The organism is Pseudomonas sp. Pseusp88, from assembly GCF_047303955.1.
GTDB lineage: Bacteria > Pseudomonadota > Gammaproteobacteria > Pseudomonadales > Pseudomonadaceae > Aquipseudomonas.
On the sequence record NZ_JBGLYM010000008.1, the window covers coordinates 56,565 to 258,360 of the forward strand.

Below are 201,796 nucleotides of genomic sequence, written 5' to 3' on the forward strand. Positions count from 1 at the left end.
CGGTCCGGCCAATGGCCGGGCCGCTCAGCATGCGCGGCAATGCTGATCATGGCTTGCCCGGCTCAAGACCCTTATAATCGCCGGTTCTCGTAGTGCTGTCGGGCTTCACCTGCGGCCTGAAACCTGGACACCCTTCATGTTACGAATCACCGAACTCAAGCTGCCGATCGATCACCCGGATGAAGACCTGCGCCCTGCCCTCGTGCAACGCCTGGGGATCGACAGCGCCGACCTGCTGGACTTCACCCTGTTCAAGCGCAGCTACGACGCGCGCAAGAAGTCCTCCGAGCTGTGCTTCATCTACACCATCGATTTCACGGTGCGCGACGAAGCCGCGGTGCTGAAGCGCCTGGGCAACGACCGTAATGTCGGACCGGCACCGGATACCTCCTACAAAGTCGTCGGTCATGCGCCTGCCGAACTCAGCGAACGTCCGCTGGTTGTCGGCTTCGGTCCCTGCGGCATTTTCGCCGGCCTGCTGCTGGCACAGATGGGCTTCAAGCCGATCATCCTCGAGCGCGGCAAGGAAGTGCGTCAGCGCACCAAAGACACCTGGGGCCTGTGGCGCAAGAACGTGCTCAACCCCGAGTCCAATGTGCAGTTCGGCGAGGGCGGCGCGGGGACCTTCTCCGACGGCAAACTCTACAGCCAGATCAAGGATCCGCAATTCCACGGTCGTAAAGTCCTGCACGAATTCGTCAAGGCCGGTGCGCCGGAGGAGATCCTTTACGTCAGCAAACCCCATATCGGCACCTTCCGCCTGACCGGCGTGGTGGCGAACATGCGCGAGCAGATCATTGCCCTCGGTGGTGAAGTGCGTTTTGAGCAGCGGGTTACCGACGTGCTGATCGACGACGGTCAGATGCACGGTGTAGTGCTGGACAGCGGCGAACACATTGAGTCCCGCCACGTGATCATGGCCCTGGGCCACAGCGCCCGGGACACCTTCCGCATGCTCCATAGCCGCGGCGTGTACATGGAGGCCAAGCCATTTTCGGTGGGATTCCGTATCGAACACCCACAGTCGCTGATCGATCAGGCACGCCTGGGCAAATACGCCGGGCATCCGAAACTCGGGGCCGCCGATTACAAACTGGTGCATCACGCGAAGAACGGTCGTTCGGTCTACAGCTTCTGCATGTGCCCGGGAGGCACCGTGGTCGCGGCGACCTCCGAGGTCAACCGCGTCGTGACCAATGGCATGAGCCAGTACTCGCGCAACGAGCGCAATGCCAACTCCGGCATCGTCGTGGGCATCACCCCGCAAGACTATCCGGGCGGTCCGCTGGCCGGGATCGAGTTGCAGGAGCGCCTGGAGTCCCACGCCTACCTGCTCGGCGGCAGTACCTACGAGGCGCCCGCCCAATTGGTGGGCGACTTCATTGCGGGCAAGGTATCGCCGGCCCTGGGCAGCGTCGAACCGTCCTACAAGCCCGGCGTGAAGCTGGTCGACCTGGCCGACGCCCTGCCCGCCTATGCTATCGAAGCCCTGCGCGAAGCCTTGCCTGCGTTCGGCAAGCAGATCAAGGGCTTCGACCTGCACGACGCCGTGCTGACCGGCATCGAAACCCGTACCTCTTCGCCGCTGCGCATCACCCGCGGTGCCGATATGCAGAGCCTCAACGTCAAGGGTCTGTTCCCCGCCGGTGAAGGCGCAGGGTATGCCGGTGGGATTCTTTCCGCCGGGGTCGACGGCATTCGCATTGCCGAAGCCCTGGCCCGGAGCATGCTGGGCATCGAAAGCTCAGAGGCTTAGCCTGATAATCGAGGGTTGGCGGCTGTTGTGAATCGCAATGATTGCAGCCTCCAGCCCTTTATTTTCGAGACAAAAAGAAACGTCCTACAATAAAAACAGACGATTCCTGCAACGCCAAGTTACATAGCTGACAGACATGCATTCCTGCCAAGTACGCTCGCTCTCTTAGAACAAAAAAGAATATAACTTTTGTTTTATAAACCTGATTCACAGGTTAGGGTGACAGACCTTTTGCATGAATATGGAGCGCACCCTTTGCCTCTGCGTAGCACGTTTACCCGTTTTTTTCAGCTGGAGGCCGCCAGTGGCCTGTTGCTGATCGCCGCTGCCGTCCTGGCCCTGATCATCAATAATTCGCCACTGTCCGGCGCGTACAACGCTTTTCTGGAAATCCCGGTCGTCGCCCAGTTCGGCGCCGTAAAGATCGCCAAGCCCCTGCTGCTATGGATCAACGACGGCCTGATGGCGCTGTTCTTCCTGATCATTGGCCTGGAGGTCAAGCGTGAGGTTCTGGAAGGCCATCTGTCGAAACTCTCACAGATCATCCTGCCAGGTGCGGCGGCCATTGGCGGGATGGTGATCCCGGCGTTGGTCTTTACCGCACTCAATTACGACAGCCCGGCAGCCATGACCGGCTGGGCGATTCCCATGGCCACCGATATCGCCTTCGCCCTCGGCGTACTGGCGCTGCTCGGCAAGCGCGTACCGGTGTCGCTGAAACTGTTCCTGATGACCCTGGCGATCATCGATGACCTGGGTGCGATCATCGTTATCGCGGTCTTCTACTCCAGCGACCTGTCAGGCATGGCGCTGACGCTGGCGGCGGCGTCGATCATCACCCTGATCGCCATGAATCGCCTGGGCGTGGTGAAGCTGGCGCCGTACCTGCTGATCGGTCTGGTGCTCTGGGTATGCGTGCTCAAGAGCGGCGTACATGCGACATTGGCGGGCGTCATTCTGGCGTTCTGCATTCCTCTGCGTACGCGCCACGAGGAAGCCTCACCGGCGCTTACCCTGGAACATTCCCTGCACCCTTGGGTGGCCTACGCCATTCTGCCGCTGTTTGCCTTCGCCAATGCCGGGGTATCGCTCAAAGACGTGACGCTGGATAACTTTATTCATCCCGTACCTTTTGGCATCGCTTTGGGCCTGTTGCTCGGCAAGACCGTTGGAGTCTTCGGCCTGACCTGGCTGGCAGTCAAATGCCGCATGGCCACACTGCCGATCGGCGCGGGCTGGGGCCAGGTGTTCGGCGTCGCCATTCTGTGTGGCATCGGTTTCACCATGAGCCTGTTCGTCGGCTCCCTGGCCTATGTACCGGGGATCAGCGAGTTTGCCGGTGAAGACCGCATGGGGATTCTGACGGGGTCGATTCTGTCGGCGTTTATCGGCTATGGGGTAATGGCGTTTTTTAGCCGAAAACCTCATCCCTGATACGACCCGATCCGCAGGAGCCGGCTCCTGCAAATGGTTCGGCATGCGATTTCAATTGGCAAAAAAAATCCCGGCCTCTGGACCGGGATTTTTTATGGGCTGGCTTTAATACTCAATGAGTGACGCGGCTGGTGCCGTTGAGGGTCATGATGCGTACGCGTTCGCCGACCCGGAAAATCTCGTTTTCCTGAACCTGCTGCACATAGGCACGCATGCTGCCGTCATCCTCACGAACAGTGATCTCGACACCCTGGGTACGGGTCAGACCTTCTTCGGTCATCGAACCCAACAGGCCGCCGGCCACTGCGCCGACTACAGCCATGACGATACTGCCGCGACCGCCGCCGACGGCGCTGCCGCCGACACCACCGACAATCGCACCGGCACCGGCACCGATTGGCGTCTTGGTGCCTTCAATCTTCACCGGGCGCAGCGACTCAATGGTTCCCAGACGAACGGTTTGTACAGCCCGCGCTTCATCGCGGGAATACGAATCGCCGGTCAGACTCGAAGTACAGCCGCTGAGCGCCATCACCATCGCAGTGAATGAAGCAGCCAGCAAAGCAGACTTGCGCATATAGATACCTCCAGGGTGAACAGATGCCCATTAGACTCCGCGTCCTGAACACTGTCACGCCTCTCTATCTTTAATTAATGTTTATTCAGCCGATATACAGCGGCTCAAGGTGCAAGCCGCTCACGCAGCCAGCTGTCGCCCTGCAAACGATAGTTCAAACGGTCATGCAGGCGGCTCGGACGGCCCTGCCAGAACTCGATACGCTCCGGCAGCAGGCGATAGCCCCCCCAGTGCTCCGGGCAGTGCGGCTGGCTGTCACTGAAGCGTGCCTGGGTGTCCTTGAGCAGGCTTTCCAGTTCCTCACGATCGGCGATCACCTGGCTCTGGGGCGAGGCCCATGCCCCCAGGCGACTGCCCAGCGGACGGACCTGGTAGTAGGCGTCGGACTCTTCAGGTGAGACCTTGACCACCCGCCCCTCGATACGAACCTGGCGCTCCAGAGTCGGCCAGAAGAACGTCATGGCGGCGAACGGGTTGGCGATCAGTTGTTCACCCTTGGCGCTGTCGTAGTTGGTGAAAAACGTAAAGCCCTGCGCATCCAGCCCCTTGAGCAGCAATACCCGACAGTGCGGACGACCAGCCTGGTCGACTGTCGCCAACGTCATTGCGTTGGCTTCCACCGGCTTCTGCTCGGTCTGCACCGCTTCGTCGAACCAGCGATGGAACAGCGCAAACGGCTCGTCCGGCGCCTGTGCTTCTGCCAGACCATCGCGAGCATAATCACGGCGCATATCGGCCAGGGGTTGGGTCATGACGTCCTATCCTTCGTTAAAAGTATCCGTGGTCAGTTGCTGCTGGCCTGATCGCCGGTCGCCTTCTTTGCCGTCTTGGCAGGAGCGGCTTTGGCGGGGGCGGCTTTCTTGGCCGGAGCAGCCTTCTTGGTTGCAGGTGCCTTGGCGGTAGACGGTGCTGCTTTCTTGTCGGTCGCAGCCTTGGCCGGCGCTTTTACCGCTGGCTTGGCGGCCACTGGAGCAGCGGCAGCGGCTGGCGCGGCCTGGGTGCTTTGTACAGCAGCCAGGGTCGGCGCCTGGGGAATCTCGTATTTGGCCATCAGCACCGCCATAGTGTTCTGCGGCGTCATGAATATCTCAATGCGACGGTTCAGCGCACGGCCCTGTACGCTGTCATTGGCTGCACGGGGCATCGCCGACCCCATGCCGCGCAGGCTCAGGCGATTACGCTCCAGGCCGCTGAGACGGAAGATTGCCGCTACGGACTGGGCGCGCTGCTGGCTGATCTGCTGGTTGAGGTCTGCGCCGCCGACAGCATCGCCGTGCCCCAGTACCAATACTGCGGTTTTTGGATCACCTTCGACCAGCTTGGCCAGGCGGGTAATCGGACCCAGGGTTACCGGCAGCAACAGGGCCGGGCGGTTCGGGTTGAAGGAGCTGTCGATAGGCGCGGTGATGACCAACAGATCGTCGCGGCGCTCGAGTTCGAACGGGCTGTCCTTGATCGCCACACGCAGACGCGGTTCGTAATCATCGAGCCAGGCCTTGGTCACCTTGGGGTCGATGACCACTGCCGCCGCCTTGGGCTGATCGGCCTGCTTGGCGTCGCTACCAAACGGCCACCACCACTTGCTATCGCTGTCAGCCTTGGCTACCGCAGCAGGTGCGGCTGGCTTGGCTGCGACTGCTGGCTGGGCCGGGGCGTCGGCCTTGGCAGCGGCGCCATCCGAGCCGAACGGCCAATACCAGTGCTTCACATCCGCCGTATCAGCCTTGTCAGCCGACGTGGCGACTTGCTGGGCTGTGGCAGGCTTGGTGTCGGAGCTGCCAAACGACCACCAGCTATGGCCGGTGTCGTCAGCAACGTCCTTCTGAGGAGTTTGCGCACACCCCGCAGCAGTGGCGAGGCAAAAGGCGATGGCAAGGCTTTTATTGAGTGACATGGGGTGACCCGCAAAAAATGGTAAGCGAATAAAGGAAACGGCAGAGAGCCCGTATAACACGCATAAACAGACTCTTGGAAAGGGAAACCGTCACACGGTTCCTGTAACAGGGTATTAACTGACAATCGGTATGAAACAAGTACTTATGATGAATACTTATTGCAAACACTCACCCAGGACGCGCGCCAGCTTTTGCGCCCGCGGATCCATCAGCACATAAGGGCCGAGGGTGTTGGTGACAAAGCCAAAAGCGACCTCACGCTCAGGGTCGGCAAAGCCGATGGACCCGCCCGCGCCAGGATGACCGAAAGCCTTGGGGCCCAGACCATAGGTGGCATTGACGACGTCCGGCTGATCGAGCATGCAACCCAGGCCAAAGCGGGTCTGGGTCAGGAGAGTCAGGTCATCGCCCTGGCTGTGGGTGCGGGTCAGTTCGTTGAGCAACTCGGCTTCCAGAAGGCTGCCTTCGAGCAGGCCGGCGTAAAAACCGGCCAGACTGCGGGCATTGCCATGACCATTGGCAGCTGGCTGTTGCATGCGTCGCCATTCCGGCTTGTTGGTGCTGGTCATGATCGACGGCGGATTGGTAAAGGCCCGGGCGGTCATGGAGTTCGGCTCACGCATGGTGGTCTGCAGCAGGCGCTGTGCCGCTTCATCACCGGCATTGCCCTTGCTGCGAGCGATATGGGCGACCCGATGAAACTCCTCATCGGCCAGGCCGACATGGAAATCCAGACCCAAGGGCCGGGCAATCCGCGCAGCAATGGACTCACCCGGCCCGCGGCCATCAGCCCGGCGAATCATTTCCCCGACCAGCCAGCCGTAAGTGATGGCGGCATAGCCATGGCCCTGACCGGGCGTCCACCACGGCGTCTCGGCAGCCAGGGCGGCGGTCATGGCGTTCCAGTCATACAGGGCTTCGGCGGGCAGCAGTTCGTGCAAGGCCGGCAGACCGGCCTGATGGCACAGTAGATGGCGCAGGGTAATGCCTTGCTTGCCCGCCGCCGCGAACTCCGGCCATAGCCTGGCTACCGGTTCGTCGAGGTGCAGCTTGCCCTCGCCGACCAGTTGCAGGGCGGCAACGGCAGTAAAAGTTTTGGTACAGGAAAACAGATTGGCGATGGTATCGCTGTGCCAGACCTCAGTTCCGTCCTTGTCGGCAGTGCCGGCCCACAGGTCGACCACCGTCTGCCCGCCCACCTGAATACACAAGGCCAGCCCGCGCTCCTGAGGGTCATCGAAAAGCGCGGCGAACGCTTCGCGAACAGCTTCGAATTGCAGCTCGAAATGACCTTGGATCTGCATTCGCGGGTTCTCCTGACGGCGGGTGCACAAACAAAAAGTGGCGTGCATTGTTCCAGTGAAACGCCCCTTTGGGAACAGACGTCAGGATATCTCGCGGCGAAATGGCGGCAGCGCGTTGAGAATCGCCTTGCCGTAACGCTGAGTCACCAGACGCCGATCCAGCAACGTGATGGTGCCGCGATCCTGCTCGGTACGCAGCAGCCGGCCGCAGGCCTGAACCAGACGCAATGAGGCGTCGGGCACGGCGATTTCCATGAACGGGTTGCCACCACGCGCTTCGATCCACTCGGCCAGGGCCGCTTCCACCGGATCATCCGGCACGGCAAAAGGAATTTTGGCGATCACCACGTGCTCGCAATAGGCGCCGGGCAAGTCCACGCCTTCGGCGAAACTGGCCAGGCCGAACAACACGCTGGAATCGCCGCCATCGACCCTGGCCTTGTGCTTGTTGAGGGTTTCCTGCTTGGACAGGTTGCCCTGAATGAACACCTGCTTGCGCCAGTCCCGCTCCAGGCCGTCGAACACGTCCTGCATCTGCTTGCGCGAAGAGAACAGCACCAGGGTGCCCCGGGAGCCTTCCACCAGATTTGGCAGCTCGCGAATGATCGCCGCAGTATGGGCGGCGGCATCGCGAGGATCGGCCTTGAGGTCCGGCACCCGCAACACACCGGCATCGGCATGATGGAACGGGCTCGGCACCACCGCCGTCACCGCGCCCTTGGGCAGGCCGGCACGCATGCGATAGCGGTCGAACTTGCCCAGAGCGGTCAGGGTTGCCGAGGTCACCAGGGCACCATAGGCGACGTTCCACAGGTTGCGTCGCAGCATTTCAGCAGCCAGGATCGGGCTGGCGTTGACCTCGATATCAAACAGCGAACCGCTGTCGGCCAGGGTCAGCCAGCGCGCCATGGGCGGGCTGTCTTCCGGGTCTTCGGCGGTAAAGGCCGTCCACAACTCCCAGTTACCGTGGGCGCGGGCCAGCAGGCTGCCGAACAGCGGGTACCACTCCTCGGCCTGATGACTGGCAATGCCGATATTGACCTCACCGTCCATGCCTTCCTTGAGCAGGTCGGCCAGGCGGGTGAACAGATCGTCGAGACGGGCAAAGCCCTTTTTCAACTCGATACCCATCTCGCGGATATGCTCGGGCACCACACCGCCGATGAAGCGATGGCGCGGCCGCTCGCGGCCTTCCATGTCTTCACCGGCGCGGAAGTCAGCCAATTGCTCGCAGGCACTGAACATGAACTGTTGCTGGCCCTTGATCTCCCGGGCCAGTTCCGGCACCTGTTCGATCAGCTTGCCCAGGTCTCCCGGCAGGGGGTGTTGAGCCAGCAGCTTGGTAAGATTTTTTGCCGTCTGCTCCAGCCAATCGGCGGTGGAGCGCAGCCGGGTGTAGTGGGCGAAATGGCCGATAGCCTTGTCCGGCAGGTGGTGGCCTTCGTCGAAGACGTACAGGGTATCCCTGGGATCGGGCAATACAGCACCGCCGCCCAGGGCCAGGTCGGCCAGGACCATGTCGTGGTTGGTGACAATCACATCGACTTTGCCCATGCCTTCGCGAGCCTTATAGAAGGCGCACTGCTGAAAATTCGGACAATGACGGTTGGTGCACTGGCTGTGGTCGGTGGTCAGGCGCGCCCAGTCCTGATCTTCCAGAGCCTGGGGCCAACTGTCGCGGTCGCCGTCCCATTTATTGCCGGCGAGCTTCTCGATCATGCTGGTGAACAGCTTCTGACTGGCCTCATCGACCTCGATCTTGAAGCCTTCTTCTTCGAACAGCTGTGCTGTAGCGTTGGCCGAGTCGCCCTCTTGCAGGAGCATGTCGAGCTTGGACAGGCACATGTAGCGCCCGCGCCCCTTGGCCAGGGCGAAAGTGAAATTCATGCCGCTGTTGCGCATCAGCTCGGGCAGATCCTTGTAGACGATCTGCTCCTGCAGGGCGACAGTGGCGGTGGCGATGACCAGACGCTTGCCTGCGGCCTTGGCCGTGGGAATGGTGGCTATGGCATAGGCCACGGTCTTGCCGGTACCGGTGCCCGCTTCCACCGCGACCACAGCCGGGTCGCCAGAGCGCCGCCCTTCCTCATCGGTTTCGATATCACCCAGCACCTTGGCGACCTCAGCGATCATCAAACGCTGGCCATAACGTGGCTTGAGGCTCTTGGCTTCGAGGAAACGCGAATAGGCGCCCTGAATCTGGGATTTGAGTTCGGTACTGATCATGGCTTGGGGCGCTACAAATATGCTGGATAAATTCTCAGTAGTTCTGAGAGGTCGCTATCATACCTCGCTAAATCCATCCGCGCAGAACGGAGTACCTGATGACACCCTTTTCCCTCGTCTACACCCTGCATGTCCTCGCCGCCCTGGCCTGGGTCGGCGGCATGTTTTTCGCCTGGATGGTCCTGCGCCCGGCGGCCGTCGCCGCGCTGGAGGGCCCGCCACGCCTGAAATTATGGCTGAATGTGTTCCCGCGCTTTTTCGTCTGGGTCTGGCTGGCCGTGGTAATTTTGCCGATCAGCGGTATCGGCATGATCCAGTTGCAATTCAGCGGTTTCGAAACCGCACCGCGCTACGTACAGGTGATGATGGGCCTGTATGTCGTGATGGTTGCCCTGTTCATCCGCATCCAGGGCCTGCAACTGCCGGAGCTGCGTCGAGCGGTGGAGGCGGAACAGTGGGCTGAGGGCGCTGCGACGTTGGGCCGGATTCGGCGGCTGGTGGGGAGTAACCTGATTATCGGCCTCGCGGTGGTGGCGATTGCGGCGGCGCGGCCGATGTTTTAAGGCATATTGCCGTGAGGGACCGGCCGCAGGAGCCGGTTGCTGGCGATGGCATGAGTTCAGGCAACGCAGTCGTCGCCTGTTATACCGCTATCGCCAGCAAGCCGGCTCCTGTGAGGTCTCACTCCAACTCAAGGAATTGAGTTGGCTCTGATGATTTGCCGTTATTACAAATGCTGCACCGTCACCGAACCCGCCGAACCTTTGCCGCCAGGTTGCCCGGCTTCGCCAGTGCGACCGGCCTTGCCACCGTCGGCACGATAGACCAGACAGCCTTTCGAAGCGCCACCCTGACCGCCCTTGCCGCCTGCACCCGGTGCGCCACCGGCACCGCCGTCAACCTGCACCTTGATGCGCTCGGCGGTAAACTCCAGTGGCACTTCAAGCCTTACCTGACCACCTGCGGCGCCTTCATGGCCGTCGCCACCCCTGTCGCCATCGGAGCCTTTGCCCGCCTGCCCCCAGGTGCAACCCGGGGCCTTGCCGTTGCCGCCGTCCAGGCCGCTATAGCCCGGCGCACCGGTACCGCCGCGGGCATCCACCGCGAGCGTATCAGCTTTCAGATGCTCCAGGCGCAGCGTCAGGTTGCGCCCCGGCAACGCCGGTTTCTCGAAACTGCCAGCCGCGCCACGAGCGCTGATCTGGCTGCCGCTGCCCAGTTCGCCTTGCTTGACCGTCAGTTTGAACGCCGTCGGGCCGGGAACGATGGTGATGCGCGCCTCGCGACCCAGTTTCAATTCGCCAACATTCATTTCGGTGACTTTGGCCGGAACCCACAAGGTTGCACCGTCGGCGACTTCCAGACGATCCAGTTGCAGAACGCTGTTATTGCCGGGCAGGCGCATGAAGGAATTGGGCTGCACATTGATGGATTGGGCCATCGCCAGGGGGCTGCACAGCGCAGCGAGCAGACAGAGACTACGCATGGCTGATTTCCTGCGATGGACGAAAAAAGGATTGCAGATGGAACATGCCAAAACACAGGATTTGCAGACGATCGCGCCAAGGATGGGCTCGTGCACGCAGATCGCTGTTGAAAAACAGCACCTCAAGCACGTGGATCAGCAGCATAAGGCCGCCAGCCAGCTTGAGCAGTATCTCGAAAGGGCTTGGCAGTTCGATAGCCAGGCTCACCAACACCACCAGCCAGAAGGCCAGCGTCAACACTTTCCCCATGCCCCAAAACAGCTTCATTACATGCCCCTGGTTATAGTTTTTCTGCGAACGCTTCCTATTGGGAACGCACAGTAACGGCTAGGGGGAAGAATATGCCAGCGCGGGGGTGAAATTTCATGTAGCCGGGAAGTGAACCGCCAGGCGGTTTCAGAAAAGAGCGGGCCCGGCAGCAAGCCGGGCCCGTCTGTTTACAGCAAGGGATCAACGGTTGATCTTGATTTCCACACGACGGTTCTGCGCACGGCCATCAGCGGTCTTGTTGTCCGCGACCGGGCGGCTTTCGCCAAAACCTTCGACGGAAACGAACTCACTACGCGGGATGCCCGAGCTGACCAGGTAATCGGTCACCGAAGCGGCACGCTTCTGCGACAGTTTCTGGTTGTAGGCATCGCTGCCAACGCTGTCGGTATGGCCACTGACGTGCAGTTGCGCAGTCGAAGCTTCGCGTTTCAGGCGAGTGGCAATGACGTCGAGTTTTTTCTTGTCAGCGGCGGTCAGCTTGGCCGAGTCGAACTCGAACAGCACGTCGCGGATGACAATCACTTCCTCGCGGGACGAAGTGACCGGCTCAACCGGCACCGGCGCCGCTACAGGCGGTGGTGGTGGCGGGCAACCATCGGCATCGACCACTACGCCCTTAGGCGTGTTCGGGCATTTGTCACGGCTGTTCGGTACGCCGTCGCCATCATCATCGCCATCGCCATGCACCCAGCAATAGGCACCGGCCATGACACCCACCGCCCCACCCAGACTCGCCGCGACCGCAGCAGTCTGGAAGGCACCGACAGCAGCGCCACCCAACGCGCCACCCGCAGCGCAAATCGGCCAGTCAGTCTTTTGCAAGCCAGCGCAACCCGTCAGGACGCTGGTAACGAGAAGCAGAGGTAACGCCGTGCGCAACATTCTCATATGTTTTTCTCCTAATAGTCGGCCCACCGCCGCTCAAGGATTAAAGACGGCACTTGGCCATAACGCCAGCTTTATCCCGTGTTTCCGGGAGATTGCACTCATTTTTATACTTTTCGTCACCCAGCTCTGGAAAACGCTGAACGATTCATTTCGCCAGCAGTCAACGGCGCCGTAAAAAGCGCTTTCCAGAAATCAGGTGCAGTGAGACTAGGCCACGATCCCGGAGCGAGCTAGTCTTGCCATTCCAGACGAGGATTTTTGATGACCGAAGGTTTTTCCACCCGCACTCCCCAACAGGCCATGGCGGCCCTGCTCGACCGTTATGCGCCTGAACGCCTGCTGCTGGTCGGCAGCCAGGCTTTCCCGGCATTGCAGGCGTTTCGCGAGGCGCACCCCGACAGCCATGTGTTCCAGGCCATGCCCGGACCGCTATCGGCGGAACTTGCCGGGCAACGCTTCGACCTGGCCCTGGTGGTGGACTGCCTGGAGCACATCCCCAAGCGCATCGGCCTGGAATTGCTCGGCGGCATCCGTAACCTCAACGCCAGTCGCATCGCCGTACTGGCCGACCTGCACGCCTGCGGCTGGCAGGACACCGACTTCTACTCCCTGGCCCTGCAAGTCAGCGAACGCTTCGCCCGGGATGAACAGGTCCTGTCCCTGTACACCTACGACTTGCGCGAATACAAGCAAGTCCCCGACTGGTTAAACGCGAAGTTCTGGGCCAATCCGGAGAATTTTGGCAAGTATTGGTGGTAAATCATGAGTAGCACTATTTGTCCCTGCGGCAGCGGGGATCTGTTGCTGGCCTGTTGCGGCCACTTCCATGCCGGGCAGCCCGCGCCCTGTGCCGAGAAACTGATGCGTTCGCGCTACAGTGCCTATGTGTTGGGCCTGATCGATTATCTGGTGGCGACGACCTTGCCGGTGCAGCAGGCCGGGCTGAACCGCGAGTCCATCAGTCAGTGGAGTGCCCAGAGCACCTGGCTGGGCCTGGAGGTGGAAAGCGCCGAGGTGTTCGGCGGCAAGCCCGAGCACGCTTTCGTCACGTTTACCGCACGCTGGCACGACAACGACGGCGAGCACAGCCATCGCGAGCGTTCGTCGTTCGTGCAGAATCAGGGCCGTTGGTACTTTATCGACCCGACCGTGCCGCTCAAGGCCGGGCGCAATGACGCCTGCCCGTGCGGCAGTGAGCAGAAATTCAAGAAGTGCTGCGCCGGCTTCGTCTGACCCGCACCTCTAGCGCAGTTTCAGGTGGGACGTGTCCGGCGCAGGTGCGCCCGCCGCTTTCTTCGCCTGGCCCATGTCGCTGCCGGCAGGTGCCAGGCTCAGTTGTGACAGATCCAGGTTCAACGCCGCCACGGGCGGTTTCGGGTCTTGCATATTGGCGCCGACCTCAGCGATTGCCAGATTGGGCGCATCGACGTCGACAAAGGCGGCCATGTAGACGTCACGCGGCTTGATCTGCAAGCGCCCTGGTTTAACGGCTGGGCCAGGCGCGACCGGCAGATAACCGCGCTCATCCGGCGCAGGCGCCAGTTCGACCTCCTCCATCGGCAATTCCATGTCCACTACTTCGACCAAAGCACCGGCACGCTCCAGAGTCGAGCGGTATTTCTCGGCGGCGGCCTTGTCGAGATTGTTCTTGAGTACCAGTCGCCGTCCGGAGAACAACAGTGCCAGGCGCTGGGCATCGGCCTGGAACAATTTGCCCAGATTTGCCTGTACCCTGTCCAGCTGGGCACCGGGGACGATCTGGCCGCTGAAGACGATTTCGTAAAGAGTCATGGAAGCACGCTCGAGTTGCACACAGGCACGAGTATGGCGCAGGCTCGATTCCTGCAACAACCGCCAGCAACCAATTGCCGGTTCCCGGAGCCAGTTCATGTTTTTTCAGGTGCATCTTCTTAAAACTGTCAGCCTCGCGCTGCTGCTCGCCAGTCTGACCGGCTGCGCCAGCTGGTTCAGCCGTTATGAAGAGCCTGAAGTACATCTACTCAAAGTCCAGGTGGTGAAGGCGCATCTGCTGGAGCAAAGCTTCAAGCTGCATTTTCGCATTGATAACCCCAACGACCGGGGCATGTGGGTGCGTGGGCTGAGTTACAAGATCCTGCTCAACGATGTGCAACTGGCCGAAGGCGAATACGAAGACCGCTTCCGGGTTGCGCCCCACACCAGCAAATACTTCGTCATCCCGATCAAAACCAACCTGTGGCAACACCTCAAGTACCTGGCCAAATTGCTGGAAAAACCACGCAATCCGATCCACTACCGCCTCGAAGGCAAGCTCAAGACCGGATTATTCTTCGGCCGCAGCGTGCGTATTGAGCGCGATGGCGAGATAATCCCCGGAGATTTGATTCCGGAGATCCCCAAATGAACCAGCAACCCCATGTACATGGCCCTGATTGCAATCACGACCACGACCATCATGACCACGATCACGGCCATGTGCACGGTCCCAACTGCGGCCATGCCCATCAGGAGCCGGTGCGCAACGCCCTGAAGGACGTTGGCCGCAATGATCCCTGCCCATGCGGCAGCGACAAGAAATTCAAGAAATGCCACGGCGCGTAACGCTTCGTGCATAACGCAGCGGCCTCTGTCACGGGAGGCCGCTTTAATTGGCGCCTGCGACCCGGCGTCGCTGCGGCAAAATCCTGAAATAAACTCCTTCTCCCCGCTTGCGTGACGCCTGCCCGCTCACTAACGTAGCGCCTTTGCCCTTTATCCGCTGATCCCCCCTCAGGAGCTTCGTCATGGCCTCGCCATCCCTATCCCATTTTCTCCCCCGGTTCGGCTACGCCGCTGCCGTGGCAGGCTTGCTGAGTGTGTCGGGCTGTCAACTCGACGGCCATGGCAGCGACAGCGTGCCGCCCAATACCGGGGTCGTGGCGATCAAGGGCCTGGCGCAAAACGTTTCGGTGCGCCGCAATAATCTGGGTATGCCGCTGATCGAGAGCAGCACCTTTCACGATGCGCTGTTTACCCTCGGTTATCTCCATGCCAGCGACCGCATCAGCCAGATGGTCGCCATGCGTCTGCTGGCCCAGGGCCGCCTTGCCGAGCTGGAAGGCCCTGCGGCGCTGGATGTCGACCGCCTGATGCGCTCGGTGAACCTGCGCAAGAGTGCGGGCGATCTGTATAACGGCGCCTCACCCCGGCTCAAGCGTTTCTTCGAGGTGTATGCCCGAGGGGTCAACGCCTATCTGTTCCGTTATCGCGACAAGCTGCCCGCCGATCTGGCCGATGCCGGTTATATCCCGGAATACTGGAAGCCCGAAGACTCGGCACTGATCTTCAGCCTGCTGGATTTCAGCACCTCGGCCAACCTGCAACAGGAACTGGCCTCGCTGCAACTGGCGCAAAAGGTCGGCCTCGACAAGCTGGCCTGGCTGATGCCGACTTACCCTGACGAAGAATTGCCCCAGGCCGAAGCCGACAAGCTCAAGGGTGTCAACCTGAGCCAGGTGCAAGGCTTGGGTGACCTGAACAAGGCCGCTCTGCAACTCTCCGATCTGAATATGCTCAGCGTCGCCGCGTCGAATAACTGGGCGATCAGCCCGCAACGCAGCCGTACCGGCAAAAGCCTGCTGGCCAGCGACATGAACCTGCCCGCCGGCCTGCCCTCAGCGTGGAATTTCGTCGAGATCCGCGCACCGAAATACCAGGCCGCAGGTGCCACCATCGCCGGTTTGCCGCTGCTGTTGAGCGGCTTCAACGGCAAGCTGGCCTGGGGCATGACGGCGGTCAAGGGTGACAATCAGGATCTGTTTCTCGAGCAGCTCAAGCGCGAAAACAATCGCCTGATGTATATGGCCAATGGCAAATGGCAACCCGCCGTGGCCCACGAGGAAACCTTCTTCGTCAAAGGCGGCCGCCCGGTTCGCGAAGCTTTCTACGAAACCCGTCACGGTGCGCTGCTCAACAGCGCCATTGGCGAGCGCAGCAGCCCGGTACAAGCCGTGGTTCTGAACAGCGGCCTGGGCCTGGCCCTGCAAGTGCCGGACTTGAAAGACGACAAGAGCCTGGATGCCTACTTCGACCTGTCCCGCGCGCCCACCGTCGAACGCGCGTTCGACAAGAGCCGCGAGATCCGTTCCATCGCTCTGAATATGGTCTTCGCCGATGCGTCCAATACCGGCTGGCAAGTCACCGGACGCTACCCGAACCGCCGTGATGGCCTCGGCCTGCTGCCGTCGCCGGGCTGGGACAGCCGCTACGACTGGGACGGTTTTGCCGATCCGATGCTGCATCCGTACGACCAGGACCCGCAGCAAGGCTGGATCGCCACGGCCAACCAGCGCACCGTGCCCAAGGGCTACGGCATGCAACTGTCCAACTCCTGGTTTGCCCCCGAGCGCGCCGAGCGCATCGCCGAACTGGCGGGCAGTGGCAAGCAGGACAGCCGCAGCCTGATTGCCATGCAGTATGACCAGACCACTACGTTCGCCGCCAAGCTGAAGAAGATGTTCGAAGCCCCCGGCATGGCCAAGCCCCTGCAACAGGCCATCGATGCGCTGCCCGAGGCCGAACGCGGCAAGGCCCGTGAAGCCTATTCACGCCTGATGGCCTTCGACGGCAAGCTCAGCGCCACCTCGGCCGATGCTGCACTGTATGAACTGTTCCTGCAGGAAAGCAGCAAGCAGATTTTCCTCGACGAGCTTGGCCCGGAAACCAGCCCGGCCTGGAAAGCCCTGGTGGCAGGCGCCAATCTCGCCTACTCGGCCCAGGCCGACCACTTGCTGGGGCGTGAAGACAGCCCGTTCTGGGACGACCTGAAAACCCCGCAGAAAGAAGACAAACCGACAATCCTGGCGCGCAGCCTGGCCGCGGCAATCACTGCGGGCGACAGCCAGCTCGGCGGCGATCACAAGGCCTGGCAATGGGGCAAGCTGCACCGCTACAGCTGGACCGCCCAGAGCAATCAATTGGCCAAAGCCCTGGGTCAGAGCACTGACAGCGGCCTGAATCGCGGCCCGTTCCCGGCGGGTGGCGACCAGAGCACACTGAACACCTCGGCCTACAACTGGGGTCAGGACTTCGATGCCCGTTCAGTGCCGGCATTGCGCATGATCGTCGACTTCGGTCTGAACGAGCCGCTGATGGGCCAAAGCGGTGCAGGCCAGTCCGGCAACCCGGCCAGCCCGAACTTTGCCAATGGCATCGAGCCCTGGCTCAAGGCCCAGTACATGTCGATCCCGCTGCAACCGCAGAACCTGGAGCAGGCGTTTGGCAAGCAGCGGTTAACCCTGACGCCTGGGAAATAATCCTCGGCTATCGAATGGCCTCAACCCGATGATTTGGAATGAGGTTATGCAGGAGCTGTCGAAGGCTGCGAAAGCGGTGGGTCAGATACGCCCATTCGCAGCCTTCGGCAGCTCCTACAGGTTCGGCGTGTACCGCGCGACAGCAAATTCCAACGTTACCCCACGGCCCAAAGCTGGCCAAGCTGGTAACGCGCCAGTAACTTAAAGCCGCACTTCGACAGTGCCGCCCGAGCAATCCAACTGAATCGCTCTTTGCCCGATATTGGTGCGCCATGTATTCTGCGCCCCTTTTTGGGACTTTCACATCTTGCCGCGATGGTGGCTTTCTGCCGTTGGATGCGCCGAAATTCCACCTAAGTCAGCATTGCGACAACTGCTTACATTTAAAACGCATGTTCGCCTGTTTGGTTCGGAACTTGCTATCGTCTCACGGTCTGGCCCTGCCGGTAGCAGGCCTCGCGTGATCCTAACGCTCAATTTGGTTTTAAGGACTGAACGATGAAAAAAGCATGGCTGACTCTCTCTGCATTGGCGATCTGCCTCGCCGCTGGCAATGCAATGGCCAAGGAATACAAGGAGCTGCGCTTCGGTGTTGACCCGTCTTACGCCCCTTTCGAATCGAAAGCCGCTGACGGTAGCCTGGTTGGCTTCGACATCGACCTGGGCAATGCCATCTGTGCCGAGCTGAAGGTCAAGTGCAAATGGGTCGAAAGCGATTTCGACGGCATGATCCCTGGCCTGAAGGCCAACAAGTTTGACGGTGTCATTTCGTCGATGACCGTGACCGAAGCACGCCAGAAAGTCATCGACTTCTCCAGCGAACTGTTCTCCGGCCCAACCTCCCTGGTGTTCAAAAAGGGTGCAGGCTTCACCGCTGACCCTGCGAGCCTCAAAGGCAAGACCGTAGGCTACGAGCAAGGCACCATCCAGGAAGCCTACGCCAAGGCCGTACTGGACAAGGCTGGCGTCACTACCAAGGCCTACGCCAACCAGGACCAGGTTTATGCTGACCTGACTTCCGGTCGTCTGGACGCTTCGGTACAAGACATGCTGCAAGCTGAACTGGGCTTCCTGAAATCGCCAGCCGGTGCCGACTACGAAGTCAGCAAGCCAATCGACGATCCTCTGCTGCCGGCCAAGACTGCGATCGGCATCTCCAAAGGCAACAAGGATCTCAAGGCCCTGCTCGACAAAGGCATCAAAGCGCTGCATGACGACGGCAAATACGCCGAAATCCAGAAGAAGCACTTTGGCGACCTGAACCTGTATAGCGGTAAGTAACACCCTGACGCCCATCGACACGGCGATGTCCCACTGCCGTCCTCGATGGGCGTTTTGTTTTATTGACCGCAAAGGCGAGATCCATGCTCGAAGCGCTTATGCAAAACCTGGGACTGTCGGCATTCAGCTTGAAAGGCTTCGGCCCGCTGTTGCTCGCAGGCACCTGGATGACCATCAAATTATCCGTACTGTCGCTGATCGTGAGCATCGTGCTCGGCCTGATCGGCGCCAGTGCCAAGCTGTCCGGCTCGGTGCTGTTGCGTGCACCGGCCCAGCTCTACACCACCCTGATCCGCGGCGTGCCGGATCTGGTGCTGATGCTGCTGATTTTCTATAGCCTGCAAACCTGGCTCAGCGGCATCACCGACGCCCTGGAATGGGATTACATCGAGATCGACCCGTTTGCGGCCGGGGTCATTACCCTGGGCTTCATCTACGGCGCCTATTTCACCGAGACCTTCCGTGGCGCGATCCTCGCGGTGCCACGTGGTCAGGTCGAAGCTGCAACTGCCTACGGCCTCAAGCGCGGCCAGCGCTTTCGCTACGTGGTGTTTCCGCAAATGATGCGTTTCGCCCTGCCGGGTATCGGCAATAACTGGCAAGTGCTGCTCAAGGCCACCGCCCTGGTATCCATCATTGGCCTGGCCGATCTGGTCAAGGCGTCTCAGGATGCCGGCAAGAGCACTTACCAGCTGTTTTACTTCCTGGTCCTGGCGGCCCTGATCTACCTGCTGATCACCAGTGCCTCGAACTTCGCCCTGCGCTGGGCTGAACGGCGCTACTCGGCAGGCAGCCGGGAGGCACAACGATGATCGAACTACTCCAGGAGTACTGGCGGCCCTTCCTTTATAGCGACGGGCAGCACATCACCGGCCTGGCCATGACCCTGTGGCTGCTCAGTGCATCCATCGCCATCGGCTTCCTTGTGTCGATCCCACTGTCCATCGCAAGGGTATCGAACAAGCGTCTGGTGCGCTGGCCGGTGCAGTTCTACACCTATCTGTTCCGCGGCACGCCGCTGTATATCCAGTTGCTGATCTGCTACACCGGCATCTACAGCATTGCTGCCGTACGCGCCCAGCCGCTGCTCGACGCGTTCTTTCGCGATGCCATGAACTGCACCATCCTGGCTTTCGCCCTGAACACCTGCGCCTACACCACGGAGATCTTTGCCGGGGCCATCCGCAACATGTCCCACGGAGAAGTCGAAGCGGCCAAGGCCTATGGTCTGACCGGCTGGAAGCTTTATGCCTACGTGATCATGCCTTCGGCCCTGCGTCGTTCGTTGCCTTATTACAGCAACGAAGTGATCCTGATGCTGCATTCGACCACCGTGGCCTTCACCGCCACCGTGCCGGACATCCTCAAGGTGGCCCGTGACGCCAACTCGGCGACCTTCATGACTTTCCAGTCGTTCGGCATCGCCGCGCTGATCTACCTGACAGTCACGTTCATTCTGGTCGGTCTGTTCCGCCTTGCCGAACGTCGCTGGCTAGCCTTCCTCGGCCCGTCTCACTAGGACCTGCCTGAATGCGTCATCTGACTCACGATCTGCTCGCCCCCGTGCCCGGCACCGCGCGGCAGATCCACAGTTTTCATTACGGCCCGCAAGGCGGCGCCTGCAAGATTTACATCCAGGCCTCGCTGCATGCCGACGAGTTGCCCGGCATGTTGGTGGCCTGGTACCTGAAACAGCGCCTGGCCGAGCTCGAAAGCGCAGGGCGCCTGCTGGGCGAGATCGTGGTCGTGCCCGTGGCCAACCCGATCGGCCTGGAACAGGTGCTGATGGACATCCCCCTGGGCCGCTACGAACTGGAAAGCGGGCAGAACTTCAATCGTCTGTTCGTGGACTTGAGCCTGCAGGTCGGCGATGACATCGAGGACCGTCTCAATGACGACCCGGCGCATAACATTGCCCTGGTTCGCCAGAGCCTGCGCGCCGCCCTCGAAGCCCAGGTGGCCGGCACCCAGCTGCAATCCCAGCGTCTGACCCTGCAACGTCTGGCCTGCGATGCCGACATGGTGCTGGACCTGCACTGCGATTTCGAATCCGTCGAACACCTGTACACCACGCCCGAAGCCTGGAAAAAGGTCGAGCCGCTGTCGCGCTACCTCGGTGCCCAGGCCAGCCTGCTGGCGACCGACTCCGGCGGTCAGTCCTTCGACGAGTGCTTTACATTGGTCTGGTGGCAATTACAGGAACGTTTCGGCCACCGTTTCAACCTGCCCATGGGCAGTTTTTCGGTGACCCTGGAGCTGCGCGGCCAGGGCGACGTCAATCACGCCCTGGCCAGTCGCGACTGCCAGGCGCTGATCAACTACCTGATTCACTTTGGCGCCATCAGCGGTGATATCAGCATCCCGCCGCAACTGCTCTATCCGGCCACGCCACTGGCTGCCGTCGAACCGGTCGCCACGCCGGTCGGCGGCCTGCTGGTGTTCTGCACCCAGCCCGGCGAATACGTCGAGGCCGGACAATTGATCGCGGAAGTCATCGACCCCATCGGCGATGGCGTTACCCCCATCCATACGCTCAACGCAGGCCTGCTCTACGCCCGTTCGCTGCGACGCATGGCGACGGCCGGAATGGTCATTGCCCACGTCGCAGGCACCGAGGCCTACCGCAGTGGCTACCTGCTCTCTCCTTAAGGACTGCCTGTCATGTACAAACTGACCATCGATGGCCTGCATAAAAGCTATGGCGATCACCAAGTACTCAAAGGCGTCTCGCTCAAGGCCAGCAGCGGCGATGTGATTTGCCTGATCGGCGCCAGCGGCTCGGGCAAGAGCACCTTCCTGCGCTGCATCAACTTTCTCGAACAGCCCAATGACGGCGCCATGAGCCTGGATGGTGAACAGATCCGCATGGTCAGCGACAAGGGCGGCATGCGCGTCGCTGACCCGGATGAGCTGCAACGCATCCGTACGCGCCTGGCCATGGTGTTCCAGCACTTCAATCTGTGGGCACACATGACCGTGCTGGAAAACATCACCATGGCGCCGCGTCGGGTGTTGGGCATCTCCAGGCAGGAAGCCGAAGCACGGGCACACAAATACCTGGAAAAGGTCGGCCTGCCTGCCCGTGTTGCCGAGCAATATCCAGCGTTCCTCTCCGGCGGCCAGCAACAGCGTGTGGCGATTGCCCGGGCGCTGGCGATGGAACCGGAAATCATGCTGTTCGACGAACCGACCTCGGCGCTCGACCCGGAGCTGGTGGGCGAAGTACTCAAGGTGATTCAGGGCCTGGCCGAAGAAGGTCGCACCATGATCCTGGTAACGCACGAAATGGGTTTCGCGCGCAAGGTAGCCAATCAGGTGATCTTCCTGCACCAGGGCCAGATCGAAGAAGCCGGGCATCCGGATCAGGTGTTGAATACGCCGAAGAGCGAGCGGTTGCAGCAGTTCTTGAGTGGCAACCTCAAATAAGCTGAATTGGAATGAAGCCTTTGCAGGAGCTGCCGCAGGCTGCGAAAGCGGTGTTGAACCCTTCGCAGCCTTGGCCAGCTCCTACAGATTAGAGCCGACTCGCGACAGCCCCCTTTCATCGGTAAAACTATTCCCGGCACCCCGCTGTCTCTGACTTATCCCCTTTCAGAGCACAGCGCCGCGCATGGGCAAACCAACCGACTTCGCGCAGCAATGGTTTTCAGCCGCAGGCTGGAAGCCTTTCCCGTTCCAGAAAGAGGTGTGGACCGCCGTCAGGCGCGGCCAGTCCGGCCTGCTCCATGCCAGCACCGGTGCCGGGAAAACCTATGCCGTGTGGTTTGCCGCCCTCAATCGCTTCGCTCAGCCCGCCGCGCTCTCGGCTGACGACAAGCCGCGCAAGCGCAAACCCGTCGCCGCGCCCTTGCAGGTGCTGTGGATCACACCCATGCGCGCCCTGGCTGCCGACACTGCCCGGGCTCTTGAAGCACCGCTGCTCGAGCTGCAGATTCCCTGGAGCGTCGGCCTGCGCACCGGCGACACCAGCAGCAGCGAGCGAGCCAGGCAGGGCCGACGCTTGCCCTCAGCACTCATCACCACGCCGGAAAGCCTGACCCTGCTGCTGACCCGTGCCGATGCGCAAGGTATGTGCTCGAGCCTGAACATGGTCGTAGTCGATGAATGGCACGAGCTGATCGGCAACAAGCGTGGCGTGCAATTGCAGCTGGCTCTGGCACGCCTGCGTCAGTTCATCCCGAACCTGATTGTCTGGGGGGTGTCGGCCACTCTGGGCAACCAGAGCCACGCGCAACAGGTATTGGTCGGCGACAGCGGCATCAGCGTGCAAGGCAAGCTGAACAAACAGCTGATCGTCGATACCCTGCTGCCGCCCACCATCGACCGCTTCCCCTGGGCCGGGCATATGGGCCTGCGCATGCTGCCCCAGGTACTGGCCGAAGTGGACAGCAGCACCAGTTGCCTGCTGTTTACCAACACCCGTGCGCAATCGGAAATCTGGTATCAGGCCCTGCTCCAGGCCCGTCCCGACTGGGCAGGCCTCATCGCGCTGCATCATGGCTCGCTGTCGCGTGAGGTCCGTGACTGGGTCGAGCGGGCACTTAAACAGGGCCATCTGAAAGCCGTGGTCTGCACATCGAGCCTCGATCTGGGCGTGGATTTCCTGCCCGTAGAGCGCGTGCTGCAAATCGGCTCGCCCAAAGGCATTGCCCGCTTGATGCAGCGCGCAGGCCGCTCCGGCCACGCCCCCGGTCGGCCATCCCGGGTGACCTTGGTGCCGACCCATAGCCTGGAACTGGTGGAAGCTGCCGCCGCCCATGACGCCGTCGCAGCACGCATGATCGAAGGCCGGGAGTCGCCCTACAAGCCATTGGATGTATTGGTCCAGCATCTGGTGAGCATGGCGCTGGGCGGCGGCTTCCTGCCCGACGAGCTGTTGCAGGAGGTACGCAGCGCATGGGCCTATCGCGACCTTACGGACGAGGAATGGCAATGGGCCCTGGCATTTGTCCGCCATGGCGGTCACTCCCTGACCGCCTACCCCGATTACCGCCGCGTAGCACCCGACGAACACGGTATCTGGCGTGTGCCCGACGCTCATCTGGCACGGCGCCATCGCATGAGCATCGGAACCATCGTCAGCGATGCCAGTGTCAACGTGAAGTACTGGAAAAAAGGCGGCGGTGGCGGCTCTCTGGGCACGGTGGAGGAAGGTTTCATTGCTCGCCTCAAACCCGGCGACGGTTTTCTGTTCAGCGGCCGCCTGCTGGAACTGGTGCGAGTGGAGAACATGACCGCCTACGTGCAGCGCGCTACTCGCAAAAAGGCCGCTGTGCCGCGCTGGAATGGCGGGCGCATGCCGATGTCCAGTGAACTGGCCGAGGCGGTGGTGGCAAAATTCGACGCCGCAGCCCACGGCGAATTTCACAGCCCCGAGATGCTGGCCGTGCAATCATTGCTGCAAGTGCAACGACAATGGTCGGCACTGCCGCAACGGGACACCCTGCTGGCAGAAACCTTGAAGTCCCGGGAGGGCTGGCACCTGTTTCTCTACCCGTTCGCCGGGCGCCATGTGCACCTGGGTCTGGCCAGCCTGCTGGCCTGGCGCCTGAGCAAGCACCACCCGCTGACCTTCTCCATTGCCGTCAATGACTACGGCTTCGAGCTGCTGAGCGCCAGCGAAGTGGACTGGCCCAACCAGGTGAACGCCGGGTTGTTCAGTCCGGAACACCTGCTGGAAGACATTCTCGCCAGCCTCAATGCCGGTGAACTGGCGTTGCGCCGCTTCCGGGAAATCGCCCGCATTGCCGGCCTGGTGTTTTCCGGCTACCCCGGCGCGCCGAAGAGTAACCGGCAGCTGCAGGCGTCCAGCGGGCTGTTCTTCGAGGTGTTTCGGCAGTACGACCCGAGCAATCTGCTGCTGACTCAGGCCGAGCAGGAAGTGTTGCGCCAGGAACTTGACCTGAACCGCCTGGAGCAGTCGCTACACCATATCAATCAGTGCCGACTGGACCTGCACAGTATAAAGCGCCCGACACCCATGGCCTTTCCGCTGTTGGTCGAGCGCATGCGTGAAAGCCTGACCACGGAGAAACTGGCAGACCGCATCGCCCGTATGGTCGGCGACCTGGAAAAAGCCGCAGGGCCGCAGGCCAGGTCATGAAGCCTTACCTGCCGGTGAACCTCGCCGGGGCGGAACTCTGGTTATTGGCAGATAAAGCCGTCTATTACCCCGAACATCGCGCCCTGCTGATCGCCGATATTCATCTGGGCAAGGCCGCCGCATATCGCAAACTGGGCCAACCCGCGCCCCATGGCACCACCCAGAGCAATCTGCAGCGGCTGGACCGGCTATTGGCGGCCTACCCGTGTGAGTGGCTGATCTTTCTCGGCGATTTCCTCCATGCCCCGGAATCTCACGCGACTGCGACGCTCGCGGCCATTGGTCAATGGCGTGAGCGGCATGCCGCCCTGCCCATGACCCTGATTCGCGGTAACCATGACGAACGTGCCGGCGACCCTCCTGCCTCGCTGAATATCGAAGTCATCAGCGGACCACTGTTGCTCGGCCCCTTCGCCCTGCAACATGAACCCGATCCACACCCGACCCGGCACGTACTGGCCGGGCACGTGCATCCTGTTTTCCGTCTACATGGCCTGGGTCGCCAGAGTCTGCGCCTGCCGTGTTTTTATCTGAATGAGCGGGTCAGCCTGTTGCCGGCGTTCGGTGAGTTCACTGGGGGATTTCAGGTAAAACGACAGGGAGCAGGCAAAATTTACCTGACGGGTGATGGCGGGGTGTGGGCGGTGAGTTCCTGAATCAGTTCGGGATCATAAGGCTGCGGACCATGTGGGACCGGCTTTAGCCGGGAATATGCCTTCCCGGCTAAAGCCGGTCCCACAGAAAATCAATGAACGTCAGGCCACAGGCGCCGGAGGCGGCTCGTCAGGCAAGGTTGGCTCGCCCGGTTCTTCAGGCTGCGGGTAGTCATTAGGGGTATCAGGGTTGGGCTGACCGGGAATACCGCCGCCCACCATGTTGAACTGCGGATGCGCCAACAGCGACCAAGCCAGAAGTCCGATCTCATTGGCTTGAGGGGTAGCGACGGGTTTGATGTTTGTCTTCATGGGCACTCCTGGGCTTGAGCTCCACTTGCTGCTGCAAGTGGAAGCGATTCAACCAGTAGAGTGCCGTTTTCAAGACTAATTCACTTTCGACATGACCAACGGCAGATCAGGTGCGTGGCAGGGTGACGCCGCGCTGGCCCTGGTACTTGCCGCCACGATCTTTGTACGAAACTTCGCATTCTTCGTCGGACTCGAGGAAGAGCATCTGCGCCACGCCTTCGTTGGCATAGATCTTCGCCGGCAGCGTCGTGGTGTTGGAGAATTCCAGGGTTACATGACCTTCCCACTCCGGCTCAAGTGGCGTGACGTTGACGATGATGCCGCAGCGGGCGTAGGTGCTCTTGCCCAGACAGATGGTCAGGACATTGCGCGGAATGCGGAAATATTCGACGGTGCGGGCCAGCGCGAAAGAGTTCGGCGGGATGATGCACACGTCGCTCTTGATGTCGACGAAGCTCTTTTCGTCGAAATTCTTCGGATCGACAGTCGCCGAATTTATGTTGGTGAACACCTTGAATTCATCGGCGCAACGCACGTCGTAGCCATAGCTGGACACACCGAAGGAGATCACACGATCAGCGCCTTCGCCGCGCACCTGACGCTCCACGAACGGCTCGATCATGCCGTGTTCCTGCGCCATGCGGCGAATCCACTTGTCCGATTTGATGCTCATGGCGGTGTCCTGAATAGCGAGGTGAAAAAAGATGTCCGGCATCTTACCGGGCCTGCGCGTCCGGTTCAAAGACTGTGGAGCGGTGGTGTGCGGTGCGTTAACAGGGTTTGGAAATAATCGCTCACGCCCCATTGGCACGTCTCGGAAAAAGGGTTAAGGTGGCGCCACTGTGTTGCTTGTGTCACTGAGAATCTCTACACGATGTTGAATTTCGATCCAACCATCTCCATGAATTTTCCAGCTCTTTGCACTCAGTCTCGGCCAGGGCTCTTCCTGAGTCGCAGTTAACTTTGTCCAAGGAGATTTACTATGTCCAATCGCCAAACTGGTACCGTTAAGTGGTTCAACGATGAAAAAGGCTTCGGCTTCATCACTCCACAATCCGGTGACGACCTGTTCGTGCACTTCAAAGCTATCCAATCCGACGGCTTCAAAAGCCTGAAAGAAGGCCAACAGGTTTCTTTCATCGCTACCCGCGGTCAGAAAGGCATGCAAGCTGAAGAAGTTCAAGTTATCTAACTTGTCCTTGTTCGCTTAAAAAAAAACCCCGCCAAAAGCGGGGTTTTTTTATGCCTGCGCCAAAGCAGCAGCACGCTCTTGCGGTGATCTGCGTGGGACCGGCCTGGCCGGGAATACGCCTTCCCGGCTAAAGCCAGTCCCACACAAGCATCATTACCGATCAGTCGTCGCTCACCGAAATACTCGGCATCGCCTGGCGCGTCGCGTCCTGCAACACCAACCGCGCGCCTACCTGGCGGGCCAACTCCTGATAGACCATGGCTATCTGGCTTTCCGGCTCGGCAATGACCGTCGGCTTGCCGCCATCGGCCTGCTCGCGAATCAACATCGACAGCGGCAGCGAAGCCAACAGGTCAACGCCATATTGCGACGCCAGCTTCTCGCCCCCCCCTTCGCCAAACAGATGCTCGGCATGGCCGCAGTTCGAGCAGATATGCACCGCCATGTTCTCGACCACGCCCAGCACCGGGATATTGACCTTGCGGAACATCTCCACACCTTTCTTGGCATCCAGCAGCGCCAGATCCTGAGGGGTAGTGACGATGACGGAGCCGGCTACCGGCACTTTCTGCGCCAGGGTCAGCTGGATATCACCGGTGCCCGGCGGCATGTCGATTACCAGGTAGTCGAGGTCATTCCAGGCGGTCTGGGTGACCAACTGCAGCAGCGCCCCCGACACCATCGGCCCGCGCCAGACCATCGGCGTGTTGTCGTCGGTCAGGAACGCCATGGACATGACCTCAATGCCATGGGCCTCGATGGGCACGAACCACTTCTGATCCTTGATCTTCGGCCGTGTGCCTTCGGCAATGCCGAACATCACGCCCTGGCTCGGGCCGTAGATATCCGCATCGAGAATACCGACCCGCGCACCTTCTCGGGACAGCGCCAGCGCCAGGTTGGCTGCCGTGGTCGACTTGCCCACGCCGCCCTTGCCCGAAGCCACGGCGATGATGTTCTTGACGTTGCCCAGGCTCGGCACCTGGCCCTGGGCCTTGTGCGCGACGATCACGCTATTGATCTCGACCTTGGCCGAGGACACGCCGTCGAGCCCTTCGATGGCTATCTGCAGCATCTGCGCCCAGCCGTTCTTGAACAAGGCGGCGGCATAGCCCAATTCCAGGCGAACCTGAACATGTCCGCCGTTGATCTCGATGGCCCGTACGCAACCGGCACTGACCGGGTCCTGATTCAGATAAGGGTCGGTGTATTGACGCAGGACGGCTTCCACCGCGGCGCGACTGACTGCGCTCATGGGTAACTCCCGAAGAAATGGCTGAGTAAAACAGGCGGCTATCCTACCCCTTCTCTGGAGTTGCGGCATGATTTCGCCGCACATCAAGGCACATTCCCACGTCAGCGCGGGGTGAAAAAAAATGCTCAGACCTTTATAGTGGCCGACCTCCGTTTCACTTCAAGTAGCCGAGCCCCATGTCCGAGCCACGCAAGATTCTCGTCACCAGCGCCCTGCCCTATGCCAATGGTTCCATTCACCTTGGTCACATGCTCGAGTACATCCAGACCGACATGTGGGTGCGCTTCCAGAAGCATCGCGGCAACCAGTGCGTGTATGTCTGCGCAGACGATGCCCATGGCTCGGCGATCATGCTGCGCGCGGAAAAGGAAGGCATCACCCCGGAACAACTGATCGACAACGTCAAGGCCGAACACAGCGCCGACTTTGCCGACTTCCTGGTGGATTTCGACAACTTCCATTCGACCCACTCGGATGAAAACCGCGAGCTGTCGAGCCTGATCTACACCCGCCTGCGCGACGCCGGGCATATCGCCACCCGTTCGGTGACCCAGTATTTCGACCCGGAAAAGAAAATGTTCCTGGCCGACCGCTTCATCAAGGGCACCTGCCCGAAATGCGGCACCGAGGACCAGTACGGCGACAACTGCGAGAAGTGCGGCGCCACCTACGCGCCGACCGATCTGAAGGATCCCAAGTCGGCGATCTCCGGCGCCACGCCGGTACTCAAGGACTCCAAGCACTTCTTCTTCGACCTGCCGGCCTTCGATGCCATGCTCAAGAGCTGGACCCGCAGCGGCACCCTTCAGGACGCCGTGGCCAACAAGCTCTCCGAATGGCTGGACACCGGCCTGCAACAGTGGGACATCTCCCGCGACGCGCCGTATTTCGGCTTCGAGATCCCGGATGAGCCGGGCAAGTACTTCTATGTCTGGCTGGATGCGCCGATCGGCTACATGGCCAGCTTCAAGAACCTCTGCGCACGCCGCCCGGAACTGGACTTCGATGCTTTCTGGGCACCGGACTCCAAGGGCGAGCTGTACCACTTCATCGGCAAGGACATCGTCAACTTCCACGCCCTGTTCTGGCCGGCCATGCTTGAAGGCGCCGGTTTCCGCAAGCCGACCGGCATCAACGTGCACGGCTACCTGACCGTCAATGGCCAGAAAATGTCCAAGTCGCGCGGCACCTTTATCAAGGCACGCACCTACCTGGAACACCTGTCGCCTGAATACCTGCGTTACTACTACGCAGCCAAGCTGGGCCGTGGCGTCGATGACCTGGATCTGAATCTCGAAGACTTCGTGCAGAAGGTCAACTCGGACCTGATCGGCAAGGTCGTCAACATTGCCAGCCGTTGCGCCGGTTTTATCCATAAGGGCAATGCTGGCGTATTGGTCGCTGGCAACGCTGCGCCGGAGCTGACCGACGCCTTCCTGGCCGCCGCGCCCGGCATCGCCGAAGCCTACGAAGGCCGTGACTTTGCCCGCGCCATGCGCGAAATCATGGGCCTGGCCGACCGCGCCAATGCCTATATCGCCGAGAAAGCCCCCTGGGCCCTGGCCAAGCAGGAAGGCAAACAGGATGAAGTGCAGGCTGTCTGCGCCCTGGGCGTGAACCTGTTCCGCCAGTTGGTGATCTTCCTCAAACCGGTGTTGCCGAAACTGGCAACCGATGCCGAGCAGTTCCTTAACGTCGCGCCGCTGACCTGGGATGACCATCTGACGCTGCTGAGCAACCATCAGCTCAACCCGTTCCAGGCTCTGATGACACGTATAGATCCGCTCAAGGTCGAGGCCATGACCGCAGCCTCGAAGGAAGATCTGACCGCCCAGGCCACCGATACCGCGCCCAAAGGCAATGGTGAACTGGCCAAGGATCCGCTGTCGGCAGAGATCGACTTTGACGCCTTCGCCGCCATCGACCTGCGCGTGGCCCTGATCGTCAAGGCCGAGCATGTGGAAGGTGCAGACAAGCTGCTGCGCCTGACCCTGGATATCGGCGACGAACAACGCAACGTGTTCTCCGGAATCAAGAGCGCCTATCCGAACCCGGCAGAACTGGAAGGTCGACTGACCATGATGATCGCCAACCTCAAGCCACGGAAAATGCGCTTCGGCATCTCCGAAGGCATGGTGATGGCAGCTGGCCCTGGCGGTGAAGAAATCTACCTGCTCAGCCCGGACAGCGGCGCCAAGCCAGGTCAACGGATCAAGTAAAGGCCGAAGCATCGTTATTACCGATGTTTGGTGTGGGACCGGCTTCAGCCGGGAAGGCGCAGGCGTGAACGATGTGTCTCTATCGTCTGTGATGTCGCTTTCCCGGCTGGAGCCGGTCCCACATAAGCCCTGTGCTCGATACACCGCTGATACCTACGAATACTGCCTACCCTTGATAAAGGCCCAAAGGCCTGAAAGATCATGACGGGTGAAACCATGAGCCTGATCCAGCGTATCGATGCGCTGCTGCCGCAAACCCAGTGCGGCAAATGCGGCCATCCCGGCTGCAAGCCCTACGCCCAAGGGATCGCCAAAGGCGAAGCGATCAACAAATGCCCGCCCGGCGGCGACGAGACCATCGCGGCCCTGGCTGAGCTGCTGCATGTTCCGAAGCTGACACTGGATAGCGAACGTGGCTTGGCGCCTGCTCAGATCGCCTTTATTCGTGAGGCCGAGTGCATTGGCTGCACCAAATGCATCCAGGCATGCCCGGTAGACGCCATAGTCGGCGCCGCCAAACTGATGCACACGGTAATCAGCGACGAATGCACAGGGTGTGATCTATGTGTGGCGCCCTGCCCGGTGGACTGCATCGACATGTTGCCGCTGCCGTTGACCGGGGTAACCCCGATTGTCGGCGGCCTGGCAGTCAGCGGCGAGCAACGTCAGGCCCGCGCGGTAAAACGCGATCGTGCGCGCAAGCGCTTTGAGTCCCGTAACGCCCGCCTGCTTCGCGAAGAACAGCGGCGTATCGCCGAGCGCAATGCACGCATGACCCACAACACCACGGCCGCCCCCCTTGCAGCATCAACGCAGCCCCTCCCTGCCGATCCTCAGGATGAAAACCTGAAGAAGGCACGGATTGCCGTGGCCATGAGCCGCGCGCAACTGCACAAGTCGCTAAAAGCGTTCAGACACCCGCCCATTGCCGAACAGGCAGCCCAGTTGAAGGTCATGGGGCAGGCATTCGAACTGGCCGAACAGCAACTGGAACACCTGCTTGCCCGGCAAAGCGTAATACCCGCACCAACCGTCACGCCGCCCAAGGTTGACGATGCCAACCTTAAACGCGCCAAAATTCAACTGGCCATGGCCCGTGCCGCACTCAACAAGGCGCGGACCAATCAGGCAGCGCAAGAACAATTGCTGGCACTGAGCGCAGAACTTGAAAGTGCCGAACAGGCGCTGCGGGATGCCGGTCAGCCCCCTCTCACGGAAAAGTCATCGTTATGAATGCTGTGAAACGCCTTGAGATTTTTCGTCGGCTGCACGAAGACAATCCCGATCCCAAGACCGAACTGGCCTACAGCACGCCGTTCGAGCTGCTGATATCGGTCATCCTTTCAGCCCAGGCCACCGACGTCAGCGTCAACAAGGCCACGGCAAAGCTCTACCCGGTCGCCAATACCCCCCAGGCGATTCATGCGCTGGGTGTCGAAGGCTTGTCCGAGTACATCAAGACCATCGGCCTGTATAACAGCAAAGCCAAGAATGTGATCGAAACCTGCCGCCTACTGATGGAGCGCCACAATGGCCAGGTGCCGGAAACCCGCGAGGCGCTTGAAGCACTGCCTGGTGTCGGTCGCAAGACCGCCAACGTCGTCCTCAATACCGCCTTTCGCCAGATCGCCATGGCGGTCGACACGCATATTTTCAGGGTCAGCAACCGAACCGGCATTGCTCCTGGCAAAAATGTCGTTGATGTTGAAAAGCAACTAATGAAGTTCGTTCCCAAACCGTATTTGCTCGATGCCCACCATTGGCTGATTCTTCACGGGCGTTATGTTTGCCAGGCGCGTAAGCCACGCTGCGGCAGTTGCCGGATCGAGGATCTGTGCGAATACAAGCTCAAGACCTCGGATGATTGAGCGATAGTGAGTTCAAGCATGAATCGATTGAAAAAATCTTTTTTACCCGTCTCGGGATTCTCGCTATAAGGTGCGCCAATGACAGCCTAAGCCTGGAGTCAAGTGATGAGTACTGACAAAGAGCAGTTAGACGTAGACGACGATTTCATTGCTGTTGAAGCGGACGATAGCGAACAACCCCTGGTCGAGCAGGCCAAGACCAACCTGAGCAAGCGCCGCACCATCGACAATCTTCTTGAAGAACGCCGCCTGCAAAAGCAGTTGGCCGATTACGATTTCGACCTCTGATCTCTGTCCCGCCCCGATACCTGACCGGTTAAAGCCCCTCTTCTACAGGGGCTTTGATGCAATTGCAGATAAACGAATCAAATCAACCAATACCTCGTTTATTACCCTCGCAAAAACCAGGCGACCCGAGGCAATTCAGACCAACCCATTACGTTGCGCAAGTTCAATAAGATCAACCAGTGAATGGGCATTGAGCTTGAGTAACAGGCGTGTCTTGTAAGTGCTGACCGTTTTATTGCTCAAAAACATGCTGTCAGCAATTTCCTTGTTGGTCCTGCCTCTGGCGAGTTGCTGCAACACCATCATTTCCCGCCCCGACAGCCGGTCAACCATGTCCGCCTCGCTGGCGTTACCCATACTGGAACGCACTGTATGCAGGGCCTGATTGGGGAAATAGCTGTAGCCCGACAGAACCGCCTTAATGGCACTGAGCAGCTCCGTCAGGTCCTGCTGCTTGCACACATAGCCAGCCGCCCCCGCCTGCATGCAGCGCATGGAGAAATGCCCCGGCGATTGGGACGTCAGAATCAGGACCTTGAATGACAGGGTCATGGCGGACAGACGGGAAATCACCTCCAAACCATCGAGCTTGGGGATGCCGATGTCCAGAATCACGATATCCGGCAAATGTTCCCGAGCCAGTTGCAGTGCGTCCACTCCATTGTCTGTCTCCGCAATGACCTCATAACCATGACGCTCCATCAGCATGCGTACGGCAAGGCGAATGACGGGATGATCGTCCACGATCAGCACTTTATTCATGGGCAGTCCAAATTTTGCTATTAGAATTTTCAGAGTCAGCACAATAGCCTAGTCGTTTACTGCTTTGCATGGCACACCCCCCTACGGACTAACACCCAAAGACCATTCCCACTTCCGGAACAGACTTTTCCTACAAAATTAAGCAAAACTGATAGTGCTTCCATTGTTTTCATGGAAGGTACTCCCTGGAACGGTACAAACCATTACGTAGTCGGTATTGCATGATGAAACCGTGCTCCGATGAAAAGAATTATTACAATAAGCACCCACACCCACCAAATACTCCTTTGGACTAATCAAACCACCTGCACCAGAGCAATGAATATGAGCTTGCGCGGACACCTCTCATCGCGCCAAACGCCACCCTATAGCTCATAGCCACCACCTTTCGGACATCCTCGACAACATCACCACTGATTGCCTGCCCTGAGCCGGGTCAGCGCACCTCTCGGGGCAGCGAAAAATCCATACCACCCAGAATAACCGCGAGAACAGCGACGCATTCGAACGAAGGTTCAGAATTTATTGCGAACGCTGATCACGGGGCCTTCCCAGACCTAACAATTACACACCTTGCTACGCTTTTTTATATACACATATATATTTTAGGAAAAAAGCTACAGATCTTTCAGACGAATCCCCACACCTCACCACCCTATCCATATCTCGGCAATGTTCGCCTTATAGCCCGCCCGGTATCACACGGACAACACGCTTAATAACCGCCCTACTTATTTTTATCCTGCATATTTTTCTGCAGTGCGCTAACCTTCCACACATCTATAGCTCATTCGACAAATAGCTAATACTATATCGCTACTAATTTCCATCCCCCACCCAACAAAGAGGAAAGGGACTACATAACTAACAGACGCCAAGAATAAACATGTAAGACAGCTACCACCCGCACAATAAAATTCATGTAAAGCAGATATTTTTACTTGCAAATCCTATTACCACTCGTTACTTTTTCAAAAAAGAAGACACTTTTTATTCCCACAAAAAACACGGGAATCAATAGCACGCCTTCAACAATGGGCATTTGATATGTGAGCCCCTCAACTATGTTGCACTAGATGGAATCTGCGCATCGAGCGAACGGAAAGGATTCGAGCGACATGAACATGGCCATTCAAGGATATTGACTCTTCGACTACTTCCAGACGAGACGCTCACTCCTTTTGGATTGGTCATGTGTATAACCATGCTCAAAAAGGGATATACCATGAACAATAAATTTTCTCATTCGACGTCATATGATCCAGGCACGCTGGATCTGACTGCAGCAGTAGAACAGTTTGTTGCCAAGGGAGGTGTCATCGATGTAATACCCGGAGGAGAGTCCGCTGACTCACTACCCGAGCCAGGCGTCTCCAGCCTGGCGCCCTGCCCTGCCGAGCCGGACAGGCAGGCCAAGGCCGAACAGCTCAAGGGGCTGGTGGCCAAGGGCGCAGGCGTATGCGCGTTGCAATACTCATTGAAAATGAACAAGAAAGAAATTCGGCAACTTGCCATTGAACACGGAGTAAAGATTGCTTATAGCCGCCCTATTCTGGAGATCAAGCGAGAGGCACGCCAGGACCCTGCGGAAATTGATGATGTTGTTGCAGGCCATGCCATGCATTTTTCCAGCCTCGGTTATACCGTCCAGGAAATCGCTCAAATGCTCGGACTTAGCCTGCGACAAGTGTGGAATATCGGCAAGGCTTATCGAATAGCATTCAAACACTCAAATGAAGATGATGACGTCACCTGAGTAAACATCAATTTGTCGGTTATAGGTGCCGGTAGAAGCGCGATCACCCGGCCATCCTGGCTAACGACTTGCTACCGGACCTCGCCGTACTGAACGCCACGAATAACCTTTTTGTCTATTGCAAAAATCTCACGCTCTGATTAAACGAGCTGTCTCCTACCCACTCAAAGGAAGCTCACATGAAATACCCGACTCGCCTTATCAACCCCATCACGATCATCGCCATTTTTGCCGCACTGTCCGAAGCTTCGGCAACCAGTGTTCTACCTTACCTGGGCGAACAGGAGCGCAAGATATACATCTGGTTTTTAATCGCCTTCCCATGCGTTTTAGTGGTGATGTTCTTTCTGACGCTCAACTTCAATCCCGAGGCGCTTCATGGGCCGCCCGGGCACAAGAACAACGACTGCAACCGAGAGAAAAACCAGGGAAAATCAGCGGAGCCTGCAAAATGAAATACATTATTTCCGACCCTTTACGCGCCGGCACTCCCGTATTTTTTCGATACAGGTTAATGCGTAGGAAAAACGCCGCCACCCCTTACGAGCCATAACTGTGGATAGTGGAAAAGCCATCAAGAACTGTAGGAGAAAGAGGAAAAGCACCGAGATACCCACTTGAGTAGCTGTGAGGCATTTTATTCCACGTGAAGAATCGGGCATTTGCCCATGCTGCCTTTAAAAGACCGGACCTCACCGTTGAAACAGGCTTGAAGCGTTTCCATACAAAAGCGACTAATGTTCAACCCATCGCTACCGAAACGCGATCAAGGATACGAACTGTAACGGCCCCGTCAGCGGCAATGCTTTCGGATCGCCCTCATCAATTTGAATATGCTTGTCACTTGGAGTTTCCATGTCATTACTCAAAGAGTTTCGCGATACTGAAAACGCGCTGAGCCAACAATTGAAACGAATGGAGAAACTTAAAAAAAATGAAGCACTGATAAAAGATCTCGAATTTGAAAAGAAACTTGAGGCGCTCCTGAAGCGCTACAGCAAAAAGATGGAGGACTTGCTGGCTTTTCTGCAACCAATCCCGCCCGTAGCAGGCACCCAGGCGCGGGAACAGGGTGCTCCGTATGGAACCACCTCAAAAAAGACGATTAGCAATGCCAAGAAAGCGGGACGTTGAATGCAACAGGCAGCACTACTGAGCGTATGAGCTCGGTATACACAGATTCCAGGGGCAGCCCCCGGTGGGGGCTGCCTCTTGAGCAGAACCGCTCTTAGAACAGCTTGCGGCCTTTGTTAGCCGCGATACGCATGCGCAGGGCGTTGAGCTTGATGAAGCCTGCCGCGTCGGCCTGGTTGTAGGCGCCGCCATCTTCCTCGAAGGTAGCAATGTTGGCGTCGAACAACGATTCGTCGGACTTGCGACCGGTGACGATAACATTGCCTTTGTAGAGCTTCAGGCGCACAACGCCGTTCACATGGGCCTGGGACGCATCGATCATCTGTTGCAGCATCAGGCGCTCAGGACTCCACCAGTAGCCGGTGTAGATCAGGCTGGCGTACTTGGGCATCAGCTCATCCTTGAGGTGAGCGACTTCACGATCCAGGGTGATGGATTCGATGGCGCGGTGCGCGCGCAGCATGATGGTGCCGCCAGGCGTCTCATAACAGCCACGCGACTTCATGCCGACGTAACGGTTCTCGACGATGTCCAGACGGCCGATGCCGTGTTCGCCGCCGATACGGTTCAGGGTCGCCAGTACGGTCGCAGGCGTCATCTCCACGCCGTCCAGGGCCACGATGTCGCCGTTGCGGTAGGTCAGCTCCAGGTACTGCGGTGCGTCGGGCGCGTTTTCCGGGGAGACGGTCCAGCGCCACATGTCTTCTTCGTGCTCGGTCCAGGTATCTTCCAGCACGCCGCCTTCATAGGAAATATGCAGCAGGTTGGCATCCATGGAGTACGGAGATTTCTTCTTGCCGTGACGTTCGATCGGGATCGCGTGCTTCTCGGCGTAGTCCATCAGCTTCTCGCGCGACAGCAGGTCCCACTCGCGCCATGGAGCGATGACTTTCACGCCTGGCTTGAGCGCGTATGCGCCGAGTTCGAAACGGACCTGGTCGTTGCCTTTGCCGGTAGCGCCATGGGAAATGGCGTCAGCACCGGTTTCGTTGGCGATTTCGATCAGGCGCTTGGCGATCAACGGACGGGCGATGGAAGTACCCAGCAGGTACTCGCCTTCATAGACAGTGTTGGCGCGGAACATCGGGAACACGAAATCACGCACGAACTCTTCGCGCAGGTCGTCGATGTAGATTTCTTTTACGCCCATGGCCTGAGCCTTGGCACGTGCCGGCTCGACCTCTTCGCCCTGACCCAGGTCAGCGGTAAAGGTCACCACTTCGCAGTTATAGGTATCCTGCAGCCACTTGAGGATTACCGAAGTATCCAGGCCACCGGAATACGCCAGAACTACCTTGTTTACGTCCGCCATGCCATCACTCCACCGGGTTGTACGGAAAACCGGTGATTCTACCGTCGAAACAGTTGAAGTTATAGAGGCGCGACAGCTTGTGACGACAAAGCGACAGATTATTTCGCCAGTGCGACTAAAAGTGTGTCAGGAGATCTTGGCCGCGCTCGTCGAACTGGCCATTGGAGCGGGCGCGGCCTTCTGGTCTGCCGGCACCCGGTCCAGATGCACATTGACCCGACGGTTACGCGCCCGATTGGCGTTGTTGGTGTTCGGCGCCAGCGGATAGGCCTCGCCATGGAAGCGGACGTTGATCTGCTCCTCGGGGATGCCCTGGGCCTTGAGGTATTCCATTACCGCCAGCGCACGCCGACGTGACAGATCACGGTTGGTCAGGCGGTTGCCGCTGTTATCGGAATGGCCGTCAAGATCGACGTGGTTGACCGTCGGGTCGGCCTTCATGAAGGCCACGACAGTATCCAGCCGACGCTTGGCGCTGGCATCCAGCTCGATACCGCCGCCGGGAAATCCGACTTCCGTCTGCTTGACCTGCTCAAAGTTCATTGGCAACAGCTTGGCCACGCACAGCTGGTAATCGCTGTAGGCCTGGCTGAACTTGACCGGCAACAGGCGCACTTCCATCACGCCGCTGCCTTGGCTGGAATAGTGACGGATGACCGGGCTACGCCCGTCCATCAGCCCACTGATCAGTTGTCCGGCCTGGCCTTGGGAGCTGTTGAACGGTACATCACCGTTGACCACCTTCACTGAGCCCAGATTGATATCGCCACGGCCCGGCTGCCAGGGCGCTGCCGCCGCCACCAGGGTCGCGGAGCCCCGACCCAGCATGTTGCCGGGCGCATTCAGACGAAAGGTCGCCTGCTCTCCCGCGCGGCGCACGAACTCGCCCGCACCGAAACCGGTGATGGGTTGGCTCAAGCGACACTCGAACTTGTCGCCTTCGACCTTCCACTCGATGCTTTCCAGACGGGTCTGGAAGGTAAGCGCCATGGCCGGAAGGCTGGCGAACACGCTGAGCAAGGCTAAATATCGCTGGCGCACGGGAGGCTCCATTTCAAAAAGTTGCGCGTAACAAAAATTTACTTCTATGTGCAGCTATCGGTACGTTCCTGCAAAACTTGATAGCGAGTGCCTGAGAGAGTCTTTTCCGGTAGCATTCCCAGCCAGTTTGACCCGCCTGGAATCCCCAATGTCCGACCTCCTGACTCTTTTGCGTCCCGACGACTGGCATATTCACCTCCGTGATGGAGCTGTCTTGCCGCACACCGTTGCTGACGTTGCGCGCACATTTGGCCGCGCAATCATCATGCCGAACCTGGTGCCCCCCGTACGTAACGCCCAGGAAGCCGACGCCTATCGCCAGCGTATCCTGGCTGCACGCCCGGCTGGCAGCCGCTTCGAGCCGCTGATGGTGCTTTACCTGACTGACCTGACCCAGCCCGAGGACATCCGCGCGGCCAAGGCCACCGGCTTCGTCCATGCCGCCAAGCTGTACCCGGCGGGCGCCACCACCAACTCCGATTCGGGCGTCACCAGCATCGACAAGATCTTTGCCGTGCTCGAGACCATGGCCGAAGTCGGCATGCCCCTGCTGGTACATGGTGAGGTGACGCGCAGCGAGATTGACGTCTTCGACCGGGAAAAAATGTTCATCGACGAGCACATGCGCCGCGTCGTCGAACGCTTCCCGACGCTCAAAGTCGTGTTCGAACACATCACCACCGGCGATGCCGTGCAGTTCGTCAACGAGGCTTCGGCCAACGTCGGCGCGACCATCACCGCGCATCACCTGTTGTATAACCGCAACCACATGTTGGTGGGCGGAATTCGGCCACATTTCTATTGCCTGCCGATCCTGAAACGCAACACGCATCAAAGCGCGCTGCTCGACGCCGCAACCAGCGGCAGCAGCAAGTTCTTCCTCGGCACTGACTCGGCCCCCCACGCCCAGCACGCCAAGGAAGCCGCCTGTGGTTGCGCCGGCTGCTACACCGCCTATGCCGCCATCGAGATGTATGCCGAAGCGTTCGAACAGCGCAATGCGCTGGACAAGCTGGAAGGTTTTGCCAGCCTCAACGGCCCCGCCTTCTATGGTGTAGCACCGAACACGGACAGCATCACGCTGATCCGCGAAGAATGGACAGCCCCTGCCAGCCTGCCGTTTGGCGAGCTGTCCGTCATCCCGCTGCGCGCCGGTGAAAAACTGCGCTGGCGCCTGCTGGAGAAACAACAGTGAGTGAAGACCATTACGACGATGAGCAAGAAGGCCATGGTGGTGGCGTCGGTTCGCGCCATCCGATGGCTGCGCGCTTTCGCGGCTACCTGCCGGTCGTCATCGACGTAGAAACCGGTGGTTTCAATTCGGCCACCGATGCCCTGCTGGAAATCGCCGCCGTCACCATCGGCATGGACGAGAAAGGCTTCGTGTTCCCTGAACATACCTATTTCTTCCGCGTCGAGCCTTTCGAAGGCGCCAATATCGAAGCAGCGGCCCTTGAGTTCACCGGGATCAAGCTCGACCATCCACTGCGCATGGCCGTCAGCGAAGAAACCGCGCTGAACGACATCTTCCGTGGCGTACGCAAGGCACTGAAAGCCAATGGCTGCAAACGCGCCGTGCTGGTCGGCCACAACGCCAGCTTCGACCTGGGCTTCCTCAACGCCGCCGTCGCTCGCCTGGACATGAAGCGCAACCCGTTTCACCCCTTCTCCAGTTTCGACACCGCCACCCTGGCCGGGCTTGCCTACGGCCAGACCGTTCTGGCCAAGGCCTGCCAGGCCGCCGGCATCGACTTCGACGGACGCGAGGCCCACTCGGCCCGCTATGACACCGAGAAGACCGCCGAGCTGTTCTGCGGCATCGTCAATCGCTGGAAGGAAATGGGCGGCTGGGAAGACTTCGACGACTGAAGCCTTCCCGATGCACCGAGAACCGGCCCTTATCAGGCCGGTTTTTTTGTGCCTGCCAGTCCAACCCCATGATCTGAAATGCGTCCCTGCAGGAGCTGCTGAAGGCTGCCAATGGATTTCTCTGCGCACCGCGTTCGCAGCCTTCGGCAGCTCCTGCGAGCCCGCGCCCGCACTCTATAACCCCATATAAATAAGGGTTTACCGCTCATCGACGACGCCAGACTGACTCCAAAGTAACTTTGACAAGCATTCTCATTAACATTAAGATCCAGACCATATCGAGTCATCACCAACCACGGTTTCCTTATATGTACGTTTGCCTCTGCCAAGGTGTTACTGACGGACAAATCCGCGATGCAATCCTCGAAGGTTGCTGCAGCTACAAGGAAGTGCGCCAAACGCTGGGAGTCGCCAGCAAATGTGGGAAATGTGCCTGCCTTGCGAAGGAAGTGGTACGTGAAACCCTGACCGAATTGCAAAGCGCTCAGGCTTCACTGGCTTATCCGGCAGAATTTTCAGCTGCCTGAAACACGCATATGTAAAGAACCGGACCTGGCGTCCGGTTTTTTTATGCCTGTAATTCAACCGCTTAGGGACAAGATGCGGAACTCAAACATTCTTATTCCTATTTATTTTCACTTATTATTCAAATACTTAGGTTTGACAGACGTATACGTGCGGCTCAAACTTGCACTCTATATACCTCTCCACGGCAGGACCTCGAACATGAAAGGCGACATTACAGTCATCCAGCATCTCAACAAGATCCTCGGAAACGAGCTGGTCGCGATCAACCAATACTTCCTGCATGCACGCATGTATGAAGACTGGGGTCTGAAAAAGCTGGGTGCCCACGAGTACCACGAATCCATCGACGAGATGAAACACGCTGACAAGCTGATCAAGCGCATCCTGTTCCTGGAAGGCCTGCCTAACCTGCAGGACCTGGGCAAGATTCTGATCGGCGAGCACACCAAGGAAATGCTGGAGTGCGACCTGAAGATCGAGCAGAAAGGCCTGGCTGACCTCAAGGCCGCCATCGCTCACTTCGAAGTGGTTGGCGACTTCGGCAGCCGCGAATTGCTGGAAGACATTCTCGAATCCGAAGAAGAGCACATTGACTGGCTGGAAACCCAGCTGGGCCTGATCGACAAGGTCGGCATCGAGAACTATCTGCAATCGCAGATGGGTGATGACTAAGCACTTTGCTTAATCTGCGTACGGCCACTTGGATCGCGCGCGGGTTGTGGGCGAATTGATTCGCGAATGAATTCGCTCCCACAGTAGCTGCTTCAAGCCAGTCACAGCGAACACAAAAAAGCCCTGCACATGCAGGGCTTTTCTGTGGCTGGCAACTCGCAGCGAATGCCCGTCGGGACGGGCATCTGCCAGAGCATCACGCCTCGGACTTGTTCTCGGCCGAAGCAGCAGCGGCGTTCTTGATCAGCGTCTGCAGCTCACCGTTGGCTTGCATCTCGGTGATGATATCGCTACCGCCGACCAGCTCGCCTGCTACCCACAGTTGCGGGAAGGTTGGCCAGTTGGCGTACTTGGGCAGGTTGGCGCGAATTTCAGGGTTTTGCAGGATGTCGACATAAGCGAATTTCTCGCCGCATGCCATTACAGCCTGGGAAGCCTTGGCCGAAAAGCCGCATTGCGGGGCATTCGGCGCGCCTTTCATGTAAAGCAGAATGGTGTTGTTAGCAATCTGCTCTTTGATTGTTTCGATGATATCCATGGAGCACCTCGGCTTAACTGTCCGACTCAGTTGTCGACACGGTGACGCATTGTAACGGATTGCCTACGCTAACGCTCGGTCTTGGCGTTAGAGAATGACGGTCATCATGCCGCAGCCACCTGCACAGGCACGCCGTTGAGCACGGCATTGCCGGACAAGACGTCCAGAGACCGCTCGTCGGTCAGGTCATTGGCGCTGGCCCCAGGCTGGCTTTGAGCGATCTCCATGCGCACGCCCGCGCGCCCATGGCCCCAGCCGTGAGGCAGGCTGACCACACCGGGCATCATGTCCAGGCTCTCCACCACTTCAACTTCGATCGCCCCGACCCGTGAGGTCACGCTGACTTGCTGCCCATTGACCAGGCCACGCCGGGCCAGGTCAGCCGGATGCATCAGCAACTGGTGCCGCGGCTTGCCTTTGACCAGTCGATGATAGTTATGCATCCACGAGTTATTGCTGCGCACATGGCGACGACCAATCAGCAGCAACTCATCGGCATCCGGCAGCGCCACAGCAGCGAAACGCGTCAGATCTGCAAGGATCACCTCAGGCGCCGCCTGAATGCGTTGGTTGACGGTCTTGAGGCGTGGCGCCAGATTCGGCTGCAGCGGCCCCAGATCCAGGCCATGGGGGTGATCTGCCAGTGTTTTCAACGACAACTTCCAGTCCGAGGCGTCGCCGTAGAGGCCGCTGCGCAGACCGTAGTCGATCATCTGCGCGGGCGGCAGGGTCGCTTTCAGTTCACGTCCGGTCCTGGCGGCGAACGCCTTGGCCAGACCGACAAAGATTTCCCAATCATGCAGCGCACCTTCGGGCTTTTCCAGGATCGCCCGGTTGAAACGGGTGACATTGCGCACGGCAAAGGTATTGAACGTGGTGTCGTAGTGATCGTTTTCCAGAGCCGAAGTGGAAGGCAGGATCAAGTCCGCGTGCCGGGTAGTCTCGTTGATGTACAGATCGATGCTGAGCATGAACTCAAGGCCATCCAGGGCCTGGTCCAGACGTCGGCCGTTGGGTGTGGACAGCACCGGGTTGCCAGCCACTGTGATCAGCGCCCGAACTTGCCCTTCGCCTTCGACGAGCATTTCCTCGGCCAGGGCCGAAACAGGCAACTCGCCGGCATATTCAGGCAGGCCGGAAACCCGGCTCTGCCAGCGGTTGAAATGTCCGCCGGAAGTTGACGCCACCAAATCCACCGCCGGTTGCGTACACAGAGCGCCACCGACCCGATCCAGGTTGCCGGTTACCAGGTTGATCAACTGCACCAGCCAATGACAGAGCGTGCCGAAAGCCTGGGTGGAAATGCCCATACGGCCATAGCACACCGCCTTGTCGGCGGCAGCGAAGTCTCTGGCCAATTGACGAATCTGTTCAGCAGGCACACCGCAACGCGGGCTCATCGCCTCCGCATGCAAGCCGACGACGGCCTGACGCACCTCGTCCAGCCCATCCACCGGCAAATGGGTGGCGCGGGTCAGGCCTTCTTCGAACAAGGTATTGAGCAGGCCCAGTAGCAGCGCAGCATCACCACCAGGGCGGACGAACACATGCTGGTCGGCGATGGCTGCGGTCTCGCTACGTCGAGGATCGACCACTACCACTTTGCCACCGCGCCCCTGAATCGCCTTGAGTCGCTTCTCGACGTCAGGCACGGTCATGATGCTGCCGTTGGATGCCAAGGGATTACCGCCGAGGATCAGCATGAAATCGGTGTGATCGATGTCGGCGATCGGCAGCAGCAGGCCGTGGCCGTACATCAGAAAGCTGCTCAGGTGATGTGGGAGTTGGTCTACCGACGTCGCGGAAAAGCGGTTGCGGGTTTTGAGCTGCCCCAGGAAATAGTTGCTGTGGGTCATCAGCCCGTAGTTATGCACACTGGGATTACCCTGATACACCGCCACGGCGTTCTGCCCATGGCGCTGCTGGATATCGGCCAGGCGCTCGGCCACCAGGTCAAAGGCTTCCTGCCAGCCTATCGCCTGCCATTGCTCACCCGCGCGGCGCATGGGCTGGCGCAGGCGGTCAGGATCGTTCTGGATATCTTGCAGGGCCACGGCCTTGGGGCAGATGTGCCCGCGGCTGAAGCTGTCCAGCGAGTCGCCCTTGATCGAGGTGATCCGGGTGCCTTCATCCGGCAGCACAGTGGTTTCGATGTTGAGGCCGCAGATGGCTTCGCACAGGTGGCACGCACGGTGGTGCAGAGTCTTGGTCATCGCCAGCCTCATATTCTTGTCGGTGCGTTCGGAGTGAGCGCGTGCAAAAACTATGAAGTCTGGGATGCGACTGCGCCAGAGACGTTCGTCTTGTGAATCGACAAGCATCAGGCGGGCATATGAAGCCCGCCGATCAACCGCCGATAGGAGTGATGGTTTTGCGTTGCAGCTGGATTTCGTGAACGGTTTCGATCTGCTCCTGGGCCACGTGCACACCCGTCAGCTCGCCGATCAGCCGCCAGTGCTCGTCCAGACCGGAGCTAATGGTTGCCATCCGATCAATCATCCGGCGACCAGCCGCACGGGTGACCTCATCTTCACTGCGCAGCAGCTCAAAGGACATGGAAGTCATGGACGCCGTTAAGTGTGTCAGCGTTCGAGCCGTGAGCCCGAGCAGCTCTGTAAGTTGACGTTCTTTTGAATCCATTCCTCAATCCCCCGAGGTTAGTCTTGTCTAGTTATAACCCAGCCTCGTTGCTAATGAAACGGGCGACTTGCAAGGCGCGTGAAGCACGTCGCATCTGAACTGCTGCAAAGCGGGTGAACTGTTACAGGATCGGCATCAATTGCCAAGCGACCAAGGGGCAGTGTACAAATGCTGCCTGCTGGCAGGGCAATGATATCAATTTGCCTTTAACGTAATAGCTCCCTTCGAGCCACTTTTGCGAAATCGCTTAGGTGCCGTTCAGGATAGGCAAAAAACCCTGAAGTAAGCAGGCTATTGGTAAGAGGCGACATTTTTTTATACCATCGCGCCTTCCCTATTTCGTCGCCACGTGCGGCTTTCGCCGCAGGTCCCGCCCGTTTTCCCGATAAAAAACCGGCTTTTTGGATCTGCGCTCTGTTGCAAAAAGGTAGTTAATGATGAACGCAAGGCACTTTCTCTCGATGATGGATTACACGCAGGAAGAGCTTGTGCGCGTGATTCGTCGAGGCATGGAGCTGAAGGACCTGCGCAATCGCAGCGTGCTTTTTGAGCCGCTGAAAAATCGGGTGCTGGGCATGATCTTCGAGAAATCTTCGACTCGTACCCGTGTTTCCTTCGAAGCCGGCATGATCCAGCTGGGTGGCCAGGCCATCTTTTTGTCCCCTCGCGATACCCAATTGGGCCGTGGCGAGCCGATTGCCGACGCTGCCAAGGTCATGTCGCGCATGGTCGATGCGGTGATGATCCGTACCTTCGAACACAGCACTCTGATCGAATTCGCAGCCAATTCCCGCGTGCCGGTGATCAACGGTCTGTCCAACGACCTGCACCCCTGCCAGTTGCTGGCCGACATGCAAACCTTCTTCGAACATCGCGGCTCGATTCAGGGCAAGACCGTGGCCTGGATCGGCGACGGCTACAACATGTGCAACAGCTATATAGAGGCGGCCATCCAGTTTGACTTCCAGCTGCGCATCGCCTGCCCTGAAGGCTACGAGCCGAGCGCGCAATTCCTCGCGCTGGGCGGTGACCGCGTCACTGTCGTGCGCGATCCGCGTGAAGCCGTGGCCGGCGCACATCTGGTGACCACTGACGTCTGGACCTCAATGGGTCAGGAACAAGAGTCGGCCAAGCGTATCGCCCTGTTCAAGCCCTTCCAGGTCACCCGCGAACTGCTCGACCTGGCCGCCGACGACGTGCTGTTCATGCACTGCCTGCCGGCTCATCGCGGCGAAGAAATCAGCGAGGATCTGCTCGACGACCCGCGTTCGGTAGCTTGGGATCAGGCGGAAAATCGCTTGCACGCGCAAAAGGCCCTGCTGGAAATGCTCGTCGCGCCATCCTATCAGCCAGCATGAACGGGCCGCATCTGCTCGAGCTGAGTGATCTGGCCTGCGGCTATGAAGGGCAGGCCGTGGTGCAGGACCTCAACCTGCACCTGCAGGCTGGCGACATCGGCTGCCTGTTGGGTTCTTCCGGTTGCGGCAAGACCACCACGCTGCGCGCTATCGCCGGTTTCGAGCCGGTGCATCGCGGGCAGATCACCCTGGCGGGGGAAGTCATCTCCCGACCTGGTTTCACCCTGGCCCCGGAAAAACGCCGGATCGGTATGGTGTTTCAGGACTATGCGCTGTTCCCCCACCTGAGCGTGGCCGAGAACGTCGCCTTCGGCATTCGCAAGCACCCGCAGCAGGCGCGCATCACCGAAGAAATGCTTGAACTGGTCAACCTCGGTGCTCTCGGGCAACGCATGCCCCATGAACTGTCCGGCGGCCAGCAACAGCGCGTGGCCCTGGCCCGGGCCCTGGCACCGCAACCGAAATTGCTATTGCTCGATGAGCCCTTCTCCAATCTCGACGGCGAGCTGCGTCGGCGCCTGAGCCAGGAGGTGCGGGAGATTCTCAAGTCCCGGGGCACCAGCGCCATCCTGGTCACCCATGATCAGGACGAAGCCTTTGCCGTCAGCGATCAGGTCGGTGTATTCAGGCAGGGACGACTCGAGCAGTGGGATACGCCCCACGACCTCTACCACTACCCATTGACGCCTTTTGTCGCCAGCTTTGTCGGACAGGGCTATTTCATTCGTGGTCGACAGATCGATCCAGCCTCGGTGCAGACCGGGCTGGGCGTTCTCGGCAGCCATAGCCCCCGCGCTGCCGCCCCCGGTTCAGCGGTGGACGTATTGTTGCGTCCGGATGATATCGCCTACGCGCCGGACAGCCCGCTCAAGGCCAGAGTCACACGTCGTACCTTTCAGGGCGCCACGACCCTCTATCGCCTGCAACTGTCCGACGGCGGGCAGCTTGAAGCGCTGTTTCCCAGCTATGCCGATCATCGTGAAGGCGAAGAAGTCGGCATCAGCGTCGCCAACCGGCACTTGCTGACATTCGCTGCCGCCTGATCCTCAAGGCCGCCCGACTGGCGCGAACACCCCTTGGGTATGTTCCGCCAGCACCGCAGCGGCCAACTCCACCTCCAGCCCACGCCGCCCGGCACTGACATGAATGGTTGCGAACGACTGCGCGCTTTCGTCGATAAAAGTGCGCAGACGCTTCTTCTGCCCCAGCGGGCTGATACCGCCCAATAAATAACCGGTGGAACGCTGCGCGGCGACAGGGTCGGCCATTTCGACTTTCTTGGCCTTGGCCGCCTGAGCCAGAGCTTTCAAATCAAGGCTGCCAGCCACCGGTACCACAGCCACCAGCAACTCACCCTTCTCGGTGCAGGCCAGCAGCGTCTTGAATACCCGGGCCGGTTCCAGCCCGAGTTTCTCCGCCGCTTCCAGGCCGTAGGAGGCGGCCTTCGGGTCGTGTTCATAACTGTGAATGCGGTGCTCGGCACGCACTTTTTTCAGCAAATCCAGGGCGGGGGTCATGCAACACTCCAAGACGGGACACTAACCCATCAGTTTACCTGTCGGCCTGTTGCGTCGGAAACGGCGTTTCCTATATTAAGAAGCGTCCAAAGCAGCAAAGAACCGATGAACTGTTCACTTTCGACCTTTGACAGGGTTCTTTCTTGTCTATATTTTTTCGTTTACGAATATAGTGCTCATTGCACAATGCCAAATGCCTCACCTCATTTCCCAAGGCAATCGACATGAACGATAACCAGAACAAAAACTACATCATTGCCCTCGATCAAGGGACTACCAGCTCTCGCGCCATTATTTTCGACCGCGACGCCAATGTGGTGAGTACGGCCCAGAGCGAGTTCGTCCAGCATTATCCGCAGCCGGGCTGGGTCGAGCATGACCCGATGGAGATCTTCGCCACCCAGACCGCCTGCATGACCAAAGCCCTGGCCCAGGCCGACCTGCATCACAATCAGATTGCCGCCATCGGTATCACCAACCAGCGCGAAACCACCGTGGTCTGGGAGAAGGACACCGGGCGCCCGCTATACAACGCCATCGTCTGGCAATGCCGGCGCAGCACGGAAATCTGCGAGCAGCTCAAGCGCGATGGCATGGAGCCGTATATTCAGGAAACCACCGGGCTGGTCACCGACCCCTATTTCTCCGGCACCAAACTCAAGTGGATTCTCGACCACGTCGAAGGCAGCCGCGAGCGCGCACGCAACGGCGAGTTGCTGTTCGGCACCGTGGATAGCTGGCTGATCTGGAAATTCACCGGCGGCAAGGTGCACGTCACCGACTACACCAACGCCTCGCGGACCATGCTGTTCAATATTCACACTCTGGAGTGGGACCAGCGCATGCTCGATGCCCTGGATATCCCCCGGGAAATGCTGCCCGAAGTGAAGTCCTCCTCCGAGGTCTACGGCCACAGCAAGAGCGGCATCGCCATCGCTGGTATTGCCGGGGACCAACAGGCCGCGCTGTTCGGCCAGATGTGCGTCGAACCGGGCCAGGCGAAGAATACCTACGGCACCGGCTGCTTCCTGCTGATGAATACCGGCAAGAAGGCGGTCAAGTCCAACCACGGCATGCTCACCACCATCGGCTGCGGTCCCCGTGGCGAGGTGGCCTACGCACTCGAAGGTGCGGTGTTCAATGGTGGCTCCACCGTACAGTGGCTGCGTGACGAGCTGAAAATCATCAATGACGCCCTGGACACCGAGTATTTCGCCAGCAAGGTCAAGAGCAGCAACGGCGTCTATCTGGTGCCTGCCTTTACCGGCCTCGGCGCGCCCTACTGGGACCCGTACGCCCGTGGCGCGCTGTTCGGTCTGACCCGCGGGGTCAAAGTCGACCACATCATCCGCGCCGCCCTGGAATCCATTGCCTACCAGACCCGCGATGTCCTCGACGCCATGCAGCAGGACTCCGGCGAACGCCTCAAGTCCCTGCGCGTGGATGGCGGTGCAGTGGCCAACAACTTCCTCATGCAATTCCAGGCCGACATCCTCGGTACCCGTGTCGAACGTCCACAGATGCGCGAAACCACGGCGCTGGGCGCCGCCTTCCTGGCAGGCCTGGCCATTGGCTTCTGGAGCAGCCTGGACGAACTGCGCGATAAAGCGATTATCGAGCGTGAATTCACTCCGCAGTGCGCCGATGAAGAAAAGGAAAAGCTCTACGCCGGCTGGAAAAAAGCCGTCGAGCGTACCCGCGACTGGGCGCCCCACGAAAACGAAGAGTGATTGGCAAATGACAGGCGGCCCGTCACTGCGGCATCATGAGCCGCATACGGCCGCCTGTTAAGGAACTCCCAAAACAATGAATCTGCCTCCCCGCCAACAGCAGATCCTCGAACTGGTACGTGAACGCGGCTACGTGAGCATCGAAGAGATGGCCACGTTGTTCGTCGTGACTCCGCAAACCATTCGCCGCGATATCAACCAACTGGCGGAAATGAACCTGCTGCGGCGCTACCACGGTGGCGCTGCCTATGACTCGAGCATCGAAAACACTGCCTACGCCATGCGTGCGGATCAGATGCGTGACGAGAAGCAGCGAATCGCCGAAGCCATCGCCGCACAGATTCCGGATCATGCCTCCCTGTTCATCAATATCGGCACCACCACCGAATCCATCGCCCGCGCCCTGCTCAATCACAACAATCTGAAAATCATCACCAATAACCTGCACGTGGCCTCGATCCTCAGTGCCAAGGACGACTTCGAAGTCCTGCTCGCCGGTGGCAATGTCCGCCGTGATGGCGGTGTGGTGGGCCAGGCCAGCGTCGATTTCATCAACCAGTTCAAGGTTGACTTCGCGCTGGTCGGTATCAGCGGCATCGACGAAGACGGCAGCCTGCTGGACTTCGACTATCAGGAAGTACGTGTGTCCCAGGCGATCATTGCCAATGCCCGTCAGGTCATTCTTGCTGCTGACTCCAGCAAATTCGGCCGTAATGCCATGGTCCGCCTGGGCTCGATCAGCCTGATCGACTGCCTGGTGACCGACCAGGCACCGGTACCTGCACTGGTCCAGTTGCTGACGCAGAACAAGATTCGCCTGGAAGTCGTTTAAGCCCAGGATCGCTGGTGAACCTTGTGGGAGCGGATTCGTCGCGAAGAGGCCGGTACGTTCGATGAATCTCTATCGACGGACGAGCAGCTTTCGCGAATGAATTCGCTCCCACAAAAGCATCCTCCCAGCCACCTGGCCAAATCCCGTCCTACAATGTTCGGAATTGTTCCTTTCCCATCTTTATGATCAGTATTTTCAATCGATCCCGACTGGCTGTTACCTGACTATTGCGCTAATATTTTCGAAATTGAACATAAATGTTCGAATTCGTTATTAGCGAACACCGTCAGGAGGCCCCATGCCCCACACTCATCTGCCCACTCCGCCCTTGTCCGAGGTCTATGACATCGCCGTCATCGGTGGCGGCATCAATGGTGTCGGGATTGCCGCAGATGCCTCCGGTCGCGGGCTTTCGGTGTTCCTATGCGAAAAGGATGACTTGGCCAGCCACACCTCTTCGGCGAGCAGCAAGCTGATCCACGGCGGCCTGCGCTACCTCGAACATTACGAATTCCGTCTGGTGCGTGAAGCACTGGCCGAACGCGAGGTGCTGCTGGAAAAAGCCCCGCACATCGTCAAGCCGATGCGCTTTGTCCTGCCGCATCGCCCGCACCTGCGTCCGGCGTGGATGATCCGTGCCGGGCTGTTCCTTTATGACCATCTGGGCAAGCGGGAAAAACTCCCGGCTTCGCGCAGCCTGCGTTTCGACGCCAACAGCCCGCTGAAACCGCAGATCACCCGCGGCTTCGAATATTCCGACTGCTGGGTCGATGACGCCCGCCTGGTCGTGCTCAATGCCATGGCCGCCCGTGAAAACGGCGCGCACATTCATACCCAGACCCGCTGCCTCAACGCGCGCCGCAGCAAAGGCCTGTGGCACCTGCACATGGAGCGCGCCGACGGCAGCCTGTTCTCCATCCGCGCCAAGGCCTTGGTCAACGCCGCCGGGCCATGGGTCGCCAAGTTCATCCGTGACGATCTCAAGCTCGACTCGCCTTACGGCATCCGCCTGATTCAGGGCAGCCACCTGATCGTCGACAAGCTCTATGAAGGCGAAAACGCTTTCATCCTGCAAAACGAAGACCAGCGCATCGTGTTTGCCATTCCGTACATGGAGCGCTTTACCATCATCGGCACTACTGACCGCGAATATCAGGGCGACCCGAGCAAGGTGGAAATCACCGACGGTGAAATGGATTACATGCTCAAGGTGGCCAATGACCACTTCAAGAAACAGCTGACCCGTGCGGATGTGCTGCACACCTATTCCGGCGTGCGTCCGCTGTGCAATGACGAATCGGACAACCCGTCGGCGATTACCCGCGACTACACCTTGTCGCTGTCCGGCAGCAGTGAAGAAGCGCCGATCCTCTCGGTGTTCGGCGGCAAGCTGACCACCTATCGCAAGCTGGCAGAATCGGCCATGGCGCAACTGGCGCCGTTCTTTGCGCAGATGAAACCGAGCTGGACCGCCAAGGCGAGCCTGCCCGGCGGCGAGCAGATGACCACTCCGGCCGCCCTTAGCGCCGAACTCAGCCAACGCTACAGCTGGCTGCCGCCTGCAATCGCCAAACGCTGGGCCATTACCTACGGCAGCCGCAGCTGGCGCCTGCTGGAAGGCACCTCGGGCCTGAGTGACCTGGGCGAACACCTCGGTGGCGGCCTGTACACCCGGGAAGTCGATTACCTGTGCGACGTCGAATGGGCCGGCAGCGCCCAGGACATCCTGTGGCGGCGGACCAAGCTGGGCCTGTTCACCACAGCGCAAGAACAGGCCGCGATTCAGCAGTATCTGGATACCCATGTGCGTAAAGGCGATACGGCCGCTGCGTGATTTCCTGGGCCTGCTGGAGCCAGGCTTGCCCGCGAACGATTCAACGCGGTAAGCCTGGAGCACCGTGTTGTTTGATTCGCGGGCAAGCCTCTCTCTGACAAAATCTACCCTGCATTTACCAATCGGAATTCCGAACACCCCTCCCCCGCCTCATTCGGCATCCCGGACGCCGAACCCTTCCGCCCTCTCGGCAAAAAATAAATAATTACCTATAAATCAATAGCATAGACCTAATCGCCAGGTCTGGCACGGCTAATGCTCTACAGTTATCTAGTCGACCGCTTCGACCGTAGCGTGTGCCCGATTGGGCTGCCGTTGAAGCCTTCGCTGAACAGGCGGACCACTCCATTACCGGTCCCATAAAAAAAACAAAGTCGAGGATTAACCGATGCGCATCGTTCCCCATATCCTGGGCGCAGCAATCGCTGCCGCTCTGATCAGCACCCCGGTATTCGCTGCCGAGCTCACCGGCACCCTGAAGAAAATCAAGGACTCCGGCACCATCACCTTGGGTCACCGCGACTCCTCGATCCCGTTTTCCTACATCGCTGATGCCAGCGGCGTGCCGCAGGGCTACTCCCACGACATTCAGCTGAAAATCGTTGAAGCCATCAAGAAAGACCTGAACCTGCCTGACCTCAAGGTCAAGTACAACCTGGTCACCTCCCAGACCCGTATCCCGCTGGTGCAGAACGGCACCGTCGACGTTGAGTGTGGCTCCACCACCAACAACGCCGAACGCGCCCAGCAAGTGGACTTCTCCATCGGCATCTTCGAAATCGGTACCCGTCTGCTGACCAAGGCTGACTCGTCCTACAAAGACTTCGACGACCTGAAAGGCAAGAACGTCGTGACCACTGCTGGCACCACGTCTGAGCGCATCCTCAAAGCGATGAACGCCGACAAGCAGATGGGCATGAATGTGATCTCCGCCAAAGACCATGGCGAGTCCTTCCAGATGCTGGAATCGGGCCGTGCCGTTGCCTTCATGATGGACGACGCCCTGCTCGCCGGTGAAATGGCCAAGGCCAAGAAGCCGGCCGATTGGCACGTGACCGGTACTTCCCAGTCCAACGAAATCTATGGCTGCATGGTGCGCAAGGACGATCCTGCGTTCAAGAAAGCCGTGGATGACGCCATCGTCGCCACCTTCAAGTCGGGCGAGATCAACAAGATCTACGACAAGTGGTTCACCCAGCCTATCCCGCCAAAAGGCTTGAACCTGAACTTCCCGATGAGCGAAGAGCTCAAGGCCCTGATCGCCAACCCGAACGACAAGCCGGCACCGGACAAGAAAGCCTGAGGCTTGAACCCACCGTGACGGCCTGACCGCCGCCGGGGCACCACCTGCTCCGGCGGCGCTTACCACTCAAAGTGACGCCAACGTTGTCACGCCCGGCCGGAAGCCTGGGCAGGTTCGGCGAACGCAACAGCCCGAAGGGATTCGTGCGAACGGGTGCATGCATTTCGATCGATCAGAGGGGAGACCCTGATGAATTACAACTGGGACTGGGGCGTGTTCTTCAAGTCCACTGGCGTCGGCAGTGAAACCTACCTCGACTGGTATGTTTCGGGCCTTGGCTGGACTATCGCCATTTCCATCGTCGCCTGGCTCGTCGCCCTGACGCTGGGCTCGATACTCGGTGTCATGCGCACGGTGCCCAATCGCTGGGTGTCGGGCATTGCCACCGTCTATGTAGAAATCTTCCGTAATGTGCCGTTGCTGGTACAGCTGTTCATCTGGTACTTCCTGGTACCGGACCTGCTGCCCGAGCACATTCAGGAGTGGTACAAGCAGGACCTCAACCCGACCACCTCAGCCTTCCTGAGCGTCGTCGTGTGCCTGGGCCTGTTCACTGCCGCCCGCGTCTGCGAGCAGGTACGCACCGGTATCCAGGCGCTGCCACGCGGCCAGGAAGCCGCAGCCCGCGCCATGGGTTTCAAACTGCCGCAGATCTACTGGAACGTGCTGTTGCCCCAGGCATACCGGATCATCATTCCGCCGCTTACCTCCGAATTCCTCAACGTGTTCAAGAACTCGTCCGTGGCTTCGTTGATCGGCCTGATGGAATTGCTGGCGCAGACCAAACAGACCGCCGAGTTTTCCGCGAACCTGTTCGAAGCCTTCACCCTGGCGACCCTGATCTACTTCACCCTGAACATGAGCCTGATGTTGCTCATGCGCCTGGTCGAGAAGAAAGTCGCCGTGCCCGGACTGATCTCCGTGGGAGGTAAATAATGGACTTCAGTGGAATCGTCCCGGCCATTCCCGGCCTGTGGAACGGCATGGTCATGACCCTGCAACTGATGGTCATGGGTGTCGTCGGCGGTATCATCATCGGCACCCTGCTGGCACTGATGCGCTTGTCGTCGAACAAGCTGCTGGCTAATATCGCCGGGGCCTACGTCAACTACTTCCGTTCGATCCCGTTGCTGCTGGTCATCACCTGGTTCTACCTGGCGGTGCCGTTCGTGCTGCGCTGGATCACCGGACAAGACACGCCGATCGGCGCGTTCACCTCCTGCGTCGTGGCCTTCATGATGTTCGAGGCCGCGTACTTCTGCGAAATCGTCCGTGCCGGCGTGCAGTCCATCTCCCGTGGCCAGATGGGCGCCGCCCAGGCCCTGGGCATGACCTACGGTCAGATGATGCGCCTGATCATCCTGCCCCAGGCCTTCCGCAAGATGACCCCGCTGCTGCTGCAGCAAAGCATCATCCTGTTCCAGGACACCTCCCTGGTGTACACGGTCGGGCTGGTGGACTTCCTCAATTCCGCGCGCTCCAGTGGCGACATCATTGGTCGTTCCAATGAATTCCTGATCATCGCGGGTCTTGTGTATTTCACGATCAGCTTTGCCGCCTCGGTGCTGGTGAAGCGTCTGCAAAAAAGGTTCGCCGTATGATTTCCATCAAGAACGTAAACAAGTGGTACGGGGATTTTCAGGTGCTGACCGATTGCAGCACCGAAGTCGCCAAGGGTGAGGTGGTAGTGGTTTGCGGGCCGTCCGGCTCCGGCAAGTCGACCCTGATCAAGTGCGTCAACGCCCTGGAGCCCTTCCAGAAGGGTGACATCGTGGTCGACGGCACGTCCATCGCCGACCCGAAGACCAACCTGCCGAAACTGCGCTCGCGCGTCGGCATGGTGTTCCAGCACTTCGAGCTGTTCCCGCACCTGACCATCGTGGAAAACCTGACCATCGCGCAGATCAAGGTGCTGGGCCGCAGCAAGGCCGAAGCCACCGAGAAAGGCCTCAAGCTGCTCGACCGCGTCGGCCTGTCGGCCCATGCCCACAAGCATCCCGGCCAGCTTTCCGGCGGTCAGCAGCAGCGCGTGGCAATTGCCCGTGCCTTGGCGATGGACCCGGTGGTCATGCTGTTCGACGAACCGACCTCGGCCCTCGATCCGGAAATGGTCAACGAAGTCCTCGACGTCATGGTCCAGTTGGCCCATGAAGGCATGACCATGATGTGCGTGACCCACGAAATGGGCTTTGCCCGCAAAGTGGCCAACCGCGTGATCTTCATGGACAAGGGTCAGATCGTCGAAGACTGCGCCAAGGAAGAGTTCTTCGGTGACGTCAGCGCACGCTCCGAACGCGCCCAGCAGTTCCTGGCCAAGATCCTGCAACACTGATTGAAGCCGCAAACGCGAGCCCTGTAGGAGCTGCCGAAGGCTGCGATGGCGCGCGCAGCGGGCCCGCGTTGTCGGTCGCCATAAAGGTCCTGCGGACCTTATCGCAGCCTTCGGCAGCTCCTACGGAAATACCGCATAAGTTCATGCGTTATGCATTGTTTGACAAGACACCGGCTCGAAAGAGCCAGCCACCCCGGTGGTCCGTGCAAGGCATTGCACGGGCCGCTGTTCGGGCCAGGATGACTGTGATGAAATGCGACCCTCCTCTCTATCGCGCCACGCCGCCATCACTCGCCGTGAAACCCCGACTGATACGCCACCTGTTTCTACCCCCGCTGATCCTTCTGCTGATGGTCGCACTGGGTTATGCCGCCTATCTGGTCAGCGAACGCAACGGCATCAAGGCCTTGAGCGAAAACGGCGAACGCCAGCTCGAGCTGCATGCCCGCACCCTTGAAAGTGAAATCAACAAATACACCTACCTGCCCAGCGTCCTGGAGCTTGAGTCCAGCGTCTCGATGCTGCTCAAGGAGCCGACGCCCGAGCTGCGCCGCGAGGTCAACGATTACCTGGAAGGCCTGAACCGGCGCAGCCGCAGCCGGGCCATCTATGTACTGGACACCACGGGCAGGGTGCTGGCCACCAGTAACTGGCGCGATGCCGACAGTTATCTGGGCGAAGACCTGTCATTCCGCGCCTACTTCCAGGACGCCGTGCGCGGCCTGCCCGGCCGCTTCTACGGCATCGGCAGCACCACCGGCGAGCCCGGCTACTACCTGGCCCACGGCCTGGAAGAACACGGCAAGATCATCGGCGTGGCGGTGATCAAGGTACGCCTCGAAGCCCTGGAGGAACGCTGGCAACGGGCACGCCTGGAAGCCTTCGTCAGTGACGAGAACGGCATCATCATCCTCTCCAGCGATCCGGCGAGACGACTCAAGTCCGTGCGCCCGCTGACGCCGGAGATCAAGGAACGCCTGGCGCGCAGCCTGCAATATTACTGGTGGCCGCTGAACGAACTGGTGCCGCTGGAGCGGGAAGTGCTGACCGAAGGCGCCGAGAAGCTGACCTTCCCGGCCAACACCAGCGTCGATACCGAACACACCAAAGTCAGTTATCTGGCCCAGACCCGACGCTTGAGCGACACGCCCTGGCACCTGACCCTGCTCACGCCTCTGGAAGACCTGCGTCGCGAAGCTGGCAGCCAGGGCATGCTGGTGGCGGTGGCCTGCGCTCTGGTGGCATTCCTGCTGATTGCCTGGAACGAGCGACGCAAGGTGCTCTCTACTCGCCTTGCCGCGCGGGAAGCCTTGCAGGCCGCCAATAACGAACTGGAACGCAAGATCACCGAACGCACCGCCGACCTGCGCGCCAGCAACGAACGCCTCAAAGGCCAGATCCGCGAACGCCGCCAGGCCGAAGACACCCTGCGCCGCGCCCAGGACGAACTGGTCCAGGCGGGCAAACTGGCAGCCATCGGCCAGATGTCCACCAGCATCGCCCACGAACTCAATCAACCCCTGGCCGCGCTGCGCACCCTGTCCGGCAACACCGTGCGCTTCATTGAGCGCGGTGCCCTGGAGACTGCCAGCACCAATCTGCGCACGATCAACGATCTGGTCGACCGCATGGGCCGCATCACCGCCAGCCTGCGCGCCTTCGCCCGCCGTGGTGACGGCAAGGACCATGGCCAGGCCATGCCGGGCAAGGCCGTGGAAGCCGCGCTGGGCCTGCTGGCCGGACGCCTGGAAAGCTTTGAGCTGACCCTGCATCAGGACTTTTCCGACATTGCCTTGCGAATTGATCAGACTCGCCTGGAGCAAATTCTCGTAAATCTGATCGGCAATGCCCTGGACGCCATGCAGGCCCAGCCGCTGCCGGAGCTGTGGCTTGAAGGCGCTATCGTCGACAGCCGTTATCGCCTGCTGGTGCGCGACAACGGCCACGGCATTGATGCCGAAGCGCGCAAGCATCTGTTCGAACCCTTCTTCACCACCAAACCCGGCGAGCAAGGCCTGGGCCTGGGCCTGACCCTGTCTGCCAGCCTCGCCGCTGCGGCGGGTGGCAGCCTGAGCGCCGAACACCCGGCCAGCGGCGGCACAGCCTTTGTCCTGTGCCTGCCGCTGGTGGAAGCCATACCCGAGCCGCAGACTGACGAACCGACATGAGTGCAATCCTATGAGCCAATACGGCGACCTTACCGTCCTCATCGTCGAAGACGACCCCCATGTCCTGCTGGGCTGCCAACAGGCCCTGGCCCTGGAAGATATCCACAGCGAGGGCGTTGGCAGTGCCGAAGAGGCCCTGAGCCGCATCGGCGACAACTTCGCCGGCATCGTCATCAGCGATATTCGTCTGCCCGGCATCGATGGTCTGGAACTGCTGACCCGACTCAAGGCCCTGGACCGCAGCCTGCCGGTAGTGCTGATCACCGGCCACGGTGATATCTCCATGGCGGTCAGTGCCATGCGTGACGGCGCCTACGACTTCATGGAAAAACCCTTCTCACCCGAGCGCCTGGTGGACGTCACCCGCCGCGCTCTGGAGCAACGCGGGCTGGCCCGGGAGGTCTTCGCCCTGCGCAGGCAACTGGCCGAGCGCGATTCCCTGGAAGGCAAGATCATCGGCCGCTCCCCGGCCATGCAGAACCTGCGCGCACTGATCGCCAACGTCGCCGATACCTCGGCCAACGTGCTGATCGAAGGCGAAACCGGCACCGGCAAAGAACTGGTTGCTCGTTGCCTGCATGACTTCAGCCGCCGTCACACCCAGCAGTTCGTCGCCCTCAACTGCGGCGGGCTGCCGGAGAACCTGTTCGAATCGGAAATCTTCGGCCACGAGGCCAACGCCTTTACCGGCGCAGGCAAGCGGCGCATCGGCAAGATCGAACACGCCCACAACGGCACGCTGTTCCTCGATGAAGTGGAAAGCATGCCGATCAACCTGCAGATCAAGCTGCTACGTGTCTTGCAGGAACGCACCCTGGAACGCCTGGGTTCCAACCAGAGCGTGGCGGTGGATTGCCGGGTGATCGCCGCAACCAAATCCGACCTCGATCAACTCAGCCGCGCCAACCAGTTCCGCAGTGACCTGTACTACCGGCTCAATGTCGTGACCCTGGAACTGCCGCCGCTACGCGAGCGGCGCGAAGATATCCTGCAACTGTTTGAACACTTCCTCCAGCTGTCGTCCCTGCGCTTCGACCGCGAGCCCCAGCCTCTGGACTCGCAGACCATGTCGGCCCTGATGGGTCACGACTGGCCGGGCAACGTGCGCGAACTGCGCAACGTTGCCGAACGCTATGCCCTGGGCCTGCCCGCCTTCAAGAAAAGCGGCAACCACAGCGAAAGCCACAGCCTGGGCTTTGCCGAAGCCGTGGAAGCCTTCGAGCGCAACCTGCTCAGCGACGCGCTGCAACGCAGCGGCGGTAACCTCAGCCAGGCCAGTCAGGAACTGGGCATGGCCAAGACCACGTTGTTCGACAAGGTCAAAAAATATGGGCTGGGCTGAGTTAAACACAGCGCTCATGTGGGACCGGCTTCAGCCGGGAAGGCGCCCTTCTGATCAACGAAATGCAGCGGATGTACCGGCCCTTTCCCGGCTAAAGCCGGTCCCACGGATATCACTCCGATTCAGACAAGTGCGTTACCCCAACAAGCTCGAGGCGCCTCCACTGTGGATCTGATTTTAAAGGCACTGCTCGGCGGCGCCGTCGTCGTCATCCTGGCCATGCTGGCCAAGACCAAAAACTATTACATCGCCGGCCTGGTACCGCTGTTCCCCACCTTTGCCCTGATCGCTCACTACATCGTCGGCAAGGGCCGTTCCCTGGACGACCTGAAGACCACCATTGTTTTCGGCATGTGGTCGATCATCCCCTACTTCGTCTACCTCGCCGCGCTGTATCTGCTGGTCGACCGCCTGCGCCTGGAAATCTCCCTGGCCCTGGCGGCCGTCGCCTGGCTGATCGCCGCGACGCTCTTGGTCACCATTTGGGTGAAGCTGCATTAACCAAATAAATCCATGATCTGGAATGCAATCCAGTAGGAGCTGCCGAAGGCTGCGAAAGCGGTGTATCAGTCAGCCCCCTCGCAGCCTTCGGCAGCGCCTGCAAAAACCGGAGGCTGGCCCACCCCTTGCATTCACCCCTGTCAGGCCCGCCCGGCCGGCTTTCATATTGAATAAAGCCGGTATCTGAGCGGGATTGGCACAGGTGAATCCGACCTTTGAACATTCTCGATCTCGACCACAGCCTGACGGCCCAGGCGCCGATTGCGCAGCGTCTGGCCGATGGCCGCGCCACGCGCATCGACTTGCTGGAACTGGGCCCGAAACTGCGCCTGTGGTCCACGGAAAAAAACTACCGGCGCTTCGCTCAACGTCTGGAACATCGCGCCCGGCCTATAGGCAAGCGGCCGGAAATCTACTTTGTCGGCTCCGGCGACTATCACCATCTGACCCCGGCTTTCCTTACCGACCTGCCGGAACCAGTAACCCTGATCCACTTCGACAACCACCCCGACTGGGTGCAACTGGCACCCCGTCGTCATTGCGGATCCTGGGTCAATCGGGCGCTGAAGCTGCCGAACATCAAACGCATCGTCACCCTCGGCCCGTGCAGCGATGACCTGCACAACCCGCAGTTGCGCGGCGGCAATCTCGGCGCCTTGAAGCGCGGCGACCTGCAGCTGTTTCCCTGGCAGCACGCGCCATCGAAAGTCTGGGGGTATATCGGCGATGGGCCCGGCCATCAGCAGCGCGACAACCATCTGCACTGGAAGAACCTCGCCGAGCAGGATTGGCCACGCTTTCTCGCCCGGCTGATCGACAGCCTGCCCACCGAGGCCATCTGGATCACCATCGACAAGGACGTACTCGCCAGCGAGGACGCCGCCACCAATTGGGATCAGGGCGGCATGCGTCTGTCCCATCTGCTGCAAGCATTGGGTTTGCTGGCGGCGCGCACGCGGGTCATTGGTATCGATGTCTGCGGCGAGTTCGCCAAACCGGCTTACAGCAACCCGCTCAAACGCTGGGAAGCCAAGTCCGATCAGCCCCCGGCCGAGCGCTGGAGTGAACTGGATATCCTGCGCAACGCCTATACCAACGGCGCCTTGATCGACCTGTTCGACGAGGTGTTTGCGTGAGCCTGTCCATCATTCTACTGATCGCCTTTTCCATCCTCCTTGACGTGATCGGCCAACTGGCCTTCAAGCTCGGCCTGGATCGCCTGCCCGAGCAGGACGGCGGCTTTCGCCTGCGCGGTTTCTGGCTGCAATTGATGGCCGCTCCTCTGCTCTGGGCGGGCATCGTGGCCTATATCGTCGAGTTTCTGGTCTGGCTGGAAGTGTTGTCGCTCGCCCCGCTGAGCGTGGCGTTTCCGGCGGCCAGCCTGAGTTATTGCGGCGTGGTTCTGGCCGGGCGCCTGGTACTGGGCGAAACCGTCAGCCGCCGTCGCTGGCTGGGCACCCTGGTCATTACCGGCGGCGTCATGCTGGTCATCGCCACTGGAGGCTGAACGCTATGAACGAAGAATCCATCATGAGCCATTCCACAACCCATAACTGGCTGGCCAAACGCAGCACCAGTGTTGCCCTGTGGGCCATGCTGATTACCAGCGAAAGCACGGCGCAGATCGCCATGAAGCTGGGCGGCGATGACCTGACCAACATGACCTTCGGTCTGAACTGGCTGATCACGGCCCTGACGACCCCTGCGGTATTGGTGGCGGTGGGTTGCTACGCAGCATCGTTCCTGATCTGGATGCTGATCCTGCGCAGCACTCACCTGAGCGTGGCGTTTCCCCTGAGTTCGCTGGTATTTGTCGGCGTACTGCTCGGCTCCTGGCTGGGCCTGGGCGAGCACATCAGCTGGCTGCACTGGCTGGGAGTGGCCATCATCGTCGGCGGGATTACGTTATTGGCAGAGGGGGATCACGAGTAGCCGCAGGTGATTCTGTAGGAGCCGGCTTGCCCGCGAAGAGGATCGCACATGCGATACATCTTTTGAGTCAGAAACAGCCTTCGCGGGCAAGCCTCGCTCCAACGGGACGAGGCTCGCCGCTGGATTACCTGCGCAGCAAAAAGCCCAACCCATGGGACACCGGTATCACCTTCACCCCCGCCTCACGCTGCTGCTCGCGGATCTGCCGGTGAAACGCCTTGACCTTGGTCCAATGCATCTTCGGCCGGTAGTGGTGTTCGGCGTGATAGCCGTTGTTCATCCAGATCAGGTTGTACAGCACGCTGTATGAGCTGACGCCCCAGGCAATCGGCAGATCGGGGTTGCCGCCCAGGTGTTCGTAATAGCCATTGAGCGACGACAGCGACTGGCCCAGGTACCAGAACGGCAACAGCAGCAGAACCGCGTGCCAGTCGTAGAGCGCCAGCGCGATGTAGAAAGCGATGGTCAGATAGATTTCCACCTTGACCCAACGCGCGTCGGCCGGGCGCTTGCGCTGCATTTCTTCGTAGAACGCCTTGGGATCGTCGCGAAACATGCTGAGAAAGACATAGCGCCAGAGTTCCTCCGGCTGGCCGTCCCGGCCGTGCTTGTAGATCGACAGCGGGTCGATGGTTTCGCCATGGGCGTCGGGCAGGTCGGAGTTGCCGCGGTGATGGCGGTTGTGGATATCGCGATACAGGGTCTGGGAGAAGCCGATGGTCACCGACAGCAGCAGATCGAACGCCCGGTTCATCCACGGCACGGTGAAGTAGGCGTTGTGAATCTGGTTGTGGGAAATGCTGTTGATGCTCCACGACAGGCTTACGGCATACAGCAGCGCCAGGGGCACGAGGGCCCACCACGACAGGCTGTGGAAGGCTGCGACCAGCCAGACCACGAAAGCAAAATGCGCCAAGCCCATGGCAATGGGGATCAGGTCCCAGAGCGAATGGGCGAGCCAGCGATAAACGGGACGAGCCATGAAAAACCACCTCGAAATGATGAGTCTTTCAGGGCCATTGCAAACGTCAGACCAATCCTCAGAAGTGGTAAGCCAATGCTGCGTCCACCTCGCCCTGATCGGCGCTGCCGCGCTGCTTGACGATGCTGCTGTCGGCCGCAGAATCAGTCAGGTGAACCCAACTGACACTGGTCAGCAGCGACCAATTCCCGACCAATGGAAAGGCCGCGCTCTGGCTCAGTGTGATGTCCTGCAGGCCGCCGCTGGCGCGGTACGGGCGGATGCCGGACGCGGCGGATTCCTGCTGGCTGACCCCGAAGAAGGTGCGGGTCTGTTCGGCATTGGCGTAGTGAGCCGTCACCGTCGTCCCGCCAAAAATGCCCAGGCTCTCTGGACCCAAGGGATAGTCGGCTTCGCTGCCCAACTGCCCCAGCAGCCCTCCCTGTCCGCTGGCGCCGCCAAAGGTACGGCCTGTGCGGGCAAAGGCGCGCAGGCCTTCGAACGGGCTGTATTCAACAAAACCACCCACCTCCCCCATACCCGGTACGTTACGCAGGCCGCGCAATGCGTCGTTATCGTCGCGCCCCGGCACGTAGTTGACGAAAGGTCCGGCGCTCCATCCGTCGAGCTTGAGGGCATTCCAGGACAAGCCATCCTCGGAGTCGAGATCGACGCTGCCCAGGCTCAGGTCCAGATAGGGAATCGGCTTGAACTCATAGTGGCTGGCCGTGGGGTCATAGGGGCGGTACGCGTAGCCCGCGCCCGCCATGCCCTTGAGGCCGCTCAGGCCCAGGCTGTCCAGCGCGTCCGTCACTTCATCGGCATGGCCGAAAGCGCTGAAGAACAGGGCGCAGAACAAGGGCAGAGCGCGGTTGAACGATGACATGAGGCAAATCCCGGGTAGCAGAACATGGCGGCATCAATCCTCGGACAGGCCCTCCCACGCAAGCACTGATGTTGTTTGTAGCGACCTACAAAAATTGTAGCTTCGCCGCCTGCTTTTCTCGGCATACCCCGGCGCAGGCCCAGCCTGGCTGGCTTTTGGCCCTTTGGCACACTCCCTGCTCTACCGCCTATGACAGCGCTTTGAGCGCCTTAATCAACATAGGCAAATGCAGATGATGCACTGGCATATCGTGTGTGATTTCGACGGTACGATCACCCGCACCGACGTAATCGACAGCATCCTGGAACGGTTCGCTGATCCGAGCTGGGAAGCTATCGAAGAAGAATGGCTGTCCGGCCGAATTGGTTCCCGGGAATGCCTCAGCCGCCAGATTGCGCTGGTCAAGGCTTACCCGGCACAACTGCTGGAACACTTTGACAGCGTCAAGATCGACCCGGCCTTCACCGACTTCGTCGAGCTGGTCATGGGCCGTGGCGCGACGCTGGATATCGTCAGTGACGGTCTCGAGCAAGGCATTGCGCGAATCCTCTCGCGCAACGACGGCCCGCTGCTGCCGATCATTGCCAACCGCTTGCGTCAGGTTGACCACGACAGCTGGCGCATCGTTTTTCCCAATGCCAGCGATGCCTGTCGCGCCGCGTCGGGCAATTGCAAATGCAAGTCCACGCCGCAAGGCAAGCGTGTGCTGGTGATCGGCGACGGCAAGTCCGACATGTGCGTCGCTTCGACCGCCGACTTCGTCTTCGCCAAAAACAGCCTGGCCGACCATTGCGAGCGCAATGGCATCCCCTACGCCCGCTTCGACTCCTTCGCCGAACTCCCCGCGCTGCTGGCCCTGTTGCCGCATAGCGACACCCCGGCAGCCAACCGCCTCCCTCTTGAACAGCAGGAACTCTTCCACCATGTCTGATATCCGCATCGCCACCCCTGAAGACCAGATCCTTCTGGAAAAAGAAGCCAAGTACTGCTCCTTCGGCGACACCGTTCACTACATCGACCCGCCGCGCATTTTCAGCCGCTGCGAAGGTTCGTACGTCTATGACACCAGCGACCAGGCCTACCTCGACCTGCAGATGTGGTACTCGGCGGTCAACTTCGGCTACGCCAACCCACGCCTGAACAATGCGCTGAAACAACAGATCGACACCCTGCCGCAGATTGCCAGCCAGTACCTGCACAAAGGCAAGATCGAGCTGTCGGAACACATCGCGGTGGACGCCAGGAAGAAGTTCGGCCTCGACGGTCGCGTGCACTTCAACGTCGGCGGCTCCCAGTCCATCGAGGATTCGCTCAAAGTCGTGCGTAACGCCAGCAACGGCAAGAGCCTGATGTTCGCCTTTGAAGGCGGCTACCACGGTCGTACCCTCGGCGCTTCGTCGATCACCTCCAGCTACCGCTACCGTCGCCGCTACGGTCATTTCGGCGAGCGTGCGCAGTTCATCCCGTTCCCGTACCACTTCCGCGGCCCCAAAGGCATGAGCAAGGAAGAATACGGCAGCTACTGCGTCAAGCAGTTCGCCCGTCTGTTCGAGACCGAATACAACGGCGTGTGGGACCCGAAAGTCGGCCAGAGCGAATACGCCGCCTTCTACGTCGAGCCGATCCAGGGCACCGGCGGCTACGTGATTCCGCCGATGAACTTCTACAGCGAACTCAAGCAGGTCCTCGACCAGCACGGCATCCTGATGGTGGTCGATGAAATCCAGATGGGCTTCTATCGCACCGGCAAGCTGTGGTCCATCGAGCACTTTGACGTCAAACCCGACGTGATCGTGTTCGGCAAGGCCCTGACCAACGGCCTCAACCCGCTGGGCGGCATCTGGGCGCGTGAAGAGCTGATCAATCCGAAGATCTTCCCGCCAGGCTCGACCCACTCCACCTTCGCCTCCAACCCGCTGGGCACTGCCGTGGGCCTGGAAATGTTCAAGATGACCTCGGAAATCGACTACGGCGCGATGGTCATGGAAAAGGGCAAATACTTCCTGGCCGGCCTGCAGGACCTGCAGAAACGCTACCCGATCATCGGCGACGTCGACGGCCTGGGCCTGGCGCTGCGCTGCGAAATCTGCGGTCCGGACGGCTTCACCCCGGACAAGGCGACCCTGGACTTCATGGTCGACGAAGGCATGAAAGGCGACATCGAGATCGACGGCAAGCGCCTGGGCCTGATCCTCGACGTGGGCGGCTACTACAAGAACGTCATCACCCTGGCACCGTCGCTGGAAATCAGCTACGCCGAAATCGACCTGGGCCTGGCCCTGCTCGACCGCCTGCTGCACCGGGCCATGAAACGATGAACGAGACCGCGATCGACATGGGCGAAGGCGATGCCGGTTTCGTGCTTGGCGAGGGTCGCGTCGCGGTGCTATTGATCCACGGCCTCACGGGCACCCCGACGGAGTTGCGTCGGGTGGCCCAGGGTCTGGCGGACCGGGGTTGCACGGTGTACGTGCCGACCCTGGCCGGGCACTGCGGCAACAACGATGACTTGCAACGCACGGTCTGGACCGACTGGTACGAAAGCGCCCGCCGTGCTTTCGTCGGCATCCGCGCGCGTCACGAGGAAGTGTTTGTCGGCGGACTGTCCATGGGCGCGGTGATGTCCATGCACATGGCCGCCGAGCATCCGGGGCAGATCGCCGGGCTGCTGCTGTATTCCACGACCTTGCGCTACGACGGCTGGAACATGCCGTTCGCCGCCAAGTTCACCAATATTTTCATGGCGATTCCGTTTGGCGTGCATATCTGCCGCTTCAACGAAAAGCCGCCTTATGGCATCAAGAACCCGCGCCTGCGGGCCATCGTCGAACGGCAGATGAAAGACGGCGAAAGCAGCAATGCCGGGCTGTTGACCATGTCCGGCGTCAGCGTGCGCGAACTGCATCGGCTGATTGCCGTGGTCAAGCGGCGCATGCCGACGATCACCACGCCGACCCTGGTGCTGCATTCCAGCGAGGACGACATCACCAGCCGCTGGAATGCCGACTACATCGAACGGCGCATCGGCGGCCCGGTGGTCAAGGTGCTACTGGACAACTGCTATCACATGATCACGGTCGATCTGCAGTACCGCGAAGTGGTGGCGCTGAGCGCCAGCTTCATCGAAACCCGCACCGCTGCCACCAGCCGCGAAACCCATGCGGCGCCCTTCCATGAACAGCAGCAATTGGCCTGACCTTCAATGATCACTGCGCATGCATTCGCCAGCATTCAGGCTATCGATCGGGACCAGTGGAATGATTGCTTCCCCGCTTCCCTGGAAGACTGGGATTACTATCTGGCGGTGGAAACGGCCGGGATTGCGGAGTTTCGCTGGCGCTACCTGGCGTTGTTTGAAGGAGAGGTCTTGCTCGCGGTGGCGCCGGCCTTTATCACCCACTACAGCCTCGACACCACAATGCAGGGTGCAGGCAAGCGCCTGACCGAAAAACTCCAGAGCCTGTGGCCCGGTGCCCTGCAAGTCTCGCTGTATGCCATCGGTTCACCCGTGGCCGAGCAATGCAATGCCGGTACCGCCAGCTGCGTGCCTGTCCATCAGCGTCGTCATCTGCTCAGCGAACTGTTGCAACTGGCGCGCCGCGATGCCGACAGCTTTGGGATCGGCCTTCTGGCTGTCAAGGATGCGCCCATCGCCGACGAGCACTGGGTACAGAGCTGCCGTGATGCCGGGCTGCAATCCATGCCCAGCCTGCCCAGCTCGACCCTGCCGGTGCAGTTCGGCTCCATCGAGGCCTACCTAGGTTCCCTGGGCAAATCCACGCGCAAGGACCTGCGGCGTATCCTGCGCGGGCCGGCGCCGCGTATCGAGTGGCGACACACTATCGACGACGTGTTGCCGGACATCATGCGCCTGTACGAAGCCACCCTGGCCCGCAGCGATCTGCAATTCGAGCGCCTAGGGCCGGACTATTTCACCGGCATCCTCAAACAGCTCGAAGAACGCGCGGTCTGCGTGCTGTACTGGATCGACGAGCAACTGGTGGCCTTCAACCTGATGCTGCTGGACGAACGGCGCCTGATCGACAAGTTCTTCGCCCACGACCCGCAGCACACCCGCGAGCACAACCTGTACGCACGCAGTTGGCTGGCCAATGTCGACTACTGTATTCAACATCGCATTCCGGTGTACGAATCAGGCCAGGCCGGTTACGCCAACAAGATCCGTTACGGTTGCCGATTCCAGGGCAATATGTTGTTCTTCCGTCATCGCAACTGGATGCTCAACAACCTGCTCAAGCTGGTCAGACTGATCATCCGCCCCGACCGACACGACCCCGCCATGGCGGCGGCAATAAGCGAACCTTGATGGCTCAGAACCAGAACCAGAACCAGAACCAGAACCGGCCCCAGGCCAGAGCATCGTTTTTCTCGCTGTCACGCTGGAGCGTTCAACGCAAGCTGGTCCTGGCGTTCTGGCTGGTCAGCGTCATTCCGACCATGATCGCCGCCGAACTGGCGGCAACCACCCTGTCGCAGATTTTCGAAAGCAACGTACGCATCTGGCTGCAGGAGTCGACGCGCATCGTTGAAGACGAGATCAGCGAGATCCTGCGTGACAACGCCAGGGTCGCGCAGCTGTTCCTGACCTACACCCACCCGGCAGTGCACATGGGCAACAAGCACGACCGGATGATCGCCGACACAGCCGACGCCATGGGCATCGACGTGGTCGCACTGATCCGCTCCAGTGATCACAAAGTGATCTACTCCACCGCCCCGGATGATGTGGTCGCGCAGATCAGCCTGGCGCCCAATGCCGTGCTGCAAACCCTGCAGAACGGCGGCACCCAGGTCGGCGCCGTGGTCTCGACCTTTCATACCACCGAGGATGGCGTCGATTACGAACTGCTGATCACCACCTACCTGGACAGCAGCTTCCTCACCAGCGTGGCCGATGTGCACTCCCTGGACCTGCGCCTGTACCTGAGCAACAAGGTGGGTTTCGGCGAGGTTTTCTCGACCCAGCGTTTTGAAGATCACCCGGCCCTGGTGCCGCACAAGATCGAACAGATCCTGCGCGACACCAAGGCCGCCAGCGAACAGTCCACTTCGCGCTACAGCGGCCTGTATTCGCCGATCTTCAATGACAGCGGCGAGATGCAGGGCGTGGTGTTCAGCGGCCTGCTGCGCCATTCCAGCCTGGTCGGGCTGGTCAACCAGACCAACCTGTTCGTGCTGATTCTGCTGGTCGGTTCAGCCTTGTCCCTGAGTGTCGGCTGGCTGATTTCCCGACGCCTGACCCTGCCCCTGCGTGGTCTCTCGGCAGGCGTGCGTGCCGTCACCGCAGGTGACTATCACCAACAAGTGGAAGTCATCGGCAGCGACGAACTGGCCGAGCTGAGCGTGACCTTCAACCACATGACTGAACGCCTGCGCGAGCTGCAACATCTGGAGTCCCAGCTGCGCCGCCGCGACCGTCTGCACACCCTCGGCGAAGTGGCCATGGGCCTGGCCCACGAGATCCGCAACCCCCTGGGCATCATCAAGACCGCCACGCAACTGCTGCACCGCCGCGCCGCCCTGCCGGAAACCGACATGCGCCATCTGGAATATGTGATCAGCGAAGTCACCCGGATCAATGACCTGATCACCGACTTCCTCGATTTCGCCCGCCCCAGCGCGCCCCTGCGTTCCCTGCAACTGGCGCGGCCGCTGCTCGAAGACCTGCTGGGTTTCTGCGCGCCGGAGCTGGAAACCCACCATGTCCAGGCGAGCATCGTCGAACATGATCGCAATGCGATGATCTACGTCGACGGCCGCCAGTTGACCCAGGCCTGCCTGAACCTGGTACTCAATGCCATCGACGCCATGCCCGGCGGCGGGCACCTGATCCTGGGCATCGCCAGCGAAGCGCCCTATACCGTGATCAGCGTCACCGATACCGGTCAGGGCATCGAAGCGGATATGCTGGAACGTATCTTCACCCCCTTTGTCACTACCAAGGCCTCGGGCACCGGCCTGGGTCTGGCCAAGGTCTACTCGATCATGGAAAACCACGGCGGCCGCATCGAATGCATCAGCGAACCCGGCGCCGGGGCGACGTTCAACCTGTACCTGCCCAGCCATGAACACAGCGATGAAGGAAAACCCTCATGAGTCATAACGTGCTGGTGGTGGACGACGAGCCCAAGCTCTGTGACCTGCTGGCCTCGGCCCTGAGCCAGAACGGTATCCAGGTGTTTACCGCGGGCAACGGCCTGCATGCGCTGACGGTGCTTGAGCGCGAAGAAATCGACCTGGTCATCAGCGACTGGCGCATGCCCGGCATGGATGGCCCGCAACTGCTGGCGGAGATCAAACTGCGTTTCCCGCAGTTGCCGGTAATCGTGATGACCGCCTACAGCACGGTAAAAAACGCCGTGCAGTCGATGCGCAACGGCGCCTTCGACTACATCAGCAAACCCTTCGATATCGACGAGCTGGACATCACCGTCAGCAAGGCGCTGCAGTTTCGCGACATCCTGCGCGACAACCAGCGCCTGCGCGCCGAACTCGACGAACATCAACAGATCGACAGCCTGGTCGGCGAAAGCCCGGCCTTTCGCCGGGTGTTGCAGGCCGTGGATTCAGTACGGGAAAGCAGCGCCACTATCCTGCTCACCGGCGAGAGCGGCACCGGCAAGGAAATGGTCGCCCGGGCCATTCACAAGCACGGCAACCGCGCCGACAAACCCTTCGTCGCGGTCAACTGCGCGGCCATCCCCGAAGGCCTGCTGGAAAGCGAAATGTTTGGCCATCGCAAGGGCGCCTTTACCGGCGCCGTGGCGGATCGCATCGGGCGCTTCCAGCAAGCGGACAAGGGCACGCTGTTTCTCGATGAAGTCGGCGACATGCCCCTGGCCTTGCAGGCCAAGATCCTGCGTGCCTTACAAGAGCGGGTGATCGAACCGGTGGGCGACCCTCGCGAGCGCAAGGTCGACGTGCGGGTCATCGCCGCGACCAACAAGGACCTGCTTGAGGCCGTGGCGAAAAAGGAATTCCGCGAAGACCTGTATTACCGCCTCAATGTCTTCCCGATCCCCCTGCCGGCCTTGCGTGAGCGGGTCGAAGATATCGCCCCCCTGGCCCGGCATTTTGCCCATACCCTCGGTGCCACGGCGGGCAAGCGCATCACCGGCTTCAGCGCCGATGCCCTGCTGACCATGACCCGCTACCCCTGGCCGGGCAATATCCGCGAACTGCAGAACTGCGTGGAACGAGCCACCATCGTCGCCGCCAGCCACACCATCGAAGAGCAGGACCTGCCGGGCTATCTGTTCGGCGCCCGGCCCGTCAGCAGCAGCGCCGCCGCCATCCTCAGCGACGGCCCCGGCATCCCCAAAGACCTCGATGCGGCCCTGGCAGAAGTGGAAAAAGCCTACATCCTTGCCGCCCTGCAAGAGACCAACGGCGTCCAGGCCGCTGCTGCGCAGTTGATCGGCATCTCTGAACGCAGCCTGTGGTATCGGTTGAAGAAGCTGGAGATCCATGTCGATAAAATCGCCCGCTGATACCGTGCGCCGGTTCCTACGCGATCTCATTGCAATTCGAGTCCTGCAGGGCATTTTTGCCGCCGCTTTCACCACCGATAGCAAGACGCCTCTCTTTCTCTTGAGTGAAATTTCCTAGAAAATCCCGAGCCCTTGTTTCGATGAATTCAGCTCTCTACCCTTGCGCGGTCGCTGCAAAATCAGCGATCAGATTTGGTAGATCTGGGGTTCACAAGCATGGTACGTCTCCTTTTGCGGGACGTGTTCCGCGGCCATTTTTTGGTGGCCGTGCGCATGTCGCCTTCGGGCGAGCCGGGTGCTTGTGACCGGATCTACCAACCTGCGTACGGCCGCCACCCATCGTTGGTAGCGAGAGGTGACGGTTCCCGGAAATCCACAAGAGTTTTGCCCATGGATAAAATCATTCCCGATCCACCTCGCCTCATTGCCCACCCTTCCCTGACTCAGCAACAAGCCCTGAACCACGCGTCCGACATGCTGCGTAGCGTGCAGATCGCCGCCGATGAATTCGGCGAAAGCCTTGATGGCACTGCCCGGCAGAAGATGTTCAGCATCCTGCATCAGATCGAAGGGATTGCTGCGATGGTTGATCATTCGTTGGCGGCGTCGTAATACCCGCGCTCGAATTGAAATGGGATTTTGTAGGAGCTGCCGAAGGCTGCGAATGGATTTGCCTGACACACCGCTTTCGCAGCCTTCGGCAGCTCCTACAGGGCATCGCATGGATTCAGGTCATCGTAACCAACGCCAACACCTCATCACTGCCCGGCGCCGTCGCCGGCCCACGACGGGTCACGGCAATCGCGGCGGCGGCGTTGGCGCGCAGGGCGGCTTCTTCAGCGCAGCATCCTGCCGCCAGGCTGGCCAGCAAGACACCGGCATGGGCATCGCCCGCACCATTGGTATCCACCGCCGTCACCGGGAAACCCTGTATCTGCCGGGTCAGGCCCTGCTGTCGCAGCCAGCAGCCTTGCGGGCCATCGCGCAACACAATCAATGCGTTCTCCGGCAGCCAGGCACTCAGGCGATCCAGCGCCGTGGCGATATCAACACAACCACTGAAGCGCAGCGCCTCTTCGCGATTACTGCTCCACAGACTGATCAAGGGCAGTAACGCGCGAATCTGTGCGCTGTCCGGCGAGTTGACCAATGGCCCCGGATCGAATGCCACACAGGTGCCTTGAGGCAACGTCGTCAGCCAGTCCAGCAGACTGTCGACCTTGCCTTCGTGCAACAGGCTATAGCCGCTGACGTAGACGTAATCCTCGGCCTGCACTGTGACGCCCTGCAGATCCGCCAGGGACAACCCGCCTTCGGCACCGACATGGGAAATGAACGAGCGCTCGGCGGACGGCTCGATCAGTGCCACGGACAAGCCAGTGTCCTGCCCGGTATCGACAGCGGCGGTAACTTCGATGCCTTCGTCACTCAGGGCCTGACGCGCCAGGTCGCCAAAACGCCCCGTGCCATGGCGGCCGAGGTAAACCACCGGCATGCCATTACGAGCCGCAGCGGCCATCACATTGAAACCGCCACCGACTTCAAAACGTGCCGAGCTGGCCAGTACATCGCCGCCCGAGCTGGGCAGGTGATCCAGGTCCATGACCAGGTCAACCACGACCTGGCCGGTATGCAGCAATCTAGCGGGCATGTTGAATCTCTTCGGCAGATATCCGACGGTCGCGGGCGCCGCCGAGCATGGCATAGACCCCACCGGCCACCACAAAGGTCACGATCCAGCCCAGGCCGTTATGGCCGAACCAGGAGTCGGACAATACCCCGCGAAACAGCACGTTGTCGGCCGTGGTGGCGACAGTGGTGAAGCTGAACCCCAATACGATAGCCAGTGCCCAGGCACCCAGGGCGCGCCACTCGATGCCGCCCTTGTACCAGTAGGCGCTGCCCGGCGAGACGTTCATCAAGTCCTTGGGCGAGTAGTAATGACGGTGAATCAGGTCCACCACGAAAATCCCGACCCAGGCAGTAATCGGCACCGCCAGCAGGGAAATAAAGGTAATGAACGGGCCGTAGAAGCTGTCAGCGATCAGCATGAAGTAAATCGAACCGGCAAAGATCGCCACGATATCGACGATCACCGCATGCACGCGCTTGATCTTCAGGCCCAGGGTCAGAGTGGTCAGGCCCGCCGAGTACACCGACAGGTTATTGGACAGCAGCAGCCCCCCAAACGCGGTGATCAGGTAAGGCACAGCCATCCAGGTCGGCAGCAGTTGGCGAATGGCGATGATCGGGTCAGTGGCCGAGGCCAAGTCGTTATTACCCACCGACAGCAGGCCGCCAAGGGTGATCAGCAGAATCAGCGGAATGCCTGCACCAAACGCCGCCGACGCCACCAGGCGCGTGGCCTTGACGCTGCGATGCTGGTAGCGCGACATATCGGCCCCGGCGTTGGCCCAGCCGATACCGGTGCCTGCGGCCATGGTGCCGACGCCGATGATCATGGCGCTGAGCGGCGCCGGTGTGGCATTGAACACCGCTGTCCAGTCGATATGGGCGATGAGGAAGCCGCCGACGATGACGTTCAGCGCGCCGAAAATATAGGTCGCCCATTTCTGGATGACCAACAGCGTGGCATGGCCCAGCCCCGAGACCGTGAGGGTCAGCAGCACGAAGATGGCAATGAACACCAGGGTCAGCCCCGGCGCGCTTTTGGCTTCAACCGGGGTGTGGAACAGGATCGAGCACAGCGACAGCAGCACGAAAGCGGCCGTGGTCGTATTGACCGTCTCCCAGCCCAGGCGCGACATCAGCGAGACGATGGTCGGGCCGATATTGCCGCGCACACCGAAGATCGCCCGGGACAGGGTCAGGCTCGGTGCCCGGCCCCGGCGACCGGCGATGGAAATCACCCCGACCACGGCAAACGAACCCGCCGCGCCGAGGATGGCGACGATGATCGCCTGCCAGATCGACAGCCCGCGAAAGGCCACCAGCGTTGCCCCCAGGGGCAGGCCGAGAATGCTGATATTGGCGGCGAACCAGACCCAGAACAGTTGCAACGGATGGCCATTGCACTCGTTTTCCGGAACCGGCTCGATGCCGCGTGTTTCCAGTTGTCCTGCGCTTTGAAGCGAATGGGATGAACTCATGACAAAGGCTCCTGATGCCAATTGTTTTGGTTGTGGGCAGTGTGGAATCCAGTTTCTACGTCCCTGTCATGGGTGGCCGCAGAGGCAGCCGGACGCCTCGCGCCGAACTCGTGGAGTACGGCGACAGCGTTCTTGCCATGAAGAACACTCAGCGTGAGCGCAGCGTGAGCAACCCTTCGACCAGAGGCTCCAGCTCCAGCGTGTTGATCTTGCGAATCTGTATCAGCAGGCTGGTCGGCCAGACGGCCAGCCCCATGCAGGCACCAAGCATGGCGCCGAGAATCGCCGCGATGGTGTCGGTATCCCCACCGAGGCTGGCGGCCATGCACAAGGCGTCGAAGGCGGCCAGACGCCCGGCGGCGACCTGGCTGGCCAGGGCGAACGCCGCGACCACCGATTCCTGGGACGCCACCGAGGTGCCGATGACTTCGTAAATCAGCTCCGGCAAGGCCGTCGCTGTACAGTCGGCGCACAGGCTGCGGGCCCACTGAATGCGCGCGGCAATCTGCCCGCCTGCGATCCAGTAGCCGTGTTCGGCGCCAGCCTGTGCAGCCTGGATACCCATGTCCAGCGCCTGATCGAGGCGGATGCCATTGATCCCCGCCGACACCACGGCCGCCACCGCCGCAGCGCTGGAAATACCGAGGTTGGTGTTATGGGTGACCTGACAGGCCTGGACCACGGCCGCAATAAACCGTGCAGGGTCAGTGATGTCGGCGGCGATACCCACCGGGGTGATACGCATCGCTGCGCCATTGGTGGTGCCAAAACGCCCGGCTTCTTCAGGACTATGCCCGGCCAGAATCATCTCGATGGCGCGCTTGGTCGACGGCCCGAGCAAGTCCTGGGAACCCTTGGCCTGCATCTGCGCTTCCCAGTCGATCAGTCTCTGGGCCAGTGCGCCAGGGGCGATCCGGCCTTGACCGGCAATCAACTGTTCGGCGACCAGAATCGCCTGTTCGGTATCGTCAGTGATGGAGCCGGCCGGCATATTCGGCGCAATCGGCTGGTCAGCATCGGCGGCCATCAGCGTCGTGATGGCGCTGAACCGCTGCTTGATCTGGACGCGACTCAGGGATTGCGTCGGCATGCCCAGAGCATCGCCCAGGGCCAGGCCGTAAAACGCCGCGAGGGCGCGATCACGACTATCGACCGACATCAGGAAATACTCCCAAAGGCCAGATGCATGCGGAAGTGCAGCGGGTCGAGAAGACTTTCCACATGTTCCATGAAGCGTTCCTGGCGGTCGTAGGTGGTACGCAGCGCCTTGAGAAACACACTGCCCGGCTCGCGCCCCAACAGCAGTGCATCATCTGTATTCAAAGGTTCGGCGCCGATCCATTGGTCGCCGCGGTCGCCGATAAAGCCATGGGCGGCCAGGGTGATAGTCAGGGAATCGTCGATCAACCCGTTTACCGGTAAGGCCTCGAGCCCGTTGGTGGCCGGAATCAGGGCGCGCTCAAGGGACACCACCACGCCATCGGCGGCGGTCCGGCGGCGGTCGAGGGCGATGAATTGTGTGGTGCCGAAACGGCTGGCCATGTCCGGGCGTTCAACGGCAACCAGGCGCAGGATCTCGGTACTGATCCGCGCCCCGCTGTCGGCCAGGGCCTGAGCCCAGCCACTTCGCTGGTCAAGGCTGATGCCGTCGTAGGTCACGATCGAACCGACACCCGACTGGGTGGCGATGTAATTGCGCCGTTTGAGTTCGGACAAGGCTTCACGCAACGTGCCACGGCTGACATCGAATTCTTGGGCCAACTGATGCTCACCGGGCAGCAGATTGCCGGACTCCAGTTGGCCTGTTTCGATGCGCCGTGCCAGTTCATCCACCACGCGCTGTTTTTTATCAAATCGAACATGTCTAATCATGTACAAATTGATAACCCAGGCTGTTCATGGGTGCAAGAATTTTTTAAGGGGTTATCACATTATCTCGGCTGGAATGAGATCCCGTAGGAGCTGCCGAAGGCTGCGAAAGCGGTATATCAAGCAACCCCATTCGCAGCCTTCGGCAGCTCCTACAGGTCGGTGTGAGGCAATCAGGCGTTCTCTTGCTGACCAAGAATCTGCCGGATAGCCCCGACAAATACATCCACCGGCTGCCCGCCGGATACGGCGTACTGGTCGTTGAAGACGATGGTCGGCACCGAATTGATGCCCCGGGCAATCCACAGCTGTTCAGCGGTGCGCACCTCGAGGGTGTATTCGTCAGAAGCGAGAATGGCCTCTGCGCGCATCCGGTCCAGACCGACCTTCTGCGCCACATCGGCCAACAGGCGATGGTTCGACGGATCGGCATGTTCGCTGAAATAAGCCGCAAATAGCGCCTCTTTCAATGCCTGTTGCTTGCCCTGGCTCTCGGCCCAGTGCAGCAGGCGATGAGCATCGAAGGTGTTGTAGATGCGCTTGTCGCCATCCTTGAACGTGAAGCCCAGTTCGGCGCCGCGATCACGGATGTGCTCGCGGTTGGCCTTGGACTGCTCAGGGGTCGAACCGTATTTTTCAAAGATGTGCTCGGCCAGGTCCTGACCTTCGGCGACCATGTTCGGATTGAGTTCGAAGGGCTGGAAATGAATCTGGGCCTGCACTTCATCGCCCAGTTGCTCAAGGGCCTGGTTCAAGGCGCGCAAGCCGATCACGCACCAGGGGCAGGACACATCGGAGACAAAATCGATCTTCAGGGGAGTGCTCATAAGGACCCTCACTCATGTAGAAAAGCATAAACAATTGAGACAGGACTCTCATGCAGTAGCTCATTCAGTGGGAGCGAATTCATTCGCGAAAGCGGTATGCGGTTCAAAGTTGCGAGGGTGAATGTACCGGCCTCTTCGCGAATGAATTCGCTCCCACAGAGTTGCGCCTCATCCTGTTCTCACATCAGTAAAGGTCCAGAATACGCCATTAGAGCTGCGCCATGGGCCTGCCGTCGTCGTGCTGGGCGCGCAGATAAGGCAGCACCGCAGCCAGCAGCGGCGCCTTGAATGCCTCCTGAAAGCGATGGGCCAGCCCTGGAATCAGCTTTAGCTGGCTGCCTTGCAGATGGGCGGCAACATGAATGCCGTGCATGACCGGCAGCAACGGATCGGCCGTGCCATGCACCACCAACGCCGGTACGCGCAGGCGGTCAAGCAGGGCTACGCGACTGGGCTCGGCGAGAATGGCCATGATCTGGCGCTTGACCCCTTCCGGGTTGAAGGCGCGATCGTAGGAGATTGCCGCCTGACGCAGCAGCACCTGACGATCGTCTTTCACTTGCGGGCTGCCCAAGGCGGCGAGCAGGTCTGCCTGCTGCTCAATCGCCGCTTCACGGGTCGGGGCACCGCGCCGGGCCAGCAGTTGCAGCAACGCCGGGCTCGGCATCGGCAAGCCGGCGGCGCCGGAGCTGGTCATGATCAGGGTCAGGCTCTCGACCCGCTTGGGCGCAAGATCCGCCAGATGCTGGGCGATCATGCCGCCCATGCTGGCACCGAGCACATGAAATTGCTCGATGTTCAGGCTATCCATCAGGCCCAGGGCATCTTCGGCCATATCGGTCAGGGAATACGGAGCATCCACCGGCAGGCCGAGCTTGAAGCGCAGCACCTCGAAAGTCAGGTTGGCGCTGGCCGGGGGCTGCACCCAGGTGCTCAGGCCAACATCGCGATTGTCATAACGAATGACCCGAAAACCCTGCTGACACAGGGCGACCACCACTTCATCCGGCCAATGAATCAACTGCCCGCCAAGGCCCATGACCAACAGCAATGCCGGGTCCGTGGCGCGACCAATGCTTTGATAAGCAATGTGCACATCAGTGAGGTTGGCAACTTGGGTTGGAACGTTGACATCGCATCGAGCGGCCGCAAAAGACGGCAGGCCGCACAAGAGTGCGGCCAGGAAAATAAGTACACGCATGGATTACACCAAAAAACAAAATCCCCAGTAGGACGCGAGTTTGATGATGTTTTGCCTGGCGCGCTGCCACAGTTGCGTGACAGTTTGATGAAGCGGGATCAGCGGTAGCCGGTTGCACGCGGTGGCTGCTACCACATACAACATTACTCACTGAAAAGATGGACGCCTGTGGGACCGGCTTTAGCCGGGAAAGCGTCTGATCCGGCCATGCAAATACAGCGGATGTACCGTCCCCTTCCCGGCTAAAGCCGGTGCCACAACGCGGTATTTGCTGCGCGACGGCACGGTATCAGGGGCAAAGCGAACCCGTCGGCCAAAAACGGTTCAGGCTTTATCGCACGCCAGCCACAGATTATCGCCAAAGCGCTCCTGAGCCCGCTGCAACAGCGCCAGCTCACAGGGGCCGCCGAACGACAACACCTTGTAGGTCGGCAGGCGATCGAGCACAGCAGCCAAGGTCTGCGGCGCACTGACCAGATCGATATGCAGCCCGGCCACCGGCAGGGTGACCGTCACGCCGAGATTGTCGGTCAGGCCGCCACCGGTCACGGCCAGCAGCTTTTGCAGGGGCGAGTATTGCAGGATGTGATAAGCCCGCTCGAAGGCGCTTTTCCATTCCTGTGGCAGCTCCAGGGCGAGGATCGGCTCATCGATTTGCACCCATTCCAGGCCCTCAGCAGCGAGGCGCCCCAGTATTTCGCCGTACAACGGCAGCAATTGCTCCAGCAGTTCGAGCTTGTCGAAACCTTCTTCCTTGACCTTGCCCAGCCACAGGTAAGTCAGCGGGCCAATGATGGCCGGGCGGATTTTCTGCCCCCGAGCCAGCGCCTGGCCGACTTCATCAAACAGCGGCTGCTGCCATTGCAGAGTGAATGGCTGCTCGCGGACGAACTCGGGAATCTGCCCGGCCCAGGCGAATGCGTCGCCCCAGTTGCCAGCGGAATGCGGGTTGGCGCCAGTGTGGGAAGTGGCAGGCGTGAGGGCCAAGGTCATGATGAAAAACTCCCGGTAAATGATGGCGCAATTATCGACAGCCAGACACACATGAGACAAACTCATTGTATTCGTGTTGATCTTCAATATTTTTCATGGAGCGCCCTAGGTGCTGGAAATTCGTCACCTCAAGACCTTGCACGCTCTGCGTGAAGCCGACAGTCTGGTGGAAGCCGCCGAGCGTCTGCACCTGACGCAATCGGCGCTGTCTCACCAGTTCAAGGAGCTGGAAGAACGCCTGGGCATGCAATTGTTCGTGCGCAAGACCAAGCCGGTGCGCTTCACCAGCGCTGGTCTGCGTCTGCTGCAATTGGCTGATTTGATGTTGCCGCAGCTGCGCGGCGCCGAACGGGATATCGCCCGACTGGCCGGTGGCGTGGCCGGGCGCCTGCATATGGCGATTGAGTGCCACAGCTGTTTCCAGTGGCTGATGCCAACCATCGATCAGTTCCGCGATGCCTGGCCGGAAGTCGAGCTGGACCTGGCCTCGGGCTTCGCCTTCGCCCCCCTGCCCGCCCTGGCGCGTGGCGACCTGGACCTGGTGGTGACCTCCGACCCGCTGGAGCTTCCGGGAATCAGCTACGTGCCGCTGTTCACCTATGAAGCCATGCTGGCAGTGGCCAACCAGCATCCTCTGGCCAGCAAACCCTATATCGTGCCTCAGGACCTGAGCACTGAAACCCTGATCACCTACCCCGTGGAACGGGATCGTCTGGATATCTTCACGCGCTTCCTGGAACCGGCCGATATCGAACCGGCCAACGTCCGTACTTCAGAGCTGACGGTGATGATGATGCAACTGGTCGCCAGCGGCCGTGGCGTCTGCGGCATGCCCCACTGGGCGCTGCATGAATACAGCTCACGGGGCTATGTGAAGGGCAAGCGCCTTGGGGAAAAGGGCCTGTTCGCCACGCTCTACGCGGCGATCCGCACCGACATGCTTGATGCCCCGTATATGCGCGACTTCCTGCTCACGGCCAAGGACACCTCGTTCTCGACTTTGGATGGGGTGAGCGCCGTCAGATAAAGCGACAAAAGGCCCTGCGAAATCTGTGGGAGCGCTGTTTCAGACACTAAATAGGCGTCGGATGTACCGGCCTCTTCGCGAATGAATTCGCTCCCACAAAGGCCGGCAGTGTATTAGATGTACTGGCCTCTTAGCGGGCAAGCCTCCTCCAACGGGTCAGGCGTTAGCGGCCAACCGCTGGCGATACAACGGCAAAATCAAATCCGCCGTCAACGGCGCCAGCGCCTGCTGCGGTACAGCATCAGGCCCGACCCAGACCACTTCCTCGATCTCCGCCGCCGGCAGCACCGGGGCGTCGGTGCGCACTTCAAATAACTGGCAACGCACTTCAAACCCCGGCTCATTGGCCGCAGGGGCGCTGAACTCGCCGAGAAACAGTGCCTGTTGCGGGTCGATGCGCAAGCCCAGTTCCTCCTCCAGTTCACGGACCAGGGCCCGTTCGGCGGTCTCACCCGCATCGATCTTGCCACCAGGCTGCATGAACGCCTGGGTGCCGCGCTTGCGTACCAGCAGGGTGCGTTGATCCGGGCCGATCAGCAGGGCAGCGGCGATGTTGATCAGCTTCACAGGAAGATCTCCGTCTTCAACTGCCGGGCTTCTTCGGCCCGCTCCAGGGCCAGGTTGATCAGGCGTTCGATCAGCGCCGGATAGCTCAGGCCAGACGCCTGCCACAATTTTGGATACATGCTGATCGAGGTGAAACCGGGAATGGTGTTGACCTCGTTGATGATGATCGCTGCAGCGTCGGTGACGAAGAAATCCACCCGTGCCAACCCCGCACACTCGAGGATCCGGTAGGCGTGCAAGGCCACTGCACGGACTTGCTCACTCACCTGCGGCGCCAGTTGCGCCGGAATGGCGATACGCGCCTGGCCGTCGTTGAGGTATTTGGTGTCGTAGGCATAGAACTCATCGTTGGCGATGACTTCGCCGCAGACGCTGACTTCAGCGTGGTGGTTACCCAGCACCGCACATTCCACTTCACGACCGACAATGCCCTGCTCGATCAGCACCTTGTGATCAAACTCCAACGCCAGGGCCAGGGCAGCCTTGAATCCCGCCTCGTCATTGACCTTACTGACGCCAACGGACGAACCCTGGCTCGCCGGTTTGACGAACATCGGCAGGCCCAGGCGCTCGGCCAGGCTGGCGAATACCGGCACCTGGCCGCGGCGCACCACTTCAAAAGGCGCCACGGCAATACCTGCATCGCGCAACAGGCGCTTGGTCACGTCCTTGTCCATACAGGCCGCCGAGCCCAGTACGTCCGGGCCGACAAAAGGAATGGCGAGCAAACGCAACAGGCCCTGAATAGAACCATCTTCGCCGAACGCGCCGTGAATCAGCGGGAATACCACGTCGATACGCGGCAACTCACGGGCGGACTCGACCTCGACGAATTGCCCGCCGTGACTGCCCGGCAACAACGCCAACAGGCGCCCGGAAGTGCTCAGGCGAATTTTTGCCGGGTCGGTGGGGTTGACCAGGTAATCGGCTTCCTCGAAACGCAGCCAGCGGCCGCTCTTGTCGATGCCGATCAGGGTCAATTCATACAGATTGCGATCAATCGCATTGATGACGTTGCGCGCCGATTGCAACGACACTTCATGCTCGGAAGATTGCCCACCGAAGACGATGGCGACTGACTTTTTCAAAGCGACCACTCCTGTTTTTCAGGTCGCAGAGTCAAAAGCAATTTGGCCGGTTAGTCCAGTGGCAGACGCGGTCAATTGTCGAAATGGTCAGGGAAATCCGGGCAAAAAAAATCCACGCTGCGAACGGACCGGGGTTCGTTCACAGCGTGGAGTCTGCGCCGCATCATTCAGCGGCCGGGCTGTCTTTTTTCGCGCCGCCGGAGCCAAAAGTGGCGAAGCGCTTGTTGAAGCCGGCGATACGGCCTTCGGTGGTGGTTTTGCGCTGCTGCCCGGTGTACATCGGGTGGGAAGCGCTGGACACATCGAGGGCGACATAAGGGTAAGTGCTGCCGTCGCCATGGACTTGGGTGCGATCCGTATCGACCGTGGAGCCGATCAGGAAAAACACATCGGCGGCGGTGTCATGGAACAGCACGGTGCGGTACGCGGGATGGATATCAGCTTTCATGGTGCCTCCGGGGCTTTGTGTGTTTTCGATAGTTATAACATTACACTTCAATGTATCCGGATGACAATCAAGCTCATTGATTTCCAGCATTCGGGAACTTGATCCCATGGCCGCCAGGCGCAAAAAACCTTGTGGGACCGGCGTCAGCCGGGAAAGGGCCGCTACATCCGCTGAAATCGCGTGATGAAAACCGACGCCTTCCCGGCTGACGCCGGTCCCACATACACATGTCAATTCAAAGAACTGCGTTTTACGCTCATTACGCCGGGATCAAGTCGCTTCCTGAAAATCCATTTCCGGCGGCTGGCGGCTGAAACCGCCGGTCAGCCAGGCCAGGTAGGCGACGCCCACCGCCAGCCAGCTCAGACCAAGGATGATCGCCAGTTTGTCGAGGCTGATCATCAGCCACAGGTCAGCGATCAGGCCAATCAGCGGGAATACCAGGAACAGCACCAGCTCACGCAGGCCGCGCTTCTCGCCGCCGATCCAGTAGTGGAAGATCACCGACAGGTTGACCAGGCTGAAGGCCAGGAAAGCGCCGAAGTTGATGAAGGAGGTCGAGGTGGTGACGTCCAGTTTCAGGGCCAGCAAGGCCACCACGGCGCACAACAGGATACTGTTGACCGGCGTGCCGAAACGTTCGCTCAAACCGGCGAAAAAGCTTTTCGGCAACACGCCATCACGGCCCATCGCATAAAGCAGGCGCGAGCCGCTGGCCTGAGCCGAAAGCCCCGAGGCGAATTGGCCGACGATCAGGCCGATCAGAAAGATGCTGACGAACACATCGCCGCCGATATTGCGGGCGATTTCATAGGCGGCCGAGTCGACGTTGTCGAACACGAACGACGGATGGGCCAGTTGCACGAAGTACGACACTCCCACGAAAATCAGCCCACCAATCAGGGTGATCAGCATGATTGCCCGTGGGATGGTCTTGCGCGGGTCGCGGGTTTCTTCGGTCAGCGTACTGACCGCATCGAAGCCAAGGAACGAGTAGCAGGCGATAGCCGCGCCGCTCATGATCATCGGCATCTGCATGTCGCCACTGACGAAAGGTGCCAGGGTCCACAGCGGCTTGCTGACATCACCGCCGATGTAATGAACGCACAGCGCAACGAAAGCGATCAGCACCAGAAACTGCACAATCATCAGCAGCGCGTTGATGGTGTTGGCCAGTTTCAGGCCGACGATATTGATCACGCTGGTGATGACGATAAAGGCCAGGACCCACACCGGTTGCGGAATCGAAGGGAAGGCCGACCCCAGGTACGCCGCGCCGATCAGCCAGATGGCCATGGGCAGGAACAGGTAGTCGAGCAACACCGCCCACCCGGCGACGAAGCCCAGCTTGGGGCTGATGGCCTTGCGTACATAGCTGTAGGCCGAACCCGCTACCGGGAAGGCCGAGGCCATGTGTCCGTAACTCAACGCGGTGAAGAACATGGCGACCAGGGCCGCCAGATACGCCGCAGGCACCATGCCAGCAGTGGACTGGGCGAGGATGCCGAATGTCCCGAGAACAATGATGGGTGTCATGTAGGCGATGCCAAACAGCACCACCGACCCTAATGAAAGGGTCCGTTTCAAATGAGCCATGTGCGACTACTCCGGATTTATAGGTTTTATGGCAGAGAAAAGTTCGGCATAACCATGCGGTGAAGCCTTGCCACGCGGCACGTGGCAAAACCGCTCAGGGCGCTCCGGGTTCGCTCTGTGGCAAACATCTGGGTCGGGCGCCTCGACTTGTCGGGGGTAAAACATCAGGCCATCAGCAACTCGCGCCGACCATCGGCGTGCTCGACCACTTCGCCGGCCAGGCGCAGGCGCTGGTCATCCAGATACCGGTAATCACGGCGCGCCGCAGCGAGTTGATCCAGGTCCAGCTCGACGCTGAACTGACAAGGCTCGCGCCCGGCTTCATGCAGCAACGTGCCGAACGGATCGACCAGGGCACTGCCACCGGCGAAGACCAGTTGCCCGTCGCCTTCGCCAACCCGGTTGACCATCAGGGCGAACGCCTGGTTTTCCTGGGCACGGGCCATGATCGCGGTGCGATGGGTGGGGCCGTAGGGGTCCATGTTGCCGTTGGTGACGATGATCAGCTCGGCACCCAGTTGCGCCAGGGCCCGGGCCGATTCAGGGAATTCGATGTCGTAGCAGATCAGCACGCCAACACGCAGGCCGTTCCACTGCGCCGTGACAAAGCGGTCGCCGGCACTGAATACGCCACGGTCCGAAGCCCACAGGTGGGTCTTGCGATAGCGCAAGGCAATCTTGCCCTCGGCGTCGATCAGTACCGTGGTGTTGTAGAACGTGCCGTTATCGTTTTCCGCCACGCCAACGACTACTGCGACCTTCTTGACACGGGCAGCCTGTTGCACCGCCTGTACGGTCGGGCCGTCGAGGGGTTCGGCAATCTGCGCGACGGTGTCGGCGGACGGAAAGCCCATCAGATGGGTCTCCGGGAAGACAATCAGTTGCGTGTCGCTGGCGCAGGCGGCAATCGCAGCCAGTGCGCTCTTCAGGTTATGGGCAGTGCCATTATCCTGGCCCGCAAGTTGGGCGAGTTCGACCTTCATGGGTTCTCCTTGTCTGGAACAGGAGCCGGTCCGGCACAATAAAGGCTGGCCTGATCAGCGGCTCGGCAGGCAGTATGCGCATCAGCAAGTGTTACGGGGTATTACGCAGCTGCGGTAACCCTAAAGGGGTATGAATGAGTACGGTCTTACAAGACATCGCCTGGCACCGTGCCGTCGCGCAATTGATCGAAGCGCTGGACAGGCCTAACTTCTGGGCACAGTTGGTCCGCCTGCTCGGCCAGTACGTGCCGTTCGATAGCTGGGTCGCCCTGCAATTCAGCGCCCGAGAGCGTCCCCAGGTGTTCGCCGAGTGCCCCGGCGAAGACGGCAGCCCCGATCAGTTGTTCCAGGACTACCTCAAAGGCCTGTACCTGCTCGACCCTTTCTACATCGCCAGCCGTGAGCATCCCCAGACCGGTCTGCTGCGCCTGGCCGAAGTAGCGCCGGAACATTTCGAACTCACCGAGTATTACCAGCGCTACTTTCGCCTCAATGTCGTCGCCGACGAAATCCAGTTCAATTGCCAGCTGCCGGGCGAGCGTACGTTGTGCCTGTCACTGGGCTCGACCCAGCGCTTCAGCGCCGAGCACATTGCCCTGCTATCGTTGATCCAGCCTTGGGTGGTAGCCCTGTTGCGCCAGCGTCTGCCGTTCGAATTGAACGATCAGCCGGCAACGCTGGAGCCCGTCGCTCAGGACCAGGACTGGCGCAGCCGCCTGGAGGCCTCGGTGCAACAACTCAAGGGCGCGCAACTGACCGCCCGCGAACTGGATGTCGGGCGCCTGATGCTCAGTGGCTGCTCGGGCAAGGAGATCGCCCGCAAGCTGGATATTTCGGTGGAGACCGTGCGGGTGCACAAAAAACACATGTACAGCAAACTGGGGATCAAATCTCAATCCGAGCTGTTTTCGATTTTCCTTCAGGCGCAAAACGCTTGAAATGATCCAAGGCGTTACTCCGATAAGAAACCCTGGGTAGATGCGGCATAGATCGCCAGACCCTTTGACTACCAACCGCCATTAGCCCTCAGGATTCCGTATGAGCTTGTCTTTACTCAGTCGTTACGCCGTGTTCGTTGGTTGCGTGCTGTTCACTCTGTTAAGCCTGCCCTTCTGGCAGCACGAATGGCTCTGGCCATTCACCCTGGTCACCGCTGTGCTCAGCCTGATCGGCCTGTTCGACCTGCTGCAATCGCCCCACTCGGTAAGGCGCAATTACCCGATTCTGGGCAATATCCGCTACGCCGTCGAAGCCATCCGCCCGGAGATCCGCCAGTACCTGCTGGAGTCCGACAGCGATGCCCTGCCATTCTCCCGCGCCCAGCGTTCGCTGGTCTATTCCCGGGCCAAGAACGAGTCGGCGGACAGACCCTTCGGCACCCTGATCGACGTCTACCAGACCGGCTTCGAATTCATCGGCCACTCCATGCGCCCGGCGCCCTTGAGCGACCCCAATTCGTTCCGTGTCACCGTCGGCGGCCCGCAGTGCAGCCAGCCGTATTCGGCGTCGATCTTCAACATCTCGGCCATGAGCTTCGGCTCCCTCAGCGCCAACGCCATTCGTGCCTTGAACCAGGGCGCCAAGCTGGGCAACTTCGCCCATGACACCGGCGAAGGCAGCATCAGCCCCTATCACCGTGAAAACGGCGGCGACCTGACCTGGGAACTGGGCAGCGGCTACTTCGGCTGCCGCAATGCCGACGGCAGTTTCGACCCGCAGCGCTTCAGTGTGCAGGCCAAGGACCCGCAGGTACGGATGATCGAAATCAAGCTGAGCCAGGGCGCCAAGCCGGGCCATGGCGGCATCCTGCCCAAGCACAAGGTCACGCTGGAAATCTCCGAGACCCGCGGCGTGCCCATGGGCGAAGACTGCATCTCGCCATCACGGCACAGCGCCTTCTCCACACCCATCGAGATGATGCATTTCATCGCACAGTTGCGTGAGCTGTCCGGCGGCAAGCCGGTAGGTTTCAAGTTCTGCCTGGGTCATCCCTGGGAGTTCATGGGCATTGCCAAGGCCATGCTGGAAACCGGCATCCTTCCGGACTTCATTGTCGTAGACGGCACCGAAGGTGGCACCGGCGCGGCCCCTGTAGAGTTTACCGACCATATGGGCTCGCCGATGCGCGAAGGCCTGCTGTTCGTGCACAACACCCTGGTCGGCCTGAACCTGCGCGACAAGATCAAGCTCGGCGCCAGCGGCAAGATTGTCAGTGCCTTCGACATCGCCTGTGTATTGGCTATTGGCGCCGACTGGGCCAACTCGGCGCGGGGCTTCATGTTCGCCATTGGCTGCATCCAGTCGCAAAGCTGCCACACCAACAAATGCCCGACCGGCGTCGCCACCCAGGACAATCTGCGCCAGCGCGCCCTGGTGGTTCCGGACAAGGCGCAACGGGTGTTCAACTTCCACCGCAATACCCTGCATGCCCTGGCGGAAATGCTGGCTGCGGCGGGCCTCGACCAGCCGTCACAACTGGAAGCCAAGCACCTGGTGCGGCGCATGTCGGCTACAGAGGTCAAACTGTTTTCCCAGACCCACGTGTTCCTGCAGCCGGGGCAACTGCTCAATGGCATCGTCGACGACAGTTTCTATTCGCGCATGTGGCGCATGGCCCGGGCCGACAGTTTCGATGCCAATGATGTGGATTGATTGAGGCGGTTTTAGACAGTTCGCCATCACGGCGAACTGCCTGCATTTCGAGACATTCTGTAATACCCCCGCTTTGCATTTATCGCCAAATCCCGCCACCCTCCGCGCCGCCGATCAGCCCCCTGACCGGCGACACGGAACCCTGGGCCTGCCTGGCCTATCTTTTAGAATACGACTCAAGAGCCTACCGTTATGACTGACGGACGCGACCCGCGCATCGACTTCTTCCGGGGTCTGGCACTGATCTTCATTTTCTGGGATCACATACCCGACAACCCCCTGGGCCAGTTGACCCTGCGTAACTTCGGCTTCAGTGACGCGGCGGAAGTGTTTGTCTTCCTGGCGGGCTATGCCGCCGTTCTGGCCTATGGCCGCATTCTCCAACGCGAAGGCTGGCTGGTAGCCTGTATGCGCATCCTGCGCCGCACCTGGGTGTTGTATGTGGTGCATATCTTCCTGCTGACCCTGCTGATGGGCATCGTCTTCATCGCCAACAACCATGTGGAAACCCGGGACATGGTGCAGCAGATGGGCCTGGAATATTTCGTCGGCAATCCACAGGCGGCCCTGGCCGATGAACTGCTGCTGCGCTTCAAACCCAACCTGACCGACCCGTTGCCGCTGTATATCCTGCTGTTGCTGGCCTTGCCCCTGGTCCTGCCGGCGTTGATGCGCAAGCCGGTGCTGGCCATAGGCGGCTCCATACTCCTTTACCTGATGGTGCCGCTGCTGGGCTGGAATCTGTCGGCCTATAACGGTGGCGTCTGGTACTTCAACCCGGTGGCCTGGCAGTTGCTGTTCGTCCTCGGCGGCTTCTGTGCCCTGCATGCCCAGGTACCGGGCACCGCACCGAAACGCGCCTTGCGCCGACAGCCGCTGTTTCTGCTTGCGGCGTTGTATGTGGTGGCCGCCGGCGTCCTTACCGTCAGCGTCAACTGGCCCGCCGTCCACACCGCCCTGATGCCACACTGGCTTGTCCCGCTGATCTACAAGACCGACCTGGCCCCGGCCCGTCTGCTGCACTTCCTGGCCCTGGCCTACTGCACCGCCAAATTGCTGCCCGAACATCATCGCTGGCTGAATAACTGGCCCGCGCAGCATACCTGCCGCATGGGCCGTTATTCCCTGGAAGTGTTCTGCTTCGGCGTGCTGCTCTCGACCCTGGCCGACGCAGGCAATGCCCTGGCCGGTGATACCTGGCCGATGCAAATCTGCACCGCCCTGCTCGGCGTGCTGCTGATGGGGCTGATGGCGGCGGGGCTGGAATGGAACAGGCAGCTCAACAAACCGCCGCGGGTGGTGGCGGTTTGATAACCCTGTAAACCCGATCCATTAATTGGAAATGGGATTTTTGTAGGAGCTGCCGAAGGCTGCGAAAGCGGCGTATCAGATAGCCCCCCATCGCAGCCTTCGGCAGCTCCTACATGAACCGTGTTCACCTTTAAAACCACAATTCCCAGTGCCCACCCAACCACCGGCTAAGCTGTTAATCAGGTGCGATTAGCAGCTTTAACCGGGCCATTCGATCATGAGCGCATTCGGGCATGCAGATACCCAGCAGGTAGTCGCTGCTGACCATCAGGGCCAGGTTTCCTCAACGAAACCCTCGAGGCGTCGGCGTTATTTCTGGCGGTTTATGTGGTTACTGATGCTGATGGCGCTTGTGGGACTGGGCCTTGCCATTTATTCGGAAAGCCGCAGCTCGCGCCTGCAGGCCCAGGAGTTCAGCCGCTATGCCTCGGAACTGAGCTACACCCTGCATCCCGGCCCCAGCGAAGCGGTGGTGTATCCCGGCGACGGGCCGTTCGACAAGCGCCTGGGGTATTCCGCCTTGGGCGAATTCCTGCCGCGCCTGCTCAAGCGTGACTATCTGATCACCGAACAGGCACGCTTCTCCCCCGCCCTGCTGCGTTACAGCCAGCACGGCTTCTTCGTGCCTTATCAGGAGAAAGTCCAGGCCGGGCTGTTGATCAATGACTGTCGGGGCGATGCGCTGTATCAGTTTCGCTATCCGCAACAGTACTACCCGACGTTTGCCGACATTCCACCCGTCGTGGTGCAGAGCCTGTTGTTCATCGAAAACCGCGATCTGCTTGACCCACAGCAGCCCCTGGCCAACCCGGCGGTGGACTGGCCGCGCTTTGCCAAGGCGGCGCTGTCGCAACTGGCCAAGCTGATCGGCCTGCCGGGGCAATCCGCCGGGGGCAGCACCCTGGCGACACAACTGGAGAAATACCGCCACTCGCCCGATGGCCTGACGCAATCGGGCAGCGAGAAACTGCGCCAGATGGTTTCTGCCAGCGTGCGCGCCTATCAACCGGGCGAGCAGACCCTGGAAACGAGGCAGAACGTCGTGCGCGACTACCTCAATAGCGTGCCACTCTCGGCGGTGCCCGGGCATGGCGAAGTGCATGGCATGGCAGAAGGGCTGCGGGTCTGGTATGGCGCCGATTTCAATCGCACCAACACACTGCTGGCCGCCACCGCCGACGATCCGCAAAGCCTCTCCGGGCGGGGCCTGGCCCTGCGTGAAGTGTTATCACTGATCATCGCCCAACGGCGTCCATCGCATTATCTGGCCAATGGCCGCAGCGAACTTTCCGACCTGACCGACAGCCATATCCGCCTGCTGGCGCAGAATGGCGTAATCGATTCCCGACTGGCCGATGCCGCCCTCCTCAGCACCGTGACCTATCGCGACTGGGTGCAGCAGCCCACCCTGCAACCCATCGAAAGCAACAAGGCGATCAACGCCGCCCGCAGTCGCCTGTCGGTCCTGCTCGACCGGCCGTTCTATGACCTGGACCGCCTGGATCTGGTGGCCGACAGCACGCTGCAGGCACCGTTGCAGGAACGCGTCACTCAATACCTGCATCAGTTGTCGGACCCGGCCTTCGCCGCCAGCGTCGGCCTGCTTGGCGAGCGCCTGTTGACCCCGGCCACTGCCGACAAGGTGCGTTACAGCTTCACCCTGTTCGAGCGCGGCGATGACGGCGCCAGGGTGCGGGTGCAGACCGACAGCACCGACCAGCCCTTCGATATCAACGAAGGCAGCAAGCTCGAACTGGGCTCCACCGCCAAGCTGCGGGTGCTGACCACCTACCTGGAAATCATCGCCGAACTGCATGAGCGATATGCCATGCAATCCAGCGCGGCTTTGCGCAAAGTGCCCGTCAACGAACCGGATCGCCTGACCCGCTGGGCCATCGACTATCTGTTACAGAACAAGGATCACGATCTGGCGAAAATGCTCGGCGCCGCCCTCGACCGGCAGTATTCGGCCAGTCCCGCCGAGAGCTTTTTCACCGGCGGTGGCCTGCACCATTTCAATAACTTTCAGGCCCAGGACAACAACCGCAATCCGACCCTGCGCGAAGCCCTGCGTGAGTCGATCAACCTGCCGTTTATTCGCCTGATGCGCGATCTGGTGCGCTACAGCACTTATCAGGCGCCGAACAACAGCGCCGAGCTGCTCAAGGACGACGACAATCCGCGCCGTCAGGAATACCTGAGCCGCTTTGCCGACCGTGAGGGCACGGAGTTCCTGCTGCGCTTCTGGAAACGCTATAAGGACAAATCCACCCCGGAACGCCTGGATACCTTTCTCGACGGCGTGCATCCCAGTGCAGTGCGCCTGGCCGCCGTGCATCGCTATCTGCTGCCAAACGCCACTCAGGCGAGCTTCAACGCCTTTATTCGTGCCCATTACGTCGGAGAAAAAAGCGGCCCGGTGCTCAACGAAAAGCGCCTGACCGAGTTGTACGGCAAATACGGGCCCGGCGCCTACGACCTGCCGGACCAGGGCTATATCGCCCGGGTCCATCCGCTGGATCTGTGGCTGGTGGGTTTCCTCATGCAACATCCCCAGGCCTCGTTCAAGGATGCCGTGACTGCCAGCCGCGATGAGCGCCAGGAAGTCTATGGCTGGTTGTTCAAGAGCCGGCACAAGAGCGCGCGGGACAGTCGCATCCGCACCATGATGGAGGTTGAGGCGTTCCTCGATATTCATCAGCGCTGGCAGCGCCTGGGCTATCCGTTCGACCATCTGGTACCGTCCCTGGCCACCGCCATCGGCAGCTCAGGCGATCGTCCTGCGGCTCTCGCCGAGCTGATCGGCATCATCCAGAACGACGGTATCCGCCTGCCTGTGTTGCGTATCGACCGCTTGCACTTTGCCGCTGGCACGCCCTATGAAACCCGTTTGAGCGACAACCCCGACCTGGGCAAACGGGTCATGCCCAGCGAAGTCGCATCAGCCATGCGCGAAGCCTTGTCCCAAGTGGTCGAGGGCGGTACGGCCAAGCGCGTGCAAGGCAGTTTCAAGCTGGCTGACGGCCAGGCCCTGATCATGGGCGGCAAGACCGGTACCGGCGACAACCGCATCGAAAGCTTCGGCGCGGGCGGTCGGCTGCTGGGGTCGCGCGCCATCAACCGCACCGCGACCTTTGTGTTCTACCTCGGCGACCACCATTTCGGCACCCTCACCGCCTTCGTCCCCGGCCGCGCCGCCGAGGGCCTGCGCTTCACCTCGGCGCTGCCGGTGCAGGTACTCAAGGGCATGGCACCTATTCTTGTGCCGTATCTGGAGCCGGAGGGGCGGACCGGGTGTCAGGCGCCTGCCGTCGCCTCCGACCAGGCAACACGCACCGCTATGAATTGACACCTTTTTCTGTGGGACCGGCTTCAGCCGGGAAGACGATATGGCAGGCGATAGAAATGTATCGATCATGCTCTCCTCTTCCCGGCTAAAGCCTGCCCCACGGATTGCTGAGCCATCCAGCTCACAAATGAGAACCGTTCGTCTTTATCTCTCTTGCGCAGCGATTAAGATATATCTTAAGGTATATCTAAATCTGACAGGAGATAGAGCAATGCGTGATGACCATCACCACCGACACGAGCACCACCATCGTCCCTTCGAAACGGGCGACAGCCGCGATGGCTTCGAAAAACGTACCGGCCGCGAACGCGGTGGACGTGGCCCGCGGGTATTTGCCCCCGGCGACCTGAAGCTGTTGCTGCTGGCATTGATCGCCGAACAGCCCTGCCATGGCTACGACCTGATCCGCCAGATAGAAGGCCTGTTCGATGGCGCCTATAGCCCAAGCCCGGGCGTGATCTACCCGACCCTGACTTTTCTCGAAGAAAGCGAGCTGATCCTCGGCGATGCCGAGGGCGGCAAGAAGCGCTACGCCATTACCGAAGCCGGTCGGCAATCATTGCAGGAGCAAGCCGTTGCCCTTGACGGCGTGCGCATGCGCATCGACGTCAGCAAGCGCTCGCTGCGCGGCCATGACCGTCCGCCGGAAATCCATGAGGCCGTGCACAACCTGCGCCATGCCCTGCAAATGCATCACGGGCGCTGGAGCCCGGAAGAAATCCTGCGGGTCCGTGACCTGCTCAACAACACCGCCAAGGCCATCGTTGATGGTCCTCAAACTGCGTCGGAGAAGTCCGTATGAATTCGCAACAACAAGCGATCCACCGCATCAGCCACGAGATCAAACGCCGTAAGCTCGAAGTATTGCGCGTGACAGAAGTCACCCCGCTGATGCGCCGTATCACCCTGCATGGCCCGGAGCTGGAGGGGTTCATCAGCCTGGGCAGCGACGATCACGTCAAACTGCTGTTCGCCCAGACCCCGGAAGAACAGGCGGCGCTGGAAAACTTTGGCCCCGGCGTCGAAGGCCCGCGCCCGACCATGCGTGACTACACCCCGCGCCGCTATGACGCCACCACCGGCGAGCTGGATATCGATTTTGTCCTGCACGGCGAAGGTCCGGCCGCCACCTGGGCCGCCCAGGCACAGCCAGGGCAATTGCTGCATATCGCCGGGCCTCGGGGTTCGATGATCGTCCCGGACATGTTCGACAGCTATCTGTTGATCGGCGACGAAACCGCCCTGCCCGCCATCGCCCGGCGCCTGGAAGAATTACCGGCCAATCGCGCGGCCCTGGTGGTGGTGGAAATCGCCGACCCGGCCGAACAGCAGGTGTTCCAGAGCGCCGCTCAGGTGGATGTGATCTGGATCGTGCGCGGTGAACAGGACCTGGTGCAGGTCACGCGCAAGCTCGAGATGCCCGAAGGCCGTCTCTACGCCTGGGTCGCCACCGAGTCGGCATTGTCACGCAAGGTGCGGGCAGTGCTGCTTAATGAGTTCGGTCTGGACGAGGCTGCGGTGAAAGCGGCCGGGTATTGGCGCGCGGAGGGTACGCAAGAATAGATTCTCGCCAACCCGACACGACGCCAACCATCTAATTGAGATGCGATCCTGTAGGAGCTGCCGAAGGCTGCGAAAGCGGTGTATCAGACAGACCCATTCGCAGCCTTCGGCAGCTCCTACAGAACCCTGCTCAGGCCCCGTCGGACTTGTGCCAGGCGCGATCCACCAGTAACAACAACCCGGCCAACGCCACAAACCCCGCCAATATACCCAACGCATTGAGCAGCGCCGGGGGATAACCCAGGGTGCCAATATCAATGAACGGGTAGACATAGTCGCCAAGCATGTCGCCACGCAGCAGCAAATAAGCGAAGTAGCCCAGGGGATAAAGCATCCACAGCAGGATATGCACCCCACGTAACCAGCCCTTGGCCACGTATAGCCACCAATAGAGCAGGAACGCCAGGGGCATGACGTCGTGCAGCAGCTCATCGGCGATGAACTGCCAGCCTTGGGGTTGCCAAAGGTGCCGCAGCAGCAGGTTATAGGCGATGCCGACCAGCACGATACTCACTGTGATCCCGCCGCAAACCACCGGATGACGAAAAAAGCGGTGCCCGGCCGACATTCCGGAACTGATCGCACAGGTCAGGGCCGTGGCCGCCAAGGTATTGCTCAGCACGGTAAAGAAACTGAAGAACTTGACCAGGCCGCCCAACAGACTGGCATGGTCGGCCCAGCGCGAATAGAAAATCAGATAGAGCTGGATGGTCAGCCCGACCCAGCCCAGCAATGCCGCAGCAATGGCATAGCGACGCTGCCCCGGCGTGGTCGGCACGGATTCGCGCCACCGTGTTTTGTCGTACATCTCGCCAATCCCGCCGTTACCAGCCCTTGCTGCGGTGCAGCTTTACGTACAAGGCTTCGACTTTCTCCCGAGCCCAGGGTGTCTTGCGCAGAAACGTCAGGCTGGACTTGATGCTCGGGTCGCTCTTGAAGCAACGAATATCGATGCGCTCGGCCAACCCCGACCACTCGTAATGCGCCACCAGGGCATTGAGGATCTGCTCCAGCGTCACGCCATGCAGAGGGTTGTTGTTGGGAGTGGTCATGCCGGGCCTTTTCAACTCAAGAGATAGAAGCTGCGCACCTTAGGGTCGTTGCCGTTCCAGTGCAAGCCACGCCGCTAAATCAGCCCGCGTCCTGAACTCTCGACGCACGCGGCTGCCTATCAAACAACGCCGCACCAAACTGGCGCCTGCACCCATGCGCGACGTTCTGACCAACGGTTGATTTTGCCTGTCATTAGACCTCGTCACGAACTAGCGTCAAAAGTATGGCTTACCGGTGTCTGACGCCCTGGCCAAAAGAATAAGCGTTGTTCCATTTTTCGGAGATTCACACTATGAGCACTGACGCTGCCATGAGTAGAAATCGCCTGCTGCCGACCCTGCTCGGCGTGGTGATTGTGCTGATGGGCCTGGCCTTGCTGGCCCTGGGCATACGCCTGAGCCAACTGGGCGGTTCGCTGTACTACCTGATCGCCGGGATCGGCTTCACGATCAGCGGCATACTGCTGGTCATGGGCCGTCGCTCGGCACTGACCCTGTACGCCTTGCTGTTGTTCGCCAGCACCGTTTGGGCCTTGTGGGAAGTCGGCCTGGACTGGTGGCAACTGGTGCCGCGCCTGGCCCTGTGGTTCGCCATCGGTGTGGTGCTGCTGTTGCCATGGTTCCGCCGCCCGCTGCTGACTGGTCAGCCGGGTGGCATGGCCACCGGTGGCCTGACCGTCGCCGTGGTCCTGGCCGGGGCCGCCGCCATCGCCAGCCAGTTTACAAATCCCGGTGAGATCAAGGGCCAACTGGACCGCGATACCGCTGGCACCACCAGCGCCGCCCCAGCCATGCCCGATGGCGACTGGCAATCCTATGGCCGCACGGCCTTTGGCGACCGCTACTCGCCCCTGGCGCAGATTACCCCGGACAACGCCCACAAACTGGTCCCGGCCTGGACCTTCCGCACCGGCGATATCCCGGGGCCTGGCGATCCCGGCGAGACCACGGCGGAAAACACGCCGCTCAAGGTCAACAACATGCTTTATGTCTGTACGCCACACAGCCAGGTCATCGCGCTGGACCCGGACTCGGGCAAGGAGCTGTGGCGTTACGATCCGAAAATCAGCACCCAGAAAGCCGCCAATTTCAAAGGTTGGGCGCATATGACCTGCCGTGGCGTGGCGTATCACGATGACGCTGCCTATGCCGCAGCTCCTGCGGGTCCGGCACCGAGCCCGACCAGTGCAAGCACCGGCGCCAACGCCTGCCCGCGCCGCCTGTTCCTGCCAACGGCAGATACTCGCCTGATCGCCCTCAACGCCGACACCGGCAAGGTTTGCGAAGACTTCGGCGACAAGGGTCAGATTGATCTGGGCGCCAATATCGGCACCTTCGCCCCAGGCGGTTACTACTCGACTTCGCCACCGGCGGTTACCCGGAACCTGGTGGTCATCGGCGGCCATGTCACCGACAACGTCTCCAATGACGAGCCTTCGGGTGTCATCCGCGCGTTCGACGTTCACACCGGGCGCCTGGTATGGAACTGGGACAGCGGCAATCCGGACGACACCACCCCCATCGCGCCGGGCAAGACCTATACGCGCAACTCGCCGAACATGTGGTCCATGTTCAGCGTCGATGAAAAACTCGGCATGCTCTATCTGCCCATGGGCAACCAGACTCCGGACCAGTGGGGTGGCAATCGCACCCCGGCCTCGGAGAAATTCAGCGCCGGCCTGACCGCTCTGGATATCGCCACCGGTCATGTGCGCTGGACCTTCCAGTTCACTCACCACGACCTGTGGGACATGGACGTAGGCGGTCAACCGACCCTGATCGACATGAAGACTGCCGATGGCGTGAAACCGGCGGTCATGGCTTCGACCAAGCAAGGCAGCATCTATGTGCTGGACCGCAGCAACGGCCAGCCCATCGTGCCGATCAACGAAGTACCGGTGCCTCAGGGCGCGGTCGCCGGCGATCACACCTCGCCCACCCAGCCCAAGTCCGACCTGAACTTCATGCCGCCGCCGCTGAAAGAACGCGATATGTGGGGCGTCACACCGTTCGATCAGGCGCTGTGCCGTATCGACTTCAAATCACTGCGTTATGACGGCGCCTTTACCCCGCCATCGCTGCAAGGCTCGATCGTGTATCCGGGCAACTTCGGTGTGTTTGACTGGGGCGGTATCTCGGTCGACCCGGTGCGTCAGATCGCTTTCGTCAACCCGGACTACATGGCCTTCCGCTCGAAACTGGTACCGGCCGCCGAAGTCGAGGGTGGGCCTGGCCGCAAGAGCGAAACCGAAGGCGTACAGCCGAACAAGGGCACACCCTATGGCGTGATCCTCGAAGCACTGCTGTCGCCACTGGGCCTGCCTTGCCAGGCACCGGCCTGGGGTTATGTCGCCGCTGTGGACCTGACCACGCACCAGACCCTGTGGAAACACAAGAACGGGACGGTGCGTGACAGCTCGCCCGTGCCGCTGCCCCTGACCATGGGCGTACCCAGCCTGGGCGGAACCTTCACCACCGCCAGTGGGGTGGGCTTCATGAGCGGCAGCCTGGACCAGTTCCTGCGCGCCTATGATCTGCGCAATGGCAAACAGCTCTGGGAAGGCCGCCTGCCCGCAGGCGCACAGACCACGCCAATGACCTACACCGGCAAGGACGGCAAGCAGTACGTGCTGGTCGTGGCCGGTGGCCATGGCTCCTTGGGGACCAAGCAGGGTGATTACGTGATGGCGTTCAAACTGCCGGATTGAGGCAGAGTTGCACAACAAAAACGGCCATCGATTGATGGCCGTTTTTTATTGGTATGAGAATTGAAACGCGATCTTCTGTGGGAGCCGGCTTGCTGGCGATTAGACCAGATCAGTCAATAAAGATGTTGCCTGTCAGACCGCTATCGCCAGCAAGCCGGCTCCCGCGAAAACCGTGCCCGTCGCACTTTATTTGTGGATGACATCCCCACGCATCGGCGCCAACCGCGCAATCAAGCGGTTCTGCACCGGTACCGGGATGTTCTGGGCGTTCATCGAGTCGATCAGGTCTTCCACCAGCGCGTTGAAATCGCTCGGGCTCAGGTTCTGACCCTTGTGGGATTCGGCCATATCGCTGCCGGTATAACGGCAAGGGCCACCCGCTTCGACGCAGAATTGCTCGACCAGTTTGTCGCGCAGGCGCTCGATATCAATCTTGCGAAAGCGTTCAACAATGCGCTCGTCCTTGGCGATGTTCAGCAACATGCCTTCGACGATGCGCTGGATACCGGGACGCTGGCCGAGGTCCTGATACAGGCTGTCATCCTTGGGCGGTTGCTGGGCGCAGGCGGCCAGTAAGGCCAGGAGCAGACAGGGCAACAGACGCAGGGCACGCATCAGAAACTCCCCTGAATGGACAGATAAGTGCCGTTCTGGTTATCCAGGGTGGCGATCTCGCCCAGACGTGCGTAGGCCAGCACGAAAGAAACGTGTTTGTTGGGGAAATAGCCGACGAACAGGTCGACCCAGTCGCTCTCCCCGGCAAAGGACAGGTTGTCGGGCTTTTCCCGATAGTCCATGCCCAATGCCCAGTGGGGATTGAACAGCACGGCTACACCGCCCTCTTTGAGCAGGCTGCGGCTGTCGCGACGATCGCCACCGAAGCCCAGCAGGCCGGTTTCGTTGGCCCGGCTGTAGCGCACGCCGCCATTGACCACAACGTTATAGCCAAAGGCCGCGCCCATGAACAGGCGGCTGGCGGTCAGGTAGCCTTCCACATCAGAGTCGCGCCTGGCGCCGACCAGGCTGGGGATCAGGAAATCGTTCTGATGCTTGTACTCCAGCCCCAGGGAAACCTGGGGCAGGTTGTCGTAGATCAGGTCGCCGAACAGGCGCACCTTGACCCCGAAGATGTCCTGGGAAAGGTTGTCATCCGGCAGGCTGAGCTTGTGCACCAGGGTGCCCAGATCAAAACGCTGATGAGCGTAGGAGAGTTCGACACGGTTGCCGTAGGACGCCGCCATCCCGGCTACATCAAGGGTGTAGTCCGGCAGGTCGACGTGGGTCGCGAAAGCACTCGCGCCCCATTCACCCTCTTCGCCATAACCGGTCAGCACGGCCCAGGGGATAACCCCGCCACCCGCCCCGCCCTCGATGCTGCTGGCACCGCCGGTAGCGACCAGGCGCCCATTGTCGGCTTCAGCAGCGGGCGCCGAAAGGCCTAATACACAACCCAGCAACAACGGAAATTTGTACTGCATGAAAAATGTCCTGTTTCGAAAATAAGCGGTGCCCGACTATCAGCCACCACCCAACGGCATCGAATCTTCGCCTAATGAACCATCATGCCGGGCGAAGTCAGCGGCTTGGCCATCCAGGCCTCGAACGCGGCAGCAGAAAGCGGACGGCTGATCAGGTAGCCCTGGGCCGTGTCGCAATGCCAGCGCTGCAACAGGCGCAAACTGTGTTCGTACTCGACACCTTCGGCCACCACCTTGAGCCCGAGGTTGTGGCTCATTTCGATGGTGGAGCGAACGATCACCGCGTCCTCGCTGGTTTCATCCAGGTTGCGTACGAAGGATTGGTCGATCTTCAGTTCCTGCACCGGCAGGCGCTTGAGGTGGGCCAGGGAAGAATAGCCGGTGCCAAAATCGTCAATGGACAAGCTGATACCGCACTCGCGCAGGCGGTTAAGCACCTTTAGAGCATGCTCCGGCTCACGCATTACGGCGCTTTCAGTGATCTCGAATACCAGTTGTTCGGCCGGTACCCGGTACAGCTTGAGCAGGCCATTGACTCGATCCGACAGATCGCCAGTCAACAGGTCATCGGCGGAAATATTCACCGAGACCTGAATGACCAGCCCGCGCCGCGCCCACTCAGCCAACTGGCGCATGGCCTCTTCGATCACCCAGTTGGTGAGGATCTGGATGCTGCCGGTGCGTTCGGCCAGGGTGATGAATTCGGCGGGTGAGACATTGCCGAATTGCGGGTGATTCCAGCGCAGCAGGGCTTCGGCCTGTCTTACATGGCCCTGGCGAATATCCAGCTTGGGTTGGTAATGCAGATGCAATTCGCCATTGCGCGCAGCCTTGCGCAAATCGCGGATCAGGGTGATCTGGCGCTGATGCTCAAGGTCACGACCATCTTCGTAGATTTGCAGGCGGCCCGGCAGGTTGCTGGCGTCCTGTCGGGCGATGGCGGCGCGCTGGAGCAGTTCCTGAGGGGAATCGCCGTTATCCGGATAACTGGCAATGCCGATGCAGGTGTCCAGGCTGATGTCATGACTGTCGACGCGCTGGATGTCGCTGAGCATGCGCTGCAACTGGTCAGCCAGGCCGACTGCGCCTTCGCTGCCGGTCTGGTCGAGCAACAAGAGGAATTCATCAGCATTAAGGCGCGCCACGGTATCGCCGGAACGCACCGTGGCCTGCAGGCGCTGACCGACCTCTTGCAGCAACAGGTCGATTCCTTCGGCGCCGATGCCGTCGCGAATGGCGCGGAAGTTATCGATGCCCATATACAACAGGGCTACCGGACGTTCCGAGGAAATGGCGCTGCCCAGGCGCTCCAGCACCAGGGCACGATTGGGCAGGCCGGTCAGAACATCATGCAGCGCATTGTGCGCCAGCTGGCTTTCCCGAACGGCAATACCGTGCTGCATATGGTTGATGGCACCGGCCAGCATGCCCAACTCGTCGCTGCGCTTCATGACCACAGGTGTCGCGTAGTCGCCGTCGCCAATGCGTTTGGCGGCCAGGGCCAGGGCCTGGACCGGCAACGACACGCTGCGCGCCAGCAACAGGGTACCGATCAGCGACGCGATCAAGGCCGCCAGGGTGATCCAGAAAATGTTTTCGTCCAGCGGCACGAATGCCTGTAGCGCCTGATCCAGCGGGCTTTGCAGCAAGGCGATCACCTGCTCGCTGCCGTCGCTGACCACGTTGGCCAGCATCAGCGACTGGCTGAGGAAGCTCAGCTCGCCATGCTCGCTCATTTTCATCTGGCTTTGTGGCGCCTTGAGCATCAACCCGATCAGGCTGTCATGCAGTGCTTCAGGCAAAGTGCTGATCAATTGCCCCGGATGGGATTTTTCCACCGCCAGAAACGACACCTCAAGGCCGCTGAGTGAGCGCAGTTCCTGGGCGAAATCGACATCCATGGCAAAGCCCATCACCACCCGACCAATGGGCAACGGCGCCAGCACCGTACTTTCCACCAACAGGTGCGGTTTGCCCTGCAACGGCACGATCAGCATGGCCTGTTTGTTGTTTTTCGCCTCGCGCAGGGGTTTGTCGAAGCGAAACAGCGAGCCCTCGGGAATCTCGGCTACGGTGCTGGAAATCACTTTGCCATCCATGCCCAACAGAAACATGTCGCTGGCATTGATCCGCGCGCCGTGATTGAGCAGCACCGAACGAATGGTGGCCGAATCGGCACTGGCCACGGCATCGCGAAAGCCGAAATCCGTCGCCAGCAATTGCACGGCATCACTCAGCCGCTTGCCGCGCATATCCAGCAACCCCTCGAATACACGGGTACCCACATCCAGTTGTTCACGGGCCTGGCGTTGTACGGCATCACCGGTGGCGACCTTGACGGCAAAGAACAATGCACCGATTACGACCAGCAACAGGACGATAAGAACGCTGGCAATGCGTGCCTGGAAGCTGGTCCGCAGGTTCATGGCGTAGCCGCTTTCTTGAACGCATCACCGAAAGCGCTCGGCGCCGGCGGCTTGGGGGTGTCTGCGCTTTTGGGCTGAACAGTAAGGCTGAAATTCTGGCTCAGCCCGGCAGCCGGGATATCGAACTCGCCAGCAGCGCTCGGCTGCATGTCTGCAGCCTGGGGGTGCCACAGGGTCGCGATGTAGTGACCGGCCGGGACCTGTTCGAATTTCAGCGCGCCCTTGTCATCGCTGGCGCCGAACCACGGCTCGTCGGTGACATAGATATAGCCGAGCATCCAGTCATGAATGTTGCAACCCAGCACGACGATGCCCGGTTTGTCGAACAGCAGCGGTTGCGAAGGGGTGCCCTCGTACAGGCGCAGTTCGAAACGCTTGGCTTGGGAAAAGGAGTAGACCTGATGGCGAATATTGTCGCTGTTGGGGAATTTGACCTGGGTGCCGGTATGCACGGCCAGCACATGAGGTACGAATTCCTTGTCGCGCTGGTCCATGTCGGCCTTGAGCACCAATGGCGCGGTACCGGCAGGTCCTTTGAGCGTCAGCACGGCGCCAGACAATGGCTGGCCTTGCTGATCGCTGATCCGGGCATTGAAAGTGGCTGCTGAAGCCGTTGCGGCGGACAACATCAACAATCCAGCGAGGCACACCGAGGAAAACGCGTTGATCATCATGAGTTCCAATCCGCAACGGCAAAGCCGGAAGTGATAAAGCCAGCCTTGGCGGTGAAAACACTTGGGACCCAGATTAGCTGGCGAGGTAAATAAGTTCACGCTTTAGAGGTATAGCACTAAGCCATTATCGACAAAGGCCCACGTTTGCCCGAGTTTTCGCCAAACTCATCCCTGTCTTCGATGCTATCGGCAGCGACCATTGAAACCTGAGCATAGTTGCCCCATCTAAGGTCCATGTTCAATTATGCAGGTGCCCCATGAGCGACCAGCAAGCAGACTCACAGAATGTGCCCGAAGACGATCACGAGCACGAAGTTACCCTGAGCTCCGATAGCACCTCACTTGCCCTGCCAGGGCAGAACCTTCCGGACAAGGTCTACATCATTCCGATCCACAACCGGCCGTTCTTCCCCGCGCAGGTATTGCCGGTCATCGTCAACGAAGAGCCCTGGGCCGAGACCCTGGAACTGGTGAGCAAGTCCGAGCACCACTCCCTGGCTCTGTTCTTTATGGACTCGCCGTCCGACGACCCGCGCCACCTCAACACTGCGGCGATGCCGGAGTACGGCACCCTGGTCAAGGTCCACCACGCCAGCCGCGAGAACGGCAAGCTGCAATTCGTCGCCCAGGGCCTGAGCCGTGTGCGTATCCGCACCTGGCTCAAGCACCATCGCCCGCCTTATCTGGTGGAAGTGGAATACCCGCATCAGCCCAATGACCCCACCGATGAGGTGAAGGCCTACGGCATGGCGCTGATCAATGCGATCAAGGAACTGCTGCCGCTCAACCCGCTGTACAGCGAAGAGCTGAAAAACTATCTGAATCGCTTCAGCCCCAACGATCCGTCGCCGCTGACCGACTTCGCCGCCGCCCTGACGTCCGCCAAGGGCGCCGAGTTGCAGCAGGTGCTCGATTGCGTGCCGATGCTCAAGCGCATGGAAAAAGTCCTGCCGATGCTGCGCAAGGAAGTTGAAGTGGCGCGCCTGCAGCAGGAAATCTCTGCCGAGGTCAACCGCAAGATTGGCGAGCATCAGCGCCAGTTCTTCCTTAAAGAGCAGCTCAAGGTCATCCAGCAGGAACTGGGCCTGAGCAAGGACGACCGTCAAGCCGACATCGAGCAGTTCGAGCAGCGCATGGCCGGCAAGGTCCTGCCACCCCAGGCGCAGAAGCGCATCGACGAAGAACTGGGCAAGCTGAAGATTCTCGAAACCGGCTCGCCGGAATACGCCGTGACCCGCAACTACCTGGACTGGGCCAGCTCGCTGCCGTGGGGTATCTACGGCAAGGACAAGCTCGACCTCAAACACGCGCGCAAGGTCCTCGATCAGCACCATGCCGGGCTTGATGACATCAAGTCGCGGATTCTCGAATTCCTCGCGGTCGGCGCCTATAAAGGCGAGATCAGCGGTTCCATCGTGCTGCTGGTAGGCCCGCCGGGCGTGGGCAAGACCAGTGTCGGGCGCTCCATCGCCGAATCCCTGGGTCGGCCGTTCTACCGCCTGAGTGTCGGCGGCATGCGTGACGAAGCCGAGATCAAGGGCCACCGTCGCACCTACATCGGCGCCCAACCGGGCAAGCTGGTGCAGGCGCTCAAGGACGTGGAAGTGATGAACCCGGTGATCATGCTCGACGAAATCGACAAGATGGGCCAGAGCTATCAGGGCGACCCGGCGTCGGCCCTGCTGGAAACCCTGGACCCGGAACAGAACGTCGAATTCCTCGATCATTACCTGGACCTGCGCCTGGACCTGTCGAAGGTGCTGTTCATCTGCACCGCCAACACCCTGGACTCGATCCCCGGCCCGTTGCTGGACCGTATGGAAATCATTCGCCTGTCCGGCTACATCACCGAAGAAAAAGTCGCCATCGCCAAGAAACACCTGTGGCCCAAGCAGCTGGAGAAGGCCGGTGTGGCCAAGACCAGCCTGTCCATCAGCGACGTGGCCCTCAAGGCGGTGATCGACGGCTATGCCCGTGAAGCCGGGGTCCGTCAGCTTGAGAAGCAGCTGAGCAAGGTGGTGCGCAAGGCCGTGGTCAAGCTGCTGGATAACCCGGATTCGGTGATCAAGGTCGGTCCGAAGGATCTTGAAGCAGCGCTGGGTATGCCAGTGTTCCGCAACGAACAGGTATTGTCCGGCACTGGCGTCATTACCGGTCTGGCCTGGACCAGCATGGGCGGCGCTACTCTGCCGATCGAAGCCACGCGCATTCATACGCTGAACCGCGGCTTCAAGCTCACTGGCCAGCTGGGTGATGTGATGAAAGAGTCCGCAGAAATCGCTTACAGCTATGTCAGTTCCAATCTGGCGAAGTTTGGCGGCGATGCGAAGTTCTTTGACGAAGCCTTCGTGCACTTGCACGTCCCCGAAGGTGCTACGCCGAAAGATGGCCCAAGTGCCGGTGTGACCATGGCCAGCGCCCTGCTGTCCCTGGCGCGCAACCAGCCGCCGAAGAAAGGCGTGGCCATGACCGGTGAGCTGACCCTGACCGGGCACGTCCTGCCGATTGGCGGCGTGCGGGAAAAAGTCATCGCGGCGCGGCGGCAGAAGATCAACGAACTGATCCTGCCGGAGCCCAACCGCGGCGACTTCGAGGAACTGCCGGACTACCTGAAGGAAGGCATTACCGTGCACTTCGCCAAGCGCTTCACTGACGTGGCGAAGGTGCTGTTCTAAATCATCTGGATTGGACGAGTACCGGTGGGACCGGCTTTAGCCGGGAAGGCCTCTTCCCGGCTAAAGCCGGTCCCACCGGTTACCCGCAGATCCGCACTCCCCGGACAAATCCCTCATCGGTTATGCTCCAGCCATCGTTGTCCGCCTGGAGGCTCCATGACCCCATTTCGCCTGATTGCTCCGCTGAGCCTGGCCCTGCTTGCCGCCTGCGCCCAACAGCCACGGCAGAATGTCACCCTGGAAAAGCAGACTGATTGTCCGATCCAGCTCAAGAACGGGCAGAATCTGATCGTAAGCCTGCCCAGCTCCCCCGCCACCGGTTATCGCTGGGCCATTCAGGACTCGGCAGGCGGCGTGTTGCGCAGCCTGGGCCCTGAGGTCTATCACAACCCGGATGCCTCCGATCTGCTCGGCGCTTCCGGTGTCTCGACCTGGCGTTTCCAGGCCTTTGCCACGGGCAGCGGCCGCCTGCGCCTGACCTACCAGCAGCCTTGGGCGCCGGAAGAACCCTCGGCGGATGTGTTCGACTGCCCGATCAAAGTCGACTGATCATCCGGCGGCCTCAGACAGAGCGCGCATCGCCAGATCAATTTGGCTAAAATGCCGCCCTTTCTGACCATCGCCGGAATCGCCGTGAGCAAAGAACCCGACCGCATTTTCGCCCAGCCCCTGGCCCAGGTGCCGGATTTCGCCTTCAACGAAGACGTGGTCAAGGTCTTTCCGGACATGATCAAGCGCTCTGTGCCGGGCTATCCGACCATTGTCGAGAACCTCGGCGTGCTGGCGGCGCAATTCGCCCAGCCGGACACCCTGCTGTATGACCTGGGCAGCTCGCTGGGTGCGGTGACCCAGGCCTTGCGCCGCCATGTGCGTGCCGATGGCTGTCGGGTCATCGCGGTGGATAACTCTGCGGCCATGGTCGAGCGTTGCCGTCAGTACCTTAATGCTCAAGACTCGATGTTCCAGGAGCTGCTGCCGGTCGAGGTGATCGACGGCGATATCCTCGCCCTGGACTTCAAACCCGCCTCGGTCGTGGCGCTGAACTTCACCCTGCAATTCATTGCGCCGGAGCAACGCCTGGACCTGCTCGGGCGGATTCGCCAATCCCTGGTGCCCGGCGGCGCGTTGATTCTTTCGGAAAAACTGCGCTTCAACGATGAACAGGAACACGCCCTGCTCACCGACCTGCATATTGCCTTCAAGCGCGCCAATGGCTACAGCGAACTGGAAATTGCCCAGAAGCGCAGCGCCATTGAGAACGTAATGAAGCCCGACAGCCTCGAAGACCATCGTGAACGCCTGCTCTCGGCCGGTTTCTCGAAAGTCGTGCCCTGGTTTCAATGCCTTAACTTTGCCTCGTTGATTGCCCTGCCATGATCGATCTCGCTCCCCTGGTCCGCCGTCTGGCGGGCACCCCTCTGGCTGACTGGGCCAAAGGCCTGCAAGCCCAACTCGATGCCAAGATGGACAAGGGTCACGGCGACCTCGAACGCTGGCAAGGCGCACTGGACGCGCTACCGAACCTGCTGCCGAGCCAGGTTGAACTGGCGGACAGCTTCACTCTGGACGCGGGTTGCGACGGCGAAACCCGCACGCAAATGCGTCAGGCGCTGATGGGACTGTCGCCATGGCGCAAAGGCCCGTTCAACCTGTTCGGCGTGCATATCGATACCGAATGGCGTTCGGACTGGAAATGGTCACGGGTGGCGCCGCACCTCGATCTCAAAGGCAAGCGCGTCCTTGATGTCGGCTGCGGCAACGGTTATTACCAGTGGCGCATGCTGGGGGCCGGGGCCGAGAGCGTGATTGGGGTCGACCCGAACTGGTTGTTCTTCTGCCAGTTTCAGGCCATGCAGCGCTACCTGCCGGATCTGCCCGCCTGGCACCTGCCCTTCGCTCTGGAAGACCTGCCGCCACGACTCGAAGGCTTCGATACGGTGTTTTCCATGGGCGTGCTGTACCACCGCAAATCGCCCATCGACCACTTGCTGGCGCTGAAGGACTGCCTGGTCAAGGGCGGTGAACTGGTGCTGGAAACCATGGTGGTGGAAGGCGATGTGCATCAGGTGCTGGTGCCTGAAGACCGTTATTCACAGATGCGCAACGTCTGGTTCCTGCCGTCGGTCCCGGCCCTTGAGCTATGGCTGCGCCGCGCCGGTTTTGTCGATGTACGCTGCGTCGATGTCAGCATCACCACGGTGGAGGAACAGCGCAGTACCGAATGGATGCGCTATCAGTCCCTTGGGGATTTCCTCGACCCCGAGGATCACAGCAAGACCGTGGAAGGCCTGCCGGCGCCGATGCGCGCGGTTATTGTTGGGCGCAAGCCCTGACATCTGCCACTGCAATGGGGTGGAATGAAGCAAATCGTGTCGGAGTGAATTGTGGGAGCGGGATTCTGTGGGAGATTCTATGTTTGCTGTAAAGCCAGAGCAGCCCCTTCGCGGATGAATCCGCTCCCACAGATTCGATGATATTCGCTCCCACATATTTCAACGCTTACTTTGCAGCCGCCAGAATCAAAGCCTTCATCTCACTGACCGCCGCCTTGAAGCCAACGAACAGCGCATGGGCTACCAAGGCGTGACCGATGTTCAGTTCGTTGATGCCCTTGATCGCCGCCACGGCTTCGACGTTGTGGTAATGCAGGCCGTGCCCGGCATTGACGATCAGCCCCTGGCTGACGCCGAAAGCCACACCATCGGCAATGCGCTTGAGCTCTTGCGCCACTTCGGCCGGGGTTTCGGCATCGGCATAGCGACCGGTGTGCAGTTCGATGGCCGGGGCGCCGACACGTTTGGAGGCGGCGATCTGCCCCTCGTCGGCATCGATAAAGAGCGAGACTTCGCAGCCTATCTTGCCAAGGCGCTCCACCGCCGCCTGAATCCGCGCTTCCTGCCCGGCGACATCCAGGCCGCCTTCGGTAGTCAGTTCCTGACGGGTTTCCGGGACCAGGCACACATGAGCAGGACGGATACGCTCGGCAAAGGCGAGCATTTCCTCGGTAACACCCATTTCGAAGTTCATACGGGTCTGCAGCACATCCTTGAGCAGCAGTACATCACGCTCCTGAATGTGCCGACGGTCTTCACGCAAGTGCACGGTGATGCCATCGGCCCCCGCCTCTTCGGCGTCCAGCGCCGCCTTGACCGGGTCCGGGTAGCGAGTGCCACGGGCCTGACGCAGCGTGGCAACGTGGTCGATGTTCACGCCAAGCAGAATGCGGGGGCTTTGAGTCACGGGTGTCTCCTGGAGAGTGATCGGAACAGGTCGCAGAGCATAAAGCTTGCTTACGGCTTGCGAAACAGTTCGCGGCTGACTAATGGGCGGCCGCCCAGATGCACGGCCAAAGCCTGGCGCATCAAACGCTTGGCCGCAGCCAGTGCGCCGGGGGCGTGCCAGTCCGCCTCAGCCATGGCCAGCAGCTCGACGCCCTGGAACAGTCCGGGCTGAACCATATAGACCCGCTCAAGCCCCGCATCCACCTGCAGACGGTAGAGACCATCGGCAGCCAGAGGTTCACCGTTGATGTCCTGATCCAGGGCAAAGCCGTAGCCCAGATCATCCAGCAGACGCCATTCGAACGAACGCAGCAGGGGCTCCAGCGCTCGGCCTTCGGCCAGGGCCAGCAGGGTCGCGGCGTAGTGGTCGAACACGGCAGGATGGGGATCTTCGGCAGGCAGCAGGCGAATCAGCAATTCGTTGAGATAGAGGCCACTGAACAGTGCTTCACCGACCATCCAGTTGGCGACGCCCGCAGCTTCCATGCGCCCGACGTTTTTCAGCTCGCCGCGGCCACGAAACTCGATTTCCAGCGGCACAAAGGGCCGGGCCAGACTACCCGCCTTGCCCTTGGCACTGCGCAATACCGCGCGCAGGCGACCTTGTGGCGTGAGGAAGTCGACCAGAGCACTGTTCTCGCGGTATGCCCGGCTGTGCAACACAAAGGCAGGTTGGGCGACAGGAGCGCTCATGGTTCGGGCCGATTCGCGAGTAAAGCAGAAGATGGGCGTGGGGACTGCAAACAGCCCCCGGCCGGATCGGGTTACAAGTCGCCGTAGCCCAGCGAACGCAGGGCGCGCTCGTCATCGGACCAACCGCCTTTGACCTTGACCCAGAGATTGAGCATGACCTTGGAGTCGAACAGCACTTCCATGTCGCGGCGGGCGTCACTGCCGATACGCTTGATGCGCTCGCCCTTGTCGCCAATGATGATTTTCTTCTGGCCGTCACGTTCGACGAGGATCAGCGCGTGGATATGCAGGGTACGCCCCTGCTGCTTGAACTCTTCGATTTCCACGGTGATCTGGTACGGCAACTCGGCACCCAGCTGACGCATGATCTTCTCACGCACCAGTTCGGCGGCCAGGAAGCGGCTGCTGCGGTCGGTGATCTGGTCTTCCGGAAAGAAGTGGTCGTTCTCCGGCAGATGACCGGCGATCAGGCTTTCCAGTGCTTCCAGGTTATGCCCGTGCTGGGCCGAGATCGGCACGATGGAAGCCTTGGGCAATTGGCCCTGCAGCCATTCCAGGTGCGGCATCAACTCGCCCTTGTCTTCGATGCGGTCGGTCTTGTTGATGGCCAGGATCACCGGCCCTTCAACGTACTGCACGCGCTCGAGTACCAGTTGGTCCTCATCGGTCCAGCGGGTGCGGTCAACCACGAAGATCACCACGTCGACGTCTTTCAACGCCGCCGAGGCGGTCTTGTTCATGTAGCGATTGAGCGCTTTCTCATTGTTCTTGTGCATGCCGGGGGTGTCGACATAGATCGCCTGCACGGCGCCTTCGGTCTTGATGCCCAGCATGTTGTGACGAGTGGTCTGGGGCTTGCGCGAGGTGATCGCCAGCTTCTGCCCGAGGATGTGGTTCAGCAGCGTGGACTTGCCCACGTTGGGACGGCCGACGATGGCAACATAGCCACAGCGTGTTGCGGTTGTATCAGTCATGGCCATTCTCCACGCCAAGGGCAATCAGTGCTGCGGCGGCCGCTACCTGTTCGGCAATACGACGGCTGACACCCTGGCCCCGGCTTTTTTCATTCAATAAGGTCACTTCGCATTCGACGAAGAACGTCCGGCAATGCGGTTCACCCTGGATATCGACAACTTCGTAGCGCGGCAGCTCGCAGGCACGGGACTGCAGGAATTCCTGCAACCGGGTCTTGGGATCCTTGTTGGTATCGACCAGCGTCAGGCTGTCGAACTCGGTGGTCAGCCAGGCCAGTACGCGCTCGCGGGCCATTTCCATGCCGGCGTCCAGATAGATGGCGCCAATCAGCGCCTCCAGAGCATCGGCCAGGATCGACTCGCGGCGGAAGCCACCGCTTTTCAGCTCACCAGACCCCAGGCGCAGGTACTCACCCAGATCGAAACCACGGGCCAGCAAGGCCAGGGTCTCGCCTTTGACCAGACGTGCGCGCAGACGTGACAACTGGCCTTCGCGAGCCTGGGGGAAACGCTCGAACAGGGCTTCACCGGCGACGAAGTTGAGAATCGCATCGCCGAGGAACTCCAGACGCTCGTTATTGCGGCCGGCAAAACTGCGATGCGTCAGGGCCAGGACCATCAGTTCCTGGTCCTTGAAGGTATAACCGAGCTGACGCTCCAGACGACTCAAGGAAACGCTCACGGTTTACCTACGCTGAATTCTTGGTCGAACTTCACCACCAGATCGATATTCTGGATCAGAGGTTCACGCTGTTCATATTGCAAATGGGCGAGGATCTTGTTGTCCTGCGCCGTGACATTTAAAGCCTTTTTCAAATCCACATCCTGAATACCGTTGACCTGCAAGCCCTTGGCCACATAGTCATAAAAATCACTGGCCGTCATATCGGTCTGATTACGGTCAATGCTGGTGATGATTCTTTTTATCTGCAGGTTCTCCGCGTAATGCGGCACAACCTTGAATGCCACGTTGATCGCGAACCCGGCCAGGGCAATGAAAACCAGCAGGCCCAATGCAGACATACCCTTTTGCGAACTTGCGAACGCCATACTCGACCTCAAGGATAGCCCGTGAATTCAGCCGACAGGGTTTATTGACCGGCGACAGCGCTTCGAGCGACCCGAAATGACATACGGCGCTGTCCAGACAGCGCCGCATCGATTATTTGATTAATCCTACCCGCGAGAAGGTGGGCAGGTGACTCAGCTTAGGCTCAGGCCAGCTCATCCACACGGCAAATGCCTTGCCGACGATGTTCTTGTCCGGAACCATACCCAGTTCGTCCTTGGGAATGTTGGGATCATCCCAGTAACGGCTGTCATTGGAGTTGTCGCGGTTGTCGCCCATCATGAAGTAATGCGCGGCAGGCACCGTCCACTCGGAATCAGGCGGCGCGCGGTAGCGGCTCATTTCCTGACGGATCAAGTGCTCGACTCCACCCAACTGTTCTTTATACAGTTCGGCGCTGCCCAGGGTGCCGGGCTCGGTGCCCAGCAGCTGTTTGGCGACCAACTGGTCGTTGACGAACAGGCGCTTGTCGCTGGTGTAGCGGATCTTGTCGCCCGGCAGGCCGACAACGCGCTTGATGTAGTTCACGCTGGGATCGCTCGGGTAGCGGAACACCATGACATCGCCACGCTGCGGATCACCGACGGGAATCACCTTCTGGTCCAGGACCGGCAGGCGAATGCCGTAGGAGAACTTGTTCACCAGGATGAAATCTCCCACATCCAGCGTCGGCTTCATCGAACCCGAAGGAATCTGGAACGGTTCGACCAGAAACGAACGCAGCACCAGCACAATGAACAACACCGGAAAGAACGATTTGCCGTATTCAACCAGCAAAGGTTCTTTGTTCAATCGCTCGACGACCGCGATATCCGGTTGGCTGACACTGCCCTGGTAGGTCGCTATGGCGGACCGTCGGCGCGGAGCCAGGAACACCAGGTCAAGCAGCGCCAGCAAACCGCATACGAATACAGCGATGACTAACAACAGCGGGAAATTTAGTGACATAGGACCTGACTATTCCAACCTGAGCACAGCAAGGAAGGCTTCCTGTGGAATTTCCACGTTACCGACCTGCTTCATGCGTTTCTTACCGGCCTTTTGCTTTTCCAGCAATTTACGTTTACGGCTGACGTCGCCGCCATAACATTTAGCCAGTACGTTCTTTCTGAGTGCCTTGACGGTTGTCCGCGCAATGATCTGGCCACCGATGGCAGCCTGGATTGCTACGTCGAACATCTGCCGCGGGATCAGCTCTTTCATCTTTTCGGTCAACGCCCGGCCCTTATAGGCCGCGTTGTCACGGTGCACGATCAGTGCCAGGGCATCGACCTTGTCACCGTTGATCAGTACGTCCAGCTTCACCAGATTGGCGGACTGGTAGCGATCGAAATGGTAGTCCAGCGAGGCATAGCCACGGCTGGTCGACTTGAGCCGGTCGAAGAAGTCCAGGACCACTTCGTTCATCGGCAGGTCGTACGTCACCTGAACCTGGGTACCGAGGAACAGCATGTCGTGCTGGATACCGCGTTTTTCGATACACAGGGTAATGACATTGCCCAGATGCTCCTGCGGAACCAGGATATTGGCCCGCACGATCGGCTCGCGCATGTCTTCGATGCTGGACAGATCAGGAAGTTTGGACGGGTTATCGACATAGATCGTTTCACCAGTCTTGAGCACCAGCTCGAAAATCACCGTCGGTGCCGTGGTGATCAGGTCCAGGTCGTACTCGCGCTCCAGACGCTCCTGGATGATCTCCATGTGCAGCATGCCCAGGAAGCCGCAACGGAAGCCGAAGCCCAGTGCGTCGGAGCTTTCCGGGGAGTACTGCAACGAAGAGTCGTTCAGCGTGAGCTTTTGCAGCGCGTCGCGGAAGTCTTCGAAATCGTCGGAGCTGACCGGGAACAGGCCGGCATAGACCTGCGGCTGGATGCGTTTGAAGCCAGGCAGCACTTCAACGTCCGGCGTGGTGCTCAGGGTCAGGGTGTCACCTACCGGTGCACCGTGAATGTCCTTGATACCGGCGATGATGAAGCCTACTTCGCCGGCTTTCAGATCGGCAGTCGCGCTGTGCTTGGGGTTGAACACACCGACGCTGTCCACCAGGTGGATCTTGCCGGTGGACTTTACCAGGATCTTGTCGCCTTTCCTGACCCGGCCATGGCGCACGCGCACCAGGGACACGACGCCCAGATAGTTGTCGAACCAGGAGTCGATGATCAACGCCTGCAACGGGTCTTCGATATTGCCGGTCGGAGCCGGAATGGTCTGGACCAGACGCTCCAGCACTTCGTCGACGCCCATGCCGCTCTTTGCGCTGCATGCGACAGCGTCGGTGGCATCGATACCGATGATTTTCTCGATCTCTTCCTTGACGCGGTCCGGATCGGCCTGCGGCAAGTCCATTTTGTTCAGCACCGGCATGACCTCAAGGCCCTGCTCGATAGCGGTATAGCAGTTGGCGACGGATTGCGCCTCCACGCCCTGACCGGCGTCGACGACCAGCAAGGCACCCTCGCACGCCGCCAGGGAACGGCTGACTTCATAGGTGAAGTCCACGTGACCGGGGGTGTCGATGAAGTTGAGCTGGTAGGTCTTGCCGTCTTTGGCCGTGTAATACAGCGTAACGCTATGGGCCTTGATGGTGATCCCGCGCTCGCGCTCAAGGTCCATGGAGTCAAGCACCTGCGCTTCCATTTCGCGCTCGGTCAAGCCGCCGCACATCTGGATAAAGCGGTCGGCCAGCGTCGACTTGCCATGGTCAATGTGGGCGATGATGGAGAAATTGCGGATATGACTCAAATCACTCACGGATCAACACTCAAAAGGTTGCAGGCAGATTGCCCGCCGAAAAATAGCCGGGAATTGTACCTGAAGGAAGACTGGGGCGTCACGTCAAGTGGCGACGCTGCGTGTCGGGATTCAGGCGACAAGCACAAAAAAGGGCGGTCGCGCCGCCCTTTTCCGTACCTGTTACTCCGGCGAGTGTTATTCAGCCAGTTTGAAGGTGATGAAGCTTGCACGGCCCTGACGCAGAACGCGCATGGACACAGAGCGATTCTTCGGAAGATCCTTGGCGATATCGGTGAAGTTCTTCGCCGACGCAATGGACTGGTTGTTCAGGTGAGTGATGACATCACCCGGCTGCAGACCGATCAAGGCCGCAGGACCATCCTGAACATCCTTGATGACCACGCCCCCCTTGAGTTCCAAGGTTTTCTTCTGCTCGGCGGTCAGGTCAACCACGGAAACACCCAGGCGGTTACTGTTGCGCTCGACGCCGGGCGCCGAATCACCCATTTCCTGGCCTTCTTCCGGCAGTGCGCCAACGGTCACGGTCAGGGTCTTGCGCTTGCCGTCACGGATTACTTCCAGGTCGGCCTTGGTGCCGTCCTTGAGGTTACCGATCAGGTGCGGCAAGTCGGCCGACATGACGATAGGCTGGCCGTTGGCGCTAAGAATCACGTCACCGACCTGCAGGCCACCCTTGGCCGCCGGACCATCTTCCAGGACCTGGGCAACCAGGGCACCGGCAGGCTTGTCCAGACCGAAGGACTCAGCCAGGTCTTTGCTGACTTCCTGAATCACCACACCCAGCCAACCGCGATTGACCTTGCCGCTGGCCTTGAGCTGATTGGCCACATCCATTGCCACGTCGATCGGAATCGCGAACGACAAGCCCATGAAGCCGCCGGAACGGGTGAAGATCTGCGAGTTGATACCGACGACTTCTCCCGCCATGTTGAACAGCGGACCACCGGAGTTACCGGGGTTGATCGCCACGTCGGTCTGGATGAACGGTACATAGGTGTCGTTCGGCAGGCTGCGGCCCTTGGCGCTGACGATACCTTTGGTCGCAGAATGGTCGAAGCCGAAAGGCGAGCCAATGGCCAGTACCCACTCCCCGACTTTCAGCTTGTCGGAATTGCCCAGCTTGACGGTAGGCAGGTCCTTGCCGTCGATTTTCAGCACGGCTACGTCAGTGCGCGGGTCGGTGCCGACCAGTTTGGCCTTCAACTCGTTACGGTCGGACAGGCGCACGATGATCTCATCGGCACCGTCGATTACGTGGTTATTGGTCAGAATGTAACCATCTGCCGAGATAATGAAGCCCGAACCCAGGGACTGCGCCTCGCGCTGACGATCACCACCCCCGCCTTTGCCGGGAGCACGGGAGCCTGGCGGCATGCTGCGTTCGAGGAACTCACGGAGCATCGGCGGCAGGCCTTCAAGATCCGGCTGATTACCGGCGACCGAGCGCTGTGGCATTTTCTGACGGGTACTGATGTTTACAACCGCAGGCGAGGCCTGCTCCACCAGACTGGTGAAGTCCGGCAAGGCTTCTGCCTGGGCAGCGGCTACCTGCCCCAGCATCAGCAGGGCAGCAACCAGGGAAAGGTAAGATTTCAAGCGTGGTATCGACATACGGCTCCCGTTCACAACGAGGATAAGTAAGCAGTACGGACTGTAGAAGATATCCGGCAGATATCCCCTTCAGTCCGTTGAATAGACCCGAAAACAACAAAGGCCAGAGCTGCGAAGCTATGACCTATAGAAGAAAAATTCTTACGATTTTGCAACGTGAAAACATCTCCAGACATTTCAGCGTGTCGGCCCCAGGCCCTGCAAACGCTTGCCTGACGGCCACACAAGGCCAAGATGAAACCTTTTACATCTTGACCTTTCACGCCCACGTCCCGGTTATTTCTTAACCGGTTCATCGGCACTGCGCATCGACAGCGCGACGCGTTCTGCCGTGCCCAAGGGAATCTCGCCCACCACTGTGACCATTACGTCGCCCTTGGGCGTGGTCAGGCGACGAGAAACAGCTACCGTCGGTCCAAGCTGGGTACGGATATCCGTGACTGCGGCACCACTCAATGCTTCGATGAATACCGAAAAACGCGCCAGACCATCATCGTACATCATGCTGGTGACGGTGGATTTGGTCGCGGGTTCCTTGCGCACCGAGCTGTTGGTCAGTTCAAAGCCTGGCGGCAGCCAGTCCGAGCGCCAGGCCAGAGGCTTGTCTGACGTCGCGGCGCGCGCCCTGGCGGCGTCAACGGGCTTGCAATCGGCACTGGCCTGCAGCATCGCGTCGGTAGGCGTATCAAAGGTATTGAGGCCGGTGAACTGGAAACGCTCCAGCAACTGGCCCTTGTCACCCAGCAGCAGTGACTTGAGCAATAGGCCGGTCTCGTTATCGATGTGCAACTCGATACCGTAACGATGCGGATCCTTGGGTGTCAGCGTGACGATGGTTGCCGGACGGGCAGCCACTCGCGACGTTCCGGCGACCTTGAGGTCGTACCAGTTCGCCAGCTTCTTGGCATCCAGGCCATGGGCGGGAGAATCGGGCAGATTACTCACGCCATCAGCCAGCGTGCCGCTGACGCATTGAGTCACGCCATCGACACGCAGGAGTTCTTGCGCAGAGCCATCCAGTTGCAGCACGTGCTCACGGACCTTGCCGTCAGCGACGCGATGCCATATCCGATGGCTGGAGAAGCTGCCATTGCGCTCGTAGACGAACGTACCCTGGAAGCTCTGCTGCTGCTCGGCTTGCGCAAGACGCTTGAGCATGTCCTGCGCATCATCGGCATGTGCTGGGAGGACCAGCCATCCACTGAACAGCAAAGGCAATAGACGGATGGCTTGCATGATCCTCCTTAACGGTTTTCCAGACTGGCCGCACGTGCATAAGGCAGGGCGCTTTCAGTACCCTTCAACGCTGCTTGCTGAGCATGCTGGCGCAGGTAGCCTGGCAGACGCTGATCCTGCCAACCGGCCTGACCCTGCATCACACCATTGACCATCGGGCCACTGGCTTGCTCGGAGCTTTCAGTGTAGCCAGCCAGTACGGCCGGGCCTTTGACTTGTGGAACCGACAGGTTGGCAGGCTGTGGAGCCTGTTGTGCCAACTGTGCACCAGCGATGTCGTCATGATTGTACAGACGAACACCCGCCAGGACGGCAACGGTAACCGAAGCGGCTACGGCCAGGCGACCCAGGGTACGCCAAGGGCCACGACCGGGCTTGAGCGGGCTGACTTCATCGGCGATAGCGGCAGATACAGCTGCCGAAATATCCAGATGAGGAACCAGCAGCTCCTTGTGCATGGCTGCACGAGCCAGCTGATAACGCGACCATGTGGCCCGTGTATCCGCATCGTTGATGGCACTCAGTACCCGACGTAATTCCAATTCGTCCGCTTCGTTATCCATCACCGCGGACAGCGATTCCTGCAGGGCTTCACGACTCATGGCGGTTTCCTCTCTTGGCTATCGCCGCTGTCTCAGGTTTCCTGCAACAAAGGTTGCAGGGCTTTATCGATGGCTTCCCGAGCGCGAAATATGCGAGAGCGCACGGTACCCACCGGACATTCCATGACGCTGGCAATGTCCTCATAACTCAGACCATCGAATTCGCGCAAAGTTAACGCCGTACGCAAATCTTCTGGTAATAACTGGATAGTTCGATGGACAGTGCCCTCGATCTCATCCCGTAACAATGACCGCTCCGGTGACTCGATGTCCTTGAGGCCATGATCGCCGTCGTAGAACTCCGCGTCTTCAGACCGTACATCGCTATCCGGCGGCCGCCGACCGCGCGACACCAGATAGTTCTTCGCCGTGTTGATGGCGATACGGTACAGCCATGTATAGAAGGCGCTGTCACCGCGAAAATTTCCAAGTGCACGGTAGGCCTTGATAAAGGCCTCTTGTGCAACGTCCTGGGCTTCATGGGTGTCGTGCACAAACCGCACGATCAACCCGAGAATCTTGTGCTGGTATTTCAGCACGAGCAGATCAAACGCTCGCTTGTCACCGCGCTGTACGCGCTCGACCAGCTGCTGATCCTCTTCCTGGGTTAGCATGAACACTCCTCATTGAGCTTGAAGGAGTATTGCCTCAGCGATTGTTCAGGCTTGCAAACATAGACTCGGGCTCTTGGCAAAAGTTCTCCCCCTTCAAGCAAGTTTCCTGCGGACACTGATTTGGCCTGCACGAAAAACGCAGCTCGACCTAGGTCGGCTGCGTCAATAATCTTGTCGTCGAATTCGCCGGCGGTGGCTGCTTTCGAGCTCCGCGTAAAGCCGACGCTGTCCCTTTATAGGCAACCGTCTATTGAACGTGGGCACTCACGAAAAGTTCCCATGTTTTGCAGTCAGTCGTAAAAACTCAGCTGACCACCCGGACTACTCCCAGGTCATCACACGACACCAGCACTTTTCTCCTCCGGAAAAACAATATGCAGGGCGTGCCTGACTGGCGCACAATCCGAGCCCGCTGTGGCCTCACAATGCCAATAAAGCGCAGCTATTGTGCCGGTCCACCCCTACATATACTAGTGGCCGCGACTCGCGGAAATAAGAAATGAGCCAACATTTTCAGCACGACGTTCTAGTCATTGGCAGCGGTGCAGCAGGCCTCAGCCTGGCCCTGACGCTGCCGGGCCATTTGCGTGTCGCGGTATTGAGCAAGGGCGACCTCGCCAACGGCTCGACGTTCTGGGCCCAGGGCGGCGTTGCAGCGGTGCTGGACAACGCTGACACCGTGCAATCCCACGTCGAGGACACCCTCAACGCCGGTGGCGGCCTGTGCAATGAAGAAGCGGTGCGATTCACCGTCGAGCACAGCCGCGAAGCCATCCAGTGGCTGATCGACCAGGGCGTGCCCTTCACCCGGGACGACCAGTCCACGGTAGAAGACGGCGGCTTCGAGTTTCACCTGACCCGCGAGGGCGGCCACAGTCATCGACGCATCATTCACGCCGCTGATGCCACAGGTGCTGCGATCTTCAAAACCCTGCTGGCTCAGGCCCACACGCGGCCTAATATCGAATTGCTGGAACAGCGCGTCGCCGTCGATCTGATAACTGAGCGCCGCCTGGGGCTGGAAGGCGAGCGCTGCCTCGGTGCCTATGTTCTAAACCGTACCAGCGGCGAAGTCGACACCTATGGCGCGCGTTTCGTGGTGCTGGCCTCCGGTGGCGCGGCAAAAGTCTACCTCTATACCAGTAACCCGGACGGTGCCTGCGGCGACGGCATCGCTATGGCCTGGCGCTCCGGCTGCCGGGTGGCCAACCTGGAGTTCAACCAGTTCCACCCGACCTGTCTGTATCACCCCCAGGCCAAGAGCTTCCTGATCACCGAAGCCCTTCGTGGTGAAGGCGCATATCTGAAGCTGCCCAATGGCGAACGTTTCATGCAGCGCTTCGACCCCCGCGCCGAACTGGCCCCCCGGGACATCGTCGCCCGGGCCATCGACCACGAGATGAAGCGCCTGGGCATCGACTGTGTGTACCTGGATATCAGCCACAAGCCCGCCGAATTCATCAAGAGCCATTTCCCGACGGTGTATGAACGCTGCCTTGAATTCTCCATCGACATCACCCGCCAACCGATTCCGGTGGTGCCAGCCGCGCACTACACCTGTGGCGGCGTGGTAGTGGACAGCCATGGTCGTACCGACGTACCGGGCCTCTACGCCATTGGCGAGACCAGTTTCACCGGCCTGCATGGCGCCAATCGCATGGCCAGCAACTCCCTGCTGGAATGCTTCGTCTATGCCCGCTCCGCCGCCACCGACATCATCGGCCAGCTGTCGAGCGTCGAAGTGCCGCAAAGCCTGCCGGGCTGGGATGCCAGCCAGGTCACAGACTCCGACGAAGACGTGATCATCGCGCACAACTGGGACGAACTGCGGCGCTTCATGTGGGACTACGTCGGCATCGTGCGCACCAACAAGCGCCTGCAGCGCGCCCAGCACCGGGTACGCCTGCTGCTGGACGAGATTGACGAGTTCTACAGCAACTACAAGGTCAGCCGCGACCTGATCGAGCTGCGCAATCTGGCACAAGTGGCCGAGCTGATGATTCAGTCAGCCATGGAACGCAAGGAATCGCGCGGTCTGCATTACACCCTGGACTATCCGGACATGCTGCCCGAAGCGCTGGACACTATCCTGGTGCCGCCCACCTTCGCCGGCTGAACTTCAAACGCAGCCGCAGGCGCCGGTGCTCATCCGGCGCCAGGGCATCGGCCGGGATACACACACTGCGCACCCGTCCCCTGCCTGCCAGGCGGAATCGCAAGACAACCAGTAAAGGCAGGGCCAGGCTGTCGCGACGTAATTGCACCGGCCGCCAGCCCCGTTCTGCACTCCACAGCTGCCAGCCATCAGGATCGCGGCGCAGGCCGGTAAATGCCGCCGGACTGCTGAACACGATCGCTCGCGGGATCATATAAGCAGCATGCAGCAGGCAGGCGAACGCCCCGAGCACCAGGGCCCGGGGTGGAATATCAAGCCAGCACAGGGAAAAAAGCGCCAGGCACTGAGCGCCCAGATAGGCCGTCAGCAACCACCGCGAGGCGCGCCAACGGCACTGGAAGTGGTCACGTCGGCTGGACACGATCCAGAATCATGCGAACCATGCGCTGCAGCTCGGCGTCTTCCGACTCAGCGCGCTGCATGAACCAGCCGAACATATCCTGGTCTTCACAGGTCAACAGACGACGATACAGATCGCGATCGACATCATTGAGGTTCGGATAGACTTCGCGGACAAAAGGCACCAGCAGGCAATCCAGTTCGAGCATGCCGCGGCGGCTGTGCCAGTAAAGGCGATTGAGTTCGACGTCTTCGACCATGGAGGGGCTCCTCAAAATAGGTCGCGAGTATACAGCCGCACGACGCTCGCGCGAATGGCCCAATGGTCGCAGCAGTTTTCATGTACCCATAATCAACACTCGGCACTATGATGTGTCCCAGACTTTTTTCCTGCGACGAACCATGGCCGACTCAGCTTTCTTCTGCCCGCTTTCCCACGAAGGGGTTCTTGCCGTTCGCGGCGTGGACGCCAGTAAATTCCTGCAAGGCCAATTGACCTGCAATATGGACTACCTGAGCGACGCCAAGGCGACCCTCGGTGCCCGTTGCACGCAGAAAGGCCGTATGCAGTCCAGCTTCCGCATTCTGCTGCAAGGCGACGGCTGCCTGCTGGCCATGGCCAGCGAACTGCTCGAGGCGCAACTGGCCGACCTGAAAAAATATGCGGTGTTCTCCAAATCAAAACTGACCGACGAAAGTGCCGCCTGGGCTCGTTTCGGCGTTCAGGATGGTGATGGCGCCCTGGTCAGCCTGGGTCTGGAACTGCCTCACGACACCGACGCCGTCACCCGCACCCATGATCTGATCGCGATTCGCGTCTCACCCAACCGCACCGAACTCTGGGTACCGGCTGAACAGGCCGCCGAGGTGCAATCGCGCCTGGCCGCGCAGTTGGCCGAGGGCCCGCTCAACGACTGGCTGCTGGGGCAGATTCGCGCCGGGATCGGCCAGGTGTTCGGCCAGACCCGGGAAGAATTCATTCCGCAGATGATCAACCTGCAGGCCATCGGCGGCGTCAGCTTCAAGAAAGGCTGCTACACCGGCCAGGAAATCGTCGCGCGCATGCAGTACCTGGGCAAGCTCAAGCGCCGCCTGTACCGGCTGTCTCTGGAGGGGAGCGACTTGCCAGCACCAGGCGCGGCACTGTTTTCGCCGGTACATGCCAGCTCGGTGGGCAACGTGGTCATCGCAGCGCAGGGCGAGCAAGGTATCGAATTGCTGGCCGTACTCCAGGCCGATGCTGTGGAGAATGGTGATATCCGTCTCAACGCCGCCGACGGCCCGGCATTACACTTGAACGAGCTGCCATACACTCTGGACAGCAAACTCGAAACCCAGCGTTAAGCCAGCCATGGCCCCTGCCCGCCCCTGTCAGAGATCGGCGGGCATCTCACCACCCCAATGCCCAAGAGATGCAAGATGAGCAAGATGGCTGACGAGGTGCAGAGAAATTTGATCAAGGCCATCGATAGAGATGCCTTGTTCCTGCCGACCTTGCCTGAAGTAGCACTGAAGATCCGCCTTGCCGCAGAAGATACGGAAATCAGCGTCGCCGCCTTGAGTAAAGTCATTGGCAGCGATACCGCGTTGTCGGCGCGCCTGATCAAGGTTGTAAACAGTCCGCTGCTGCGCCCCAATTTCGAAGTCAGCGATGTCAATACCGCGATTACCCGGCTGGGGGTCAACTACACCTGTAATCTGGCCATCGGTCTGGTGGTGGAGCAGATGTTCCACGCCAAGTCCGGGGTGATCGAGCAGAAAATGCGGGACATCTGGAAACAGAGCCTGCAAGTGGCGGGTATCAGCTATTCACTGTGCCTGAACATTCTCAATCTCAAGCCGGATCAGGCGACACTGGCCGGCCTGATTCATCTGATCGGCGTGCTGCCGATCCTGACCTATGCCGAAGACCATTTCGAACTGCTGTCCGACCCGGTCAGCCTGAATCACGTGATCGAACGCATTCACCCGATCATCGGCGAGCGCCTGCTGCGTTCCTGGGACTTCCCCGAACATCTCGCCATGGTCCCCACGCAATACCAGAATTTCGAACGGGTTTCGGCCAGAGCCGACTATATCGATCTGGTCCAGGTCGCGACGGTGCATACCTATCGCGACACCGGGCACCCGTTCAGCCAGATTGACATCACCAGCCTGCCTGCCTTCCATGCGCTGCATCTGGACCTGGCCGGAGGCAAGCTGGCGGCGGAGATGGATGAAGCCAAGGTCATGCTCTACTGATCACACCGAGTCAGGTCAGGGCGCGGCGACGAAACTGACCCGCACCTTCAGTCCCTGTTGCTCGCCATCGTGCAGACTGATCTGAGCCAGATGCGCCCGGCAGATTTCCCCGACAATGGCCAACCCCAGGCCCGACCCGGCGCTCTGCGGGTTGCGCCGATAAAAACGCTCGAACACCCGCGCACGGTCGGCTTCCGGAATACCAGGGCCATCGTCCTCCACTTCGAGAATCCCGGGTGCATAGACCCGCAGAATCACATTACCCCCCACCGGCGTGTGTGCCAGGGCATTATCAATCAGGTTGCTCAGCAGCTCATTGAGTAGCGTCGGCTCGCCCCGCAGCCACACCGGTTCGTCGGCCTCCAGCGCCAGGGACACGCCGCGACCATAGGCCAGGGGTGCCATGGCCATGCCCAGTTCACGGGCCAGCTGGGACAGATCCAGACTCTGCGCGCCGCCCTCGGCAATCGCCCGTGCACCATTTTCGATGCGCGCCAGCGACAACAGCTGATTGGCCAGATGAGTCAGGCGATCGGTACCCTGGGCGGCGGCTTCCAGGGTCGAGCGCCAATGGCTCGGCTCCGGATCGCGCAAACCCAGTTCGACCCGTGCCTTGAGCGCGGCCAAGGGTGTGCGCAACTCATGAGAGGCATCGGCGATGAACTGCCCCTGCCGTTCGAATTGCACGCGCAGGCGCTCGGTAAAGTGGTTCAGCGCGCTGACCAACGGTCGTAATTCGTGCTGCACCTCGACCATGGGCAGGGCGCGCAGGTCATCCGGTTGGCGCTCTTCAACGGCGGTACGAATTCGTTCGAGTGGTCGCAACGCCGCGCTGACGGTAAACCAGACCAGCAACAATGCTCCTGCGCCGAGCATGCCCAGGCGCAACAGGGTATCAGCCATCAGGCTGCGGGCCATCTTCACTCGCGCCTCCTCAGTTTCCGCGACCCGGATCTCCGCCATGCCCTGCATGTCCGGCTCGCTGACCGGCTTGAGCAGGCTGACCACGCGCACGTCCTGGCCCTGATAGCGGGCGCTGTAGAAACTGGCCAGGGCCGGGTAATCGTCGGTGCGCAGGGTGCCCGGCGGCGGAGCTGGCAGGTTTTCGTAGCCGGAAATCAGCTTTTTATTGATGTCGTTGACCTGGTAGTAAATCCGCCCTTCGCTGTCGTAGGCAAAGGTATCCAGGGCAATGTAGGGTACGTCGGCACTCAGGGTGCCATCGCGTTGCGAGACCCCGGCGGCGATGGTTCGGGCCGAGGCGAGCAGAGTGCGGTCATAGGCAGTGTCGGCGGCTTCACGACCATTCCAGTAAGCGCTCAAGCCACTGGCCAGCATCAACACCGTCAACAACAGGCCCAGGTTCCACAGCAACCGCCAGCGCAGACTGTCCTGATTAAGCATCGCGACTTTCCAGCAAATAACCGAGGCCGCGGAAGGTCACGATGGCAATAGGCTGACCGTCGAGTTTCTTGCGCAGGCGATGGATATAAATCTCGATGGCATCGGCGCTGGCCTCTTCATCCAGGCCGAATACCTGGGCCGCCAGTTGCTCCTTGCTCATCACCCGCCCCGGCCGGGCGATCAACGCCTCCAGAACCGACTGCTCACGGGAGGTCAGGGTCAGCAATTCATCGCTCAGGGTGAAACGCCGGGTGTCCAGGTCATAGACCAGCACGCCGCAACGCTGCTGCCGCTCGCCACCGAGAACGCTACGTCGCAACAGAGCCTTGACCCGGGCCTCCAGCTCGGACAGCTCGAACGGCTTGGCCAGGTAATCGTCGGCGCCCAGGTTCAGGCCATGGACCCGATCCTTGACGTCGCTGCGCGCGGTCAGCATCAGCACCGGCAGGTTCTGGCCACGGCTGCGCAGGCGGGCGAGCACCTCGAAACCGTCCAGGCGCGGCAGGCCGACATCGAGAATCGCCACGGCATATTGTTCACTGCTCAAGGCCAGATCGGCGGCGACGCCATCGTGCAGCACATCGACGGTCAGGCCGGCGCCCTTGAGCGCCTGGGCCACGCTGTCGGCCAGTTGCAGATGGTCTTCGACGAGAAGAACACGCATCGACGTCTCCTGTTTTATAGGGTTGTAGGGGGAGATGGTGGCGGAGTTTACAGCCGAGCCCCGGCCTGTGAAGCCCTGCGGTAAGTAAAAGCGGATTCAGGGCGATTGCAAGGTAACTGAAAGGTTTGCGAAAGCTTCGCCGCTTAACATGAAGAAACAGAAGGTGCCGCAGATGCGCTTTCGTTAATAAAAACAATAAACGGAGTTATCAAATGATGCAGATCCTGCAATCTCGTCCCCGCTCATCCGTGCCAACCTCATGCCTTGCGCGCCTCATTCAGACCGCCACCCTGGCCGCCGGCTGCCTGCTGGTCGCGACTCAGCTGTCCGCTGCCGAACCCAAACGTCCTGAATGCATTGCCCCGGCTGCCCCTGGTGGCGGCTTCGACCTGACCTGCAAGCTGGCGCAAAGCGCACTGGTCAACGAGAAAATCCTGACCAAGCCCATGCGTGTGACCTACATGCCCGGCGGCGTCGGTGCCGTGGCCTATAACGCCGTGGTCGCCCAGCGCCCGGCCGATGCCGGTACCCTGGTCGCCTGGTCCAGCGGTTCGCTGCTCAACCTGGCCCAGGGCAAGTTCGGTCGTTTCGATGAAAACGCCGTACGCTGGCTGGCCGCCGTCGGCACCAGCTATGGCGCCATCGCAGTGAAAAGCGACTCGCCGTACAAAAACCTCGACGATCTGGTCAAGGCCCTCAAGGCCGACCCGAGCAAAGTCGTGATCGGCTCCGGCGGCACCGTCGGCAGCCAGGACTGGATGCAGACCGCACTGATCGCCAAGGCCGCAGGAATCAACCCGCGTGACCTGCGCTACGTCGCCCTGGAAGGCGGCGGTGAAATCGTCACTGCCCTGCTCGGTGGTCACATCCAGGTCGGCAGCACAGACATTTCCGACTCCATGCCGCACATTCTCAGTGGTGACATGCGCCTGCTGGCCGTGTTCTCCGAGAAACGCCTGGAAGAGCCGGAAATGAAGAATATTCCTACCGCCAGGGAACAGGGCTACGACATCGTCTGGCCTGTAGTACGCGGCTTCTACCTCGGCCCGAAAGTGACCGACGAAGAGTACGACTGGTGGAAGGCATCGTTCGACAAGCTGTTGGCTTCGGAAGATTTCGCCAAGCTGCGCGACCAGCGTGAATTGTTCCCTTTCGCCATGACCGGCCAGGAACTGGACACCTACGTCAAGAAGCAGGTCGCCGAGTACAAGAGCCTGGCCAAGGAATTTGGTCTGATCCAATAACGGCGCAGAACCCTGGTGGAACCGGCCTTAGCCGGGAAGACGCATTCCCGGCTGAAGCCGGTCCCACATGAGTGTTTATTTTGCGACAGCGCGGCGGTTCATACTGCGCAACGGAGTCCCCATGGTCCTGCAAAGAATCTTCACCGGCGCCCTGCTGCTGGTGTGCATTGCCCTGGCCGTCATGGCCTGGCCCTATAAAGCGTCGTTTTCCTACGAACCCGTCGGCCCGCGGGCCTTCCCCCTGCTGATGCTCGGGCTGATGGGCCTGGCGCTGCTGTACCAACTGATTCGCCCTACGCCCATCGTCCATAGTGAAGACGAGCCTGCGCTGGACCGCGAGACCCTGAGCAAGATCGGCATCTGTGTCGTCCTGTTGCTGGTTTTCGCCGGCCTGTTCGAACCCCTGGGCTTCATTCTCAGCAGCATCCTGATCGGCATTCCCATGGCCCGCCTGTATGGCGGCAAATGGCTGGCGAGTACAGTCGTGGTGATCTTCATGAGCATCGCCCTGTACCTGCTGTTCGACAAAGCCATGGATGTTCCATTGCCCCTGGGCGTGCTCGAATTCCTGGAGAATTAATGTGGATACTTTCGGCTATCTCGGCCAAGGCTTCGGCGTTGCGCTGACCCCTTACAACCTCATCACCGCCCTGTGCGGCACCCTGATCGGTACGGTGGTCGGCCTGCTGCCGGGCCTGGGCCCGATCAACGGCGTCGCCCTGCTGATCCCCATCGCCTTCGCCCTCGGCCTGCCGCCAGAGTCGGCGTTGATCCTGCTGTCAGCGGTCTACCTTGGTTGCGAATACGGCGGGCGGATCAGCTCGATCCTGCTGAACATTCCCGGCGAAGCTTCGACAGTCATGACGACTCTGGACGGCTATCCCATGGCTCGTCAGGGCCTGGCAGGCGTAGCGCTGTCGTTGTCGGCCTGGAGCTCGTTCATCGGCGCGCTGATCGCCACCTGCGGTATGGTCCTGTTCGCGCCATTGCTGGCGAAATGGGCGATTGCCTTCGGTCCGGCGGAATACTTCGTACTGATGGTGTTCGCCATTGTCTGCCTCGGCGGCATGGCCGGTAACCGTCCGCTGAAGACCTTCATCGCGGCGTTGATCGGCCTGTTCCTGTCGAGTATCGGCATCGATGCCAACAGCGGTGTCTACCGCTTCACCGGTGACAGCGTGCACCTGGCTGACGGTATTCAATTCGTCGTCCTGGTACTGGGCCTGTTCTCCATCAGCGAAATTCTCCTGCTGCTGGAGAAAACCCATCACGGCCAGGAGGCGGTCAAAGCCACCGGGCGCATGATGTTCAACATCAAGGAAGCGTCTTCGGTATTTGTGGTCAACCTGCGCTGCGGCCTGCTCGGCTTCATCATGGGCGTACTGCCGGGTGCCGGCGCGACCCTGGCCAGTGCCGTGGCCTACATGACCGAGAAACGCCTGGCGGGCAAATCCGGCAAGTTCGGCCAGGGCGACATGCGCGGCCTCGCCGCTCCGGAAACGGCCATTGGCGGCGCAGCTTGCGGTGCCCTGGTGCCGATGTTGACTCTCGGCGTGCCAGGTTCCGGCACCACGGCAGTGATGATCGGCGCCCTGTCGCTGTACAACATCACCCCTGGCCCGATGTTGTTCCAGCAGCAACCGGATATCGTCTGGGGCCTGATCGCCTCGCTGTTCATCGCCAACGTCATGCTGGTGATCCTCAATATCCCGATGATCCGCGTGTTCACTCGCATCCTCGCGGTGCCGAACTGGGCACTGGTGCCGGTCATCGCGATCATCACCGGGATCGGCGTCTACGCCGTGCACGCCACCACCTTCGATCTGTTCATGATGGTCGGCATCGGTATCTTCGGTTACATCCTGCGCAAGCTGGACTTCCCGCTGTCGCCAATTCTGCTGGGCTTTATCCTCGGCGGCCTGATGGAACAGAACCTGCGTCGCGCGCTGTCGATCTCCAACGGCGCCCTGGAGATTCTCTGGTCCAGCCCGATCACCCTGAGCGTCTGGGTGCTGACGGCCATCATGCTGCTAATGCCAGTGGTGCGTATCTGGCGCATGCGTTCGGCAAGGGCTGCTGACGCATTGAAAAATGTCTGACAGGCCACTCAAACTCTGGCTGGCCACCCCGCTGGTCGGCCTGGTTGGCGGTTATCTTGCCAGCCAGGTCGGCTGGCCATTGCCCTGGATGATCGGCTCGCTGCTGGCAATCATCCTGGTACGTTGCCTGACCCCCTGGCAACTGGCGGAAATCCCCGGCGGCCGTAAATGCGGACAATGGATTGTCGGCATCGGTATCGGCCTGCACTTCACTCCGGTGGTGATGGAACAAGTACTGGCCCACTTCGGCCTGATCTTCTTTGGCGCGTTGGTGACCAGTGTTTCCAGCGTGGTCGGCGTCTGGCTGATGCGCCGTACCGGTGAAGACCGCGCCACCGCGTTCTTTTCCAGCATGCCTGGCGGCTCGGGGGAGATGGTCAACCTCGGCGCACGCAATGGCGCACAACTAAGCAGCGTCGCCGCCGCCCAGAGCCTGCGGGTACTGGCTGTGGTCCTGTGCGTCCCGGCCATCTTCAAATACCTGCTGGGCAATGGCGCACCGAACGCGCAGACGGGCACGGTAGATTGGGCCTGGCTCATGCTGCTGTTCCCGGCAGGCGCCTTGCTGGCGTGGGGCTGGCAACGCCTGAAACAACCCAACCCCTGGCTGTTCGGCCCATTGCTGCTCAGCGCTGCGGTCAGCATTGCCTGGAACCTGCACATCGCCCTGCCACACGGCGGCAGCCAGATTGGCCAATGGCTGATCGGCAGCGGCCTGGGCTGTCACTTCAACCGCTCGTTCTTCCGCCGTGCGCCATCGTTCATGGCGCGCACCCTGCTGGGTACCGCCCTGACCATGATCATCGCCGCCCTCGCCGCCCTGGCCCTCAGCGCCATGACCCATCTGGACCTGCGCTCGCTGACCCTGGGCATGATGCCCGGCGGTATTGCCGAAATGAGCCTGACGGCGGAGGTACTGCAACTGTCGGTGCCACTGGTGACGGCAATGCAGGTCATGCGTCTGCTGTTCGTGCTGTTTCTGGCAGAACCGTTGTTTCGTTACTGGGACCGCAATCCGCATTGAAATCCGCCAGACAGTAAAGCGTCGAAGACTCTCGACACAGTCTTCGACGCTGGTTGTCGTCGATCAGATTTCTTTAAATGAACACGCTCCGTCAACTTTGCTGGTGCACTCAAACGTCACAATTCCGAAGCCCGACTCATATCGCTTCCATTGCGCCTTGTTCACCAACTCGACATAGCGATCTTTCTGTTCTGGGCGATAACGAAGGTCTACATGATCACCACTCTCGGTCAGATAGGCACACTTATTCATCAGGCCTTTGGACTCATCGTCGCTCACCGGATAGAATGTACCAATTTCAAAGGACTTTATCGCCGTCGGCTTCCCAACCGACGACACCCCCAGCCATTCACCTTCGCCGCTCTGCGTCGACGCCGAGTAAATCCCCTGTTCATGCTTTATCGCCCCAACAGAGGGACAATACTCAACTGCAGAACCCCAACTCGACATGGAAACAAACGACAACGCCACAACAGCAAGAACTTTAATCTTCATAGAAACTTCCACCAAAAAATAGGCTTTTTAATATTCGCAAGACCATGACAACATTTACGAATGTTTTTGCCCTGACGAATAAACCCGATAGTAGATAGCTCTTTAATTACTCACAACCGACAGGCTATGTAGTACCTTTCCCATAACGAAATAAAAAACATAGTTAGTTACACTAACCGACACTCAACAAGTAAAAAATCGAAACAGTGCCTTGCCATGCCCGTGGAAACACGGGTATGGCAAGGGGAAAATGACTGAATAAAACTGCGACAATTATTACAGCCGCTGCGATATGCACAGGCCGGTGCATTGACCTCACACCGGCGGCAAACGCCAGTCAATCGGCGTCATGCCGTTCTGCTCCAGATAAGTATTGGCCCGGCCGAAATGCCCGCAACCGAGAAAGCCCTTGTAGGCCGACAGCGGTGACGGGTGCACCGAGGTCAGGACCAGGTGCTTGGTGGCGTCGACCAGTTTGCGCTTGCCCTGGGCATGAGCGCCCCACAGCAGGAACACCAGATGCGGCTGGTGGGCGCTGACCACTTCGATCACCTTGTCGGTGAAATGCTGCCAGCCTCGACCGGCATGGGATGCGGCATTGGCGCGCTCGACAGTCAGAGTCGTATTGAGCATCAGCACGCCCTGATCGGCCCAGGATTGCAGGTGGCCGTGGTTGGGAATATCGATATTCAGGTCGCGCTTGAGCTCTTTATAGATATTGACCAGCGATGGCGGCGCAGGCACCCCCGGCTGTACCGAAAAGCACAGGCCATGGGCCTGGCCCGGGCCGTGATAGGGGTCCTGGCCGAGGATCACCACCTTGACCTGATCCAGCGGCGTGGAATTGAGGGCGTTGAAAATCAACGGCCCCGGCGGGTAGATCTCCTTGCCCGCAGCGTGCTCCTGGCGCAGAAACTCGCGCAACTCGGCCATGTAAGGTTTGTCGAACTCTTCACGCAGTGCTTGCTTCCAGCTGGGTTCGAGTTTGATACGGTCGTCGCTGGTCATGGTGGCATCCCTGAAACAATGGGCGCACCCTAGAAAACACAGGCGCCAATGTCAAATGCCCGGCAATAAAGCAGTCATTTCCTACACTCAGATGCAAATAGCCCATTCGCTTTCGGCTATCCGTATCGTTTCGATGAGGTCACGATGAATCTGCAATTCGAAGAAATACCCACCCAGGACGACGCCCGTATCGGCATCGCTACCCTGGACGCCGAGCCATCGCTCAATGCCCTGTCCCTGCCCATGCTGATCAGCCTTCAGGAACGCCTGGACCACTGGGCCGGCGATCCGCAAATCGTCTGCGTATTGCTGCGCGGCAATGGCACCAAGGCTTTCTGTGCCGGCGGCGATGTGCGCAGCCTGATCCAGGCCGGGCGCACTCATCCCGGCGAAGTGCCCCCCCTGGCCGCACACTTTTTCGCGACCGAATACCGTCTGGACTACAGCCTGCACACCTACCCCAAACCGCTGTTCTGCTGGGGCCACGGCTATGTATTGGGCGGCGGCATGGGCCTGCTGCAGGGCGCCAATGTGCGTATCGTTACCCCGAGCAGCCGCCTGGGCATGCCGGAAATCAGCATCGGTCTGTACCCGGACGTCGGCGCCAGTTGGTTCCTCTCGCGTCTGCCCGGCAAGCTCGGCCTGTTTCTCGGCCTGACCGGCGCCCTGATCAACGCCAGGGATGCCCTTGACCTGGGGCTGGCCGACCGCTTCATGCTCGACGAGCAACAGGACGCCCTGATCGACGGCCTGCAACAATTGAACTGGCAGGAACAGACCGATATCCAGCTCAACAGCCTGCTCAAGGCACTGCAACAGGAAGCCATCGGCCACCTGCCTGCTGCGCAATGGCTACCGCGCCGGGAGCGCCTGGATGAATGCCTGGACGTGGGTAACCTGCTCGGTGCATGGAATGCCATCAGCCTGCTGCAACACAGCGACGACCCGCTGCTGGTGAAGGCGGCGAAAACCCTGTTCGACGGCTGCCCGTTGACGGCTCATCTGGTCTGGGAACAAATCGCCCGGGCCCGCAACAAATCCCTGGCCGAAGTGCTGCAGATGGAATACGCCATGAGCCTCAACTGCTGCCGCCACCCGGAATTCGCCGAAGGCGTACGCGCGCGCCTGATCGACAAGGACCACAAGCCGCACTGGCACTGGCCGGATGTCGGCAGCGTGCCACTGGCGGTGATCGATGCGCATTTCAGCAAGGCATGGGAAGGACGACATCCATTGGCGGATTTGACGGAGTATTAACGAATACCCTGGCTTGAAGCGGACTGTGGAACCGGCTTTAGCCGGGAAGGCATCAGCACAGCCAATACAACCCCAGCGTCTGAAACAGCGTCTTCCCGGCTAAAGCCGGTCCCACAAAAATGAAAAGAGCTGAGGTCCGAAAACGCTCAGCTCAATTGATTATGCAGGCAACGGGGCTCAGCGATTGCCGCCCCCCGGCCCACCATGTCCACCCCGCCCCTGGTGCCCAGGGCCGTCGGACTCATGCCCGCGGCCGCTGTAGTTGTCATCGCGATTGGGCGATGGACGATATTGCGGCGGCGGAGGTGCTGGCGGGCGGCCAGGGTTGCCCTGGAAGTGTCCACCGCCTCCACCGCCTCCGCCCCAGTTACCGCCACCGCCACCACCGCCATTCCAGCCCCGATCAGGGCGCGGCTGATAGTAACGGGGTGGCGGGGGTGCCTGGTAATAACGCGGCCCCGGCGAGTAGTAGCGACGCGAAGGTTCTACGTAGATGCGCTCCTGCCGATAAGGGCTGTAATAGCCGCCGTCATAGACCGCGCCGCCATAGACGGGTTGAGAGTAGGTTTCGGATGGGTAGTAGCCGTCTGAGTAGCAACCGGCCAGAGACGAAGCCAGCAAGGCAATAAGCAAGGGTCGTCGATACATGGCGGCCTCCTGGACCGCGATAGAGCACACACCAGCGACGCTGGCGGGCGTTCGCCATAATCTGGCGGACATGAAATAAGACCGGCTAACTGCTATCAAGTGCCACTCACCTTAAACAAAGTTTAATAATTCCGACGACCTGCAACGGTGCGCACACGCACCATTTCAACGCAACCATCGCCCTTCTTCTTATTCTGACGATCCCGTCATAGCCCGGAAAACGGCGCTTGTAGCGACTTGGCACAACTCTCGCTTAGCCCTTGGTGTGCAGGAGTCAACACGCTTCGCGGCACCACAATTTGCAATAGCTGACTAGGGTTCCGGCTCGCTGACACAGCGGGTGACTGGTCCGAGAGTTGGCGACCTCCAGTAGAGGTTACACGGCGGGATAAAAGCCCGGGAGACAGGACACCTGTGGTGTCGCGTTGCTCCTGGCCGCCCCTTTTACTACTGGAGGTACTTCAATGCAAAAGTCCCGTCTGTTCAGCCTCATCACCGCTGGCGTCTTCGCCGCCGTCTGCCTGGGCGCCAATGCCGCCGCCAAGAAAGACTTCAATGTCTGCTGGACCATCTACGCCGGCTGGATGCCATGGGAATACGCAGGTACCCAGGGAATCGTCGATAAGTGGGCGAAGAAGTACGGCATCACCATCAAGGTCACCCAGCTCAACGACTACGTCGAGTCGATCAACCAGTACACCGCCGGCCAGTTCGATGGCTGCACCATGACCAACATGGACGCCCTGACCATCCCGGCCGCAGGCGGCGTGGACAGCACCGCGCTGGTGGTCAGCGACTTCTCCAACGGCAACGACGGCATCGTCATCAAGGGTAGCGGCAAGAAGGTCGCCGACTTGAAGGGCATGAACGTCAATCTGGTCGAGCTGTCGGTTTCCCACTACCTGCTGGCCCGGGCCCTGGACAGCGTCGATCTCACCGAGAAAGACCTGAAAGTGGTCAACACCTCCGACGCTGACATCTCTGCAGCCTTCAACACCGATGACGTCAAGGCCGTGACCACCTGGAATCCGATGCTGGCCGATATCAAGGCCAAGCCCGGTGTGACCGAAGTGTTCGACTCGAGCAAGATCCCTGGCGAGATCATGGACATGATGGTGGTCAACAGCGAAACCCTGAAAGACAACCCGGCCCTGGGCAAAGCCCTGACCGGTGCCTGGTTCGAAGTGGTCGCGCTGATGAACGCCAAGTCGGCTGACAGCAAGCTGGCCCTGGAACACATGGCCAAGGCCTCGGGCACTGACCTGGCCGGCTTCCAGTCGCAACTGGACACCACCAAGCTGTTCGCCACGCCGAAGGAAGCCCTGGAGTTCGCCAACAGCGAGCAATTGCCGAAAACCATGCGCAAAGTCGCCGATTTCTCCTTTGAACATGGCCTGCTCGGCCAGGGCGCCAAGGACTCCAGCGCCATCGGCATGTCCTTCGCCAAGGGTGTGATCGAGGGCGACAAGGCCAACGTCAAGCTGCACTTCGACCCTAGCTACGTGCAGATGGCCGCCGACGGCAAGCTGTAAACCGCGTCCCGGACAAAGGTCATTTCCATGCGTTTGATAAACCGCCGCCCGGATCGCGCCAGCCGTCTGATTCTGGTGATCCTGCCGTTTGCCCTGTTGCTGTTCGCCTATTTCATGGGCTCGGCCACCCGGCTGACGGAGAACCCCAACGACAAGCTGCTGCCCAGTGCCGTGCAAATGACCGATTCGATCAAGCGCATGGCCCTGGTCGCCGACACCCGTACAGGCGAGTACCTGCTGTGGGCCGACACCGCCTCCAGCCTGCAACGCCTGGCGATCGGCCTGGGAATCAGCGCGCTGCTGGGTTTGTGCCTGGGTATCGCCTCGGGGGTGCTGCCGCTGTTTGGCGCCCCCCTGTCGCCGTTGCTGACGGTGCTGTCCATGGTGCCACCGCTGGCGATCCTGCCGATCCTGTTCATTGTCTTTGGCCTGGGCGAGCTGTCCAAGGTGATGCTGATCGTCATCGGCATCACTCCGGTGCTGGCCCGTGATCTGGAACAAAGGGCGCGGGAAATCCCGGTGGAACTGCTGATCAAGGCGCAGACCCTTGGCGCCTCGACCTGGACCCTGATCCTGCGGGTGGTATTGCCGCAATTGCTGCCACGCCTGTTGATCGCCCTGCGTTTGGTATTGGGCTCGGCATGGCTGTTCCTGATCGCGGCCGAAGCCATTGCTTCCACCGATGGCCTGGGCTACCGGATCTTCCTGGTCCGGCGTTATCTGGCGATGGACGTGATCCTGCCGTACGTGGTGTGGATCACCCTGCTTGCCTGGCTGATGGACTGGGGCCTGAAACTGCTCACGCGCAAAGCCTTCCCTTGGTATGAGGGGGCACGGTCATGAGCTTTATTTCGGTCAATAACGTCTGGCAACAATATGACGATCAGGTGGTGCTCGAAGGCCTGAACCTGAGCGTGGCCGAGGGTGAGTTCTGCACCCTGGTCGGCGCTTCGGGCTGCGGCAAGTCAACCTTTCTGCGCCTGCTACTGGGTCAGGAAGTGCCGAGTCGCGGCAGCATTCTGCTCGACGGTCAGGCGTTGGCCAGCGAGCCGGACGCCAGCCGCGGCGTGGTCTTTCAGCGCTACTCGGTTTTTCCGCATCTGTCGGTGCTGGATAACGTCGCCCTGGGCCTGGAACTGCCCCGCTCGGCGCTGCTTGGCCGGTTGTTCGGCAGGGCCAAGCGCGAGGCGCGGGAACAGGCATCGCTGCTGCTGCACAAGGTCGGCCTCGGCCACGCCCTGGACAAGTACCCGACGCAACTGTCCGGCGGCATGCAACAGCGTCTGGCGATTGCCCAGGCACTGATCATGAAGCCACGGGTATTGCTGCTCGACGAACCCTTCGGCGCCCTCGACCCCGGTATCCGCAAGGACATGCACGCCCTGCTGCTGGATCTGTGGCGCGAAACCCGACTGACCGTGTTCATGGTCACCCACGACCTGTCCGAAGGTTTCAACCTCGGCACGCGCCTGATGGTGTTCGACAAGATTCGTCACGACCCTCACGCACCCGGCGCCTATGGCGCACGCATCACCTACGACATTCCCCTGAACACCGACCGCCGCGCCGCTCGTGCTGCGATCGAAGCCCTGCAAACGGCTTAAAGGACCTTACACATGACTGCATCAACCCCGCTCTTCCCCGTATTCGCCGAAGAACTGCTGCCCGGCGGCGGCCACCGTTCGTTCGTCCTCAAGCGCGGCGAACTGCTGCGCCTGACCGACCTCAACGGCAATGCCAATGTCAGCCTGACAATGCTCAACGCCCACGAAAAAACCGAACGCCTGAACCTGCCCGACAGCCTCAAGTGCCAGCACACCGCCAAACTCACCAACGGCCACTGCCTGTACTCGGACATGGGCCGCGTCCTTGCAGCCATTACTGCTGATACCTGTGGCTGGAGCGACAGCATCGGCGGCGTGTTGTGCGCCGAGGAAATCGAGGAAAAGTACGGCCAGGGCCGCTATCAGGAACTGCGCAACGGCTTCTTCCGCAATGGCGCCGACAACCTGCTGGTGGAGCTGGGCAAATGGGGCCTGGGTCTGTCAGACCTGCTGATGACCCTGAACCTGTTCAGCCGGGTCAACGTCGACGACGCCGGGCTGCTGCATTACCTGCCGAACAATTCCAAGGCCGGCGACTACATCGAGCTGTATGCGCCCATGGACACTTTGGTGGTGCTGACCGCCCTGCAGCACCCCATGGACCCCAACCCGCAATACGCCCCACAACCGGTGCAACTGACCTGGATGAAGGCCGACGCCAGCGTCGCCGAACATTGCCGCACCTCGCGCCCGGAAAACGAGCGCGGCTTTATCAACACTGACCGTCTGTTCGCCTGAGGAGCCTTGCCATGATCCACAAATACGCCAATCAGCATGCCGCTTCGCAGATCCTCGCGCCCAAACTGGCCCGCGCCCCGATATACCGCGCCACCATTCCGGCCGGCGAGCCGTGGATGAAAGAGATCAAGGCCGGGCAGACCCTGCGCATCCTCGATCTGGAAGGCAACCAGGCGGTGGACACCCTGTTCTACAGCGCCGCCAACCCCCGCGAGCGTTATGACGTGCAACGCACCCTGCGCCGTCAGGGCCGGGTCTACCTGAGCACCGGCAGCGTGCTGTATTCCAACCTGGGCCGCGCCATGCTGACCATCGTCGACGACACTTGCGGTCGCCACGACACCCTCGGCGGCGCCTGCGCACAAGAGAGCAACACCGTGCGCTACGCCCTGGACAAGCGCCACATGCATAGCTGCCGCGACAACTACCTGCGCGCCTGTGCCCATGACGGACGCCTGGGCAAGGGCGATATCGGGCCGAACATCAACTTTTTCATGAATGTCCCGGTCACCGCCGACGGCGGCCTGACCTTCGAAGACGGCATCTCGGCACCGGGCAAATACGTGGAACTGCGCGCGGAAATGGACGTGATCCTGCTGATCTCCAACTGCCCGCAACTGAACAACCCGTGCAATGGCTACAACCCGACGGCGGCTGAGTTGTTGATCTGGAATTGATCGGCCTCGGCCACCTGTAGGAGCTGCCGAAGGCTGCGAAGAGGGCTTGCCTGACAGATCGCTTTCGCAGCCTGCGGCAGCTCCCACAGGTCGTGCATTTGCCGGCCCACATGAACACGCCATGACGGACGACCGTCATGCAGCACCACCCATAGCGGGACGGCCCGCTTCCCACAGCGAGACCACCGACATTCGGTCTCCAAGGGTTATGCCATGTTCGACAAACTGCTGATTGCCAACCGCGGCGCCATTGCCTGCCGCATCCTGCGCACCCTGCGTGAGCTCAAGGTCCAGGGTGTTGCGGTCTATTCCGAAGCCGATGCCGCCAGCCTGCATCTGCTCCAGGCCGATGAAGCCCACAGCCTGGGCGAAGGCGCGGCGGCGGGTACTTACCTGGCCGTGGACAAGATCCTCGCCATCGCCAAGGCCAGCGGCGCCAAGGCCATTCATCCCGGCTACGGCTTTCTCTCGGAAAATGCCGCCTTTGCCCAGGCCTGCGAAGACGTCGGCATCGCCTTCGTCGGCCCGACACCCGAGCAACTGCGGGTGTTCGGCCTCAAGCACACCGCCCGCGCCCTGGCCAAAGCTCACGGCGTACCGATGCTCGAAGGCACCGACTTGCTCGACAGCCTGAGCGAAGCGCTGACAGCCGCCCAATCCATCGGCTACCCGGTGATGCTCAAGAGTACGGCGGGCGGTGGCGGCATCGGCATGCGCGTGTGCCGCGACGCCGACGAGCTGAGCGAGTCCTTCGAAGCGGTCAAGCGTCTGGGCCAGAACAACTTCAGCGATGCAGGCGTGTTTATCGAGAAATACATCCAGCGCGCCCGCCATCTGGAAGTGCAGGTATTCGGCGACGGCCGGGGTGACGTCATCGCCTTGGGCGTGCGCGATTGCTCGGTGCAGCGGCGCAACCAGAAAGTCCTCGAAGAAACCCCGGCACCGAACCTGCCCGAAGGCATGGGCGAAGCCCTGTGCGCGGCGGCGATCAAGCTGGCCAAGGCGGTCAGTTATCGCAGCGCCGGGACCGTGGAGTTCGTGTTCGACAGCGATGATCAGCGCTTCTACTTCCTCGAAGTGAATACCCGCCTGCAGGTGGAACATGGTGTTACCGAGCAGGTCTGGGGTGTCGACCTGGTCAGCTGGATGGTGCAACTGGCCGCTGGCGACCTGGCGCCTTTGCAGCAACTCAGGGCCGGGTTGCAACCCAGCGGCCACGCCATTCAGGCGCGGTTGTACGCCGAAGATCCGGGCAAGGATTTTCAGCCCAGCCCCGGCCTGCTGACCGCAGTGGAGTTCGCTGCGGCAGATGGCAAACACCTGCGTATCGATACCTGGGTCGAAGCCGGTTGCGAAATCCCGCCGTTTTTCGATCCGATGATCGCCAAGGTCATCAGTTGGGCGCCAACCCGGGAACAGGCGCGTCAGGACCTCGACAAGGCTCTGCAAGGCAGCCGTCTGTATGGCGTGGAAACCAACCGCGACTATCTGCGGCAGATTCTCAATGATCAGCCCTTCGCCAGCGGCGAGCCCTGGACCCGCTGCCTTGAAGGTCTGGTCTATCAGGCCAGCACTTTCGAAGTGCTCAGCGGTGGCACCCAGACCAGCGTACAAGACTACCCTGGCCGCCTCGGTTACTGGGCTGTCGGTGTACCGCCGTCCGGGCCGATGGACAGTCGCGCCCTGCGCCAGGGCAACCGCCTGTTGGGCAATGCCGAAGGTTGCGCCGCCCTGGAAATCACCATGAGCGGTCCGCGGCTGCGCTTCAACTGCGATGCCGTAGTGGCGGTGACCGGAGCGTCCATCGAACTGACCCTGGATGGGCAACCCCAGGCCATGAATACCGCATTGTTGATCCCCGCCGGTGCAACCCTGGCCCTGGGCAGCATCAGCGGTGCCGGGGCGCGCAGCTACCTGTGTCTGCGTGGTGGTCTCGACATACCGGATTATCTGGGCAGCAAAAGCACCTTCACCCTCGGCCAGTTCGGCGGCCACGGCGGTCGCGCGTTGCGCGCAGGCGACGTGCTGCATCTTCAACCGCTGCTCGATCGTACCGCCGGGCAGAGTATCCCTGCCGAGCAACTCGAAGAGCTCGCCGAAGTACGCACTATCCGGGTGATCTACGGCCCCCATGGTGCGCCGGAATACTTCACCGAGGCTTACATCGCCACCTTTTTCGCCACTCAATGGGAAGTGCACTTCAACTCCAGCCGTACCGGCGTGCGCCTGATCGGCCCGAAACCGGAGTGGGTTCGCGCAGACGGCGGTGAAGCCGGGTTGCACCCTTCGAATATCCACGACAATCCCTACGCCATCGGTGCCGTGGACTTTACCGGCGACATGCCCGTCATCCTCGGCCCCGACGGCCCGAGCCTGGGCGGCTTCGTCTGCCCCGTGACCATTATCCAGGCCGACCTGTGGCAACTCGGCCAGCTCAAGGCCGGCGACAAGGTGCAGTTTCACGCGGTGAGCGTGGCTGAGGCCCGCAGGATTTTTGCAGACGCCACAGTATCTTGTGGGACTGGCTCAGGTGGGACCGGCTTTAGCCGGGAAAACAATGGAACAGGCGATAGAAATACATCGACCACACCTACGCCTTCCCGGCTGGAGCCGGCCCCACAAAACCTGGTCTCACCCATCGTTCTGGATATAGGTTCAGACGACACCCGCCTCGTCGCCCGCCTCTGCGGCGACACCCACCTGCTGCTGGAAATCGGCGCGCCGGAGCTGGACCTGGTCCTGCGCTTTCGCGGCCATGCCCTGATGCAGGCCCTGGAAGCCAAGGCCCTGGCCGGGGTGATCGACCTGACGCCGGGCATTCGTTCGCTGCAAGTGCACTACCAGCCCGAGCAACTGCCCCTGGCCGAACTGCTGGCCATCGTCAGCGGGGAATGGGACGCGGTGTGTGCCAGTCGCAACCTGGAAGTACCATCGCGCGTCGTTCACTTGCCGCTGTCCTGGGATGATCCGGCTTGCCAATTGGCCATCGAGAAATACATGACCACGGTGCGCAAGGACGCGCCGTGGTGTCCGAGTAATCTGGAGTTCATCCGTCGCATCAACGACCTGCCGAACCTCGATGAAGTGCAACGCACCGTGTTCGAGGCCAGCTATCTGGTCATGGGCCTGGGTGACGTCTACCTCGGTGCACCGGTCGCGACCCCGCTGGACCCACGCCATCGCCTGGTGACGACCAAGTACAACCCGGCACGCACCTGGACTGCGGAAAACTCCGTGGGCATCGGTGGCGCCTATATGTGCGTGTACGGCATGGAAGGCCCCGGCGGCTACCAGTTCGTCGGTCGCACCCTGCAGATGTGGAATCGCTACCGCGCCGTCGCTGCGTTCGACGGCAAGCCCTGGCTGCTGCGCTTCTTCGACCAGATCCGCTTCTACCCGGTCAGCGCCGATGAACTGCTGCGCATCCGCCGTGACTTCCCCTTGGGCCGCTATCCGCTGTCCATCGAGCACAGCACCCTGAATCTTGCCGATTATCAGGACTTCCTCAGCGCTGAAGCCAACGGCATCGCCACGTTTCGGCAGCAACAGCAGGCCGCTTTCCATGCCGAGCGCGAACGCTGGATCGCCAACGGCCAGGCGGATTTTGTCAGCGAGGAAGGGGTCGCTCCGGCGGCCGATGAAGCGCCGCTGGAGGCGGGTCAGCACGGGGTGGAAAGCCCTATCGCTGGCAATCTCTGGCAAGTGCAGGTCGAGACCGGACAACGGGTTGCGGCGGGCGATGTGCTGGTGATCCTCGAGTCGATGAAGATGGAAATCCCGGTACTGGCGTCCATGCCCGGCGTAGTCCGGGAAGTCCGGGTGCAACCCGGTTCGGCGGTGCGCGCCGGGCAACGGGTCGTCGTACTCGATACCCAATGACACAGATTATTTCTTATGACTTTTCAACGGAATTTCGCCATGAGCCATGACTTGCCCAACCTGCAACTGGATACCGTGCGCGCCGCCTACCGGTCCGGCGACCTGACCCCGCGTCAGTTGATCCTGGCCCTGCAGGAAAAAGCCGCGGCGCTGAACCCTGAGTACCACCTGTTCATCCACCTGCTCAGCCCCGCCGAACTGGAGCCCTACCTCAAGGCGCTGGAGGGCAAAACCGTCGACGATTTGCCGCTGTACGGCGTGCCATTCTCGATCAAGGACAACATCGATCTGGCCGGCATTCCTACAACAGCCGCGTGCCCGGCCTACGCCTACACGCCCGAGCGCTCGGCAACCGTGGTCGAACGTCTGCTCGCTCTGGGTGCGATCCCGATGGGCAAGACCAACCTCGACCAGTTCGCCACCGGCTTGAACGGCAGCCGCTCGCCCTACGGTGCCTGCCCCAACAGCGTGCTCAAGGATTACCCATCGGGCGGATCCAGCGCCGGGTCGTCCCTCGCGGTGGCGCTTGAGGTCAGCAGCTTCGCCCTCGGCACCGACACCGCCGGTTCCGGTCGCGTACCCGCCGCGCTGAACAATCTGGTGGGCATGAAGGCCAGCGTTGGCCTGATCTCCACCGGCGGCGTGGTCCCGGCGTGCCGCACCCTGGATTGCGTCACCACCTTTACCGCCACCGCACGGGAAGCCAGTCAGTTGCTGGGCCTGACGGCGCAACCCGATCCCCGTGACGCCTACAGCCGGAGCAACCCGCTCTGGAACGCCCCGTCGGCCTTCGGTGCGCCCAAGCCGTTCCGCTTTGGCGTACCTCGCGCCGAGGACCTGGAGTTTTTCGGTTGCACCGAAGGCCCTCAATTGTTTGCCGACGCCGTCGCCCACTTCACCGCCCTGGGTGGCGAAGCGCTGACCCTGGACCTCTCGCCATTCCTCGAAGCCGCCCGCCTGCTGTATGAAGGCCCATGGGTCTGCGAGCGCTACAGCGTCGCCGGTGAGCTGATGGAGAACAATCCCGAAGCGGTACTGCCGGTGATTCGTGCCGTTCTGGCCAAGGCGCCCAGCGTGACCGGCGTCGAAACCTTTCGCGCGCAATACCGTTTGCAGGAACTCAAGGCCATCTGCGACCGGGCCCTGGAGGGCCTCGATTGCGTGATCACCCCAAGTATCGGTCGCCCGGTCAGCTCGGCCGAATTGCAAGCCGAGCCGGTGCTGCGCAACTCTGAACTGGGCTACTACACCAACTTCGTCAACCTGCTCGACTACGCCGCAGTGGCCGTCCCCAGCGGCTTTATGGCCAACGGCCTGCCATGGGGCGTGACCCTGTTCGGCCGGGTCTTTACCGATCAATACCTGCTCAGCCTGGCCGATGCCCTGCAACGGCAGACTGCCTTGCCGTTGATTGGCGGACAGGCGATCACGCTGAACAAACCGGCGACCGGCGCGCAGCACGACATGGCTCGCCTGGTGGTCTGTGGCGCGCATCTGGATGGCCTGGCGCTGAACTGGCAACTCAAACAGCGCGGCGCCCGCCTTGTGGAAAGCACCCTCAGTTCGCCCGACTATCAGCTATATGCCCTGGCGGGCGGCCCGCCGCTGCGGCCTGGCATGGTCCGGGTCGATCAGGGAGGGGTCGCCATCGCCGTGGAAGTCTGGGAGCTGCCGAGCCGTGAGCTGGGCTCGTTCCTCACCGGCATTCCCGCACCGCTGGGGCTGGGCAAGGTGCAACTGGCCGACGGCCGCTGGGAAACCGGCTTTATCTGCGAACCCTACGGTCTGCAAGGTGCAACCGACATCAGCCACCTGGGCGGCTGGCGTGCTTACCTGCAACAGCGCTAAATCCTACACGGCGCGTCTTGGGGCGCGCCGAACACAGTAGATATGTAGGCTTTTCCGCGCGCACCACGCGTCATATTACAAGGCCATTTCTCACCGTCACCGGCCACCATGCAAGAACACTGGAAACCTGCGCCCAAGGATCGGGCACTGGATCTGCTGGGCGAACACAGCCTTGAACTCGAATCCCGTGTCGCCCCCTCAAACACTGAAAGCCTGACCGACGCCCCACCCGATCCGGCCCGGATCAGAGCCCTGCAACGCCTCAAGGCCCTGCGCAAAAGCCCCGGCAGCAAACTGATCGCCCACTCCCTGCTGTATCTGCACGCCTGGCAACTGGACATGGACTACCCGCCGCCCCTGCGCACATATGCACGCAAACGGCTGCGCGAGTTGCTGGAAGATCAGATCCCCGAGCCGCCATCACCCGACGATATCCACATCACTTTCCTTACCGAGCAAGCCCCGGCCATCAGCACCGATGGCAACGAACATTTCAACCTGCGTCTGTCGCTGACCGAACTCGCCCTGGCCTGCTTCGATCCACCTTATTTCCTCGCGCTGAGCCGCAGCCCGATCAAAGACAACGACCTATCCCCCCCGATCCCCGGCCTGCCTGCCGCAAAGTTGCTCGCCCTGTTGCGCGACATCACCTGGGGGAACGACTACGAAGAGCAATTCAGCCGCTTCTGGAACCGCCATGAAAAGACCTGGCGCGCCTTGGGCAAACTGGCGTTTCTCGATCAACTGGCCCGTCAGTCCGCCCGCAAAAGGATCAGCCGTGACGGTTATCTTCTGGCCCTGGACGCCATTGGCCTGAGCAGCTTTCCGACATCACCGGCCTGCCTGAACGACTCCGCCCGCGGCACCTTGACCGAAGTGCACATGCTGGCAATCAACGACGAACTGGTGCCGGGCATCTTCCAGATCCGCTCGAAAAACACCGCCCACTGCTTCATTCATGTCATGGGCGGCAAGAGCGTGATCGAATACATCAGCGATGACCCGCGGCAGATGGCTGCCAGACTTCTCGAAGCACTGAGAACGACACGCGGTCTCGTCCCTCTGCCGCAGGCAGATTCCCACGGCACGGAACCCCGGGCAGTCCTTGTGCAGGAAGACCTGTTCGATGCCCTGACTCGCCTGCAGAAACAGCGGCCACTCATCAACGGCGGCGACGACCCGATGGGCCTGCCGGGCAGCGTCGATCTGCTCAGGCCGATCAAGCGCAGCCTGGCCCTGATCGCCGCCGTCGACCTGTGGAATGTGCAGCCGGATATACTCAAGCGCATCCCCGTCGTACAACGCAGTGCCGCCAAGGTCATGGGGACGGCCCTGTTCAACCGCTACGGCCTGCGACTCAACCCCCATGAGGTGTTTATCCGCTACTTGCCGGGCCCCTCGATCACCCCCTTGGGCAGTGCACGCCAGCCGGGTAACTTCGTGCGCGCCCCCAGTACCAGACCGATTAGCCTGGGCAAAGCCCTGATCGACAATTACCGTGTCGAACAACCGGTGGGCTACCTCGATAACGACGGGCGCAACGTGGTCTACCTGGATCCCACCGGCAAAGGCGAATGGGCGCCCGATCGTGCCCTGTCGATCAGCGCCCAGGCCATCGAAGACACGGTAAAAAGCATCGACTTTCTGCCCCTGATGTCGGCCCAGATCATTCATTTCTGGGATCAGCACAAAGACAGCATCGAGCAGGCGCTCCAGGCAGGGCTCATCGCCCAGGCGGTCATCGCGCTCAAGCGTGGCCAGCTGACTCGCAGGAGCTTTGACACCGTGGTCCAGGGGCTGGCCGGCAATGCCCGGCTGCAATGGCAAGTGCTGGGTTTCAATGTGTTCAGCCTGCTGTTCGAAGGTGTTGAACGGCAATATTGCGCCGGCCTGCTGGTACTGGAAGTCCTTGGCAAACCGGGCCGGATTCTGTATCAGGCAGGCAGTACCAGGGCGTTCATGGAGTTTCAGAGTCATGAGCAACTGGTCAGCCATCTGCGCAACAGCGCAGCGGATGAGCAATGGCGGCAGTCGGTACTGGACTATATTCCCGCCCGCCATCACGAGCGCCTCAATTACCTGCTGCAGATTTGGGGCGGCGTACAGCCTTCTGGCGATAGCAACTCGTTGCTCAGACCCTGGGCCGAAGGCCTCTATAACCCCGACGTGCAGGAGGCCAGGACGTACAAACTGTACGACACCCGCCTGATCGACTCCCCCTTTGCCTTCATGCATCAAAAGCTCAGGGACAACCAGCTGGAGCAAGCACAGACCCGGATCGTTACGTCCCGGGAAGTGTCCCTGCGTTTCTGGACCCGCCACCTCAGCCACCTGCAACTGCTGCTCGCCCCCATGTCGCTGCTGATGACCCCGGTGGCACTGGCTTCCCTGGCTGTGGAGGTGGGTCTGCTGTCGTTGCATGTGGCGACGGCCAACCTCCCCGGCTATCGAGGCGAGGAGAAACAGCAGGCGATACTGGCGGCGCTGAGCCTGGGCCTGCTGGACCTGTCCCCGGCCACCCCGCGGCTGTTGCAATCCCTTAGAAACCTGCGCCGCAAGGCTCCTGTTGCGGCACCGAGCCTAGCCGGGAAGACGCCTTCCAGGCCCAAGCTTCCCCGACAGGAAAATACCGGTGAAGCCGTCGGCAAGATTGAAAGAGGCCGCTTCACCGCCACTCTCAACCACTGGTTACATCCACGCCGCACCCAGCTGGAACGCTTTTTCCACACCGACAGCCTGCTCAAGAGCTGGACGGTGCCGGGCAATCCGCCCCTGCGCCAATTGCCGGTCAAAGCCTGGAAACTCGGGCGCCGTTTCCTGCTCTGGACCTCGAACAAGAGTCAGGCCACCACCCTGCTGGTCAGCACCCACGGCTACTACATGCCCTGGACCCGCAACGTCGCCCTGCCCAATGGCACTACGGTCTTTACCTATGCGCCCCACGGCCACGGGCTGGTCGACCCCGGCTTGCGCCATATTGCACACCGCAGGGTCAGACCTTTCGCTATGTCCAACAGCGCAGGCAATACGCCATTGAGTTCACCGACGTCGTTGCCGCCACTGACCATGACCGACAAACTGATGGCCGGCACCGTGCTGCCCGGTCATATGAAAAACTATGTCCTGGCGAAGTTCCAGGGCACCTGGGAAACCTACGATGATATCTGCGACGTCGTCAGCAGCACCCATCGATCGCCGTTCAAAGGCCAGTTGCCGTCCAAGCCAATGGATGTTTTGACCGTCAGAAACCGCTTCGCCATGGCAGAGCCGGATGTGGAGGAGCTGTTCACGATGCTGTTCGACAAAGGCATTCATTATGACCAGATCCTGCTGGTGCACTGCCGCTGCACAGCGCTGGACACGCTGTTCAACCAGGGATCGTCCTACACTGCGCCGAATCTGCCACCTCGGGTGGTTTCATGATTTGTCAGGAATGCCGCGCATTTTCGGACGTCTGGCGAAATATCGATCAACCAATGAGGAAATGAGATAGCGCGAGGCAGTGGCGACGAGCTAGCATTCGCCCCTTCAAAATGCTCACAACACCGGGTCCGTCATGCCTTTTCGCTCCTCGATCACATCACAACGCTCATTGATGCTGACGTTGCTGATTCTCTTGGGGAGCGGCTTCATGGCGACTTCGCTGCTCAGCTATAACGCCTCCCGCGACTCAATCCGCGACAACATCATCAACACTGAGCTGCCCCTGACCTCTGACACGGTGTACTCGGAGATTCAGAAGGACCTGGTGCGGCCAGTGCTGATCTCCTCGATGATGGCCCGCGACACCTTCATGCGTGACTGGGTGGTAAACGGCGAGAAAGACACCGATCAGATGACCCGGTATCTCAAGGAGGTCATGGATCATTACGGCGCCTACACCTCATTCTTCGTCTCCAATGCCAGCCTGACCTACTACCAGGCCAAGGGCGTGCTGAAAAAAATCAGCGCCACCGAACCCCGGGACACCTGGTACTACCGCGTACGCGATATGGCCGCGCCTTACGAAATCAACGTCGACCCGGACATGGCCAACAAGGACAGCCTGACCTTTTTCATCAACTACAAGGTCATGGACTACAACAACAACTTCATCGGCGCCGCCGGTGTCGGCCTGACCGTTGATGCGGTGATCAAGCTGATTGACCGCTATCAACAGCGCTACCAGCGCAGCGTCTATTTTGTCGACAACTTCGGCCGTCTGGTCCTGACCGGCGAAGAAGGCGGCCCCCAAGGCGCCACCGTGGGCCAGTCCATCTACAGGCTCCCGGACATGCAGGACCTCAAGGAAAAACTGCCCCATCCCGTGGGCGGCAGCTACGAGTACGAAACCCTGGGCCAGAGCCACTTTCTCAATGTGCGCTATATCCCCGAGCTGAACTGGTACCTGTTCGTCGACAAGCGTGAAGACGGCGCGCTCACGGCAGTGCGGCAATCCCTGTACCTGAACCTGCTGATCTGCCTGATCGTCACAGCCGTGGTGATGTTGCTGCTGCACCGCATCGTGCGTCGCTTCCAGTTCAGGATCGAAACCCAGGCCACGCTCGACAGCCTTACCGGACTGCCCAACCGGCGCGGCTTCGACGTCATGGCGGTGCGTGCGCTCAAGCAGGCGCAACGGGACGGCAAGCCACTGACCGCCGTCCTGCTCGACCTCGATCACTTCAAACAGCTGAACGATACCCATGGACATCTGGCGGGTGATGCCGTGTTGACGGGCTTTGCCGATGATCTGAGGAGTTGCCTGCGCCAGTCCGACATCATGTGCCGCTGGGGCGGCGAAGAGTTCATCATTCTGCTCAAGGACAGCGACCGGGATGGCGCCCGACGGGTGGCCGAAAGCATTCGCGTACTGGTCGAGCAGCATGCCTACGCCTTCTCCGGCAATACGCTGAACGTCACCGTCAGCCTGGGCCTGGCCCAGCTGCAAGCCGACGACAGCCTGCAAAGCCTGATCGCCCGCGCCGACAGCGCGCTGTACCATGCCAAACAGAGCGGACGCAATCGCGTCAGCGACGACATTGCGCAACCGGCATGAGCACTCCATCGAGCCCTTTGGCAAACACCCCGCAGATCTGCCCGGTCTGCGGTTGCAGCAACAGTTGCACCCTGGCCGATCCGCGCACGGCAGCCCAGCCATGCTGGTGCTTCTCGGTGAGCATCGATCCGGCCCGGTTGGCCGAACTGCCCGTTGATCTGCGCGACAAAGCCTGCCTGTGCCCTCGGTGTGCCGGCATCGAACAATTCGCCGCACAGGTCATCGAATAGCCCGATGCGCCTTGATCGCTTCCTCAGCAACCTGCCGCGCTTCAATCGCCAGGACGTGCGCCTGGCCCTGGCCACGGGGCGTGTGCAGGTCGACGGGCAACCCACAAGCGATCCCCATCACGACGTGCGTGAGTTCAGCAGCGTCCAGCTCGACGGTGAAACCCTGCAAGCCGGCAGGCCCGCACGCTACTTCATGCTGCACAAGCCCCAGGGCTGCGTCAGTGCCACCCGCGACCCGGTGCATCCCACCGTGCTCGATCTGCTCGATGAACCGGACAAGGACGAACTGCACATCGCCGGGCGCCTGGACTTCAACACCACCGGGCTGATGCTGATCACCAACGACGGCCAGTGGTCGCGCCGCCTGACCCAGCCACAGACCAAACTGCCCAAGGTCTACCATGTCGAAACCGAGCAGTTGATCGACGAGCGTTACGTCGAGAAATTCGCCGAAGGTTTTTACTTCGCCTTTGAAGATCTCACCACCCAGCCCGCGCATTTGACCCTGCTCGGACCGTCCGTCGCCCGGCTGAGCATCGTCGAAGGACGCTACCATCAGGTCAAACGCATGTTCGGCCACTTCAACAATAAAGTCCTGCGCCTGCACCGCGAAAGCATGGGTCCACTGCAGCTGGACCCCGAGCTAGAGCCTGGGCAGTACCGTGCCCTGCACGCCGCGGAAATCCTGATCATCTGACAACTGGCGACCGCCCGGCAGAACGCAGCAGACAATGTACGAACGGCACTTGCGGGTTTGCAGTGCGGCTGCTTGAATCCAATCGTCGGTCCCCATGTGACCGACGAGTCATGAGCGCATTCTAAGAAATCCTTTTGCCACCCGAGCCGCAGTCCGGATGGCAAATCGCCCGCCAATAACAATACCTGTCGGACAGCTTGTTCCGGATCGACACAGGGCCATTCCCAGGCGCATGCCTACCTGTCACGAAAATCCGTGCAATTTCGGTTGCGCGCAATCCGTCCACGTCAGGAGACATACGATATGAGGCCAGAAATTTCTGTGCTTGATATACAGGGCCAGTTCCGGGTCTACACGGAGTTTTATCGCGCAGAGGCGGCGGAGAAGACCATCATTATGGTCAACGGGTCATTGGCCACGACCGCATCCTTTGCCCAGACCGTCCGCAACCTGCATCCCCAATTCAACGTCGTGCTGTACGACCAACCCTATGCGGGCAAATCCAAGGCCCATAACCTGCACGCAACGCCCCTGACCAAGGAAATGGAAGGCCAGATCCTGCTGGAGCTGATCGACCACTTCGCCGCCGAGCATGTCATGTCATTTTCCTGGGGCGGTGCCGCCACCCTGGTCGCCCTGGCGCATCGCCCGCGGCGTATCGAAAAGGCCGTGATCAGCTCGTTCTCGCCGGTGATCAACGAGCATATGCGCGACTACCTCGAACGCGGTATCAAACATCTGGGCGCGCGCGATGGCTACGAGGTCGGCAATCTGGTCAACGACACCATCGGCAAGCACTTGCCCTCATTGTTCAAGCGTTTCAACTACCGGCATGTCAGCAGCCTGGACCTGCATGAATATGACCAGATGCATTTCCATATCAGCGAAGTGCTGTCACTCAACGAGAGCATTTACCTGGACGCGGCCAGCAACATCAGCGTACCGGTCATGTTCATGAACGGCGAATGGGACGAATACACCGCCGCTCAGGACGCCCGGTTATTCAGTCAATGCGTGAAACAAAGCAGCTTCAGCACCATCCGCAGCACCGGCCACTTCCTCGACATGGAACACAAAGCCGCCTGCCGCGACTCACGCAATGCCGTGCTGGGTTTTCTCAAGACCGATCAACCGGGCAGCCAGCCAAGCCGCCACCGCCTCCATCAACCTCAGGAGCATCATGCATTTGCGCTCTGACACAACCGCTCGACCGGGCACCGGAATCATTCGCCAACGAGCCACCCAAGGCACTTGGCGAATGACTTCCGCGCGGCAACGCCGATCAGCGAGGCAAAATTAGCGCTTCAATTAATGGGCTGCTTCTGGTACAAAGTCAGCCGCTCAAAGCGGGTGTCGTATAATGGCATTACTCCAGCTTCCCAAGCTGATAACGAGGGTTCGATTCCCTTCACCCGCTCCAGTATTTACAAGCCCTCCAGCCCTGTTTTCCAATCTCCATATCCTCATGAGGGCCGTTTCTCTTCTTGGGTGGAAATTGCCAGCGCGCCCATTAATCCCCCGCCATCCCCGACCCGTCACTTAAAATCTGAGGGTGGTCCGAAACCTGTAACCTTTGCCGAAATTCGCTAAAAGCCTCGGAATAGAGGGCTTTTCACGAAGTGGCCGCTGTAACCTTTGAGTAACTGTTTAGTATTCAAGTTACCTTTTATTTAGTAACTCCCTCAATTTAAAAATTCATTTAAAAACAACCACTTGAGAAACTGTTACAAACCGGGTTACTGCCGGATACCTATTTTTGTAATCTCGAAAGCCCAATAAAACCAAGGCCTCCAGAGCCGTTCCCGTCCAAATCCGCCATGGTTACTGTTTTCAGCATCCCAACCCCTCGCCCAGGGAATCGATCTCAACCAGATCACGTTTTTAAGGGCGGACGACCGAGCGAAAATCTCGCGCACCTGGTGTGCAGCGCTATGCAATCGCCATGGTTGGCTACAGCCCTTGATGTGCGGCGCTTACAGGTGGTTCGTCCTTCCTTCGCATCACCGTTTTTCGTGTGTCGAAAAGACCTGACGCGATTTTGAAACCACACCAAATCACTCGTTTTCCAATTTTCCATCGAATGAATCTGGGGCTTCCCCCGATTCGTCGAGTCGTGGGCGCCCCGTAGCCGCTGTGCAACGGCATGACATTTCCCTGCAAAAGTTTGCACTCAGTGCAATGGCCGATCGGCTGGGAGAGCCCACGGCGGGCCTGGGCTGGAGCATTGTTTGCACTACAGCCGGATTGCACAAAAAAAACGTACAAAGCCCTTCGACGGGAGGGGGATAAGTGCTTTTCGGCGGATCATTTCTATTCATAGGCATATTACGCATCCTTGGTCTGTGCGCGCCGATCCTTTGGAGCTAAGTGCTCCGTCTTAAGCACAGGAGCGAGAGACGTATAGATATGCGGGCTGGGGGGAGGCATAAATTATCAGTGGCATCCTTTTGTCAATGATGCCAAAATGGCACTACTGATACTTTTATAGGGAAAATACGCTCATGAGTTTACGGATATTACTCGACGATCAAATTACGAAGCTGTTTGCAGATAATCCCGAGCTAAAAACAGTCAATAAAAATCAATTTGAAATAGCTGTGGCATGTTTCGCAAATCTAAAGCACCTCAATGGAATAGACGTTGAAGATTTAGTCGACGGAATTTTAGGTGAAGGTGGTGATGAGGGCCTAGATCACTGCTATATTTTTTGCAATGGCTCACTTGTAGTTGATTCAGATCACTTAATAAACAAGGATAGCGTAGTCAAAGTAAAGTTCTTTCAGACAAAAAAAGAGACCGGATTTTCAACTGATGGTTTCAGAAAGATGAAAGAAGGTATTGAGCAGATTTTTGATTTAGAAAAAGATTTAAAAAGTTTAAAAGTCGGCGGGGCGAATCAAGACTATCTAGATAAAGCACAGCTTATTAGGGATATATTTAGGTCATGCGGAAAACTGAAGGCCAAATTCAGCTGTGAAGTCTACTATGTTACGATTGCTTCCGACCGAAATATACCCACCAAATTAAATCAACTTGCCGAAGAGTTAGCTAACTCCCCTCTGAAAATACCCTTCGATATTAATTTGCTAGGCGCGCAAGAGCTGTTGGATTTAACAGTATTCACTGAAGAATCCATAGAGATCGATTTCATATCTCAGCCTTTGGAAATCAAAGAGCGGGATGTTGTTACGAGCGGCTACTCAGGGTTCGTGTCAGGTAATAAGCTTGTAGAATGCCTACTGGACCAACATAAAAACTTCAAAAGCCATTTAACCGAGGGAAATGTTAGATACTTTCTGGGCGAAGATGGAAATATCAACAGCTCAATAATTGAAACAGCTCTCAACCAAGCAAAAGCGGAAATTTTTTGGGCAATGAATAATGGATTAACCATTATCGGTGAAACAGTAACGCCGCTTGGTGGTCAGCAGTATGCAGTTAGCAACCCGCAAATCGTAAACGGATGCCAAACCATCCACTGCTTACATAATGCTTATATTCAAAACGGCGAGCTACCAAAAAATTTAAAAGTGTTTGTAAAGCTTGTAAACACTAACGACGTTGAAGTACAGACCGACATCATAAGTGCGACAAACTCTCAAAACCCAGTAAAGACTGCAAGTTTAAAAGCCAATGATAACATACAGAGAAATATTGAGCGTCACTTGGCAAAATCTGGAATATTTTACGAGAGAAGAGAAAACTACTACAAGAGGCAGGGATATACAGGTAACAAAGTTGTAGGCATGTTGAAAATGGCACAGATAGTGAATACGGTAGTAAACAAAGAGGCTGTAATCTCACTGAATGATACTAGTGGATTCTTTGAAAGCCAAAAAAAATACACCACAATCTTCAATGACAACGCCGACTTTGACGTGTATAAATTCGCCGTCATTCTTTATCACAAGGCTTGGTCGATGAAGAACTCAGACTTAAGAACAAATACATATTCTGAGGATGAGAAAACTTTAATCTCTCGTGGAGGGTTGTTGTTTCTGCATGCAATGAGCAGCTTCATCTTATCCAGCGCCACCATTGATAAAGAAGGGAATATGGAACTACTGACTGGATTTATCGATATTTCTGCTCCGGCACGTAAAAATGAATTCGTGAAGAGAAAAGACAGTATTTTTAAATTACTGGCTAACGAAGCGTTCATGAAAAGTTGCTATGAAACGTCTAGAGGAATTGTATTCGCGGCAATAGATGGGTATGCAAAAGCCAACTCCAAAGAAAAATCCGCAGTCTTTAAGTACAGGCCATTTGATCGTGAACATCTACAACCAGAATTAAATAAGAGCCTCGCCGCAATACTTGGCACCCTTAACGGGCATTAAGAAAACGATCGTCCTGCCTTATCAGGGCTCATATTGGATACACTTTACATCAAAGCGTCACCGCAACTAAATCAGATATAGAAAGCCGCATTTGTAGGATACTCTACAGAGGCGGTTTTCTTTAAGTTCAAAGAGTAACTGAGTTCAATAATGCTGATAATAAGGCGGCCCTCGCAGCATCTGAGGTGAAGGTCGCCGCATTCACGGGTGGCGATCCCAGTTGCGGGTGAACATGGGGAGCGATCTGGGTGTTCATCTCCTGCAGCAGATCCAAGGTGTCGCACACCACCTTGAAGATATTGACGTTCCCCGACCCCACACAGCTTTTCGGCGCCTGCAGGCGCTGGATCCGTTCGGACATGTCGCCACCTACAGAGGTGTTGTGCTTCTTGCCGACTACCAAGTTCAGGTCACGGCCGGTGGCCTAGTGCATGTCGTCCAGGGCGGCGAGTGTGGCGGTACCGGCGGAATTCAGCTTGAGCGCGCCCAGGGCGTCGATCCGCTTGATGCCGCCGACCTTTTCAGTTGAGTGGTGATCCACGTCCTGGGCGTGGCTCTGGTACTTCTCGCTGTTGCCCAGGGCTTCTACTTCGCGCTCGATCGCGTGGTCCCGGATTTTGCCGTCGGTCAATCTCAGCCAGTTTCCGTAGGCATCGACCCGCTGCTGTACCGCGTCACTGTGCTGCCACACCTGGTCGTCCACCAGATGTTGGGACACATTCCGCTTTTGCAGGGCGCCATCCCTGATATCGAGGGAGAGCCGGTGTGTCTGCTAAAGCTCGCTTGGGACCCCGCCATCGACCTCAAGTTTGGGGATTGCGGTCAAGCGACTTTCTGGATCGCCAGGGAGGACTTGGCGGTCCAGAACTTTGATCGCGTGGCAGCGGTGGTTGAATCACATTGAGTCTATTTCCAGGTGTTCCCCTAGCGCTTGCGCAATGAATACATCATCAATCCCAATTGCCGGGTTTTCATGATCGTTCCCATCGGTATCCCAATCGAAGCGGGTGGCAACGCCGCAGGCCACAGCTGCAAACTGCTTCTCACTCTATGATCTGGCTAGCCTTTGTCTGGCTTTAGCCGCTTTCGCCCACCTCAAATAACGTCATGCCCAGATCGAATGCACAGCACACACAATCAGTCATGAAATGCCCCTCTTGCATCTCTTCCCAGACGCTACATTGGCTCAACGCATGCTCCTGTGAGCTTGCCCAAAACGCAAGTGTGTACAATACACACCGAAAAAGATGTAAAAGGAGGGAGGATGCGTAGCAGGGAGATGATCAGGATGATCGAGGGCGATGGTTGGTACTGGGTCGCAACGAAAGGCAGCCATCGACAGTACAAACATGCGTCCAAACCCGGGCGGGTAACCATCAAGCACCCGACTCGGATATTCCGATCAAAACGATTAACAGCATTTTGAAACAAGCCGGTCTGAAATGACCCGCAACCTAGAAAACGGAGTACGGCACCGCTCCCCTTCTTTGAGCCTGTGCCCTCCCCCAAGACACCGAAGGAAAAGCTGACCCCGATGAAATTTCCAGTCGTTGTACATAAAGACGCCGACTCAGACTATGGCGTTATCGTCCCTGACGTACCGGGCTGTTTCTCCGCCGGGGTCACCGTCAACGAAGCATTGGAAAACGTGAAAGAAGCGCTTTCGCTGCATTTCGAGGGACTGGTAGAGGACAGCGATCCCCTGCCGCAACCACAGGACATTGAGGCCCATTTGAGCAACGCCGACTACGCAGGCGGGATCTGGGCGATTGTCGATTTCGACGTCACGCCCTATCTGGGCAAAGCCGTTCGTTTCAACGCAACACTTCCCGAAAATCTGCTTCTGCGAATTGATGAGCGCGTGAAAAACGATCATCGCTATGCGTCACGCTCAGGTTTTCTGGCCGCCGCCGCGCTTAAAGAGCTGCATGGCGGATAACGTATAAATAACCGACACTGAAACAGAAACCACTAAGGCGCCGCCCGACGCCTTGGTCTCATGCCTTTTCTGGCAGCCACATCCCGGTTAACGCAGCAAGCCCCCCACCAACCTCGTCCAAAACGACCCGCGTATCGTCTCCCCCTGAACCTGCACCAACTCCGGCAAATCCCGCACCTTCAGCCACAGCTCACCTCGCCATCGCAGGGCGCTCATCACGCCGCCTTGCCAGCGCATTTCAATCGAGGCCGGATCTGTCTTTGTGCGTTCGGCATCCAGTGCGGGCAGGACATCCTGTGCCAGCCAGCGGCGCAGGGCGCGGTTTTCCGGGATGTAGTGGTGGATCAGCAAGGCGTAGACGCCGGACTCGCTGATCATCAGGCATTTTTCCCAGTGCCCGCTGGTCAGCAGCCAGGCCATGCGGCGTTGATCGGCGTCGAGCTTGAGGGTGCTGCGCTCACACAGGCGTATGCCCATCAGGCGAGCGATATCGATCAGGGGGAACCAGGCCTGGGCGTCCAGGGTGATGGCGCGCAGCATGCGGTGGTGGCGGATAAAAAGCGTGGGCTCGAAGGCGTCTGTGCAGGGTTGGTAGGGTATCTGAGGGTCCATAAGGGTGAGGCTCCTGAGTCGGGCCACCCGTTACGCGATTGTTTGTATGAGGGTGGCAACTGTGTGGCGGTTAGCGAACCGAGCTCTTGAACGATACCGGCAGACCCAGAGGTCTCCGACACACAGCCGCCATAACGATCACCTCAGGCAATAAGAAGCCCGGTGCAGGTTGTGAGGCACTATTCAAGAGATTCGGATCGCTAAATCCGGTCGCTGATTTTGCAGCGACGGCGCACCATAAATCGCTCGACCACCTCAAACAATAGGTTGGAACAAACTCGGAAATTTCACTCAAGAAACAAGGAATCGCCCTTCATTTAGCAGCATAGCCTGTCCAAAAAAACTGCTTTAACCTTGGATATTACGCGTTGCGAATCTGCCCATAATTTCATGCCTGCCTCAGTTCCGGAATGAAAAACTCAAGCAGTCTCGACAGCTCATGAGTTGAACCCAATGAACTAATGCTTCCTTTTGCGGCCAAGATAGAGACGTCATCCAACGCGCAGAGCCCGCCATGCCACGCTCAAGCCCGAAAAAAGACTTCCCCGTCTCCAACATCCGCCACTTCCTCGAACCCGGCCCGATTGTGCTGGTCTCGTCGAAATGGCAGGGCCGGACCAATATCATGACCGTGGGCTGGCATATGGTCATGGAGTTCACGCCGTCGCTGGTCGGCTGCATCATTGCGGGCGGCAATCACAGTTATGAAATGGTGCGTAATAGCGGCGAATGCGTGATCAACCTGCCAAGCGCTGAGATGGTGGATACCGTGGTCGGCATCGGCAATTGTTCCGGTGCCGAGGTCGACAAGTTTGCGCAGTTCAAGCTGGGCAAAGCCAAGGCGAGCAAGGTCGATGCGCCGCTGATTCGCGAGTGCCCTGCGAACTTCGAATGCCGCCTTTATGACGACTCGATGCTGGAGCGCTACAACCTGTTTATCTTCGAAGTGGTGAAGGCCCATGTCAGCGCTGCGGCCGAGAAGATTGAATCGCTGCATTATCAGGGCATGGGGCAGTTCATGTTGTCGGGCAAGATGATTGACCGTGCCGCGTTGTTCAAGCCCTCCATGTTGACTTGAGCAAGGAGACCGCGATTTGTAGGAGCTGTCAGGGCGTCTCTGCCACCGCGCTGTCGCGCGGCAAACACTCGGCAGGGCGCTAGAGAAAATTGTGTGGGAGCCTGTGAATATCATCGATATCTGTGGGAGCGGATTCATCCGCGAAGGGGCCAGTACATCCAACGCATTGGCGGCGTCCGAAATAAAGCTTTCGCGAATGAATTCGCTCCCACAGGGTTTCGGTGATTCAGCAAGTTTCGCGTTATTTGATAGGAGCTGCCGAAGGACCGCATCCTGTCAGGCTACAACATCCGGCAGAACTCAGTTTTGTGCCTCATGACAAACCGCCTCAATATTATGCCCATCCGCATCCCGCACAAACGCGCTGTAGTAATTGGGATGATAGTGCGGCCTGAGGCCCGGCGCGCCGTTGTCGATGGCGCCTGCGGCCATGGCGGCCTGGTAAAAGGCGTCGACCATGGCCCGGGTTGTTACGCGAAAGGCCACGTGCATCGGTGGCTGGTTCGGGGTGCCGCCGCTGACCCAGAAGTCGGGCTTGCCCTGTTCGCCGAAGCCGGCAAAATCCTTGCTGCCTGATTGTGCGGCGCTGACTTGCATCAGCAGTTCGTAGCCAATGGCGGCCAGCGCTTTGCTGTAAAACGTCTTGCCCTGTTCGAAATCACTGACGATAACGCCGGTGTGGTCAATCATGTGAGCTCCCTGATCAAGCAAATTCCCTATCGAGAATCGCATCGTGCCAACGGTGAAATTAACCGATGTTATATAGATCCTATGGATGCTGACTGCCAGTGTCTGGATCGCCAACGATGGACGAAAAGAGCGACTTCGAAATTAACGCTACTTATTAGCCTTAAACCCTCATTAGCGTATCGATATTCCGGCCGCCAGGAATCAGCCTGCTATCCTCCTTATACCCGCTAAAAACATACCCATCCTTTGACAAAGACATCACCTGAAGTCGTTATTCAAGCACTATGGTGCGGGCACGCTTGATGCTTCTGACGAGGAAAAAACATGTCGATTAGAAATGTGAATATCGCACCACGGGCCTTTGTCAGTTTTGCTCTGATTGCTGGCCTGGTCGTGCTTCTGGGTGTATTTGCCCTGACGCGAATGAGTCAGATCTACAATGCGTCCACCCATATGGCGACCAACTGGATGCCGAGCATAGGCTATCTGGGCGATATTTCCGAAAGTACCCTGCGCCTGCGCATCACGTCATTACGAGTGGCGATGAATCGAGAGGCCGCCACCCTGACCGACACCTATAAGCGCCTGGACGAACTCAGCGACAAGCTCAAGGGTTTCCAGGGCAAATATGCGGCGCTGATCGACTCCCCGGCAGAACAAACCGAGTACGAAACCTTTAAAGGTGTACTGGCTGAATATCTGCAACTGCAAGGTCAACTGGTTGAATTTTCCCGCCAGGACAATCAACAGGAGGTCTTGTCGCTACTCAATAACAAGATGCGCATGGCGTCGCTGAAGATGAGCGAGCAGATCACTAAGCTGGTGGAGCTGAACAAATCTGCCGCCTACGCTTCAGCCAGCAACGCAAAAAGCCAGTACGACAGCGCATTCACGGGTGTCATCTTCGTGATCACGGTGACAGCGGCCTTGACGATATTGCTCGCCTGGCTGCTGACTCGCAGTATCGTCGCGCCTATCAGCACGGTGCTCAAAGCTGCCGAAGGCATGGCCGCCGGCGACTTCACCCGAACGATTGATATTCAAGGCAAGGACGAGCTGTCCCGGCTGCTGACCGCACTGGCTGGCATGCGCAATAACCTGCGCGAGACCATCAAGCAGATTTCCAACTCAGCCCTGCAACTGGTTGCAGCCTCGGAAAAGCTCAGCCAGGTCACCGACCAGGCGGCCCATGGCATGCAGCGTCAGAACGGCGAAATAGAACAGGCGGTGACCGCCGTTACCGAGATGACTGCTGCCGCCGAAGAAGTGGCGCGCAATGCTGTGTCCACTTCCGAGTCGTCGAAGCATTCAACCCTGGCCGCGCGTCAGGGCCGGGAACAGGTAATGGCAACCGTCAATGCGATCAAACGCATGAGCGAGGAGATGCAGGCTTCGACACAACTGGTGACCGGGCTGGCCACGCAAGCTCAAGACATTGGCCAGGTGCTGGATGTGATTCGCTCGGTGGCCGAACAGACCAACCTGCTGGCGCTCAACGCGGCCATTGAAGCCGCGCGCGCCGGCGAGGCTGGCCGGGGCTTTGCGGTGGTTGCCGATGAAGTCCGCGCCCTTGCCCATCGCACACAGAAATCCACCCAGGAAATCGAGCAGATGATCGGCGCGATCCAGAGCAGCAGCGGTCAGGCCGTGGAATCCATGCAGTTGAGCAGCAGCTTCAGCCAGACCACCCTGGAAACGGCTACCGCCGCAGACACGGCCCTGGATCAGATCGCCCGGACCATTGGCCAGATTAACGAAAGCAATCTGATCATCGCCAGCGCGTCGCAAGAGCAGGCTCAGGTCTCGCGGGAAGTGGATCGCAACCTGGTGAACCTGCGCGAGGTGGCGATGCAATCCCAGGCAGGCTCAGATCAAACCCGTTCGGCCAGTCATGATTTGTCGCGACTGGCGGCGGATTTGCGCTCGACGGTTGCAAGGTTTGTGATTTGAATCAGGAGCAGTGAACCCCTGTGGGACCGGCTTTAGCCGGTCCCACAACAGCACGCCTCAAGCCTTGAGCGTTCGCTCCACCACAATTTCCGGCAGATCAGTGCGGCGCATATACACCCGCAACGGCCCGGTAATACGCAAACGGTCGTCGATATTTTGCGCGAATAAAATAGCCAGGCGCTGGCGATCCAGGCTCATCAGCCCGTCATCGGCTTCGGACCAGACAAACTCGCTGGCTGGCGTGATGTCATCATCGGCGACGTCCATGCCGAAGGCGTCCTCACTGAAACGCACGATGTAACGCTGCGCCTTACGGTGATAGCCGACAAAACCTTCAAGATTGTCAGCGGCTTCGCAGATGTCGCTGGAGCTGGTTTTCATCATGGTCTGCCTCTGGAAAAGTGCGCCCGCAAACCGCACCGGTCACGAGCGCCACAAGGTTCAAAGCGCCTGGCGGAAAATACCTTCGATTTGCGCCTGATCAGCCTTGCGTGGGTTGGTCAGGCCGCAGGCGTCTTTCAGCGCGTTGGCGGCCAGGATCGGGAAGTCTTCTTCACGTACACCCAGGGCGGTCAGGCCGGCCGGAATATCGATATCCCGGGACAGATTACGGATGGCATCGATCGCAGCCCGGGCACCGTCTTCGGGAGACAAGCCGCGGGTGTCCTCTCCCATGGCGTGGGCGATATCAGTCAGGCGGCTCGGGCAGACGCTGGCGTTGAAGCTCTGTACGTGTGGCAGCAACACCGCATTGCAGACGCCATGGGGCAGGTCGTAGAAGCCGCCCAACTGGTGGGCCATGGCGTGTACGAAACCCAGGGACGCATTGTTGAACGCCATGCCCGCGAGGAACTGGGCATAAGCCATGTTTTCCCGCGCGGCCATGTTCGAGCCATCGTTCACCGCCTTGCGCAGGTTGCCGGCGATCATGGAAATGGCCTTGAGCGCGCAGGCATCGGTGATCGGATTGGCGGCAATGGAGACGTAGGCTTCGACGGCGTGGGTCAGGGCGTCCATGCCAGTGGCGGCGGTCAGCGACTTGGGCATCGCGGCCATCAGCGCCGGGTCATTAACCGACAATAGCGGCGTGACGTTACGGTCAACGATGGCCATTTTGATGTGGCGCACTTCGTCGGTGATGATGCAGAAGCGGGTCATTTCACTGGCGGTGCCCGCAGTGGTGTTGATGGCGATCAGCGGCAGCTGCGGCTTTTGCGAGCGATCCACGCCTTCGTAATCGCTGATATGGCCACCATTGGTGGCGACCAGGGCAATACCCTTGGCGCAGTCGTGGGGCGAGCCGCCGCCCAGGGAGATGACGAAGTCGCAGCGATTGGCGGTCAGCATTTCCAGGCCTTTCTCGACGTTACCCACTGTAGGGTTGGGCCGCGCACCGTCGTAGACAACCGAATTGATACCCTGCTCGACCAGCAGCCCGGCAATCTGTTGGGCCAACCCGGCCTTGGCCAGCCCCGCATCGGTGACGATCAGGGCCTTGAGATAACCATATTTGCGAATCGCCTCCATGGCTTCGTCCAGGCAATCGATGCCCATCATGTTCACGGGGGGAATGAAAAAGGTGCTGCTCATGACTGATCCTCATCGCTACGCTGCTGTCGACATCGGGTGACGCCCGACGCCGGGAAGTTCCCTAAGCATCGGCGCTGCAGCGGCGCAATGGCTTGATCCAGAGCAACGAATCAGGGCATGACCCGCCTTGTCGTGCCGAGCGGTCCAGCGCCTGGGTTGCAGATCCCCTTATCCGGACAATGGGAGCAATGCACGACATCCATGTTGAACTTCGATAACAGGGCGGATTGAAGAGCGCTCTTACAAACTGTACGGACGATTCTGTCAGTAACTGTCGTTTAAGCCGCCAAGGCTTTGCAGCTAGATTCCCTGTTCATCTTTCTGCCATAACAAAAAACGAGCTTTAATCATGTCTTCCCGTGAAAACACCGGCATGGTCCTGGGCCTGCTGGGCGTAGTGATCTTCAGCCTTACCCTGCCCATGACCCGCATCGTCGTGCATGAAGTCAACCCGCTGCTCAATGGCCTGGGCCGCGCCCTGTTCGCGGCGGTTCCGGCGGCGGCGCTGCTGTTATGGCGACGTGAAAAGTGGCCGAATGTCGCGCAACTCAAGGGCCTGTGCCTGGTCATCCTCGGCGTGATCATCGGTTTTCCGGTGCTGTCGTCCTGGGCCATGCAAAGCCTGCCCGCCTCCCATGGCGCCCTGGTCAACGGCCTGCAACCTTTGTTCGTAGCGATCTATGCAGCGTGGCTGTCCCATGAGCGGCCGTCGAAAGCCTTCTGGGCCTGTGCCGCACTGGGCAGTGCATTGGTACTGGGCTATGCGGTGATCAGCGGCGCCGGCAGCATTCAGACTGGCGACATATTGATGGTGGCGTCCGTGGCCGTGGGCGGCCTGGGTTACGCCGAAGGCGGACGACTGGCCAAGGAGCTGGGCGGCTGGCAGGTGATCTGCTGGGCCTTGGTGCTGTCTGCCCCGCTGTTGCTGGGGCCGGTGATTTACCTGGCATCGCAACATCAGGGGGCGATTTCCACCGGCGCCTGGTGGGCCTTTGCCTATGTGGCGATGTTCTCCCAGTTCATCGGTTTCTTCGCCTGGTACGCCGGGCTGGCCATGGGCGGTATTTCCCGGGTCAGCCAGGTGCAGCTGCTGCAGATCTTCTTCACCATGGCGTTTTCAGGGCTGTTCTTCGGCGAGCATATCGAACCCATCACCTGGATCTTCGCCGTAGGCGTGATCATTACCGTGATTCTTGGGCGCAAGACCACGGTCATCGCGCCCAAGCCGGTCAGCCAGACGATTTAAGCCGCGTCGCCGAGAAAACCGTCGGCCAGGAGCAGGCTTTCCAGGCACTGCTCCTGAATGCCGTAGAAGGTTTTCAGCTCCTGGATCCGCGCCAGCAACTGCGCAGGCTTGACGGGTTCGGCGCGTTTTACCGCAAGGATCATCTTGTTCTTGTTGGTATGTTCCAACGAGATGAATTCGAACACCTTGGTCTCGTAGCCACAGGCCTCCAGCAACAAGGCCCGCAGACTGTCGGTGACCATCTCGGCCTGCTGGCCCATATGCAGACCGTATTGCAGCATCGGCCGCAGCAGGCTCGGGCTCTGGATCTGCAGGCGAATCTGTTTGTGGCAGCACGGCGAGCACATGATGATCGACGCCCCGGAGCGAATACCCATGTGAATGGCATAGTCGGTGGCGATATCGCAGGCATGCAGGGCGATCATCACATCAAGGGCGCTGGGCGCGACGCTACGCACGTCACCGTGCTGGAAATCCAGGCCCGGATGCTCAAGCTGCGCGGCCGCCGCATTGCACAGGGTCACCATGTCTTCACGCAGCTCGACGCCGGTCACCTGGCCTTCGGCGCCCAGGGTATTACGCAGGTAGTCATGGATGGCAAAGGTCAGGTAGCCCTTGCCCGAACCGAAGTCCGCCACTTTGATCGGCTGATCCAGTTGCAGCGGCGAAGACGTCAGGGCGTGGGAAAACACCTCGATGAATTTGTTGATCTGCTTCCATTTGCGCGACATCGCCGGAATCAGCTCGTGCTGCTTATTGGTCACGCCCAGATCGGTGAGGAACGGCCGGGTCAGTTCCAGATAGCGTTTCTTTTCCCGATCATGCCCGGCCGATGGTGCCTCGCGCAGTTGTTGCGCCTTGCTGGTGAACAGCGTGCTCTTGCCCTTCTTGCCGAACTCCAGCTGCACCTCTTCGGTGAGGGAGAGCAAATGAGCGTTCTTGAACGACTCCGGCAGCAGGCCGGCAATCAGCTCCATGGCTTCGGCCAGGGGCAGGTTCTTGGTGATATCCCGGGTCTTGTAGCGATAGACGAACGACAGGCAAGGCTGCTGCTTGATGGTGGTCGGCTTGATGATCAGCCGTTGCAGTTCGACCTCGGTGCCGACATAACGGGCCAACACCAGCTTGATAAAGGCGTTTTGCGCCAGGCTGGTGTCCAGCAGATCGAGAAATTGCGCGCGATGATCCGGCGCGGACTGAACAGCAGAATCGGGTGTGGCCGACATGACAAGGTGCCTCTGGCGTCCCGGTGGGGACTGAGAAAATAACAGGCGGGTATTCTAAGCCGTATCGCAACATTTTCTCTGCGTTTCATGAAACAAGGTGGGAGCGAATTCATTCGCGAAGTGGCCAGTACACCCAACGCATCTTTATCGTTTGGAATACCGCTTTCGCGAATGAATTCGCTCCCACAGTAGCGCGTGCATATCGTCGGATCTGTGGGTGGCTTCATCCGCGAAGGGGCTGCTCTGGCTTTACAGCAAACTAGAATCTCCCACTATTCATGTACACAACCTTAGAACTTCACCTGCGGCACCTTATCCGCATCGGCACTGCTCGCCTCGAATGTCGGGCGCAATTGCAGGTCGCTGTACATCATGCGATGCCACAGGCTGCCGGGAAAGGTGCGGATCTCCGTGTTATAGCGCGCCACTGCGGCAATGAAATCACGCCGGGCCACGCTGATACGGTTCTCCGTGCCTTCAAGCTGTGATTGCAGGGCGAGGAAATTCTGGTTGGATTTCAGCTCCGGATAACGCTCCGACACCACCATCAGCCGACCCAACGCACTGCTCAGTTGCCCCTGGGCGTCCTGGAACTGCTTGAGTTGTTCCGGGTTGTTCAGGGTGTTGCCATCGATCTGGATCGAAGTCGCCCTGGCCCGGGCCTGCACTACCGCTGTCAGGGTTTCCTGTTCCTGCTCTGCATACGCCTTGACCGTTTCCACCAGGTTGGGGATCAGGTCACTGCGCCGCTGATACTGGTTCTGTACCTGCGCCCAGGCCGCCTTGGCCTGCTCGTCGTAGGTGGGGATATTGTTGATTCCGCACCCCGCCAGCACAGTACTCAACAGCATCAGCAGGCTGGTCGCCCAGGTATAACGATTGCCCCTGAAATGTTCACAGTGCTCGGTACGCATCTTCTATTTCTCTCCCCGTTACATTTTGACATCGGCCGATCGTCGTCACTTTAGCCAAAACAACAGATCCCCGGCATAATCCGTCGCCAACACTGGCTACCCGGCGCGCAATCGGCTACAACACGCTGCGCTGAGAACCTGGCACGGATAAAGAGTTCAGCGGTCCAACGACCCGGAACAACAATAAATACCAAAGGTTTAACCCTAATAATCGGCTGTCCAGCATTAGACGTCAGTTACTGGCCTATGCCTTGAGAAAATCATTCATGAATAAACTGTGTGTACTCGGTCTTCTGGTCAGCCTGGCCAGCCAGTCGGTTTTGGCCGACAACAATGCCAACAGCACCGCAGCGGCTACGTTGCAAGGCAAGAACGCTTTTATCACTAATCTGATGAAGCAAATGACCCTCGATGAGAAAATCGGCCAATTGCGCCTGATCAGTATCAGTGCCGAGATGCCACAGCCCAAGATTCTCAAGGAAATCGCCGCAGGCCGGATCGGCGGCACCTTCAACTCCGTCGTACGCCGGGAAAACCGTCCGTTACAGGACGCCGCTGTCGTACAGAGCCGTCTGAAGATTCCGATGTTCTTCGCTTATGACGTCATCCACGGCCACCGCACCATTTTCCCGATCCCCCTGGGCATGGCGGCCAGCTGGGACATGGAAGCGATTGCCAAGACCGGCCGCATCTCGGCCATCGAGGCCAGCTCCGACAGTCTGGACATGACCTTCGCGCCAATGGTCGATATCTCCCGTGATGCGCGCTGGGGCCGCAGCTCCGAAGGCTTTGGCGAAGACACTTACCTGGTCTCGCGCATCGCCGACACCATGACCCGCTCCTTCCAGAACAACAACCTCGCTGCCCCCGACAGCCTCATGGCGGTGGTCAAGCACTTCGCCCTGTATGGCGCCGTCGAAGGCGGGCGCGACTACAACAGCGTCGACATGAGCCCGCTGCGCATGCAGCAGGACTATCTGCCGCCGTACCACGCCTCGATCAAGGCCGGCGCAGGCGGGGTGATGATTGCCCTGAACTCCATCAACGGCGTACCGGCCACCGCCAGCACCTGGTTGTTGCAGGACCTGCTGCGCAAGGACTGGGGCTTCAAGGGCGTTACCGTCAGTGACCATGGTGCGATCAAGGAATTGATCGAACACGGCGTCGCCAAGGACTACCGCGAGGCGGCCAAGCTGGCAATCAAGGCCGGCGTGGACTTGAGCATGAACGATTCGGCCTACGGCAATGAGCTGCCAGGTCTGGTCAAGGATGGCGAAGTGTCGATGCAGGAAATCGACAGTGCCGTACGCGAAGTGCTGGGCGCCAAGTGGGACATGGGGCTGTTCGCCGACCCGTACCGTCGCATCGGCGTCGCCTCCCAGGACCCGGTCGATACCGCTGCCGACAGCCGCCTGCACCGCGCAGAAGCCCGCGACGTAGCGCGCAAGACCCTGGTGCTGCTGTCGAACAAGAACCAGACCCTGCCATTGAAGAAACAAGGCACCATCGCCGTCATCGGCAGCCTGGCCCAGAGCAAGCTGGACATGCTTGGCAGCTGGTCGGCCCGTGGCGTGCCTGATCAGGCGGTGACTGTTTTTGAAGGCCTGGCCAATGCCGTCGGCGACAAGGCCAAGCTGCTCTATGCCCGTGGTGCCAACGTCAGTGACAACCCGGAAATCCTTGAATACCTGAACTTCATCGAGCATGAAGTCGAAGTCGATCCACGCTCTGCCGACGACATGATTGCCGAAGCGGTGAAGACCGCGCAGCAGGCTGACGTTGTAGTGGCCGTGGTCGGTGAGTCCCGTGGCATGTCCCACGAGTCGGCCAGTCGTTCCACCCTGAACCTGCCGGGCCGTCAACAGGACCTGGTCAAAGCCCTCAAGGCCACTGGCAAACCCGTCGTACTGGTACTGATGAACGGTCGTCCCCTGGTACTGGGTGACGAACTGGCCGGCACCGACGCCATGCTGGAAACCTGGTTCCCCGGTACAGAAGGCGGCAACGCCGTGGCCGATGTACTGTTCGGCGACTACAACCCGTCCGGCAAGCTGGCCGTGTCCTTCCCGCGCTCCATCGGGCAACTGCCGGTCTACTACAACCACTTGAACACCGGCCGCCCGTTCATTGAAGGCAAACCCGGCAACTACACCTCGCACTATTACGAGGAGCCCAACGGCCCGCTGTTCCCGTTCGGCTACGGCCTGAGCTACACCCAGTTCGACGTCTCGGACATCAGCCTGTCAGCCAAGGACATGACCCGCACCGGTCACCTGACCGCCAGCGTCACGGTCAAGAACACCGGCAAGATCGCCGGCGCTACCGTGGTTCAGCTGTACCTGCACGACGTCGCCGCTTCGGTGAGCCAGCCGGTCAAGCAACTGAAGAACTTCGAGAAGATCACCCTGCAACCGGGTGAAGAGAAAGTCGTCAGCTTTACCCTGAGCGAAGACGATCTGAAGTTCTACAACCAGGCAATGCAGCGAGTGGCCGAACCGGGGGCGTTCGATGTGATGATCGGTCTGGATTCGGCCACGGTGAAAAAGGCCAGTTTCAACCTGTTGTAGCGGAGCCATCAAAGGCTGCGACTGGAGTTGAAAACCCTTTCGCAGCCTTCGGCAACGCTTATCAAATACACCATCACCAGCTGAAATACAGGCGCTTTTGTGGGAGCGAATTTATTCGCGAAAAGGGCGGTAAAGCCAGCACATTTTAGTCGTCTGAAAACCGCTTTCGCGAATGAATTCGCTCCCACAGATTCGCTCCCACTTTGGCCTGACAATGCCCTCAATCCCCCGTCCCCTGCGCATTTCGCTCTACACCTTGCTGATCCTGGCTGGCGCCTTGCTGGCCGGTGGCCTGGCCATGCAACAGGCTCGCCAGCAGGCCCTGGCCGACGATGCAGCGCAGGCGGGTCAGCAGCTGTCGCTGTATGCCAACAGCCTGCACACCCTCATCGAACGCTACCGCGCCCTGCCCGCCGTGCTGGCCCTGGACCCTGAACTGCGCAGTGCCGTCAGTGGGCCGATCAACGCTGATCAGCAACTGACACTGAATAAAAAGCTGGAACGAATCAACGACGCGGCCCAGTCCTCGACGCTGCAACTGATCGACCGCAATGGCCTGGCCATTGGCGCAAGCAATTGGCAACTGCCCAGCAGCTACGTGGGAAACAATTACAGCTTCCGCCCATACTTTCTACAAACCCGGGCCTCAGGCAGTGGTCGTTTTTATGCCGTAGGCGTCACCAGCGGGATACCCGGATACTTTCTATCCAGCGCCGTGCTCGATGAAGCCAACCAGTTCATCGGCGCCATGGTGGTCAAGCTGGAGTTTCCCGAACTCGAGCACGAATGGGCCCAGAGCAACGACCTGCTGCTGGTCAGCGATGCCAAAGGCATTGTCTTCCTGGCCAACCAGCCCGGCTGGAATTATCGGGAACTGCTGCCGATCTCCGCCATCGACCGCGCCGAACTGGCCGCCACCCGGCAATACGACAAACATCCACTGCAGCCCCTGCCACGCCAGACCTTGCGTGAGTTCGGCGAGCACGGCCAGTTGACCCGTGTCCATGGCCCGGACGGCAAGGCCGACTACCTGTGGCAGTCGCTGCCCCTGGCGGCCGAGAACTGGACCCTGCACCTGTTGCGCAGGCCACGCCTGGCCGATGACGAAACCCGCAATGCCGGCCTCGCCGCTGCAGGGGTCTGGCTGACATTGGTGTTTCTCGGATTGTTCCTCTATCAGCGCTGGCGCCTGGCACGGATCCGCGAACGCAGCCGTGACGAACTGGAACGCTTGGTCGAAGAACGCACTCAGGCCCTGAAAACCGCCCAGGACGGCCTAGTGCAATCAACCAAACTGGCGGCCCTGGGGCAGATGTCCGCCGCCCTGGCCCACGAAATCAACCAGCCGCTGACCGCCCAACGCATGCAACTGGCCAGTCTGCGTCTGCTGCTGAAACAGGGCCGCCTCGACGCTGCCGACAAGGCCCTGAGCGCCCTGGATCAGCAACTGACGCGCATGGCCGGGCTCACCGGTCATCTCAAAACTTTCGCGCGCAAAAGCCCCGGCGGCCTGCGCGAACGCCTGGAACTGGCCGCCGTGGTCGATCAGGCCATGCTGCTGCTCGATGCCCGTCTGCGCGACGAAGACGTTACCTGTGTGCTGCATCTGGCTCGCCCGGCGTGGGTACGCGGCGATGCGATTCGCCTGGAACAGGTGTTGATCAACCTGCTGCGCAATGCCCTGGACGCCATGCACGACAAACCACTCAAGCGGCTGGAAGTTCGCATAGAAGCCCAGGCCGAGCACTGGCGGGTCAGCGTGCGCGACACTGGCGGTGGCATCGCTGCGGAGCATCTGGGCCAGGTATTCGATCCATTCTTTACCACCAAGCCGGTGGGTGAAGGGTTGGGTCTTGGCCTGGCAGTGTCCTACGCCATCATTCATGAGTTGGGCGGGCACCTGTCTGTCGAGAATGACGATCAGGGTGCAGTCTTTTGCTTTAGCCTGCACAACGACACTCTGGAAGCGGAACCTGCACAGTGAACTCAGTCATAGTAGTGGACGACGAAGCGCCGATTCGCGAAGCGGTCGAGCAATGGCTGAGCCTGTCCGGTTTCGACGTGCAGGTGTTCAGCCGTGCCGAAGACTGCCTGGCGCAGTTGCCGGAGCACTTCCCCGGGGTGATCCTCAGCGACGTGCGCATGCCCGGCATGAGCGGCCTGGAACTGTTGGCCCGGGTGCAGGCCCGCGACGCCGATCTGCCGCTGATTCTGCTCACCGGCCATGGCGACGTGCCCATGGCCGTGGAAGCCATGCGCGACGGCGCCTACGACTTTCTGGAAAAGCCCTTTAGCCCCGAAACACTGATCATCAATCTGCGCCGGGCGCTGGAAAAACGTCGCTTGGTCCTGGAAAACCGGCGCCTGCACGAACAGGCAGACACTCGGACACAGCTGGAAGCTACCCTGCTGGGCGTGTCGCCCCCGTTGCAAGCCTTGCGCCGCCAGGTCCTGGACTTGTCGCAGTTGCCGGTCAATGTGTTGATCCGCGGCGAAACAGGCAGCGGTAAGGAACTGGTCGCCCGCTGCCTGCATGATATGGGCCCCCGCGCCGGTAAACCTTTCGTCGCCCTGAACTGCGCGGCTATCCCCGAACAACTGTTTGAAGCCGAGTTGTTCGGCCATGAAAGCGGTGCCTTTACCGGCGCCCAGGGGCGGCGTATCGGCAAACTGGAGTACGCCAGTGGCGGCACGCTGTTTCTCGATGAAATCGAGAGCATGCCCCTGGCCCAGCAGGTCAAGTTGCTCCGGGTACTGCAAGACCAACGCCTGGAACGTCTGGGCTCAAACCAGAGCCTGACGGTGGACCTGCGCATCATCGCCGCGACCAAGCCCGACCTGTTGGAAGAGGCCAGGGCCGGGCGCTTTCGCGAAGACCTCGCCTACCGTCTGAACGTCGCCGAACTGCGCCTGCCGCCCCTGCGGGAGCGACGCGAAGACATCCCGCTGCTGTTCAGCCATTTCGCCCGCACCGCCGCCGAACGCCTGGGCCGCCCGGTGCCGGAGCTGAGTGGCCAGCAACTGGCACAGTTGCTGGGCAGTGACTGGCCCGGCAATGTCCGGGAACTGGCCAACGCCGCCGAACGGCAGATTCTCGGCCTCGGCCCACCCTCCGCCGACCTGCCCCAGGCCGGACAATCCCTGGCGGCCCAGCAGGAAGCCTTCGAAGCCCACTGCCTGCGCTCGGCCCTGAGCCGGCACAAGGGTGATATCAAGGCCGTACTCAACGAATTGCAACTGCCGCGCCGGACCCTGAACGAGAAAATGCAGCGGCACGGGTTATTGCGCGAGATGTTTACCTGACAACAGAAAAGCAGAGGGCCGCGCGACATCGGCAATTTTCCGCTCACTCAGCCGCAGCCCATAAGCGGATTCCCGCCTACCAAATCGCTTAAACCCCTCTAAACCGGTCCTTTCAGGCCTGGCACAGCTCCTGCTATAGCCCTCTCAAGGCTGCCTTCTATGCAGCCCTCTAAAAACAATGACTGAAAGGAACATGATGGATACTTCACAGCCTCTTTCGACAGCAGCGACCGGCACTCCTGCCGCCGAAAAAACCACTTCCAGCCGTCTCAAATCCATTTTCAGCGGTTCGGTCGGCAACATGGTCGAGTGGTACGACTGGTACGTCTACGCCGCCTTCTCGCTGTACTTTGCCAAAGCCTTCTTCCCCAAGGGTGACAGCACCGCCCAGTTGCTCAACACTGCCGCGATCTTCGCCGTCGGCTTCCTGATGCGCCCCATCGGCGGCTGGCTCATGGGCCTGTATGCCGACCGCAAGGGCCGCAAGGCAGCGCTGATGGCCTCGGTGCTGCTGATGTGCTTCGGCTCCCTGGTCATCGCCCTGACCCCCAGCTACGAAACCATCGGTGTCGGTGCACCGATCCTGCTGGTCCTGGCGCGCCTGATGCAGGGCCTGTCGGTGGGTGGCGAATACGGCACCTCGGCCACTTATCTCAGTGAGATGGCGACCAAAGAACGCCGCGGTTTCTTCTCCAGCTTCCAGTACGTGACCCTGATCTCCGGCCAGCTCATCGCCCTTGGCGTGCTGATCGTGCTGCAACAGATCCTCACCACCGAGCAGCTGTATGCCTGGGGCTGGCGCATCCCGTTCGTGATCGGCGCACTGTGTGCGGTGGTCGCACTGTTCCTGCGTCGCGGCATGGAAGAAACCGAGTCCTTCACCCGCAAACAGGAAAAGGAAAAACCCAAGACCAGCCTGATGCGCACCCTGCTCCAGCATCCCAAAGAGCTGATGACCGTGGTCGGCCTGACCATGGGCGGCACCCTGGCCTTCTACACCTACACCACTTATATGCAGAAGTACCTGGTGAACACCGTCGGCATGAGCATCACCGACTCCACCAGTGTTTCCGCCGCAACGCTGTTCCTGTTCATGCTGCTGCAACCAGTGGTGGGCGCCCTCTCGGACAAGATCGGCCGCCGTCCGATCCTGATCGCCTTCGGTGTGCTGGGTACCTTGTGCACCGTACCGATCCTGACCTCGCTGCACACCGTACAGACCTGGTGGGGCGCTTTCTTCCTGATCATGGCTGCCCTGATCATCGTCAGCGGCTATACCTCGATCAACGCCGTGGTCAAGGCCGAGCTGTTCCCGACGGAAATTCGCGCACTCGGCGTCGGCCTGCCTTACGCACTGACGGTTTCCATCTTCGGTGGATCGGCTGAATTCATCGCCTTGAAGTTCAAGGACGCCGGGATCGAGACTGGCTACTACTGGTATGTCACCGCCTGTATCGCCTGTTCGCTGCTGGTCTATGTGTTCATGAAAGACACTCGCAAACATTCGCGCATCGACACCAACTAAGGCAAAAATCGCGACTCATCGTGGTGCAAAAAACGCCAGCCAACTCTGTTGACTGGCGTTTTTATTTCTCGAATGCACATATCAAAAAAGCTGTCAACCTATAAAAAATCATTATCCCCGCAAAAATGCACCAACTTAGAACGTAAACGAATAAGTCGCCCGAAAACCGGGCCCTGTGGAGAACTATCATTTTCAGCGATGATCGTTAGCAACCTTATTAACTTCTGCTTAATCCATGGGCGCGTAACATTCACTCCATACCTAGCGACAAACATATTTCTAGCGGTGGAGTAACTACCATGAAAACCAACAAACTGATCTTCGGCCTTGCCTTCTCCCTCCTGGCATCGAGCGCCTTCGCTCTGCCAACCGTCGTCGCAGAAGGTGGTTCGTCCCACACCAACGCCCGTCACGTTTCGGTTGATGTTGACCACGTAGGCGCTGCAAGCCTGGCCGCTGACGGTGCTGACCGCGTCGGTGCCAATCGTCAGGCTGCCGATGGTTCCGACCATATCGGTGCCAACCGTCTGGCCGCTGATGGCGCTGACCGTGTAGGCGCAAATCGTCAGGCTGCTGATGGTTCCGACCATATCGGTGCCAACCGCCTGGCCGCCGACGGTGCTGACCGCGTCGGTGCCAATCGTCAGGCCGCTGATGGTTCCGACCATATCGGTGCCAACCGTCTGGCCGCTGATGGCGCTGACCGTGTAGGTGCAAATCGTCAGGCTGCCGATGGTTCCGACCATATCGGTGCCAACCGTCTGGCCGCTGATGGCGCTGATCGTGTCGGTGCCAACCGCGTAAGCTGATTGTCTGGCAACACCTCGCAAACCCGGCCCATGGCCGGGTTTGATCGTTTATGGCGTCCCTAAACTCTGGAAATTCCCGACAAGCCCCAGCACTATGGCGTTTTGTGCCGCAGCCATCAGGACGTTCGCATGTCAGACGATATTCACTTCTACGAACCCGCCAAAGGCCACGGCCTGCCCCACGATCCATTCAACGCCATCGTTGGCCCTCGCCCCATTGGCTGGATCTCTTCGCAAAGCGCCGAAGGCCAGCTGAATCTGGCGCCGTACAGTTTCTTCACTGCCTTTAATTACATCCCGCCGATCATTGGGTTCAGCAGCATTGGTCGCAAGGACAGTCTGAATAATATCGAGCAGACCGGCGAGTTCGTCTGGAACCTGGCCACGCGCTCGCTGGCCGATGCGATGAACCAGAGTTGCGCGCCGGTGGCGGCCAATATCAATGAGTTTGAGCTGGCCGGCCTGACGCCCGTCGCGTCGAAAGTGGTGGCCGTGCCGCGCGTGCTGGAAACCCCAGTGTCTTTCGAGTGCAAAGTCACCCAAATCATTCAGCTGCAGCGCGCCGATAAAGAAGTCGTGCCGACCTGGCTGATTCTGGGAGAAGTGGTAGCCGTGCATATTGCCAAGGCGCTGCTCAAGGACGGCATCTACGACACCGCTGCCGCCGAGCCCATCCTGCGTGGCGGTGGTCCGGCGGATTACTTCCAGTTGGGGCCGGAGTCGCTGTTCAGGATGTTCAGGCCAAAGGCCTGACTCTAAATGGATGCATCATCAATTACTGACAGGAAACACCAACTGCCCATCGCCATCGACGCCAATCAACCTTTCCAGTTCCTGGTTTGCGGCCTGATCGGCCTCAAGAGCGGTCTTGAATTTCTGTCCGGCCAATACCTTGTGGAAGGTCGGCGAACCTGGGAAGTGAAGGGGTTTTACGGCGATTGCGGCGTCATAGCCTTCTGGGCTCGGAACCATTGCGGAAACGGCCTCAAACTCGTCGAACTCTCTGCGTGCCATGGGTGATTGATCCTGCTGGGCATTGAAAGCCCGGGATTCTACCACTCAGGCCACGCACAGCTGCTCGATCGACGTGTCGCCTGCTGCAGCGAAGGTATGAAAGTCCAGACTGCGCACGATCATTTCCTGCACCAGAACGGAAAACACCTGCAACTCCGGCGAGGCAAACCAGGCATTCATCGCCTGTTCGCTGCTCCAGGAACCTGAGATCGACCACAAGTCCGCGTCCTGCATGGACTGCTGCAAGGCAAAGCGCAGGCAGCCGGGGGCGCTGAGGGACGGCTTGATCAGTGTCTGCAAGCGCTGGCCCAGCTCGATGCTGCGACCGGCCATGGCACGGACAAAGACGAGATGACTGACGGGGGTATATAAAGCCATGATCTGCGCTCCTTGGTAAGCCGCGTAGGAAAAGTCGCGATGCGGCTACGGGAACAGAGATTACGGCCTGAGGAAATATTGCGTTAGCCGGTTCCTGCGAGCTTCTTGCCTAATCCTGCGCCTGTTGCAAGGTCGTGATCACTCATATGGCCTGGATTGGCGCGACCCTGAGGATGTTGATTGCTGGTTTCTGCATCGCGCTCCAACTGCCGACAGGATCAGGCAATCATTCGACAGAATCGGCCTAACACTTGGCGCCCACCTCGAATAATCTTCACTGCACTGGTCAGCAACAGAGGAACCCAAGGCATGCCGCAACTGGACGGAGCATATCAACAGTCACGCGAACAGCTCTGTCCTGATATGGAGCGACAGCGCGCCGATCTGGCAGCACTGATCGACCGCTATGCACCGCGCAACGGCTCCTATCAGAGCGTGATCGCCCCACTGTTTCTGGTGCGTTATAACGAGCCGGTGCATTCCTTTCCGTCACTGACCCGGCCAGCGTTGTGCATCCTTGCCCAGGGCAGCAAGGAAGTGCAGCTTGCCGACGAATCCTACACCTACGATCCATTGAATTACCTGGTGGTGTCGGTGGAAATGCCGGTGCGCGGCAAGATCGTCAACGCCAGTGAAGAGCGCCCCAACCTGGCCTTGCGCCTGGATATCGACCCGGCGGAAATCAATGCCCTGATCGCCGAAGCCGGCCCCATGAGCGTGCCAATGCGCCCGCGGCCCAGCGAGCGCGGCCTGTATACCGACAGGATCGACGCGCAATTGCTGGACGCGGTATTGCGCCTGGTGCGGCTGCTCGATACACCGAAAGACATCCCCATGCTGGCCCCGCTGATCCGCCGCGAGATTCTCTATCGCCTGATGCGTGGAAAACAGGGCTACCGACTATATGAAAGCGCCATCAGCAACTGCCAGACCCATCGCGTCACCCAAGCGATCAAATGGCTCAATAGCCATTTCGAACAGCCGCTGCGCATCGATGACATGGCCCGGGAAGTGAACCTGAGCGTGTCCACCCTGCACCACCGCTTCAAGGCGGTCACCGGCATCAGCCCGTTGCAGTATCAGAAGCAGTTGCGCCTGCAGGAAGCCCGTCGCCTGATGCTCAACGATGGCCTGGAAGCAGCTGCGGCCGCTTACCGGGTCGGCTATGAAAGCCCGTCACAGTTCAGCCGCGAGTACAGCCGGTTGTTTGGTGCACCGCCGTTGCGGGATCTGGCCAGACTCCGCCAGCAGGTGTGAACACAATCCCATGGTGACAGCGAACTGTGGGAGCGGATTCATCCGCGAAGGGGCCAATACATCCAACACATTTGGCGGCGTCCGGAATAAAGCTTTCGCGAATGAATTCGCTCCCACAGTAGCGCGTGCATATCGTCGGATCTGTGGGAGCGGATTCATCCGCGAAGGGGCCGATACATCCAACACATTAGCGGAGTCAGGAATAAAGCTTTAGCGAATGAATTCGCTCCCATAGTTCACTCCTACCCCGGCCAGGGCCGCCGGGTTTAGGCGCCCAACACCCGACACGCCTCGGCCGGCAAGGTAATCGACACCGGATGCCCGACGCCCAAACCAAAGCCCTGGCTCGGTGTGGTCAGGGAGATCAGCGAAACACCGCCGCACTCCACCGTGGTTTCAATGGTCGCACCGATGTCGCGGATAAAAGTCACGGTACCGGCCAAGCGATTGCCCTCGGGGGCCTGATGCGGCGACAGTTGCACGTCCTCAGGGCGCACCAGCATCTTGAGCGCTGCCCCCGCCAACAACGGCTCGCTGCCCGGCACGTCGAGTGTTGCACCACCGGGCAAACCGACCTGGCCGTTGCCCAGGGCCACTGCCGGGAAGATATTGCCCGAACCGATAAAGTCGGCGACGAATTCGTTGGCAGGGTTGCGATAGATTTCGATGGGCGTACCCACCTGTTGCACCCGATGCTCACCCAATACGACGACAAGATCGGCCATGGTCATGGCTTCGCGCTGGTCGTGGGTCACGAGGATGGTCGTGATGTTCAGACGCTGTTGCAGCTGACGAATTTCCACCTGCATCGACTCGCGCAGCTTGGCGTCCAGGGCCGACAAAGGCTCGTCCAACAATAGCAGTTTCGGATGTGCGGCAATGGCCCGGGCAATCGCCACGCGCCGCCGCTGGCCGCCCGACAGCTTGGCCACTGGCCGATCGAGCATCTGTTGCAGCTGGATCATTTCCAGCAGTTCAACGACCCGCGCCTGTTGTCCGGCTTTGCTCACGCCGCGCAGCTTGAGCGGGTAGGCAATGTTCTCGCCCACGGTCATGTGCGGGAACAGCGCCAGGGACTGGAATACCATGCCGAAATTGCGCTCGTGGGCCGGGGTGTGACTGACGTCCTCACCATCCAGCAGAATCTCGCCGCTGCTCAGGCTTTCCAGCCCGGCGATCATGCGCAGCAAGGTGGTCTTGCCACAGCCCGACGGGCCGAGGAAGCACACCAGTTTGCCCTCCGGCAGGTGCAGGTTGACGTCCGTCACCGCACAAGCCGAGCCGTAGTATTTTTCGACGTTTTGCAGAATCAAGCCAGTCATCTTGCACCCCGGATCAGAAAGAAACCCCGCCCTCGCCCACCAGTTTTTCCAATGCCCAGATCAGTGCAAAATCGATCAGCACTATCAGCACGGCAAAGGAAAAAACGGTGGGGTCGAGGGAGGACACCGTGCGGCTGTACATCCAGATCGGCACAGTCATCACATCAATGTTGTAAAGGAAGTAGGTCACGGTGAATTCGTTGAACGAGACGATAAAGGCCAGCAGCATCCCGGCCAGGATCCCCGACTTCATCAACGGCACCACCACGTCGACAATCGCCCGGGTCGGCGAGGCGCCGAGCATTTGCGCGGCCTCTTCGACTTCGCTGCCGATGGAAACCATGGCCGCCGTGCAGTTTTTCACTACGAAGGGCAGCGCCAGGATCACGTGGGCGATCACCAGGCGCGACACGTCCATATGAAACGGCAGGCTGTCAAATACCAGCAGCAGTGCCAGGCCCAACACGACCATGGGGAACACCAAGGGCAGCGACATCAATTGCAGCGCCACCGCCTTGCCGCGGAACTCGCAACGGGTCAGGGCGTAAGACGCCGGCACCGCAACCAGAGTGGCGAGAATCATGGTCAGGCACGACACCCACAGACTGGTGCCCAGGGCCTTGCCGAGGCTGAGCACGTCGCTGGAATCCGGTGAGACAAAGGTATGCCAGGCCGCCTGATACCACTTGAGGCTGTAGCTGGCAGGCGGGAAGTCCAGGTTGGACGCACCGCTGAACGACATGACGATCATGGTCAGGATCGGCATGACCGCCAGCAACAGAATGAGCCAGGACAGGGTCGAGGCGAATCGCCCGGTTTCGCCGGGCAGGAGCATGCGGTTTTTCATGAAGCGACCTTTAGCCGGGCGGACTGGATGAGCTTGCTGTGGGACCGGCTTTAGCCGGGAAGGCGCATTCGCGGCTAAAGCCGGCCCCACAGTTTCTATGCGATGTTGAGATTTCATTGCGAAGCCTCCAATCGCCGCCGCCGACGCCCGGTAAACAACTCGGACAGGCTCATGATCAGCAGGGTCGTGACGATCAGCACCACGCCTGCCGCCGATGCCGCTGGCCAGTTCATCAAGGGTGCGATCTGGTCATGGACCATCACCGCCAGCATCGGCACGCGACGGCCGCCGAGCAGCAAGGGCACGACAAAGCTGCTGGCGTTGTAGGCAAAGACCAGGGTCGCGCCGGTGACGATGCCCGGCAGACTCATGGGCAGGATCACCTGGCGAAATACCTGAAAACGGCTGGCACCCAAGGTCGCGGCAGCTTCTTCATAGCTGCGCGAGACGCCGCGCATGGCGCTGGCAATGGGCAACACAGCGAGGGGGAACGCGGTCTGTACCAGGCCCATCAGCACGCCGTTTTCGTTGTAGAGCATCATTACCGGTCGGGTGATCAGGCCCAGGCCCTTGAGCGCCTGATTGAGCATGCCCGCCGGTCCCAGGATGACCAGCCAGCCATAACTTTGCAGCAGCAGGTTGACTAGCAGCGGCAGCAGTACGGCGGCGAGGAAAATCCTGCGCAGCAACGGCGATTGCAGACGGGCCATGGTGTAGCCCACCGGGATCGCCAGAACCACGGCAATCACCGCACTGATCAGCGCCAGGCGCAGGGTCAGCAGCAGCGACTTCAAATAATAGGGTTCCAGCAACTGGGCATAACTGGCCAGGCTGAAACCGCTCCATTCCGCGCCCTTGGTGCCGACGCTCATGCGCAACACCAAAAGGCTGGCCGCGATCAGCACGGCGAGAAACAGCATCGACGGTGTCAGGAACAGCCAGGCCCGCAGGGTCGGGGATGAGCGCTTCGCAGAGGATGTAGTCATGGGTCATCTCTACACAGAAGCCCGTGGGCACGACCGCGTCAACGGCCACGCCCACGGGTGATTACGGGATCATCAGGAAGAGAAAATCTCGGTGTAACGGCGAATCCACTGCTCATGCACCGTCGCCAGGAAGGCGTTGTCATGCATGATTGCCTTGTCGGCGATCTGCTCGGGCGTGAGGATGTAGGGGCTCTTGCGCGCTTCGGCGGAAATGATCGCCTTGGCGTTGACCGGGCCGTTATAGATATCTTCGGCCATCTTGCCCTGTACCAGCGGATCCAGGGAGTGGTTGAGGAAAGCGTAGGCCAGGTCGGTATCGCCAGGACGATGCTTGGGCATGACCGACTGCATCAGGTCGGTATAGAAGCCTTCTTTCATGCCGAAGGTCGCCCCCAGGCCATAGGCCGGGTCGCGGATCTGGTTGGGGAAGAACGCAGGGGCATATAGACCGCCCATGTCCAGGGAGCCGGTGCGGAACAGCTCGGCGATCTGGTTGGGGTTCTCACCCAGGGTGACCACACGGTCTTTCAGCTCGGCCAGTTTCTTGAAGCCCGGCTCGATATTGTGCTCGTCACCACCGGCCAGTTTCGCGGCGATGATGATCAGGTCCATGGCCTCGGTCCAGTTCGGCGGCGGCAGGAAGATATTCGGCGCCATGTCCTTGTCCCACAGCGCGGCATAGCTGGTCGGCGCTTCTTTGACCGTGCGCGTGCTGTAGATCAGGCTGTTGCACCACAGCAGGTAGCCGATGCCGTGGCCGTTGGCGCCGGTACGGTATTTCTCCGGGACGTCGACGATGTTGGGGATGCGGTTCAGGTCCGGCTTTTCCAGCAACCCGGCAGCGGCCAGGCCTTCGGCGCCGACTCCGGCCAGGGTGATGATGTCGTACTGCGGACGGTCGCCACCGGCCTTGAGCTTGGCGACCATTTCCGAGGTGCTGCCGGTGCGGTCAGCAATGACCTTGGCGCCGGTCTTGGCCTCGAAGGTCGCGGCAATGTTGCGCAATGCGGCCAGGCCCGTGTCATCGGACCAGGTCAGCAGGCGCAGGGTCTTGCCCTGGAATCTGGTGTCACTGGCGTTGGCCCGGATAAAGGGCATCGACATCGTCGCGGCGGCCACCGAAGCGACGCCCACTGACTTGATGAACTGCCTTCTGTTCAGATCATGCTGGCCCATTCAGGACTCCATATTTTTGCTGCTGCATGTTGAGGGGGCATCGCCTCTGCGATGGCGCGATCGTGTGGCCGCCAGCCCCGTAATCCGGGAACAGCGCGTTAGCGGCGGGGTCATCCTGCGATGACGGGCCACCCTCAACAATCGAAAAAAAGTCATTGAAGCCATGTGCTTCGTGCATGCCTTGCAACGAGGCATGCACGAGCCATTTTCGGTCAGTCAGACCGAGCGAATGACGTGCTTGAGTTCCTGGAAAGCCGCCAGGCCCCAGGGCCCCAGTTCACGTCCGAGGCTGCTCTGTTTGTAGCCACCCCAAGCCGCCTGGGGGAAGATCACCTGGGGTGCGTTGATCCACACCAGCCCCGCCTGCAAGGCATTGGCGACCCGCTCGGTCGCCTCGGCATTGCGCCCGACCACACTGGCGACCAAGCCGAATTCGCTATCGTTGGCCAAGGCGATTGCCTCGCTCTCGGTGGTAAAGCTGCGCACACAGAGTACCGGCCCGAAAATCTCTTCACGCCATAGCGCACTATCGAGGGGCACGTCAGCGAATACCGCAGGCCGTAAAAAATAACCGACCGTGTGCTCGGCAGGCCGCTCGCCACCGCAAAGAAGACGCGCGCCCGCTTTTTTTCCGGCGTCGATATGGGCCACGACGCGCAGGTATTGCGCCTGGCTGGCCAGTGGCCCCATCTCCGTCCCGTCCTCCACCGGGTTGCCGACCTTCACTGCCTCAGCCTTCTGTACCAGGCGCTGAAGAAACGCCTCGAGCAGCGGCTCGGCGACCAACACCCGACTGGTGGCCGAACACATTTGCCCGGCATTGAAGAAACCACCGCCACTGGCCAGTTCCACAGCCAGCTCGAGATCGGCGTCCTCGAGCACGATCAGCGCGGATTTGCCGCCCAGTTCCAGGCTAACGCCCTTCACCGTTTCCGCCGCCCGTTGCATGACCTGCACGCCCACGGCATTGCTGCCGGTAAACGAAATCTTCGCCAGCCCCGGATGCCCGGACAATCCGGCGCCTACGGCCTGGCCAGTGCCACAGACCAGATTGAACACACCACTGGGCAGACCGCTTTGGGCAATGATCGCCGCCAGCTCCAGCTCCGGCAGCGGCGTGACTTCCGAGGGTTTGAGCACCACACAGCAACCGGCGGCCAGGGCCGGGGCCAGTTTCCAGGCCGTGGTGACCATGGGGAAATTCCACGGCACGATCAAGCCGACCACACCGCAGGGCTCACGGCGGATGCGCGCGGCAAAATCATCGCTGGGCAGGGCCAGCGCCTGATTCTGTTGCCCGTCCAACGCGTCGGCCAGACCGGCGTAGTACTCGAACGTGGCGATCACATCATCAACATCGATGGCCGCTTCGCTGAGGGGTTTTCCGCTGTTGCTCGATTGCAGCTGCATCAGTCGTTCACGGCGATCGGCTACACCGAGGGCAATGGCGCGCAGGATCCTGGCCCGTTCCGCGCCGCTGGTTTGCGCCCACTCGGCAAAGGCTGCGCGAGCTGCCTGTACCGCCTTGTCCACCGCTGCGGCATCGCCGCTGGCGACCTGGGCCAGACAGGTTTCCGTGGCCGGATTGATTGCGCTGAGCAATTCATGACCCGACTGCCACTGGCCATCGATATACAGACCCGGCAGGATCGGCGGCATCAGTGCCGCACCGCTCAACATGCTGCGGCCTCGCGCCAGGATGCCATCCAGCTGTGTTGGTCGATCTCGATCAGTGTCGGGCCCTGATGGTCGCTGGCCGCCAGCAGTGCAGCCTTGAGTGATTCACCCGAATTCGCAGTGGCGGTGGCGCAGCCGAAAGACTTGGCGATGCCGATAAAGTCGGGAGTGTAGATATCCACGCCCACCGGTTCGATGGCGCGGTTGACCATGTATTTCTTGATCTCTTCGTAGCCCTGGTTATTCCACAGCAGGACGATAATCGGCGTGCGCGCTTCGACGGCACTGGCCAGTTCCGGCAGGGTAAATTGCAGGCCGCCATCGCCGATCAGGCAGGCCACCGGCTTGCGTTGCCCGGCATCGACCGCACCCAGCCAGGCGCCGATGGCAGCAGGCAGGGCATAGCCGAGGGTGCCGTAGCCGGTGGACGAGTTGAACCAGCGGCGCGGTTGGTCAAGGTTCAAGGTCAGGTTGCCGGAGTACACCGGCTGGGTCGAATCGCCAACCAGCACCACGTCAGGCAGTACATCGAGGACCGTTTGCAGAAAGGCCGTCTGACCAAGCATCGGCTCATCCCAGGACGCTTCGTTGATCGCCCGCAGGCTGGCGGCGCGCTTATGGCCCCAGTCATCGCGGCGCGGTGCCAGGCTATGCCCGGCCAGTTCCGCCAGCAGCGCCTGGGCGGCGATGGTCGAATCGGACACCAGAGCGACTTTTGGCGGGTAGTTGCGCACGGTCTGGTCGGGGTCGATATCGATGCGCAGCAAGGTGCCGGGAATCTCGAAACCACCGGCGAAGGTAATGTCGTAATCGGTTTCGGCCAGTTCCGTGCCAATGGCCAGGACCACGTCAGCATCCGCCACCAGGGCGCGGGTCGGCACCAGAGATTGGGTGGAGCCTATCAGCAGCGGATGACAGGAAGGCAACATACCCTTGGCATTGATGGTCAGCGCCACCGGAGCATCCAGTTGTTCGGCCAATTGAATCAGCGCCGCAGCTGCGTCGATGGCACCGCCACCGGCAAGGATCAGTGGACGCTGGGCAGTGGCCAGCAGGCGGGCCATCTGCGCGATGGCGCCCGGCGCAGCACCGGCAGGAGAGATATTCACTGGCTCGCAGTCGAGCAAGGCGTCGGCGTTTTCCACCAGCACGTCCAGGGGAATCTCGATATGCACCGGGCGTGGACGACCGGCATGGAACACGGCAAAGGCCCTGGCCAGCACAGCGGGCAGCTCCGCAGCGGACATCAGCGTATGGGAAAACGCTGCCACCCCGGCCACCAGAGCGCTCTGGGAAGGCAACTCATGCAGCTTGCCGCGCCCACCGCCCAACTGGCTGCGCGATTGCACGCTGGAAATCACCAGCATCGGGATCGAATCGGCATAGGCCTGGCCCATCGCGGTGGTGATATTGGTCATACCGGGGCCGGTAATGATGAAACACACACCCGGTTTGCCCCGGGTACGGGCGTAGCCGTCGGCCATAAAGCCGGCGCCCTGCTCGTGGCGCGGGGTGACGTGATTGATCGTCGAGCTGGCCAGGCCGCGATACAACTCCACGGTATGCACACCGGGAATGCCGAATACCTGCTCGACGCCGTAGCCTTCCAGTAACTTGACCAGCACTTCACCGCACGTTGCCATTATGCAAATCCTTGATCGATTCCGTATGGGCCAATTGGACAGCGCGCGCATATCTGTGACAACGTAAAAAATGTCATGCTTAGGCATGTCCTCCATGCATGCCTGATGACTGACTCGATGAAACGCCTTCCGCCGCTACCCGCCCTGCATACTTTTCTGATCACGGCCCAGTGCTGCAATTTCACGCGGGCGGCGGAGCTGTTGCATATCACCCAGGGTGCGGTCAGCCGGCAGATTTCCGGGCTGGAGAGCCATCTGGGCTACCCGTTGTTCCAGCGTCAGGCCAGGGGTTTGAGCCTTACGGCACAAGGCCGGGAACTGTTTCCGCGGATCCAGCAGGTGTTCGCCCTGATCGATGAAGCGGTGGAGCAGGTCGGGGTCAAGCGCGACGCCCTGCAACTCAAGGCACCCACTTGCATGATGCGTTGGCTGCTGCCCCGGCTGTTGCAGTGGCAGAAGGAACGTCCGGATGTGCCGGTTGAGCTGACGACGACAGTGCAGCACGCCGTGGATTTTCGCCGCGAGCAGTTCGATGCCGCAGTGGTCTACGGCGCGCCGCCGGACAACGCCATGGAAGTTCATCACATCTTCGACGAGCTGCTGACGCCGGTCTGCTCGCAGCAATTACTGGACGGCCCGGTACCGATTCAGGACCTCAGCGACCTGGAGCAGCACATGCTCCTGCACCCGACCCGGGATCAGCGCGACTGGGAACAGTGGCTCAAAGTCGCCGGGACCACCCTGAGCAATATCAGCAAGGGCCAGCATTTCGATACTCTCGATCTGGCCATGTCGGTCGCCTCCCAGGGTACGGGCGTGGCCATCGGCGACTGGTCGCTGATCGGCGAAGACCTGGGCGCGGGGCGTCTGGTCATGCCGTTTGAACTCAAGGTACGCACGGGGGCGGCCTATTATTTCGTCTTCCCGTCACGGCCCGACGCCTCGCCGCAGTTGCGCGAGTTGATTGACTGGTTGTTGGTGCAGGCGAAGGAGCGGGTGGTAGCCTGACGAATAGCAGCGATTTGCATAGAGATATTGTGGGAGCGAATTCATTCGCGAAAGCTTTATTTCGGACGCCGCCAATGTGCTGGATGTACTGGCCCCTTCGCGGATGAATCCGCTCCCACAGATTCGATGGTATTCACGCGCTACTGTGGGAGCGAATTCATTCGCGAAAGCTCTATTTCAGAAGCCGCCAATGTGTTGGATGTACTGGCCCTTTCGCGAATGAATTCGCTCCCACAGAATTCGCCCCAGATTTTCGCCAGGTCAGATTCGAACGAGTGACAGAAGTCCAATGACCGCTTATCCGCTTTTTTCCTACACCATCGCACATCCTGTCCTACAATTTTCTTAGGTCGTTTCTTTAGCTGGATCGAGGAAAACGTCATGAGGATAACAACAAGAAAATGCCTGGCCGTCATCGCAGCAACTGCCGTCCTGGCCATCTACGGCGCCGGTGCCTACCGGATTGAAATGGCGCGCCAGGGTCCGCATCTGGCCAGTTGCAACTTCGGGCATTGCTACCCGACCTCAGCGACTTTTGCCGCCCTGCGATGAAGTAAAAAAACCGGATTTAACGGTGCCAAGGCAGCTACCGATTAGCCTGCTATCGGATTAGACTGGCATGACTTCTCCCGCTCTTTTGCGGGTCATTGTCTGCCGAGTCCTGCCTTGACCAACCTCAATCAGACCACGCCTTCCATTCGCAGCGTTCTGTTCGCGTTGATGATGGCGGTATTTCTCAGCGCCCTCGATCAAACCATCGTTGCCGTCTCGATACCGGCCATTTCTGCGCAGTTCAGGGATTTTGACCTGCTGGCCTGGGTGATTTCCGCCTATATGGTCGCCCTGACCGTGGCCGTGCCGATCTACGGCAAGCTCGGCGACCTGTATGGGCGACGCAAGATCCTGCTGTTCGGCCTCGCCCTGTTCACCCTGGCCTCGCTGTTCTGCGGCATGGCGCAAAGCATGGAGCAATTGGTGCTGGCGCGGGTGCTGCAGGGGATCGGCGCGGGCGGCATGGTATCGATCAGCCAGGCGATCATTGGCGACATCGTGCCACCGCGTGAACGTGGCCGTTATCAGGGCTACTTCAGCGGCATGTACGCCCTGGCCAGTGTCGCCGGGCCGGTGCTGGGCGGTGTCATGACCGAGTACGTGTCGTGGCGTTGGGTGTTCCTGATCAACCTGCCCCTGGGCCTGCTTGCCTGGATCACTGCCCACCGCACCCTGCGCGGCTTGCCGGTACCCAATCGCAAGCCGGTCATCGACTACGTCGGCACGCTATTGATGATTGTCGGCCTGACCGCCCTGCTGCTGGGCATCACCGAAATCGGCCAGGGCCATGACTGGCGTGATCGCCAGGTCCTTACCCAGTTGGGCCTGGCCCTGCTGGCGCTGATCGTCTTCGTGGTCGTTGAGCGGCGTACCCGCGAGCCGTTGTTGCCCATGCACCTGTTTGCCAATCGCAGCGCGGTGTTGTGCTGGTGCACGGTGTTCTTCACCAGTTTCCAGGCCATTTCCCTGATCGTGCTGGTACCGCTGCGCTTGCAGACCGTAACCGGCGGTGGCGCCGATAGCGCAGCCATTCACCTGCTGCCGCTGGCCCTGGGGATGCCCATGGGCGCGTTCATGGGCGGGCGACGCACTTCTCTGACCGGGCGCTATCAGCCGATCATCCTCACCGGCGCCTTGCTGATGCCCCTGGCCATTCTCGGCATGGCCTTCACGCCGCCGGAATCGGCCCTGCTGACCGGGCTGTTCATGCTGTTGACCGGCGTAGCCTGCGGCTTACAGTTCCCGACTTCGCTGGTCGGCACACAAAACTCGGTGGCCTTGCACGACATGGGCGTGGGTACCAGCACTACCAACCTGTTCCGCTCCCTGGGCGGCGCCGTGGGCGTGGCCTGCATGTCGGCGATTCTGCTGGCGATGTTACAAGGCACCGATCTGGCTCATTTGACCGGTGCGGGAATGGGCGTCGAGGGCAGCTCGGGGAATGTGCTCATGGATAGTCTTAATGCGGCCAGTGGTCCGGCACTGGCGAATTTGCGCGAGGAGCTGGCCGTGACCTTCCGCCACTTGTTCATGATCAACGCGGGCATTGCCCTGCTCGGGCTGGCGGCGGCACTGGCGATGCCGAATAACTTGCTGCGCGGAAGAGGTCACAAGGAATAAGTATCAAAGGAGGACATTGTTCTCCTCACATATTGCGTTCACGCTCTGTAAACGCGGATTTGCAGGAGCTGCCACAGGTTGCGAATGGGGTCTGTCTGATGCACCGCTTTCGCAGCCTTCGGCAGCTCCTACAATCTCATTCCAATTCAGTAGCGGTGTCGTGATTCGTCACTGGCTGTAATACCCCACCGCCACCAGATAATGGCCAACCTTGCGGATATAGGCGTGCTTGTTCTCGACCTTGCCGGTCACCGGGTTGCGCCAGTGGTATTCGTACTGGCCTTCATCCTGCTTGCGCGCCAGCGCCAGGATTGGCGCGCCTACCGGTTTGCCCTGAGGATCCTTGACCTTGTTGAAATCGGTATTGACCAGGCGCAGGTTGGTGCCGTGGGCGACGTAGCGGTTGTCGTCAAGATTGACCACGAACACGTAGAGATCGTCCTGGATAAAGCCGCCACTGAGATTATTGATCGCAGCCAGGGTGGCGCTTTCGTCGCGCTTGAGGGCATCGCTGGCCTTGTCCAGCAGGCCCCGGGCCTGTTCAGCGGAGGCTCGGGGTACGTAGTAACCCACCGCCAGGATGCGTTCACCCACGCGCTGGAAATACACGCGCTTGCGCTCGACCTTACCGTCAGCCCAGTTGTTCCAGCGATATTCGGCCTGCTGGATACCCTTGCTCTCCGGTGTCTGCAAGACTTCCTTGAAGGCCTTCTGCAGGTCTGGTTCCAGCACCTGGGATACATCGCGACCAATCAAGGCCACCGAAGGCCCGCCGCTGGCCAGCATCACACCCTTGGTGTCGACCACAAAGACATAACGCTCACCGTCAATGAATTCGCCCTGGCGACTGAAAGCAGCAAACGCCTTGTCGCCGTCGTTCTGATAACGCGCCACCGCTCGTTCCAGCAACGCCTTGGCCGCAGGCGCCTGGTCGGGGCTGGCGGCACCGGCCAGGACCTGCCCCGACAGGGTCAGACACAGCCAGCTCAAGACGCTTGTAAGAACGATACTTCGTGACAGCCGCCGCATGGCAAATTCCTCATGGGTATGGATTGCGCAACAGCTTAGCCGTGCGTTCTCTATGGGGAAGCATTCACGGGGAGAGGAGATAGCTTTCGGCTGGAGTTTGTCTCGAATGCCGCTTCTTAATGAAGAATGTTCCTACAGATGTATCAGAAGATTTCCTGAATATCCCCTGAAGAATCCGCTAAAACCCGTAGCAGTTAGACCATTGTCCGCGAACATGAAGATAGGTAAGGACTGGGTAAAGCTTCTGTCTGAACACACAATACTTAGATATAGATGCAGACGAAGCAACATGAGGCTATATTGGCCAATCGCTGCCATGGCAGCGATTATTCAGTCAGTCACGCAGGGCTGGACTCAGGCGCAACATATCGAGCCCGGCATCCACCAGCCGCTCAGCGTCCTGACACAGGCAATAGGCATCACCGATCAGCAACCATTGGCGCAGGATGCCGTCAATGTAGGCGTGCAGGCAGACCGAGGCACGCGCGGTATTCAGGGAAGCGGGTAACTGACCCTTGCGTACGGCATTACTCAGCGCCAATCCAATCCGGTAATTGCCTTCGAGCAAAGCCGCCTGGCGCTGGCGGCGCAAGTCACACATCTCATCGGTAAATTCGCACTTATGAAACAGGATTTCATTGATGCGACGGGTTTTCGGGTCCAGGGCAACTTGATGAAACAGGTGAATCAGCAGCTTTTTCACACAGCCAAGCGGGTCGGCTTCGGCTTCGCTTTCACTGGCCTGGGCAAGTTCTTCCAGGGGTTCGTGAATGCTGTCGAGCATTGCCTGGACCAAGTCAGCCTTGTTACTGAAGTGCCAATAGATAGCACCACGACTGACGCCCGCGAGGTTGGCGATATCGGCAAGCGTGGTACGCGAGACTCCGCGCTCATAGAACGCTTGCTCGGCAGCTTCGAGAATCTGGCTGCGAGTAGCCTGCGCTTCCTCTTTGGTACGTCGGACCATGGCAGTAAAAACCTCAATCAAAATGCCGCACGCTGCCTCTATGGGCAACGACGGAGTAACGCGAGCGATGCTAAATGATGCCCGTCCGGCTATTTACAAACAACCGTGAATGTAAGTATATTCATTAGCATGCTACTTATCCAGTTCCAATTTTTGCCCTATCACTTTTCTTGAGCACCAGGCTCCTGACCCGAGGATCTTCATGCAATTCAAGCCAGCTGTTACCGTACTGGTCACCGCCGTCGCCTTGGCATCACTGCTCAGCGGATGCGGCAAAAAAGAAGAAGCGGCCCCCGCTTCGGCGCCCCCGCCTCCTCAGGTCGGTGTAGTCACCCTGAAAGCTCAGTCCTACACCCTGACTTCCGAGCTGCCGGGGCGCACCACTGCCTTCCGCATCGCCGAAGTCCGTCCGCAGGTCAACGGCATCATTCTCAAGCGTCTGTTTACCGAAGGCAGCGACGTCAAGGCCGGTCAGCAGCTGTATCAGATCGACCCTGCGCTTTACGAAGCCACCGCCAACAGTGCCAAGGCCACGCTGCAATCGGCCAAGTCCCTGGCTGATCGCTACAAGCAACTGATCGCCGAGCAGGCCGTCAGCCGCCAGGAACTGGACAACGCCCAGGCCACCGCCCTGGAAGCCCAGGCCGCTCTGCAGACTGCGGAGATCAACCTGCGCTACACCAAGGTACTGGCGCCGATTTCCGGCCGTATCGGTCGCTCGTCGGTGACTGAAGGTGCTCTGGTCAGCAGTTCCCAGACCGACGCGATGGCGACCATCCAGCAACTGGACCCTATCTACGTCGACGTCGTGCAATCCTCGGCTGACATGCTGCGCCTGCGCGCCGATCTGGAAAGCGGCAAATTGCAGAAAGCCGGCGACAACGCCGCCAAGGTCAAGCTGACCCTGGAAGACAACAGCGTCTACGGCCAGGAAGGCAAGCTGGAGTTCTCGGAAGTCTCGGTTGACCAGACCACCGGCTCCGTCACCCTGCGCGCCGTGTTCCCCAACCCGGACCATCGCCTGTTGCCCGGCATGTTCGTCCACGCCCGCCTGCAGGCCGGTGTGAATGACTCGGCCATCCTGGTTCCGCAACAAGGCGTGACCCGTGACCTCAAGGGCACGCCGACCTCGTTGATCGTCAACAAGGACAACAAGGTTGAATTGCGCACCCTGGTTGCCAATCGCACCGTCGGCAGCGAATGGCTGGTGGAGAAAGGCCTGGACGCCGGTGATCGCGTCATCACCGAAGGCCTGCAATTCGTCAAGCCAGGCGTGGAAGTGAAAGTCAGCGAAGCGAGCAACGTGGCCAAGCCAGCATCCCCGGCCCCTGCCCCGGCAACTGAAAAAGCCTCAGGCAGTAAAGCGGAGTAATTCATGTCGAAATTTTTTATCGACCGCCCGATTTTCGCCTGGGTAATTGCCCTGGTGATCATGCTGGTCGGGGCTCTGGCAATCCTCAATTTGCCGATCAACCAATACCCGGCCATTGCACCACCGGCCATTGCCATTCAGGTGACCTACCCGGGTGCCTCTGCACAGACCGTGCAGGACACCGTGGTCCAGGTGATCGAACAGCAACTCAACGGTATCGACAACCTGCGTTATGTCAGCTCGGAAAGTAACTCCGACGGCAGCATGACCATTACCGCGACGTTCAACCAAGGGACGAACCCCGATACGGCCCAGGTCCAGGTGCAGAACAAGCTGAACCTGGCAACCCCGCTGCTGCCGCAAGAAGTACAGCAGCAAGGTATCCGCGTGACCAAGGCGGTGAAGAACTTCCTGATGGTTATCGGTCTGGTGTCCGAGGACGGCAGCATGGCCAAGGAAGACCTGGCCAACTACATCGTTTCCAACATGCAGGACCCGATCTCGCGGACCTCCGGCGTGGGTGACTTCCAGATCTTCGGTGCCCAGTACGCCATGCGTATCTGGCTCGACCCGGCCAAGCTGAACAACTTCCAGCTGACGCCAGGTGACGTGAAGACGGCGGTTGCCGGCCAGAACGTGCAGATCTCGTCCGGCCAGCTGGGCGGCCTGCCTGCGGTGAAGAACCAGCAGCTCAACGCCACGATCATCGGCAAGACCCGCCTGCAGACCGCTGAGCAGTTCGGCAACATCCTGCTCAAGGTCAACCGCGACGGTTCGCAAGTGCGCATCCGTGATGTCGGCACAGTCGGCCTGGGCGCGGAAAACTACAGCGTCGATGCACAGTTCAACGGCAAACCGGCTTCGGGCCTGGCGATCAAGCTGGCGACCGGCGCCAACGCCCTGGACACTGCCAAGGCCATCCGCGCGACGGTTGCCCAGCTGGAACCATTCTTCCCGCCAGGCATGAAAGCCGTCTACCCGTACGACACCACACCGGTAGTCAGCGAGTCGATTACCGGGGTAGTCCATACCCTGGGTGAAGCGATCATCCTGGTGTTCCTGGTGATGTACCTGTTCCTGCAGAACATTCGCGCCACGATCATCACCACAATGACCGTGCCGGTGGTACTGCTCGGCACCTTCGGCATCCTCGCCGCTGCCGGTTTCACCATCAACACCCTGACCATGTTCGGCATGATTCTCGCCATCGGCCTGCTGGTGGACGACGCCATCGTTGTGGTGGAAAACGTCGAGCGGGTAATGGCCGAGGAAAAACTCTCGCCACGGGATGCGACGATCAAGTCCATGGGCCAGATCCAGGGCGCACTGGTCGGTATCGCCATGGTGCTTTCGGCGGTACTGCTGCCAATGGCGTTCTTTGGCGGCTCCACCGGGGTGATCTATAAACAGTTCTCCATCACCATCGTGTCGGCCATGGCCCTCTCGGTGATGGTCGCCCTGATCTTCACCCCGGCACTGTGTGCCACCATGCTCGCGCCGATCGACCATGAGAAACACGGTCAACCCAAACGCGGTTTCTTCGGCTGGTTCAACCGCACCTTCGACCGCAGCGTACTGAGCTACGAGCGCGGTGTGGGCAATATGCTCAAGCACAAGATCCCGGCGCTGCTGGTCTATGCGCTGATCTTCGCCGGCATGATCTGGATGTTCACCCGCATCCCGAGCGCGTTCCTGCCGGAAGAGGACCAGGGCGTCATCTTCGCCCAGGTGCAGACCCCGGCCGGCTCGTCCGCCGCCCGTACCCAGGATGTCCTGGACAAGGCGCGGACCTACCTGCTCGATCAGGAAGGTGCAGCGGTCAAGTCGGTGTTCACGGTCAACGGCTTCAACTTCGCCGGCCGCGGCCAAAGCTCGGGCCTGGCGTTCATCCTGCTCAAACCGTGGGATGAACGTAACGCCGACAACAGCGTCTTCGCCCTGGCCAAACGTGCGCAACAGCACTTCGGCAGCTTCCGCGACGCCCTGTCCTTCGCCGTGGTTCCGCCATCGGTACTGGAACTGGGTAACGCCACCGGCTTCGACCTGTACTTGCAGGATCAGGGTGGCGTGGGTCACGCCAAGCTGATGGAAGCGCGCAACATGTTCCTCGGCATGGCCTCCCAGAGCAAAGTCCTCGCGGGTGTCCGTCCCAACGGCTTGAACGACGAACCGCAGTACCAACTGGTGATCGATGACGAACGCGCCAGCGCCCAGGGCGTATCGCTGACCGATATCAACACCACCCTGTCCATCGCTTTCGGCGGCAACTACGTCAACGACTTCATCGACCGCGGTCGGGTGAAAAAGGTGTACGTACAAGGCCAGCCCAATGCACGGATGAAACCGGAAGACTTGAAGAAGTGGTACGTGCGCAACAGCGCCGGGACCATGGTGCCGTTCGACTCCTTCGCTACCGGGCAATGGGTCTACGGTTCGCCAAAACTGTCGCGCTACAACGGCGTTACCGCAGAGGAAGTGTTGGGTACTCCGGCACCGGGCTACAGTTCCGGCCAGGCCATGGCGGAAGTCGAAGCCATCGCCAAGAAACTCCCGGCGGGCATCGGTTATTCCTGGACCGGTCTGTCGTACGAGGAGCGCCTGTCGGGCTCCCAGGCGCCAGCGTTGTATGCGATTTCAATCCTGATGGTATTCCTCTGCCTCGCGGCCCTGTATGAAAGCTGGTCGATTCCGATCGCGGTCATCCTCGTCGTACCGCTGGGGGTTATCGGCGCCTTGATGGCAACCAGCCTGCGCGGGCTGTCCAACGACGTGTTCTTCCAGGTAGGCCTGTTGGTGACGGTGGGCCTGGCGGCGAAAAACGCCATCCTGATCGTCGAGTTCGCCAAGGAATTGCATGAGCAAGGCAAAGGCCTGGTCGAGGCCACCATTGAGGCGTGCCGGATGCGTCTGCGTCCGATCATCATGACCTCCATGGCGTTCATCCTTGGTGTTGTACCACTGGCCATTTCCAGCGGTGCAGGTTCGGGTAGCCAGCACTCCATCGGTACTGGTGTAATTGGCGGTATGATCACCGCCGTTGTCCTGGCGATCTTCTGGGTACCGCTGTTCTTCGTAGCGATATCCAGCCTGTTCAAGGGCAAGCAGAAACAGCACGCAATTTCACACGATGAGGCTGGCCAATGAGCAAGTCCCTGATCTCTCTGGCAGTCACCGCGTTCATTCTCGGCGGCTGTTCACTGATCCCCGAATACAACCAGCCCAAGGCGCCGGTTGCCGCGCAGTACCCGCAAGGTCCGGCCTACTCGCCGACCGAATCGGCCAATGTCGCGGCAGCCGAACAGGGCTGGCGCCAGTTTTTCCATGACCCGGCCCTGCAACAGCTGATCCAGACGGCCCTGGTCAATAACCGCGACCTGCGTGTCGCGGCCCTGAACATCGACGCCTACCGTGCGCAATACCGCATCCAGCGCGCCGATCTGTTCCCGGCCGTGTCCGCCGATGGCAGCGGCAGTCGCCAGCGGGTTCCGGCTGATCTGTCACAAAGCGGCAAAGCCGGCATCACCAGTCAGTATTCGGCCACCGTGGGCGTCAGCGCCTACGAGCTGGATCTGTTCGGTCGCGTACGCAGCCTCAGCGAGCAGGCGCTGGAAACCTACTTCTCCAGTGAAGAAGCCCGCCGCAGCACGCAGATCAGCCTGGTGGCCAACGTCGCCAACGCCTATCTGACCTGGCAGGCGGACAAAGAGCAGCTCAAGCTCACCGAAGATACCCTCGACGCCTTCGAACAGAGCTTCAAGCTGACCTCACGCAGTAATGAAGTCGGTGTCGCTTCGGCGCTGGATCTGGCCCAGTCGCGGACCTCGGTGGAAAGCGCCCGGGTCAAGCTGTCCCAGTACCAACGCCTGGTGGCCCAGGACCTGAACAACCTGACACTGCTGCTGGGTACCGGCCTGCCGGCCGACCTGCCAGCGGCGCAGCCGTTGAGTGCCGACCTGCTGACGCCACTGCCGGCAGGCCTGCCGTCGGAGCTGCTGCAACGTCGTCCGGACATCCTCCAGGCCGAGCACCAGCTCAAGGCTGCCAACGCCAATATCGGCGCGGCGCGGGCTGCGTTCTTCCCGAGCATCAGCCTGACTGCCAATGCCGGTACCCTCAGCCCGGACCTGTCCGGGTTGTTCAACGGCGGTTCCGGCACCTGGCTGTTCAAGCCGAGCATCAGCCTGCCGATCTTCAACGCCGGCAGCCTGCGTGCCAGCCTGGACTACTCCAAGATCCAGAAAGACATTGGCGTGGCCAACTACGAAAAAACCATCCAGACTGCCTTCCAGGAAGTCTCCGATGGCCTGGCCGCACGCAAGACTTACAGCGAACAGCTGCAGGCCCAGCGTGATTTCGTCAATGCCAACCAGGACTACTACCGCCTGGCCGAGCGCCGCTACCGCATCGGGATCGACAGCAACCTGACCTTCCTCGATGCCCAGCGCTCGCTGTTCAGCGCGCAGCAGTCGCTGATCAGCGATCGCCTGTCCCAGCTGACCAGCGAGGTCAATCTGTACAAGGCCCTGGGTGGCGGCTGGAACGAACAGACGCAAAAGGTCCAGCCGATCTCGACCGAGAAGCCGGCAGTGCAACTGTTCTGATTCGTGGTTGTTGATTGAAGCTGTAGCCAAAATGCCCCGACCTGTTCGGGGCATTTTGTTTTGTGCTGCTTGAGCCATCGGCGGCATCACGTTGTGGGGGCGAACTCTGTGGGAGCGAATTCATTCGCGAAAAAGGTATTCAGGCTATTGAAATTGCATTGAATGTACCGGCCTCTTCGCGAATGAATTCGCTCCCACAATTCACTCCCACAACCAGCATGTTTCAGCTAGCAGTGTTGCGCCTGATCGCACATAAAAAACCCACCAGTCGGTGGGTTCTTTATTGCCGCTCAGATCAATGATCGTGATGCAGATACGCCGGTTGCTTCGGCAGGCGCAGGCTGAACAGGAAGGCCACGGCCATCATCACCGTCACATACCAGTAGAAGTTGTTTTCCACACCCTGGGCCTTCAGGCTCAGGGCCACGTATTCAGCCGAACCGCCGAATGCGGCGTTGGCGACTGCGTACGACAGGCCAACACCCAAGGCGCGGATCTGTGGCGGGAACATCTCGGCTTTTACCAGGCCGCTGATCGAGGTGTAGAAACTGACAATGGCCAGAGCCAACGTGATCAGCAGGAACGCCATGAACGGGTCAGTGGTGGTCTTGAGCGTCATCAGCAACGGCACGGTGCAGATCGTACCCAGGCCGCCAAACAGCATCATCGAAGCGCGACGCCCGATGCGGTCGGCCAGCATACCGAACAGCGGCTGCATGCACATGTACACGAACAACGCGCCGGTCATGACGTAGCTGGCGGTCTTAGGGTTCATGCCGCCGGTGTTGACCAGGAACTTCTGCATGTAAGTGGTAAAGGTGTAGAAAATCAGCGAGCCGCCTGCGGTGTAACCCAGTACGGTGATGAAGGCGGCTTTATGATTGCGGAACAGTGCCGCTATGCTGCCTGCATCTTTGTCCTGACGGGTTTCCTTGCTGGTGGTTTCTTTCAGCGAGCGACGCAGGAACAGGGAGATCACCGCCGCAATGGCGCCGACCACGAACGGAATGCGCCAGCCGTAGGCCTTGAGCTCTTCGGTGCTGAGGAATTGTTGCAGGATCACCACGGTCAGCACCGCCAGCAACTGGCCGCCGATCAGGGTCACATACTGGAACGAGCCGAGGAAGCCGCGCTGACCGCGCATGGCCACTTCACTCATATAAGTTGCGGTAGTGCCGTATTCGCCACCGACCGACAGGCCTTGCAGCAGACGCGCCAGCAGCAACAGCGCCGGAGCCAGGGCACCAATGGAGGCGTAGGTCGGCAGGCAGGCGATGATCAGCGAGCCGCCGCACATCATCAGTACCGAGATCATCATCGAGTTCTTGCGCCCGTGCTTGTCAGCCACGCGACCGAACAGCCAGCCGCCGATCGGCCGCATCAGGAAGCCTGCGGCAAACACACCGGCCGTGTTGAGCAACTGCACGGTAGGGTCGTCGGACGGGAAGAAAGCCGGTGCAAAGTAAATCGCGCAAAAGGCGTAGACGTAAAAGTCGAACCACTCGACAAGGTTGCCTGAAGAAGCGCCCACGATCGCAAAGATCCTTTTCTTGCGCTCTTCAGAGGTGTACGGCGTTGTCGTTGTCATTATTTTCCCCGGTTTTATGTAATCGCACGTTCCTGGATACAATCTGTAACATCCTTGCGCCACCAGCACAATCGCCCAGGCCATCGCGCTGCCCTTTCGTGGAGGCAGCCCGATGGCCCGGGCGGTTGTAACGGTGTGGTTTTGCGTAGGTCTATCGCTCGATAGCCAACGCCAACCCCTGTCCTACTCCTACACACATGGTGGCAAGGCCTTTTCGGCCGCCGGTTTTTTCTAGCTGATGCAACGCGGTCAAGACCAGACGCGCACCGCTCATGCCCAGTGGATGCCCCAGAGCGATAGCCCCGCCATTCGGATTGACCTGCGGCGCATCGTCGTCCAGACCCAGTTCGCGCAGCACGGCGAGACCCTGGCTGGCAAACGCTTCGTTGAGTTCGATCACATCGAAATCACTGACTGCCAGGCCCAGGCGCTCGACCAGCTTGCGCACCGCCGGAACCGGGCCGATGCCCATGACCCTAGGTGCCACACCTGCGCTGGCCATGCCGAGAATTCGCGCGCGAGGCGTCAGACCATGTTTCTTCACCGCTTCTGCCGAGGCCAGGATCAGGGCGGCGGCGCCGTCGTTGACGCCCGAAGCGTTGCCTGCGGTCACGGTCTTGTCCGGACCGTTGACCGGTTTCAATCTGGTCAGAGCTTCCAGGGTCGTATCGGCCCGGGGATGCTCATCCTGCTCGACCACGGTCTCGCCCTTCTTGTGGGCAACCCGGACCGGCACGATCTCATCAGCGAAAAAACCCGCAGCCTGGGAGGCTGCCGCGCGCTGTTGACTGCGCAGGGCAAAGGCATCCTGATCGGCCCGGGAAATACCGTAGTCGTCGGCCACGTTGTCACCGGTTTGCGGCATCGAATCGACGCCGTACTGAGCCTTCATCAACGGGTTGATAAAGCGCCAGCCAATAGTGGTGTCTTCCAGCTTCATAGCCCGCGAATAAGCCGAATCAGCCTTGCCCATGACAAATGGCGCACGGGACATGGACTCGACGCCGCCCGCAATCGCCAGCTCCATTTCACCGCTGGCAATGGCGCGGAAAGCCGTGCCGATGGCGTCCATGCCCGAGGCGCAGAGACGGTTCAGGGTCACGCCGGGAATACTCTCGGGCAACCCGGCCAGCAAGGCCGCCATGCGCGCGACGTTGCGGTTGTCCTCGCCTGCCTGGTTGGCGCAACCGAGGAATACCTCGTCCACTTCATCCCAGTTCACCGAGGGGTTGCGCTCCATCAGCGCCTTGATCGGCACGGCGGCCAGGTCGTCAGCACGAACCGTGGCCAGGCCACCACCAAAGCGGCCGATAGGGGTGCGAATGGCATCGCAGATAAAGACGTCACGCATCAGGCTTCTCCCGGGGCTTGGCCGTGGGCGGCAGCAGTGCGCGCTTCCAGATCACGCAAGGCGCTCAGCTCGGTCTCCGTCGGCTCGACGGAATACTCGACGTGCTCGGCAAAACGCACCGGCCAGCCGGTCGCAGCGACCACTTGGTCACGGGTCACGCCCGGGTGCAGTGTCGTCACGACGAATTCGTTGGTACCGGCTTCCGGCTCCATCACACACAGGTCGGTGATAATCCCCACCGGCCCGGCACCTGGCAGGCCCAGACGCTTGCGCGAGTCGCCGCCTTCGCCGTGGCCGACCGAGGTCATAAAGTCCAGCTTGTCGACGAACGAACGCGACGACTGCTTGAGGATGATCAGTACCGACTTGGCGGACCCGGCGATTTCCGGCGCGCCACCGGCACCCGGCAGACGCACTTTCGGGTTGTGGTAATCACCGACCACCGTCGTGTTGATATTGCCGAAACGGTCGACCTGAGCCGCACCGAGGAACCCCACGTCGACACGCCCACCCTGCAGCCAGTAGCGGAAAATTTCGCTGGTGGCGACCACAGTATCGGCGGTTTCCGCCAGTTCGCCGTCGCCAATGGACAGCGGCAGCACGTTGGGCTTGGCGCCGATCGGGCCCGATTCGTAGATCAGTACGACGTCAGGCGCCGAGGTCAGGCGGGCAAGGTTGGCGGCCTTGGAAGGCAGGCCGATGCCGACAAAGCACACCGCGCCATTGCGCAGGCGACGGGCAGCAGCCACGGTCATCATTTCATTAGTGGTGTAAGTCATTACTTTGCCTCCGCAGCGCTGGCCGCCAGCTTGCTCTGGAATTCACTGAAATCCTTGGTACCGTGAATGTATTCGTCGATCCAGGCGGTAAAGGTCGCACGGTCACGGGCGATCGGGTCCCACGCCTGATAGAACGGGTTATCGCGCTCGTAGTAGCCATGGGCGTAGGACGGATGCGCGCCGCCGGGCACCAGGCATACCGCACTCAACGCCCAGGTCGGCAGGACGCAGGCGTTCATCGGCGCCTTGAGGTCATCGACGATCTCTTCAACGGTGACGATGCAGCGCTTGGCGGCCAGGGCGGCTTCTTTCTGCACACCCAGGATGCCCCACAGCAGCACATTGCCTTTGCGATCAGCCTTCTGCGCATGGATCACTGTGACATCGGGACGAACGGCAGGCACCGCAGCCAGCACTTCACCGGTGAACGGGCAGGTCACGGTCTTGATCAGCGGGTTGACCTTGGGCAGGTCAGAACCGGCGTAAGCACGCAGTACCGCAAACGGCAGTCCGGACGCTCCGGCTACGTAGGCGTTCGCCAGGTCGGCATGGCTGTGTTCTTCAATTTCCAGCGCATGGGGCCACTGTTTTTCTACGGCATCACGCAGACGGTGCAGCGAACCGACACCGGGGTTACCGCCCCACGAGAAAATCAGCTTTTTCGCACAACCAGCGCCGATCAATTGGTCATAAATCAGATCCGGCGTCATGCGCACCAGAGTCAGGTCTTTCTTGCCCTGGCGAATGATTTCGTGGCCAGCGGCGTTGGGAATCAGATGGGTGAAGCCTTCCAGTGCAACGGTGTCGCCATCGTTGACGAATTGCTTCACGGCATCGTGCAGAGAAATGACTTCAGCCATGAGGTGCTCCCAAACTCAACATCACAATCAGTGGATGGCGCAAGTGCGCCGGGATGTGATTGAGGTTAAGCCTGGGCTTGCAAGCGGACAATCCGATAATCGACTAAGTGTTCGTTAATCGCACAATTCTAGTCGAGCAATTCGTTGGAGCCGGGCTTGCCCGCGAAGGCTTCGACACGGTATGCCTGATATATCGCTTCGAAGCCTTCGCGGGCAAGCCTCGCTCCTACAGAGTTGTTCAGTCAGCTAAAGGTTGTTCGGATCAGGTAAACAACTGCGTACTCAAATCCCGACTGGCATTGAGCATGATTGGCAGAAAACGCTGCTCCAGCTCGCTGCGGGCCACTCGCCCGGCACTGGTGCTGACATTCAGCGCCGCCAGTACCTGCCCAGAAGCGTCATAGACCGGCACGGCAATCGAGCGCAGGCCCTGCTCCAGCTCCTGATCGACGATGCACCATCCCTGCTGCCGGACCAGTTGCAGGCACTCCAGCAACGCCTCGGGCGTGCGCAAGGTACGGCTGGTCTTGGGTTGCAGGTCGACGTGGTCGAGATATTCCTGCAAAGACACATCATCCAGCGCCGCCAGCAGGATTCGCCCCATGGATGTGCAATAGGCTGGCAGACGACCGCCGACGGACAGATCCACCGAGATCAGACGCTGGGTCGTGGCCGAACGGGCGATATAAAGGATGTCATCGCCCTCCAGGGTCGCCATGTTGCAGGCCTCGTGCAACTCGTCGCTCATGCGATCCAGATACGGCTGCGAAGAAACCGCCAGGGGCGTGGAAGACAGATAGGCATGGCCCAGCGTCAGGACCTTGGGTAATAGCGAATAAGTCCGCCCATCGGTCGTGGCATAACCTAGCTTGATCAGGGTATGCAGACAGCGCCGCACGGCCGCACGGGGGATCTCGGTGCGGTGACTGATCTGGGCGATGGTCAGGTGTCGCTTGCGTTCCTGAAAGGCATGGATCACCGCCAGACCACGGGCGAGCGAAGTCATGAAATCCGGGTCGCCGGTCAGTGCCTGGATCCGCTTGGCGGGCGACGCCACGATGGGCGGCGCCAGAGAGGCAAAAGAATTTCGCAGTTCATCATTCATCCCGACACCTCATCACGTCCACGCAGGCCCTGTAAACAGAGGCTTGCGGGATTTATATGCCAATGCCCCGCATTCGCTTTGGGCGATTATCGAACGACTGGCCGATAATCGCAATTGACCCATTGCAAAGATGCTTATACCTTTGCACCTGCCTTACAGTGACTTCTTGGAAATACTGGTCAGGTACCCACTGAGAAGTCCAAGGCACGGCCTTGCTCATGAAGCAAGGCCGTTTTTCTTCCCGCATCTGGCTCCCGTCACGCCGCACGCAAATCCTTTCTCTTTAATTCAGCCGTCCTGAAAGGCTTGTCAGAATGTTGCCTCGGCGCCTCAATATCTCGTGACTGAAAGTTTCGCCATATCTATCACCTGACCAAAACTTCAGAAACGTCGTACAGAAAAACAGTACCTCGGAAACTCATGCAGTAGTCAGACAACATATAGAGTTGACGCCAACCAAGTTCTTGGAGATAGTGACAAGCACTTGACTGGATATTACTGCTGCCGGGATTTTGCCCATTTCATACCCGGCGTGGTGCAGATCGATCGTATCGATGTCGCTACACAGCGAATTCGCCGTGATGTAGCCCCTGAACGCCCAGTCAAGACAGCCCCAAATGAATGATTGTCGCTACGACAACGGTATGTTCTGGTGCCCGTAGCCGCGAGCTGCGGGAACGTGTTCGCCCTATCGCGAGAAGGTCCGCCAGCCGGGATTGTTCAACGTCCCCCGGCTCACTATGAAAACGGTCTTCCTGTGGCGCGACACTTCCCGTGCTCTGCGTTAACACCGGATTAAACTTGACTTAATCAGGTAACAAAGTGACTAAAGATGAACTGCGCGCGGAACTTGAGCGCCAGGAACAACGTTACAAGGAAGTATATGGCGGGGAAATCACCACCTACGCCGCGCAACCCGAACCGGAACGCAAGCCATGGCGCAAAAGAGCCAGCGTGCTGGATCAGGCATTCAAGAATGAGCTACAGAAAATGGAACAGGATTTGAAGGAAGAATCCTGATTCAGCCTGCTCGCGAGAAGCCCGGGTAAACGGACGGACACGAGGGTCGTCCGCGCTGCATTGGTTTTACGCAAGATCACTGCGCTGCCACCTGCCACTCAATGCAGGAGGCCACCGGGCGTTGTCTACAACCGTTGTTATCGCCAGCCTTCCTGCTCGTCAGGACGACTGACCCTGGTCAAAAAAGAACGTGGTCGGCAGATACCAATCAGCGGCTGTCATATCGATCTGTATTTTTTCTGTCATAATCCCGCCCCCTTCAGACCGGGTCAGAAAACCTTCATGATCGATTTATTCAGCGGGCTAGATGCTTGGGTGCTTGTGAGCCTGTTGCTCGCCCTGGCCTTCGTCCTCACCTTCGAGTTCATCAACGGCTTTCATGACACCGCCAACGCGGTGGCGACAGTCATTTACACCAAGGCAATGCCCCCGCACCTGGCCGTGTTCTTTTCGGGTGTGTTCAACTTCCTTGGCGTGCTGCTCGGAGGCGTCGGCGTCGCTTACGCCATCGTCCACCTGTTGCCGGTCGAGCTGCTGATCAACGTCAATACCGGTCACGGCCTGGCCATGGTGTTCTCGTTGCTGGCCGCAGCCATCGCCTGGAACCTGGGCACCTGGTATTTCGGTATTCCGGCTTCCAGCTCCCACACGCTGATCGGCTCTATCCTCGGCGTAGGTCTGGCCAATGCCCTGATCAACGACATTCCGCTGTCCGAGGGCGTGAACTGGCAGAAGGCAATCGACATCGGCGCCTCCCTGGTGTTTTCACCATTGGCCGGTTTCATCGTTGCCGGTCTGGTGCTGCTGGCCTTGAAGGCCTGGCGCCCGCTGTCGAAGATGCACAAGACCCCTGATCAGCGTCGCAAGCTGGACGACAAGAAGCACCCGCCATTCTGGAATCGCCTGGTACTGGTGATCTCGGCCATGGCCGTCAGCTTTGTGCACGGTTCCAACGATGGCCAGAAAGGCATTGGTCTGATCATGCTGGTACTGATCGGCATCGTTCCGGCCCAGTTCGTCCTCGACCTCGGCAGCACCACCTATCAGATCGAGCGCACCCGTGACGCGGCCCAGCACATGAGCCAGTTTTATCAGCGCAACACCGACACTCTGGGCGAGTTCCTGGCGTTGGGCAAAGCCCCTGCGGGCGACCTGCCAGGGCGATTCAGCTGCAACCCGGAGCAGACTGAGGCAACTATCGCAGCCCTGCTGTCGACGCTTGATGGTGTGACCGATTACCACTCGCTGACCGCTGAACACCGCATCGAAGCCCGCCGCTATCTGCTATGCCTGGATGACACCGCTCGGAAAGTCGGCAAGCTGCCAGCTCTGGCGGCCAGGGAAAAATCCGATCTGGACAAGCTGCGCAAGGACCTCACTGCGCCGACCGAATACGCGCCGTTCTGGGTGATTCTGGCGGTGGCCCTGGCCCTGGGCGTCGGCACCATGGTCGGCTGGAAACGTGTAGTCCTGACCATCGGCGAGAAGATCGGCAAGCAAGGCATGACGTATGCACAGGGCATGTCGGCACAGATCACCACGGCGAGCGCCATTGGCCTGGCCAACGTGTTCAGCCTGCCGGTCTCGACCACCCACATCCTGTCGTCCGGCGTCGCCGGGACCATGGTTGCGAACAAAAGCGGCCTGCAAGGCGGCACCATCCGCAACATCCTCATGGCCTGGGTCCTGACCCTGCCCGTGACCATCGGCCTGGCGGCCGGGCTGTTCTGGCTGGCCTCCAAGGTCCTGGCCTGATCAGCGGCGGGGGGCGGGGGGGGGGGGGGGGGAGAGCGGGCGCGGGGGGGGGCCGAGAAAACACCGAAACACCCAAACCAAAAA

The 201,796-nt window shown here is 60.0% G+C and carries 179 protein-coding genes, 1 tRNA gene, 4 pseudogenes and 1 riboswitch; of the genes and pseudogenes, 105 read left to right on the forward strand and 79 right to left on the reverse strand.

Features of this window, described 5'->3' with window-relative positions:
* The first annotated feature begins 136 nt into the window (after window positions 1-136).
* Window positions 137-1,756 carry an NAD(P)/FAD-dependent oxidoreductase gene (locus tag ACCD02_RS12885; RefSeq protein ID WP_413302018.1) on the forward strand — a complete coding sequence of 540 codons (1,620 nt, stop codon included), beginning with the start codon at window positions 137-139 and terminating at the stop codon, window positions 1,754-1,756.
* A 255-nt stretch (window positions 1,757-2,011) separates the two neighbouring features.
* On the forward strand, window positions 2,012-3,190 hold the full coding sequence (gene nhaA, locus ACCD02_RS12890; RefSeq protein ID WP_413302019.1) for a Na+/H+ antiporter NhaA: 1,179 nt from the start codon (window positions 2,012-2,014) through the stop codon (window positions 3,188-3,190).
* A gap of 112 nt (window positions 3,191-3,302) precedes the next feature.
* Here nhaA and ACCD02_RS12895 read toward each other — a convergent pair whose 3' ends face one another.
* From ACCD02_RS12895 to dinG, 5 genes are all read right to left on the reverse strand, one after another.
* The gene (locus ACCD02_RS12895) at window positions 3,303-3,767 is read right to left on the reverse strand and encodes a glycine zipper domain-containing protein (protein WP_413302022.1); all 465 of its coding nucleotides are present in this window, start codon (window positions 3,765-3,767) and stop codon (window positions 3,303-3,305) included.
* Window positions 3,768-3,871: 104 nt separating this feature from the next.
* Entirely contained in the window at window positions 3,872-4,519 is a 648-nt protein-coding gene (gene pdxH, locus ACCD02_RS12900) for a pyridoxamine 5'-phosphate oxidase (RefSeq protein ID WP_413302024.1), read from the reverse strand.
* Between the two features lie 32 nt (window positions 4,520-4,551).
* Window positions 4,552-5,661 carry an OmpA family protein gene (locus ACCD02_RS12905; protein ID WP_413302027.1) on the reverse strand — a complete coding sequence of 370 codons (1,110 nt, stop codon included), beginning with the start codon at window positions 5,659-5,661 and terminating at the stop codon, window positions 4,552-4,554.
* Window positions 5,662-5,817: 156 nt separating this feature from the next.
* The gene (locus ACCD02_RS12910) at window positions 5,818-6,966 is read right to left on the reverse strand and encodes a serine hydrolase domain-containing protein (RefSeq protein ID WP_413302030.1); all 1,149 of its coding nucleotides are present in this window, start codon (window positions 6,964-6,966) and stop codon (window positions 5,818-5,820) included.
* An 81-nt stretch (window positions 6,967-7,047) separates the two neighbouring features.
* On the reverse strand, window positions 7,048-9,192 hold the full coding sequence (dinG, locus tag ACCD02_RS12915) for an ATP-dependent DNA helicase DinG (RefSeq protein ID WP_413302032.1): 2,145 nt from the start codon (window positions 9,190-9,192) through the stop codon (window positions 7,048-7,050).
* Window positions 9,193-9,290: 98 nt separating this feature from the next.
* Here dinG and ACCD02_RS12920 point away from each other — a divergent pair, with 98 nt between their 5' ends.
* Window positions 9,291-9,755, forward strand: a complete 465-nt coding sequence (locus ACCD02_RS12920) for a CopD family protein (RefSeq protein ID WP_413302035.1) — start codon at window positions 9,291-9,293, stop codon at window positions 9,753-9,755.
* 164 nt (window positions 9,756-9,919) lie between these two features.
* Here ACCD02_RS12920 and ACCD02_RS12925 read toward each other — a convergent pair whose 3' ends face one another.
* From ACCD02_RS12925 to ACCD02_RS12935, 3 genes are all read right to left on the reverse strand, one after another.
* On the reverse strand, window positions 9,920-10,678 hold the full coding sequence (locus ACCD02_RS12925; RefSeq protein ID WP_413302037.1) for a collagen-like protein: 759 nt from the start codon (window positions 10,676-10,678) through the stop codon (window positions 9,920-9,922).
* Window positions 10,671-10,946 (reverse strand): DUF1145 domain-containing protein, encoded by a 276-nt coding sequence (locus ACCD02_RS12930; RefSeq protein ID WP_413302040.1) that lies wholly within the window; start codon window positions 10,944-10,946, stop codon window positions 10,671-10,673. The genes ACCD02_RS12925 and ACCD02_RS12930 overlap by 8 nt, the downstream gene beginning before the upstream one ends.
* A gap of 183 nt (window positions 10,947-11,129) precedes the next feature.
* Window positions 11,130-11,837, reverse strand: coding sequence for an OmpA family protein (locus tag ACCD02_RS12935; RefSeq protein WP_413302042.1), 708 nt, complete (start codon window positions 11,835-11,837; stop codon window positions 11,130-11,132).
* 261 nt (window positions 11,838-12,098) lie between these two features.
* Between ACCD02_RS12935 and ACCD02_RS12940 the strand changes: the two genes are divergently transcribed.
* On the forward strand, window positions 12,099-12,596 hold the full coding sequence (locus ACCD02_RS12940) for a DUF6231 family protein (RefSeq protein ID WP_413302044.1): 498 nt from the start codon (window positions 12,099-12,101) through the stop codon (window positions 12,594-12,596).
* A 3-nt stretch (window positions 12,597-12,599) separates the two neighbouring features.
* The gene (locus ACCD02_RS12945; RefSeq protein ID WP_413302050.1) at window positions 12,600-13,070 is read left to right on the forward strand and encodes a YchJ family protein; all 471 of its coding nucleotides are present in this window, start codon (window positions 12,600-12,602) and stop codon (window positions 13,068-13,070) included.
* Between the two features lie 9 nt (window positions 13,071-13,079).
* Here ACCD02_RS12945 and ACCD02_RS12950 read toward each other — a convergent pair whose 3' ends face one another.
* Window positions 13,080-13,628, reverse strand: a complete 549-nt coding sequence (locus tag ACCD02_RS12950; RefSeq protein WP_413302459.1) for a hypothetical protein — start codon at window positions 13,626-13,628, stop codon at window positions 13,080-13,082.
* 97 nt (window positions 13,629-13,725) lie between these two features.
* On the opposite strand from ACCD02_RS12950, the gene ACCD02_RS12955 reads away from it, so the two are divergent.
* The 10 genes from ACCD02_RS12955 (at window position 13,726) to pdeM (ending at window position 25,150) form a co-directional block, all read left to right on the forward strand.
* Entirely contained in the window at window positions 13,726-14,220 is a 495-nt protein-coding gene (locus ACCD02_RS12955; protein WP_413302053.1) for an LEA type 2 family protein, read from the forward strand.
* Window positions 14,217-14,417: an SEC-C metal-binding domain-containing protein gene (locus tag ACCD02_RS12960; protein WP_413302055.1), complete on the forward strand. Its 201-nt coding sequence runs from the start codon at window positions 14,217-14,219 to the stop codon at window positions 14,415-14,417. The genes ACCD02_RS12955 and ACCD02_RS12960 overlap by 4 nt, the downstream gene beginning before the upstream one ends.
* A gap of 182 nt (window positions 14,418-14,599) precedes the next feature.
* Window positions 14,600-17,110: a penicillin acylase family protein gene (locus ACCD02_RS12965; RefSeq protein ID WP_413302058.1), complete on the forward strand. Its 2,511-nt coding sequence runs from the start codon at window positions 14,600-14,602 to the stop codon at window positions 17,108-17,110.
* Between the two features lie 498 nt (window positions 17,111-17,608).
* Window positions 17,609-18,391: a transporter substrate-binding domain-containing protein gene (locus ACCD02_RS12970; RefSeq protein ID WP_413302061.1), complete on the forward strand. Its 783-nt coding sequence runs from the start codon at window positions 17,609-17,611 to the stop codon at window positions 18,389-18,391.
* Window positions 18,392-18,474: 83 nt separating this feature from the next.
* On the forward strand, window positions 18,475-19,203 hold the full coding sequence (locus tag ACCD02_RS12975) for an ABC transporter permease (protein ID WP_259098951.1): 729 nt from the start codon (window positions 18,475-18,477) through the stop codon (window positions 19,201-19,203).
* On the forward strand, window positions 19,200-19,910 hold the full coding sequence (locus tag ACCD02_RS12980) for an ABC transporter permease (protein WP_413302064.1): 711 nt from the start codon (window positions 19,200-19,202) through the stop codon (window positions 19,908-19,910). The genes ACCD02_RS12975 and ACCD02_RS12980 overlap by 4 nt, the downstream gene beginning before the upstream one ends.
* An 11-nt stretch (window positions 19,911-19,921) precedes the next feature.
* Entirely contained in the window at window positions 19,922-21,040 is a 1,119-nt protein-coding gene (locus tag ACCD02_RS12985; RefSeq protein ID WP_413302067.1) for a succinylglutamate desuccinylase/aspartoacylase family protein, read from the forward strand.
* A gap of 12 nt (window positions 21,041-21,052) precedes the next feature.
* Window positions 21,053-21,817 carry an ABC transporter ATP-binding protein gene (locus ACCD02_RS12990; protein WP_413302069.1) on the forward strand — a complete coding sequence of 255 codons (765 nt, stop codon included), beginning with the start codon at window positions 21,053-21,055 and terminating at the stop codon, window positions 21,815-21,817.
* Between the two features lie 184 nt (window positions 21,818-22,001).
* Window positions 22,002-24,494, forward strand: coding sequence for a ligase-associated DNA damage response DEXH box helicase (locus ACCD02_RS12995; RefSeq protein ID WP_413302072.1), 2,493 nt, complete (start codon window positions 22,002-22,004; stop codon window positions 24,492-24,494).
* Complete coding sequence (pdeM, locus tag ACCD02_RS13000) at window positions 24,491-25,150, forward strand: ligase-associated DNA damage response endonuclease PdeM (RefSeq protein WP_413302075.1); 660 nt, start codon at window positions 24,491-24,493, stop codon at window positions 25,148-25,150. The genes ACCD02_RS12995 and pdeM overlap by 4 nt, the downstream gene beginning before the upstream one ends.
* 99 nt (window positions 25,151-25,249) lie before the next feature.
* On the opposite strand, the gene ACCD02_RS13005 is transcribed toward pdeM, so the two are convergent.
* Together ACCD02_RS13005 and dcd are read right to left on the reverse strand one after the other, a co-directional pair.
* On the reverse strand, window positions 25,250-25,459 hold the full coding sequence (locus tag ACCD02_RS13005; protein WP_413302077.1) for a hypothetical protein: 210 nt from the start codon (window positions 25,457-25,459) through the stop codon (window positions 25,250-25,252).
* Window positions 25,460-25,565: 106 nt separating this feature from the next.
* Window positions 25,566-26,132 (reverse strand): dCTP deaminase, encoded by a 567-nt coding sequence (gene dcd / locus ACCD02_RS13010; protein ID WP_002554836.1) that lies wholly within the window; start codon window positions 26,130-26,132, stop codon window positions 25,566-25,568.
* Between the two features lie 309 nt (window positions 26,133-26,441).
* Between dcd and ACCD02_RS13015 the strand changes: the two genes are divergently transcribed.
* Complete coding sequence (locus ACCD02_RS13015) at window positions 26,442-26,651, forward strand: cold-shock protein (RefSeq protein ID WP_002554837.1); 210 nt, start codon at window positions 26,442-26,444, stop codon at window positions 26,649-26,651.
* Between the two features lie 160 nt (window positions 26,652-26,811).
* Here ACCD02_RS13015 and apbC read toward each other — a convergent pair whose 3' ends face one another.
* Window positions 26,812-27,906, reverse strand: a complete 1,095-nt coding sequence (gene apbC / locus ACCD02_RS13020; protein WP_413302086.1) for an iron-sulfur cluster carrier protein ApbC — start codon at window positions 27,904-27,906, stop codon at window positions 26,812-26,814.
* A 176-nt stretch (window positions 27,907-28,082) separates the two neighbouring features.
* On the opposite strand from apbC, the gene metG reads away from it, so the two are divergent.
* The 4 genes from metG to ACCD02_RS13040 all read left to right on the forward strand — a co-directional run bounded on the left by metG (window position 28,083) and on the right by ACCD02_RS13040 (window position 32,281).
* Complete coding sequence (metG, locus tag ACCD02_RS13025) at window positions 28,083-30,125, forward strand: methionine--tRNA ligase (protein ID WP_413302089.1); 2,043 nt, start codon at window positions 28,083-28,085, stop codon at window positions 30,123-30,125.
* Window positions 30,126-30,341: 216 nt separating this feature from the next.
* Complete coding sequence (gene rsxB / locus ACCD02_RS13030) at window positions 30,342-31,358, forward strand: electron transport complex subunit RsxB (protein WP_413302462.1); 1,017 nt, start codon at window positions 30,342-30,344, stop codon at window positions 31,356-31,358.
* On the forward strand, window positions 31,355-31,993 hold the full coding sequence (nth, locus tag ACCD02_RS13035; protein ID WP_413302092.1) for an endonuclease III: 639 nt from the start codon (window positions 31,355-31,357) through the stop codon (window positions 31,991-31,993). The genes rsxB and nth overlap by 4 nt, the downstream gene beginning before the upstream one ends.
* 105 nt (window positions 31,994-32,098) lie before the next feature.
* Window positions 32,099-32,281, forward strand: a complete 183-nt coding sequence (locus tag ACCD02_RS13040; RefSeq protein ID WP_413302095.1) for a PA3496 family putative envelope integrity protein — start codon at window positions 32,099-32,101, stop codon at window positions 32,279-32,281.
* Between the two features lie 135 nt (window positions 32,282-32,416).
* Here the strand turns inward: ACCD02_RS13040 and ACCD02_RS13045 are convergent, their stop codons facing one another.
* On the reverse strand, window positions 32,417-33,043 hold the full coding sequence (locus tag ACCD02_RS13045) for a response regulator transcription factor (RefSeq protein WP_259098725.1): 627 nt from the start codon (window positions 33,041-33,043) through the stop codon (window positions 32,417-32,419).
* Window positions 33,044-34,268: 1,225 nt separating this feature from the next.
* Between ACCD02_RS13045 and ACCD02_RS13050 the strand changes: the two genes are divergently transcribed.
* The 3 genes from ACCD02_RS13050 to ACCD02_RS13060 all read left to right on the forward strand — a co-directional run bounded on the left by ACCD02_RS13050 (window position 34,269) and on the right by ACCD02_RS13060 (window position 35,933).
* The gene (locus ACCD02_RS13050) at window positions 34,269-34,799 is read left to right on the forward strand and encodes a helix-turn-helix domain-containing protein (RefSeq protein ID WP_413302099.1); all 531 of its coding nucleotides are present in this window, start codon (window positions 34,269-34,271) and stop codon (window positions 34,797-34,799) included.
* 179 nt (window positions 34,800-34,978) lie between these two features.
* Complete coding sequence (locus ACCD02_RS13055; RefSeq protein ID WP_413302101.1) at window positions 34,979-35,254, forward strand: hypothetical protein; 276 nt, start codon at window positions 34,979-34,981, stop codon at window positions 35,252-35,254.
* A 400-nt stretch (window positions 35,255-35,654) separates the two neighbouring features.
* The gene (locus ACCD02_RS13060; RefSeq protein WP_413302104.1) at window positions 35,655-35,933 is read left to right on the forward strand and encodes a hypothetical protein; all 279 of its coding nucleotides are present in this window, start codon (window positions 35,655-35,657) and stop codon (window positions 35,931-35,933) included.
* A gap of 94 nt (window positions 35,934-36,027) precedes the next feature.
* Here ACCD02_RS13060 and ACCD02_RS13065 read toward each other — a convergent pair whose 3' ends face one another.
* Both ACCD02_RS13065 and ACCD02_RS13070 read right to left on the reverse strand, forming a co-directional pair.
* A complete protein-coding gene (locus ACCD02_RS13065; RefSeq protein WP_259098719.1) occupies window positions 36,028-37,245 on the reverse strand; it encodes an argininosuccinate synthase in 1,218 nt (405 codons plus the stop codon).
* A gap of 126 nt (window positions 37,246-37,371) precedes the next feature.
* On the reverse strand, window positions 37,372-38,286 hold the full coding sequence (locus ACCD02_RS13070) for a flagellar protein MotY (RefSeq protein WP_413302106.1): 915 nt from the start codon (window positions 38,284-38,286) through the stop codon (window positions 37,372-37,374).
* Window positions 38,287-38,434: 148 nt separating this feature from the next.
* On the opposite strand from ACCD02_RS13070, the gene pyrC reads away from it, so the two are divergent.
* The 4 genes from pyrC to bfr all read left to right on the forward strand — a co-directional run bounded on the left by pyrC (window position 38,435) and on the right by bfr (window position 41,355).
* The gene (gene pyrC, locus ACCD02_RS13075; protein WP_413302109.1) at window positions 38,435-39,481 is read left to right on the forward strand and encodes a dihydroorotase; all 1,047 of its coding nucleotides are present in this window, start codon (window positions 38,435-38,437) and stop codon (window positions 39,479-39,481) included.
* Window positions 39,478-40,155: a ribonuclease T gene (gene rnt / locus ACCD02_RS13080; RefSeq protein ID WP_413302111.1), complete on the forward strand. Its 678-nt coding sequence runs from the start codon at window positions 39,478-39,480 to the stop codon at window positions 40,153-40,155. Before pyrC ends, rnt begins: the two co-directional genes overlap by 4 nt.
* A gap of 308 nt (window positions 40,156-40,463) precedes the next feature.
* A complete protein-coding gene (locus tag ACCD02_RS13085; protein WP_413302114.1) occupies window positions 40,464-40,682 on the forward strand; it encodes a bacterioferritin-associated ferredoxin in 219 nt (72 codons plus the stop codon).
* 199 nt (window positions 40,683-40,881) lie between these two features.
* Window positions 40,882-41,355 carry a bacterioferritin gene (gene bfr, locus ACCD02_RS13090; RefSeq protein ID WP_259098712.1) on the forward strand — a complete coding sequence of 158 codons (474 nt, stop codon included), beginning with the start codon at window positions 40,882-40,884 and terminating at the stop codon, window positions 41,353-41,355.
* A gap of 196 nt (window positions 41,356-41,551) precedes the next feature.
* Here the strand turns inward: bfr and grxD are convergent, their stop codons facing one another.
* From grxD to ACCD02_RS13105, 3 genes are all read right to left on the reverse strand, one after another.
* Entirely contained in the window at window positions 41,552-41,893 is a 342-nt protein-coding gene (grxD, locus tag ACCD02_RS13095) for a Grx4 family monothiol glutaredoxin (RefSeq protein WP_413302117.1), read from the reverse strand.
* A 104-nt stretch (window positions 41,894-41,997) separates the two neighbouring features.
* Window positions 41,998-44,106, reverse strand: a complete 2,109-nt coding sequence (locus ACCD02_RS13100) for a molybdopterin oxidoreductase family protein (protein ID WP_413302120.1) — start codon at window positions 44,104-44,106, stop codon at window positions 41,998-42,000.
* A 133-nt stretch (window positions 44,107-44,239) separates the two neighbouring features.
* A complete protein-coding gene (locus ACCD02_RS13105; RefSeq protein WP_259098708.1) occupies window positions 44,240-44,533 on the reverse strand; it encodes a hypothetical protein in 294 nt (97 codons plus the stop codon).
* A 437-nt stretch (window positions 44,534-44,970) separates the two neighbouring features.
* Here ACCD02_RS13105 and argF point away from each other — a divergent pair, with 437 nt between their 5' ends.
* Together argF and ACCD02_RS13115 are read left to right on the forward strand one after the other, a co-directional pair.
* Window positions 44,971-45,891, forward strand: a complete 921-nt coding sequence (gene argF / locus ACCD02_RS13110; protein WP_413302123.1) for an ornithine carbamoyltransferase — start codon at window positions 44,971-44,973, stop codon at window positions 45,889-45,891.
* Complete coding sequence (locus ACCD02_RS13115) at window positions 45,888-46,934, forward strand: ABC transporter ATP-binding protein (protein WP_413302125.1); 1,047 nt, start codon at window positions 45,888-45,890, stop codon at window positions 46,932-46,934. The genes argF and ACCD02_RS13115 overlap by 4 nt, the downstream gene beginning before the upstream one ends.
* Window positions 46,935-46,937: 3 nt before the next feature.
* Here ACCD02_RS13115 and ybaK read toward each other — a convergent pair whose 3' ends face one another.
* The gene (gene ybaK, locus ACCD02_RS13120; RefSeq protein WP_413302128.1) at window positions 46,938-47,408 is read right to left on the reverse strand and encodes a Cys-tRNA(Pro) deacylase; all 471 of its coding nucleotides are present in this window, start codon (window positions 47,406-47,408) and stop codon (window positions 46,938-46,940) included.
* Window positions 47,409-47,632: 224 nt separating this feature from the next.
* On the opposite strand from ybaK, the gene glpK reads away from it, so the two are divergent.
* The 13 genes from glpK to ACCD02_RS13185 all read left to right on the forward strand — a co-directional run bounded on the left by glpK (window position 47,633) and on the right by ACCD02_RS13185 (window position 61,382).
* Window positions 47,633-49,138 (forward strand): glycerol kinase GlpK, encoded by a 1,506-nt coding sequence (gene glpK, locus ACCD02_RS13125; protein WP_413302131.1) that lies wholly within the window; start codon window positions 47,633-47,635, stop codon window positions 49,136-49,138.
* 76 nt (window positions 49,139-49,214) lie between these two features.
* Window positions 49,215-49,970, forward strand: a complete 756-nt coding sequence (locus tag ACCD02_RS13130; RefSeq protein ID WP_259098699.1) for a DeoR/GlpR family transcriptional regulator — start codon at window positions 49,215-49,217, stop codon at window positions 49,968-49,970.
* A 298-nt stretch (window positions 49,971-50,268) separates the two neighbouring features.
* On the forward strand, window positions 50,269-51,804 hold the full coding sequence (gene glpD / locus ACCD02_RS13135; protein WP_413302134.1) for a glycerol-3-phosphate dehydrogenase: 1,536 nt from the start codon (window positions 50,269-50,271) through the stop codon (window positions 51,802-51,804).
* Window positions 51,805-52,192: 388 nt separating this feature from the next.
* Complete coding sequence (locus ACCD02_RS13140) at window positions 52,193-53,107, forward strand: glutamate/aspartate ABC transporter substrate-binding protein (protein ID WP_413302136.1); 915 nt, start codon at window positions 52,193-52,195, stop codon at window positions 53,105-53,107.
* 189 nt (window positions 53,108-53,296) lie between these two features.
* Window positions 53,297-54,043 (forward strand): amino acid ABC transporter permease, encoded by a 747-nt coding sequence (locus ACCD02_RS13145; RefSeq protein ID WP_413302139.1) that lies wholly within the window; start codon window positions 53,297-53,299, stop codon window positions 54,041-54,043.
* Window positions 54,040-54,708, forward strand: coding sequence for an amino acid ABC transporter permease (locus ACCD02_RS13150; RefSeq protein ID WP_413302464.1), 669 nt, complete (start codon window positions 54,040-54,042; stop codon window positions 54,706-54,708). Before ACCD02_RS13145 ends, ACCD02_RS13150 begins: the two co-directional genes overlap by 4 nt.
* Window positions 54,705-55,439 carry an amino acid ABC transporter ATP-binding protein gene (locus ACCD02_RS13155; RefSeq protein WP_413302142.1) on the forward strand — a complete coding sequence of 245 codons (735 nt, stop codon included), beginning with the start codon at window positions 54,705-54,707 and terminating at the stop codon, window positions 55,437-55,439. Before ACCD02_RS13150 ends, ACCD02_RS13155 begins: the two co-directional genes overlap by 4 nt.
* A 248-nt stretch (window positions 55,440-55,687) precedes the next feature.
* Window positions 55,688-57,607 (forward strand): sensor histidine kinase, encoded by a 1,920-nt coding sequence (locus tag ACCD02_RS13160; RefSeq protein ID WP_413302145.1) that lies wholly within the window; start codon window positions 55,688-55,690, stop codon window positions 57,605-57,607.
* Window positions 57,608-57,617: 10 nt separating this feature from the next.
* Complete coding sequence (locus ACCD02_RS13165) at window positions 57,618-58,949, forward strand: sigma-54-dependent transcriptional regulator (protein ID WP_413302148.1); 1,332 nt, start codon at window positions 57,618-57,620, stop codon at window positions 58,947-58,949.
* Between the two features lie 174 nt (window positions 58,950-59,123).
* Complete coding sequence (locus ACCD02_RS13170) at window positions 59,124-59,450, forward strand: GlpM family protein (protein WP_413302466.1); 327 nt, start codon at window positions 59,124-59,126, stop codon at window positions 59,448-59,450.
* Between the two features lie 215 nt (window positions 59,451-59,665).
* The gene (locus ACCD02_RS13175; RefSeq protein WP_413302151.1) at window positions 59,666-60,586 is read left to right on the forward strand and encodes an arginase; all 921 of its coding nucleotides are present in this window, start codon (window positions 59,666-59,668) and stop codon (window positions 60,584-60,586) included.
* Window positions 60,583-60,957 carry a transporter gene (locus tag ACCD02_RS13180; RefSeq protein WP_413302153.1) on the forward strand — a complete coding sequence of 125 codons (375 nt, stop codon included), beginning with the start codon at window positions 60,583-60,585 and terminating at the stop codon, window positions 60,955-60,957. The genes ACCD02_RS13175 and ACCD02_RS13180 overlap by 4 nt, the downstream gene beginning before the upstream one ends.
* Window positions 60,958-60,980: 23 nt before the next feature.
* Complete coding sequence (locus ACCD02_RS13185) at window positions 60,981-61,382, forward strand: EamA family transporter (protein WP_413302156.1); 402 nt, start codon at window positions 60,981-60,983, stop codon at window positions 61,380-61,382.
* Window positions 61,383-61,506: 124 nt separating this feature from the next.
* Here the strand turns inward: ACCD02_RS13185 and ACCD02_RS13190 are convergent, their stop codons facing one another.
* A complete protein-coding gene (locus ACCD02_RS13190; protein ID WP_413302159.1) occupies window positions 61,507-62,364 on the reverse strand; it encodes a fatty acid desaturase family protein in 858 nt (285 codons plus the stop codon).
* 58 nt (window positions 62,365-62,422) lie between these two features.
* Entirely contained in the window at window positions 62,423-63,229 is an 807-nt protein-coding gene (locus ACCD02_RS13195; protein ID WP_413302162.1) for a MipA/OmpV family protein, read from the reverse strand.
* A 232-nt stretch (window positions 63,230-63,461) separates the two neighbouring features.
* Here ACCD02_RS13195 and ACCD02_RS13200 point away from each other — a divergent pair, with 232 nt between their 5' ends.
* The 7 genes from ACCD02_RS13200 (at window position 63,462) to ACCD02_RS13230 (ending at window position 71,352) form a co-directional block, all read left to right on the forward strand.
* Window positions 63,462-64,160 (forward strand): MtnX-like HAD-IB family phosphatase, encoded by a 699-nt coding sequence (locus ACCD02_RS13200; protein ID WP_413302164.1) that lies wholly within the window; start codon window positions 63,462-63,464, stop codon window positions 64,158-64,160.
* Window positions 64,153-65,547: an aspartate aminotransferase family protein gene (locus tag ACCD02_RS13205; protein WP_413302167.1), complete on the forward strand. Its 1,395-nt coding sequence runs from the start codon at window positions 64,153-64,155 to the stop codon at window positions 65,545-65,547. The genes ACCD02_RS13200 and ACCD02_RS13205 overlap by 8 nt, the downstream gene beginning before the upstream one ends.
* A complete protein-coding gene (locus ACCD02_RS13210; RefSeq protein WP_413302169.1) occupies window positions 65,544-66,425 on the forward strand; it encodes an alpha/beta hydrolase in 882 nt (293 codons plus the stop codon). The genes ACCD02_RS13205 and ACCD02_RS13210 overlap by 4 nt, the downstream gene beginning before the upstream one ends.
* 6 nt (window positions 66,426-66,431) lie before the next feature.
* Window positions 66,432-67,556: a GNAT family N-acetyltransferase gene (locus tag ACCD02_RS13215; protein ID WP_413302172.1), complete on the forward strand. Its 1,125-nt coding sequence runs from the start codon at window positions 66,432-66,434 to the stop codon at window positions 67,554-67,556.
* Window positions 67,556-69,346: an ATP-binding protein gene (locus ACCD02_RS13220; RefSeq protein WP_413302174.1), complete on the forward strand. Its 1,791-nt coding sequence runs from the start codon at window positions 67,556-67,558 to the stop codon at window positions 69,344-69,346. The genes ACCD02_RS13215 and ACCD02_RS13220 overlap by 1 nt, the downstream gene beginning before the upstream one ends.
* Window positions 69,343-70,740: a sigma-54-dependent transcriptional regulator gene (locus ACCD02_RS13225; protein ID WP_413302176.1), complete on the forward strand. Its 1,398-nt coding sequence runs from the start codon at window positions 69,343-69,345 to the stop codon at window positions 70,738-70,740. Before ACCD02_RS13220 ends, ACCD02_RS13225 begins: the two co-directional genes overlap by 4 nt.
* Window positions 70,741-71,130: 390 nt before the next feature.
* A complete protein-coding gene (locus ACCD02_RS13230; RefSeq protein ID WP_413302178.1) occupies window positions 71,131-71,352 on the forward strand; it encodes a DUF6124 family protein in 222 nt (73 codons plus the stop codon).
* A gap of 115 nt (window positions 71,353-71,467) precedes the next feature.
* On the opposite strand, the gene ACCD02_RS13235 is transcribed toward ACCD02_RS13230, so the two are convergent.
* From ACCD02_RS13235 to ACCD02_RS13265, 7 genes and pseudogenes are all read right to left on the reverse strand, one after another.
* Complete coding sequence (locus ACCD02_RS13235) at window positions 71,468-72,391, reverse strand: PfkB family carbohydrate kinase (RefSeq protein ID WP_413302181.1); 924 nt, start codon at window positions 72,389-72,391, stop codon at window positions 71,468-71,470.
* Window positions 72,381-73,850 (reverse strand): purine-cytosine permease family protein, encoded by a 1,470-nt coding sequence (locus ACCD02_RS13240; RefSeq protein WP_413302184.1) that lies wholly within the window; start codon window positions 73,848-73,850, stop codon window positions 72,381-72,383. Before ACCD02_RS13240 ends, ACCD02_RS13235 begins: the two co-directional genes overlap by 11 nt.
* 148 nt (window positions 73,851-73,998) lie before the next feature.
* Window positions 73,999-75,009, reverse strand: coding sequence for an ADP-ribosylglycohydrolase family protein (locus ACCD02_RS13245; RefSeq protein WP_413302186.1), 1,011 nt, complete (start codon window positions 75,007-75,009; stop codon window positions 73,999-74,001).
* The gene (locus ACCD02_RS13250) at window positions 75,009-75,722 is read right to left on the reverse strand and encodes a GntR family transcriptional regulator (protein WP_413302189.1); all 714 of its coding nucleotides are present in this window, start codon (window positions 75,720-75,722) and stop codon (window positions 75,009-75,011) included. The genes ACCD02_RS13245 and ACCD02_RS13250 overlap by 1 nt, the downstream gene beginning before the upstream one ends.
* Before the next feature lie 170 nt (window positions 75,723-75,892).
* A complete protein-coding gene (locus tag ACCD02_RS13255; RefSeq protein WP_413302192.1) occupies window positions 75,893-76,546 on the reverse strand; it encodes a DsbA family oxidoreductase in 654 nt (217 codons plus the stop codon).
* A 208-nt stretch (window positions 76,547-76,754) separates the two neighbouring features.
* Complete coding sequence (locus ACCD02_RS13260) at window positions 76,755-77,747, reverse strand: alpha/beta fold hydrolase (protein ID WP_413302195.1); 993 nt, start codon at window positions 77,745-77,747, stop codon at window positions 76,755-76,757.
* A gap of 339 nt (window positions 77,748-78,086) precedes the next feature.
* Window positions 78,087-78,647, reverse strand: a pseudogene (locus ACCD02_RS13265) (5-methyltetrahydropteroyltriglutamate--homocysteine S-methyltransferase); the annotation flags it as partial.
* 202 nt (window positions 78,648-78,849) lie between these two features.
* On the opposite strand from ACCD02_RS13265, the gene metR reads away from it, so the two are divergent.
* Window positions 78,850-79,767 (forward strand): transcriptional regulator MetR, encoded by a 918-nt coding sequence (metR, locus tag ACCD02_RS13270; RefSeq protein WP_413302197.1) that lies wholly within the window; start codon window positions 78,850-78,852, stop codon window positions 79,765-79,767.
* 156 nt (window positions 79,768-79,923) lie between these two features.
* On the opposite strand, the gene ACCD02_RS13275 is transcribed toward metR, so the two are convergent.
* The 5 genes from ACCD02_RS13275 to ACCD02_RS13295 all read right to left on the reverse strand — a co-directional run bounded on the left by ACCD02_RS13275 (window position 79,924) and on the right by ACCD02_RS13295 (window position 84,449).
* Complete coding sequence (locus tag ACCD02_RS13275; RefSeq protein ID WP_413302200.1) at window positions 79,924-80,334, reverse strand: NUDIX hydrolase; 411 nt, start codon at window positions 80,332-80,334, stop codon at window positions 79,924-79,926.
* Window positions 80,331-81,422, reverse strand: a complete 1,092-nt coding sequence (ddlA, locus tag ACCD02_RS13280) for a D-alanine--D-alanine ligase (RefSeq protein ID WP_413302203.1) — start codon at window positions 81,420-81,422, stop codon at window positions 80,331-80,333. Before ddlA ends, ACCD02_RS13275 begins: the two co-directional genes overlap by 4 nt.
* Window positions 81,423-81,585: 163 nt before the next feature.
* Complete coding sequence (locus ACCD02_RS13285) at window positions 81,586-81,870, reverse strand: type B 50S ribosomal protein L31 (RefSeq protein WP_413302205.1); 285 nt, start codon at window positions 81,868-81,870, stop codon at window positions 81,586-81,588.
* Window positions 81,871-82,140: 270 nt separating this feature from the next.
* Window positions 82,141-83,466, reverse strand: a complete 1,326-nt coding sequence (locus tag ACCD02_RS13290) for an APC family permease (protein ID WP_413302208.1) — start codon at window positions 83,464-83,466, stop codon at window positions 82,141-82,143.
* Window positions 83,467-83,630: 164 nt separating this feature from the next.
* Window positions 83,631-84,449, reverse strand: a complete 819-nt coding sequence (locus tag ACCD02_RS13295; RefSeq protein WP_413302211.1) for a carbon-nitrogen hydrolase family protein — start codon at window positions 84,447-84,449, stop codon at window positions 83,631-83,633.
* 134 nt (window positions 84,450-84,583) lie between these two features.
* Here ACCD02_RS13295 and ACCD02_RS13300 point away from each other — a divergent pair, with 134 nt between their 5' ends.
* The 6 genes from ACCD02_RS13300 (at window position 84,584) to ACCD02_RS13325 (ending at window position 93,324) form a co-directional block, all read left to right on the forward strand.
* Entirely contained in the window at window positions 84,584-85,387 is an 804-nt protein-coding gene (locus ACCD02_RS13300) for a response regulator transcription factor (protein WP_413302214.1), read from the forward strand.
* Between the two features lie 100 nt (window positions 85,388-85,487).
* The gene (locus tag ACCD02_RS13305; protein WP_413302217.1) at window positions 85,488-87,101 is read left to right on the forward strand and encodes an FMN-binding glutamate synthase family protein; all 1,614 of its coding nucleotides are present in this window, start codon (window positions 85,488-85,490) and stop codon (window positions 87,099-87,101) included.
* A 192-nt stretch (window positions 87,102-87,293) separates the two neighbouring features.
* Window positions 87,294-88,412 (forward strand): OpgC domain-containing protein, encoded by a 1,119-nt coding sequence (locus ACCD02_RS13310; protein ID WP_413302220.1) that lies wholly within the window; start codon window positions 87,294-87,296, stop codon window positions 88,410-88,412.
* Window positions 88,413-88,629: 217 nt separating this feature from the next.
* On the forward strand, window positions 88,630-91,761 hold the full coding sequence (locus ACCD02_RS13315) for a transglycosylase domain-containing protein (protein WP_413302223.1): 3,132 nt from the start codon (window positions 88,630-88,632) through the stop codon (window positions 91,759-91,761).
* 211 nt (window positions 91,762-91,972) lie between these two features.
* On the forward strand, window positions 91,973-92,563 hold the full coding sequence (locus ACCD02_RS13320) for a PadR family transcriptional regulator (protein ID WP_413302225.1): 591 nt from the start codon (window positions 91,973-91,975) through the stop codon (window positions 92,561-92,563).
* Window positions 92,560-93,324: a siderophore-interacting protein gene (locus ACCD02_RS13325; RefSeq protein WP_413302227.1), complete on the forward strand. Its 765-nt coding sequence runs from the start codon at window positions 92,560-92,562 to the stop codon at window positions 93,322-93,324. The genes ACCD02_RS13320 and ACCD02_RS13325 overlap by 4 nt, the downstream gene beginning before the upstream one ends.
* 130 nt (window positions 93,325-93,454) lie before the next feature.
* Here the strand turns inward: ACCD02_RS13325 and ACCD02_RS13330 are convergent, their stop codons facing one another.
* On the reverse strand, window positions 93,455-94,132 hold the full coding sequence (locus ACCD02_RS13330) for a Pr6Pr family membrane protein (RefSeq protein ID WP_413302230.1): 678 nt from the start codon (window positions 94,130-94,132) through the stop codon (window positions 93,455-93,457).
* Between the two features lie 16 nt (window positions 94,133-94,148).
* Window positions 94,149-94,376 carry a VF530 family DNA-binding protein gene (locus ACCD02_RS13335; RefSeq protein WP_413302233.1) on the reverse strand — a complete coding sequence of 76 codons (228 nt, stop codon included), beginning with the start codon at window positions 94,374-94,376 and terminating at the stop codon, window positions 94,149-94,151.
* Window positions 94,377-94,669: 293 nt separating this feature from the next.
* Here ACCD02_RS13335 and ACCD02_RS13340 point away from each other — a divergent pair, with 293 nt between their 5' ends.
* The gene (locus ACCD02_RS13340) at window positions 94,670-97,084 is read left to right on the forward strand and encodes a glucose/quinate/shikimate family membrane-bound PQQ-dependent dehydrogenase (RefSeq protein ID WP_413302235.1); all 2,415 of its coding nucleotides are present in this window, start codon (window positions 94,670-94,672) and stop codon (window positions 97,082-97,084) included.
* Window positions 97,085-97,270: 186 nt separating this feature from the next.
* Here ACCD02_RS13340 and ACCD02_RS13345 read toward each other — a convergent pair whose 3' ends face one another.
* The 4 genes from ACCD02_RS13345 to ACCD02_RS13360 form a co-directional block, all read right to left on the reverse strand.
* Entirely contained in the window at window positions 97,271-97,699 is a 429-nt protein-coding gene (locus ACCD02_RS13345) for a group I truncated hemoglobin (RefSeq protein ID WP_413302238.1), read from the reverse strand.
* On the reverse strand, window positions 97,699-98,562 hold the full coding sequence (locus ACCD02_RS13350; protein WP_413302241.1) for a DUF3034 family protein: 864 nt from the start codon (window positions 98,560-98,562) through the stop codon (window positions 97,699-97,701). Before ACCD02_RS13350 ends, ACCD02_RS13345 begins: the two co-directional genes overlap by 1 nt.
* Before the next feature lie 71 nt (window positions 98,563-98,633).
* Window positions 98,634-100,988 (reverse strand): putative bifunctional diguanylate cyclase/phosphodiesterase, encoded by a 2,355-nt coding sequence (locus ACCD02_RS13355; protein WP_413302243.1) that lies wholly within the window; start codon window positions 100,986-100,988, stop codon window positions 98,634-98,636.
* Window positions 100,985-101,659, reverse strand: a complete 675-nt coding sequence (locus tag ACCD02_RS13360) for a methylamine utilization protein (RefSeq protein ID WP_413302469.1) — start codon at window positions 101,657-101,659, stop codon at window positions 100,985-100,987. Before ACCD02_RS13360 ends, ACCD02_RS13355 begins: the two co-directional genes overlap by 4 nt.
* Window positions 101,660-101,919: 260 nt before the next feature.
* Here ACCD02_RS13360 and lon point away from each other — a divergent pair, with 260 nt between their 5' ends.
* The 4 genes from lon to cmoB all read left to right on the forward strand — a co-directional run bounded on the left by lon (window position 101,920) and on the right by cmoB (window position 106,670).
* Window positions 101,920-104,337 (forward strand): endopeptidase La, encoded by a 2,418-nt coding sequence (gene lon, locus ACCD02_RS13365; protein ID WP_413302244.1) that lies wholly within the window; start codon window positions 101,920-101,922, stop codon window positions 104,335-104,337.
* Between the two features lie 156 nt (window positions 104,338-104,493).
* Window positions 104,494-104,886, forward strand: coding sequence for a protease inhibitor I42 family protein (locus tag ACCD02_RS13370; RefSeq protein ID WP_413302248.1), 393 nt, complete (start codon window positions 104,494-104,496; stop codon window positions 104,884-104,886).
* A gap of 84 nt (window positions 104,887-104,970) precedes the next feature.
* Window positions 104,971-105,714, forward strand: coding sequence for a carboxy-S-adenosyl-L-methionine synthase CmoA (gene cmoA, locus ACCD02_RS13375; protein ID WP_413302251.1), 744 nt, complete (start codon window positions 104,971-104,973; stop codon window positions 105,712-105,714).
* A complete protein-coding gene (cmoB, locus tag ACCD02_RS13380; RefSeq protein ID WP_413302254.1) occupies window positions 105,711-106,670 on the forward strand; it encodes a tRNA 5-methoxyuridine(34)/uridine 5-oxyacetic acid(34) synthase CmoB in 960 nt (319 codons plus the stop codon). The genes cmoA and cmoB overlap by 4 nt, the downstream gene beginning before the upstream one ends.
* A gap of 166 nt (window positions 106,671-106,836) precedes the next feature.
* Here cmoB and pdxJ read toward each other — a convergent pair whose 3' ends face one another.
* The 11 genes from pdxJ to rpoE form a co-directional block, all read right to left on the reverse strand.
* Window positions 106,837-107,577, reverse strand: a complete 741-nt coding sequence (gene pdxJ, locus ACCD02_RS13385; RefSeq protein ID WP_413302257.1) for a pyridoxine 5'-phosphate synthase — start codon at window positions 107,575-107,577, stop codon at window positions 106,837-106,839.
* A 50-nt stretch (window positions 107,578-107,627) separates the two neighbouring features.
* Window positions 107,628-108,311 (reverse strand): DNA repair protein RecO, encoded by a 684-nt coding sequence (gene recO, locus ACCD02_RS13390; RefSeq protein WP_413302259.1) that lies wholly within the window; start codon window positions 108,309-108,311, stop codon window positions 107,628-107,630.
* A 71-nt stretch (window positions 108,312-108,382) separates the two neighbouring features.
* A complete protein-coding gene (gene era, locus ACCD02_RS13395; RefSeq protein ID WP_413302262.1) occupies window positions 108,383-109,285 on the reverse strand; it encodes a GTPase Era in 903 nt (300 codons plus the stop codon).
* Window positions 109,278-109,967, reverse strand: coding sequence for a ribonuclease III (rnc, locus tag ACCD02_RS13400; RefSeq protein WP_413302265.1), 690 nt, complete (start codon window positions 109,965-109,967; stop codon window positions 109,278-109,280). The genes era and rnc overlap by 8 nt, the downstream gene beginning before the upstream one ends.
* The gene (locus ACCD02_RS13405) at window positions 109,964-110,335 is read right to left on the reverse strand and encodes a DUF4845 domain-containing protein (RefSeq protein WP_413302267.1); all 372 of its coding nucleotides are present in this window, start codon (window positions 110,333-110,335) and stop codon (window positions 109,964-109,966) included. Before ACCD02_RS13405 ends, rnc begins: the two co-directional genes overlap by 4 nt.
* Before the next feature lie 112 nt (window positions 110,336-110,447).
* A complete protein-coding gene (gene lepB / locus ACCD02_RS13410) occupies window positions 110,448-111,302 on the reverse strand; it encodes a signal peptidase I (RefSeq protein ID WP_413302270.1) in 855 nt (284 codons plus the stop codon).
* Between the two features lie 9 nt (window positions 111,303-111,311).
* Window positions 111,312-113,108: a translation elongation factor 4 gene (gene lepA, locus ACCD02_RS13415; RefSeq protein WP_413302273.1), complete on the reverse strand. Its 1,797-nt coding sequence runs from the start codon at window positions 113,106-113,108 to the stop codon at window positions 111,312-111,314.
* Window positions 113,109-113,285: 177 nt separating this feature from the next.
* Window positions 113,286-114,722 carry a DegQ family serine endoprotease gene (locus ACCD02_RS13420; RefSeq protein ID WP_413302276.1) on the reverse strand — a complete coding sequence of 479 codons (1,437 nt, stop codon included), beginning with the start codon at window positions 114,720-114,722 and terminating at the stop codon, window positions 113,286-113,288.
* 276 nt (window positions 114,723-114,998) lie between these two features.
* Window positions 114,999-115,958 carry a MucB/RseB C-terminal domain-containing protein gene (locus ACCD02_RS13425; RefSeq protein WP_413302279.1) on the reverse strand — a complete coding sequence of 320 codons (960 nt, stop codon included), beginning with the start codon at window positions 115,956-115,958 and terminating at the stop codon, window positions 114,999-115,001.
* Window positions 115,959-115,966: 8 nt separating this feature from the next.
* The gene (locus ACCD02_RS13430; RefSeq protein ID WP_413302281.1) at window positions 115,967-116,560 is read right to left on the reverse strand and encodes a sigma-E factor negative regulatory protein; all 594 of its coding nucleotides are present in this window, start codon (window positions 116,558-116,560) and stop codon (window positions 115,967-115,969) included.
* Window positions 116,561-116,592: 32 nt separating this feature from the next.
* Window positions 116,593-117,174: an RNA polymerase sigma factor RpoE gene (gene rpoE, locus ACCD02_RS13435; RefSeq protein ID WP_259098605.1), complete on the reverse strand. Its 582-nt coding sequence runs from the start codon at window positions 117,172-117,174 to the stop codon at window positions 116,593-116,595.
* A 499-nt stretch (window positions 117,175-117,673) separates the two neighbouring features.
* Here rpoE and nadB point away from each other — a divergent pair, with 499 nt between their 5' ends.
* Window positions 117,674-119,290: an L-aspartate oxidase gene (gene nadB, locus ACCD02_RS13440; RefSeq protein WP_413302284.1), complete on the forward strand. Its 1,617-nt coding sequence runs from the start codon at window positions 117,674-117,676 to the stop codon at window positions 119,288-119,290.
* Here nadB and ACCD02_RS13445 read toward each other — a convergent pair.
* Together ACCD02_RS13445 and ACCD02_RS13450 are read right to left on the reverse strand one after the other, a co-directional pair.
* Window positions 119,259-119,711 (reverse strand): protein YgfX, encoded by a 453-nt coding sequence (locus ACCD02_RS13445; RefSeq protein ID WP_413302287.1) that lies wholly within the window; start codon window positions 119,709-119,711, stop codon window positions 119,259-119,261. The genes nadB and ACCD02_RS13445 overlap by 32 nt on opposite strands.
* The gene (locus tag ACCD02_RS13450) at window positions 119,695-119,949 is read right to left on the reverse strand and encodes a succinate dehydrogenase assembly factor 2 (protein WP_413302290.1); all 255 of its coding nucleotides are present in this window, start codon (window positions 119,947-119,949) and stop codon (window positions 119,695-119,697) included. Before ACCD02_RS13450 ends, ACCD02_RS13445 begins: the two co-directional genes overlap by 17 nt.
* 142 nt (window positions 119,950-120,091) lie before the next feature.
* On the opposite strand from ACCD02_RS13450, the gene ACCD02_RS13455 reads away from it, so the two are divergent.
* On the forward strand, window positions 120,092-121,033 hold the full coding sequence (locus tag ACCD02_RS13455) for a YgfZ/GcvT domain-containing protein (protein WP_413302293.1): 942 nt from the start codon (window positions 120,092-120,094) through the stop codon (window positions 121,031-121,033).
* Between the two features lie 75 nt (window positions 121,034-121,108).
* A complete protein-coding gene (locus tag ACCD02_RS13460) occupies window positions 121,109-121,930 on the forward strand; it encodes an HDOD domain-containing protein (protein WP_413302296.1) in 822 nt (273 codons plus the stop codon).
* A 15-nt stretch (window positions 121,931-121,945) separates the two neighbouring features.
* Here the strand turns inward: ACCD02_RS13460 and ACCD02_RS13465 are convergent, their stop codons facing one another.
* Both ACCD02_RS13465 and ACCD02_RS13470 read right to left on the reverse strand, forming a co-directional pair.
* On the reverse strand, window positions 121,946-123,334 hold the full coding sequence (locus tag ACCD02_RS13465) for a sensor histidine kinase (RefSeq protein WP_413302298.1): 1,389 nt from the start codon (window positions 123,332-123,334) through the stop codon (window positions 121,946-121,948).
* The gene (locus tag ACCD02_RS13470; protein ID WP_413302300.1) at window positions 123,327-123,998 is read right to left on the reverse strand and encodes a response regulator; all 672 of its coding nucleotides are present in this window, start codon (window positions 123,996-123,998) and stop codon (window positions 123,327-123,329) included. The genes ACCD02_RS13465 and ACCD02_RS13470 overlap by 8 nt, the downstream gene beginning before the upstream one ends.
* Before the next feature lie 215 nt (window positions 123,999-124,213).
* On the opposite strand from ACCD02_RS13470, the gene ACCD02_RS13475 reads away from it, so the two are divergent.
* The 4 genes from ACCD02_RS13475 (at window position 124,214) to ACCD02_RS13490 (ending at window position 128,365) form a co-directional block, all read left to right on the forward strand.
* The gene (locus ACCD02_RS13475; RefSeq protein WP_413302471.1) at window positions 124,214-125,242 is read left to right on the forward strand and encodes a Bug family tripartite tricarboxylate transporter substrate binding protein; all 1,029 of its coding nucleotides are present in this window, start codon (window positions 124,214-124,216) and stop codon (window positions 125,240-125,242) included.
* Window positions 125,243-125,363: 121 nt separating this feature from the next.
* Window positions 125,364-125,822: a tripartite tricarboxylate transporter TctB family protein gene (locus ACCD02_RS13480; RefSeq protein ID WP_413302303.1), complete on the forward strand. Its 459-nt coding sequence runs from the start codon at window positions 125,364-125,366 to the stop codon at window positions 125,820-125,822.
* Window position 125,823: 1 nt separating this feature from the next.
* Complete coding sequence (locus ACCD02_RS13485; protein WP_413302306.1) at window positions 125,824-127,341, forward strand: tripartite tricarboxylate transporter permease; 1,518 nt, start codon at window positions 125,824-125,826, stop codon at window positions 127,339-127,341.
* On the forward strand, window positions 127,334-128,365 hold the full coding sequence (locus tag ACCD02_RS13490) for an AbrB family transcriptional regulator (protein WP_413302309.1): 1,032 nt from the start codon (window positions 127,334-127,336) through the stop codon (window positions 128,363-128,365). Before ACCD02_RS13485 ends, ACCD02_RS13490 begins: the two co-directional genes overlap by 8 nt.
* Before the next feature lie 63 nt (window positions 128,366-128,428).
* Here ACCD02_RS13490 and ACCD02_RS13495 read toward each other — a convergent pair whose 3' ends face one another.
* Together ACCD02_RS13495 and ung are read right to left on the reverse strand one after the other, a co-directional pair.
* Complete coding sequence (locus tag ACCD02_RS13495; RefSeq protein ID WP_413302311.1) at window positions 128,429-128,860, reverse strand: DUF3757 domain-containing protein; 432 nt, start codon at window positions 128,858-128,860, stop codon at window positions 128,429-128,431.
* A gap of 315 nt (window positions 128,861-129,175) precedes the next feature.
* On the reverse strand, window positions 129,176-129,868 hold the full coding sequence (gene ung / locus ACCD02_RS13500) for a uracil-DNA glycosylase (RefSeq protein WP_413302314.1): 693 nt from the start codon (window positions 129,866-129,868) through the stop codon (window positions 129,176-129,178).
* Between the two features lie 144 nt (window positions 129,869-130,012).
* Here ung and ACCD02_RS13505 point away from each other — a divergent pair, with 144 nt between their 5' ends.
* Window positions 130,013-131,125 carry an enoyl-CoA hydratase/isomerase family protein gene (locus tag ACCD02_RS13505; protein WP_413302316.1) on the forward strand — a complete coding sequence of 371 codons (1,113 nt, stop codon included), beginning with the start codon at window positions 130,013-130,015 and terminating at the stop codon, window positions 131,123-131,125.
* A 177-nt stretch (window positions 131,126-131,302) separates the two neighbouring features.
* Here ACCD02_RS13505 and ACCD02_RS13510 read toward each other — a convergent pair whose 3' ends face one another.
* The gene (locus ACCD02_RS13510) at window positions 131,303-131,773 is read right to left on the reverse strand and encodes a hypothetical protein (protein ID WP_413302319.1); all 471 of its coding nucleotides are present in this window, start codon (window positions 131,771-131,773) and stop codon (window positions 131,303-131,305) included.
* A gap of 301 nt (window positions 131,774-132,074) precedes the next feature.
* Window positions 132,075-132,178: riboswitch (guanidine-I (ykkC/yxkD leader) on the forward strand.
* 59 nt (window positions 132,179-132,237) lie between these two features.
* Between ACCD02_RS13510 and ACCD02_RS13515 the strand changes: the two genes are divergently transcribed.
* The 14 genes from ACCD02_RS13515 (at window position 132,238) to ACCD02_RS13580 (ending at window position 152,356) form a co-directional block, all read left to right on the forward strand.
* On the forward strand, window positions 132,238-133,305 hold the full coding sequence (locus ACCD02_RS13515) for a putative urea ABC transporter substrate-binding protein (RefSeq protein ID WP_413302321.1): 1,068 nt from the start codon (window positions 132,238-132,240) through the stop codon (window positions 133,303-133,305).
* A 27-nt stretch (window positions 133,306-133,332) separates the two neighbouring features.
* Window positions 133,333-134,148 (forward strand): ABC transporter permease, encoded by an 816-nt coding sequence (locus ACCD02_RS13520; RefSeq protein WP_413302324.1) that lies wholly within the window; start codon window positions 133,333-133,335, stop codon window positions 134,146-134,148.
* Window positions 134,145-134,909: an ABC transporter ATP-binding protein gene (locus ACCD02_RS13525; RefSeq protein ID WP_413302326.1), complete on the forward strand. Its 765-nt coding sequence runs from the start codon at window positions 134,145-134,147 to the stop codon at window positions 134,907-134,909. Before ACCD02_RS13520 ends, ACCD02_RS13525 begins: the two co-directional genes overlap by 4 nt.
* A gap of 12 nt (window positions 134,910-134,921) precedes the next feature.
* A complete protein-coding gene (locus ACCD02_RS13530; RefSeq protein WP_413302329.1) occupies window positions 134,922-135,647 on the forward strand; it encodes an urea amidolyase associated protein UAAP1 in 726 nt (241 codons plus the stop codon).
* Window positions 135,648-135,658: 11 nt separating this feature from the next.
* Window positions 135,659-136,324, forward strand: a complete 666-nt coding sequence (locus tag ACCD02_RS13535; protein WP_413302331.1) for an urea amidolyase associated protein UAAP2 — start codon at window positions 135,659-135,661, stop codon at window positions 136,322-136,324.
* A gap of 213 nt (window positions 136,325-136,537) precedes the next feature.
* A complete protein-coding gene (gene uca, locus ACCD02_RS13540; RefSeq protein ID WP_413302333.1) occupies window positions 136,538-140,203 on the forward strand; it encodes an urea carboxylase in 3,666 nt (1,221 codons plus the stop codon).
* A gap of 39 nt (window positions 140,204-140,242) precedes the next feature.
* Window positions 140,243-142,051, forward strand: coding sequence for an allophanate hydrolase (atzF, locus tag ACCD02_RS13545; RefSeq protein WP_413302335.1), 1,809 nt, complete (start codon window positions 140,243-140,245; stop codon window positions 142,049-142,051).
* Window positions 142,052-142,159: 108 nt separating this feature from the next.
* Entirely contained in the window at window positions 142,160-145,474 is a 3,315-nt protein-coding gene (locus ACCD02_RS13550) for a dermonecrotic toxin domain-containing protein (protein WP_413302338.1), read from the forward strand.
* Window positions 145,475-145,607: 133 nt separating this feature from the next.
* Window positions 145,608-147,089 (forward strand): diguanylate cyclase, encoded by a 1,482-nt coding sequence (locus ACCD02_RS13555; RefSeq protein WP_413302341.1) that lies wholly within the window; start codon window positions 145,608-145,610, stop codon window positions 147,087-147,089.
* Window positions 147,086-147,319, forward strand: coding sequence for a cysteine-rich CWC family protein (locus tag ACCD02_RS13560; protein ID WP_413302344.1), 234 nt, complete (start codon window positions 147,086-147,088; stop codon window positions 147,317-147,319). Before ACCD02_RS13555 ends, ACCD02_RS13560 begins: the two co-directional genes overlap by 4 nt.
* A gap of 4 nt (window positions 147,320-147,323) precedes the next feature.
* Window positions 147,324-148,016 (forward strand): pseudouridine synthase, encoded by a 693-nt coding sequence (locus ACCD02_RS13565; protein WP_413302347.1) that lies wholly within the window; start codon window positions 147,324-147,326, stop codon window positions 148,014-148,016.
* A 303-nt stretch (window positions 148,017-148,319) separates the two neighbouring features.
* Window positions 148,320-149,213 carry an alpha/beta fold hydrolase gene (locus ACCD02_RS13570; protein ID WP_413302350.1) on the forward strand — a complete coding sequence of 298 codons (894 nt, stop codon included), beginning with the start codon at window positions 148,320-148,322 and terminating at the stop codon, window positions 149,211-149,213.
* Window positions 149,214-149,362: 149 nt separating this feature from the next.
* A tRNA-Gly gene (locus tag ACCD02_RS13575) sits at window positions 149,363-149,436 on the forward strand.
* Between the two features lie 1,081 nt (window positions 149,437-150,517).
* Window positions 150,518-152,356 (forward strand): AIPR family protein, encoded by a 1,839-nt coding sequence (locus ACCD02_RS13580; protein ID WP_413302352.1) that lies wholly within the window; start codon window positions 150,518-150,520, stop codon window positions 152,354-152,356.
* Window positions 152,357-152,483: 127 nt separating this feature from the next.
* On the opposite strand, the pseudogene ACCD02_RS13585 reads toward ACCD02_RS13580, so the two are convergent.
* A pseudogene (locus ACCD02_RS13585) lies at window positions 152,484-153,053 on the reverse strand (hypothetical protein); the annotation flags it as partial.
* A 9-nt stretch (window positions 153,054-153,062) separates the two neighbouring features.
* Between ACCD02_RS13585 and ACCD02_RS13590 the strand changes: the two are divergent.
* From ACCD02_RS13590 to ACCD02_RS13600, 3 genes and pseudogenes are all read left to right on the forward strand, one after another.
* Complete coding sequence (locus ACCD02_RS13590; RefSeq protein WP_413302355.1) at window positions 153,063-153,260, forward strand: DUF1963 domain-containing protein; 198 nt, start codon at window positions 153,063-153,065, stop codon at window positions 153,258-153,260.
* Between the two features lie 360 nt (window positions 153,261-153,620).
* A pseudogene (locus tag ACCD02_RS13595) lies at window positions 153,621-153,802 on the forward strand (type II toxin-antitoxin system HicA family toxin).
* 88 nt (window positions 153,803-153,890) lie between these two features.
* Window positions 153,891-154,295 carry a type II toxin-antitoxin system HicB family antitoxin gene (locus ACCD02_RS13600; protein ID WP_413302357.1) on the forward strand — a complete coding sequence of 135 codons (405 nt, stop codon included), beginning with the start codon at window positions 153,891-153,893 and terminating at the stop codon, window positions 154,293-154,295.
* Between the two features lie 87 nt (window positions 154,296-154,382).
* Here ACCD02_RS13600 and ACCD02_RS13605 read toward each other — a convergent pair whose 3' ends face one another.
* Window positions 154,383-154,907, reverse strand: coding sequence for a Bro-N domain-containing protein (locus ACCD02_RS13605; protein ID WP_413302359.1), 525 nt, complete (start codon window positions 154,905-154,907; stop codon window positions 154,383-154,385).
* A 514-nt stretch (window positions 154,908-155,421) separates the two neighbouring features.
* Between ACCD02_RS13605 and ACCD02_RS13610 the strand changes: the two genes are divergently transcribed.
* On the forward strand, window positions 155,422-155,985 hold the full coding sequence (locus tag ACCD02_RS13610) for a flavin reductase family protein (RefSeq protein WP_413302362.1): 564 nt from the start codon (window positions 155,422-155,424) through the stop codon (window positions 155,983-155,985).
* 300 nt (window positions 155,986-156,285) lie between these two features.
* On the opposite strand, the gene ACCD02_RS13615 is transcribed toward ACCD02_RS13610, so the two are convergent.
* Complete coding sequence (locus ACCD02_RS13615; RefSeq protein ID WP_413302365.1) at window positions 156,286-156,675, reverse strand: VOC family protein; 390 nt, start codon at window positions 156,673-156,675, stop codon at window positions 156,286-156,288.
* A gap of 324 nt (window positions 156,676-156,999) precedes the next feature.
* Between ACCD02_RS13615 and ACCD02_RS13620 the strand changes: the two are divergent.
* Both ACCD02_RS13620 and ACCD02_RS13625 read left to right on the forward strand, forming a co-directional pair.
* Window positions 157,000-157,770 (forward strand): annotated as a pseudogene (locus ACCD02_RS13620) (MCP four helix bundle domain-containing protein); the annotation flags it as partial.
* Window positions 157,771-157,869: 99 nt separating this feature from the next.
* A complete protein-coding gene (locus ACCD02_RS13625) occupies window positions 157,870-158,625 on the forward strand; it encodes a methyl-accepting chemotaxis protein (protein WP_413302474.1) in 756 nt (251 codons plus the stop codon).
* 57 nt (window positions 158,626-158,682) lie between these two features.
* On the opposite strand, the gene ACCD02_RS13630 is transcribed toward ACCD02_RS13625, so the two are convergent.
* Both ACCD02_RS13630 and yiaY read right to left on the reverse strand, forming a co-directional pair.
* Window positions 158,683-159,006 (reverse strand): DUF2025 family protein, encoded by a 324-nt coding sequence (locus ACCD02_RS13630; protein WP_413302476.1) that lies wholly within the window; start codon window positions 159,004-159,006, stop codon window positions 158,683-158,685.
* 60 nt (window positions 159,007-159,066) lie between these two features.
* Window positions 159,067-160,215, reverse strand: a complete 1,149-nt coding sequence (yiaY, locus tag ACCD02_RS13635; RefSeq protein ID WP_413302368.1) for an L-threonine dehydrogenase — start codon at window positions 160,213-160,215, stop codon at window positions 159,067-159,069.
* Between the two features lie 349 nt (window positions 160,216-160,564).
* Here yiaY and ACCD02_RS13640 point away from each other — a divergent pair, with 349 nt between their 5' ends.
* Window positions 160,565-161,461, forward strand: coding sequence for a DMT family transporter (locus ACCD02_RS13640; protein ID WP_413302371.1), 897 nt, complete (start codon window positions 160,565-160,567; stop codon window positions 161,459-161,461).
* Here ACCD02_RS13640 and ACCD02_RS13645 read toward each other — a convergent pair.
* Together ACCD02_RS13645 and ACCD02_RS13650 are read right to left on the reverse strand one after the other, a co-directional pair.
* Window positions 161,458-162,687, reverse strand: a complete 1,230-nt coding sequence (locus ACCD02_RS13645) for a class I SAM-dependent methyltransferase (RefSeq protein WP_413302374.1) — start codon at window positions 162,685-162,687, stop codon at window positions 161,458-161,460. The two genes, ACCD02_RS13640 and ACCD02_RS13645, sit on opposite strands and share 4 nt — an antisense overlap.
* A gap of 290 nt (window positions 162,688-162,977) precedes the next feature.
* Window positions 162,978-163,601, reverse strand: a complete 624-nt coding sequence (locus ACCD02_RS13650) for a LemA family protein (RefSeq protein ID WP_413302377.1) — start codon at window positions 163,599-163,601, stop codon at window positions 162,978-162,980.
* Between the two features lie 266 nt (window positions 163,602-163,867).
* Between ACCD02_RS13650 and bglX the strand changes: the two genes are divergently transcribed.
* The 6 genes from bglX to ACCD02_RS13680 all read left to right on the forward strand — a co-directional run bounded on the left by bglX (window position 163,868) and on the right by ACCD02_RS13680 (window position 172,558).
* Entirely contained in the window at window positions 163,868-166,168 is a 2,301-nt protein-coding gene (bglX, locus tag ACCD02_RS13655; RefSeq protein WP_413302380.1) for a beta-glucosidase BglX, read from the forward strand.
* 214 nt (window positions 166,169-166,382) lie between these two features.
* A complete protein-coding gene (locus ACCD02_RS13660) occupies window positions 166,383-168,152 on the forward strand; it encodes a sensor histidine kinase (protein ID WP_413302383.1) in 1,770 nt (589 codons plus the stop codon).
* A complete protein-coding gene (locus ACCD02_RS13665) occupies window positions 168,149-169,471 on the forward strand; it encodes a sigma-54-dependent transcriptional regulator (protein ID WP_413302386.1) in 1,323 nt (440 codons plus the stop codon). The genes ACCD02_RS13660 and ACCD02_RS13665 overlap by 4 nt, the downstream gene beginning before the upstream one ends.
* A 196-nt stretch (window positions 169,472-169,667) precedes the next feature.
* Complete coding sequence (locus ACCD02_RS13670) at window positions 169,668-170,996, forward strand: MFS transporter (protein ID WP_413302478.1); 1,329 nt, start codon at window positions 169,668-169,670, stop codon at window positions 170,994-170,996.
* Window positions 170,997-171,295: 299 nt separating this feature from the next.
* Window positions 171,296-171,805, forward strand: a complete 510-nt coding sequence (locus ACCD02_RS13675) for a hypothetical protein (RefSeq protein WP_413302389.1) — start codon at window positions 171,296-171,298, stop codon at window positions 171,803-171,805.
* 129 nt (window positions 171,806-171,934) lie between these two features.
* A complete protein-coding gene (locus ACCD02_RS13680; protein WP_413302392.1) occupies window positions 171,935-172,558 on the forward strand; it encodes a flavin reductase family protein in 624 nt (207 codons plus the stop codon).
* Window positions 172,559-172,576: 18 nt separating this feature from the next.
* Here ACCD02_RS13680 and ACCD02_RS13685 read toward each other — a convergent pair whose 3' ends face one another.
* Window positions 172,577-172,819 carry a hypothetical protein gene (locus tag ACCD02_RS13685; protein WP_413302394.1) on the reverse strand — a complete coding sequence of 81 codons (243 nt, stop codon included), beginning with the start codon at window positions 172,817-172,819 and terminating at the stop codon, window positions 172,577-172,579.
* A gap of 45 nt (window positions 172,820-172,864) precedes the next feature.
* Window positions 172,865-173,197, reverse strand: coding sequence for an antibiotic biosynthesis monooxygenase family protein (locus ACCD02_RS13690; protein ID WP_413302397.1), 333 nt, complete (start codon window positions 173,195-173,197; stop codon window positions 172,865-172,867).
* A gap of 309 nt (window positions 173,198-173,506) precedes the next feature.
* Between ACCD02_RS13690 and ACCD02_RS13695 the strand changes: the two genes are divergently transcribed.
* Window positions 173,507-174,454: an AraC family transcriptional regulator N-terminal domain-containing protein gene (locus ACCD02_RS13695; RefSeq protein ID WP_413302400.1), complete on the forward strand. Its 948-nt coding sequence runs from the start codon at window positions 173,507-173,509 to the stop codon at window positions 174,452-174,454.
* A gap of 266 nt (window positions 174,455-174,720) precedes the next feature.
* Here ACCD02_RS13695 and ACCD02_RS13700 read toward each other — a convergent pair whose 3' ends face one another.
* The 6 genes from ACCD02_RS13700 to ACCD02_RS13725 all read right to left on the reverse strand — a co-directional run bounded on the left by ACCD02_RS13700 (window position 174,721) and on the right by ACCD02_RS13725 (window position 182,105).
* Entirely contained in the window at window positions 174,721-175,776 is a 1,056-nt protein-coding gene (locus ACCD02_RS13700; protein WP_413302403.1) for an ABC transporter ATP-binding protein, read from the reverse strand.
* Between the two features lie 13 nt (window positions 175,777-175,789).
* Complete coding sequence (locus ACCD02_RS13705; protein WP_413302406.1) at window positions 175,790-176,623, reverse strand: ABC transporter permease; 834 nt, start codon at window positions 176,621-176,623, stop codon at window positions 175,790-175,792.
* 113 nt (window positions 176,624-176,736) lie between these two features.
* Window positions 176,737-177,609 (reverse strand): ABC transporter permease, encoded by an 873-nt coding sequence (locus tag ACCD02_RS13710; RefSeq protein WP_413302409.1) that lies wholly within the window; start codon window positions 177,607-177,609, stop codon window positions 176,737-176,739.
* Between the two features lie 72 nt (window positions 177,610-177,681).
* Complete coding sequence (locus ACCD02_RS13715) at window positions 177,682-178,785, reverse strand: ABC transporter substrate-binding protein (RefSeq protein ID WP_413302411.1); 1,104 nt, start codon at window positions 178,783-178,785, stop codon at window positions 177,682-177,684.
* A gap of 216 nt (window positions 178,786-179,001) precedes the next feature.
* The gene (locus ACCD02_RS13720; protein ID WP_413302414.1) at window positions 179,002-180,465 is read right to left on the reverse strand and encodes an aldehyde dehydrogenase family protein; all 1,464 of its coding nucleotides are present in this window, start codon (window positions 180,463-180,465) and stop codon (window positions 179,002-179,004) included.
* On the reverse strand, window positions 180,459-182,105 hold the full coding sequence (locus ACCD02_RS13725) for a 5-guanidino-2-oxopentanoate decarboxylase (RefSeq protein ID WP_413302417.1): 1,647 nt from the start codon (window positions 182,103-182,105) through the stop codon (window positions 180,459-180,461). Before ACCD02_RS13725 ends, ACCD02_RS13720 begins: the two co-directional genes overlap by 7 nt.
* A 117-nt stretch (window positions 182,106-182,222) precedes the next feature.
* Here ACCD02_RS13725 and ACCD02_RS13730 point away from each other — a divergent pair, with 117 nt between their 5' ends.
* The 3 genes from ACCD02_RS13730 to ACCD02_RS13740 all read left to right on the forward strand — a co-directional run bounded on the left by ACCD02_RS13730 (window position 182,223) and on the right by ACCD02_RS13740 (window position 185,285).
* Complete coding sequence (locus tag ACCD02_RS13730; RefSeq protein WP_413302419.1) at window positions 182,223-183,113, forward strand: LysR substrate-binding domain-containing protein; 891 nt, start codon at window positions 182,223-182,225, stop codon at window positions 183,111-183,113.
* A 381-nt stretch (window positions 183,114-183,494) separates the two neighbouring features.
* Window positions 183,495-183,665 carry a hypothetical protein gene (locus ACCD02_RS13735; protein WP_413302422.1) on the forward strand — a complete coding sequence of 57 codons (171 nt, stop codon included), beginning with the start codon at window positions 183,495-183,497 and terminating at the stop codon, window positions 183,663-183,665.
* Window positions 183,666-183,779: 114 nt separating this feature from the next.
* On the forward strand, window positions 183,780-185,285 hold the full coding sequence (locus ACCD02_RS13740; RefSeq protein WP_413302425.1) for an MDR family MFS transporter: 1,506 nt from the start codon (window positions 183,780-183,782) through the stop codon (window positions 185,283-185,285).
* Window positions 185,286-185,453: 168 nt separating this feature from the next.
* Here the strand turns inward: ACCD02_RS13740 and ACCD02_RS13745 are convergent, their stop codons facing one another.
* Complete coding sequence (locus tag ACCD02_RS13745) at window positions 185,454-186,314, reverse strand: cache domain-containing protein (protein ID WP_413302428.1); 861 nt, start codon at window positions 186,312-186,314, stop codon at window positions 185,454-185,456.
* Window positions 186,315-186,648: 334 nt separating this feature from the next.
* The gene (locus ACCD02_RS13750) at window positions 186,649-187,281 is read right to left on the reverse strand and encodes a TetR family transcriptional regulator (RefSeq protein WP_413302431.1); all 633 of its coding nucleotides are present in this window, start codon (window positions 187,279-187,281) and stop codon (window positions 186,649-186,651) included.
* 202 nt (window positions 187,282-187,483) lie between these two features.
* Between ACCD02_RS13750 and ACCD02_RS13755 the strand changes: the two genes are divergently transcribed.
* From ACCD02_RS13755 to adeC, 3 genes are read left to right on the forward strand one after another with little or no spacing between them, the layout of a single operon-like run.
* Window positions 187,484-188,653, forward strand: a complete 1,170-nt coding sequence (locus tag ACCD02_RS13755) for an efflux RND transporter periplasmic adaptor subunit (protein ID WP_413302434.1) — start codon at window positions 187,484-187,486, stop codon at window positions 188,651-188,653.
* A 3-nt stretch (window positions 188,654-188,656) separates the two neighbouring features.
* A complete protein-coding gene (locus ACCD02_RS13760) occupies window positions 188,657-191,797 on the forward strand; it encodes an efflux RND transporter permease subunit (protein WP_413302436.1) in 3,141 nt (1,046 codons plus the stop codon).
* Window positions 191,794-193,254 carry an AdeC/AdeK/OprM family multidrug efflux complex outer membrane factor gene (adeC, locus tag ACCD02_RS13765; protein ID WP_413302439.1) on the forward strand — a complete coding sequence of 487 codons (1,461 nt, stop codon included), beginning with the start codon at window positions 191,794-191,796 and terminating at the stop codon, window positions 193,252-193,254. Before ACCD02_RS13760 ends, adeC begins: the two co-directional genes overlap by 4 nt.
* Before the next feature lie 295 nt (window positions 193,255-193,549).
* Here adeC and ACCD02_RS13770 read toward each other — a convergent pair whose 3' ends face one another.
* The 5 genes from ACCD02_RS13770 to pcaR all read right to left on the reverse strand — a co-directional run bounded on the left by ACCD02_RS13770 (window position 193,550) and on the right by pcaR (window position 198,937).
* The gene (locus ACCD02_RS13770; RefSeq protein ID WP_413302441.1) at window positions 193,550-194,842 is read right to left on the reverse strand and encodes an MFS family transporter; all 1,293 of its coding nucleotides are present in this window, start codon (window positions 194,840-194,842) and stop codon (window positions 193,550-193,552) included.
* 151 nt (window positions 194,843-194,993) lie between these two features.
* Entirely contained in the window at window positions 194,994-196,196 is a 1,203-nt protein-coding gene (pcaF, locus tag ACCD02_RS13775; RefSeq protein ID WP_413302481.1) for a 3-oxoadipyl-CoA thiolase, read from the reverse strand.
* Window positions 196,193-196,972, reverse strand: a complete 780-nt coding sequence (locus tag ACCD02_RS13780) for a CoA-transferase subunit beta (RefSeq protein WP_413302443.1) — start codon at window positions 196,970-196,972, stop codon at window positions 196,193-196,195. Before ACCD02_RS13780 ends, pcaF begins: the two co-directional genes overlap by 4 nt.
* Complete coding sequence (locus ACCD02_RS13785; protein WP_413302446.1) at window positions 196,972-197,832, reverse strand: CoA transferase subunit A; 861 nt, start codon at window positions 197,830-197,832, stop codon at window positions 196,972-196,974. Before ACCD02_RS13785 ends, ACCD02_RS13780 begins: the two co-directional genes overlap by 1 nt.
* A 262-nt stretch (window positions 197,833-198,094) precedes the next feature.
* Entirely contained in the window at window positions 198,095-198,937 is an 843-nt protein-coding gene (gene pcaR, locus ACCD02_RS13790) for a pca regulon transcriptional regulator PcaR (RefSeq protein WP_413302448.1), read from the reverse strand.
* An 822-nt stretch (window positions 198,938-199,759) separates the two neighbouring features.
* On the opposite strand from pcaR, the gene ACCD02_RS13795 reads away from it, so the two are divergent.
* Both ACCD02_RS13795 and ACCD02_RS13800 read left to right on the forward strand, forming a co-directional pair.
* On the forward strand, window positions 199,760-199,957 hold the full coding sequence (locus ACCD02_RS13795; protein WP_413302451.1) for a hypothetical protein: 198 nt from the start codon (window positions 199,760-199,762) through the stop codon (window positions 199,955-199,957).
* Window positions 199,958-200,239: 282 nt separating this feature from the next.
* Window positions 200,240-201,712 (forward strand): inorganic phosphate transporter, encoded by a 1,473-nt coding sequence (locus ACCD02_RS13800; RefSeq protein WP_413302454.1) that lies wholly within the window; start codon window positions 200,240-200,242, stop codon window positions 201,710-201,712.
* Window positions 201,713-201,796 lie beyond the last annotated feature (84 nt).

What these genes read in the sequence shown, in the direction of transcription:
- ACCD02_RS12885 (WP_413302018.1), top strand. Translation starts at nt 137, where the DNA reads ATGTTACGAATCACCGAACTCAAGCTGCCGATCGATCACCCGGATGAA.
- ACCD02_RS12895 (WP_413302022.1), bottom strand. Translation starts at nt 3,767, where the DNA reads ATGCGCAAGTCTGCTTTGCTGGCTGCTTCATTCACTGCGATGGTGATG.
- pdxH (WP_413302024.1), bottom strand. Translation starts at nt 4,519, where the DNA reads ATGACCCAACCCCTGGCCGATATGCGCCGTGATTATGCTCGCGATGGT.
- ACCD02_RS12905 (WP_413302027.1), bottom strand. Translation starts at nt 5,661, where the DNA reads ATGTCACTCAATAAAAGCCTTGCCATCGCCTTTTGCCTCGCCACTGCT.
- ACCD02_RS12910 (WP_413302030.1), bottom strand. Translation starts at nt 6,966, where the DNA reads ATGCAGATCCAAGGTCATTTCGAGCTGCAATTCGAAGCTGTTCGCGAA.
- dinG (WP_413302032.1), bottom strand. Translation starts at nt 9,192, where the DNA reads ATGATCAGTACCGAACTCAAATCCCAGATTCAGGGCGCCTATTCGCGT.
- ACCD02_RS12920 (WP_413302035.1), top strand. Translation starts at nt 9,291, where the DNA reads ATGACACCCTTTTCCCTCGTCTACACCCTGCATGTCCTCGCCGCCCTG.
- ACCD02_RS12925 (WP_413302037.1), bottom strand. Translation starts at nt 10,678, where the DNA reads ATGCGTAGTCTCTGTCTGCTCGCTGCGCTGTGCAGCCCCCTGGCGATG.
- ACCD02_RS12930 (WP_413302040.1), bottom strand. Translation starts at nt 10,946, where the DNA reads ATGAAGCTGTTTTGGGGCATGGGGAAAGTGTTGACGCTGGCCTTCTGG.
- ACCD02_RS12935 (WP_413302042.1), bottom strand. Translation starts at nt 11,837, where the DNA reads ATGAGAATGTTGCGCACGGCGTTACCTCTGCTTCTCGTTACCAGCGTC.
- ACCD02_RS12940 (WP_413302044.1), top strand. Translation starts at nt 12,099, where the DNA reads ATGACCGAAGGTTTTTCCACCCGCACTCCCCAACAGGCCATGGCGGCC.
- ACCD02_RS12945 (WP_413302050.1), top strand. Translation starts at nt 12,600, where the DNA reads ATGAGTAGCACTATTTGTCCCTGCGGCAGCGGGGATCTGTTGCTGGCC.
- ACCD02_RS12950 (WP_413302459.1), bottom strand. Translation starts at nt 13,628, where the DNA reads ATGACTCTTTACGAAATCGTCTTCAGCGGCCAGATCGTCCCCGGTGCC.
- ACCD02_RS12955 (WP_413302053.1), top strand. Translation starts at nt 13,726, where the DNA reads ATGTTTTTTCAGGTGCATCTTCTTAAAACTGTCAGCCTCGCGCTGCTG.
- ACCD02_RS12960 (WP_413302055.1), top strand. Translation starts at nt 14,217, where the DNA reads ATGAACCAGCAACCCCATGTACATGGCCCTGATTGCAATCACGACCAC.
- ACCD02_RS12965 (WP_413302058.1), top strand. Translation starts at nt 14,600, where the DNA reads ATGGCCTCGCCATCCCTATCCCATTTTCTCCCCCGGTTCGGCTACGCC.
- ACCD02_RS12970 (WP_413302061.1), top strand. Translation starts at nt 17,609, where the DNA reads ATGAAAAAAGCATGGCTGACTCTCTCTGCATTGGCGATCTGCCTCGCC.
- ACCD02_RS12975 (WP_259098951.1), top strand. Translation starts at nt 18,475, where the DNA reads ATGCTCGAAGCGCTTATGCAAAACCTGGGACTGTCGGCATTCAGCTTG.
- ACCD02_RS12980 (WP_413302064.1), top strand. Translation starts at nt 19,200, where the DNA reads ATGATCGAACTACTCCAGGAGTACTGGCGGCCCTTCCTTTATAGCGAC.
- ACCD02_RS12985 (WP_413302067.1), top strand. Translation starts at nt 19,922, where the DNA reads ATGCGTCATCTGACTCACGATCTGCTCGCCCCCGTGCCCGGCACCGCG.
- ACCD02_RS12990 (WP_413302069.1), top strand. Translation starts at nt 21,053, where the DNA reads ATGTACAAACTGACCATCGATGGCCTGCATAAAAGCTATGGCGATCAC.
- ACCD02_RS12995 (WP_413302072.1), top strand. Translation starts at nt 22,002, where the DNA reads ATGGGCAAACCAACCGACTTCGCGCAGCAATGGTTTTCAGCCGCAGGC.
- pdeM (WP_413302075.1), top strand. Translation starts at nt 24,491, where the DNA reads ATGAAGCCTTACCTGCCGGTGAACCTCGCCGGGGCGGAACTCTGGTTA.
- ACCD02_RS13005 (WP_413302077.1), bottom strand. Translation starts at nt 25,459, where the DNA reads ATGAAGACAAACATCAAACCCGTCGCTACCCCTCAAGCCAATGAGATC.
- dcd (WP_002554836.1), bottom strand. Translation starts at nt 26,132, where the DNA reads ATGAGCATCAAATCGGACAAGTGGATTCGCCGCATGGCGCAGGAACAC.
- ACCD02_RS13015 (WP_002554837.1), top strand. Translation starts at nt 26,442, where the DNA reads ATGTCCAATCGCCAAACTGGTACCGTTAAGTGGTTCAACGATGAAAAA.
- apbC (WP_413302086.1), bottom strand. Translation starts at nt 27,906, where the DNA reads ATGAGCGCAGTCAGTCGCGCCGCGGTGGAAGCCGTCCTGCGTCAATAC.
- metG (WP_413302089.1), top strand. Translation starts at nt 28,083, where the DNA reads ATGTCCGAGCCACGCAAGATTCTCGTCACCAGCGCCCTGCCCTATGCC.
- rsxB (WP_413302462.1), top strand. Translation starts at nt 30,342, where the DNA reads ATGAGCCTGATCCAGCGTATCGATGCGCTGCTGCCGCAAACCCAGTGC.
- nth (WP_413302092.1), top strand. Translation starts at nt 31,355, where the DNA reads ATGAATGCTGTGAAACGCCTTGAGATTTTTCGTCGGCTGCACGAAGAC.
- ACCD02_RS13040 (WP_413302095.1), top strand. Translation starts at nt 32,099, where the DNA reads ATGAGTACTGACAAAGAGCAGTTAGACGTAGACGACGATTTCATTGCT.
- ACCD02_RS13045 (WP_259098725.1), bottom strand. Translation starts at nt 33,043, where the DNA reads ATGAATAAAGTGCTGATCGTGGACGATCATCCCGTCATTCGCCTTGCC.
- ACCD02_RS13050 (WP_413302099.1), top strand. Translation starts at nt 34,269, where the DNA reads ATGAACAATAAATTTTCTCATTCGACGTCATATGATCCAGGCACGCTG.
- ACCD02_RS13055 (WP_413302101.1), top strand. Translation starts at nt 34,979, where the DNA reads ATGAAATACCCGACTCGCCTTATCAACCCCATCACGATCATCGCCATT.
- ACCD02_RS13060 (WP_413302104.1), top strand. Translation starts at nt 35,655, where the DNA reads ATGTCATTACTCAAAGAGTTTCGCGATACTGAAAACGCGCTGAGCCAA.
- ACCD02_RS13065 (WP_259098719.1), bottom strand. Translation starts at nt 37,245, where the DNA reads ATGGCGGACGTAAACAAGGTAGTTCTGGCGTATTCCGGTGGCCTGGAT.
- pyrC (WP_413302109.1), top strand. Translation starts at nt 38,435, where the DNA reads ATGTCCGACCTCCTGACTCTTTTGCGTCCCGACGACTGGCATATTCAC.
- ACCD02_RS13085 (WP_413302114.1), top strand. Translation starts at nt 40,464, where the DNA reads ATGTACGTTTGCCTCTGCCAAGGTGTTACTGACGGACAAATCCGCGAT.
- bfr (WP_259098712.1), top strand. Translation starts at nt 40,882, where the DNA reads ATGAAAGGCGACATTACAGTCATCCAGCATCTCAACAAGATCCTCGGA.
- grxD (WP_413302117.1), bottom strand. Translation starts at nt 41,893, where the DNA reads ATGGATATCATCGAAACAATCAAAGAGCAGATTGCTAACAACACCATT.
- ACCD02_RS13100 (WP_413302120.1), bottom strand. Translation starts at nt 44,106, where the DNA reads ATGACCAAGACTCTGCACCACCGTGCGTGCCACCTGTGCGAAGCCATC.
- ACCD02_RS13105 (WP_259098708.1), bottom strand. Translation starts at nt 44,533, where the DNA reads ATGGATTCAAAAGAACGTCAACTTACAGAGCTGCTCGGGCTCACGGCT.
- argF (WP_413302123.1), top strand. Translation starts at nt 44,971, where the DNA reads ATGAACGCAAGGCACTTTCTCTCGATGATGGATTACACGCAGGAAGAG.
- ACCD02_RS13115 (WP_413302125.1), top strand. Translation starts at nt 45,888, where the DNA reads ATGAACGGGCCGCATCTGCTCGAGCTGAGTGATCTGGCCTGCGGCTAT.
- ybaK (WP_413302128.1), bottom strand. Translation starts at nt 47,408, where the DNA reads ATGACCCCCGCCCTGGATTTGCTGAAAAAAGTGCGTGCCGAGCACCGC.
- glpK (WP_413302131.1), top strand. Translation starts at nt 47,633, where the DNA reads ATGAACGATAACCAGAACAAAAACTACATCATTGCCCTCGATCAAGGG.
- ACCD02_RS13130 (WP_259098699.1), top strand. Translation starts at nt 49,215, where the DNA reads ATGAATCTGCCTCCCCGCCAACAGCAGATCCTCGAACTGGTACGTGAA.
- glpD (WP_413302134.1), top strand. Translation starts at nt 50,269, where the DNA reads ATGCCCCACACTCATCTGCCCACTCCGCCCTTGTCCGAGGTCTATGAC.
- ACCD02_RS13140 (WP_413302136.1), top strand. Translation starts at nt 52,193, where the DNA reads ATGCGCATCGTTCCCCATATCCTGGGCGCAGCAATCGCTGCCGCTCTG.
- ACCD02_RS13145 (WP_413302139.1), top strand. Translation starts at nt 53,297, where the DNA reads ATGAATTACAACTGGGACTGGGGCGTGTTCTTCAAGTCCACTGGCGTC.
- ACCD02_RS13155 (WP_413302142.1), top strand. Translation starts at nt 54,705, where the DNA reads ATGATTTCCATCAAGAACGTAAACAAGTGGTACGGGGATTTTCAGGTG.
- ACCD02_RS13160 (WP_413302145.1), top strand. Translation starts at nt 55,688, where the DNA reads ATGAAATGCGACCCTCCTCTCTATCGCGCCACGCCGCCATCACTCGCC.
- ACCD02_RS13165 (WP_413302148.1), top strand. Translation starts at nt 57,618, where the DNA reads ATGAGCCAATACGGCGACCTTACCGTCCTCATCGTCGAAGACGACCCC.
- ACCD02_RS13185 (WP_413302156.1), top strand. Translation starts at nt 60,981, where the DNA reads ATGAGCCATTCCACAACCCATAACTGGCTGGCCAAACGCAGCACCAGT.
- ACCD02_RS13190 (WP_413302159.1), bottom strand. Translation starts at nt 62,364, where the DNA reads ATGGCTCGTCCCGTTTATCGCTGGCTCGCCCATTCGCTCTGGGACCTG.
- ACCD02_RS13195 (WP_413302162.1), bottom strand. Translation starts at nt 63,229, where the DNA reads ATGTCATCGTTCAACCGCGCTCTGCCCTTGTTCTGCGCCCTGTTCTTC.
- ACCD02_RS13200 (WP_413302164.1), top strand. Translation starts at nt 63,462, where the DNA reads ATGATGCACTGGCATATCGTGTGTGATTTCGACGGTACGATCACCCGC.
- ACCD02_RS13205 (WP_413302167.1), top strand. Translation starts at nt 64,153, where the DNA reads ATGTCTGATATCCGCATCGCCACCCCTGAAGACCAGATCCTTCTGGAA.
- ACCD02_RS13210 (WP_413302169.1), top strand. Translation starts at nt 65,544, where the DNA reads ATGAACGAGACCGCGATCGACATGGGCGAAGGCGATGCCGGTTTCGTG.
- ACCD02_RS13215 (WP_413302172.1), top strand. Translation starts at nt 66,432, where the DNA reads ATGATCACTGCGCATGCATTCGCCAGCATTCAGGCTATCGATCGGGAC.
- ACCD02_RS13220 (WP_413302174.1), top strand. Translation starts at nt 67,556, where the DNA reads ATGGCTCAGAACCAGAACCAGAACCAGAACCAGAACCGGCCCCAGGCC.
- ACCD02_RS13225 (WP_413302176.1), top strand. Translation starts at nt 69,343, where the DNA reads ATGAGTCATAACGTGCTGGTGGTGGACGACGAGCCCAAGCTCTGTGAC.
- ACCD02_RS13230 (WP_413302178.1), top strand. Translation starts at nt 71,131, where the DNA reads ATGGATAAAATCATTCCCGATCCACCTCGCCTCATTGCCCACCCTTCC.
- ACCD02_RS13235 (WP_413302181.1), bottom strand. Translation starts at nt 72,391, where the DNA reads ATGCCCGCTAGATTGCTGCATACCGGCCAGGTCGTGGTTGACCTGGTC.
- ACCD02_RS13240 (WP_413302184.1), bottom strand. Translation starts at nt 73,850, where the DNA reads ATGAGTTCATCCCATTCGCTTCAAAGCGCAGGACAACTGGAAACACGC.
- ACCD02_RS13245 (WP_413302186.1), bottom strand. Translation starts at nt 75,009, where the DNA reads ATGTCGGTCGATAGTCGTGATCGCGCCCTCGCGGCGTTTTACGGCCTG.
- ACCD02_RS13250 (WP_413302189.1), bottom strand. Translation starts at nt 75,722, where the DNA reads ATGATTAGACATGTTCGATTTGATAAAAAACAGCGCGTGGTGGATGAA.
- ACCD02_RS13255 (WP_413302192.1), bottom strand. Translation starts at nt 76,546, where the DNA reads ATGAGCACTCCCCTGAAGATCGATTTTGTCTCCGATGTGTCCTGCCCC.
- ACCD02_RS13260 (WP_413302195.1), bottom strand. Translation starts at nt 77,747, where the DNA reads ATGCGTGTACTTATTTTCCTGGCCGCACTCTTGTGCGGCCTGCCGTCT.
- ACCD02_RS13285 (WP_413302205.1), bottom strand. Translation starts at nt 81,870, where the DNA reads ATGAAAGCTGATATCCATCCCGCGTACCGCACCGTGCTGTTCCATGAC.
- ACCD02_RS13290 (WP_413302208.1), bottom strand. Translation starts at nt 83,466, where the DNA reads ATGGCTCATTTGAAACGGACCCTTTCATTAGGGTCGGTGGTGCTGTTT.
- ACCD02_RS13295 (WP_413302211.1), bottom strand. Translation starts at nt 84,449, where the DNA reads ATGAAGGTCGAACTCGCCCAACTTGCGGGCCAGGATAATGGCACTGCC.
- ACCD02_RS13300 (WP_413302214.1), top strand. Translation starts at nt 84,584, where the DNA reads ATGAGTACGGTCTTACAAGACATCGCCTGGCACCGTGCCGTCGCGCAA.
- ACCD02_RS13305 (WP_413302217.1), top strand. Translation starts at nt 85,488, where the DNA reads ATGAGCTTGTCTTTACTCAGTCGTTACGCCGTGTTCGTTGGTTGCGTG.
- ACCD02_RS13310 (WP_413302220.1), top strand. Translation starts at nt 87,294, where the DNA reads ATGACTGACGGACGCGACCCGCGCATCGACTTCTTCCGGGGTCTGGCA.
- ACCD02_RS13315 (WP_413302223.1), top strand. Translation starts at nt 88,630, where the DNA reads ATGAGCGCATTCGGGCATGCAGATACCCAGCAGGTAGTCGCTGCTGAC.
- ACCD02_RS13320 (WP_413302225.1), top strand. Translation starts at nt 91,973, where the DNA reads ATGCGTGATGACCATCACCACCGACACGAGCACCACCATCGTCCCTTC.
- ACCD02_RS13325 (WP_413302227.1), top strand. Translation starts at nt 92,560, where the DNA reads ATGAATTCGCAACAACAAGCGATCCACCGCATCAGCCACGAGATCAAA.
- ACCD02_RS13330 (WP_413302230.1), bottom strand. Translation starts at nt 94,132, where the DNA reads ATGTACGACAAAACACGGTGGCGCGAATCCGTGCCGACCACGCCGGGG.
- ACCD02_RS13335 (WP_413302233.1), bottom strand. Translation starts at nt 94,376, where the DNA reads ATGACCACTCCCAACAACAACCCTCTGCATGGCGTGACGCTGGAGCAG.
- ACCD02_RS13340 (WP_413302235.1), top strand. Translation starts at nt 94,670, where the DNA reads ATGAGCACTGACGCTGCCATGAGTAGAAATCGCCTGCTGCCGACCCTG.
- ACCD02_RS13345 (WP_413302238.1), bottom strand. Translation starts at nt 97,699, where the DNA reads ATGCGTGCCCTGCGTCTGTTGCCCTGTCTGCTCCTGGCCTTACTGGCC.
- ACCD02_RS13350 (WP_413302241.1), bottom strand. Translation starts at nt 98,562, where the DNA reads ATGCAGTACAAATTTCCGTTGTTGCTGGGTTGTGTATTAGGCCTTTCG.
- ACCD02_RS13355 (WP_413302243.1), bottom strand. Translation starts at nt 100,988, where the DNA reads ATGAACCTGCGGACCAGCTTCCAGGCACGCATTGCCAGCGTTCTTATC.
- ACCD02_RS13360 (WP_413302469.1), bottom strand. Translation starts at nt 101,659, where the DNA reads ATGATCAACGCGTTTTCCTCGGTGTGCCTCGCTGGATTGTTGATGTTG.
- lon (WP_413302244.1), top strand. Translation starts at nt 101,920, where the DNA reads ATGAGCGACCAGCAAGCAGACTCACAGAATGTGCCCGAAGACGATCAC.
- ACCD02_RS13370 (WP_413302248.1), top strand. Translation starts at nt 104,494, where the DNA reads ATGACCCCATTTCGCCTGATTGCTCCGCTGAGCCTGGCCCTGCTTGCC.
- cmoB (WP_413302254.1), top strand. Translation starts at nt 105,711, where the DNA reads ATGATCGATCTCGCTCCCCTGGTCCGCCGTCTGGCGGGCACCCCTCTG.
- recO (WP_413302259.1), bottom strand. Translation starts at nt 108,311, where the DNA reads ATGAGCGCTCCTGTCGCCCAACCTGCCTTTGTGTTGCACAGCCGGGCA.
- era (WP_413302262.1), bottom strand. Translation starts at nt 109,285, where the DNA reads ATGACTGATACAACCGCAACACGCTGTGGCTATGTTGCCATCGTCGGC.
- ACCD02_RS13405 (WP_413302267.1), bottom strand. Translation starts at nt 110,335, where the DNA reads ATGGCGTTCGCAAGTTCGCAAAAGGGTATGTCTGCATTGGGCCTGCTG.
- lepB (WP_413302270.1), bottom strand. Translation starts at nt 111,302, where the DNA reads ATGTCACTAAATTTCCCGCTGTTGTTAGTCATCGCTGTATTCGTATGC.
- ACCD02_RS13420 (WP_413302276.1), bottom strand. Translation starts at nt 114,722, where the DNA reads ATGTCGATACCACGCTTGAAATCTTACCTTTCCCTGGTTGCTGCCCTG.
- ACCD02_RS13425 (WP_413302279.1), bottom strand. Translation starts at nt 115,958, where the DNA reads ATGCAAGCCATCCGTCTATTGCCTTTGCTGTTCAGTGGATGGCTGGTC.
- ACCD02_RS13430 (WP_413302281.1), bottom strand. Translation starts at nt 116,560, where the DNA reads ATGAGTCGTGAAGCCCTGCAGGAATCGCTGTCCGCGGTGATGGATAAC.
- rpoE (WP_259098605.1), bottom strand. Translation starts at nt 117,174, where the DNA reads ATGCTAACCCAGGAAGAGGATCAGCAGCTGGTCGAGCGCGTACAGCGC.
- nadB (WP_413302284.1), top strand. Translation starts at nt 117,674, where the DNA reads ATGAGCCAACATTTTCAGCACGACGTTCTAGTCATTGGCAGCGGTGCA.
- ACCD02_RS13450 (WP_413302290.1), bottom strand. Translation starts at nt 119,949, where the DNA reads ATGGTCGAAGACGTCGAACTCAATCGCCTTTACTGGCACAGCCGCCGC.
- ACCD02_RS13455 (WP_413302293.1), top strand. Translation starts at nt 120,092, where the DNA reads ATGGCCGACTCAGCTTTCTTCTGCCCGCTTTCCCACGAAGGGGTTCTT.
- ACCD02_RS13460 (WP_413302296.1), top strand. Translation starts at nt 121,109, where the DNA reads ATGAGCAAGATGGCTGACGAGGTGCAGAGAAATTTGATCAAGGCCATC.
- ACCD02_RS13465 (WP_413302298.1), bottom strand. Translation starts at nt 123,334, where the DNA reads ATGCTTAATCAGGACAGTCTGCGCTGGCGGTTGCTGTGGAACCTGGGC.
- ACCD02_RS13470 (WP_413302300.1), bottom strand. Translation starts at nt 123,998, where the DNA reads ATGCGTGTTCTTCTCGTCGAAGACCATCTGCAACTGGCCGACAGCGTG.
- ACCD02_RS13475 (WP_413302471.1), top strand. Translation starts at nt 124,214, where the DNA reads ATGCAGATCCTGCAATCTCGTCCCCGCTCATCCGTGCCAACCTCATGC.
- ACCD02_RS13480 (WP_413302303.1), top strand. Translation starts at nt 125,364, where the DNA reads ATGGTCCTGCAAAGAATCTTCACCGGCGCCCTGCTGCTGGTGTGCATT.
- ACCD02_RS13490 (WP_413302309.1), top strand. Translation starts at nt 127,334, where the DNA reads ATGTCTGACAGGCCACTCAAACTCTGGCTGGCCACCCCGCTGGTCGGC.
- ACCD02_RS13495 (WP_413302311.1), bottom strand. Translation starts at nt 128,860, where the DNA reads ATGAAGATTAAAGTTCTTGCTGTTGTGGCGTTGTCGTTTGTTTCCATG.
- ung (WP_413302314.1), bottom strand. Translation starts at nt 129,868, where the DNA reads ATGACCAGCGACGACCGTATCAAACTCGAACCCAGCTGGAAGCAAGCA.
- ACCD02_RS13505 (WP_413302316.1), top strand. Translation starts at nt 130,013, where the DNA reads ATGAATCTGCAATTCGAAGAAATACCCACCCAGGACGACGCCCGTATC.
- ACCD02_RS13510 (WP_413302319.1), bottom strand. Translation starts at nt 131,773, where the DNA reads ATGTATCGACGACCCTTGCTTATTGCCTTGCTGGCTTCGTCTCTGGCC.
- ACCD02_RS13515 (WP_413302321.1), top strand. Translation starts at nt 132,238, where the DNA reads ATGCAAAAGTCCCGTCTGTTCAGCCTCATCACCGCTGGCGTCTTCGCC.
- ACCD02_RS13520 (WP_413302324.1), top strand. Translation starts at nt 133,333, where the DNA reads ATGCGTTTGATAAACCGCCGCCCGGATCGCGCCAGCCGTCTGATTCTG.
- ACCD02_RS13525 (WP_413302326.1), top strand. Translation starts at nt 134,145, where the DNA reads ATGAGCTTTATTTCGGTCAATAACGTCTGGCAACAATATGACGATCAG.
- ACCD02_RS13530 (WP_413302329.1), top strand. Translation starts at nt 134,922, where the DNA reads ATGACTGCATCAACCCCGCTCTTCCCCGTATTCGCCGAAGAACTGCTG.
- ACCD02_RS13535 (WP_413302331.1), top strand. Translation starts at nt 135,659, where the DNA reads ATGATCCACAAATACGCCAATCAGCATGCCGCTTCGCAGATCCTCGCG.
- uca (WP_413302333.1), top strand. Translation starts at nt 136,538, where the DNA reads ATGTTCGACAAACTGCTGATTGCCAACCGCGGCGCCATTGCCTGCCGC.
- atzF (WP_413302335.1), top strand. Translation starts at nt 140,243, where the DNA reads ATGAGCCATGACTTGCCCAACCTGCAACTGGATACCGTGCGCGCCGCC.
- ACCD02_RS13550 (WP_413302338.1), top strand. Translation starts at nt 142,160, where the DNA reads ATGCAAGAACACTGGAAACCTGCGCCCAAGGATCGGGCACTGGATCTG.
- ACCD02_RS13555 (WP_413302341.1), top strand. Translation starts at nt 145,608, where the DNA reads ATGCCTTTTCGCTCCTCGATCACATCACAACGCTCATTGATGCTGACG.
- ACCD02_RS13560 (WP_413302344.1), top strand. Translation starts at nt 147,086, where the DNA reads ATGAGCACTCCATCGAGCCCTTTGGCAAACACCCCGCAGATCTGCCCG.
- ACCD02_RS13565 (WP_413302347.1), top strand. Translation starts at nt 147,324, where the DNA reads ATGCGCCTTGATCGCTTCCTCAGCAACCTGCCGCGCTTCAATCGCCAG.
- ACCD02_RS13570 (WP_413302350.1), top strand. Translation starts at nt 148,320, where the DNA reads ATGAGGCCAGAAATTTCTGTGCTTGATATACAGGGCCAGTTCCGGGTC.
- ACCD02_RS13580 (WP_413302352.1), top strand. Translation starts at nt 150,518, where the DNA reads ATGAGTTTACGGATATTACTCGACGATCAAATTACGAAGCTGTTTGCA.
- ACCD02_RS13590 (WP_413302355.1), top strand. Translation starts at nt 153,063, where the DNA reads ATGTTGGGACACATTCCGCTTTTGCAGGGCGCCATCCCTGATATCGAG.
- ACCD02_RS13600 (WP_413302357.1), top strand. Translation starts at nt 153,891, where the DNA reads ATGAAATTTCCAGTCGTTGTACATAAAGACGCCGACTCAGACTATGGC.
- ACCD02_RS13605 (WP_413302359.1), bottom strand. Translation starts at nt 154,907, where the DNA reads ATGGACCCTCAGATACCCTACCAACCCTGCACAGACGCCTTCGAGCCC.
- ACCD02_RS13610 (WP_413302362.1), top strand. Translation starts at nt 155,422, where the DNA reads ATGCCACGCTCAAGCCCGAAAAAAGACTTCCCCGTCTCCAACATCCGC.
- ACCD02_RS13615 (WP_413302365.1), bottom strand. Translation starts at nt 156,675, where the DNA reads ATGATTGACCACACCGGCGTTATCGTCAGTGATTTCGAACAGGGCAAG.
- ACCD02_RS13625 (WP_413302474.1), top strand. Translation starts at nt 157,870, where the DNA reads ATGCAGCGTCAGAACGGCGAAATAGAACAGGCGGTGACCGCCGTTACC.
- ACCD02_RS13630 (WP_413302476.1), bottom strand. Translation starts at nt 159,006, where the DNA reads ATGAAAACCAGCTCCAGCGACATCTGCGAAGCCGCTGACAATCTTGAA.
- yiaY (WP_413302368.1), bottom strand. Translation starts at nt 160,215, where the DNA reads ATGAGCAGCACCTTTTTCATTCCCCCCGTGAACATGATGGGCATCGAT.
- ACCD02_RS13640 (WP_413302371.1), top strand. Translation starts at nt 160,565, where the DNA reads ATGTCTTCCCGTGAAAACACCGGCATGGTCCTGGGCCTGCTGGGCGTA.
- ACCD02_RS13645 (WP_413302374.1), bottom strand. Translation starts at nt 162,687, where the DNA reads ATGTCGGCCACACCCGATTCTGCTGTTCAGTCCGCGCCGGATCATCGC.
- ACCD02_RS13650 (WP_413302377.1), bottom strand. Translation starts at nt 163,601, where the DNA reads ATGCGTACCGAGCACTGTGAACATTTCAGGGGCAATCGTTATACCTGG.
- bglX (WP_413302380.1), top strand. Translation starts at nt 163,868, where the DNA reads ATGAATAAACTGTGTGTACTCGGTCTTCTGGTCAGCCTGGCCAGCCAG.
- ACCD02_RS13660 (WP_413302383.1), top strand. Translation starts at nt 166,383, where the DNA reads ATGCCCTCAATCCCCCGTCCCCTGCGCATTTCGCTCTACACCTTGCTG.
- ACCD02_RS13670 (WP_413302478.1), top strand. Translation starts at nt 169,668, where the DNA reads ATGGATACTTCACAGCCTCTTTCGACAGCAGCGACCGGCACTCCTGCC.
- ACCD02_RS13675 (WP_413302389.1), top strand. Translation starts at nt 171,296, where the DNA reads ATGAAAACCAACAAACTGATCTTCGGCCTTGCCTTCTCCCTCCTGGCA.
- ACCD02_RS13680 (WP_413302392.1), top strand. Translation starts at nt 171,935, where the DNA reads ATGTCAGACGATATTCACTTCTACGAACCCGCCAAAGGCCACGGCCTG.
- ACCD02_RS13685 (WP_413302394.1), bottom strand. Translation starts at nt 172,819, where the DNA reads ATGGCACGCAGAGAGTTCGACGAGTTTGAGGCCGTTTCCGCAATGGTT.
- ACCD02_RS13690 (WP_413302397.1), bottom strand. Translation starts at nt 173,197, where the DNA reads ATGGCTTTATATACCCCCGTCAGTCATCTCGTCTTTGTCCGTGCCATG.
- ACCD02_RS13695 (WP_413302400.1), top strand. Translation starts at nt 173,507, where the DNA reads ATGCCGCAACTGGACGGAGCATATCAACAGTCACGCGAACAGCTCTGT.
- ACCD02_RS13700 (WP_413302403.1), bottom strand. Translation starts at nt 175,776, where the DNA reads ATGACTGGCTTGATTCTGCAAAACGTCGAAAAATACTACGGCTCGGCT.
- ACCD02_RS13705 (WP_413302406.1), bottom strand. Translation starts at nt 176,623, where the DNA reads ATGAAAAACCGCATGCTCCTGCCCGGCGAAACCGGGCGATTCGCCTCG.
- ACCD02_RS13710 (WP_413302409.1), bottom strand. Translation starts at nt 177,609, where the DNA reads ATGACTACATCCTCTGCGAAGCGCTCATCCCCGACCCTGCGGGCCTGG.
- ACCD02_RS13715 (WP_413302411.1), bottom strand. Translation starts at nt 178,785, where the DNA reads ATGGGCCAGCATGATCTGAACAGAAGGCAGTTCATCAAGTCAGTGGGC.
- ACCD02_RS13720 (WP_413302414.1), bottom strand. Translation starts at nt 180,465, where the DNA reads ATGTTGAGCGGTGCGGCACTGATGCCGCCGATCCTGCCGGGTCTGTAT.
- ACCD02_RS13725 (WP_413302417.1), bottom strand. Translation starts at nt 182,105, where the DNA reads ATGGCAACGTGCGGTGAAGTGCTGGTCAAGTTACTGGAAGGCTACGGC.
- ACCD02_RS13730 (WP_413302419.1), top strand. Translation starts at nt 182,223, where the DNA reads ATGAAACGCCTTCCGCCGCTACCCGCCCTGCATACTTTTCTGATCACG.
- ACCD02_RS13735 (WP_413302422.1), top strand. Translation starts at nt 183,495, where the DNA reads ATGAGGATAACAACAAGAAAATGCCTGGCCGTCATCGCAGCAACTGCC.
- ACCD02_RS13745 (WP_413302428.1), bottom strand. Translation starts at nt 186,314, where the DNA reads ATGCGGCGGCTGTCACGAAGTATCGTTCTTACAAGCGTCTTGAGCTGG.
- ACCD02_RS13750 (WP_413302431.1), bottom strand. Translation starts at nt 187,281, where the DNA reads ATGGTCCGACGTACCAAAGAGGAAGCGCAGGCTACTCGCAGCCAGATT.
- ACCD02_RS13755 (WP_413302434.1), top strand. Translation starts at nt 187,484, where the DNA reads ATGCAATTCAAGCCAGCTGTTACCGTACTGGTCACCGCCGTCGCCTTG.
- ACCD02_RS13760 (WP_413302436.1), top strand. Translation starts at nt 188,657, where the DNA reads ATGTCGAAATTTTTTATCGACCGCCCGATTTTCGCCTGGGTAATTGCC.
- adeC (WP_413302439.1), top strand. Translation starts at nt 191,794, where the DNA reads ATGAGCAAGTCCCTGATCTCTCTGGCAGTCACCGCGTTCATTCTCGGC.
- ACCD02_RS13770 (WP_413302441.1), bottom strand. Translation starts at nt 194,842, where the DNA reads ATGACAACGACAACGCCGTACACCTCTGAAGAGCGCAAGAAAAGGATC.
- ACCD02_RS13780 (WP_413302443.1), bottom strand. Translation starts at nt 196,972, where the DNA reads ATGACTTACACCACTAATGAAATGATGACCGTGGCTGCTGCCCGTCGC.
- ACCD02_RS13785 (WP_413302446.1), bottom strand. Translation starts at nt 197,832, where the DNA reads ATGGCTGAAGTCATTTCTCTGCACGATGCCGTGAAGCAATTCGTCAAC.
- pcaR (WP_413302448.1), bottom strand. Translation starts at nt 198,937, where the DNA reads ATGAATGATGAACTGCGAAATTCTTTTGCCTCTCTGGCGCCGCCCATC.
- ACCD02_RS13800 (WP_413302454.1), top strand. Translation starts at nt 200,240, where the DNA reads ATGATCGATTTATTCAGCGGGCTAGATGCTTGGGTGCTTGTGAGCCTG.